This window comes from Donghicola tyrosinivorans, from assembly GCF_003003355.1.
In the GTDB taxonomy this organism is placed as follows: domain Bacteria; phylum Pseudomonadota; class Alphaproteobacteria; order Rhodobacterales; family Rhodobacteraceae; genus Donghicola; species Donghicola tyrosinivorans.
Genome location: NZ_PVTQ01000007.1, coordinates 57,672 through 223,586 on the forward strand (window position 1 = coordinate 57,672; position 165,915 = coordinate 223,586).

The window sequence follows — 165,915 nt, forward strand, 5'->3', positions numbered from 1 at the left end:
AGCGCCTTGGCCAAAGTGTCTTTGGCCCCGTCCGTCCAGCCCGGTAGTTCGACAAAAAGGCTTTCATCCGACAAGAACACTGTGTGGCAATCGGGCGGGCAGCCAGCCAAGGTGCGCTGCAACTCTTGCACAGAGCCATCGCGTAATTCTTGCGAGAACCAAGCATGGTTAAGTTCAGACTTGTCGGCGTTTTTTGTCGGATAATAGACGCCATCAGCCCGATACCGTGCCGCATTTTCAAAGAAATATGCCTGAAGCGAGCTTGTCCCCGTTTTCGGCAGGCCGCAATGGACAACAACCCGAGGCAACTGCTTTTGGCCAGCAGGCCGCGCTGGCATCAACTGCCCGTGCATCTCGATTGCGTGGTCGTAATCGTACTTGCCGCTGTGGCCGCGCTCCGCGGCTTTCAGGCGCATCTTTTGCAGATACCGAAGGCTGAGATGTCGCCAATTCCGAATACGCTTGCGCAAATCACGCGCAGGACGCTGCCCTGTCAGAACATCCGCCAGTACATCACCCGCATTGGCGGCCTTCACATAGCGCAAAACACCATGCCCGCACCGATAGACGGGCAGCAATTCCATCGAATAGCTTTGCGACAGCAATGTCACATGACGCTGGTCTTTACCGTGACTGGGGTCATAGGGAACAACGTAGTGACAATCGCGGCTGACCTCTTGCAGAATGCGGTGCCGGAACGGCCCGATCTCTTTCGCAAAATCAAGGTAGCGCTTCTCAAACGGAACGACCTCTGGCCCGATGTCGAACTGAGGCATCATCGCAAAGCACAGATCAGCCCCCAGCGTCTTTGCGCCAAGCATAGCGCCATATCCGCCCATAGACCCGCCATAAGCAGTCACCGGACGCGATCCCAAAAAGGCGCGACAGGCGCGCATGGCATCGAAGAAATCGGGACACTGGAACCAGTCCACCTTTCCCTGAACGATGTAGATCGCCGAGATGCCACGCTTTGACAAGAACCGTTCGGCCCAACCTTCCTGCTCCGCACCCAATGGATGGATGCGGTCGGGGAAACTGACCACGACCCGCTCGGTCTTGCCCTCTACAAAACGGGCGGACATATGCGGGCTTTGGTAGATCACCCTTCCTTTAGGCATCGGCTCAGTTCTCGGTTAGTGCTGAATTTCGGTCAAAGACCAGCATACCACGGTCTTGCCAATCTTCATTGACGCCAAAGCCTACCTTGGCCAGCACATCTGTATAGGCCTCGGCGGGGGTATCTTCGGTAAGCAATTCAAGCGGCAGAATGATCCGGCGTAGGGTCCGCTGGTTCAGTTGCGCCAGAACACCAGGCGTGATGTCCCGATCACAGACCCGCAGCACTGTGGGGCGGAAGTCATCCACGTAGGCAAAGAACCCTGTCGCCTCATCCGCGCCATCGCTTTTGAACACCAAAGGCCCGTCCGTCACCTTAAGCCGAGAGCTATCCATTAACCCGTTCCGCGCAGCCAGCCCTTCGGTAACCCGCGCAAGGTCCGAGCGGCTGTGCTGTGCCATCGCCACCAGATCAGGGATATGAAACAGCGCCTCCAGCACCACAACGCCCGCCTCACCGCCGACATTCAACAACCGATCGCCAGCCCGAAGCTGCCCACTGATATAGCGCATATGGCGACGGGCATATTTGCCTTCGCTGATCTGATCCAGCGCGTCGGGGCCAAACACAGCAGCATCGGCGGGAATTTTGATGTTGTGGTTCTCGATCACATCCACATGGGGATTGTCCTGCAACGCAACCTTTGGCGGCAGGAAATCATCGTGCCAGCCGTCCGCCACAGGGTTACGACGCTCTTCCTTGGGCTTGTCGCTGGCGGCTTTTTCAACCTCGCTCATCAAGGCGGCAATTTTGGCCGGATCGCGTGCCTGCGGCGGCTTGGCGACGACCTTGTTGATCGGCACTTTACCCGCTTCAAGCAACCCGCGCTTAAGCTCGGCATAGGCTTCGGTCTGTTTGTATTCGTTCAGACGACCCTCAACACGATCAAGGGCGGCGAAATGTAAGCGGTTGAGAACCGGATCTTTTAGCAGTTCTTCCATGATCTCGGCGCGTTTGGCCGCGTGGCGCAAAATCGAATCGTCGCGCACCTCATTGCGGTCCTGTAGCGCCCAGTAATCCGCGTTGTATTTGTCTTTCTTGTTGTTCACGTTTCCGCGGAATTTGCGGATCGCATAGGCATCGACCCCCTTCACCGCATAGTGATTCATCTGAGCCCAGTCATAGCCCAAGGTCCGCCGGATCGAGCGCCAGCCGCGGAACTTGAAGTAATCCTCCATCGGCTCGCCCGAGCCGTTCAGCCACAGCACCGTGTCAGGATACCCGTCCTTAAGGTGCTTGTTCTTCATCTTGGGGCGATGGATGCCAAGCTTCCAGTATTCGGGATCGAACTTGAACAGAGTTTTGACGCCCCAACCCTTGTTCCAAAGGGGCGGCGCACAATAGAGATACTGTTCGGTCACCGGATCGCGGGACCAATCCTCGACAAAGCCGGACCCGAAAATCCGCCAAGTGATAACGATACCGTTCGCGCCCTTTTCCTCGGCCTCGCTGATCATACCGTCCAGCGTGCCATCCCCGTGCTTGATGCACAGGAATTCATCGGCGTCAAAAACCAGAACCCAGTCCGCATTGCCCACCACAGGCTCTTCCTGCGCGTAATTCAACGCAGAGGGCTGGGGCTTAATGCCTTCGGGAATGTCGTTGCGGCGGTGGTATCCAAGCCCCAACTCTTCCAGCCGCATCAACATCTCGTCGGTGCCGTCGCTGCAATCGTTGGTATAGACCAGAATATCGGTGAAACCGACCGCAAGATGATGGGCGAACCACTCTAGCAAGTAGGGCGCTTCGTCCTTCATCATCGACACGGCCAGAACCGTTCCATGCGGGCTGACGTGTTTTTTCAGGTTCATCAGGGCCGGTTACTCCAGCGCGAGCGAGGGGTCGATCCCCACCTCTTTACACATCCGGTCCGCGTAAGAGTTCTCAAGCGGTACGTTTTTCCGCCACCAGGGCTTGGTCCCGTTGGTGTAAAGATGAACGCTGACGGTATTTTCGGTGAACCAGCCTTCAACGCGACCATAGGGATCATAGAAGACGTCGTTCAACTGGAACGGAACCGGATACAGCACGTCGCTGGTCATCGCCTTACTGATATCGCCGGTCTGCTGCGCGAAATAGGTAAAGGCCTGCGGGCCAAATGCGGTCCGCTCGGTCTTATAGATGCGCACCGGCAGCGGGATTGAGCTGTCCAGCTTGTCCATCTTCTTGCGCTGGTGCTTGTTCCACCACGCCGGATAGTCGGGCAGGTTGTCGTAGTAATCCAGCAGCTGATCCATCAGCTCGCCTTTTTGGGGAATTCCGACCACGCCACAATTCAAGGCGCCCCGCAGACCGTGGCCCGCATAGATATGTTCCCACTCATCGGTAAACGGTTTGTGGCAAAATGCATCACAATCAATCCAAATTGCGCCTGTTTTTTGGATCATCTTGTAACGGAAAACATTAGATAGAAACGAAGCCGAGGTATTCTCCACGACTTTCATGTCAATATCCATGATCTCCGATGCCGGACGCAGCTCGACTCCCTCGGGGGCATTCGTTACCGTATCGGTACAATAAAGTGTCGTCGGATGCCCATGACGCAGATGGGACTTCAGGCACAACTGGTTGAGATACTGTAGTTTTTCGCCAATCCACAATGAGGCGACGGGACGTCGGTTCAGTTCCATAATTAACTTTTACCTGCCTGAATGATCTAAGGCGCGGATCCGTGAATCCGCTTCAAAAAACAGCCTAGCGCAAGGCCCCCGCCCTGTCCATTGTCGCAGATGGGCGGATTGTCCTCTCCGAAAAAGAAGATTATCATCAGAACGTAGAAAGCCGAAAAGGTTACAACGTGTTTGATCCGAAAAATAAACTTACAGGCGATATTAAGATTATCGAAAATGCCGTAATTGTGCCGTACGGTGAAGGCGACCGTCGCGGCATTATGCGGCGGGCAGGCGTTTACGATGCCGAAGGGGTCTATCAGCCCCTGAGCCAGTGCTTTCGCAACTCGGACTCCCCAACGACGCTAGAGCCCGAAGGCCCCTGCCCCGCACCGGAAGAGCGCCTGAAAGGCACGTGGTTGTTTGGCGGCTTGCTGTACCAGCACTTCGGCCATGCGCTACTGGAATCCACCGGCCGCTTGTGGGCCCGCAGTGCCATGCCCAAGGTCAACAACATCGTTTTTCTGACCAAGAAAGAGGTCACCTCGCCCAATCGATTTATCCGTCCGATGCGGCCGATGGTGCAGATGTTCTCGGGCGGTGCGAACAAGCTGGCAGGCATTAAGGTGCCCACGCGGGTTGACCGGTTGGTGCTGGCCCCGCAGGGCTTTGGTACGGGCGACATGGTGGCCGGCTGCCCCGAGATGCGCGATCACATCCATGCGGCGCTTGACCAAGAGGTTAAGCCGGAAGGCTCTGAAAAGCTTTATATTTCACGCACTGCGCTCTATTCGAAACGGGGCCGTTATCTGGGAGAGGACCGGATCGAAAAGCTGCTGGAGGCCGAAGGCTATTCGATTTTCCACCCGCAGGAACATGATCTGGAAACGCAAGCAGCACGCTATGCGGCGGCAAAAACCATTATCTCCAGCGATAACTCGGCCCTGCATTTGGCTGCGTTCTTTGCGCACAAGGACAGCCGCCTTGCGATCATCATGCGCCGTCCCGGCAATGTGATCGAGGACTACCTGGCCCAGTACAAGTGGTTCGCAGGGATGGAGCCGGACGTGATCGACGCCCTGAGCGGTCGCTACTACCAGTTCGAGGGCGCGAAGAAAAAGCAACTGTCAGAACTCTATTCTGAACTGAACTTCCCGACCCTTGGACGCTCCCTGCAAGAGCGCGGCTACATTGCCTCGGATGCAGGTTGGACCGATCCGACCGAGGAAGAGATCGAGGCCGAACGGCTGGATCTGAGCGAAAGGCTAGGATCGGCCATCGTCCTTGCAGAAGGCCTAAACTTCTAATTCCAACGCCCGCATACTCGCCCCATGAGGGTGTTAAAAAATAAGATTGCACCTCTTGCCGGATGCGAATCTGGCGGATAACGTGCCCGCAAATCCGTTGGGGTGCCCTGTTTGGGGCTGAGAGGCGAAAGCTAACCCATCGAACCTGATCCGGACAATACCGGCGTAGGGAACGGAGACTGCATCCATCAGGGCCACCTGTGCCCTTATGCCTGTGCCTGTCCTCTGTCGCCTTGCGCCCAAAGAGGAAGCACAACGATGAGGCAGCACCCAACCGCCTTGACCATTGCAGGCTCTGACAGCGGCGGCGGCGCTGGCATTCAGGCCGACCTGAAGACTTTCTCGGCCCTTGGCGTCTTCGGCACCAGCGCGATCACCGCGATCACCGCCCAGAACACCAAAGGCGTTTTCGCGGTCGAAGGCATCAGCCCTGCCAATGTGGCTGCCCAGATTCGCGCGGTTCTGGACGATATCCCGCCTCAAGCTGTGAAGATCGGCATGCTGGCAACGCCCGAGATTATTCAGGCCGTCGCCGATGCGCTGTCGGGCTACACCGGCCCCATCGTTCTGGACCCTGTGATGGTGGCAAAATCGGGCGATGCGCTGTTGGCTGATGAGGCGCAAGCCGCTCTGCGCGAAATCCTGATCCCTCGCGCCAGCGTCCTGACCCCAAACCTGCCCGAAGCCGCCCGTCTTCTGGACAGGCCCGAGGCCACTTGCCCCGAAGACGCCATCGCCCAAGGCCATGCCTTGCGGGCGATGGGGGCCAAATCCGTACTGATGAAAGGCGGTCACGCGCAGGGCGATACCTGCATTGATCATCTGGTGACAGAAACTAGCGTCACTGCGCTGTCACAACCGCGCATTCATACCCGCAACACCCACGGAACCGGCTGCACTTTGTCGTCAGCCATCGCGGCGGAGCTTGCGAAGGGCGCGGACATGCTTACCGCCGCTACCAAAGCCCAAATCTGGCTGCACAAGGCTATAGCGCACGCAGACAGCCTACACATCGGCGCTGGCCACGGCCCTGTGCATCATTTCCACGAGGTCTGGACATGACCCGCGCAACCGTCATCGGCGCAGGCGTTGTCGGGCTTTGTGTTGCCACCGAACTGGTCGCAAGCGGTTTCGACGTGACCGTCTATGATCCGGGCCACCGCCCCGGCCCCCATGCCTGTTCGTGGTGGGCTGGCGGTATGTTGGCCCCTTACTGCGAAGGCGAAACCGCCGAAGAACCCGTTGTCCGTCTGGGCAAAGAGGCCGCCGACTGGTGGCAGGCACAAGGGGTCCCCGTCACCTGCAATGGCACGCTGGTCGTCACATTGCAACGGGACCGCAAAGAGCTGGACCGTTTTGCCCGCCGGACCGAAGGCCATGTTGCGCTAGATGCGGACACACTGGCCACTTTTGAACCTTCGCTGGAAGGGCGCTTTGACCGAGGTCTGATGTTCCCCGAAGAGGCGCATGTAGACCCCCGCGCGGCCCTGAACCACCTGCGTGACCGGCTAGAGGCAAATGGCGTCCGCTTTGTCGCGGAGAAAGGGCGCCAAGAAGGGCTGACCTTTGATTGTCGCGGTCTCGCGGCGCGGGACGCCTTGCAAGACTTGCGCGGAGTGAAGGGCGAAATGGTGGTTCTGCGCAGCCACGATATCCAGCTATCACGCCCCATTCGCCTGCTGCATCCGCGCTATCCCCTCTACGTGGTGCCCCGACCCGGCGGGATCTTCATGCTGGGGGCAACCCAGCTGGAAAGCGATGACAAGACCCGCACCGTCCGCTCGACCCTAGAGCTGCTGTCCGCCGCTTACGCCCTGCACCCCGCCTTTGGCGAGGCAGAACTGCTGGAGATCGGCGTCGATGCCCGCCCCGCCTTTCCTGACAACCTGCCCCGCGTCCGCAAGCATGGGCAGACGATATATGTCAACGGCCTGTTCCGACACGGCTTTTTGCTATCGCCCGCTGTGGCCCGCATGGCGGTCAAGGCCGCTATGGGCGCAACCGATCTGGAGTTTATGGATGAAAATCATAGTTAACGGCACCGCGCATGAGGTGCAGTCCAGCACCCTTGCCGCCCTTCTGGCAGAGCTTGGCTACGGCGACGCCAAAGTCGCCACAGCTTTGAACGAGGGCTTTGTCTCCACCGGCGCCCGCGCCAGCACCCCCATCACCGACGGCGACCGGATCGAGATCGTCTCGCCCCGCCAAGGAGGCTGACATGGAGTTTTACGGCACTGAAGTATCGTCCCGCCTGATGCTGGGGACGGCGCAATACCCCTCGCCCGCCATTCTGGACGATGCCTTCCGCCGCTCCGGCGCGGGGATCGCCACGGTCTCGGTTAGGCGTGAGGCAGGCGGTGCGCAGGCAGGGGCGGCCTTTTGGGATTTGATCAAGGAATTGGGCGTCAAAGTGCTACCCAATACCGCCGGTTGCCACAGCGTGCGCGAGGCCGTCACCACCGCCCATATGGCCCGCGAATTGTTCGACACCCCTTGGATCAAACTTGAGGTGATCGGTCACACCGACACGTTGCAACCCGACCCCTTCGCCTTGGTCGAGGCCGCGAAAATCCTGACCGAAGACGGCTTTCAGGTCTTTCCCTACACCACCGAGGATCTGATCCTTGCCGATCGCCTGCTGAACGCGGGATGTGAGGTTCTGATGCCGTGGGGAGCGCCCATCGGCAGCGGCCTTGGCCTAACCAATATCTACGGGCTGCGCACCTTGCGGGCGCAATTTCCCGATATTCCAATGGTGGTGGACGCAGGGCTTGGCCTGCCCAGTCAGGCCGCGGTGGCGCTGGAAATGGGCTATGATGCGGTGCTCTTGAACACCGCTGTCGCCAAGGCAGGTGATCCCGCCGCAATGGCCGAAGGCTTTGCCTTGGCGATCAAAGCGGGGCGTCTGGCCTATGAGGCCGACCCGATGGAGCCGCGCGACATGGCCGCGCCATCAACCCCCTTGATCGGAAAGGCGTTTTTGTCATGACGCTGGACCGCTTTTACCCGATCTTCGACAGCCTGCCTTGGCTGCAGCGCACCCTGCCCCTCGGCGTCAAACTTGTGCAACTGCGCATCAAGGACATGCCCGAAGCCAAGGTGCTGCCCATCGCCCAAGCCGCGCAGACCCTCTGCCGCCAGCATGGCGCGACACTGGTGCTAAACGACTACTGGCAGGTGGCGATTGAGGCTGGCTGTGACTGGCTGCATCTGGGGCAAGAGGATCTGGACACCGCCGATCTACCCGCCATTCGCCGTGCAGGTATCAAGCTTGGCGTTAGCACCCATGACCACGCCGAGCTGGATCGCGCTCTGTCCCTGTCGCCCGACTATGTGGCCCTTGGCCCCGTCTATCCGACCATCCTGAAAAAGATGAAATGGACCCAGCAAGGGTTGGAACGGGTCACGGAATGGAAGGGCCTGATCGGCGACATTCCCCTGATCGCCATCGGCGGGATGAGTGTTGAGCGCGCCGCAGGGGCTTTTGCCGCAGGGGCGGATGTGGTCTCGGCCGTGACTGACATCACCCTGAACGCAGATCCCGAAGGGCGCACTCGCGCTTGGCTTGAGGCCACAAGATGAGCCGCTATCTACGCCAGATCGCGGTGCCTGAATTGGGCGCGGAAGGGCATGAGTTGCTGCGCAAATCCCATGTGCTGGTTGTGGGCGCAGGAGGCCTTGGTGCGCCAGTCCTGCAATATCTGGCGGGCGCGGGCGTGGGCCGCATCCGGCTGGTTGATCCGGATCGGGCGGACCTGTCGAACCTGCACCGCCAGATCCTGTTTCGCGAAGACGATCTGGGCCAGCCCAAAGCCTTGGCCGCAGCCGCAACCCTGCACGCCCTGAACCCCGATTGCCGGATCGAGGCACTGCACATCGCCCTGCGCCCCGCCAATGTGGCGGCGCTTTGTGATGGTGTTGATCTGGTTCTGGATTGCGCCGACAGCTTTGCCGTCAGCTATATCCTGTCGGACCACTGCTTTGATGCGGACCTGCCGCTGATCAGCGCCTCGGTCACAGGTCTTAGCGGCCATGTGGGGGCATTCTGCGCAGGCGCACCCAGCCTACGGGCAGTTTTTCCAGACCTGCCGCAACGGGCGGGGTCCTGTGCCGAGGACGGCGTTCTTGGCCCCGTCGTTGGCACCATTGGCACGCTTCAGGCGCAGATGGCGCTGCACATCCTCGGGCGGATCACACCTTCACCCTTGGGACGGTTCATCACCTATGACGCGCAAGATTTCCGCTTTGGCGGCTTTCACTTCATGGGCGCGCCCGAACCGGAACACGCCCCTCGCTTCATCGATCCCTGCACCATCTGTGACACCGATTTCATCGTCGATCTGCGCAGCGCGGATGAGGCGCCCTTGGCCCATCAGGCCGCCCTGCGCCTGAGTGCCGACGATCTGACCCCGACCGGCCCCAAACCCGCAAATGACCAACGCGCCGTGCTGTGCTGCCGCAGTGGCCTGCGTGCGTGGACCGCTGCCGAAACACTGGCCACCCATTGGCGCGGCCCCATTTCCCTTGTCGCCTTTGGCGATCCAACCGGAGACCCCGAATGAAGCCCCTTTTTACCGCTCTGGCTTTGCTGGCCGCCCCCCCTGCCGTGGCGCAGGACAAGATGACCGTGATCCTAGACTGGTTCGTCAACCCCGACCACGGCCCCATCATAATCGCGCAGGAGAACGGCTATTTCGCCGAGCAAAACCTTGAGGTAGAAGTCATCGCCCCCGCTGATCCCGCCGATCCGCCCAAGATGGCAGCCGCTGGCCGCGCCGATCTGGCGATCTCTTACCAGCCGCAATTGCACCTTCAGGTGGCCGAAGGCATGCCGCTGGTGCGCGTTGGCACGCTGGTCGCGACGCCTCTGAACTGCCTTCTGGTGTTGGAAGATGGCCCCGTTCAGACCATCGCGGACCTCAAAGACCGCAAGATCGGCTTTTCCGTCGCTGGCGTCGAAGAGGCGCTGCTGTCTTCGATCCTTTCAAACAACGGCGTCGCGATGGATGAGGTGGAACTGGTCAACGTGAACTGGTCCCTCTCGCCCGCGCTGATGTCAGGTCAGGTGGATGCGGTCATCGGGGCTTTCCGCAATTTCGAACTGAACCAGATGGATATCGAAGGGGTCGCGGGCAAGTGCTTCTACCTCGAAGAGGAAGGTCTGCCCGCCTATGACGAGCTGATCTATGTAGCCAACCCCGAAACGCTGGACGCAGACAAAACCGCCCGCTTTCTTGCCGCGACCGAAAAGGCCACCCAGTACATCATCAACCACCCAACCGAGAGCTGGGAGATTTTCGCCGCCACCTCCGCAGAGCTGCAGGATGAGCTGAACAAGCGTGCTTGGGCCGATACCCTGCCCCGCTTTGCCCTACGCCCCGCCGCGCTAGATGCGGGCCGCTATGCGCGGTTTGAGACCTTCCTGTCGGACGCGGGCCTGATCGAAGGCACCCGCAGCGTGAGGGAACTGGCGATCGATCTGGGGGCAGAATGACATACGGGGCTACTTTTCCCCTATGGCGCAAGGCGGCGGGCGATCATTGGCCCGCCTACACCCGCCATCCCTTCGTTGAGGGGATGAAGGATGGCAGCCTGCCCCGCACCTCCTTCCTGCACTATTTGGTGCAGGACTATGTGTTCTTGCGCCATTTCTCCCGCGCATGGGCGCTGGCTGTGACCAAAGCCGACACGCTAGAGGAAATGCGCAGCTGCGCCGCAACCGTCCATGCCTTGCTGAACGAAGAAATCCAGCTGCATGTGAAGGTCTGCGCAAGCGAAGGCATCTCTGAAGAGGCCCTCTTCGCCGCAGAGGAAGCCCCCGCCAACATCGCCTACACCCGCTATGTGCTGGACGCAGGGCACTCGGGGGACTTTCTGGACCTCTTGGCCGCGCTGGCCCCTTGTGTTCTGGGCTATGGCGAGATCGGCGCACGTCTGGCGCGTGAGGCCAGCAGAGACACCTACAAGGACTGGATCGGAACCTATGCATCGGCTGACTACCAAGAGGCCTGCGCCTCTGTCGGTGCATTGATCGACAGCGCCATCCAGCGCCGGATCGGCAGCCAACCAGAGGCCAGCCCCCGCTGGCCCGCCCTGTGCGAAAGGTTCCGAACGGCGACACGGCTAGAGGTCGGGTTCTGGGACATGGGCTTGCACCCGTGACCTCGCCTGCTCTCTCTCTGTCGGGCAGCGCAAGTATCGGAGGGGAGCAGGTCTTTGCGCCCCTCGTGTTCACAGTACCTGCGGGCCAATGGACCTGCCTTCTGGGGCCATCGGGTGTGGGCAAATCGACCATACTGCGCCTCTTTGCGGGCCTTGATGACGGGATCACCTTTGACGGGCAGATAACCACCAGCAATGACCTCCCCTTTAAGGGGCGCGTCAGCTTGATGGCACAGAGCGATCTACTGATGCCATGGCTGGACCTGCCCGAGAATGTCTGTCTAGGCGCACGTCTGCGCGGCGAGTCCGCTGATCTGACCCGTGCCTGCCATCTACTAACGCAGGTCGGGCTGTCAGATCATCTGGACAAACGCCCTACAGCACTGTCTGGTGGCCAGCGCCAGCGGGTCGCGCTGGCGCGGACGTTAATGGAAGATCGCCCCATCGTCCTTCTGGACGAGCCATTCTCGGCCCTTGATGCGAAATCACGGGCACAAATGCAGAATCTGGCGGCGGACCTGCTAACAGGGCGCACAGTCCTGCATGTCACCCATGACACAGCCGAGGCCGCCCGCCTCGCCGATCAGGTTCTGCTGATGGGCGCGAACGGCATCACCTGCCCCACGCCCCCTCAAACGCATCCCCCCCGCGCCTTTGATGCCCCCGAGACCCAAGGTTTTGACGGCTACCTTCTGCGCCTGATGCTGGAGGCCACATGACCCGCGTCCTTCGCATCACTGGCGTAACCCTTTTTGCAGTGATCCTGTGGCAGGCACTTGTCAGCGCCACCGGCCTGCCACGCTTTATCCTGCCTGCCCCTACGTTGGTTTTTGACACCCTTTGGAAAAGCCGCGCCCTGATCGCGCAGCACGCGTTGGTGACAGGGACCGAAGTGTTGCTTGGCCTGCTGATTGGGGCGGCTCTGGGCTTTGGCACGGCCTTGCTGCTGGCGGCCTCTCATCTGGCGCGGGCTGTGCTGCGGCCCATGCTGGTGTTCAGCCAAGCGGTGCCAGTCTTTGCGTTGGCCCCAATCTTGACGCTGTGGCTTGGCTACGGGCTGTGGTCCAAGATCGCTATGGCCCTGCTGATCATCTATTTCCCTGTCACATCCGCGTTTTTTGACGCGCTCATGCGCACACCGACCGGCTGGTTGGAGCTGGCAAAGGTCATGGGCTCCACGCCCCTGCGGATGCTATGGCGGATACAGGTGCCTGCGGCAATGCCGGGCTTTGCCTCGGGCCTTCGGTTGGCGGCGGTCTATGCGCCGATCGGCGCGATCATTGGCGAATGGGTGGGGGCGTCACAGGGCCTTGGGTACCTAATGCTGCTGGCAAACGGACGCGCCAAAACCGATCTGATGTTTGCAGCATTAATCGCGCTGGCTGTACTGACTCTGGTCCTGCACGCCGCTGTGGACCGGCTCTGCCGCCGTTGGGACCGCTAGCCTCTTCACACCGGCGGACGTAATGCCCGTGCGAAAACGGCGATCAACAGGGCAAAGCCTGCCACAACGACAAACGAGATCCGCAAGGACGACACATGGGCCAAAAACCCGATGGCAGGCGGCCCCAGCAGCATCGCCCCATAGCCCAAGGTCGCGACTGATGCAATGGCTTGTCCTGCTGGAACCACCGGATCATTCGCGGCTCGCGAAAAGGCCATTGGCACAATCGCCGCATAGCCCATGCCCATCAGGACAAATCCGACCAAAGCGACCGGCACCACATCAGTCACCACGCACAGCGTATACCCCACTGCCGCCAGCAATCCGCTGACCCGCGCCACACGCACACGCCCAAAGCGGGTAATGATCGGATCGACGGACAGGCGCATGATCACCATCGTGACCGAGAACACGCCGTATCCAAGCGTGGCCCGCGCCTCTGGTGCGCCAAGGACATCACGCAGGTAGACCGCGCTCCAATCCGCAGCAGCGCCTTCGCCAAGCCCTGCGCCCAAGGCGATCACGCCCACAAGGATCAAAGCCCCTTTGGGAAAGGCGAACATAGGCCCGTCATCCTCCGCCGCACGCCTGTTTGAGGTCCACTCGACCCGAAGAAGCGGCCCGAAGATCACAGCCACCACCACAGAGGCCACCGCAAAATGCACGCCGGTCGAGGCGCCCAGAGTTGCCGCCACATATCCCCCTGCAGCCCCCAGACCCGCCCCGAGACTCCACATGGCATGGAATGACGACATGACCGAGCGGCCCAAGGCACGCTCTACCTCGCTGGCCCAACTGTTCATCGTCACATCCATCGCCCCGTGGGACATGCCGAAGATGAACAGCGCGACGCCAAGCACCGGAACCGACCACGCAAATCCCAGAAATATCACCGACAGCAGATACACTGCCGCGATCCAGCGGGTCAGCCGCACCGCCCCGAAGCTGTCCGACAGCCGCCCTGCCAACGGGAAGGACACCAAAGCGCCCACACCCATCACCAGCAACAGCACGCCCAAGCTCTTCTCGTCCAACTCTAGCCGGTCCACAAAGGCCGGAATCCGCGAGGCCCAACAGCCAAGCAGAACGCCGTTCAAAGCGAATGCGGCGCTAACGCTGTTACGCGGTGTCATGAGTGCGGGCATGGACGTCAACTTATGTAATCGTTTTCAATTTCCGATAGAACGACGACATTCCGACCTAGCGGTCAAGCGAAATACGAAATTTGCCAGCAGAAACTCCGATCAGACCTTCCGGAACAGATTTTCAATCGCTGCGCCACGGGCCATGGCCTGACACCCCGGCTTTTGCCAGAAATCCAGTAACTGCTTACGGATTTCCTCGTGGGCTGGCAAATCCAGCTGACTATTCTCTAACATCTTGAAAATCCGGCTTTTCCGGACTCCCTGATTGGCGATGAAAACCACTTCTTTGTTGTTGTGCAGATCATCCATGGACTCGACTTCAGAGGCGCGCATCCTGATCACTTCGCCTGCTGCATCGACCAACTCGCCGCGCTCATTGGTCTTGGGGACGGCGCGATGGTGCAAAGCCAGCAGGTTCCACTGAGGATCGAACACCGGTGCACCGGAACTGCCCGGTTCGGTATCGCCCGTATACCAGCAGTAGCGGTCATCCTCAGCCTCGGCGCCGCATTGAATGAACCGGCTGTTATGCACCACCAGCTTTTTCAACTGCCCACGCGGATGCTGGATGATGCTGATTGGCGCGGGCGGCGAGATCTTCTCTTCCCAGCCGTCCAGAACGAACCAACCGTAGCTTTCCAACGGCGCAAGCTGACGCGAGAAATCCTCGGCGGCGACAATCGCCACGTCATAGTCGTGATCGACAAAATAGAATTTCTGTGGATGCAGATGATAGACCGACTGCGCCCGCACCCCGCCGATCTGCTGCTCTTCGGCGTCCATCTCGAACACGGCGGCGGCAGCATCAGCGTCCGTGGGCAGAACATGGGCTGCCGTCATCACAAGGCCCTGCCCCACCAGAAAGCCGGTCCCGAAAGACCCGCCCCGATGCCGAATGCGCCCGACGGGGCGCTTGGCGATCAGTCCCTCCTCTAGAAACTCGATAGAGAGAATATCGTTTGTCGGCCCCAAGACCCGTTCGGCCAGAAACAGATCAGTGATCTCTTTCGGCTCGGGGATGATGGCCTTGGGGGTCATACTCTCGGAAAAACGACCCATCTCCATGGCGTGAATGCGCTGTCGAATGCGGTCTTCGGTCGATTGAATGCGGTCAACAACGCGCGAAAATCTATCAATAACTTTTGCAGATTGACGGTCTTTCAATTCAGAAATCTTCATTGGAAAGCCTGTGAGGTGGACAATAAATTACAAAATGATACCATATACTTTATAAGAAATTTTTATTCATTCAATTCCATCATTCAGGCGATCCGAAAATGTCGGAAAGAATTACATATTCTCAACTATTCGATCTATTGCGCGATCCGGAAACCACGGATGACGCATTAAAAGAGTATTTCACCGTTGTGCCCGGCACCGGCGGGCTGGATTTCCAGCTGGAGATCAATCCCGACAAGGTCATCATGACCGAGGCCGATCTTGAGATGGAAAGCGCCATGGGGATCGGCAACGGTGCGTTTCGCTTGATGCGCGTGCGCCGCTACAATCGCGGCCGGAAAAAGCACCCCGAACGGCCAGTTCTGTTGTCGGAAGGGGACAGTTGGTTCCAGTTTCCCCTGCTGATCAAAGAGACCATCGACCACCTGTCGAACCACTATAACATCTGGTCCCTTGGGGCGGCGGGCGACACGCTGGCCAATATGATCGGCCATGAAAATGGCGGCAGCGGGTTCGAGTTCATTCAGGAATTGCGCCGCATCGGGCCGGACGTCAGCGCCTTTCTGTTCTCGGCAGCGGGCAACGACATTCTGGGCGAGGACCCCAAGGACGGCTTGCCGATGCTGCAATCCTTACTGCGGCCTTTCAACGGAAACCCTGCGGACATTGAAGGGCACATGGATGCCCACGCGCTAGACGCCCGCATGGCATCCCTTGAGGCCGGCTACTTGAAGATGATCGCGTTGATCCGCGCCGAGCCCGGCTGCGAGGCGCTGCCGATCGTGATCCACGGCTATGACTACGCCTTCCCCTATCCCGCCAGCGACAAGGACCCGCGCAAGCCGATCCACGCGAAAAAGGACCAATGGTTGGGACGCGCCTTTGCCGCCCAAGGGATCAACGATCCACATTTGCGGCACGAGATCATCAAACGGCTGGTGGATCGCCTGTACAGCATGATGGACGGACTTGAGACAAAGGCGAAGACCAAAGGCATTTGGGTTGTGAATTGCCGCGGCGCCCTGCCGAAAGTGACCGATTGGGCGGATGAAATCCACGGCACCTCGGACGGTTTCGCGAAAGTCGCTGGCCGGTTCCACAAAGTCATCGAAAGCGCGCTGGCCCAGCGTGCAGCACTGTCTTGATGGAGGCGTGAATGGCTCAGAACCCGGATGAACACACCCAGCGCGAACGCACGGGTCTGGCGCTGAAAATCGGCGGCCTTCTGACTCTGGCAGGGATCGTCATCATCCTCGGGCCGCTGGTCTACAGCATTCTGGCGCCATTTCCGCCGCCGCCCGAGATCGACAGCGCCATGAAAGCCGCAGATTACCTGAATGGCACCACCCACCCTTTAACGCGCCTGAATTCCAATTTCGGGTTCTTTCTGTTCACAGGCTGCATCCTGTTGGCCTTCGGACTGACATTCCTGTTTTCCCATGCTGTGGATTACTCCGCAGTTGGCGCAGGAAAGATGAAAATCTTCGGGCTGGAAATGCCCGTCGAATTTCAAGGCGGCGCTGCGGTGCTGATTATTCTTCTGGCTGGCATGGGCTTCAGTGTCGATAAGTTCGATCTGACAAAACTGGATGACACATGGGGGGAATGGAGCGAACTTCATGGCAAGCTCGGAAAAGCCTCTGAGGAAAACAAAGCGCTCAGCAACAAGAATACTGCTTTATCCATAGCAAACGATCAACTTGTTGCACGCAATAAAACCGTCGAAGAAATTCTCAGAACCGGCGGTCAGAATTTGGAACTGCAATTCAATTGCAATGACATAAATTCGCGCCCGATGGTCGTGCGCTGGGAGCGTCGCAATGGTGGGATCGAAGGGAACTTACTGGCCTCTAGCGACACTGACACCCCGATCCGGCAAAACGATGGGATCAATCCGTTCAAACTGCTGGGGCAGTCGCCCTCATTGCCCTACACGATCGTCGCGAACGCAGGGGATTTCCCCGATTATGACGCTGGCGAGCGCAACTTTGTCGAGGTCATCTCGGCCAGCTTTGAATTTCGGGGCGGCAATCTGGTGGCTTCGATCTGGCCGGGGGATGTGTCCCTGCGCGATCTCTGCGACAGCCAGAAAAGACAGGCCTTCAGCACAGAAGAGGTCGTCACCCAAGTCGCACCGTCAAGCCCTGAGATCACACCAGCGGATAACGCGGTCAATCGGGCCGCACAGGCAAAGGCAGGTTTTTAATGCGCGCTCTTGGTATTCTCGTGCTGGTGTCCAGCGCCACCCTTGCCCATGGGCAAAACATGCCCGACAGCATCCAAAAGCTGCTGAAAAATAGCGATGATCCACTGGCGGCAATCGATGCGATGGACAATCGGCAACGCCCGGCCGCGATCCGCGATCTGGCCAGAGCTGTCATCGACAATCCGGGCAATCTGGAACTGGCCCAATTGATGTGCGCGATCCAGCCTTGGACCACAAAGACAGACACCGACGCAGGCAAAGATGACGCTATTCAGGCGGCACTATGGAAACGCATGCGCGGCCTGAATGCCCAAAGCGAAGAATTCCGCTGGCTGGATTGTGCCAGCGTAAACCGCACGGGTGGCTATATGGAGGTGTCCGTAAACCCGCTTTACAATCTGCGCCAGTCCGCCTGCACGGCAATCCCCGTCACCGATGATTGGGATGGGTTTTATGCAAACCTGATCGGCTCGATCACCGGCTATAACGACGCGATCACGCGCGGTCTGGCCGGTGATGCCACTGACGCGCCCCACAGCTATTACCCGACTCGGAATATCCTGCGAACAGCGTTGCTAGGAGCGGGCCGAGGCGTCACCGCAGCCAAGTCGGGCCGTTCCGATCTGGCGCGCACCTACTTTGCTGATACCGCGAAAGAACTGAAGGCACATCTAGAGGCGATCGACTATGCAAACACGCGAAACTCTTGGGTTTTCCATAGTGACCTGACGCTCTATGCAACGTTCTACGGCTGGCTTGGGACTGGCGGAACACTGGATATGTCTGCGCTGATCAATTGGCCCTCTGCCTTGGACGACGCTGATATCTCAGATGCAATCCCAGCAGCCACACGGGCGCAAATCGAACAGGACGGGGCCACAGACTACGTAGACCCTGTCTATCTAGAGCGGCTGTTGCCCCGCGCCGCGCCGAAAGATCAGGAATGCTCTCAGTGGCGTCGCAGGTCCTATGACACGCGGGCTTTGGCGAAAGTCATGCAGGACTGCGCCGCCCCTTACGCGAATATAGAAGTCTCCTACGCGATGCTGACCGAGCTGGACCAATGCATCGGCGCCTTTGAGGCCGCCGACTGGCGGGTACAGTTCTCGAGCGTACCAAAGGGCGGCGGGGCATCAGAACTGTCGCGGATCAAAAGCAGTCTCAGCGCTATTGTGGGGTCAAGCCAGTTTGCAGCATTGCCCAAAGCCGAACAGGATAGCATCCGCGCAAATTTGGAAACGCTGCATCTAGAGGCTGCGGGCAGCTATGCGCGGATCGTCACCGATCACGGGCTGACCACCTCGGACAGGACGGCGCTAGAGCGGATCTTTGACGCCATCGGACTGGCCCCGCGCCCGATGATGGCACGGCAGAAGATTTACTGACGAAGAAGGCCCCGCATGCCATCATGCGGGGCCTTAGCCTTTGGCCTGAGTATCGACCATAGCTTAGTTTGAACCCAAATTGAGCCGGAAGTACATACACACTTCGGTCGGGTCCGATGGTGCAAGCGCCTGCGTTGGTGCCAGACACATATAATCTGGAACGTTGGGATTACGCCGCCAGACGCCAAGGTTTTTCCAGTTAATTCCAATGTGTGCCTCAACCTCAAACAACGCTGGGTCGGATAGCCCTTTCAGCAGGAAGTCTGGCACATCGCGCTGCGATATATTGCCGAACGCCATCATCGACATGTAATTGCCCGTTGTGGGCAAGGGCGTCACAACGCAAGCATATGCCTCCGTTCCGTTCACTCGGCACGACTCTACCGTTGCGGCATTCGCCATAATGGGAGTGGCCAGAAAAGCAGCCAAGCCGACAACGGTGCAGATTGATCTCAGCATTCATTTATTCCCTTTTGAAAACGGGCAGCGGATCGACCCCGCCGCCCGAAACCATCCTCAGAAGCCTGCGGCCACATAGCCGCCCTGCCCGTCCGGCGTCAGCACAGTCAGCGACGGGGTATAGATATCTTCGTAGATCTCGTGCGAGGGCATGATGTACCAAACCTGATCATTGATGACGGTCCAGAAATTGCCGCTGTCCTGATCCAGACCACGCGGGCCACAAGCCGCACGGGGGCCATTCGCAGCCATCGCCTGCGACTGAGCATGCGGCACGTTATCCACCTGATATTTCAGGGGATCGGTGCTTTCCATCACCACCGAGCAGCCTGCCATCTCGGCTGGATTGTTCGCGCGTTCTTTGGCGCGTTGCAGGATATTCCGCGCGCCTTCGCCGTGGCTTTGGTAGAACTCGGCGACCACCCGCGGCGGGATGCCATAGGCGCTGCTGATCGTGGTCAGCTCGGCGTAGTGGTTGTTGGCACCGTAGTCCAACCCGGCAGTCTGACCGCCACATTGCGCTGCGAAGTACAGCAAATAGCTGCGCTCATCAGGCATGCTTGGCAGTTCGGATTCCCGCAGGACCCACTGGCAGTTCTGCCCTTGATACGTGGCAGCGGGCGGCGCTTCGGGGTAGCGGGACATGTAGTTGACCGCACGCCCCTGACATATCCCCGAGCCCGGCAGACGCGGGCCATCATCGGGGCAATCCGAAACAGGCGCAGCGGCGCTTCCGCTTTGTGTGAATTCGGGATCAGAATAGACAACGCCCATACGCTGCTGGCATTCCTCGATTTTGGTCACCACAGCCGCAGTTCCGTGCAACTGCCGATCGACCGAGGCGTGACCGATGTCCATAATCATGTAGTTGCCTTGTGCGACCCTGTCCCGCTCGGGCGCACCAAGCCAAGCGATCGTCCAGCCATCAACCGCAACGCCCGAGATCGGGCGGGTGTCGCCATCCAATGTCCAGTCACTGGACCAATCGGACTGCGGACCATTTGGCGCATAGGGGATCGCCATCTGCCACTGACCGCCATCAAAACCCAACCGCCAGCGATCATTGCCAACGCCCGTCTCGGCGGCGCAATAGGCGGGACGGCTGCCATCAAAGCCGACAAAGACATTCCAGCCACGCACCTGCGCGTAAGGACGCTCAACAATTCCCGCGCCACCGGCGATATCATAACCACCGTATTCATTGACCGCTGCGCCTGCCGCGCACGAAATCAGAAGGCCGGATGCTACGCACCCTGCCAACATCTTCAAATAATCCATTATTCCCTCGGGGGTTTGAAATAAAAACCTAAATTCAGATATTCACACGATGAATACCTTACAGTTACCTATGTCAAGCACCCCAAAATATGAGAAATTTATTAATCAATTCAAAAAAACAGAGCCATTCTTTTACAAATTACTAATTTCTCAAATAGATCATTTAAGAGTTTCTCAAACACATCAACCAAACCGCCCAAGAAACAGGCACTCCGCCCCGCAATCGGGACGGAGCATTCTATTTAAACCCGTAGAAGCGTTTTGATTGCCCGACGCTCGTCCATCGCGTTATAGCCTTCGGCGACCTCGGCCAGCGGCAATTCCAGATCAAAGACCTTGCCGGGCGCAATCTCGGACTTCAAAACACGCTCCATCAGATCGGGCAGATAGCGGCGCACGGGGGCGGGCCCGCCGAACAGCCGTTTTTGCTGAAAGAACAAACCCTCACCGGTGAACGTCACCTCATGTGGCACGCCGACGAAACCGACCGAACCACCGGGACGACAGACCCCGAGTGCCTGATCCATCGACTGCTGAAGACCAACGCATTCAAGCACCGCATCGGCCCCGACGCCGCCGGTCAGTTCCAGGACTTCACCGATGCCTTCTTCGCCACGAGCCGCAACGATATGTGTCGCGCCATATTCACGGGCCAACGCCTGACGCGAGGGGTGGCGCGACATGGCGATGATCTTTTCCGCACCGCGCAATTTCGCAGACAGAACCCCCATCAAGCCAACAGCCCCATCACCAACAACGACAGCGGTCGAGCCTTCTTTGACGCCAGCCGCCTCGGCCGCGTAATAGCCGGTGCCCAGAACGTCAGAGACCGCCAGCATGTGGGGGATTTGCTCATCTGTCGGAATCTCTAGCGTGGGAACCAATGTGCCATCAGCCAAAGGCACCCGCGCATATGGAGCCTGCGCGCCGGTCATGAATTCCCGCTGTTCACAGGAGGACGGGTAACCGAATTGGCAGTGAGGGCAGGTGTTGTCCGACAGCACGAACGAGCCGACAACAAATTGACCCGGCCGCACGTTGCGGACCTCAGAGCCGACCTCGATCACCACGCCGCAATATTCATGTCCCATGTGCATTGGTGCGTCGAACGGCCCCTTGGCGCGATAGGGCCACAAGTCCGATCCACAGATACAGGTGGCCGACAGTTGGATGATCGCATCGGTGGGCTTCAGGATTTTCGGGTCCTCGACCGTTTCAAACCGGACATCGCCGGGACCATGCATGACTGTCGCTTTCATAGGGAATTTCCTTTCAGCAAAGAGGGGATACCATCGCCAACCACAGCAGTCGTGCTGCCAACGGGTTCGCGCTTTCGGCTATGAGATAGGCCCGCAATTACCCCTAGATTAGTCATGAAATTGGACTTAGGTTTATATCGATTATTCATGAGTAAGATCAGCTATGCCCCTTCGCCGCGATGACATGTCCGACCTGATCGCCTTTCTGGCGGTCGCTGAAGAGCGCAGCTTTACCCGCGCAGCGGCGCGGCTTGGGACATCGCAAAGCGCGCTTAGCCATTTGGTGCGGCGACTGGAAGAGCGGCTGGACCTGCGCCTGTTGGCCCGCACCACCCGCCACGTCGCCCCGACCGAGGCCGGCGTCCAGTTGATGGCCACTCTGCGCCCTGCCCTTGACGGGATCGAGGAGCGTCTGTCGGATCTGGCGTCCTTGCGCTCTGACCCCAGTGGCACCTTGCGGATCAACGCGCCCCAATGGGCCGCGCAGCACATCCTTATGCCAACGGTAACGCGCCTGATGGCCACACACCCCAACCTGAACATCGAGATTGAGGTCGATCACCGCATGGTCGACATCGTCAGGGACGGCTTTGACGCAGGGGTGCGCCTTGGGGAAGAGGTCGAAAACGACATGATCGCCCTGCGCATCGGTCCCGATATCCAGATGATGGTCGTGGGCAGTCCTGCATATTTTGCCGCCCACGGCGTACCTAAAACGCCGCACGATCTGACAGACCATCAGTGCAATAACCTACGAATGCCCACGATGGGCGGGCTATATGCGTGGGAATTTGAAAAGGGCGGACACGCGCTGAATGTGAGGGTTAAGGGGCAGTTTACCTCGAACGATCCACAAGCTCTGATCAAGGCCGCGGTGGACGGGGTTGGCCTGACCTGTCTACCCTCTGACCATCTGGATCACTTGATTAAGGGCGGCGAGCTGGTGCGATGCCTTGCGGATTGGTGCCCACCCTTTCCGGGCTACCACCTGTATTATCCCAGCCGCAGACAAGCCCTTCCGGCCTTCCGCGCCCTGACCGAAGCCCTGCGTTACCGCCCATAAAAAAGGCGGGACAAGCCCGCCTTTTCATTGGTTCGCTTACACGATACCGCCGCCTGCGCCGCTGACCTTGGGGCGGACCTCAGCCACTTGGGCGCGGTAGCCGCTGGCGCGATAGGTTGCTACGGGGTCGATCGCGCCGCCCTGTTCCAGACGGGCCATGGCAAGGATCGGCTCGACGTCCGTGCGGAAGGCGCGGCGCAAGGTGGCGCTGGCCATCAGCGCATCGTTGCAATCCTGATAGCCTGCCAAAGCAGTACGATCCACTAGGGACGCCTGCACAAACGCCCGCTGAATTTCACAGGCCGAGATCATCAGGCTTTCGATCGGGTCGGTCACGTTATGGCTCTGGTCGATCATATGCGACAGGTTCAGCCCGTCGGTGCCTTCGGCATCCACCAATTCGTTGAACACAAGGAACAAACGGTAAGGATCAATCGTGCCGCTATCCAGATCATCGTCCCCGTATTTGGAGTCGTTAAAGTGGAACCCCCCCAGCTTGCCTTGACGGATCAGGCGGCTGACGATCATCTCTATGTTCACGTTCGGCGCATGGTGGCCAAGGTCCACCAGACATTGCGCCTTGTCCCCCAGTTCCGAGGCGATGATATAGCTGGTGCCCCAATCCTGCACGACGGTGGAATAGAATGCGGGCTCGTAGATTTTATGCTCTGAGAAGATGCGCCAGTCGTCGGGTAGATGACCGTAGATGGCCTTCATCGACTCCATATAGCGGTCAAACTGGCGGCCCATGTGGGTCTGACCCGGAAAGTTCGACCCGTCGCCGATCCAGACCGTCAGGGCCTTGGACCCCAGCTTATCGCCGATCTCGATGCATTCGATATTGTGCTCGACCGCTTGGCTGCGGGTGGCGGCATCGGTGTGGCTCAGCGAGCCGTATTTATAGCTGTGCGCCTGCTCGTCCTGATCCTGAAAGGTGTTCGAGTTCATGGCATCGAACCCCAGCCCATGCTCTTCGGCCTTTGCCAGCATCTCGGCGGGGTCAGCCTTGTCCCAAGGGATGTGCAAAGACACGGTGGGGGTAGCTTGGGCCAACCCATGGATCACGCCGCAATCGTCCAGCTTGTCAAAGATGTGGCGCGGCTCTCCAAGTCCGGGGAAACGGGCAAAGCGGGTGCCGCCTGTGCCGGTGCCCCAGCTAGGAACGGCGACACCGAAAGACTTGGCGCGGTCCTTGATGGCGGCGATGTCGATGCCACGGCGGGCCAGATGATCGCCAAGCGCATCGTAATCGCTGCGCAGGTCCGCTTCGCGTTTCGCGTTTTCGGCCGCGACCACAGATGAATTAATCATGAAAATTCCTCCCATTGGTGGCCGCGCGCCCCCGATGGGGCCGCGCGGCGGGCGCGCTTAGCGGGTGAAGGCCTGCACGTTACCGGCGTCCACGTTGATGATATTGCCGGTCGATTTTGCCGATTGTTCCGAGGCAAAGAAATAGGCCGCTTCGGCGATATCCTCGGGCAGCACATTGCGTTTCAGCATACTGCGGTTGCGGTACATCTCTTCCAGACCTTCTTTGTCGGTGCCATAGGTGCTGGCCCGCTGGTTCAGCCACTCGCCTTCCCAGATTTTCGAGCCGCGCAGAACAGCATCAGGGTTCACGACGTTCACGCGAATACCCGCCTCGGCCCCTTCCAGCGCCAGACAGCGGGCCAGATGGATTTCGGATGCTTTCGCGGTACAATAGGCGCTGGCATTGGGCGACGCTGCCAACCCGTTTTTCGAGGCCACAAAGACAACCGAGCCGCCAATCCCTTGGGTACGCATGACCTTGAACGCCTCTCGGCTGACAAGGAAATAGCCTGTGGAGAGGATCGACATGTTCTTGTTCCAGAGCTCCAATGTGGTCTCTTCCACCGGCGCGGAGGATGCAATCCCCGCATTCGACACCAGAATATCCACGCCGCCAAATTCCACCGCCGTGTAGGCATAGGCGGCCTGCACGGCGGCCTCATCGGTGACGTTCATCTGCACGGTGCGCACCACGTCTTTGCCAAAGGTTCCCGCAAGGCTGTCATATGTGCTGGCCAGTGCGGCCTCATCTATGTCGGCCAGCATGACGCACGCGCCTTCGGACAGGTACCGCGCCGCTGTGGCCGCACCAATGCCGCCTGCCCCGCCCGTCACCAGTGCCACGCGACCCGCTAGCGATTTCGGCTTGGGCATCCGCTGCAGTTTGGCCTCTTCCAGAAGCCAGTATTCAATGTCGAAAGCCTCTTGCTCAGGCAGACCGCAGTATTCCGACACTGCCGAGGCACCGCGCATCACGTTGATCGCATTCACATAAAACTCGCCCGAAATACGGGCCGTGGCGCGGTCCTTGGCAAAGGTGATCATGCCGACGCCGGGCACCAGATAGACCACCGCGTTCGGATCACGCAGAGCGGGCGAGTTGTCATGCTTGCAGCGTGCATAATATGCCGCATAGCCGTCGCGATAGGCGGCCACTTGCGCGGGCAGACCTTCCAGAACCGCATCGATGTTTTTCTGTGCGGGGTCGAAATCCACCACCAGCGGGCAGATCTTGGTGCGCAAGAAATGGTCGGGGCAAGACGTCCCCAGCGCCGCAAGGGGGCGCATATCGGCGGCATTCACAAACTCCAACACCGCGGCGCTGTCATCAAAATGGCCAACCATATGCTGCTGACCCGAGACCATGCCACGGATCGCAGGCATCAGACGGGCAGCGACCGCGCGGCGGGCATCGGCATCAAGGCTTTCATGGACAGCACCACCAAAGGCAGGCACATCGGCAGTCTTTTCCTCAAAGAAAGCAATGGCTTTGTTGATGATTTCCAGCGTCAACTCATAGCAGGCTTTCGCATCGTCATCCCACGTGAACAGCCCGTGGCTTTCCAGAACAACGCCCTTCGCATCAGGGTTCTCCAGACAGAATTTCTCTAGCCACAGCCCCAGCTCGTAGCCCGGTTTCTTCCACGGCAGCCAGCCGATCTCATCCCCGAAAATCTCGGCGGTCAACTCGCGGGAATTCTTCGAGGCCGCAATGGCGATGATCGCATCAGGGTGCATGTGATCGACGTGCTTGCGCGGCACATAGGCGTGCAGCGGCGTATCAATCGAGGCCGCACGCGGGTTCAGATTAAAGGTGCAATGGGGCAGATAGCCGACCATCTCATCTTCAAACTCAACGCCCCGATACTTGCCCTTCAGCGCCCGCAGCTTGTCCATGTAAAGGGTCGCAAACCCGTCCATCTTGATCGAGCCCACATCCCCGCCAGAGCCCTTGACCCACAGGACCTCGGCCTCCTCGCCGGTCAGAGGATCGGCCTGCATGACCTTCGCGCTGGTATTGCCGCCCCCGTAGTTGGTGATCCGCTTGTCAGAACCAAGCAGATTCGAGCGATACAACAGCTTTTCCGGTTCCGACATGCCTGCCGCCTTGGAATCGTCCCACAGCGATTGAAGCCGCGAAGAGGGCGTATTCATTGGTTTTTCCTCCCGAAGAATAGGGTAGTCTGATGCGAATTTTCGACATGAAGCTGCACAGGGTGCATCGGATTGTCAATCATATTCGATCACTAATGATCATTATGCAGGTGCAGAATGATTGAAATGAAAGAATCTGATTGACTTTGACGGGAATCTCTTCCAGCTTTCTGGCCAACGGGAGGGCTTAAATGCACGAGAAAGAGCGCCATAGGATCATTTTGTCGGCCGTACAGGACCGCCCCGTCGTGACGGTGGTAGACCTGTGTGCGTTGACTGGCGCGTCAGAGGCGACCATTCGGCGGGACATCGCAGCCTTGCATGTCCAGAAAAAACTGCGCCGCGTGCGGGGTGGTGCCGAGAGCCTGAACCCGAACCAACTGCCTGGTCTGGCGGGGCGTCCGTTTTCGCTCAACCAATCGATCAATACCGCTCAAAAGCAAGCAATCGCGCGGGCAGCGGTCGATATGTGCGAGGATGGCGAGCCGATCATCATCAACGGCGGCACAACGACCTTTCAAATGGTGCACCCGCTGGCAAGTCGCCGCCTGCAGGTGTTCACCAACAGCTTTCCGATTGCCGAGCATCTGCTGAAGAACAGCAAATGCACGATCATGCTCTCGGGCGGCACGATCTACCGCGAACAGAACATCATCCTGTCGCCCTTCGACAATGATGTGACCCGCAACTTTTACGCCCGCCGCATGTTCATGGGCGCCCAAGGGGTTGGACCTTTGGGCCTGATGGAGGCGGACCCGCTGTTGATTCAGGCCGAGCAAAAGCTGATCGGTCAGGCCGACGAACTGGTCGTGCTGGTGGACAGCAGCAAATTCGAAAACCGCTCCAGTCTGGTCCTGTGCGGGCTGAACCGGATCGACACGCTGATCACCGATGACGGGATCAGCGACAAGGCCGCTGCCATGTTGGAGGCAGCGGATGTGAAACTGATCGTGGCAAGTGTTTCCGCCACGAAACAGGAGAGTACGGGTACCTGAGGCCGCGAATTAGCCGCCAGTGCCCGCAGATTTCATTCAAGGGAGGATAGAATGAAAAAACTGACCGGACTTATGACCACCGTCGCTATGGCGACCGGACTGTTCGCCAATGCTGCAGCCGCCGAAGACGTGCGCATCGCGTTGGTGGTCAAGGCACTGGGCATCGGCTTTTTTGAGGCCGCGGCCAAAGGCGCAGAAGAAGCCGCCGCTGAACTGGGTGATGTAGAGATCATCTACACCGGCCCCACCGACACCACTGCCGAGGGCCAGATCGAGGTCATCAACTCGCTCATCGCGCAGAACGTGGACGCGATTGCGGTATCGGCCAACGACACCGACGCACTGGTCCCTACCCTGAAGAAAGCCATGCAGCGCGGCATCACCGTGATCAGCTGGGACTCGGGCGTGGCAGAGGATGGCCGTCAGGCGCACCTGAACCCCAGCTCGAACGCGCTGATCGGCAACATGATCGTCAAGCTGGCCGCCGATCACCTGCCCGACGGCGGTGACGTAGCGGTTCTGTCGGCGACCACCACCTCGACCAACCAGAACATCTGGATCGAAGAGATGACCAAGGTGCTGCCGAACTACCCCGGCATCAACGTTGTCGGCACGGTCTATGGCGATGACCTGGCGGATAAATCCTACCGCGAAGCACAGGGCCTGATGCAGTCCTACCCCGATCTGGACGCGATCATTGCCCCAACCAGCGTAGGCATCGTGGCGGCTGCTCAGGCCGTGGCTGACGCAGGCAAAATCGGTCAGGTGAACGTGACCGGTCTGGGTCTTCCCTCGGAAATGGCGGGCGCGATTGAAAGCGGCGCATCCAAGTCCTTTGCGATCTGGAACCCGATCGATCTGGGCTATTCGGCTGCAATGATCGCCTACAACTTGGCCACCGACAAAGCGACCGCCGAGCCCGGCGCGACCATTCCCATGGGCCGTATGGGCGATCTGACACTGGACGAAACCAACTCGGGCGCGATGGCGGATCCGTTTGTCTACGACAGCAGCAACATCGAACAGTTCAAGTCGATTTTCTGATAGACTTGTGACATCGGGCGGCGTGGGGCAACCCCGCGCCGCCTTCTTTATTCAAACCACATAGTTATGGGGCGGACCATGGCCCGAACCGGCTTGGCCGATCCGATGCAGCCCGTGCTGCGGCTGGATGGCATCGTAAAACAGTTTCCCGGCGTGCGCGCTTTGGACGGGGTGCAACTGGCGCTTTATCCCGGTCAGGTGACCGCGTTGATCGGTGAGAACGGCGCTGGCAAATCCACCATCGTCAAAACCCTGACCGGCATTTACCAGCCGGACGAAGGGCAAATCCTGCTGGACGGGCAGCCCGTCCGCTTTCCCACCGCGCAGGCAGCGGGAGATGCGGGGATCACTGCGATCCATCAGGAAACTGTGCTGTTTGACGAATTGTCCGTGGCCGAGAACATCTTTATCGGACACGCCCCCCGCACCCGCTTTGGTCTGATCGACAAGGCCGAAATGCGCCGCCGTGCACGCGAAATTCTGGATAGCATCGGCGCAACGATTGATCCCGATGTGCGCCTGCGCGATCTGGGGATCGCGTCAAAGCACTTGGTTGCCATTTCCCGCGCTCTCTCGATCGACGCCCGCGTTGTGATCATGGACGAGCCCACGGCCGCCCTCTCGCACAAGGAAATCGAAGAACTGTATGAGCTGGTCGAGACCTTAAAGGCGCAGGGCAAGGCGATCCTCTTTATCAGCCACAAGTTTGACGAGATTTTCCGCATCGCTGATCGCTACACCGTCTTCCGTGACGGTCAGTTCGTGGGCGAGGGCCTGATGGCCGACGTGACCGAAGGCGAGCTGGTGCAAATGATGGTGGGCCGCTCGGTCGATCAGATTTTCCCGAAACGCAAGGCGGTGCTTGGCAATCCGGTCCTGCAAGTGGTGGGCTATTCGCACCCGACCGAATTCGACAGTATCGGGTTCACCCTGCGACGGGGCGAGATCTTAGGCTTTTACGGTCTGGTCGGCGCTGGCCGGTCCGAATTCATGCAGTCCCTGATCGGCATCACCAAGCCCTCAAAAGGGGTCTGCAAAATGGGCGATGACATCGTCATCATCCGCTCGCCCGCCGAGGCGATTGAGGCCGGCATCGTCTATGTCCCTGAAGATCGCGGCAAACAGGGTGCTATTACTGCCATGCCGATCTTCCAGAATGTGACCCTACCCTCTTTGGGTAAGACCTCCAGAAACGGTTTCCTGCAAATGGCCGAGGAATTCAAACTGGCCCGCGAATACACCCAGCGGCTGGACCTGCGGGCGGCATCCTTGGATGTACCAGTAGGATCGCTATCGGGCGGGAACCAGCAGAAGGTCGTGATCGCCAAATGGCTGGCCACCCAACCCAAGGTCATCATTCTGGACGAGCCTACCAAAGGCATCGACATCGGGTCAAAAGCCGCCGTGCATGATTTCATGTCGGAACTGGCCGCACAGGGCCTGTCGGTGATCATGGTCAGCTCGGAAATCCCCGAGATCATGGGCATGTCCGACCGCGCGATCGTCATGCGCGAAGGCCGCATCGCCGCCGAGCTTGAGGGCGATGATCTGTCCCCCGAAACCCTTGTCCGTCACGCCGCAGGCATCACATCGGAGGCCGCAGCATGAACGCCCTTCTGAAATCGCGCGAAAGCATTCTGGTGGGCGCAATCCTCGCTCTCTTGGTGCTGATCGCGACCCGTTTCGCGGGCTTTGTTGCGCCCGCCAATCTGGCCGCGGTGTTCAATGACACCAGCCCGCTGATCATTCTGGCGCTGGGGCAGATGGTGGTCATTCTGACCCGCTGTATCGATCTGTCAGTTGCAGCGAACCTTGCGCTGACCGGCATGGTCTGCGCCATGCTGAACGTGGCCTATCCCGATCTACCGATCATCGTCATTCTGATGCTGGCTCTGGCGCTTGGGGCGATCATGGGCACCGTGAACGGGCTGTTGGTGTGGAAACTGGATATCCCGCCCATCGTGGTGACCCTTGGCACCATGACCATCTATCGCGGCATCATCTTCCTGATCTCGGATGGGAAATGGGTCAACGCCCATGAGATGAGCCCCGCCTTCACCGCCTTCCCCCGCGCTGCACTGCTAGGTCTGCCGGTTCTGTCGTGGGTCGCAATTGCTGTGATCATCGTTATGGCGGTCGTCATGGCCCGAACCACCCTTGGCCGCAGCTTTTACGCGGTGGGCGGCAACCCCCATGCGGCGGTCTACACGGGCATCAACGTTGGCAAAGCGCAGTTCCGCGCCTTTGTCATCAGCGGCACGCTTGCCGGTCTGGCCGGATACCTGTGGGTCGCGCGATACGCAGTGGCCTATGTAGACATCGCGGGCGGGTTTGAACTGGACGTGGTCGCCGCCTGCGTCATCGGCGGGATCAGCATCGCAGGGGGTATCGGCACCGTGGGCGGCGCTGTCCTTGGGGCCCTCTTCCTTGGGGTGATCAAGAACGCCCTGCCGGTCGTCGATATCTCGCCCTTCTGGCAGCTGGCGATTAGCGGCGCAGCTATCATCATCGCCGTCGTCTTTAACGCCCGCGCGGACCACTCCAAGGGCCGCGTTATCCTGAAATCCGCAGAGCACGCACAATGACCATGGTTGATCACATCAAAACACGGGTCATCCCCGACCGCCTGACCACCCCGACCGAGCGTATTCTCAAAAGCTGGGAGGCGCTGCTGCTGCTGGTCGCTGTGGGGATTTTCATCCTGAACAGCTTCGCCTCGCCCTATTTCCTGAACGCATGGAACCTGAGCGACGCGACCTTCAACTTTACCGAAAAGGCGATGATCGCCTTTGCAATGGCACTCTTGATCATCGCCGGAGAGATTGATCTGTCTGTCGCCTCGATCATCGCGTTGGCCTCAACGGTGATGGGTCTGGTGATGCAAGCGGGCTTTGGAACGCCGGTGATCGTGCTGGCCGGGCTGGTCACGGGCCTGTTGTGCGGGGTCTTCAACGGCGTCTTGGTCACGCGGTTCAACCTGCCCTCTATCGTGGTCACAATCGGCACCATGAGCCTCTTCCGAGGCATCAGCTACATTGTCCTTGGGGATGGCGCATTCCGGGGCTACCCCAGCGAGTTTGCTTGGTTCGGGCAAGGCTACGCGTTCTGGGTGATCTCGGTCGAGATGGTGATCTTTGCCCTGCTGGCCGTCATCTATGGCGTGGTGCTGCACAAAACCAACTTTGGCCGCGCGGTCTATGCGGTAGGTAACAATGCCACGGCGGCCATGTTCTCGGGCATCCGCGTCGGACGTGTGAAACTAACCCTCTTTATGCTAACCGGCCTCATGAGCGGTCTGGCGGCTGTCTGCCTGACCTCGCGCCTTGGGTCCACCCGTCCTTCGATCGCCTCGGGGATGGAGCTGGAGGTGGTCACGATGGTGGTCCTTGGCGGCGTCAACATCCTTGGTGGGTCAGGTACTATTCCCGGTGTAGTGATCGCGGCCTTCGTCATGGGGCTGGTGACCTTTGGCCTTGGTCTTCTGAACGTGCCGGGGATCGTGATGTCGATCTTCATCGGGGCTTTGCTGATCGGCGTCATCGCCTTGCCGCGCCTCTTCGCCAGACTGAAAGGGCGTAAGTGATGCAGAAATATGCTTTCCGCATGACCCTGAATGAGGGCCAACTGGACGAATACCGCCGCCGCCATGATGAAATCTGGCCAGAACTGGTGACGCTGTTGAAAGACGCGGGCGTCGAGGATTACTCGATCCACTATGACGCCGACACGCGGGCGCTGTTCGGGGTTCTGTGGCGTCGCGATGATCACGGCATGGCCGATCTGCCCGCGCACCCCGTGATGCAGAAATGGTGGGCGCATATGGCCGATATCATGGAAACCTACCCTGATAACGAGCCCGTCGCCGTCCCCTTGGAAACGGTCTTTCACCTGCCATGAGCCATATTGCCGTCATCGACGTAGGCAAGACCAACGCCAAGCTGGCGCTGGTGGATAGTGCAAGCTTGACCGAAGTCGCCGTCGTCACCCGCCCCAACACAGTCCTGCAAGGCCCGCCCTACCCCCATTTCGATCTGGACGGTCACTGGGCGTTCTTTGTAAAGGCGCTGCGGGATTTTCACGCCAGCCACGGTGTCGACGCGATCTCGGTCACGACCCACGGCGCGTCCGCGGTGTTGCTGGATGCCGACGGAAACTTGGCGTGTCCAATGCTGGACTATGAACACACCGGCCCCGATGATTTCAGCGCCGCCTATGACGCCTTGCGCCCCGATTTCACCCTGACCGGATCGCCGCGCCTGCCCATGGGCTTGAACCTTGGGGCGCAGCTACATTGGCTGCTGGAGACCCAAGAGGGCCTGCGCGACAGACTGGCCCACGTGGTGACCTACCCCCAATATTGGGGCTATCGGCTAACGGGGCAGCTTGCCAGCGATGTGACCTCGCTGGGGTGCCATACGGACCTGTGGAACCCGTTCACGCAGACGTTCTCTGATCTGGTCGGTGCTTTAGGACTGACGGGCAAGATGGCCCCAGCCCTGCGATCCGATGCAACATTGGGAATGGTGTCTGAGGCGCTGGCCGGAGAGCTAGGCTTTGACCGGCCCGTGCCAGTGACCTGCGGCATCCATGACAGCAACGCCTCGCTCTACCCCTATCTGGGGCAAGACGCGCCTTTCGCCGTGGTCTCGACGGGGACTTGGGTGGTGGCGATGGCCATAGGAGCGAAAGAGCAGTCCCTTGATCCGGCCCGCGATGTACTGGTGAACACCAACGCCTTGGGTCAGCCAGTCCCTTCGGCCCGCTTTATGGGCGGTCGGGAGTATGAGTTGATCAAGCCCCACGTCACATCTGTGACCGAACAAGACCGCCAATCGGCCTTTAGCGGCGCGATGCTGCTGCCTTCGGTCGAGCCCTCCTCCGGCCCCTACCAACACCGTCAGATGCGTTGGACCGCAGCCGAGCCAGATGACGGCCCGCGCATGGTCTCCCTGTCTTGGTATCTGGCGCTGATGACCCGCACCTGTCTGGACCTTGCCGGTGCAGATGGACCAGTGATCGTCGAAGGCCCCTTTGCCCGCAACAGTGAATATTTGGATATGCTTTCGGCGCTCTGTGATGGCGGCGTGATGGTGGCAACCAGCCTGACTGGCACGTCGGTGGGCGCTGCCATGCTGACCTGTGACACGCCTGCGCCGAACCTGCGCCCGCACGCCGCACCTGCGATAACTGCTGATCTGCGTGCCTACGCGGCCAAATGGCGATCCCTGACAGGGTCATAACGATTTCCAGCCCAGAGCGATTTTACCGGTAATCCTACGATTTACACCCGCAAGCGGTTTACAGCCCGCTCGCGGGCCGATTCAGGGTCTATTTGTCCCCTTCGCGGGGGCCAGAAACCCGCGAAATCGCCTTTAGAGCCAGAACTTTACGCAACGTTACCGTCTTCCCATCACCACAACCACAGCAGTTGGAAACCCGATACATACCTAAGACACGCGAACCCCTGCCTTTGAAAGATTGTTGCCGGCGGTGGTTACGATATGAAAGAGACACAGATGAAATGAACCGTAGCTCGAGCAGGTGTGTGGCTCGTACTGCGGTTTTTTTTTGGCCTAATGCCAGGGCCGCATCTCACGAACAACTCGACCCGGTGGCGAAGCTGCCGACCAACACTTTGATTCTCAAAGGAGAATAGCTGTGTCCTATGAAATGACGAATGTAACCTACCGTTCGCCCTTCGCTGTCCTGTCGCTGAAGAACCGTCTGTCGACCAAGGAAGCAGGGATCACTTCTATGGACATCCTTTTGACTGGTATGCTGGTTCTGATCCTGTCGCCTCTGCTGCTGGCACTGGCGGTGAGCATCAAACTGACCTCAAAAGGCCCGGTTATCTTCAAGCAGAACCGCGTGGGTCTGGATGGTCGCGTCTTCACCATGTACAAGTTCCGCTCGATGCGTCAGGACGCCGAAGAACTGCTGGCGCAAGTTGCGGCAACCAGCCAGCGCGAAGGCATCTGCTTTAAATCGAAAGATGACCCCCGCGTGACCCGTATCGGCCGCATCATGCGCCGCTACTCGCTGGACGAGCTGCCCCAACTGTTCAACGTCATCGCCGGTGACATGTCGCTGGTTGGCCCCCGCCCCGCCCTGATCCGTGAAGTCGAGGCCTACAACCACAAAGCCATGCGTCGTCTTGAGGTAAAACCCGGCCTCACCGGCTTCTGGCAGGTTTCGGGCCGCGCGGATGTCGGCTTTGACCGGATGATCGACATGGACCTGCGCTACGTCCGTGCCCGTAGCATCCGCACCAACTTCCGTTGCTTGCTGCAGACCTTCCAGGCAGTTTTCGGTGGCCGCGGCGCTTACTGAGCCTGCGTCAAACTACGAACCAGAGTGATCGGCGTGACAATCCCGTCGATCATTTGCAATGTCGGAAGAATAGCCGTGAGGGCAGCGTTCCAGTTGTCCATTGGATGTTCAGGAACATAGACGACATCGCCGGGCTCCAGCGGAAAGTCCAGCATCTCGCCCGCCAGAATTTCACGACCATTAATCAGGATCAATTCGCCCTCAGTCGGAGACTCGGTGCGGATGATCCTGATTTCTTTTGTATTTACGCGATCGCGGGCAAATCCACCTGCCACGGTGATCGCCTCCATTGCGGTCAGGCCATTGACGCCGAAAGGTACAGCACGGCCCCCGGCCACATTGCCCAACACATAGACAGACATATCATCACGGCTTGGCGCATAGATCACGTCCTGCCCGCGCAACTGGATGTTCTGATCGAACTTGCCCGCCTTCAGCAGACCGTAGATATCTACCGTGCAGATCTGGTTGTTCCTCAACAAACGAGCGCCAGGCAGATAGGCATCCGCCTCCAAACCGCCCACCAGCGCCAATCCTTCGACCAGATCGGTATCGCGGGACAGGTAAACCGGCCCCGGCGTGCGGAATTCACCAAGGAAATACACCGGCTCGCGTCTCCCGGAATTGCTCCCGTGGCACTGGAAGACAAAACAGGATGCCGTCAACGCTGCCTGACCGTGGCCTACGCCGGATGTTTACCCTTAACCTGTGCATATTGCCTTTAATTCAAAGACTTTCGCGCCAATGCGAACTGCGTCGCAGATTTGACACCTTGGGCGCGACTGATTCTTGCATCAGGAAAACGGGATGTTTGGCGTTCCTGGCTTTTCTAGAGCAGTTGCCGCAACAGCGCATCCGTGTCAGGCATCAACGCAAGACTTGCGCTGATCCGTTCGCGCCAGCGCTTACCCCGCGACAGGGCGTCAACATAGGCGTCCGCCAGATCATCGGGCCGATCTTGCGCCAGCACCTTGATCAGGAACGCGGCCTGCGCGCGGTCCTTGCGGGACTTTGTGCGGTCCACCAGATCTCTGCGACGGTCCGCAACGATCAGCTTGTGGATGGCGTATCGTTCGGGTCGCGGCACCTGCACCAAGACGCCGCTGCGGTACAGGACCACCGCCTGCAAAGGCTCGGCGATAAGGTAGTTCAGATAGTTCAGCCCCTGCGCACTGACCCCAAGGGCGGGTAAAGGCTTGACCGTTTCCTCGCCGAAGGCAGGGGTCAGGAATTCGACCATCGCCTCACCGCTGCTTTGCCGCCATTTCCAGACCTGCCGGTCATAGACCCCCGGCACCGGATCGAATTTGAGCGCCGACAAGATCTGGTCCGGCGTTTCCGTCACCTGATCCTCCAGCGCGACGGACAGCTTTTGAAAGCTGGCAAAGTCGATATCCCCCGTCTGCGCCAGATCATCCAGCCCCAGTTGAACCCCAAGCTCGCCCTGATAGAGCGCAAAGGCCCCGGTCCCGATCATGGTTCCCCCAAGGCGGAACACCCCTGCCCGCGCAAAGGCCAGCAACATCGATCCGGTTTCCCGATCCGCCGCGACAAAGCCTTCGGCCCGCAAGACCCGCGCCAACCGTCCCATAGCAGCTTTACGCTCCGCGCTTTGATCGCGCAGGTCCTTTGCCTGCGCCAGACGGGCACGCAGTTCATCGGTCGCCTCACCCAGATAGACCGCCCGCATTTCGGTGCCGATCCGGAACTTGTCGTAAAGGTACACACGCCCGTTGCGCCGCCGCTCTTCGACCGAGCCCACCAGCATCGAGGCCGCCTCGTCCCGATGCAGGCGCAGCAGTTCCTGATAGGCGACTTGCGCAGTGCGGGAATGGGAACGAATGGTCATTGGCTCTCAACAATATTTGTATGCAGCAAATTATTCTTTGATGCATACAGGATTTTCGCCACATGTGCAGCAATAATTACTTTGCTGCACATTCAGGTCACTCCCGCGCCGCGCGGCGTTCCTTGATCCGGATCACCAGATTGGCCCCGATATCGCGGAACGGCTGTGGCGGTAGGCGTTTCGGGGCCACCTCGGCGGCGAAAGCCTCTGTGATCTGGCTATGCTGGCCCGAGGCCAACTCGGCTGCGCCAATCCCGCTTAGCGTCCCACGCGCGGTGCCTAAACCGTTCTGAACGCAAGCCGAATACAGCCCTTCATCCAAAGCCCCCACGACCGAGACGCTGTTCAGCGACAGGCATAGGTGACCCGCCCATTCATAGGCGGGCTTGGTGCCTGCCAGTTGCGGAAACCGCTCATCAAACTTTTGCCGTTGTAGGGCGGTGGCGCGGGCCAAATCGCGGGCACTGGCCTGCATCCCCGACCGCAGCGTGGCGTAGGTGCGGGTCACGATCCGATCGCCCCCCTGATCCGGCCCGATCCGGCGCACAGTTGTCCCCATCGGGTCCGAGGGCGTTACCCCCCACCGCGCCTGCCCCTTGATCACACCCTTGGGTAAATCATGGGTCATCGAGGCAAAGAGGAACAAATGCATCAGCCGCCCCTTGGCAAAGCCGAAGCTCTCTAGATGACCATTGTTCGCCAGAATAACGCGCCCTGCTGTGACCGCGCCAGCTTGGGTCGCAACCCGCCAATCGCCGCCCATCCGGCGGATTTCGGTAACAGGGCTTTGCTCATAGACCGATGCCTGTTGCGACAGTCCCGCCGCCAGCCCCAGCACATAGCCCGCAGGCTGCAACATCACCGTTCCCGGCGTGTAAAGGCCGCCCTCATAGTAACTGCTGCCTGTGACCTCGCGCATTTGCGCGGCGTCCAGCATCTCATAGGGCTCTGACAGGCTGTCCAGATGACGGGCATAGCTGACGTTATGGGCCACCGCGCCCGCACTGGCTGCGCCGTTGATCTTCCCCGCAGGGTCGAAATAGGCCGAAGCGATGCCATAGTCCTGAACCGCCTCACGGGCAAAGGCGATGGCCTGCCGGTTCAGCCCGATCAGCGCGCGATCATCACCGCTGCCCGCATAGTCCGAGGACGTCAACTCATGCGGCAGATCGATCATAAAGCCCGAGTTGCGGCCCGCGGCCCCCTCGGCCACACGGCCTGCCTCTAGCACGACAACCCGCAATGATGCGTCCAGTTGCAACAGCCGCCGCGCCGCAGACAGGCCCGCAAAGCCTGCGCCAATCACCACCACATCGGCGGTTCTCTCCCCTTCCAGTGCGGGGAACGCGGGCGGAGTTGACAGGATCGCCCGCCACGCCGCCACACCCCGATGCACAGGAAGACGTCGCGCCCGATAGACCGTCATGGCCTTAGCTCACGGCTTCGTCGGCGTCATCCGCCAGATCGATCCAGATGGTCTTCAGCTGGGTGTACTGGTCGTGGGCGTGAACGCCGTTATCGCGGCCACCAAAGCCCGACTGTTTCCACCCGCCAAAGGGGGTCGAAATATCGCCCTCGCCAAAGCTGTTCACCGTCACCGTACCCGCCCGCAGCATCCGCGCACCGCGAATGGCCCGCTTGGTGTTGGCGGTGAAGATCGATGCACACAGCCCATAATCGGTGTCATTGGCAATCTGGATCGCCTGATCAAAGCTGCTGACCGTGATCACCGACAAAACGGGGCCAAAGATCTCTTCCCGCGCCTGCTTGGCGTCATTGCCCGCGACCGCGATCACTGTGGGTTCAACAAACCCATCCTTGGCGGTGCCGCCAACCAGCACATCAGCGCCGTCCAGATAGCTGGAGACTTTGGCAAAATGCGCCTCGGACACCAGCGCGCCCACACGGGTTTCGGGGTCCAGCGGATCGCCCACATTCCATTCCTGCATGTGGTGCTTGATACGGGCCAAGAGTTCATCGCGAACCGCCTCATGGACGATCAAACGGGACGAGGCCGAGCAGTTCTCGCCCATATTCCAGAAAGCGCCGTTCACCACATGGGCTGCCACGCGATCAAGGTTCTCGGCATCGTCCAGCACGACGGCGGGGTTTTTTCCGCCCATCTCCAGCACCACCTCTTTGGCGTTGCTTTCTGCCGAATAGCCAAGGAACCGCTTGCCGGTCACGGTCGAGCCGGTGAAGGACACCATGTCGATATCCATGTGCCGCCCGATGGGCTCGCCCACCTCGGGTCCACTGCCGGTGACCACGTTCAGCACGCCCTTGGGAATACCCGCCTCAATCGCCAGTTCTGCGATGCGCAGGGCAGTCAGGCTGGTTTCTTCCGCTGGCTTCACGATGACCGAGCAGCCCGCCGCCAGCGCAGGACCGATCTTCCACGCCAGCATCAGCAGCGGGAAGTTCCAAGGCAGAACCAGACCCACCACACCGATGGGCTCACGCACAACCATTGCAATGTGGTTGTCCGAGGCAGGCGCGACCTGATCATAGATCTTGTCAATCGCCTCGGCGTGCCATTTCAGACAGTGGATGGTCTCGGGAATATCCACGGTTTCGCAGTCATAGATGGTCTTACCGCTATCAAGGCTTTCCATCACCGCCAGTTCACGTGCATTTCTGGTGATCAGCTTGCACAGGCGGATCAGGGCATCCTTGCGGTCAGACGGGTGCAGGCGTGACCAGCGACCATCCTCGAACGCCTCGCGGGCCTTTTCGACGGCAAAGTCCACATCCTCAGGCCCGCAGGCGGCCACATCGGCCAGCTTTTCACCCGTCGCGGGGTTCACCGTGGCAAATGTCTTGCCCGATGCGGCAGGCCGCGACGCCCCGTCGATAAAGGCATTCACGGGAAAATCGAGACCAGCAGCAATCGCGCGGTATTCGTCTTGGGTCAGCAAAGTCATCGGTTATTTCCCCGCCTGAATGTCAGCAATGGTCCGGCGCAGCACGCGCACGACCTGTTCCAGTTCCCGCTTGTCATCCTTGTTCAAAGGGGTCAGCGGTTCGCGCACGCGGCTGGCTTCGATCCCGTTCAGGGTCACGCCATGTTTGATGGTCTGGATGAACTTGCCACCCTGTTCCAGCACGCGCATCAGGGGCATCATCGCGCTCATGATGCGGCGGCCTTTGGTAAAGTCACCCTCGACCACGCAAGCATTGTACAGCGCCACATGTTCCTCGGGCAGGAAGTTAGAGCCCCCGCAAACCCAGAACGGCGCGCCCCAGGCAAAGAACTCGAGCGCCTGATCATCCATCCCGCACCCCAACTGGATGTGCGGATAATCCCGCGCCAGCAGGTGGACGCGGTTGATATCGCCCGAGCTTTCCTTGATCCCGCAGAAGTTCCGGCTGCGGCATACGCGGTCAAGGAATTCCTCGCCCATCATGGTGCCGGTGCGGTGCGGATAGTTGTAGAGCATGATCGGCAGACCAGCCGCCTTGTCGATAGCCAGCGCGTTCAGGGCGTTTTCACGGTCGGTCGGTACTGAATAGGGCGGGCTGGCCAGCAGGATACAGTCCGCGCCCATGTCCCGCGCAGCACTCGCCAAGGTGATGCTGTCAGAGGTCAGCATTGCGCCGGTTCCCAGAACAAGTGGCAAACGGCCCTTGATGCGGTCCTTGGTGAATTGCGCAATCTCGATCCGTTCAGCCACGGTCTGCGCATAGTTTTCACCGGTCGAGCCGCCAGTGATCAGGCCATGCACGCCTTTGGCAATCAGATCCTCAATCACGTCGGCCAGACCGTCCCAACGGACCGAGCCATCGGCGTTCAATGGGGTCACAAGCGGGGTGTAGATCCCCTTGAATTCAAAAATCGGTGTCATCACTGGTCCTTCAAGAGGCTTTGGTGGTGTATGTCCCCAGCGGCACATCCAGCGCCGGAGGCATCACAAAGCGTTCGATTTCTTCTCGGGACAGCGCCCAATGGGCATCTGCCAATTCTGCGGCCTTCTGTTCATCGCGGGCCTCAATGGCGGCGATCATCTGGTCATGCTGATCCGCCGAGGCCGACACGTTCGACGCCATCTGATTGCTGACCGGCTGGTAGAACGTCATCCCGATCCGCGCGTGATCAATCAGCAGCCGGTGGAACGACGGTAGTAGATAGGTGTTCGCCGCCATCTCTCCGGTGATCAGGTGAAAGCGGTTGTTCGCCAGCGTCCGATCCGCGGCCGAGCCATTGCGCAGAGCGTTCCGGTAGTCCTCCTGCGCAGTTTTCAGGCGGGCGATCTGATGGGGCAGCCCATTGCGCGCCGCCAGCCGCAGCACTGCGCCATAGACCATCGGGGCCGCGATGAAGAAATCGCGCAGCGTAGTATGTGACATCTCGGCCACCCGCACGCCGCGCCCTTCGCGCAGGTCCAGATACCCTTCGCCGTCCAACTCTCGGAACACTTCACGGACGGGGGTGCGGGACAGGCCAAAGGCATCACACAGGGCAACCTCATCCATGTCCTGACCGGGTGCCAGTTCACAAGTCAGCACCGCCTGCCGCAGATGATCCGCCAAAGCGGCCTTTCGATCTTTCGCTGACATAGGGCCCTCCTTCGTCACGCGCTCCAGCGCGAATTCGATTCGTATACAATTTGTATTTTTATAGAATTTCGAAGCCCGAGTCGTAAAGCCCTTTGTTCGCACCGCAGGAAAATGCCCCCATCGACACAACGAAAAAGGCAGCGCCCAACGGGGCACTGCCTTTGTAATTTAAGGATGTTAGAGAACTTATCGCAAACGGTTCAGCAGTGCCTCACCACGGGCCAGCCGGTTGATATTCTCGGCCACTGTATCCCGCCGACGGGCAATCGTACCTTCAGTCCAGCCGGACATATGGGGTGTGATCAACACATTGGGCAGCTCATGGAACGGCAGGTTCGCGGGCATGGTGTGGGGCGCTGCGGCAGAGGGGTAGACGTACCACGTGTCCAGAATAGCTCCACCAATCCGCCCTTCTTTCAACGCTTCATACATGGGCGGCTCAGCGATAACAGGACCGCGCCCGACGTTCATGATGATGGCGTGGGACGGCATGGCTGCGAACACCTCTGCCCCGATCAACCCTGCGGTCTCATCGGTCAAAGGCAGGGTGTTGATCAGGATATCCACCTGCGCCGCCATTGCCGCCACATCCCCAAGAGGATGCGCCACCACATCCGCCTGCGTCACAGCCGAGCGGTTGGCCACGTGGACCGTCATCCCGAAGGCCCGCGCCCGCGCAGCCACCGCCTTGCCAATATGGCCGAACCCCACGATCCCGATGCTTTGTGCGCCCAATTCGGTCCGCAGCCCATCCGGCCCGCCAGCCCAATAGTGCCAGTCCCCCTGCCGCAGTCGCGCATCCGCATCGACCAAAGGCACATGGCGGGACAGCAACGCGCACATCACATATTCTGCGATGGCGTTCTCATGACCAAAGGCGTTGCACGCAGCGCAGCCTTCAGGCAGCGCCGCCATATCCACTTTATCATAGCCCGCCGCAGGCAACTGGTAGAGCCGCGCCGAAAGCGGGCCGTCGCTGGCCGCATAATGGACACCAACCACCACATCAGCGCTGGCCAACGCCTCAGCTTCGCCATCGCCATTGGCAGCATCTGAGATCACGCGGATTTCATGGGGCATCTCTAGCAACTCGGACAGGCCGGGCTCGAAGGTCGAGGCATTGTCGCCGTGAAACACAATCTTCATCGTTAAGTCTCCTTCAGAGCACGGAAATCATGCCGCCATCGGCATAGATAATCTGACCGGACACATAGTTCGAGGCATCCGAGGCCAGATAGATACAAGTCCCCGCCAGTTCTTGCGGCAGTCCCCAGCGGCGCATCGGCGTGCGTCCTTTCACCCAAGCGTCAAAGTCGGGGTTGTTGATCAGGGCCTCATTCATATCGGTGACCATGTAGCCCGGCCCAATGGCGTTGGCCTGAATGCCTTTATCGCCCCACTCGGCGGCCATGGCCTTGGTCAGCATCTTGATCCCGCCTTTGGCGACTGTGTAGGGCGCAACCGTTGCGCGGGCCAGTTCCGAAGTCAGTGAGCCGATATTGATCACCTTGCCTCGCCCCCGTGCGGCCATGCGCTTGGCGGCCTCTCGGCCCACCACAAAGGCAGAGGTCAGGTTGATATCCAGCACCCGCTGCCAATCCGCCGTGGCCAGTTCCAGCATGGGTTTGCGGAACTGGATACCGGCGTTGTTGACCAGAATATCCACCTCGACGCCCTGCTCATCCAACTCGGCGAAAGCCGCCAGAATTTGATCCTCATCGGTCACGTCAAAGCAGCTGGTCAGCACGTCGAACCCCTGCCCCTGCATTTCCGCAGCAGCTGCGTCCAGACGCGCAGGATCAACGCCATTCAGAATAACCCGAGCCCCCGCGCCCGCCAGCCCTTCGGCAAAGGCGCGGCCCAGCCCCCGACTTGATCCGGTGATCAGGGCAGTTTTTCCGGTCAAATCAAACAATGCCAAAGACATCAGCTTTCCTCCGAAATGCGTGTGCTCAGATCCGAGCGGTCAAAGAACTGCGGTACCAGTTCGGTGCCAAGGCCCGGCCCTTCCATGGGATAGACATAGCCCCCTTCGATGCGCGGCACCTCTGTCACCAACTCTCGGTACCAGCCGTTGTAGAAGGCGCGAACGCTTTCCTGAATCAGGGTATTGGGCTGGCTGAACGACATATGGATCGCCGCCGCAAAGCCCACAGGCCCGATGCAATCATGGGGCGCAAAGGGACGGTGATAAGTGTCCGCCATCGCCGCGATCTTGCGCCCTTCGGTCAGGCCGCCAGTCCAGCAAAGATCGGCCATCACCACATGAGCCGCATCACGATCCAAGTAATCCTTATAGGCAAAGCGCGAGCCCAATGTCTCGGACGCGCAGGTCCAGACAGGGGTGCTACGGGCAAATTCTGCCAAGGCCTGCGGGCTGTTCATACGGATCGGGTCTTCGAACCAGCGGGGCGCGTAGGGTTCCAACGCGCGGGCGATTTCCATTGCGACCGGCAGGTTCCAGAGCGAATGCAGCTCGACCATAATCTCCATCCGGTCGCCCACGGCTTTACGGATTTTCTCAAAGGGGCACAGGGCCTCTTTCATCTGGGCGGCACTGATGAACTGCCCTTTGTTTTCAATCGCTGCCGGATCGAAGGGCCAGATTTTCATGGCGCTGATGCCGTTGTCCAGCAGGTCTTCGGCCAAGGCCCCCGCATCGGTCATGAAGGCATCCAAATCCTCATAGGGACCATCGCCGCGGTTCCACGTATCCACCGGCTTGATCTTGTTGGTGCGCACATAGCGGGTGCCTGCACAGGTGTTATATACCCGCACCCGATCCCAGCTTTGCCCCCCAAGCATCACATGCACCGGCTGTCCCGCCACTTTGCCAAAGATATCCCATAGCGCGATGTCGATGGCTGAAGCCGCACGATACTCCACCCCGGTCGAGGCTTGCGCGTTCGGAAGATTAACCATCTCTTTGTGCAGCGCCTCAATGTTCAGGGGGTTCTGCCCTAACAGGCGCACAGCCAAAGTGTTGTGGATGTGGGCTTCGCAGGCCTCAGCCCCGTAAAAGGTCTCACCCAGACCAGTGATACCCGCGTCGGTTTCCACATGGACCCAAAGCACATTGGCGAATTCTTCTGCCCGATAGGTGCGGATGGCCGTGATCTTCATCTGATGTCTCCTCCCGATGCATCAGCGCCTTGCTAGCCAGTCCGACGAAGCAGCCGCAACAAAACTGGACAATTAGAATTGAATTGTCAGACAATTTGGCGCAAATTTTCCGAAAACATGCAGAAAGTCGCTATGCCTGCTGATCGCCCCGCCCCGAACCTGCCCGAGCGCACCATGGCCGGTATCCGCGCCCTGATCCGTGATCAAGGACTGGTCCCCGGTGATGCGCTTCCCTCCGAGACCGCCCTTGCCCAGCACCTGGGCGTGTCGCGGTCTGTCACTCGTGAAGCGATGCGCGGCCTTGCGACCTTGCGGATCCTTGAGATCGGCAAGTCCCGCCGCGCCCGCGTGGCGATGCCAGATGCCTCATCCCTCAGCGTCGTTCTGGATCACGCCACCCACGCCAAAGGCCTGAGCATCCAGCAAATGCTAGACGTGCGCCGCACGCTCGAGTTGCGCACCGTCAGTCTGGCCGCCCTACGCCGCACCGATGCCGAAGCGGCAGAATTGCTGGACCTGACCTCACGCATGTTCAAAGCATTAGAGGGGGACTATTCCGCTCTGATGGAGCTGGATTTGCGTTTCCATTCGGTGATCGCCAAGGCCTCGGGCAACGACCTTTATGCGATGCTGATCGACAGTTTTCAGGTGATCACCCGCAAGACATGGGCCATCGGCTGGCGTTCGCGCGGCACCCATGCGAACCGGCTTGAGAACCTGAAATGCCATGAGCGGATCGCAACCGCGATCATGGCCCAAGACGCAACCCGCGCTGAAGCCGCCATGTCCGAGCATTTCGACAGCGCGGTCAACGTGCTGCTGCGGGCGGGCGTCACCTGATCCGCCTAAAGCGCTAGCCCTTAATCGCCTGCACCACCTGCCCGCGCACCCATTTGTGCATTTCTGATCCTTGTGTTCGCGCTGTCCAGACCATCTGGATCGCCACCGGCGCATCGACCGGACAGCGGGTGACGTGCAGCCCCTCGCCCAGTTCTTGCGACAGACGTTCGGGGATGGTTGCTACCAGTTGCGTGCCAGCGATCAGGTTGTGAATGCCCGCAGGACTTGGGGTCTTGATCGCGATGGACAGGGCGTGCCCGCGCTGTTCAAGATACTGCATGTAGCGCGATTTCCAGCGCCCCCCGTAGGTGATGTAGATATGCTCCAACGCCAGATAGTCGTTTAACGCTAAAGCCTTGCCCGCCATTGGATGGGACGGATCCATCAGGCAGACATAGGGGTCTTCGTAAAGGGTCCGGCTGTAGAATGCCGCGCCCAGTTGGACAAATGGGCCGATCAACATATCCGCCTCGGTCCGAAGCAGCTTGTCGTGGCCCAGATAACCTGCATCCACGATCTCGACCTTGATGCGCGGGGCAGCGGCACGGATCCGGCGCACCAGACGCGGGATGATCAGCGCCCGCTCATAGAAGTTGCAGGCGATAGTGATCGTCTCAGCGCTGCTGGCGGGATCGAACTGTTGTGGCGCCGCCAAACGAGTGAAGCGGGCCAACAAATCGCCACCCTCTGTCACGACCTCTTCACAGCGGGGCGTAGGCAACAACTGCCGCCCTTCACGCACGAACAGCGGATCGCCAAAGACCCCGCGCAGCTTTTCAATGGTGTAGCTGACGACCGATTGCGTCACATCTAGCTCTTCCGCCGCGCGGGTGAAGGACCCCAGCCGGTAGACCCGCGCCAGCATATCCAGCGACCGGAAATCCACAGAAAGCGGATCGATTTTATGCGCCGCCATGGCCATACCCCAGTTGCATCGAAAAATTCGATGCTAATTATCGGATCAATCGCATTGATAGATGCCGCGCCTCAGGGTTACCTGTCAACGCTACAGCTTTGGGAGGAGACCTGTAGATGCGCGATTTACCCGTGGATGAGGCCGTCACACTGGCCGATCTAAGCCGTGATCCCTATCCGATCTACAAACGAATGCGTGCCGAGACACCCGTGGTGCGCATGGCGCAGACCAAGCGTATTCTGGTCACCAAGGCCGATCTGACCAAGTGGATCAAGGAAAACCCCGAGATTTTCAGCTCGGACGATCCGACCACGCCGATGAAACCCGCCTTTCAGGCCCATACCCTGATGCGCAAGGACGGGGACGAACATCGGGCCGAACGGATGGCCATGCAGCCTGCGTTCTCGCCCAAGGTGATCCGAACCGATTGGGGCGATCTTTACCGCAAGATCGCCGAGGACTACGTGGGCCGCTTGCCCCGCGGGGAAACCGTTGATCTGTTCACCGACCTTTGCGGGCCGGTCGCCGCGCGCATTCTAGCCCACATGCTAGGTCTGGAAGAGGCCACCGACGCACAGATGCAGGACTGGTCCCAGCGCCTGATCGACGGGGCGGGCAACTTTGGCTATGACCCCGCGCTGTTCGAGGCCTCGGACGCAGCGAACGCCCAGATGAACGCGCTGTTTGATCGGTTGATCCCGCGCCACCAGTCAGAGCCGAACAACTCGGCCTTTTCGGTGATGCTCAACGCCAAGAACCCGATCCCGCTCAGCCAGATGTACGCCAACATCAAGATCGCCATCGGCGGCGGCATCAATGAGCCGCGCGACGCGCTAGCCACCATCGTCTATGGCCTGCTGACCAATCCGCATCAGTTCGAAGAGGTCAAACGCCGCGATCTGTGGATGGATGCATTTGAAGAAGGCGTGCGCTGGGTCGCGCCCATTCAGGTCTCGGGGCGGCGGACCACCCAAGAGGTGCAGATCGGCGATTATCTGATCGGTCCTGAAGAACGTGTGATGACCATCCAAGCCTCGGCCAACCGCGATGAGGCGATCTTTGGTGACGACGGCGAGGAATATAACGTCTTCCGCGACAAGCACCCTCACCAGTCCTTTGGCAGCGGCCCACATCACTGCGCAGGGGCCCATGTGGCACGCCGCACTTTGGGGGAAATCATGCTGCCACTGCTGTTTGACCGTTTTCCCAACATGACCCTTGAACGCCCGCAGGATGTGGCCTGGAGCGGCTTTGGCTTTCGCGGCCCGCTCAACCTGCCTGTGACGCTGAACTAACGAATGGAGACCTCAATGACCTCGATCACCTTCGTGCAGCCTGATGGCAGCAGCAAAACCGTGAATGCCGCCGACGGCGACAACATCATGCAGACTGCGGTTGCCAACAACATTACGGGCATTTTGGGCGAATGCGGCGGTGCGATGATGTGCGCCACATGTCATTGCTATATCGAGGATGCGCGTACAGGAAACGCCAGCGACGGCGAAGAGGTCATGCTAGAATGCGCCGAGGATGAAATCCGCCCGACCTCGCGCCTCAGCTGCCAGATCAAGGTCACTTCGGAACTGGACGGGCTGGTCGTACATCTGCCGCAACCGATCGACTAAACCCTAAGCACCGACTTCGCGATAGGGCCTTGATCCGGATTGAGGCCCTATCCCGCGCCTTCGGTCGCTGGACAAGACCCGCAGCATCCGGCTAGGTGCAGGCAAGCGCAAATAATTGCTTGCGCCCCATACCGGCTTTGGCCGGTCGATCTACAGACAGCGACACCGGACGACACGATGGGAACGGACCTGCGCGATACGCGTCTGGCAAGGGCGTCTTGCGCTTTGGCCATCTTTTCAGCCCTGCTTGGCAGCACCGCTCCCAGCCCGCTTTACCCCCTTTACTTGGAAGAACTGCATCTGAGCAAAGGCATGGGAACGGCAATCTTTTCCACCTATGCGGCTGGCACGATGCTGGCGCTGCTGATCTTTGGCAAGATTGGCGGTCGGGTCAGTGATCTGCGCCGGATCATCGTCCCTGGCCTTCTGATGACCGCCCTTGGCGCTGTGATCTTTGCTGTCGCCCACAGCCTGCCGGTTCTGCTGGTCGGACGGTTCCTGAATGGCTTTGGCACTGGCGCGATCACCGGCATGGCCTCGGCGGCACTGTTTGCGATCTACCCGCCGGACATGCGGCGCGTGGCGGCGGTGACAGCCACTGTGGCCTTCACGGGGGGCGCTGCGGGCGGACCTTTGCTAAGCTCCCTTGCGATCTGGCTTGATCTGGCTCCAACCGTGACGCCCTTTGTGGTCATCGTCATTTTGGCAGTGCTGGCCGCAATCGGTCTGATCGTGTCCCACTGGCCCCGCAAGGACATCTCCGCGCCATTGCCTGCATCCCCTCAAGGCCCTGAGAAAGTGGATATGCCGCTGTTCCTTCTGGCCTGTCTGGTGGTCTGCGTAGCGTGGATGCTGGGGTCGGTGCTGATGGCGCTTGGGACAGATCTAGGGCTGACCGTCTATCATCTTCATTCACCTGCCCTAGCCGGACTGGTCCCCGCGATTTTCCAGCTGTTCGGCGGTCTGGGCCAATATTTGTCCGGCCGCTATCCGGCGCAACGGGCAATCCTAGCAGGCCTTGTCGGCATGGCGGTGGCGCAAATCGTGCTAATTGCCGCCATTCCGGGCGCCATTGGCGCGGTCCTGATCGCGCTAATGCCCGTGTGCGGGTTCTTCTATGGCGCAGCCTTTGTCGGATCACTCGGAGCGGCCAACCGCGCCTCCACCCCCGCCACGCGCGAAGCCTACATCTCGCGCTTTTATATGGCCGGATATCTGGCAAATTCCGTGCCGACGGTAATCGTTGGCTACCTGAGCGACATCTTCAGCCTGAAAACTGCGTTTCTGGGGTATTCGATTGTCATCATCGGACTGGCCATCGGCGGAATACTGTTCTTACGCCGCCTTGAGGCAAACCCGTGGCGGCAGGGGCAAAGATAATCCGTCGATTAAATTGACAATTTCTTAACCCAGCCCCAGAAATCTGAAGTTCTCGAAAAATATTTATTACAATATAATCAATACTTTACATCAATACGCGCGCAACCCTACGCTGTTACCAGATCGGCTTGTCGCGCGTTGAGTGAAAGTATTATGAACGATTTTTTTCCCCCTTCCCCGTTCTGGGACTTTGCTGAAGTCCCACCCCAGCGGACCGCCCTGCGCCTACCCGATGGCACAACGCTCAGTTACGGGGCGATAGATCGGGCCGCAAACACATGGGCCGCGCGGCTATCTGAGGCAGCCTTCGGCAAACGGGTTGTTCTGGGGCTAGAGATTGACCTCTCCCCAGAAGCGATCAGCGCATACCTAGGCGCGTTGCGCTGCGGCTTTCCCGTATTGCTGGCCGAACCCGGCCAACTGGCCAAGGGCAAGCCCTTATTCGATCAATGGCGCCCGCCTTTGACAATCCGCGCAGCCCATCCGGGCACCTGCGCCCCGATCACGATCGAGGTCGATCAAGACGCACCGACACCGCCACTTCACCCCGATTTGCGACTACTGCTGTCCACCTCGGGCAGCACGGGTGATCCAAAGCTGGTCCGATTATCGGCGGAAAACATTGCCTCGAACGCCAAAGCAATTGCCGAATACTTACGGATCACCCCTGTTGATTGCGCCGCCACCACCTTGCCTTTGCATTATTCCTACGGCCTTTCTGTCCTGAATTCCTACCTTGCTGCGGGGGCCAGCCTGCTGCTGACCGATCTGTCGGTGGTGGACAAAAATTTCCTGCCGCAGGCCGCGCAGGCGGGTGTTTCCAGTCTGGCGCTGGTACCCCATCAGTTCGACCTGCTGCGCCACAGCTCTTTTACCGGAGCTGAGTTGCCGAACCTGCGCTACATCACTCAGGCAGGCGGGCGGCTGGCGCTTAAGACATTGGAGTATTTCCACCAACTGGGAGACAAGAACCTGTGGGATCTGGTGGTCATGTATGGCCAAACCGAAGCCGCTCCGCGCATCTCTTATGTCCCGCAACATGCGCTGCCAGAGGCAGGAGACACCATCGGCCAAGCCATCCCTGGCGGCACCCTTTGGCTAAGGGATGAAAATGGCCAGCGCATCACCACCCCCCTCACACAAGGCGAGTTGGTCTATGAGGGACCGAATGTCATGATGGGCTACGCGGTGCGCCCCACGGACCTAGCTGCGCCGTCCCAGCCACCGCAGTTGTTCACCGGAGATCTGGCCGAGCAAACGCCAGATGGGTTCTTTCGCATCACCGGTCGCCTCAAGCGCTTTGTCAAACTCTTCGGCCTGCGCCTTAGCCTTGACCAGATCGAGGCGCAGTTGAAGGCAAAAGGTGCGCCTGCGCAGGCCGTCGCGATCAATGATCGGCTCGTATTGCTATGCGAGAAGCAAAAAGATGCGCAAAAAGCGGTGCAGATTGTGTGCAATTCCTATGGTCTACCGCCAGAGGCTATACATTCCGAGCATCTCGCAAAGCTGCCGTTACTGTCTTCAGGCAAACCCGACCACACCGCCCTGCGCATGTTGGCCCAAAATGCGCTATGTGCCGCGAAAGCAGCCCCCAGCAAAGCACAGATGCCTTTGCGCGAAGTTTTTCGTCGAACGACCCGCAAAAAAGACGTGAAACCCCAAGATAGCTTTGTCCAGATGGGCGGCGACTCTCTCAGCTACCTGACATTGCAACTGGCGCTAGAAGAACGACTTGGCCACGCACCGCAAAACTGGGAGACCATGCCTCTGCGCGATCTGGAGGCCATGGTCGCCATGCGGGCACATACGCCCCATACCCCTGCCACATCGAACAAGATGCAAGTGGGCATAGACGTAGTGCTGCGCGTATTGGCAATCTCGATGGTCGTCGCCCAGCACGCCACCGATTACGCGGTCTTTGGCGGCACCATGATCCTGATCCTGCTTATGGGCTTTTCAACTGCCCGCTTCCAGAAACAACAAATCAAGGCGGGGATGCCGTGGACGTTCGTGGGCCGGATGCTTTACCCGATTGTGCCGCTCTATTTCCTGCTGCTGATCGCTTATGGCAGCTTCCGAGATGCAGTACCAACGAGCTATCTGCTGCTTTTGGGCAATTATCACATCTGGTCCGAAGGCTCGCTCTTAGAGGTCTATTGGTTCGTTAGCCTCTACGCCCAGATCATTGCGGTGCTTGCACTGATGATCGGCCTGCCCTTCTTGCGGAACCGTTTGCTCTCACACCCGTGGCAGACCATAGCCTGCCTTGCAACAGTGCTACTCAGCGGCATCGCCATAGCCCAATCCGTGCAAACCTTAAGCGGCACGACGCTGCCCTATCACCCCTCACGCGGGCTGGCCGAGGGACTTGCAGTGTTCTGTGTCGGATGGCTCCTGCATGAGATGTCGGGACGTGCGCAGCACTTTGCCACGGCGTCACTGATCTTGGGGCTTTTGGCGGTGCTGACCCGCGCAGATATGGACCTTCAAATCCTTGCGGTCGTGCTGGCCACGCTGGGATTGCTGGTATGGCATCCAGCGATCCCCCTGCCGCGCAGGATGGGGCGCGGGATCGGGCAGATGGCCTCGGCCAGTCTGTTTGTCTATCTAGTCCATGAAATTCTGGTCTTCGGTTTGAAGAGCGCCGCGCCGACCCTGCCCCAGCCCCTGATGGCCGCCACAGCACTTGGTCTGTCATTTCTGACAGCTCTGGCGTTGCGGAAGGCTTTCACGCGATGCGACGACTGGCTTTTAACCCAAATCCGCAAGGGAAGGCCCGAAACTCAGATGGCGCGCACCGCAACAAGGCAAAGCGCGATCCGTCGCCCGTCCTGAGCCGACATAATCAAAGAAACGTTCCATTCAGGCCCGCGATTGGCGCGCAAAGGTAGACGGCAGTACGGGCACCGGATTAGACAACGCACAGGACATCCACCCGTGTTCCACGTCCGGCGACCCGGAGCACGGCCAAAACCAAAAAGGCCCTGATGTGAGTATTTTTGAACGGTTCCTGACCCTCTGGGTCGCTCTTGCGATGATCGGCGGCATCGCGATAGGTGCTTTCGCCCCCACATTGGTCCAAGCCATCGCCGCCGCCGAGGTTGCCAACATCAACCTTGTCGTGGCCCTGCTGATCTGGGCCATGGTCTATCCGATGATGGTGAACGTGGACTTTTCCGCCGTGGCAGGGGTCGCCCGTCAGCCTAAAGGGCTGCTGGTCACGCTGGTGGTGAACTGGCTGATCAAACCCTTTTCGATGGCGCTACTGGCAGTGCTGTTCTTCAACCATGTTTTTGCCCCCCTCATCACGCCCGAAGACGCCAACCAATATATTGCCGGCCTCATCCTGCTGGGGGCCGCCCCTTGCACGGCAATGGTCTTTGTCTGGTCACACCTGACGCGTGGCGATGCGACCTACACGCTGGTGCAGGTCTCGGTGAATGATCTAATCATGGTCATCGCTTTCGCGCCGATCGTGGCCTTTCTTTTGGGGGTCACGGACATCGTCGTGCCGTGGCAGACGCTGGTGCTGGCAACGATCCTTTACGTGGTCCTACCCTTAACGGCGGGCTTGTTTACACGTCGCATCCTGCGCACCGACACCGCAATTGATGCGTTTTCGGCACGGATCAAACCCGTCTCGATGGTCGGGCTGATTGCTACCGTTGCGATCCTGTTTGGCCTGCAAGGACATGTGATCCTTGCCAAGCCGCTGGTGATCGCCCTGATTGCCGTGCCGATCCTGATCCAGAGCTACGGCATCTTCGCCATTGCTTACGGGGCCGCCTATGCCCTGAAAGTACCGCACAAGATCGCCGCCCCTTGCGCATTGATCGGCACTTCGAACTTTTTCGAACTGGCGGTTGCTGTGGCCATCAGTCTCTTCGGCCTGAATTCGGGCGCGGCTTTAGCAACGGTGGTCGGCGTGCTGGTCGAAGTACCGGTCATGCTGTCCCTTGTGGCCTTTGCCAACCGCACGGCGCGAAATTTCCGCGCGGGTTGACAGGCGGGGTCATGCAACTGTCACATCGGAGTGTTTAAAGGCAAATTTACAGAGCAATACGGTGGTTTACCCATGACCGAGAACCCATTTGACGACGGTGCCCGCGACTGGCTCGAGGCCGAACTGGCCGACACGCTGGACGAAGATTTCGAGATCGAATTCGAAGATGCCCTCCTCAGTCAGGAAATCCGCAAGATCTACAATCGCGCGCATCCCGAACAGATTGATCGCAAGGTCTATTTCCAAAGCCTCCTGCGCCTTCAGGCAGAGCTGATCAAGCTGCAGGACTGGGTGCAGCACACCGGCGAAAAGGTTGTTGTGGTCTTTGAGGGACGGGACTCGGCCGGCAAAGGCGGCGTGATCAAGCGGATCACCCAGCGCCTGAATCCCCGTGTGGTCCGTGTGGTTGCCCTGCCCGCCCCGACTGAACGTGAGAAATCACAGTGGTACTTTCAGCGTTACGTGCCGCACCTACCCGCAGGCGGAGAGATCGTGCTGTTTGACCGCTCTTGGTACAATCGCGCGGGCGTTGAGCGGGTCATGGGCTTTGCCACCGAAGATCAGGTCGAGGATTTCTTCAACGACGTGCCGGAATTCGAACGGATGCTAGTCAGATCGGGAATCCGGTTGGTGAAATACTGGTTCTCGATCACCGATGAAGAGCAGCAGATGCGGTTCCTCATGCGCATCCACGATCCGATGAAGCAGTGGAAGCTTAGCCCGATGGACCTGCAAAGCCGCGTCCGCTGGGAGCAATACACCAAAGCCAAGGAAGAGATGCTGCAACGCTCGAACATCCCCGAAGCGCCTTGGTACATCGTTGAAGGCAATGACAAAAAGCGGGCGCGGCTGAATTGCATCGACCACCTGCTTGGCCAGTTCCCTTACGGCCCGATCCCGCACGATGACATCACTCTGCCCGAGCGGGTCTTTAAACCGGATTATGAACGGGCGATCCTGCCCCCAGACCTCTACGTGCCGTCAAAATACTGAAACCACGTAGCAAAAACGAAAAAAGGCCGGAGGCGCCCCTCCGGCCTTTTGCCTGTCTTGGGTTCAGATCAGACGACCTGAGCCCGCGCGGCATCCGCTTCGGCGTCCAGATGATCCCGCAGCCCCTGCGGCAGATTCAGGAAACGGGCGAGATTGGCCATATAGGACTGCTCTTCCGGCGTATCAGGATCGATCGACAGGGCTGAGGCCAGATACACCTCGGCCCGCTGCGCATCGGTTGTCGCCAGTTCCGCGATTGCGGCGGGGTCAGCGGGCTGCGCAAAATATTCGTAAAGCGCGGCCTTCTCTTCCGCCCCGAGGCCCAGATTTTCCACCTGCTGGCGGATACGGGCGTGTTCGTCGCGGTCAATGTGATTGTCGGCTTGCGCCGCGGCGATCATCGCCTGCATCACCACAAGGCGGAAATCCTGCCCCTTGGCATCGGTGTCATGCTCAATATCAAAGGGGCTGCCGGTTTCAGGCTTGGGAAGGCTTGCAGGGCCTGACGGCGCACCGGGCGTCTTGTTCGCCTGCCAGTCCTTATAGGCTTTATAGGCCAGCCCCGCTACAGCAGCCATGCCACCGTATTTGATTGCTTTGCCGCCCAGTTTACGGGCCTTTTTCGATCCCAGCAGAACCGCGATCAGACCACCCGCCGCCGCACCGCCGACCAGACCGGATGGTAGCCCAGACTGCTGGCTTTTGATCTGTTTGGCGACATCGCCAAGCCCCCCTTGTGAGCCCAGAAAGCCTTCGAGCAGTTTGTTCACATCCATCTTGGTCTCCTTGTTTGCTTCTACTCTGAGATGTGCATGCAGGTCTGTTGATACAAGACCATCACACGTCATCGGCGCTTTGCCGCCACCTCGATACATGAACGCAGGAAGGTGACTTTTCCGTCGAACTATCCCCAAAACGAACGAAAGGCCCGCTGGAAACCAGCGAGCCTGTCGAACCTACAGAGCTGTCAGGCGACCCGAAGGTCGCCGTAACATCAAAGGGTTATTCCGAACGGATGTCTGCAAAGATCGCAGCAGCCTGCGCGTTTACGGGTGCCGCGCTGTAGACGGTCACGGTTCCCGAGCTGTAGTCTTCGCCTTTCTGGGCGGCGATCAGTTCGAACTGGGCTTCGGCAACGGGGTTAACCGATGATTTGCTCGAAACAGTCGCGGTGCTTTCACCTGCCAGATAGGGCGCGGGAGCGTCTGCATCAGCGGCCAGATAGATCTGGGCAACCTGCGAGGTGCTGTATTCACCAGCCGAAACGCCGGCCAGATTTTCCAGTTGGCTCTGCGCAAAAGCGGGGGCCGAGATAGCAGCAACAAGAGCGGTAGCAGCAATAAGAGTTTTCATAATTAAGGTCCTTTCAGTGCGTGTGTCCGACGCATCATTGCGTTCGTCATGAGGAACAAATGGACCTTCACCATCCTCACTTCAACGCACGTAAGCGTGATAATTGCTTTTAGCCTGCGCATTTATGCACACAAAATTGTGCAGCGTTTCGGGGCAATTGTGATGGAACTTTTTCGACGGAAATCGGAGGCCGCTTAATTCAAAGGCGAAAAGTGGTGTGATGCGTTCACAATCCGGCCCCCAGCCCCCATATAAGGGGCAAACAGCCGGAAACACGGACGCAAGCGTGCAGAAAATTGACCTTCCCGAGCGCCCGAACTGGCGCGAAAAAGCCGAAGAACTAGGCTTTACCTTCGCAACCATGCATGACCAGCCTTATTGGGATGAGACATCGTGCTACGCATTCTCTCTGGATGAGGTTGAAAACCGGATCGAGGACCCCTCGACTGCGCTACATGGCATGTGCCTAGAGGCGGTGGACTATATCCTTGGGCGTGAGGACCTGCTGGACCAGCTCTGCATCCCGGAGGCGCACCGCGACTATATCGCGGACAGCTGGCAGCGGCGGGACCCGTCGCTCTACGGGCGGTTCGATCTGGTCTATGACGGCGAAGGCCCCGCGAAACTGCTGGAATACAATGCCGACACGCCGACCTCTTTATACGAATCCGCCGCCTTCCAGTGGCAGTGGTTCGAAGACCAACAAGCTGCAGGCATCCTGAACGCCGAAGACGACCAGTTCAACGGCATCCATGAGGCCATCGTGGATCACCTGCACGCCACTTTTGCAGAAGGCACCGACCTGCACTTCACCGCCATGAGCGGTAACCCCGAGGATTACGCCACAGTTGAAAGCCTTGGTTGGGCCGCGCGTGAGGCGGGACTTGGGGCGCATTATACCGACCTTGAACAGATCGCCCTAAGTGATGAGGGACAGTTTCTGGACGATCAGGACCGTGTGATCGGCATCCTTTTCAAGCTGTATCCTTGGGAAGACCTGCTGCGCGATGACTACGCCAACCATTTGGCCTCATCGGGCTGTCAGGTAATCGAACCAGCTTGGAAGGCGCTTTTGTCCAACAAGGGCCTGTTGCCTGTCTTGTGGGAGATGTTCGAGGGCCATGAAAATCTGTTACCGGCCTTCTTCGCCAGTGACGTTGACGCTGCCCTGAGTGGTTCGGGCAGTGCGGCGCGCGCGGTTCAGGCCCGATTTGAACGGGCCGAGGCAGCGCTGAAGACCGGATATGTCAGTAAACCGGTGTTTTCCCGCGAAGGCGCGTCCATTGCGATTGTTGAGGGCGGGCAGCAGACCGAAGTTGCCACGCACTCGGATTACGACGCCCACCCGCGCATCATTCAGGCCTATCAGCCGCTGCCCGTGATGGGCGGGTTCCGCCCCGTGATCGGGTCATGGATCGTCGGGGATACCTGCGCAGGCATGGGCATCCGCGAAGACCAAAGCCGCATCACGCAGGACCTGTCCCGCTTTAAACCCCATTTCATCCGCGCTTGACGCAGACCTTGACGCAAACGAGGACCAGATGACCAAACGTTCGAAAACCGTAGCCCTTGCCATCGTCGGCGCCGCCTCATTCTCGCTCGCGGCGTGCCGCGAAGAGGCCGTGGACGCGCAGGCATTTCCTGACCTGCAAAGCTGCGTCGCCGCAGTGGGGCCGACCAGCCTGTTCTCGGAACAGGACTGCCAGACCGCCTTTAACGATGCCCAAGCCCTGAACGCCGAAACCGCCCCGCGCTATGACAGCCTTGAGGTTTGCGAAGAGCAATATGGCGAAGGCAACTGCGGATCAGAGGCGCAGGCCGTGACGGGCGGGTCGGGCAGCATCTTTATGCCCCTCTTGGCCGGTTACCTGATGGGCAACCTGCTAGGGGGCGGTCGCGGGATCGGGGCGCAGCCGCTTTATCGCACCTCGGACGGGCGGTTCACCACGCCGAACGGCGGCGCGACCTATTCCAACAACACTGGCAAGGCAAAGCTGAACGCGTCGACCTTCAACAAGGCCCCAACGACCTTTGGCAAAGCGCCGATGACCAAGGCAACCGCCACGTCACGCGGTGGATTTGGCACCAGCAGCACCAGCACCCGTTCCTTCGGCTTCGGCGGCTAAATTCCGGCCTGCGCCAAAGAAAAACCCCGCCCGACACAGCGCCAGGCGGGGCCTTCGACGTTTGGGAAGGAGGTCAAACGTCCAGACTGACTTTGCCAATCGGGTTCGAGCAGCAGGCCAGTACATAGCCGTCAGCAATATCCTCTTCAGTGATGCCACCATTGTGGACCATATGAACCTGACCGCTAAGCTTTTTGGTCTTGCAGGTCCCACACACCCCGAAGGTACATCCCGAGGGGATCACGATCCCCGCACTACGTGCCGCGGCCAGCAGGGTCTCGGTCTCGGCGCATTCGATGGTCACGCCAGAGGTCGCGAATTCCACCGTCGCTTTGGTTTCCTCATCCAACTGGACGCCTTCCGGCACTTCGCCGGTCTCGCCCACGGGGGCGGTGAAGCTTTCCTGATGGTAGCGGTCCATGTCAAAGCCCATGGACTCCAGCGCCTCGCGCACGGCGGTCATGAAAGGCTCTGGCCCGCAGCAGAAAACTTCGCGCTCTAGATAATCGGGGGCGGCCAGACCCAGCAGCAACTGGTTGAAGCCGCCGCGATAGCCGGTCCAAGGCTTGTAGGGGTCGGTGCCATCCACCACCCACGCCAGTTCAATCCCCTGAATTCGGCTGGCCATATGCTCCAGCCGTTCGCGGAAGATGATCTCGGACGGGCGGCGGGCGCAGTTGATGAAGACGATATCGGGATCGCGGCCCGCATCATACATATAGGTAGTCATCGACATCATCGGCGTGATGCCCGAACCTGCCGAGATGAACAGATACTTGCTGGCCGGATGCTCCAGATGCGAAAAAGTGCCCCCCGGCCCGATCGCCTTAACCCGCATCCCGGGGCGCAGGTGATCCAGCATCCAGCGCGTCCCCAATGAGCTTTCTTGCGCTTTCACCGTGATGGTCAGCGAGGTAGGCCGCGAAGGCGACGACGATATCGTATAAGTCCGGTGCAGAACCCCGTCAGGGACAGGCAGTTCCAACGTCAGGAACTGGCCTGGCTTGTGCCCGAACAGCGCCCCTGAAGGCGCTGCAAAGGTAAAGGTCGCCACATTTGGCGCCTCTGGCAGGTAAGAGACACATTCCAGCGGTTCGGCGTCGGTCCAATAGGTCAGAGCTACCATCGCCTTATTCCGCAGCCATATGTTGCGGACCTTTTGCACGCAGCATCGTCTTCACGTACCAATCCACGAACTGATCCACGCCATCTTCCATGATCGGGCTGTAGGGACCGGGGACATAGGCAGGCGAGTTGATGCCGGTCTGGTTATCCTCAACGATCTGGCGATCTTCGTCGTTGGTGGCGATCCAGACCTCGGTCAGACGCTTCAGGTCATAATCCACGCCTTCCACCGCATCCTTGTTCACCAGCCAATAGGTGGTGACTTCGGTCTCTTGCGGACCGATGGGCGTGACGCGGAAGGTCATCGAGATATCGGGCAAGAAGTGGTTCCATGTGGACGGATAGTGAAACTTCAGCAGCGTTCCCGCATCCGGCACCGTGACGCGGCCCAGATTGCGGCGCGTCGCGGCCTTGCCATCCATCGTGTAGCTAACCGCATTCTCTTGCAGGGGCATGCGCGCCAGACGGTATTGCCCCGCGAACCCGCCCATGTAGAATTTGGACGGGGCGCCCGCAGCCTCGCATTTGTCAAAGTGGGCTTGCAGCCGCTCTGGCACGCTGCCATCAGCCGACACACCCGCCACCGCAGGATCCAGCGGGAACGACCGGCAAAGGGCCGGATGGGTGCCGGCACAATGGTAGCATTCGCGGTTGTTTTCCCAGACCAGCTTCCAGTTGCCCTTCTCGATGATCGAGGACGAATAGGCGACCTTGGCATTTTGCAACTCGTGCACCTCAAGATAGGGGCGCGCCGCATCGGCAAAGCTATCGAAATCGGGGGGCGTCTCGGCAAGGCAGATGTAGATCAGTCCGGCCAGTTCGCGCATATGAACAGGGTGCAGGTTGTGCTTGGAGGGGTTGAAATCCGGCCCCATATCACGCGCCCACAGCAGCTTGCCATCCAGATCATAGGTCCACTGGTGGTAGGGGCAGACCAGCTTGGCCACATGGCCTTCGCGCCCCTTGCAGATGATCGAGCCACGATGTCGGCACGAGTTGTGGAACGCGCGGATTTCACCGTCGCTGCCCTTCACCAGAATAACGTTAAACGCGCCGATTTGCAGCTGCGCATAAGATCCCGCCTTGGTCAGCTGGCAGGCAGGGATCGCGAACAGCCATTCGCGGTAAAAGATGTTCTCAAGGTCTTGGGCGTAGATTTCGGGGTCGGTGTAAAATGCCCGCTCAAGCGAATGGCCCGCTTCGCGGCGCATCAGCATATCGGAAAGCGCGTCAGACATCGGCCTGCCTCCGGTTAAAAGTGAACTCACCTCACCCAAAAGCAAAGAAAAGGGCTTAATCAATGGCAAAAAATCTCATCATAGATTAGATTAATTCATCTATGCACCATTCCGACACCAAATAGGCAGAAAGCGACCAGATGGCCCGTCCCTACGATCTTCCGTCAATGACGGCGCTGGTTTGTTTCGAAGCAGCTGCCCGAAACGTAAGCTTTCGCGATGCCGCAGCAGAGCTGAACGTGACCCCTGCTGCCGTCAGCCACCAGATCAAAGGGCTTGAAGATGATCTGGGCACGGCTCTGTTCCGTCGGCAGCATCGGGGGGTCGATCTGACTGAAACCGGTGCCTATCTATTCGTCGCCTTGCAACGGGGGCTGGAAGAAATCTCGGACGCCGTGCGTGAGGTCCGCCCGCGCGGCGATGCACTAGACGTGGTGGTGCAGGCCACCACCGCCATGAGCGCCTTTTGGTTGACCCCTCAGATCACCGCCTTCTGGAAGGTCCGGCCCGAGATTGTCGTCTCGCAAATGGTCAGCGACACCCCGTCGCGCAATGCCCACGCTGATCTGTCGATCCACTACGGACCGATCCCCGAGGGGGCCGAGGGATATGACGAATTGTTCCACGACCAGATCATTGCCGTAAGCGCACCCGGGTTCGCGCAAGCGCATAAAATCACCTGCGCCAAAGACCTGCTGAACGCGCCGCTGATCCACGTGCTGAACGAGGAAACCGACTGGACGGATTGGGCGGAATGGCTGGGGCACTTTGGCCTTGGCGCGCCAACGGGGCGCAGGATCGTAGTGAATAATCATATGATCGCCTTGCAGATGGCCAAAGACGGCGCAGGCGCGGTGCTGGCTTGGACCGGATTAACCGGCCCGCTGCTGGATAGCGGCGATCTGATGGCCGTAGTGCCTGACCGGATGCCATCGCCCCACGCCTTCCATCTGCGCACTCATGCCCGCGCGACGACGCAGGCAAAAGCCTTTCGCGACTGGCTGGTCGGCAAACGCCAGCAATCACCCAGCACGCGAACTACTGCATCGCGGAAAAATCCATAGCAAGAAAAAACAATCCTTTGGGATATATATAACGCCCAAAGATTAAGCAAACCGCCAAACGGGCATATCGACCTAAGCACAACATACATTCATCTTTCCGAAGGTATCTCCGGAGGATGAGTCTCGTGTCCTATATTTCAAACATATCGCTCGAACCTGATGCGCAAGCACAGGTGATCGACGCCGACAGCTTCGGTGCGCGCTATGTTTCGCTGCGCGGGTTCGACCGGTTTCTGGACCAGATCGGCCAGACCGATGTGGGCATGATCGTCTGGCCCGGTGGCGCGCTGGCAGAGAACAATGACGAACGCTACGGCATCCAGTACGAGGACCTCTACAGCGGCGACTACGACCGCCCCGGCCTGAGCGATTTGATGGCGCTGGCCCGCGACGAGCATCTGTCGCTATCCATCATCCTGCCCACCGCCCGTTATGAGGATGATCTGGAAGGTCTGCGCGTGGATGCCGCCGACTTCTTCACTGACCTCTTCAGCGGTACTTTCGGGGAACTGCCCGACAAACTGGTCATGGAGATGGGCAACGAATTCTACGCCAACTTCCACGGCATCGACGAAGCGGAAAAGGCTGAACACTATGCGGCTGTGGTCAACACCTACGCCGAGGTTCTTCACACACTGGAGGGCGAATTCGACGTTCACCCCGAAAACGTCGAATACAGCATCCAGCTTGGCCGCACCGAAGATGGCAATGCAGCCCTGATCGAGGCCATGAGCGAAGACGCTCTGACCCTGCCCGACATGCTGTCCACACATCGCTTCACCCATAGCGCCGAAGGGGCCGACCGCGCCGTCGACGTGATCGAGGCCGCCCATGAGATGTGGTCCGACACCGCCGAGGAACTGGGCGGCGAAGGGCCGGGTCTTTATCTGTCGGCCTACAACGCCGCATCGCTTTCGCGGGTTGAGGCGGCAGAGGATTTTCTGTCCACCCATGACCACGACGGTCTAACCGTGGATGATCTGGATCTGGACGGACGCAGCAATCTGGAATTCGAACAGCACTATCAGGATATGCTGGCCACCCGCGCGATGGGCATGGAACACGCTGAAACCCTTCTGCAGACCTTCTCTGACTATCACGCCATCGGCGCCGAGGCCGCAGGGGTCTATGGCTGGGATCTGACGCACAGCGGCGCCTCCAGCTACACCGATGTGAATGGCGAGGCGCACATTTTTGTAGGAGGCCAAATTCAGGACATGATGGCCGAAAGCCTGAACGGCACACGCATCCTGAACTGGCACGATGCCAACGATCACACAAACGACGACGCGGCCACCGCTTACGCCTTTGACAGCGCCGACAAGCTGGTGCTGTTTCTGGGCGCTCCCAAAACGCTGGACGGGCCGCAAACGGTACAAATCGATCTGCGGGGGTTGGGGGACACCGCAGGAGTTTGGGGCCAGAGCCTACACGCCGAGGTTCCCGAGGACTGGCACACTCTGTTCAATGTGCCGGTCGTTGAGGGTGTCGATCAGACCCCCGAAAGCCTGAAGTACGCCGAAGGTATCCGCGAACAGATCGATCTGACGCAAGACGGCAACGTCATGAGCTTTGACTTCACCCGCCCCGATGAGATGGTGCGCCTTGTCTTTGCCCGCTCGGACGCAGGCATCGCCGAGATTGCGGAATGGGCTGATGGCGCGATGCTGTCGGTTGATCCGGACGCCTTCGACGACACTGAACTGGCTGCAGATGACGCTCTGATAGACACAAGCGGCCTGATGACCCATGAAACCCTGCCGGACGATGACTTGTTCTCGGACGACGCGCATTTTGCGGAAGATGAGGACGAAGAAGAAGACGCCATGTCTGCTGATGACGGCGGCGGCGATGATGGTGGCGACATGGGCGGATTGCTGGCCGCGCTGGTGATGGGCCTCTTGGCTGCTGCGTTGTAATACAGCCCAAAGCGCTTTGCCGCCTTCTCATTAGATGAATGCTGCTTGACGAATGCTTCCCTACGGGCAAATCTTTAACATTCGTTAAATTCGAGCATTCGGGCTGCGGGTCGATCATCGCCCCTGCGCAGCCACCTGACCGGGTAGGAGAGACATTTTGGCCGAACCCCAGCATTTCCTGTTTGTCTTTGTCGGAGAGTTCACGCAGCTGGCCTTTGCCAATGCGATCGAGCCCCTGCGCATCGCAAACCGGATGTCGGGCGAAACCCTATATACATGGTCCTTCATGTCGGAAGACGGCGGCGCTGTGACCGCTTCAAACGGGGTGCGGATGCTGATGGATCACAGCTTCAACGACTGCGTGACCTTTGATCAACTGTTCATCATCACCGGCAATGACGTGCAGGAGCATATTTCCAAGCGGCTGCTGGCTCTGGTTCGGCGCACCCGTTATCAGGGCATTCCGGTTGCTGCCTTCTGTTCAGGCGCTTTTGTCTTGGCCGAGGCAGGCTTGCTGGACGGGCGCAGCGTCGCCCTGCACTGGGAATTCCACGCCGCCTTTGCCGAAACCTACCCCGACATTGACCTGTCACCAGGCGTTTATGTCAAAGACAGCGCGATCATGACCGCCGCAGGGGGCCAAGCCGCCGCCGACATGGTGCTGGACCTCATCGCGGCCCGTCATGGCGAAGGGCTGGCCGTAACGGTTTCGGACCAGATGGTCTACAACTCGGTCCGGACTGCCAGCGCCACCCAGCGGGTCTCGTTTCAGGCGCGTTTCGGCATCCGTTGCGACGTGCTGTCGAAAGCCATGCAAGTGATGGAGCGCGATCTGGACGCCATCACCACCATGACCGAAGTGGCTGCCCACACTGGCGTTTCCATCCGCCAGCTTGAGCGGCTATTCAAAAAACACCTGAACACGACCCCCAAAAAGCACCTGCAAACCCTGCGTTTGGCCCGTGGCCGCCAACTGCTGCAACAGACCGAGATGTCCGTGACCGAAGTAACCTTGGCCTGCGGCTTCGAAAATCCCAGCCATTTCTCGCGGGTCTACCGGCAGGCCTATGGGGTAGGTCCGCGCCAACAGAGGGCAATTTGACGGCAAACATCCCCTTTGTCGCCCTTGTTTCGTTGCTTTTCTGCGACGTCTCCTAAAGTTTTCTAACAGTGATCTCGCTCTGGAAAAGCACCTGTGCTAGGGCCTGACAAACTAAAACAACTTTTCAACACTTTCGAATTAAATCGCCCGCACACGGGAACGTTATTGTCCCATCCGGCTTTCCCGTGCGTTGCCTTTTCACAGACAGCCGCCCTTCAAGGTGGCGCGACGACATTCGAGACAGGAGAGCACACTTTGCTGACCAGACGCCATTTCATCCAGACCTCAGCCGCTCTGTTTTCCGCGCCGCTCGTCTCGGCGCCCTTCGCCGCTCCGGCTTTGGCAGAACGCACCTCGGATAGCTCCATGTGGGACAGCTGGGACCGTCAGGTGACCCCGATGGACTATGACATGCACACGTCGAACCCGTGGGGCCTGCAAAGCCGCTTTCTTCCCGTTCAGGTCGAAGCCAAAAGCGGCGTGCGCCCCGGCTCGATCCACGTGGATGCAGTAGCCCGTTACCTTTACCATGTGAAAAGCGACGGCACCGCGATGCGCTACGGCGTCGCGATCGCAAAGGGCAACCTCTATGAGCCCGGCGTCTACAATGTCCGCCGCAAGTCGAAATGGCCCAGCTGGACCCCGACCCCCGCAATGATCGAGCGGGAACCGGACACCTATTCCCAATTCGAAGACGGCATGCCCGGTGGACCCAAGAACCCCTTGGGATCGCGCGCGCTCTATCTTTATCAGGGAAACCGCGACACCTACCTGCGCATCCACGGCACGCCCCATCCGGGGTCGGTCGGCGGCCGCGCCAGCTCGGGCTGCGTACGGATGGTGATGGCCCACATCATCGGCCTCTACGAAGAGGTTGATCCCGGCGTCACCGCATATCTCTACCCGCCAGAAGACCGCATCACTGCGGCCAGCTGACAGGCAACGAAAAAGGATCGCGCTTACGTCGTTGGCGTAGGCGCGGTTGTCTCTACCGTTGCGGGTGCTTCGACCACCGTGCAGATCGGATTGCCAGCGTTGGTGCGCAGGGGCAGCATGGTCACTTCGACCGCATTTTCATGACGATACCAGTAGCACCCGTCATTCGGGTTCAGCTGCACCGCGGTCAGATCCTGATAGGGGGCCGCCATAGCAACCACTTGCTCGGGCACCACAATCAGATAGCCCTCTTCGGTCACAGTCGGCTCTGCCGCACAAGCCGCAAGCCCCAAAACCAGAAGCAACGGCGCAACAGGCCGGAAAACAGTCTTCATCGAATTTCTTACCTTCATTCTATCCGGACAAGCGCACGCTGGACGCAAACCCGCAAACCTTTTTAGAAAATATGGCAACGCCCGCGCGAAGCAAGCCAAACCACCCACGCCCTATCTGCCAGCCCGCGAATAAAAACGCACGCCGCTTATTTCATCTTGGCAAAAATACCTTCGCCGAAGGCATTGCGGGCCCTAAGGCCCGCAACTTCTCACCAAAGCGCTTCAGGCTTAGTTGGCTCTAATCTTCACATACGTCCCTGGTGCTGCGCCTAGATCGGTCTCGACAGGTGTGCGCGCCGGAACAGCCTCGCCCGAGCGGGGGCGGAGCCATTCGCTCCACAAGGGCCACCATGACCCCTGGTTGAACTTCGCAGCCTCTAGCCAGTCATCCGCAGCGCCGCTCAGCTGCTTGTTGGTGTAATGGCCGTATTTGCCCTTGGAAGGCGGATTCACGATCCCAGCGATATGGCCCGACTGAGATAGGATGAAGGTCTTGTCGTCCGAGCCCATCTTCCCGACACCGCGATAGCAATCCTTCCAAGCCGCGATGTGATCAGTCTGCGCTGTGATCGCCATGAGGGGCACTTTGACATCCGCAACGGACAGGGTGTGGCCCATCAGCTGGAATGTACCTTCGGAAAAGGCGTTAGCCTGACAGAGTCCCCGCAGGTACTGCATCGTCATCTTGCCGGGCAGGTTCGTACTGTCGCCGTTCCAATAGAGCAGATCGAACGCAGGCGGCGTTTCACCCAGCATATAGCTACGGATTGCAGGCGCGTAGACCAGATCGTTAGACCGCAGGAAGGACATGGTGCGCGACATCACGCGGGCGGGCAGATAGCCGCAACGTTCCACCTCGACCTCAATCCCGTCAACGAAGTCATTCTGCAGGAAGGGCGTGAATTCCCCTTGCTCCGCGAAATCCGTCAGTGTGGTAAAGAATGTCGCCGAGTTCACAGACGTGTCGCCGATCTGATCCAGAAGCGACAGGGTCAGCGACAGAGTGGTGCCTGCGATGCAATAGCCCACTGCATTGACCGAAGGTTGGCCGGTGATCACCTTGGCGGCCTCGATCGCGGCCAGATAGCCGTCGGTAATATAGTCCTCAAGGCCCGCGTCCGCCAAATCCGCACCGGGATTGATCCATGAGACCACGAACACCGTGTAGCCTTCGTCCACCAGCCAGCGGATCATCGAGTTCTGGGGTTTGAGGTCCAGCACGTAGAATTTGTTGATCCAAGGGGGGAAGATCACAATCGGGACTTCCTGCACCGTTTCGGTGGAGGGGGCGTATTGGATCAGCTCCATCATCTTGGTGCGCAGGACGACCTGACCTGGCGCTGTGGCGATGTTGTCACCGACCGAAAAGGCGCTTTCATCCACCAGTTTGACCAGCAGTGCCCCGTCGTTGGCCTCAAGATCGCTGACAAGGTTCTCAAGCCCCTTCAGCAGGCTTTCCCCTTCGGTCTCCATCGCACGGCGCAGGGCCGCAGGGTTCGAGCCCAGAAAGTTGTTCGGCGCCATCAAATTCACGATCTGATCCGTGAAGAACTGCAACCGGCGGCGGTCGGTTTCGGGCAGTGAACTGATGCCCGCCACAGCCTGCTGCATTGCATTGGCACTGACCATATATTGGCGCTTGAGATAGTCGAACCACGGGTTGTCCTGCCAGTCGGCGTCAGCGAAACGCTTGTCCAGCACCTCTCCGTCATCACTGGCCTTATGCATTGCCCCTTTCCACGCGTTGACCGATGCCTGCCAAAAGTTTGTGGCCTGCTCGACCGCTTGCACAGGATTGCCAAGGGTCTGCTGCCACCATGCGGCGGCGGTTGTTGCGTAAAGATCCAATCCCGGTCCTTCGATGCCAGGGTTCGGTGTGGGCTGCTTTGCCAGCGCTTGTGTCATCCGCACCGTCAGGTTCTGAAGGCGCTGCGTCATCTCTGCAGCACGCATCAATCCTACATCTTCACTCATAGTCCCCTCCCCAAGCGCCTTTCGGCGTATCGCCACCAGTACTGAACACCGGCAGCTTTAAAATCCACGCCCTGATTTGCGGCCAAGCCACCCAGCCTCGGCGATTGCCTCAAGGCAGGGACAGGGGCGGTACGTTCAATGCCCTACCAGCCATCATGCATGATCTTCATGACAGCACAGCACGCTTCGGGACCGATCAGCTCTCCCAACTTGATCCGCCCGTAAGATGATTAGTCCTCAGGCGACGCGCCGCGTCAATGGACCCCCGCCCCAGAACGGAAATATTCCGCACCGTTAGCCGTGATGATAGGGCGCGGCAGAGTGCAACGGCGGTTTTTGCCGCAAAGGGATAGGACCTGTGACATGCACCGCCACACGCTTGGTGGCACACGAATAAGTTGCCGATCCCGCGCCGCTTCCGATAGGCTAGCGCTAACACGCAGACATGCGGAAAGATGGGGAAGCGGACATGGAACTGATCGCGAAAGCTACAGCGTTGGTAGGCGGCACGATTGCCTTTGTGCGGCGCATGAATTCACCGCAGCAGCAGGCCTTTGGCACCGCGCCAGAGATTCCCGAGGCCCGCAAACAAGGCATTATGACCCTAAAGATGCCCGCGGCCGAGGGGTGGAAAGACGGGCACCTGCCCACATGTGCACCGGGCCTGAAGGTCAACGCCTTTGCATCAGGTCTGGATCACCCGCGCTGGATCAAGGTGCTGCCCAATGGCGATGTACTGGTAGCCGAATCCAAAGAACAGGCCGGACCGCCCAAAACCCTGATGGACCACGCCGCCCAAGCCACCATGCGCCGCGTCAAAGCCATCGGCAAAAGCGCGAACCGCGTGACCTTGTGGCGGGATACGGACGGGGACGGCACCGCCGAAATCCGCGAGGTCTTCGTTGAAAACCAGAACCAGCCCTTCGGGATGGAACTGGTCGGCAACCGCTTTTATCTGGGCAATACGGACGGCATTCGGGTCTTTGACTTCACCGTCGGGGATACGGCGTTACAGGGCAGCGGCGAAAAGCTGGTGGACTTTAAACCCCACGGCCATTGGACGCGCAGCCTGTTGGCATCGCCTGATGGCAGCAAGATTTACGCAGGCGTGGGGTCTTTGTCGAACATCGGCGATCAGGGGATGGAGGTCGAAGAAGGCCGCGCCACGATCTGGGAATTGGACGTGGCCAGTAGTGACGCACGCATCTTTGCCTCGGGCCTGCGTAACGCGGTCGGCATGGCGTGGGAGCCGGTAACGGGCAAGCTGTGGACCGTGGTGAACGAACGGGACGGTCTGGGGGATGAAACCCCGCCGGATTACCTGACCTCGGTGGTGGATGGGGGCTTTTACGGCTGGCCCTACTGCTATTGGGGCCAGACGGTGGATGACCGCGTGCCTCAGGATGCGGAACTGGTCGCCAAGGCGATCCAGCCCGATTACGCGCTTGGGGGTCACACGGCCTCGCTCGGGCTGTGCTGGATGCCCGAAGGCACCCTGCCGGGCTTTGGCGATGGCATGGTGATCGGGCAGCATGGATCGTGGAACCGGTCGAAGCTGAGCGGTTACAAGCTGATCTTTGTGCCGTTCAAGGACGGCAAGCCCAGTGGCCCGTCGCGGGATATCCTGTCGGGCTTTCTGTCCGAGGATGAAAAGCTGGCATATGGCCGCCCTGTGGGCGTTGTCATCGGGCCGGACGGGAAGTCCCTGCTGATGGCAGATGATGTGGGTGACATCATCTGGCGCGTCACAGGAGCCTGAGCGTGAAATGAAAAAGCCCCGCGATTGCGGGGCTTTGTTCTTATTCCTCGCGGAAGTCGAAGAAACCGGGACCGGCTTTTTCCAGCAAGTCCTTTGCCATCGCAATCCCCAGCGCCGCGGCCTCGGCCACGGGTGCGGTGCGATCGTCTTGCAAACGCTCGGACCCGTCGGGGCGCAGGATTTCACCGCGCAGACGGATCTGGTCGCCATCGATCTGGGCCAGCGCCGCAATCGGCGTCTCGCACGAGCCATCCAGCGCCGCAAGGAACGAGCGTTCTGCGTTCATCAGAACCTGCGTGGTCGCGTCATGGATTGCGGCCAGCATCTCACCGGCCATCGCGTCATCGGCGCGGCGTTCGATGCAGATCGCGCCTTGGGCCACGGCGGGCAGCATCTCATCGGGCGAGATGGCGGATTTCGCCACATCGCTCATGCCCAGACGGTTCAGGCCGGCCATTGCAAGGAAGGTGCAATCAGCGACGCCATCTTGAAGTTTCTTCAATCGGGTCTGCACGTTGCCACGGAACTCAACCACTTTCAGATCGGGACGGACCTGCAACAGCTGCGCTTTGCGGCGCAGGCTAGAGGTGCCGACCACCGCGCCAGCGGGCAGTTCGGCGATCGAGCCAACAGTCGCCGACACAAACGCATCGCGCACATCTTCACGGGGCAGGAAGCAATCGATCACCAGACCTTCAGGCTGCGCAACCGGCATGTCCTTGGTCGAATGCACCGCAATGTCGATCTCTTTGGCCAGCATGGCCTCTTCGATCTCTTTGGTGAACAGGCCCTTGTTGCCGATCTCTTTCAGGGGACGGTCCGCATCGATCATGGCGCGGTTGTCCCCTGTGGTCTTGATCACCACGATCTCGAACGCCTCTTCGGGCAGATCGAAAGCGGCCATCAGACGGGCGCGGGTCTCATAGGCCTGAGCCAGCGCCAGCGGGCTGCCGCGGGTGCCGATACGCAGGGGCTGGTCGGGGGTGGGTCGCATCTGTGTCATGTGGCAATCGATAGACCGCCAAAGCCCCCCTGCGCAAGCGCGATACCACGGGTCGCAGGCGGTTGGCCTTGACAGATTGTCCCAGACGCGGGACCACACTGGCAAAGAGAACTGAGGACATCATGGCCGAGACCAAACCGCTGCTGCGCGCCCTGTCGGGCGAAACCCTGCCCACCCCGCCCATCTGGATGATGCGTCAGGCAGGCCGCTATCTGCCCGAATACCGCGAAACCCGTGCGCAGGCGGGGGATTTCCTGTCCCTTTGCTACAACAGCGATCTGGCCACCGAAGTCACCTTGCAGCCGATCCGCCGCTATGGGTTCGATGCCTCGATCCTGTTTGCCGACATTCTGCTGATCCCCGACGCCCTTGGTGCCGATCTGTGGTTTGTGACCGGCGAAGGCCCGCGTCTGTCCACGATCACCACCGAAAGCGACTTTGCCAAACTAAAAGGCGCGGATGACATTCACGACCATCTGGCCCCCGTTTACCAGACCGTCCGCAATCTGGCCGAGGCCCTGCCCGATGAGGTTGCGCTGATCGGTTTTGCCGGTGCCCCTTGGACTGTTGCGACCTATATGATCGCTGGTCGCGGCACCCCTGATCAGGGCCCTGCCCATCAGTTGATGGCGGAAAACGTCACGCTGTTTGAGGCGCTGATCGACCGTCTGACCGCCTCTACCATTGAATATCTGTCGATGCAGATCCGCGCAGGTGCGGAATGCGTCAAGCTGTTCGACAGTTGGGCAGGTTCGCTAAAGGGCGAGGCTTTCCTGAAGTACGCGCAGGCCCCCGCCAAGCGCATCATCGAAGAGATCAAGGACCGTCACCCCGGCGTGCCGATCATCGCCTTCCCCCGTGAAGTGGGCGAGAACTATGTGGGCTTTGCCAATGCCACCGGCGCTGATTGCGTTGCGCTGGACAACTCGGTCAGCCCTGAATGGGCGGCGGCGAATGTGCAGGTGGATGGCTGCGTGCAGGGGAACCTGAAGTCCTCGCATATGGTGACCGGCGGTCAGGCCCTGATCGACGAGACCCGCCATATCGTCGAGGCCTTCAAAAACGGGCCCCATATCTTCAACCTTGGTCACGGCATTACGCCCGACGCGGACCCCGCGAATGTGCAGCTGATGATCGACACGGTTCGCGGGGCATAACCCATGACAGACCCGATCCGCATAGCAGTTGATGGTGGCGGTTCGGGCTGCCGGATGGTTCTGAGACATGGCGACCAGCGGGTCGAGGTCTCGGGCGGTCCGGCCAATGTGACCAGCGCCCCTGAGCGGTCGATTGAAAACCTGCAGGCGGGGCTGGCATCGCTGGCCGCTGCCGCAGGGCTGGACTGGGCCGATCTGCTTGAGGCCCGCGTGTGCATGGGCTTGGCCGGTGTGCTGGACGATACCGACCGGATGCGGGTCGCGGCCTCGTTCCCCGATTTCCTGCATTTGCGGGTTGAGGATGACCGCGCCATCGCCCTGCGCGGGGCGTTTCTGAACAGCGGCACTGGCGCTGTGGCAGGCATTGGCACAGGCTCATACGTAGGGGTGATGACCGGCGGTCAGGCGCGATTTGCGGGCGGCTGGGGCTTTGCCCTTGGGGATGAGGCCAGCGGCGCATGGCTGGGGCGCGAGGCCTATCGCGCCGCACTGTCCGCCTATGACGGATCAGGACAAGCCTCTGATTTCACGGAAAACTTGCTGCAACACGGGCCAGCGGACCTGATGCGCCGCGCCGCGCAAATGAGCGCGCCCGAGTTTGCCGAACTGGCCCCCGATGTGGCGGGCGCGGCCCGTGCTGGTGATGTGGTTGCCGCCGATCTGATGAGCCGCGGTGCCGACTATCTGCACCGGACTTTGTTGCAGCTTGGCTGGACCGAAGACGTACCGCTGGCGCTGATGGGCGGGCTTGGCGCGACCTATGTGGAATTCCTGCCCCGTCCCATGCAGATCGCCCTAGCCGAGCGCGATGGCAGCCCGCTGGACGGCGCATTTGCCTACACGGCAGAGATGCCATGATCCTTGAAGGGGCACGGCTGTTTGACGGGGTAAAGCTGCACGCGGGCGGCTCGGTCCACATCAAGGACGGGCGCATCAGCGGACTGGATTTTGCCAAAGGGATCGACCTTGGCGGCGGCTATCTGTGCCCAGGCTATGTGGATTTGCAGGTGAATGGCGGCGGCGGCGTGATGCTGAACGAGGCCCCTACCGCCCAGACCCTTGCCAACATGTCCGAAGCCCACGCGCGGCTTGGGGCAACGACCCTGCTGCCAACCCTGATCACCGCCCCTCTGGAGGTCTTTCAAGACACGGTGAACGCCTTTGAAGAGGCCAGAAAACAAGGGGTTCGCGGGCTGGCGGGGCTGCATATCGAAGGCCCGCACATCACCCGTGCCGGTGCCCATGACCCCAGCTTGCTGCGCCCTTTAACGGAGGTCGAGATCAGCCTCTACGCCCATGCGGCGCGGATCGTCGGGCATCTGAAACTGACCGTTGCTCCAGAGCTTGTGCGCCCTGATCAGATCGCCGAACTTCAAGCGGGCGGCGTGCAGGTTTTCCTGGGCCACACGGACGCCGATTATGATACCTGCTGCGCGGCCAGCGCAGCGGGAGCCGAAGGATTTACCCATCTTTTCAATGCCATGAGTGGTCTGTCGCACCGAGCGCCGGGCTGTGTGGGTGCGGCTCTGAATGACCCCACCATGAGCGCCGGATTGATTGCCGATGGCGTCCATGTCCACCCTGACCTGCTGGCAATGGTCTGGCGGGCCAAGGCGGGTGAGGACCGGCTGTTTCTGGTCAGTGACGCGATGGCTGTCGCCGGAACCTTGGACCAGAGCTTCACCCTGAATGGCCGCACGGTGATGCGCCGCAATGGTTGCCTGACGCTAGAAGACGGCACACTAGCCGGAGCCGATCTGGACCTGAGCACCGCCGTTCGCAACATGGTGCTTTCAGGTGTGCCGTTGCGCGACGCATTCGCCATGGCAACCCGCGTGCCTGCCGATCTGATCGGTCGCACCGACATCGGCCGGATCGAGGTTGGCGCGCGCGCCGATCTGATACACCTGAGCGATGATCTGGAATTACTCGGGGTTTGGCGCGAAGGGGTAAAACTTTAGTTGGAAGCTTGCGCCCAATACAGCTAAGTCATTGCAATAATTTTGTTTTGAGTGACGCACCAGCAACATCCAGAATCTTTGCGCCTGCAGCAATTCAAGTCACCCAAAGAGATGGCAGAGTGAGATCTTTATAGATTTAAGGATTTCATCATGAACGCGAAAGCTTTTGTGTATTCGCTGCTTTTTGCCGCGGCAGGAACGTCTGCGATGGCGCAGGATATTTCCAGCAGCTGGACCGGATTTTACGCCGGTCTTCATGTGGGCGAGGGTCAAGGCACAGTTACCTATCGGGAAAAGTCCCGCGACGTCACCCTATCGGACACCACCGGAATTCACTTGGGCTTCATGCACGACCTGAATGACTGGGTCGTCGGAGGCAAATTGTCTTATGACAAACTGGATGTAACTGGCACTTCAGATCAGGCCTTGCTTCTGCGGGGCAGCGCGCGGGTTGGATTTAATGCGGGCCGTTTCCTGCCTTTTGTGACTGTCGGCTCAGCGACCATGAACAGTGACAGTGCCAAGAAAAATGTGACCGGCGTGGCCTATGGTCTTGGGCTGGTCATGAAGGCGACTGAAAACGTGCTGGTCGAACTGGAATACAACCGCTTCGAATTCGTAGACCAATTGAAAAAAGAAACTGGTCTGAAAGACGTGGACGTAGAAGGCGGCGTCGGCGAGCTGTCGATCAGCTACCGGTTCTGATCTCAGCGCAAGCCCTTGATTTTACGTAAAATCAAGGGGTGGTTCTGCGTATGGATAACGTATGGCAAACGTACATACGTTTGCGGGGAATGGGGCGGGTTGCGCCCCATTCGGGATCAGACCCACTTGGCCAGCGGAGGCAGGCTCATGAGGACGGCGTTGGCGTCGTGGCCGGTCTCCAGGCCAAATTTGGTCCCGCGGTCGTAGACAAGGTTGTATTCCGCATAAAGACCACGGTGCACCAGTTGGGTGTCCTTGTCCGCATCGCTCCAATCCGTATCGCGGCGCTTTTCTACCAGCGGCAGATAGGCGGGCAGGAAGGCGCGGCCAATGTCTTGGGTCAGCTTGAAGTCCGCTTCCCAGTCACCGCTGCACTGATCGTCCATGAAGATGCCGCCGACGCCGCGGGCGCGGTTGCGGTGGGGGACGTAGAAATACTCGTCCGCCCATGCCTTCAGCTTGAGGTACCAATCGGCCCCGTGGGGGTCGAGGTGCGCCTTTTGCGTGTCGTGGAAGTGGGCGGTGTCTTCGTCATATTCGATGCAAGGGTTCAGGTCCGAGCCGCCACCGAACCACCACGCATGGGGCGTCCAGAACATACGGGTATTCATGTGGACGGCAGGGGCATGGGGGTTCTGCATATGGGCCACAAGGCTGATGCCGCTGGCCCAGAACCGCGGGTCCTCTTTCATGCCCGGAATGCCTTTGCGGGCGGCCATGGCGTGCTGCGCCCGTTCACCCAAGGTGCCGTAGACGGTCGAGATATTCACGCCGACCTTTTCAAAGACGCGACCACCGCGCATTACCGACATCAGGCCGCCGCCTGCGTCGCTGCCGTCTTCAGCGGTGCGCTTGGTGGGGGTGACTTCGAACCGGCCTGCGGGCAAGCGATCCGCGAGGGGGCCGGTGTGACTGTCCTCGAGCCCTTCAAAGGCGGCGACGATCTGGTCGCGCAGTTCCTTGAACCATGCGCTGGCGCGTTCGCGTTCGGTGACGAGTTCTTCGGTCATGGGCCCTCTCATGTGCCTTGGCGTTGTTGGGCACTTGGCTAGCAGGTAGCAGCGGGCCTGACCAGAGGCAGGGCTGACGCAGTTGTGAGGAAAGGTCATGAACCAAGGGGGCGTTGATGTCGTATCAGACCGTATGAGACATCTGATGCCCCTTCTGGCCTGCGTGCTACTGCCCTCTACCCTGCTTGCCCTGCCCTTTGATGGCAGTTGGCGAGAGCAGCGGTTTTCGCTGTTCTCCTCGAACGATTACACCCAGCGCGGGGCCGCGCTGGAGATTGTGTCGGATGGGGCGGTGTCCCTGCTGTGGCGGGCGGTGCCTGCGGAGGTGCGCGGGGCGCGGCAGGCCATGTGGCGCTGGCAGGTGGATCAATCGGTGCCTGCCACCGATCTGGCCCGCAAGGGTGGCGATGACCGGAATATGTCTTTGTATTTCGTGTTCCTGCCGAATGATCTGGTGGCCGAGGCCGAGGGCCGCCCGATCCGCTGGCTTTTGAAGCGCCCCGAGGTGCGGGTGCTGCTGTATGTCTGGGGCGGCAAGGGCGCGCGCGGGCGGCTGGTGCCTTCGCCCTATTTGCTGGGGCAAGGTACGTCTGTAGTCCTGCGGGATGCGGGAACTGGCGCGTTTGCTGAGACGGTGGATCTGGCCACGGACTATCGCCGCGCTTTTGGCCATGAAGCGGGGGCGCTGGTGGGCTTGGCCGTCTCAAGCGATGGTGACGATACAGGCAGCGTGGTTCGGGCAACGCTGTCAGAGCTGGAATTGCGCTGAAGGACCGTTGACTTGCGGCCTTTGCACCCCTAGCTGACGTTTAGCCGAAAAACGCAGGACCGGTACGGTTATCCCGGTCATCGCAGTTGCGAGAGTTAGTCGGGGGCATCCCCTCCGAACCCACGGCATCCGACCCGTTTTATCGGGGGATGCTGTCTGCGTATGCGTCGGGCCATCCTCCACCATGAAAGGACAGCCGATGCAGGCCAAGAAGATGATCATCACCGCCCAACTTTTCATTTCCGCCATGATGGCCCTGTTTATGACCGGACTTTTTAGTGCGCTTCAGGATGGGTTAACGGTTCTGTGGCTAGAACACTGGGGCCAGCGTTTTGTGGTGGCGTGGCCGATTGCCTTTGTGGCCTCGATGGTGATCGGGCCACTGGGGTTTGCCATGGCGCGGCGCGTGCTGCGTATTCCCGCCGAACAGTAAGGCACTGGCGCAGGCGTGAGTTGGCCTTTGGGGCGCGGGCGCTTATGATTGGGGCCGAAGTCTATGAGGTGACGAATGGTCCGTTATGTGATGCCTTTGGCGCTGGCCCTGTTGCTGGCGGCCTGCGCCAGTCCGCAAGAGAAATGCCTGCGCGACAGTGCGCGGGAATTGCAGGTGATCGACGCTTTGATCGCCGAGCAGCAACTTGTGGTCGCTCGGGGCTACCGCGTGGTTGAGAAGCTGGAGCCGCGGAACGAGTTGGTCTTTTGCATGGGAGACCGTCGGCGGAACGTGGGTGTCAGCTTTTGCAATGAAACCCGCATGACGTCCCGTGAAGAGGCTGTGGCCGTGGATATGGAGCTTGAGCAGCGCAAGCTGACGCAACTGATCGCCAAGCGCGATGCGCTGGTCAGCAGCACATCGCGGACGCAAGCGGCCTGTATGGCGCTGCCCGGACCGCGCCAGTAACGCGGCCAGTAAAGTGCCAGTTCTGGAAATGAAAGAACGCGCCTCTTTCGGGGCGCGTTTGTGTTTGCTGTGGTGCGGATCGCCTTAGTGGGCGGGGGCGCTGACCGGATCCAAAAGGGTGCGGCCACCGTCCACGGTCACCACCTGCCCCGTCATGAAGCTGGCCCCGTCCGAGGCCAGAAACTGCGCCGCTTCGGCCAGTTCGGTGGCCGAGGCAATACGCGCCATGGGGGTGTGACCTTCGATTTCGTCACGGAAGTCCGTATGTTCTTTCAGGATGTCCTTGAGCGAGCAGCTCATGACCGACCCGAAGGCCAGCGCGTTCACGCGGATGCGCTCGGGCGCGAGGGCGACGGCCATCGATCGGGTCATCTGCTCTAGCGCGGCAGAGCTGACCGAGAAGGCCAGCATGTCGGGGTTGGTCCGACGGGCCGCGATGGACGAGAGGTTGATGATGGTGCCCGCTTGCAGGATGTCCTCTTGCCCTTTGGCCTGTTTGATCATGCGCTTGGCCACCAGCTGGGTCATACGCAGGCTGATCAGCAGGTTCTGCTGCAAGAGCGCCTCGACGTTGTCGGCCTCTTGGTCGAGCGGGTCCGAGGTCACCACCTGACGGGAGGCGTTCACCAGAATATCCACGTTTTCAAAGGCGTCGATGGTGGCGGACAGCAGGTTCGCTTGCGCCAGACGTTCACGCAGATCACCGGCGAAATAGGCGACGTTGCTGGGGCGAGAGGCGTCATCACCCACTTCGCGCAGCAGCTGCTCTTCGTCCATGTCCGCGAACATCACATTCGCGCCCTCTTTGGCAAAGTGGCGTCCGATGGCCAGACCGATGCCATTTGCGGCACCGGTGACGATCGCTGTCTTACCGGAAATTGAAAAACTCATTGCTCAGAGACTCCTGCCAGCAATTCGCGTCAGACCCGCCGCTTGGGGCGCACGGCTTCGAGTACCTTGAAGGACGCATCCCCGCCGATCTCGGACACCTGGGCAAAGAGCCCGGTCAATGTATTCTCATAAGGCAAGTGGCGGTTTGCGACTACCCAAAGACGACCTCCGGGAGCCAAAACACTGTGTCCCGCCTGTAGAAACGCCTGCCCAAGCGCCGGATCGGCGGCCCGAGAGGTGTGGAAGGGCGGGTTCATGATCACACCATCCAGAAGCTGCGGTGTCTGCCAGCGGCTGACATCGGCCCAATGGAACTTGGCGCGGGGATCGGTGACGTTCTGGCGGGCACAATCAAGGGCGACGGCCTCGGCCTCGACCAGATGCAGGGTTTCGATCTCGGGGTGCTTGGGCAGCACTTGGGCCGAGAGGTAACCCCAGCCAGCGCCGAAATCGCCAATGGCGCGGCCAAGCTTGGCAGGCAGTGCCGCGACCAGCGCCGCGCTGGCCTTGTCCACGCCATTCGCCGAGAAGACGCCCGGTGCGGTGACATAGCCGTCTTTGTTCGCAGTCGGGCCGATGTTCCAACCGGCAAAGGCGTCGGTGCTGTCGCACCAGAAGATCTTGCCGTGAGCCTTGGAGATCGCGGGGGCAAGGTCCGCACGCTTGCGCATGTCTTTAAGGACGGACTCGATGCCGTCGGTCTTGCTGCCATCAATGATCACCGGACCGGTGGTCACGGCCATCGCGCGGGCGATCAGGGCGCGGCATTCATCCTTGGCGCGCGGCAGGAAGACCACCGAGGCGGCAAAGCTGCCCTCTTCACGAGGGGCGACCTTGATCCCGCGGGCCTTGAGTTGCGCAGCATCAGGAGCAAAGCTTTGAATGGCGGTGATACGGTCCACGGGCAGAGGTGCCAGCATGGTGTCGCCGCGGGGACGGAAAACGGCGATAGGGCCCTGTTCCGGCAGGGAGAGTCCCGCCTCGAGGGCCAGTGTCAAACGAATGTTCTGCATGAACGGCAGGGCGTGCGCCCTACTCCTTTTCCATTGTGCATTGAAGCGGGTGTTCGTGACGGCGGGCGAAATCCATCACCTGTGTCACCTTGGTTTCGGCAATCTCATGGCTAAAGACGCCGACGACCGCCAAACCCTTTTTGTGGACGGTCAGCATGATTTCAAAGGCCTGTGCGTGATTCAAGCCGAAGAAGCGTTCGAGGATATGCACCACGAACTCCATCGGCGTGTAGTCGTCGTTCAGCAGCAGCACCTTATACATGGGCGGGCGCTGCGTCTTGCGACGGGTCTTCAGAATGACATCGCTGTCGGAACTGTCATCGTTTTGATCCGACATTTTCACAGGAAAGCGGGTCATGAGGTCGGGCGTTCCCTTCCGTGGCCGTTGAAAGGCTGTATATAGCGGGAAACGCAGCAGTTTAAAGCCCTTTTGCCATAGGCGGAACGCGCGGCTGCTTTGTGCGGCACAAAGCGCCCGATCACGGATTTTTTGCATTTTTTCCAGCACTTCCACTATTTTGCTCCTTTGAGGAGACGCCAGACGGGATATCCTGTGACAAAAGGTGTACGGGAACGCTGCCTTACGAAAGGCCGTAAAAGGGACAATTATATGTCAATTACCACAGTTGGCTTTGATGCGGACGACACACTTTGGCATAATGAGCGCCACTTCCGGATGACCGAAGAGCGGTTTGCCGACCTTCTGGCTGATTATGCCGAGAAAGAACATCTGGCCGAGCGGCTGCTGGCGGCCGAGAAGAAAAACGTCGGACATTATGGATTCGGGGTTAAGGGCTTTGTCCTGTCGATGATCGAGACCGCGATTGAGGTCACGGACGAGCGCGTCCCCGCCCGCGTGATCCGCGAATTGATCGACACAGGCCGCGATTTGCTAACCTATCCGATCGAGCTGATGCCAGGTGCGGCTGAGGTGATCGCGGCCTGCGCGGGCCGGTATGAGTTAGTTCTGATTACGAAGGGCGACCTCTTGGACCAAGAACGCAAGCTGGCCCAGTCGGGGCTGGGTGAGTCCTTTGACGGAATTGAAATCGTGAGTGACAAGACATCGAAGATTTACGCAGACATCTTCGCCCGCCACGGCGGCGCGCAGCGTTCGATGATGGTCGGGAACAGTTTGAAGTCCGATGTGATTCCGGCAATTCAGGCCGGAGCGTGGGGAATCCATGTTCCAAGTGATATTACTTGGGCCTTGGAACACGCGGATGCGCCTGAATCCGAGGCAAGATTCCGCACAATCCCGACTTTGCATGAGCTGCCATCGTTGCTGGAATCCCTTACCTGATCTGTTAACACTTTTAGGTTGATACCGCATGTGGTTGATTCCACACACTTTTGGCTAGATATGGTACTCCGATGGCGGCCTGTGGATAAACCAATGCCCGAAAGACTTTGAAAACACAGACTTTCTTTCCAAGTGTCGCTATGATAGCCTGTCCTCAATAAACAAATGACTGATCGGAAGAAATCCGGCGGTTTGAGGCAGAAAATGGCTAGAGCAGTGAAGGCACTTCCCAGTGCCCAGTGGGCCCGATTCGGGATTCTGCTGGTGGCACTTGTATGGATGATCCTTATCCTTCCTCTATCAGCAATCGCGGCACCCAGTGCCTCTGTTGTGATGGATGCAAGGACAGGGAACGTCATTTATACCGAAAACGCCGATGCGCGCCTGCATCCGGCATCTTTGACCAAGATGATGACCCTCTACATCGCGTTCGAAGCCGTCGAACATGGTGAAATCGGGTTGGACGATCTGGTCACCATCTCCAAGAACGCGGCCAGCGAGCCCCCTTCCAAATTGGGCGCGCGGGCAGGATCGAAGGTAAAGCTGCGCTATCTGATCCGCGCGGCGGCCGTGAAATCCGCAAACGATGCCGCCACCGCCATCGGCGAGGCGATCAGTGGTTCCGAAGCAGCCTTTGCCCGCCGGATGAACCGCACCGCCAAGGCGATCGGGATGACGCACACCACCTTCAAGAACGCGCACGGCCTGACGGAATCCGGTCACCTGAGCACCGCGCGGGATATGTCGGTTCTGGGTCGTCACCTGCTGTTTGATTACCCGCAGTATTACAACATCTTCTCGCGTAAGACCGCGGATGTGGGCGGCAAGACCGTTTATCACACCAACCGCCGGTTCCTGAGCGATTACGCTGGCGCTGACGGCATCAAGACCGGTTTCACCAATGCTGCAGGCTTTAACCTGACCGCCTCGGCGGTTCGTGGCAGCGAGCGGATCATTGTGACGGTCTTCGGCGGCACCTCGACCGCGAACCGTAATGCCAAAGTGGCCAAGCTGATGGATATGGGCTTTCAAAAGGCCCCCAGCCGCGTGGCACTGGCGAAACCCCGTGCGCCGCAATATGTGGGCAACGCGGCTGGCGGCGTAGACAAGCCCGCCGCGGGGAAAACGATCCGCGTTTCTATGGTCATGCAGAAAAGCCTGCGCCCGACCGCGCGTCCCCTGCCCGATCCGGCCCCGCTTGATCCGGTACAGGTCGCAGCACTGAACCAGAATATCGCCCAAGCCGTCGCCCTTGCCGCCCTGAGCGAGCCTGTAGGCGAAGGGGATGCGGAAGAAGTGGTGAACATCGATCCGGTCGCACCGCGGGCCAGACCCAAAAACGCAAGTGCCAAGGCCGCTCCTATGACCGCGCAGCCTGATCCCGAACCGGTGGCCGAGGCCGTTCGTGTCGTGGCGCGGAACCTGAACGGGAACGATCGCAGCTGGGGCGTCAATGTGGGCCGCTTCGGCAACCGCTATATGGCCGAACGGGCGCTGGTGACCACCAGCCTGCAAGAGATGGAGACTTTGCAGGGCTCGCAGCGGTCCATTCAGGCACGCTCGACCGGCTATGATGCAAACTTCATCGGAATGACGCGGGATGCAGCAGAACTGGCCTGCAAGCGTTTGCAGGCACGCAACGTGACCTGCTTTATGGTGGGGCCAAGCTAGGCCCTCTCCCCTTTTCCGCCACACCTGTTCGCCAGACAGAAAAAAGCGCGCCTCGGTCATACCGCTGCGCGCTTTTTCACGGGAGGAAGACGGGTGTTAGAGTGCGGGCTGGAAGGCGCGGGCGTCATGTCCGGCGCATGCGACCGTCAGGGATGCAGATTTCGCCGTGGCCTGGAATTCATCCAGAAGATCCACAGCCGCATGCATATTGGCCGCCAGATCCAGCGCGGTGACCCCCCTGCCGTCCAGATCTCCTGCGTGGGCATCAGGATTGGCGCCAGCGAGCAGCAGCGCACGGGCGGCGGGGAGGTTCCATTCACTGATGGCCACCATCAAGGGCGTCCATTTCAGTGTGGCCGTGTGTTGTTCGATGTCAGCACCCAGCGCGATACAGCGGCGAATGACACGCGAAAGTTCAGGCACGTCACTGTCTTCGATGCTGGCGAAAGCCAGACCATGCAGAACGTTCAGCCCCTCTGCCCCCAGTGCAGGCTTTGCGCCGTTATCCAGCAGGGTTTGAAGGATCGGAACGGATAGACCGTCCATATTGGACATTGCGTGATAGAGCGGCGTGGTCCCCGAAGTCGCACTGTAGTGGTTCACATCCACATCATGCAGAATGTCCAGCACAGCGTCCTGATCCGCGTCATCGATGGCAATGAACAGCGGGTCGGTGTTGCGTGCGGTCACGGGGCCTTCGAAATTGATGCACAGATCTTGCGAGAGGATATGGGCAAGCGCCGCCTTGATCTCGGACCGGCCATCGGGGCCCAGGGTGGTCACTGCGTTGAAGATGTTGTTGACCTGACGGCTCATGCATTTCGCATCTTCCGCCTTCAGCGCCTTTTCCGCGACCATCTGCGCGAAGATCTGGTCAAGCGCCTGAACCAGACCGATGGTATCGAATGTCTCGCCCTCGGAAACCGAAAGCGCCCCAAAGACTGCCGTCTTAATCTGTCCTACAAAGCCGCTCACCGTTATCTCCTGAACCTGTGCGTCAACGTTTCTTGGGTTATTTATAGAAACGAAGATGGGCGAAATTGTGCACGAGGTCTGTCACTTTGCGGGCTATGATGTTTTCCGATTGTCGCGATATCGGAAACCGTAGGCCAATTTAAAGGCATCAACTCAGAAGATCGGCTGACACCTATATTCTGTATTTGTAACAAATTTTGTCACATTTAGAGGTACACACCCGACACATCATTGGGTTGAGCGTTCGCTTTTTGCAAAGATGTGAAAGTGCGCCGAAAGGAGGCTACCCCTCTGAACAACCGGAAAAATCTGATACCTGACGCGCACGGAAATCGGGGCATTCAATTCAGGGCTGCACCCCCATCAATGAAAGATGCGAACCGCGTTTACCTTTGGTTAACTGAGCTTGATCTGAAAGTTGCTGCAGCGCAGCATTCTTTAGTTTCATGCAAAAGCGGTTTAAACCTTGCCCTCACGGCTTGGAAACGCCTGCCTTATTGCTGCCGCAATTAAGCCGGAACTGCCTTAATGTGCAAAAGATCAGACACCCTCTTGCCCACTTGTCGCAACCATTAAAATTGCCACACAGCGCGAATCCGCCAGAGGCGATTCCCGCTAAAAGCAAAAGCCCGCCGATTTGGTGCGCGGCGGGCCTTAAAAACTTAGGGTTTGGGGTGATCGTCCCACTCATCGGTGAGAATCCGCTGACTGTCGCCGTCAGGGTCCTCATACTGGCTAGAGCGCAGGGTGTAGACAAATCCCACCAGACCAAGAGCGCCCATGACAAGCGAGATAGGGATCAAAAGGGTCAGGATCTGCATGGATTACCTCAGACGCAGCGCATTCAGCGACACGATAATGGAACTGGAGGACATCGCCAACGCAGCGATCAGCGGCGTGGCAAGGCCCGCAATCGCCAACGGAACGGCGATCACGTTATAAAGAGTGGCGATCTGGAAATTCTCACGGATGCGGGCGGTGGCGCGTTTGGCGGTCACCAGCGCCTCTGCCACGGGCGAGAGGTCCTTGCCAAGTAATACGATGTCCGAGGCAACGCGGGCGGCATCCAGCGCCGTTGCGGGCGAGATCGACACATGGGCCGCCGAGAGAGCGGCGGTGTCGTTCAGACCGTCACCGACCATCAGAGTCTTGGCCCCTTGCTGGGTCAGATCGGTGATAAAGGCCAGCTTGTCCTGCGGCAGACATTTTGCCTGCCATTCGCTAATGCCAAGACGCTGCGCAAGGGCCTGCACGGGGGCCTGCGCGTCGCCCGACAGCAGCACAACGCGGCGGCCCTGCTGAATGAGGGCGGCGATGGTGTCTTCGGCCCCTGCCCGCAGGCTGTCTTCAAACCGGAAGCAGACGGGATCCGCATCGCCCACCTTCAGCCACGCCGATGTGGCATCGGTTTCCGGTGCGCCAAGCCAGTCGGGACGACCCAAGCGCACGATTTGCGCGCCCATGCGTCCTTCGGTGCCGTGACCGGGGATTTCCTTGATCTCGGTGATCTGGGCGGGATGGATGCCAGCTTCGCGCGCGGCGAAGGTCAGAGCCTTTGACAGCGGATGGGACGAGCCCTGCGCCAGCGCCAGCGCGATGGTCAGATCGCGGCGGCTGTGATCGCCAAGGTTCGACAGCTGCGGCGCGCCCTCGGTCAGGGTGCCGGTTTTGTCAAAGATAACGGTGTCCACTTCGGACAGACGCTCCAAAGCGGTGGCGTCCTTGATCAGCATGCCCTTTTTGAACAGACGCCCCGAGGCGGCAGTGGTCACGGCAGGCACTGCAAGACCCAGCGCACAGGGGCAGGTGATAATAAGGACAGCGGCGGCGATGTTGAGGGACACCCGCACATCCTGCGAGTAGATGAACCAGCCGATGAAACTAAGCGCCGACAGGATATGCACGCCGGGGGCGTAAAGCTTCGCGGCCTTGTCGGCCAGCGGCGTGTAGCGCGAGCGGCCAGATTCCGCGATGGCCACCAGATCGGCCATGCGGTGCAGGGATGTATCGCGGCCAACGGCGGCGGCGCGAATGGTCAGGGGGCCGGTCAGGTTGACCTCGCCCGCGCTGATCCCCTGCCCTGCGTGGACGGAGACGGGCAAGGTCTCGCCGGTCAGCAGGGAACGGTCCAGCTCGCTAGAGCCTTCGTGGACGGTGCCGTCCACGGGGCAGCGGGCACCGGGGCGGACCAGAATCAGATCGCCCACCCGCAATTCGGCGGCAGGGGTAACATGTTCGACCCCATCGCGCAGGACGATGGCGCGGGGCACTTCCAGCGCGGCCAGCTCCTCGGCGGCGGAACGGGCGACGGCGCGGGTGCGGTGATCCAGATAGCGGCCCGCCAGAAGAAAGAAGGTCAGGGTCAGCGCGGCGTCGAAATAGGCGTGATGGCCCGACAGGGCGGTTTCCCAGACCGACATGACCACCGCCAGTAGAATCGCCAGCGTGATCGGCACGTCCATATTCAGGCTACGGGCCGACAGCCCGCGCCATGCGTTGCGAAAGAACGGCTGCGCCGAAAACCCGATGGCAGGCAGAGAGATCGCCGCTGAAATCCAGTGGAACAGATCGCGCGTGGCGTCCGCCGCGCCGGCCCAGACCGATACGGACAACAGCATCACGTTCATCGAGGCAAAGCCCGCCACGCCAAGCCGCATCAGCAGATCGCGGCCCGCTTTGTCTGTGGCCGTGCTGCGGATGGTGGCAAGATCCAGCTCGTGCGCCTCATAGCCAACGCTGGCCAACGTCGCGACCAGCTCGTCGGCATCCAGATCGGGATCGCCTTCAATCATCGCCCGCTTGAGGGTCAGGTTGACCCGCGCCTCTTTCACCTTGGGGTGGGCCTTGAGGGCATGTTCGACCGTGCTGATACAGGCCGCGCAATGCACCGCCGGAACCGAGAGCGCGATTTGCGCCTCGGTCGGGGCGTTGGCATTGGCAAGCGCCTCGGCGGAAGGGGCCGCAAGGCAGGCCGGACAGGCCGAAGGGGCAGACGATTGGAGAGCGGCGCTCATGGTTGGGATCAATCCAGAATGTGGAGAACGATACGTTGCTGGAACAGGGTGCCGTCAGCCGCGCGGGCCTTCAGGCGCAGGTTCCAGTTGCCTTTGCCCAGATCGACGGGGGCCGAATAGGCGCTGCCGGTCCATGCAAATTGCGGAGTTTGGTCGTCGGCAACGTTGGTGGCGCGGCCCAGATCGGCCGCCTCGATCGTGGCATGTACGGGCTGGCCCGCATCATCCAGAATGGTCAGCACCAGATTGCCGCGATCCATACGCGCAGAGACATCCCATTTCAGGGCCTCTTGCGCCTTCTTATCCTCGTTAAAGGTCTGGCTGGCCACATAGGAGTTCTTCACCTCAAGGCCGGGGAAGGTGTGGATGGCCTGATAGGCCATCACAACGTTGACTGTAATGATCACTCCGAAAGCGCCGACAAATCCAAGTAGGACATGCCAGCCTTTCAGGGTGAAGGGTTCCTTTGCGGTCGTGCTCATCAGTTGGCCTTTCCGTTAAAGATGCTGCTTTTCGAGACGCGCTCGGTGGCGACAGGGTCTTCGACCCAGATGTCGATGTCTACACGTTCGGCTTTCGCCTCTTCCGAGCCTGCGGGCGCGATCACATAAACACGCTGCAATTTGGTGGCATCGGCGGGCACGTCAGTGATGTTACCGTCATAGCCTTCGAGTTTGAGTTCAAACTTGTCTTCGGGCGAAACATGGACAACGAAGCCGCGATCCTCGCCATGCTTGTTACGCAGGCGCACGTCATAGGTGTTGCGAACCGCGCCGTCAGACAGAACCACGAAGGTCGGGTTGCGCACGGGCGCGACGGTCATGTCGATGTCCTGACGGATGAACAGAGCAAACAGCAGACCAAAACCGACCAGCGACCACAGGGTGGTGTAGAGAATGACGCGCGGGCGGAAGACGTGTTTCCAGATGGCTTTGGGCGGCTGACCAGCGCGTTCGTTTGGCTCGTCACTAAGGGCGAGATAGTCGATCAGACCGCGGGGCTTGCCGATCTTGGCCATCATGTCATCGCAGGCATCGATGCAGAGGGCGCAGGTGATACACTCCATCTGCTGGCCGTTGCGGATGTCGATCCCTTGGGGGCAGACGTTCACGCAGGCCATACAGTCAATGCAATCGCCAAGCTGCTCGGCGCCTTCGGCTTTGCGATGCTTGCCGCGCGGCTCGCCGCGCCAGTCTCGATAGGCGACAGTCAAGGTGTCTTCGTCCATCATCGCAGCCTGAATACGGGGCCACGGGCAGGCGTAGATACAGATCTGTTCGCGCATAAAGCCGCCAAAGACAAAGGTCGTCGCGGTCAGCACGCCGATGGTGGTGTAGGCCACCGGATGGGCGCGGAAGAAGAACAGATCGACCATCAAGGTCGGTGCATCGGTAAAGTAGAACACCCAAGCGCCGCCGGTCGCCACGGCGATCAGCAGCCACGCGAGCCATTTGGTCAGACGCAAGCGGGCCTTGCGCAGGTCCATTTTCTTTTGACGGTGCAGACGCAGGCGGGCGTTGCGGTCGCCTTCAATCCAGCGCTCGACCAGAATAAAGAGGTCGGTCCAGACGGTTTGGGGACAGGTATAGCCACACCAGACGCGGCCAAGGGCCGATGTAAACAAAAACAGGCCGAGACCGGCCATGATCAAAAGACCCGCAATGAAATAGAATTCATGGGGCCAGATCTCGATAAAGAAGAAAAAGAAGCGTCGGTTGGCTAGGTCCACCAGTACCGCCTGATCAGGCAGGTTCGGGCCGCGGTCCCAGCGAATCCAAGGGGTCAGATAATAGATCCCCAAGGTGACGATCATGATGATCCATTTGAGATTTCGGAACTTGCCATTCACCCTGCGGGGAAAGACGGGTTCGCGTGCGGCGTAGAGCTGTTCGCCTTGCTGCGGCTCGGTACTGCTCACGGAATCACTCCAAATAAAAAAAAGAGGCATTGGGTTTGCCTCTTTTTGCAGGAGTGGGGTCGTCAGGCTTTGACCTGTGTCAAACCGAATTCTTTAATATAGATTTTACTGACCGGCCTGCTTCTTCAGCCAATCCGCGAACAGGGTCAGCGCTTTGCGCTGCACGCCGGGACGGTTCACGATGTAGTAGCCCAGTGCCTGATTGCTTTCGTCGAACAGCACTTTCAGGGTGCCTGCTTCCAGATCCTTGCGGATGAGCGAGCGGCTGAGTACGGCCACACCTTCACCACGACGCAGGGATTCCAGCAGGTAAACGCCGGGCAGTTCGGTCAGCATCGGCAGCTTGGAGGCGTTGAGGCCGTGCGCTTCGAACCACGAGGCAACCTCGGTTGCGCCAGCATCTTGCAGCCAGGGCATATCCAGAAGGTCATCGGGACCGTTCACGCTGCGGTTGGCCACCAGATCAGGGGCGCCGACGACGACCAGATCGGAAGGCAGTAGCAAAGTGCTATCCAGTGCGGGCCATTCGCCCAGACCATAGCGCACTGCCAGATCGATACCGGCGGGACGCAGGTCAACCATTTCAGCAGTGGGGTTCAGAAGGATTTCAACATCGGGATGCTGGGTGCGGAACTCTTTGAGGCGCGGCATCAGCCAGTTGATGGTGAACAGAGGACCAGCGGCAACCTGCAAAGGACGGGTTTCGTCCCCGTCGGTCATTTCCTCGATCTTCTGGTAGATGGTTTCCAGCGCGGGAAGCAGCACCTGAGCAAGCTGCGTGCCTTCCGGCGTCAACATCACACCGCGACCCTGACGGGCCACCAGCGGAGTCCCAAGATGACCTTCCAGCTGACGGATCTGCTGGCTGATAGCGGCGTGAGTCACATTTAACAACGTCCCGGCGCGGGACACACTACCTGACTGAGCCAAAGCGGCGAAAGCCCTTAATGCGGGCAAAGAGGGCATGCGAAGCCAATCCATACGTAATCTCGACTAACAAAATTTCAATGAACATGCGCAGAAGAAAAGCGCTTTGAGAGACACTATGCACTTTATGCGCAAGTCGATGCAACTTTTATTAATAAACTCATCAAACGAATGACCTTTTGGTTATAATTACTCGAAATAGCTTTGCAAAAATATAAGCGTAATGCCAGCAGAACGCCCTCTTCTTACACGTTATACGCGAATTTTCGCCATTAACAAAACCTAGAAGAGATAAATCATGAGTTTTTTGTGACAAAAACAGCAACAAACCGCCTACGGAGAGGCGGTTTGCTGCTGCAATATATTCTTTTGAGACTAAGCGCGCCGGTGTTCCAGGAAACGCGCGAACAGGACGGAACACCGGCGCTGACCTCGAACCTTGGTGCTCGAGGTATTCAGTTTTGTCAGGGGCGATTACTCACCGCCACCCAGACCGTGTACGTAGGTTGCAACTGCAGCAACTTCGGCATCGCTCAGGCGAGCGTTCCAGTTAGGCATGACGCCATAGCGGGCCTGACTGACAGTGGTGACCAGCGTGTCGTAGTCACCGCCATAGAGCCAGATCGCATCTGTAAGATTGGGCGCACCCTGAGTGCGATCGCCGGTTCCGTCGTCAGCGTGACATGCCGCACAGTTCTCCTCATAGACGACCGCGCCTTCTGCGATCATTTCGGGATTTTGTGCTTCGCCCGAAAGCGACATGACGTAGTTGACAACCTGAGCGATCTGTTCCTTCTCCAGCAGTTCGTCCGTCCCGAAGGCAGGCATCTGGCTGAAGCGGGCGTCGGCGTCGGTCTCATTGCGGATACCGTGGGCGATCGTGGCGTGGATATCCTCGATCGAGCCACCCCAGAGCCAGTCATCGTCCAGAAGGTTCGGATAGCCCTTGGCACCTGCCGCACCGGAACCGTGACACTGTGCGCACCAAGTACGGAACACAGCGGCACCGGCATTGGTTGCATAGCTTTGCAGTTCGGGGTTGGCGCTGATCTGGGTCAGATCGGCACTGGCCAGCTGTTCGTTGATGCCAGCATTCGCTTCGTCAACGGCAGCAATCTCGGCCGCCACCTGCCCACGGGTCGAGTACCCGAGGACACCCGGCGTTGCACCGCTAAGCAGCGGCCACGCAGGATAGGCGATGGTGTAAAGAACACCCCAGAAGATACAGGCGTAGAAGGTCCACAGCCACCAGCGCGGCAGGGGGTTGTTGAACTCTTCGATCCCGTCCCAGCTGTGGCCGGTCGTTTCGACCTCTTTCTTTTCGGGTTTATTGCTCATGTCCGAGCCTCCTCGGTGTCATCGTGTGCCGGAGCGTCTTCATTCCGGAAGATGCTGCTGGCCGTATCGCGGTACTCTTTGGTCGAGCCGGGGCGGAACACCCACAGAATGGTCGAGACAAAGAACGCGAAGAGGAACAGAAGCATCCAGCTGTCCGCGAACTGGCGGGTAATGGTGTACATATCCATCACACACCCCTTAGCGGCTGGCGTCCGGGGTGAAGGTCGAGAAATCAACCAGCGTTCCCAGCATTTGCAGGTAGGCGATCAGGGCATCCATTTCCGAGATACCGGGCTGACCGTCAAAGTTACGGGCCTGAGCACCGGGGTAGCGTTCCAGCAGACCATCGGTGTCACCCCAAGGATCGATCTGGACCTCGAAGTCAGCGACTGCGTTTTCCAGCATTTCCTCAGTGTAGGGAACGCCAACGATTGCGTTGGTTTCCATCAACTCACGTACGTGGGTGCTTTCCAGCAGACGGTTCTCAAGGAAGCCGTATTTGGGCATCACCGACTCAGGCACAACCGACTGGGGATGACGCAGGTGGTCCAGATGCCATTCGTCCGAGTAGCGGCCACCGACACGGGCCAGGTCGGGACCTGTCCGCTTGGAGCCCCACTGGAACGGGTGGTCATACATGGACTCTGCGGCCAGCGAGTAGTGACCGTAACGTTCGACCTCATCGCGCATCGGGCGGATCATCTGGCTGTGGCAGACGTAGCAGCCTTCGCGGATGTAGACTTCGCGGCCCTGCAGCTCCAGCGGAGAGTAGGGGCGGACGCCCTCTACTTCTTCGATGGTGTTTTCAAGCCAGAACAGAGGCGCGATTTCCACGATACCGCCGATGGTCACAACCAAGAAGGCAAAGACAAACAGCAGCGAGGCGTTGGTTTCGAGGATCTTATGCTTATCAAGAATTCCCATTGGTCCGGCCCTCCTTATTCAGCCGGGACAGCGGCAGAGGCTTCGGCTTTCGCCGGCGCTTTTGCCACGGTCATCCAGAGGTTGTAGCACATGATGATCGCACCGGTGAGGAACATCACACCGCCCAGGCCACGGGCCACGTACATCGGGAATTTAGCAGCCACAGTGTCGGCAAAGCTGTTCACGAGGAAACCGTTTGCGTCCACTTCACGCCACATCAGGCCTTCCATGATACCGGTCACCCACATGGATGCCGCGTAGAGGATGATGCCGATGGTGGCGAGCCAGAAGTGCCAGCTGACCAGGGTCAGGCTGTACAGACGCTCTTTGTTCCACAGCTTGGGCACCAGGAAGTACAGAGCACCGAAGGTGATCATGCCGTTCCAGCCAAGTGCGCCAGAGTGAACGTGACCGATGGTCCAGTCAGTGTAGTGCGACAGCGAGTTCACAGCGCGGATCGACATCATCGGGCCTTCGAAGGTCGACATGCCGTAGAAGCCAACCGAGATCACCATCATACGGATCACAGGGTCAGTGCGCAGCTTGTCCCATGCACCCGACAGGGTCATCAGACCGTTGATCATACCGCCCCACGAAGGCATCCACAGCACAACCGAGAACACCATACCAAGGGTCGAGGCCCAGTCAGGCAGCGCGGTGTAGTGCAGGTGGTGGGGACCAGCCCAGATGTAGATGAAGATCAGCGCCCAGAAGTGGATGATCGACAGTTTGTAGCTGTAGACGGGACGCTCGGCCTGCTTGGGGATGAAGTAGTACATCATGCCCAGGAAGCCCGAAGTCAGGAAGAAGCCCACAGCGTTGTGGCCGTACCACCACTGGGTCATCGCGTCCTGTACACCGGCAAAGACCTGTACCGACTTGGAGCCCCAGATGCTTACGGGGATCGACAGGTTGTTGACGATGTGCAGCATCGCAACGGTGACGATGAAGCTCAGGAAGAACCAGTTCGCCACGTAGATGTGCTTTTCTTTACGCTTGAAGATGGTGCCCATGAAGACGACCAGATAGACGACCCAAACGATGGTCAGCCACCAGTCCACGTACCACTCGGGCTCGGCGTATTCTTTCGACTGGGTTGCGCCAAGCAGATAGCCGGTCGCTGCCAGAATGATGAACAGGTTATAGCCCCAGAAGACGAACCATGCTGCGTTACCGCCGAACAGGCGTGTCGCGCTGGTGCGCTGCACGATGTAGAACGATGTCGCGATCAGCGCGTTGCCGCCAAAGGCAAAAATCACCGCGCTGGTGTGCAGCGGGCGAAGACGACCAAAGTTCGCCATACCCTGCGCCCACTCAAAGTTCAGCGCGGGGAAAGCAAGCTGGAAGGCGATGAACGTACCAACGAGGAACCCGACAACGCCCCAGAAGGCGGTGGCGACCACACCGTAGCGTACAACATCGTCCATATAGCCGGTCGGTGCGGCGACAGCGGCTACGGGCTCGTCAGTTTTGCGAAGAGTGTAAAGGAAAAGCCCACCGGCGACGATCATGATGATGATCGCATGAACCATGTAGGCCAGATCGCGTGCATAGTTGGCGGCGACTGCTGCGAACAGCGTAAGCACCCCCAGCACGGCTAGCTTTAAATAGTTTGACATACCACGTCCCTTTGTCTGTCCCGCGCATGAATCAAGACACACGGGTTCCATTGACTGGAGACATATGGCGTGAGGCTGCCCATCCCTGCTTTGATCTGAGTCAAGCAAACGAAACTGGGCCACTTATCTTTATTGATGCACCTCAAAGACGCCCTTGGATTGAGTCGCTTATGTTGCCTCTAGGGTCCGGTTCAGGAGGACAAAATGGCCTATAAGACACTGTTTACTATCATGAGCGATCCAACCGCCGCCGCCGCGCCCATCGCGCAGGCCGCAGCTCTTGCCAATCTGTGGGACGCCCATCTTGATGTACTTGCCCTAGGCATCGACCGCACGCAGACCGGTTATTATTACGCCGGCGCGAATGCGATGGTATTGCAGCAAACGCTGCAACGGGCTCAGGAAGAAGCGAACGAGCTTGAGGTCGAAGCCCGCAAGGTTATGGGCGAATACGACGTGCGCTGGGGCGTGGATAGCGCTGTGGTCTCGATCGCGGATATGGGTCGCCATGTGGCCGCCCGTGCCCGCTTTTCCGATCTGGCCGTCATGGCACAGCCCTACGGCGATGGCCGCGGGATCGAGCTGGAGCCCGCCCTTGAAGCGGCTTTGTTCGAAGGCAATACGCCGGTTCTGATGGTGCCCCCGACCGCACCCGTGAAAGAGCGGTTCGAACGTATTGTCGTTGCATGGAACGAAAGCGATGAGGCGCTGAACGCCGTCCGCCGCGCCCTGCCCCTGCTGCAAGCTGCAGACCGCGTGACCGTCACGATCATTGATCCGCCCACCCACGGCCCCGAGCGGTCTGATCCGGGTGGTGCCCTGTCCCAATGGCTGTCGCGTCATGAGGTGCATGCGGATGTGGCCGTTCTGGCCAAGACCATGCCGCGAGTCTCTGACGTGATCGCCCGTCAGGCGTCCGATCTGGATGCGGATTTGGTGGTCATGGGTGCCTACGGTCATTCGCGCTTCCGCGAGGCCATTTTGGGCGGCGCAACCCGAGGCATTCTGGAAAACGCCGCACTGCCGGTGTTTCTGGCACACTGATTTCACGAGGGAGAGTGAAACGACTGGGGGCGCTTCGGCGCCCCATTTTTTTCGCCTTCGCCTCTTATGGCTTTTCCGGCGACAGCGCGGGATCGGATTCGCAGCGGGAAAGCGGCAAGGCTGTCACCTTGTCTACGCGGTTCACTGCGGTCTCGGCCCCTTTCAGTTGCGCGAAATCGCCGTCCAGACAGGCACAACCGTAACCATAATAGCCGTTTACCCGAACCCAGTAGCCCGGTTCATCAAAGCTGCCGACCTGCTCGGCATCCCAGAACCCTGGGGCCGGTTCGCGCCCCTGAATTGAGATGATCCATTCGCCGTCCGCATCATTCAGCCAGATGTTCGCAGGTGTGGGATTCGCATACCAACCACAGCGCGTCTGCTGCACCGCCCCTGCGTCCGTGCCTGCCACACAAAAGAAAAGGGCCGCGACTTGCGCGACCCTTGAAACCTTAAACCAGCATCCCGCCATCGGCATCGTCTCCGGCCTCTTCCAGAAGGCGCCCCAGATCGGGCACCGTTACATGACGTTTGCCCTCCAGAACGATCACACCGTCACGTTTCAGGGCGCTGATCTGGCGGCTGACCGTTTCCAGCGTCAGGCCCAGATAATCGGCCATCGCTTCGCGTGTCAGGGGCAGATCAAAGACCAAAGGACCGTTCAGTTTGTTCTGGCGCAAGGTCGCATCGCGGCGCGCAATGATCGCCAGCAAGGACGCGATCTTTTCACGCGCGGTCTTGCGCCCCAGAACCAGCATCCATTCACGGGCCGCGTCCAGTTCGTCCAGCGTCATTTCCAACAAACGCTCGGCGATATGGGGCGTCTTGGACATCATTTCTTCGAAGGGTTTGCGGCGGAAGCAGCACATCACCAGATCGGTGGTCGCAACCACATCATAGGCCGCCTGATCACGACCGGGGCGGCCCACAAAGTCACTGGGCAGCAAGAGACCGACCATCTGGGTGCGGCCATCTTCCATCGCCTGACTAAGCGTCGCAATGCCCGACACAACCGAGGCCACGAAATCCATCCGGTCACCGGACCAAACGATCGTCTGACCCGCCTCATAGCTGCGATAGTACTTGATCTGCTCCAGCACCTCGAGCTCATCCGCCTCACAGCGCGCGCATACTGCGCGGTGCCGGATCGGACAGCTATCACATTCATGACTGCTAATTTGCAAAGTATCGCTGATCATCTGTACCGCGCTTGATCTGGGTCAATGTTACATTTCCCACTGACGTTTAAGCCTATTCGCATGGATACGAAAACGCAACTCGCCAAACTGGGCCTCTTTGACGCAAAAGTACCGCGTTACACGAGCTACCCGACCGCACCACACTTCTCGTCGGCAACCACCGATGGGGAATTTACCCAATGGGTTCAAGCGATTCCGGCGGGTCAGAGCATCTCGCTTTACCTGCACGTGCCGTTTTGCCGCAGGCTCTGCTGGTTCTGCGCATGCCGGACGCAAGGCACCCAATCGGATGAACCTGTGCGGGCGTATCTGGAGACATTGCAAACCGAAGTCCGCGCCTTGGGCCGAATCCTTCCCGAAGGCGTGACCCTGTCGCGCCTGCATTGGGGCGGCGGCACGCCCACCCTGCTTGGCGCGGGCATGATGCGGGATCTGGCCGGGACCGTGGCCGAAATCGCCCCCTTCGCGCGGGACTACGAATTCTCGGTCGAGATCGACCCGAACGAGATCGACGAGGCCCGCCTTGACGCCCTGCGCGATGCGGGCATGAACCGTGCCTCTATCGGGGTGCAGGATTTCGACGACGAAATCCAGAAAGTCATCGGCCGTATCCAGAGCTTTGACACCACCCGCGATGCGGTGGAAATGATCCGCGCCCGCGGCATCCACAGCCTGAACGCGGACATCCTTTACGGCCTGCCGCACCAGTCGAAGGCCCGGATCACGGAATCCGTCCAGAAACTGCTGTCGATGTCGCCGGACCGCGTAGCCCTATATGGCTATGCCCACGTGCCATGGATGGCCAAGCGCCAGCAGATGCTGCCATCGGACGCCCTGCCGACCCCCGAAGAACGGCTGGAACTGTTTGAGACCGCCCGCCGCCTTTTCACATGGGACGGCTACACGGAAATCGGCATCGACCATTTCGCCGTTAAAGGCGACGGGCTGGACGTAGCCCTGCGCACAGGCAAACTGCGCCGGAACTTCCAAGGCTACACTGACGATCCGGCAGAGGTGCTGATCGGTCTTGGTGCCTCATCGATCTCGCGCTTCCCGCAGGGCTATGCGCAAAACGCCTCGGGCACCTCGGCCTACACCGCCGCCGTGCGTGAAGGCCGCTTCGCCACTGCACGGGGCCACAGCTTCACAGGCGAAGACCTGCTGCGCGCCCGCATCATCGAGATGCTGATGTGTACCTTTGCCATCGACGGCGAAGAACTGATCACCACAGGCCTGACCACTGGCGCGGCCCTCTCGAAGCTTTTGCGCGACGCCAGCACCACCTTCCCCGGCATGGTCGAGGTCTCGGGCCACAGCCTCAAGATCCTGCCCCATGCCAATGCCCTGACCCGCATCATCGCGCGCCATTTCGACGCCTATGATCTTAGCAAGGCCGGCCATAGCTCGGCGATCTAGCAGCTTCTTTATCGCCCAAATACTCATTGCTCTGCACCGCCCGTTCCACCTGCGAACGGGCGGTGCTATTCTTTCTGGCAGACACCATCCGCCGGAACATCCCATGAAAATCATCGACGCCGAAGACGCGCATCTGAACACGATCACCCGCATCTATAATGACGCTGTGGCGCACACGACCGCCATCTGGAACGAGATCACCATTGACGTGGAAAACCGCCGCGCATGGCTGGCAGACCGCAAGCGCCAGGGCTATCCGGTGCTGGTCGCCGTAGACGATGATGACAGCGTTCTGGGCTATGCATCTTTCGGCGACTGGCGCGCCTTTGATGGCTATCGCCATACGGTGGAACACTCGGTCTACGTCACCGCAGAGGCCCGCGGGCGCGGCATCGGCAAGGCGCTGATGCAGGCGCTGATCCAGCGCGCCACAGAGATTGGCAAACACGTGATGGTCGCCGCGATCGAGGCTGGCAACACAGGCTCGATCCATCTGCACGAAAAGCTAGGCTTCACGCACACGGGCCTCATGCCCCATGTGGGCACAAAATTCGGCCGCTGGCTGGATCTGGCGTTCCTGCAATTGCAGTTGGATGACCGCACAGACCCTGATGGCATCGCGGGCCGCTAAGGCCCGCCGCACAGCTTATCGGGTCGGAACCGGCGTTTCGCCGCGGTAATCATAGAAACCGCGCTGGGTTTTGCGACCCAACCAGCCAGCTTCAACGTATTTGGTCAACAACGGGCACGGGCGGTATTTGGTATCCGCCAGACCGTCATGCAGCACGTTCATGATCGCCAGACAGGTGTCCAGACCGATGAAATCCGCCAGCTCCAGCGGGCCCATAGGATGGTTCGCCCCCAGCTTCATCGAGCCGTCGATGGACTGCACATTCCCCACACCTTCATAGAGGGTGTAGACCGCCTCGTTGATCATCGGCATCAGGATGCGGTTCACGATGAAGGCAGGGAAGTCTTCGGCGCTGGCAGCGGTCTTACCCAGCTTTTCCACCACGGCCAGACAGGCCTTATAGGTCTCTTCGTCGGTGGCGATACCGCGGATCAGCTCGACCAGCTGCATCAGCGGTACGGGGTTCATAAAGTGAAAGCCCATGAACTTTTCAGGGCGGTCCGTACGGCTGGCCAGACGGGTGATCGAAATCGACGAGGTATTCGAGGTCAGAATGGTGTGCGGCTGCAAATGGGGCAGCAGGTCTTCAAAGATCGCGTTCTTGACGGTCTCACGCTCGGTCGCGGCCTCGATGATCAGATCGGTCTGGCCCAGTTCCTTCAGGTCCAGCGTCGGAATGATCCGCGCCATAGCTGCATCGCGTTCTTCGGCAGTGATCTTTTCGCGGCTGACCTGACGGTCCAAATTCTTGCGCACGACCGACAGACCGCGATCCAGCGCTTCTTGAGACAGGTCGTTCAACAGCACATCATAATCCGCCAGTGCCAGAACGTGGGCGATACCGTTGCCCATCTGACCTGCGCCAATAACACCGACTCGTTTGATATCCATGTACGATCTCCTGCGTTTCGCGCAGAGGATGGACTGCCCCCGACTCGCTTTCAAGCCCGCCTGTTGCCTCACCAGATGCAATAGACGCATCGTTATCCAAAAGGCTTTGAACGCGACCGAATCTTTCGCTGCCGATTGTTTCTGCGCCTGCAACAAGGCGTAAAAACGCAAAAAAGCCCGCCGGTTCGGGCGGGCTTTCGAAGCTTAAAGTAGAAAAGCTTACAGCTTCTCGGTCAGCTCGGGGATGGCGTCGAAGAGGTCTGCGACCAGACCGTAGTCCGCGACCTGGAAGATCGGGGCTTCTTCGTCTTTGTTGATCGCGACGATGACCTTGCTGTCCTTCATGCCAGCCAAGTGCTGGATCGCGCCCGAGATACCGACGGCCACATACAGCTGCGGCGCCACGACCTTGCCGGTCTGACCAACCTGCCAGTCGTTCGGGGCAAAGCCGCTGTCCACGGCTGCGCGCGATGCGCCAACGGCGGCACCCAGTTTGTCGGCCAGCTTCTCGATCAGGGCAAAGTTCTCTTCCGAGCCGACGCCGCGACCGCCAGATACAACGATGCCAGCCGAGGTCAGCTCGGGGCGATCGCTTTCGGCAACCTTGTCTTCCACCCACGACGACAGCCCGGTGGTGGCTGCGGTGCCGATGGCCTCAACAGGGGCCGAGTTGCCATCCGCTGCCGCCTCGAACGAGGTGGTGCGCAGGGTCAGAACCTTAACGCTATCGCCCGACTTCACGGTCTGGATCGCGTTGCCCGCGTAGATCGGACGGTCAAAGGTGTCCGCGTCGATAACGGCGGTCACGTCCGAGATGATCATCACGTCCAGCAGCGCCGCCACGCGGGGCAGCACGTTTTTCGCATCCGAGGTCGACGCCGCCGCGATGTGGCTGTAGCCACCCGCCAGCGAGACAATCAGATCGGCAACAGGCTCGGCCAGGGTGTGGCAGAAGCCGTGATCACCGGCGAACAAGACCTTGGCCACACCGGCCAGCGTGGCCGCTTCGGCCGCAGCGGCATCGCCGCCTTCGCCAGCAACCAGCACATGCACGTCACCCAGACCTGCAACAGCCGTCACGGCCTTGGAAACCGCGTCTTTCGCCAGCGCGCCGCCAGCCACATCCGCAAGGAGAAGAACAGCCATTACACAGCCCCCGCTTCTTTAAGTTTCGCGACCAGCTCGTCGACCGAGCCCACTTTGATGCCTGCCGAACGGACCGGCGGCTCGGAGGTTTTGACGATGCTCAGACGGGGCGCGGTATCGACGCCGTAATCCGCAGCAGTCTTTTCATCCAGCGGCTTTTTCTTTGCTTTCATGATGTTAGGCAGCGAGGCATAGCGCGGCTCATTGAGGCGCAGGTCCGCGGTGACGACTGCGGGCAGCTTGACGCTGATGGTCTGCAGACCGCCGTCCACTTCGCGGGTGACCTTGGCGGCATCGCCATCAATCTCGACTTCCGAGGCAAAGGTCGCCTGACCCCACCCCAGCAGCGCCGACAGCATCTGGCCGGTGGCGTTCATGTCATTGTCGATGGCCTGCTTGCCGCAGATCACCAGACCGGGAGCCTCTTCGGCAACGATCTTGGCAAGGATTTTCGCAACGGCCAGCGGTTCGATATCGGTGTGCACATCATCGGCAGCGGTCACCAGGATCGCACGATCCGCGCCCATCGCCAGCGCGGTGCGCAGGGTTTCCTGACATTGCTTGACCCCGACCGAGACCACAACGATCTCATCAGCCTTGCCCGCTTCTTTCAGACGGATCGCCTCTTCGACGGCAATCTCGTCGAAGGGGTTCATCGACATCTTTACGTTGGCGAGATCAACACCGGAACCGTCCGACTTAACACGGACTTTCACGTTGTAGTCGATCACGCGTTTTACAGGCACTAGAACCTTCATTGGCGCGTCTCTCCCTTATGACCGGGGCGCTTTAACACACCCCGCAAAAATACATTCCCAGCTTAGATAGCGGCTGCGCAGCCAGCTAAACAGAGCAAAAACGTCACGTTAGCGCCAACAGACGCCGCGTCTTTCGCTTTATGCTGCACCGCAACAGTAAAGACCATGCCTCATTGGTCCCATGTTACGAATCGGCGCAGCCCGATCGCACGAAAAACAGGCAGCCCCCAGCAAGCCCTCAAACAGCGATTGCCAGCCATACCGCCCACTGTTATCGCGACACCATGATCGACGTTCTTTCCATCACCGGTGTTATTTTCATCCTGATCACTGTGGGCTACGGAATCGTCCGAAAAAGGGTCTTTTCCAGCGCCGAGATGCGCACTTTGGGCAAATTCGTGGTTAATCTGGCGCTGCCCGCGCTGGTGTTTCAGGCGGTCTCCTCGCGCGACCTGACCGAGATTGCGAATACCGCGTATATCGGCGCACTGATCATCGGCTCACTTGCTGTTTACGGGCTAGGGTATTTTAGCGCGCGCCGGATCGGCAAAACCTCACCTCAGGCGGCTGTCTTCCAAGGCATGGGCATGTCCTGCGCCAACAGCGGCTTTGTCGGCTATCCGGTCCTGCTGATGGCCCTGCCGGATGTCGCCACCACGGCTCTTGCCTTGAATATGGTAGTCGAGAACGTCCTGATGCTGCCCCTGATCCTGATCATGGCAGAGAAAGCCCACAGCGCAGGCAGCGCCTCTGGCACGCGTCTCGCAAAACAAATCGGCAAGCGCCTGATGGCCAACCCCATCCTCATCGCGCTGGTCCTTGGCATTGTGGTCTCGCTTTCGGGCTTGAACCTGCCCTTCCTTGCCAAACGCCCGATCGAGCTCTTCGCCTCCTCTAGCGCCGCCCTTTCACTGGTGGCCATCGGCGGCACCCTTGCCAGCCTTAGCCTCAGCCGGATCAATCTTTCAGTGCTGTTCGTCGTGATCGGCAAACTGGTCCTGCACCCGATCTTCGTAGCCGCGGGCCTTGGGATCATGGCCGCATTCGGCTTTTCCGTCGGAGACCCCCGCCTTGGCGCAGCCGTGATCATCATGTCCACAATGCCAGTCATGTCGATCTACCCGATCCTTGCCCAGCGCTTCGGAGAAGAAGAAAACGCCGCCATCGCCCTCTTCGGCATGACAATGCTGTCCTTCATTACTATCACCGCCGCACTGGCGATCATTCTGCCGCAAATCTAACCGGCTCAGCAAAAAGGCCGCCCTGACGATCAGAGCGGCCGCACATGCTTCTTTATTGCAAAAATACTCAAATCCCGTGCGCCCCACAGCGCACAGCGATTTAGCGGTTCGCGCCCGGCACCCACAGAACATCTGCAGCGCCATTGTCATTCGCCACGCGCGAGGCGACAAAGAACCAGTCGCTCAGACGGTTCAGATAGCGGATCGCCGATACGTTGACCTCTTCCACGCCAGATAGTTCGACCGCCAGACGCTCGGCGCGGCGGGCGACGGTGCGGCAGACGTGCAAATGGGCCGCCAAGGCGCTGCCGCCGGGCAGGACAAAGCTGCGCAGGGGGGCAAGATTGGCGTTCATCGCGTCGATCTCTACTTCAAGGCGATCCACTTGCGCGTCGATCATGCGCAGGGGTGGATATTCAGCCTCGGCGTCCTTGGTCATATCGGGGCGGCACAGGTCTGCACCCAGATCGAACAGATCGTTCTGGATGCGCATCAAGGCTGCGTCCATATCTCCTTCGGAATGCAGACGAGCCACGCCGATGACGCTGTTCAGCTCATCCGAGGTGCCGTAGGCCGCAACCCGCAGCGAGTATTTCGCCACGCGGTCCCCGTTGCCCAAGGCAGTCTCGCCCTTGTCGCCGCCGCGGGTGTAGATCTTGTTCAGAACGACCATGGATCACTGTCCTCCCATCTTCTGGCGGATGAAGACAAAGCCGACGATCAGGATGACGGCCACAAACTGGGCCCCCACACGCCAGCGCATGATCTTGTTCGCGTTCTTACGGTTGAACTCGCCGCCCTTGGCAAAGCTGCCGATCCCCAGCAGCAAAATACCCAGCACCGCCAGACAGGCGATCGCGACAATGATGAACAGTGGATCGTTGGCCATAATCTTTTCCCTAAGGTGTCTGAGCGCCACTTAGCGCGGGTAAACACAAATGCCACCCCCGCAATTTGCCTCAGCCTGCGGTCAGCAGCTTATCTGCCAGACGGGTCGGCAGGAAACGACGGATGAGGTTGGCGATATAGGTGGGCGTGGTCACAAAGTAACGCGGATGGGGGTTGCGGCTTTCCAACGCGTGAATCAGCTTTTTCGTCACCGCCGAGGGCGGCAGTTCGAACTTATCCGGTCCACGGTTTTCGTAAAGACGCTTGCGCAACTGGGTGCGATATTGCTCGGCCCGCGGCGAAGCCTCCCAGTTGATCCATTTCTCAAAGTTCGGGATCGCGTTCTGCCGGATTTTCGAGGTGATGGGACCCGGCTCGATCAGGATGATGTGGATCGGGGTGTCGCGCATCTCTAGGCGCAGCACGTCCGTCAGGCCCTCCATCGCGAATTTGCTGCTGACGTAGGCCCCGCGCCACGGCATGCCCGTGAACCCCAGAACGGACGAGCAGTTGATCACCCGCCCATGCCCCTGACGGCGCATCACAGGCAGAACTTTCTGGGTCAGATCGTGGGGACCGAAAAGGTTGGTCTCGAACAGTTCCGCAAGTCCGCCACGGGGCAGATCCTCGACCGCGCCGGGCAGTGCGAAAGCGCCGTTATTGAAGACCGCATCCAGCTTTCCGCCGGTGGCCTCTAGCACATCAGCCAAAGCGGCATCGATGCTGGCGCTGTCGGCATAATCCAGTCGGGGGGCCTCAAAGCCTTCGGCAATCAGGCGCTCACAGTCTTCCTGTTTGCGGCAACTGGCGAAAACACGCCAGCCACGGGCCCGTAAATCATGGGCTGCCGCGTAGCCGATTCCACTAGAACACCCGGTAATTAAAATAGATCGCGCCGCCATGAGGCCCCCTTTTTACTCTTGAGGGCACCATGACGGCGCGATCGGAGGGAATCAATCAATGAGTGATTACTCAGCGTCACTTACGAGCCAATCGGCCATCCACCCTACGTGTCCTGTTTCCAGAACTTTCAATTTCAGCCAGCCATTGCCGGGCTCTTGCAGCACCTGCACCTGATCACCCGCGAGCAGACGATCTGTAACGCTGTAGCCGGTTCCGGGGCCGTTGCGCATGTTCACGCTTTTTCCGGTAATAAACCGCATGTCCGGAACTGTTTCCATTTCAGGTGCGTAGGCCGCATCGACAACAAGGCTTGGAATGACTGCCTCGGATGCGGGTTGCTGCGTCGCGGAAACGGCGATTTCGGCGGGTGCAGCATCGGAAACAGCCGTCGTAAGCGTCGCCAACTGGATGTTAGCCGTCCCATCCTTTGCCGAGAGTTTGGCCGTCTGAATGCCTATTTGGGGAATCTGGGGCAAAACCGTTTGCGGCATCTGCGCAACCATAGGTGTCAATTTCGGCGCGACTTGAACAGTTTCCACAGGCTCGAAATCGGCACCCCCGCTCAGCTCATAAAAAGCCAGAAATAAGAAAGCGAAAGAAACAACGATCAAGCGCCACATTTTGCAATCCTCAGTAAAATAAGATCAATCAATCAACTCGATAATACGCTGATAGTTTCCGTGGTTCGTAAATATTTTTGAAAACTTTTCACCGGAGGAAAACCTTACCCCCCTGAAGCGCAAGCCGCTTTACCGTGCGCAGAAGGCGGGCTAGTACACTGTCTATGAGTGATACTGATGACACCCCACAGGAGACCCCGTCCAACCCGACCGAGCCTTTGCGCCGGGCGCTTGGATCGCGTTACCTACAGTATGCCTTGTCGACGATCATGCACCGGGCGCTGCCCGATGCCCGTGACGGGCTGAAGCCGGTCCATCGCCGCATCCTATTTGCGATGCGCGAACTGCGGCTGGCCTCGAACGGACGCTTCCGCAAGTCGTCGAAGATCTCGGGCGACGTGATGGGTAACTATCACCCACACGGGGACGCTGCGATTTATGATGCGATGGCCCGACTGGCACAGGATTTCAACGTCCGCTACCCGCTGGTTGATGGTCAGGGTAACTTTGGCAACATCGACGGGGATAACCCTGCGGCCAGCCGATATACCGAAGCGCGCATGACAATGGCGGCCGAAGTGCTGCTGGAAGGTCTGAACGAAGACGCGGTCGACTATCGGGACAACTATGACGGGACTTTGCAAGAGCCCATCGTTCTGCCAGCGGCGTTTCCCAACCTGCTGGCCAACGGCTCTAGCGGGATCGCGGTGGGGATGGCAACAAACATTCCGCCCCACAATATTGACGAACTGGTCGCTGCCAGCCTGCATCTGATCAAGACGCCCGATGCGCGCGATGAAACGCTGCTGAAATACGTGCCCGGTCCGGACTTTCCGACCGGCGGCATCATCGTCGAGCCGAAAGAGAATATCGCCAAGGCCTATGAAACGGGCCGTGGTTCCTTCCGCCTGCGCGCCAAGTGGGAGGTCGAGGAACTAGGTCGCGGCCAGTGGCAGATCGTGGTGACCGAGATCCCTTATCAGGTGGCCAAATCGAAGCTGATCGAAAAGATCGCAGAGCTGATCCAGACCAAGAAGGTTCCGCTGCTTGCCGACATTCGCGATGAGTCTGCGGACGATATCAGAGTGATCCTTGAGCCGCGCTCAAAGAACGTCGATCCCGAGGTTCTGATGGGCATGATGTTCCGCAACAGCGATCTGGAAATTCGCTTCAGCCTGAACATGAACGTGCTGATTGACGGCGTAACGCCGAAGGTTTGCTCGCTCAAAGAGGTGCTGCGGGCGTTCCTGGATCACCGTCGCGACGTGCTGATTCGCCGCTCGAACCACCGTTTGGCGCAGATCGACAAGCGCTTGGAAGTGCTGGAAGGCTACATCATCGCATTCCTGAATCTGGACCGTGTAATCCAGATCATCCGGACCGAGGATGACCCCAAGGCGGTCATGCTGGCCGAGGATTGGGGCGGCGATGTCTTCCTGACGGAAAACCAGTGCGAAGCCATCCTGAACATGCGCCTGCGCAGCTTGCGCAAGCTGGAAGAGATGGAGCTGCGCAACGAGCGTGACGCCCTGCGCGAAGAGCGCGCTGGTCTGGTTGAGCTGCTTGGTAGCGACGAATTGCAGTGGGGCCAGATCGCCGATCAGCTGCGCGACGTACGCAAGCAGTTCGGCAAAGGCACCGCAGCAGGCAAGCGCCGCACCGATTTCGCCGAAGCGACCGAGATCGAAGAAGTGCCGCTGGAAATGATGATCGACAAAGAGCCGATCACCGTTGTCTGTTCGAAAATGGGCTGGGTCCGCGCCATGAAGGGCCATATCGCGCTGGATTCCGCGCTGAAGTTCAAGGACGGCGACGAAGGCCGCTTTGTCTTCCACGCAGAGACCACCGACCGCCTGTTGCTGCTGGGGTCGAACGGCCGTTTCTACACCATCACGGCAGCGAACCTGCCCGGTGGCCGCGGCATGGGCGAGCCTGTGCGCCTGATGGTCGATCTGCCGAACGAAGCCGAGATTGTGGATTTGTTCATCCACCGTCCGAGCGGCAAGCTGCTGTTGGCTTCCAGCGCCGGTGACGGTTTCATCGCCCCCGAGGACGAGATCATCGCGCAGACCCGTACCGGCAAGCAGGTGCTCAACGTCAAAGGCGATGTTCGGGCGCTGGTCTGCAAAGCGGTGAACGGGGACCACGTGGCCGTCGTCGGCGAGAACCGCAAAGTGCTGGTCTTCTCAATCGAGGAACTGCCCGAGATGGCCCGCGGCAAAGGCGTGCGCCTGCAAAAGTACAAGGACGGCGGTCTATCCGATGCGACGACCTTCACGCTGGCCGATGGTCTGTCGTGGAAAGATCCCGCAGGCCGGACCCGCACCGAAGGCGATCTGTCCGAATGGATCGGCAAACGGGCGACCGCAGGGCGCATGGCCCCGCGCGGCTTCCCCCGCGACAATACTTTCACCTGATCCAAAGCGGCGCCCCAGCGGGCGCCGTTTTCTTTTGTCAGGCGCCCATCTCTTGCAGCAGTTGGGTCAGGGTTTGGCTGGCACGGCGCAGCACCTCTTCGTCAAAGCCTGCGAACCCCAGCAGCAGCCCCTGCGGTGCAGCGTTGGATTGGCTGTAGGTGGACAGGGCCTTTAGCCCAAGACCCCGCGTTTTGGCCGCATTCGCGATTTCCTGATCGCTCCACCCCGCCATGCGTGGCCCAAGCTGGCAACACAGATGCATTCCCGCATCCGCATGTTGCGGAATGATCCAGTCCTCATACCCTTTCAGCGCCTGCTGCAAGAACACCTGCCGCGCCGCATAGGTCCGCCGCATCCGTCGCAGATGGGTCGAGAACGCCCCGCTTTCCATATAAGCGGCCACCGCCGGTTGCGGCACGACCGAGGCACGCGCGCCGGTGCGCTGCATCTCTTCGGTCAGGGCGGGCAACGCCGCCTCTGGGCAGACCACATAGCCTAAGCGCAATGACGGGCTGAGCAGCTTTGAGAAGCTGCCCATATAGAACACCCGTCCATGCCGATCCAGACTGGCCAGCGCGGGCAAAGGCTTGCCCCGATAGCGGAATTCGCCGTCGTAATCATCCTCGACGATCCAGCCGCCCACCTCTTGCGCCCATTCCAGCAGCGCCAGACGCCGAGGCAAGGGCAACGTGGCCCCCGTGGGATACTGGCGCGATGGCGTCACGATACAGACAGACGCCCCGTCTAGGGGCGCAGTCATTGGGTCCAGCCCTTCGGCATCCACGGGATGGGCAAGGGCTGTGAGACCCGCCGACCTGAAGGCCTCTAGCATGGGCTGGAACACCGGATCTTCGACAACGCCGATGCCGCCCGCAGGAAGAATGCTGCGCAGGATCAGTTCAAACCCCTCTACCGCACCAGAGGTGATGATGACCTGCTCGGGCCGCGCCTCAATCCCGCGCCAAGCCCGCAAGTGGGCCGCGATCTGCGCCCGCAACGGCATCCACCCCAGCGGATCGGGCATTCCCGTCAGCGCGGGTGAGGCATGACGCCAAACCCTCTCTAAAAGACGCGCCATATCACCGTGGGGAAAGCTGTCCAGATCGGGCAGACCGGGCCGCAGGGGCAGCACCACGGCCCGTGGCGGCGGGGTCAGCGCCGGGCTTTGCGCCGCCTCAACGGGCGGCATGTCAGGTAGATCAGCGGCCACGTATGTCCCTGCCCCGCGCCGCGTCTCCAGATAACCCTCCGCGATCAACTGGTCGACGGCAGTCAATACAGTGATCCGGCTGACCGACAGTTCCGCCGCCATTACGCGGCTGGCGGGCAAGCGCGCGCCGGGCGTGGCCTGTCCACTGAGGATCAGATCGCGCAATGCCTCTTCCAACTGCTCGTGCAGCGGAGTCGGCGCGTGGCGATCAAGGGAAAGGGCAAACAGGGCGGCTTCGAAATTGGACATATTTTGCTGCGCAGCATTGGTTATTTCAATAGAACCAATATGCGCCTAGCCTGATCATAGCAAGACAGGAGATTCCCATGAAGCTAGAGCGGACAGAGCGTTCCCGCCTGCGGCGCAGTCATGAGCGCGGCAGTTTCGACCGAGACACCATTAACCAGATTCTAGACGCCACACCCCAGTGTAGCGTTGCTTATGCGATTGATGGCAAGCCCTATTTGACGCCCACGTTCCATTGGCGCGAGGGCAATCACCTGTATTGGCACGGCAGTTCGGCCAGCCGGATGATCCGCCAGTCCACCGGCGCCGAGGTCTGCATCAACGTGCATATTCTGGACGGCTTCGTCATGGCGCGGTCAGCCTTTCACCACTCGGCCAATTTCCGGTCGGTGACCCTGTTCGGACAAGCTTTCAAGGTGCCCGACGAAGACAAGGCCGCCCGTCTGGATGCCTTTGTCGAAGGTCTCTGGCCTGGCCGCACGGGCATTCTGCGCCCGATGACCGCGCAAGAGGTCAAAGGCACCACGATCCTTGGACTTGAGATCAAGGAAGGCAGTGCAAAGGTCCGCACCGGCCCGCCGATCGATGATGATGAGGACATGTCTCTGCCCATCTGGGCCGGAGTGATTCCCGTCCGACATGTGCTGGATGCGCCGATAACCGAGGAAAATGTCCCTGAAGATGTGCAAATCCCCCAGCACATTTTGGACTATTCCCTAGGGTAAGCCACGTCTTTCGGGCGACATTACCAGCGGAAACGCGCAATTTTCAGAAATTTTGGAAACAAATGGAACCAAACAGCTATGCGCTGCGCTAATCTGGAAACACTTACACTCAGACCGTTTTCAGAGAGGAATTGGTGAGATGTTAAAAGAATTCCGCGATTTTATCGCCCGCGGCAACGTGATGGATATGGCTGTCGGCATCATTATTGGTGCCGCCTTCACAGCGATTGTCAGCTCGCTCGTGGCGGACCTGATCAACCCGATCATCGCCCTCTTTACGGGCGGGATTGATTTCTCGGGATGGTTCTACCCGCTGGACGGCAACGACTATGTCTCGTTGGCGGCGGCGCTAGAGGCAGGCGCACCGGTCTTTGCTATCGGCAAATTCATCATGGCCGTGATCAATTTCCTGATCATCGCCTTCGTCGTTTTCATGCTGGTGAAAATGGTCAACACGATCAAAGACCGCGCCATGCGCGAAGAAGAAGTCGCGGCCGCTCCCGAGGCCCCCCCCGCCCCGACCGAGGTCGAGCTTCTTATGGAGATCCGCGACGCGCTGAAACAGCGCTGATGCAGCGGGCGGGCCAAATCATTGGCCCGCCCTTTTTCATTCAGAGACCTAGAATGGCCTCGGGGGTCACTGTCTCGATCCCTTGGGCAACACCGACAGCTGCATAGGTCGGCTGGCCTGCGTGCACGTTCAAGCCGGCGCGCAGATGCGCATCATCGATGCAGGCCTGACGCCAGCCTTTGTTCGCCAGCGCGATCACGAAGGGCATGGTCGCGTTCCCCAGCGCCAGCGTCGAGGTCCGCGCCACAGCGCCGGGCATGTTCGCCACGCAGTAGTGCACGATCCCGTCGACCTCATAGATCGGGTCTTGGTGCGTTGTCGCCTTCGAGGTCTCAAAACAGCCACCTTGGTCGATCGCCACATCCACCAGCACTGCGCCGGGGCGCATGTCGGCCAGATCTGCGCGGCTGACCAGCTTGGGTGCTGCCGCACCGGGGATCAGCACCGCGCCAACAACCATATCCGCCGCGACGATTGCCGCTTTGGTCTCGGCCGCGCTGGCGTAGGCGGTTTTGAACTGGCCACCGAAAACGTCATCCAGATAGCGCAGACGGGGCAACGAACGGTCCAGAACGGTCACATCCGCACCCATGCCTGCCGCAACTTTCGCCGCTTGCGTCCCCACAACGCCGCCACCGATCACAACGACCTTCGCGGGAAGAACGCCAGGAACACCGCCCATCAACACGCCGCGACCACCATTGGCCTTCTGCAGCGCCCAAGAGCCAACCTGTGGCGCCAAGCGGCCTGCCACTTCGGACATGGGTGCCAGCAACGGCAAACCACCACCAAGCGCGGTCACGGTCTCATAAGCGATGCAGGTCGCGCCACTTTTCAGCAGATCGTTGGTCTGGGGCGCATCGGGGGCAAGGTGTAGATAGGTGAACAGCAACTGGCCTTCGCGCAGCTGTGCGCGCTCGCCTGCCTGCGGCTCTTTAACCTTCACGACCATCTCGGCCTCGGCCCAAACGGTGGCCGCATCGGGCGCCAGACGCGCACCCGCCGCCGCATAGTCCTCATCAGAAAAACCAGCGCCGACGCCTGCACCGGCTTGCACAAGCACCTCATGGCCATGGGCGACAGCCTCGGCCACGGCGTGCGGTGTCAGACCAACACGGAATTCCTGCGGTTTGATTTCGGTAACGGTTCCAATCAGCATCTCTTCGCCCTCGGAGTAAACTTTCATCAAGTCTCTCTCGAACGGCCCGAAATTGTTTTGCGAAATCTTGTGCTGCTGCTCTACAAAATGCAGAATACTTCGAAAATACCAGAGCAATTTCGAAGGATCTTCGACATATGGACCTCGATCCGACAGACATCCGAATCTTGCAGGCCCTTCAGAAAAAGGGCCGCATCTCAAACGCCGACCTGTCCGAGGCCGTAAATCTCTCGCCCTCCGCCTGCCACCGCCGCGTACATCGGCTGGAACAAGAGGGCTTTATCAAAGACTATGTCGCCCTACTGGACGCCAGAAAAATCGGCATGCCCTCCACGGTCTTCGTCGAGATCACCCTGCAAACCCAAGCCGACGACGTGCTAGAAGCTTTCGAAGCCGCCGTCCGCCGCGTCCCTGCCGTCCTTGAATGCCACCTTATGGCGGGCAAAGCCGATTACATCCTGAAAGTCGTGGCTGAGGATACCGAAGATTTCGCCCGCATCCACCGCCAATATCTGACCCGCCTGCCGGGCGTCGCGCAAATGCAAAGTTCATTCGCCCTGAAGACGGTCTTCAAAACAACCGCCCTCCCGCTCTGAGTATCGGGCTTCTTTATTGTATAAATACTCAAATCCTACGGCCTGCCAAAAGCACGGGATCACCCGAACAGATCACTAGTTCCCGCAGGGCGCGGAGGCTCCAGCCCCAGATGGCGCCAACTGGCGTGGGTCAGCATCCGCCCGCGCGGCGTGCGCTGGATCAGACCTTGCTGCAGCAGGTACGGCTCGATCACCTCTTCCAATGCATCACGGCTTTCCGACAAAGCGGCGCTCATGGTTTCGATCCCTACGGGACCGCCTTGGTAGGCCTCGGCGATCAGGCGCAGATAGCGGCGGTCCGCTGAATCCAGCCCCAATTGGTCCACCCCAAGACGGGTCAACGCGCGGTCAGCCAAGGCGCGGGTGACGCGGCCATCGCCTTCGACCACCGCGAAATCCACCACACGCCGCAGCAAACGTCCCGCGATACGCGGTGTGCCGCGGGCGCGGCGCGCGATTTCCATCGCGCCTTCGGGATCGGCAGGCGCACCCAGTTTTGTAGCGTTCCGGGCGACGATCTCGGTCAACTCCGAGACTTCATAGAACTGTAGCCGCGTCGGGATACCAAAACGGTCGCGCAGCGGCGTGGTCAAAAGCCCCAGACGCGTGGTGGCCCCCACCAAGGTAAAGGGCTGCAATTCGATCCGCACCGTCCGCGCCGCAGGACCTTCGCCGATCACCAGATCCAGCTCAAAATCCTCCATCGCGGGGTAAAGAACCTCTTCGACCGCAGGATTCAGACGATGGATTTCATCGATGAAAAGGACATCCCGCGCCTCAAGATTGGTCAGGATCGCGGCAAGATCCCCCGCTTTGGCCAGAACCGGCCCCGAGGTCATGCGGAAATTCACCCCCAATTCCCGGGACATAATCTGCGCCAGAGTGGTCTTCCCCAGACCGGGCGGGCCGTGGAACAGAGTATGATCCATCGCCTCGCCCCGCCGCTTGGCGGATTCAATAAAGACGCGCAGGTTCGCGCGGGCCTCGGCCTGACCGATAAAATCCTCCAAAGCCTGCGGGCGCAGGGCGCGGTCATTGTCTTCGGCCAGCTTTTCGGGACGCAGCGCGGGATCGGGTTGGTCCATAGCTTATCCTTTCGGCGCCAAAAGGCGCAGCGCCGCGCGGATCAAGGCAGAGGTATCCGCCTCTGGATCGTCCTGAAGCGCCTGCGCCACAGCGCCCGCAGCCTCGCCCGGCGCATAGCCAAGGTTCGACAGGGCCGACAGCGCCTCGGCCTGTGCAGCCATCGACGGTTTCGGAGCAGGCGCGGATTTCGCCTTCGGAGCGGGGGCAGCGGGTGTTTCGACGACCTCGGCCACCTCTTCGCCCATCGCGGCGGTGATTGATCCGCCCATAGCCATGACCGTCGGCGCTTTGTCCTTTAGTTCGTTGACCACGCGCTGTGCGGTTTTCGGGCCGATGCCCTTTGCCGCTTTGATACTGTTCCAATCGCCCAATGCGATTGCGCGGCTGACCCCGTCCGGCCCCAAGGCCGACAGCATCGCCAGCGCCGCTTTGGCGCCAACCCCTTGAACTGTTTGCAAAAGGCGGAACCACTCTTTCTCTTGCAAAGTGGTAAAACCGTAAAGCTGCAACAGATCTTCGCGCACCAGAAGATCGGTGAACAAAGCCGCCGCCTCACCCACGCGGGGCAGTGCGCCAAGGGTCCGATCCGAGCAATAAACGATATAGCCCACGCCCCGCACATCAATCAGCACATGGTCTTCGGCGCGGTAATCAATACGTCCCGACAGTTTTCCGATCATGTTTTTGCCTTCGCCAAAGCCATTTCCAATCCGCGTCCGCCGCGGCTTTGATGGGCGTGACACATGGCGATCGCCAATGCATCCGTCGCATCCGGCCCGTTCAGCTTTACGCCGGGCAGTTGCAACCGCACCATATAATCCACTTGATCTTTGGCCGCGTGGCCAACGCCGACAACCGTTTTCTTCACGGCGTTCGGAGCGTATTCGCCAACCCGCAGACCCGCCTGCGCCAGCGTCATCAGGGCCACACCCCGTGCCTGACCCAGTTTCAAAGTGCCAACCGCGTCTTTGTTCACGAATGTCTGTTCGATAGCCGCCACATCCGGGGTCCAGATGCCGATTACCTCGACCAATTGCACATGCAGGGACAAAAGCCGTTCGGCCAGATCCTCGCCAGATGAATGACAGACCCCGTTCGCCACATGACTGATTCTACCGGGTGCCGTGTCGATCACCCCCCAGCCCATGTTGCGCAGGCCCGGATCGATCCCCAAGACGCGCATTTCTGTCCCCTGCTCTGTGTCTTTTCTGACGCACTAGCACGAAAGGGGAACAAACGCCAGCGCATTGAATTTGCACCAATGTTTGCACTTGCAGCATTTCTCGGGCTGAATCCGCCCCTCCAAGCGCCAAAAGCGACACCTGACCAGCCCAGTTTTTGCAATAATGACAAAAGGTTAATCCTTGCCGCACCCATGCAGTGAGCGCATGGGTTTTATGCAGAAATAGCGCGTTGTGACGTAAAAAGAGGCGGATTACGTACGGCTCAATTCGGGCCGCCAGCGGCCATCGTTGTCTTTAAAGGAATGAGACCATGGCAACACTTGATACCACACGCGACAGCTTCGCCGCCCGCGGAATGGGCGCACGCAGCCACAATGTATTTGCAGTGCTGCGCGCTGCGCTGATCGACTGGAACGACGCGCGTAAAACCCGCATTGCCCTCAGCGCTCTGAGCGATGAGATGCTGGACGATCTGGGTCTGTGCCGTGCTGACATCGCAGGCATCACCGGCAAGACCATCCGCGGCTAAACGTATAGGTCTTTTGCATTGAAAAGGGCGCGCAGAGGTTTCTGCGCGCCCTTTCTTTTTTCGTAATGCCCCCGAAAATCGCAGTAGACCCCCTTAAAATCGGCGCAAAGCTGCCGACAGGCTGCATATTCTTGGGGCAGATTTCGATCTTTATGTAATTAGGACTTACGAAGCGTCAGAGTCGACCAATCAACAATATTTTCTTGGTGAACCAGATTGATCCCGTTTTCGGCATAAACCTCGATAACTTCGGGGGCCTGATCGATCAGAATCCCCGAGAGAATCGCATAGCCCCCTGTCGCAAGATGTGCTGCCATATCGGGAGCCAGGTCGATCAGCGGAGCTTTCAGGATGTTGGCAAATACCAAGTCATAGGGGGCTTTTGCATGCAGTGTGTCATGCTCAAAGCCCATGGCTTCCAGACATTCCACGCGACCTTCCAGACCGTTTGCACGCACGTTTGCCTCGGCCACTTCGACGGCAACTTCATCAATATCGCTGGCCAATACAACGTCGGGCCAGATGCGGGCAGCGCCCATAGCAAGAACGGCAGTCCCGCAGCCGATATCGGCGACGCTGCGGCCAACAAAGCCATCATTCGCCAGACGGTCCAACGCCCGCAGACAGCCCTGCGTGGTGCCGTGGTGACCGGTGCCAAAGGCCATTGCGGCCTCGATCAGCAGGGGCTCGCAGCCTTCGGGAACCTTGTCCGCATCATGGCTACCGTAGACGAAGAAACGGCCTGCTTCGACGGGCGACAGATCGCGGCGCACTTTGGCGACCCAATCGGTTTCCGGCAGTTCACTGATAATGAAATCTTGCGCTTCATGAACCACGGCCAGCAGCGCCAGAGCCGCCTGATCGGGGGCTTCGGTAAAGTAGCTGGCCACTTCCCATAGGCCCGAGCCGTCTTCCATCTCGAACACACCAACGCCGGTGGGTTCGGGCTGCAACTCTTCCAGCGCAAGGCCCAGAGCCTCGGCGTTCTGTTTCTGGGTCAGCTTGGTATAGGCGGTATAGGTGGGCATATGGGCGCTCCTTCAAGGGGTCTGAAGGGGGCGATAGGCCCCCCTGCCCCTTGGGTCAAGCGCCCTATTCTGCGACCGCTGCCACAAACCGCGAAAGGCGCGTCTCGTTTCCTTTGCAGGGATGGCGCGGGATCAGCATGGACAGCAACAGTGAGGTCGCGGCCATGCCCGCCGCCAGAAAGAACACCGCCCCCGGCGAAACCAGCCACAGATAGCCCAGCAATGCAGGCAGGAAGACTGCCGCGATGTGGTTGATGGTAAAGGCCACCGCCGCTGTGGGCGCGATGTCACCGGGATCAGCGATCTTCTGGAAATAGGTTTTGATCGCAAGCGCCATGGCAAAGAACATGTGGTCGATCACATAGAGGATCGAAGCCAACAGGACGCCCCAGCCAAACCAGTAAATACCGCCATAGGCCAGAAACACGCAGACAAGGCCGGTGTATTCCACCATCAGGGCCCGTTGTTCACCAAAGCGTTGGACAAAGCGCCCGATCAGCGGCGCAAAGAAGATGTTGGCCACAAGGTTGATCAGGAACAGGCCCGTGACCTCATGCACGTCAAAGCCGAAGCGTTCGACCATCATAAAGCCCGCAAAAACCGTGAAGATCTGACGGCGGGCACCAGCCATGAATTGTAGCAGGTAATACAGCCAGTAACGGCGGCGCAGGATGAACTTTTTGACCTGCGGATTGGGGGCCTCGAACTGGGGATAGGCGAAAAGCGCAAACAAGGCGATGGCCGCCGTGATGCCACCCGCGACCATATAGACTGAGGTATAGGACAGCTCGAACGTGCGCCACGTCAGCATGATCAGACCATAGGCCACCAGCGTCGCCGCACTGCCCGCCGCCAGCAACTGGCCCAGAACCTTGGGCGCCCGCTCTTTGTCCAGCCATTGCAGCTGAAGCGATTGGTTCACCGTCTCATAGTAATGGAACCCGATCGAACTAAGCATGGTCAGCGTCAGGATGCCCCCCAACTGCGGGAAAAAGCCGGTCAGCGCCGTCGCCACCCCCAACAGGATCAATGAGGTCAGGCCCAGAATTTGTTCCCGCATGAACAGCAGGATCGCAATCACGCCGATGGCCAGAAAGCCCGGAATCTCGCGCACCGTATGCAGCCAGCCAATGTCGCTACCGTCGAAATTGGCGACCTCGATCACGAAGTTATTCAGCAATGCCGACCACGTGGCAAAGGCCACGGGCATGGCCATTGCGGTCAGGAACAACAAAGCGACGGGCCGGCGCCACAGCGGCAACTGATCGGCCTGGGCCAAAGGAAACGGGGCGAAGCGAGATGATTTCATAAGTGCCTCATACTCTTGCCCAAAAGGTTTGGCGAGAATTCTGTGCAGCTCAGGTTCACGAAATCGAAATCGCGCTTGTAAAAGGCGCATTGCGCAAACAAACCAAAGGGGAAACCGCCCCTTGATGTGCCTCTTCTTCGATCACTTAAACACATTCATATATTGATACACATCAAGGATAAGCGCCGCGAAATCCCTATGTTTGCTGCATTCTGACGCTAGGAGGCACGGGAATGGACGTTCTGGGGATTGTCGAAAGCTTGGGCGAGGCGCCAACCGCGGCCCTGTTTGGATTGATCACCGGCATGATCTTCGGGATTGCGGCGCAGCGGTCCAACTTTTGCCTGCGGGCCGCGACGGTGTCGTTCGCACGGGGCCAGATGGATGATCGCGTGGCTGTGTGGCTGCTGACGTTTTCAACCGCAGTGGCGTGGGTTCAGGCAGCTGAACTGATGGGGCTGATGCGATCGGCCGATGCCCGCATGATGGCCGTTCCAGGCAGCTGGTCCGGTGCCATCGTGGGTGGACTGTTGTTCGGGGTCGGCATGGTACTGGCGCGGGGCTGCTCGGGCCGCCTGCTGGTGCTGGCGGCGACAGGCAACCTGCGCTCGGTGGTGTCGGGTCTGATCTTCGCGGTCGTTGCCCAGATGAGCCTGTCCGGTGTCCTAGCCCCCCTACGCAACAGCATCGCCAGCGTCTGGATCACCAGCGGCGGCACCAATCTGGATTTGGAGAAAGCCGTCGGCTTGCCTGAATGGGGCGGCCTTGTGGTGGGCCTGATGATTGCCGCCGTCGCCCTAGAGGTGGCCCGCCGCAACCGCATCGGTTGGCCCCGTCTGGTCTTCGCCTCTGGCGTTGGGTTCTCGGTCGCGGTGGGGTGGGTGCTGACCTTCAGCCTCGCGCAGATTTCCTTCGATCCGGTGCAGATCGAAAGCGCCACCTTCACCGGCCCTTCGGCCAATACGCTGATGTTCTTCCTTGAGGAAAACCCCGTCCTGCAATTCGACATCGGCCTTGTGCCCGGCGTCTTTCTGGGCGCGTTCCTAAGCGCTTGGGTCGCGGGTTCGCTGCGCTTTCAAGGGTTTGAGAACGAGGCCAACATGCGCCGCGCTATGATCGGTGCGGCGCTGATGGGCTTTGGCGGAATGCTGGCTGGGGGATGTGCCATCGGTGCTGGCGTGACAGGCGGTTCGATCTTTGCGGGAACCGCCTGGCTTGCCTTGTTCTGCATGTGGATCGGCGCGATGGTCACCGACACCCTGCTGGACCAAAAAGGTCTGGTCGCCGTTTAACCTTCGGCGACCGAACCGGTTTGGGGGGTGTTGTCGCCAAGACGGCGCTGTGCCACGCTTTGCGCGATCCAGTCCACAACCGCGTTCACCAGCGGGTCGCGCTGACGCTTTTCCTGATACACCGCCCACAGACCACGGGTCGCGATGGTTTGCGCACCGGGGATCACCGCAAGCGAGGTATTTTCAGGAAGGTGCAGGCGAGGGACGATGGTCGCAAGACCCGTCGAGATCGCGGCATCAATGGCCAGACGATAGTTCTCGACGCGCATGACCGGTGGGCGGCCAAAGCGTTCGTAGCCTGCCTGCATTTCGGGGGTCCAGTCCAGATCACGCGACAGGGCAATCCAGTCACGGTTCTGGCTGTCGGGGCGCTGCACGGCGCAGAAGTGGACCTTGCCCACCTCATGGCCCATCAGAGCATCATCCAGAGGACGGTTCATCCGCAGGGCAACATCAACCTCATCGCGGTCAAAATCCGCGTCAACGTTGCTACAGTAGATTTCCAACTCGATCCCCGGATAGCGTTCCATGAACGCGCCCAGTTGTTCTGTGAGGTAATCCGTCGCCAGAAAGCTCATCGTGGTGACACGGGCTTTTTCAGCGCTGGATTGTAGATGGGGTAGATTATTGCTGAGGCGGGACAGGTTGGATTCGAATTGCTCGATCACATCCATCAGCGCGCGACCTTCAGGTGTCAGGCGCCAGCCGTCTCGGCCTTGCACAAACAGCTTAACCCCTACGTCTTCCGAAATCCGGTGAATCCGTCGGGATACTGTTGCAACATTAATGTCCAAGTGTTTTGCAGCAACGTTCATCGACCGATGACGTGCTAGAGCTGCGACGTAACGAAAGTCGTCCCAGTTGACCTTATTTGTAACCATTTTAAACCAGACTCGTTAGACAACATTTATGATATCAACACATAGCAAATATGAAAAGCATGGTCTTACATAAAGCTCTGGGGATCAATATCTACCGACAACCTTATATTGTTGTTAACTTTTACCCCTCCTAACCATTTGCGAAGAGCCGGCTGCAGAACTACTCCTTTTGCAGACTTGACAAGAAGTCTGACACGATGCCGCCCTCTGATTCGGGAAATGGGAGCCGGAGCGGGACCGTAAACGGTTGCTCCAGCTTCGATAAGCGGCCCTGCATGGCGCACCAACTGCCCTGCTAAGTCAAAGGCGTCCTGCGCCTCGGGGGCCGAGATGATGATACCCGCCATGCGCCCGAAAGGCGGGACACCTGCGGCCTCACGCTCGCGCGCTTCGGCGGCCCAGAACTGTTCTTCGTCACCGCATAGGATCGCGTGGATCACGGGATGTTCCGGCTGAAAGGTTTGCAGCATCGCCTGCCCCTTCTTGGTCGAGCGTCCTGCCCGCCCCGCAACCTGCCGCATCAACTGGAACGTGCGTTCTGCCGCACGCAGATCAGACCCTTGCAGACCCAGATCCGCATCAATCACCCCCACCAACGTCAACAGTGGGAAGTTGTGTCCTTTTGCGACCATCTGGGTTCCAATAATGATATCGGCGCCCCCTTCCGCAATCCGGACGATCTCTTCCTTCAAGGCCCGCGCGCTGCCAAAAAGGTCCGAGGATAGCACCGCAATCCGCGCATCAGGGAATGCCGCGACAGCCTCTTCAGCCAGACGCTCCACACCGGGGCCGACGGGGGCCAATTTGCCTTCGACCCCGCAAGAGGGGCACTGCTCGGGCATGGGCGCGGTCTCGCCGCATTGGTGGCACATCAGGCGCTTGAGGAACCGGTGCTCCACCATCCGCGCATCGCAGTGCTGGCAGGCGACCTGATGGCCGCACGCCCGACAGATCGTCACTGGCGCATAACCGCGCCGGTTCAGGAACAGCAGCGATTGCTCGCCCGCCGCCATCCGCAGTTTGACCGCCGCCCGCAAGGTCGGGGAAATCCAAGTCGAGGATGGCAAATCCTCGGCCCGCATGTCGATCGCCTTCATTTCGGGCAACACCGCATCGCCAAAGCGCGAAGTCAGGTCTACGCGGCTGTATTTGCCCGCCTGCGCATTGACCCAACTTTCAAGGCTAGGCGTGGCCGAGGCCAACACAACGCGCGCCGAACACAGGCTGGCCCGCAGCACGGCCATATCGCGGGCATTGTACAAAACGCCCTCTTCCTGCTTGTAGCTGGTGTCGTGTTCTTCATCGACGACGATCAGCCCCAGATCGCGGAACGGCAGGAACAGCGCGGACCGTGCGCCCACAACCACCTGTGCGCCGCCTTCCGCCACCATTTTCCATGCGCGGCGACGTTCGGTCATCGTAACGCCCGAGTGCCATTCAGCCGGACGCCCACCAAACCGCGCCTCAAGCCGCGTGAGGAACTCCGAGGTCAGCGCGATCTCTGGCAACAGCACCAGCGCCTGCCGTCCTTTGCGCAAACAGGCGGCAACTGCCTCAAGATACACCTCGGTCTTGCCAGAGCCGGTGATGCCCTTCAGCAAGGTGGTTCCGTAAGCTCCGGATGCTATCCCGTCGCACAGAACCGTTGCCGCAGCTTTCTGATCATCGGTCAGCGCCTTGCCCGGCGCATCTGGATCAAGACGAGGGTAGGGCAGGTCACGGGGTGCATCCTCTTCCCGCAGGGCACCTTGTTTGACCAATCCCTTGATCACCGACGCGGTCACGCCTGCCATATCGGCCAGCTCGCGCTGGGTGAAGGCAAGGCCCCCGTATTCGCGCATCACCTCTAGCACGCGGGTGCGGGCGTCGGTCATCCGGTCAGGCTCGGCATCGCCCAAACGGTAGATGCGGCGGGTCGCGGGGGCATCCCCAAGACCGGGCGCACGGGTGGCCAGACGCAGCATCGCAGACAAAGGCGTCAGGGTGTAATCTGCTGATTTTTCCAAGAAAATTCGCAGGTCATCCCCCAAGGGTGGCGCATCCAGAACCCTGAAAATCGGGCGCAGGCGATTGCGGGGAAAGTCCCCTGCCGCAGGCCCCCAGACCACCCCGATAATCTTGCGCGGCCCCAAGGGCACCTCAACAAAATCGCCAAGGGCACAGCCCCCTTCGGGCGCCAGATAATCCAGCGGCCGGTCTAGCGGTTGGGTGGTTAGAACAGCGCAGGGCTCGGCGGCGGGAAAATATGTCTGCACGGACCGCATCGCTCCTTGTTGACGGGCAAAAGTGGCTCTACCAGCTTGGGCGTAAAGCCTTGGTTAAGAAACGCCAAGACGTGAGGACGCCCACCGCCTGTGTTTTATTTACAATGCCTTCTTTGGCCGGTTCCCGAATTGAGGGAATTTTCTCTGCAAATTCGGGCCGGAGCCATGTTATACACTCTAAAAAAGAACGAGGCCAAGACATGAGCAGTCCCAAGATCGACGCGCAATTGCGCGCGCGCATCCTTGCCGATCCGGATCTTATTCTGGACGACCGTGATCTGATGCATGCACTGATCTCTGCGAATGAGCGGGCAATGGGTAGCAATATCGTCGATCTGCGCGGACTTGCGATGGAACGGCTGGAGACTCGTCTTGACCGGCTAGAGGACACCCACCGCACGGTCATCGCCGCCGCCTATGAAAATCTGGCAGGCACCAATCAGGTGCATCGCGCCCTGCTGAAAATGCTGGATCCGGTCAGTTTTGAGGACTTTCTGAAGGGCCTTGGCACCGATGTGGCGCAAATCCTGCGGGTGGATTGTCTGCGATTGGTGCTGGAAACCCAAACCGACGGCAGCGAGGACAACACCGTCCGCAAGATGGGCGCAGTTTTATCGTCCGCGCCTGAGGGCTTTATCCGCGAATACCTGACCGACGGACGTGGCGGGCAAATCCGCCAAGTCACCCTGCGCCAGATCCATAGCGGCGAGGCGACGGTGCACGGCTCTAAGGCCGATGACATCCGGTCCGAGGCTTGCCTGCTGCTGAACCTCGGCACCGGACGCTTGCCCGGCCTGTTGGTGATGGGCTCGGAAGACCCGCACCAGTTCAGCCCCCAGCAAGGCACCGATCTGCTGGCCTTCTTTGCCGGCGTATTTGAGCGGATCATGCGCCGCTGGCTGTCATGAGCCTGATCAGCCCCGCCCAAAGGGATGCCCTGCAAAGCTGGCTGGCCTATGAGCGGGGCATCAAGGATGCCTCGGACCATACGATCACCGCCTACAGCGGCGATGTGGCGGGATTTCTGTCATTTCTGGCCGATTATCACGGCGGCGCTTCGGGACTTGCGTCTTTGGCGACTGTCGGACCCTCTGACATGCGGGCTTGGATGGCCGCTGAGCGGCGCAGCGGCACCGGCGCGCGGTCCTTGGCGCGGCGGCTGTCGGCGGTCAAAAGTTTCTACCGCTGGCTGGCCCGCACGCAGAAGTTCGACCCGACTGCCGTGCTGGCCACCCGCTCGCCCAAGGTGAAAGCCCGTCTACCCCGCCCTTTGAGCGAGGATGGCGCCCGCGCGGTACTGGAAACTGTGGAACTGCAATCGCAGACCCCGTGGATCGGTGCCCGTGATGTGGCCGTGGTGACATTGCTTTATGGCTGCGGCCTCCGCATCTCCGAGGCGCTAGGCCTGACGGGCCGCGACATCCCCTTAGGCGACAGTCTGAGGATCGTCGGCAAGGGCAACAAAGAGCGGATCGTACCGGTTCTGGCCGCCGCCCGAAAAGCGGTGGATCGCTACCTGTCGCTATGCCCCTATCAGCTAGAGCCGGACGCCCCTCTGTTTCGCGGCGCAAAGGGCGGTGCTTTGAATGCCCGCGTCATCGCCAAGGTAATGGAGCAGACCCGCATGCAGCTTGGCTTGCCGGAAACCGCAACGCCCCACGCCCTGCGCCACAGCTTTGCGACGCATCTACTGAATGCAGGCGGCGATTTAAGGGCGATTCAGGAACTGCTGGGGCATGCGGCCCTGTCGACAACCCAGACTTATACCGCAGTGGACTCGGCCCGTTTGATGGATGTCTATCAGGCAGCGCACCCCCGCGCACGGCGCGGCTAACGGTTGCGCCGCAGCAGATAATCAGCGAAGACGACAGAATGAAAATCAGATCTGCAGCTTTTTCAGTTCATTTCCTGACCGCAACAGGCGCTTGTATCGCCATGCTGGCCATGTTGGCTGCCGTGGACCAGAATTGGTCCATGATGGTGCTTTGGCTGGTCGTCGCCTTTGCCGTGGACGGGATCGACGGCCCCTTGGCCCGCAAATACGATGTGGCTACCAACGCGCCCGAGATCGACGGCGTATTGATGGACCTGATCATCGACTATCTGACCTATGTGTTCATCCCTGCCTATGCGCTGTTCAAATCAGGCCTGCTGCCCGGCTGGACCGGATGGCTGGCCATTCTGGTGATCACCTTCACCAGTGCGCTTTATTTCGCGGACACGCGGATGAAGACCGAAGACAAAAGTTTTCGCGGCTTTCCAGGCTGTTGGAACATGGCGGTGCTGCCTTTGTTCGCGCTGAAACCAAGCCCCGAGTTCATTGTAGGGCTGGTGATCGTGCTGGCGGTGTCGATGTTCCTGCCGTTGCGGTTCATCCATCCTGTGCGCACCAAGCGCTGGCGGATGGTATCGCTGCCGATTGCGCTGATCTGGACGCTTTCGGCGGCTTGGGCCGCTTGGGTTGATTTCCATCCTGCGAGTTGGGCGGGCTGGGTTCTTGGGGCCAGCTCGATCTATCTGGTAATGGTGGGGATCGTGCAGCAGGTTATTCCGGCCCGCGCTGCGCGGTAAGCTGCGACAGGGGGCGCTGCCCCCTACGGGCCTGACGGCCCTACCCCCGAGGTATTTTTGCCAAGATGAAATGGCAGATGTGAGAAGGGGCGCCTATTCGGGCGCCCCTTTGACCGTTTAGCCGAGTGTCTCATCGCAGCGTTTGCAGGTTGCTGCGTGGCTGTGGGTGCCCACATCGGGCAGGATTTTCCAGCAGCGCTGGCATTTTTCCCCATCAGCCTTTTCGAAGACCACGCCGACGCCTGCCTGATCGGGGAGGCGGAAGGCCTCCGCCGGGGCGGGATCTGCGGTGAGCGAGATGCCGGAGGTGATGCAGATATCCTCAAACGCGACGGTTTTGAGCGCCGCGAGCATATCTGCGTCTTCGACATGGACCACGGGGGCCGCTTCGAGCGAGGCTCCGATGACCTTTTCGGTGCGCTGCACTTCAAGGGCGGCGGTGACCACGCGGCGCACTTTGCGGACGTTGGACCATTTGGCCGCCAGCGGCTCGTTCAGCCAGTCGGCGGGGGTTGCGGGGATGTCCTGCAGGTGGATCGAGCTGTCATCGCCCGGGAAGCGTTCGAGCCAGACTTCTTCCATGGTGAAGGTCAGGATCGGCGCAAGCCAGGTGGTCAGACGGTGGAACAGGATATCCATAACGGTGCGGGCCGCGCGGCGGCGGGTGCTGTCTGTGGCATCGCAGTAGAGCACGTCTTTGCGGATGTCGAAGTAGAAGGACGACAGTTCCACGGTGCAGAAGTTGAAGAGCTGCTGGAACACACCTTGGAAGTCATAGGCGGTGTAGCCAATGCGAACCTTGTGATCCAGTTCCGCAAGGCGGTGCAGCACCCAGCGTTCCAGTTCGGGCATTTCCGACGGATCAAGGCGCTCTGCCTCGGTGAAGCCGTCAAGGCTGCCCAAGAGGAATCGCATGGTGTTGCGCAGACGGCGGTAGCTGTCGGCGACGCCTTTCAGGATTTCCGGCCCGATGCGCAGGTCGGCGGTGTAGTCGGACTGTGCCACCCACAGACGCAGGATGTCCGCGCCGTACTGCTTGGTCACGTCTTCAGGGCTGACCGTGTTGCCGAGCGATTTGGACATCTTGTTGCCCTTCTCGTCCAGCGTGAAGCCGTGGGTCAGCACGCCGCGATAAGGCGCACGGCCCTTGGTGCCGCAAGCCTGCAACATCGAGCTGTGGAACCAGCCGCGGTGTTGGTCGGTGCCTTCCAGATAAAGGTCCGCGATGCCGTCTGCCGATCCGTCTGCGCGGTCACGCAGCACAAAGGCGTGGGTTGAGCCGGAGTCGAACCACACGTCCAGAATGTCGAAGACTTGCTCGTAGTCGTCAGGGTTCACGGTATCGCCAAGGAAACGCTCTTTGGCGCCCTCTTTGTACCATGCGTCCGCGCCTTCGGCCTCGAACGCCTCATTGATGCGGGCGTTCACTTCGGGGCTGCGCAGCAGGAAGTCCTCATCGGTGGGCTTTGCGCCAACCTTGATGAAGCAGGTCAGCGGAACGCCCCATGCACGCTGGCGGGACAGAACCCAGTCAGGGCGCGCTTCGATCATCGAGAACAGACGGTTGCGGCCGGTCTGCGGGGTCCACTTTACCAACTGGTCGATGCTGGTCAGGGCGCGTTCGCGGATGGTTTTGCCATAGGTGTCCTGACCGTCGCCAACCGCACGGTCGATCGCCGCGAACCACTGGGGCGTGTTGCGGTAGATCACCGGCGCTTTGGAGCGCCACGAGTGCGGGTAGCTGTGCTTGACGCGGCCACGGGCGATGATGCCGCCAGCCTCGACCAGTTTGGCGATGACGGTGGTGTTGGCCTTGCCCTCTTTGCCCTTGCGGTCGAACACTTGCAGACCCGCGAAGAACGGCACGTGATCAAGGAATTCCGATTCCTCGCCCACGTTATAGGTCATGCGGTCCATCCAGTTGCGGGCCACGAAGACTTCGTAGTCTTCCTGACCGTGGCTGGGGGCGGTGTGCACAAAGCCGGTACCTGCGTCGTCAGTCACGTGATCGCCATCAACCATCGGCACGTCGTAGTCCCAGAAGCCGTCGGCGCCATCCAGACCGTTGAACGGGTGGGCACAGATCAGGCCTTCGAATTCGCTGGGGGCGATGTCGCGGACCTTGGTGAATTCGGTCACGCGGGATTTCTCTAGCGCGTCAGCGGCCAGAGTGTTCGCGAAGACGTACAGTTCGCCGGGGTTGGTCCAGCTTTCTTCCTGCGTCGCGTCGACACGGTAGAGGCCGTATTCGATGCCATTGCCGTAGGCGACCGCCTTGTTCGACGGGATGGTCCACGGGGTGGTGGTCCAGATCACAACGCGGGCGGTTTCCAGATCGCCGCCAGCATTCTGGAAGCGGAAGGGCACCCAGATCGTGTGGCTTTGGTGATCGTGGTATTCCACCTCGGCCTCGGCCAGAGCGGTCTTTTCGACAGGCGACCACATCACAGGCTTGGAGCCCTGATAGAGCGTGCCGGTCATCAGGAATTTCTGGAATTCCTCGGCGATCACGCGCTCGGCGTGGAAGTTCATGGTCAGATAGGGATCATCCCACGTGCCGGTGATGCCCAGACGTTTGAACTCTTTGCGCTGAACGTCGATCCAGCCCTCGGCGAACTTGCGGCATTCCTGACGGAAGTCGATGACAGGAACTTCATCCTTGTTCTTGCCCTTCTGGCGGTACTGTTCCTCGATCTTCCATTCGATGGGCAGCCCGTGGCAGTCCCAACCGGGGATGTAGCGTGCCTCGCGGCCCAGCATTTGCTGGCTGCGCACGATGAAATCCTTGAGTATCTTGTTCAGGGCGTGGCCGATGTGCAGGTGGCCGTTCGCATAGGGAGGGCCATCGTGCAGGATGAACGGCTCGCGCCCCTCGGCTTTGTTGCGAAGCTGCTGATAGATATCCATCTTTTCCCAACGGGCCAGCCATTCGGGCTCGCGCTTGGGCAGGCCTGCACGCATCGGGAAGTCGGTCTTGGGCAGGAACAGGGTGTCTTTGTAGTCGGGCGTTTCGGCGCACATGGGTGGCGTCCTTCGGTCTTGTCTCAATATCGGAAAGAGGTCGGCGCGGGCATCCCATACGCCTTGTCCCGGCGGCTCGTCTGGATCAGAGCGCCGGGCATATAATTCGAATAATGATCGCCATCATGCGTGTCATAGGCCGCCTTATAAGCCTGTGATCAGGGGCCGTAAAGCGCTGCGATGTATCGCCCCGTTGCGGCGCCCTGCCCCACCCCCTAGCTATGTAGTATCGCCCTAGGAGAGCCCCCATGACACAGTCCATCACCGGAGAGCAGATCGACCATGTGGTCGCCCGTTTTTACGCGCGCGTGCGGGTCCATCCTGTGTTGGGGCCGGTGTTCAACGGACGCATCACGCCCGAGGCTTGGCCTGCCCACGAAGACAAGATCAGCCGCTTTTGGCGCAATGTGATCCTGCAAGAGCGGAACTATCACGGCTTTCCCATGCGCACGCACCTGCAAACCCCCGAACTGAAGGCCCCCATGTTCGCGGACTGGCTGGGGCTGTTTGATGAGGTTTTGCGCGAAGAACTGCCCCAAGATGTGGCCGAGGCATGGTCCGGCATCGCCCACCGGATCGGCAAGGGGATGCGGATCGGCGTGGCGGATCGGGACGCTGACAAAGACGCGGTGCCCTCGCTCTTCTGAAATTCCAATCGCCAACAAAAAAGCGCCCTCGGTTGGGGCGCTTTGGCTGTTTCTGGCTGGCGTGCGTGTCTTGCGGGCGGGCGTCGTGGCTGTCGTACAGATAGCTGCGGTGCGGGCTGGCGCGATACGTTGGGAGCAAGCTGGAAATCACTACGCGGGGCTGGCAAATGGCTGGCTGCGCGTCTTGAGCCCTTGATGCACCATGCCCCGCGAAGGGTCAAGAAAAATCTTTAGATTTCATATACTTGACAGATTTTATCGGACTTTACTCGCCTTCAGCTTTTGAAAAACCCTGTCAGAGCCCTTTGCACCACACCCCGCGCCGAGGGGCGCTTTTGGGCGGCAAATGGCAGGGGGCGGCAGACCTCGATCGCGGCAATACCGACGCGGGCGGTCAAAGCGCCGTTCACCAGACCTTCGCCAAAACGGCGGCTTAGCTTGCCCAAGATGCCGCCCCCAATCAGCGGCTCTAGCATATCGTCGCCCACGGCCACGGCACCGGTCGCCACAAGGTGGGTCATCACCGCACGGGCCAGTCGCCAGCTGCCAATAAAACCGCCACGGCCGCCATAAACCTCTGCCACGCGGCGCATCATGCGCAGGTTGGCCGTCAGCGCCCCAATCACATCGGCCAAGGCCAGCGGCACCATAGCGGTCACGGTTGCCACCTGACGGGCGGCAGCCTCAACCTCTTTCAAGGCGGCATTGTCCAGCGAGGCCAGAACTTCGCGCTCGGCCATCGCCAAGGCATCGCTTGCCTCAATGGCATCAGGCAGGCGTTCTTTCAGGCGGTCACGGCCCCAGCGGGTGTCGTCGCGCCCTGCATACAAAGTCTCAATCTGCCCGACCACTTTGCGGGCGGCGGCCAGATCGCCCGCCTCGGCAGCACGATGGGCAGCGTGCTGGATCTTATCTATCCGCGCCAAGCGGCTGATCGCGGCCAATTCGCGTCCGATGATCATCAAGCAGACCAGCGCGAAGGCGGCGAAAAGGGTCGTCACCGCATAGCCCAGAATCGGGTTCGCCGCGATGAGGCTGGTTACAAAGTTCCACGCCGCGACCGAGATCAGCGTCCCGATCAGCGACACCAGAAGGCCCCAGAACCACCGCGCCAAGGATGAAGGGCGCCGCGCGGTCAAGGCCGCAACGGTTTGCATCGCCTGCCCTTGGGGAGCCTCTGGCCCCATATCGGGGACCGGTGCCGCTTGGGCGGGGTTCGGCGCGTCCTGCGCCTCGTCCAGATCAAAGACAATGGGGCCTTTGCGGCTCATGCAGCGTTCCTTTCCCAAAGCAGATCAATCTCGGGCAAGCCATGATCGCTGTGTTTTCCGACAGACGTGCCCACCTCGGCAAAGCCTTCGCGGCGATAAAAGTTGCGAGCGGCCACGTTGCGTTTGAAGGTCCATAGTTCCAACCGGCTGTGGCGGGATTTGGCGGCATCCAGCAGCGCCTTGCCCACGCCTTGCCCACGTTCCGGCGGGGCCACAAACAGCGCGTGGACGAAATTGTCCTGCAACGCCAGAAACCCTTTGGGGCGGCCATCGCCCGCCACTGTCACCCAGCCGCGATCAATCATCATGGCGCAATTGGCGATATCCTCTGCGCCCGAACACAGGCGGGGCAGCCAGTCATTTTCAGCAAAATAGCTGGACATCATTGCCCCAAGGGCGCCGCAGTCCAAGTCACGCGCGGGGCGCAACGTAATAGTCATAATTTGTCTCCGATTAGAAATTCAGCGGCACGGTCCAGACGAATATGGGGCGGACCGTCACCGGGGCGCAACGTCAGCGCAGCGGGGGCAAAGCGCATGGCCTCAAAATCCCCTTCCAGCCAGCTTTGCTGGTCATTGCCAAGTAAAATACGGGGGTCGGCGGGCAATTCACCGGGGTAGAGGGCGGCCATGCGGCCATCCTCTAGAAGCCGTCCGCGCACCACATCCAGCGACTGGCCATCATAGGCGCGGGTCTCTTCGGTGGTGGCGCGCAAGGCCGCCAGCGACATGGCCGAGGTTTCAGCCCCCGCAAAGCGGGCGCGTTCGCGGGCATCGCGGGTCAATTCCTCGATGATCGCGGTCAGGCGCTGGTGCTGGCTGTGATGCAGGTGGTCGGCCTTAGTGGCGGCGAACAGGATCTTTTCAACCCGCTTACCCATCAAAAGCTGGGTCAGAAAGGCATTCCGGCCAGGCCGGAAGGTGGACAGAATGCCCTGCATCGCATCGCGCATGTCCTGCACAGCCTCTGGCCCCCGATGCAGCGCACCCAGCACATCCACCAGCACCACCTGCCGGTCGATGCGGGCAAAGTGATCGCGGAAGAAGGGGCGCACCACCTGGGCTTTATACGCCTCAAACCGGTGCTCCATCGTGGTATAAAGGCTGCGGCGACCCACTTTCCCGACCTCAGGCAGCGGCGCAAAGGTCAGCACGGGCGAGCCTGCCAAATCACCGGGAAGCAAAAAGCGCCCCGGTGTGCAGTCCGAAAAGCCTTCAAGCCGCGCGGCATTCAGATAGGCCGAAAAGCGGCGGGCCAGTTCCTGCGCGTCAGTCTCGTTCAGGTCAGCCGTGCTGTCGGTGCTATCGGCCAGCGCCAGATAGGGTTCGCCCAAAGGACGACGGCGCAGGCGGTGCAGCACATCGGCGGACCACTGGGCATAGGTCTGATCCAGCAACGCCAGATCCAGCAGCCATTCACCGGGGTAATCCACGATATCAACATGAATGGTGCGCGGCCCCGACAGCCCGCCCAAAAGCCCCGAAGGCTGCACCCGCAAAGACAGCCGCAATTCACTAACCGCCCGCGTGCTATCCGGCCAGCGCGGATGGGCCGAGGTCAGATCGGCCAGATGCGCCTCATAGTCAAAGCGCGGCACGGTCATATCGGGCTGAGGCCGCAGATAGGCCGCCAGAATGCGCCCCTCAGCGGCGGCAGTCAGATGGCCCATGCGCCCGCGATCCAGAAGGTTCGCCACCAGCGAGGTGATGAAAACCGTCTTGCCGGCCCGCGCCAGACCCGTCACACCCAGCCGGATCACCGGCTCGAACAGGGTCTCGCTGACCGTGTCGGTGAGGGTGTCGACGCTGCGCGCCAGCTCGTCTGCGATGCGACCGATGAACAAAAAAGGGCCTCCTGCGGGTGTTCGGCCTTTAGTTAAGCACTGCGGCGCGGCGAAACCAGAGGGGGAATACCATTCCGCCGCGCTTGCTCTGCACGGCGCAGAGGGCTACATGGCGGCCATGCCCAGATATGCTTTACTTGTCGAATATGATGGCGCGCCCTTTGCCGGATGGCAAAGGCAGGCCGACCAGCCCTCGGTTCAGGGGGCGATTGAGGCGGCTTTGGCCAAACTGGAACGGCGCGAACATACCATCGCCGCCGCTGGCCGCACAGACGCGGGCGTTCACGCCTACGGTCAGGTGGCCCATTGCGACATGGAAAAGGATTGGGACCCGTTCCGCCTGTCCGAGGCGCTGAACCACCACCTCAAGCCCCTGCCCGTGGCGATCCGCGATTGCCGCCGCGTAGGTGACGACTGGCACGCCCGCTTTTCGGCCTATGAACGGCAGTATATCTTTCGCCTGCTGAACCGCCGTGCGCCTGCAACGCATCTGAAAGGCTATGTCTGGCAAGTGGCCCACCCGCTGGAACTGGAACCCATGCAAGAGGCAGCGAATATGCTGCTGGGTCTGCATGATTTCACCACTTTTCGCGCGTCCATCTGCCAAGCGGCCTCGCCGGTTAAAACGCTGGACAAGTTCGACATCGAACAGATCGAAACCGAAAGCGGGACCGAGTTCCGCTTTCATCTGGCCGCCCGTAGTTTCCTGCACAATCAGGTGCGCAGCTTTGTCGGCACGCTTGAACGTGTGGGTGCAGGGTCGTGGCAGCCCGAGGATGTGCGCACCGCGCTAGAGGCTTGTGACCGCGCCGCATGCGGCCCCGTCAGCCCGCCCCAGGGACTGTATCTGTCCAAGGTCGGCTATCCTGACAACCCGTTTGATCTGTAAGAGAAAATGCAAAAGGGCGCCCGTTGCGGCGCCCCTTGTGTTTCAGATCGCGACCAGATGGTTGTCCCAACTGTAATCGCCATCCACCAGAACCACATGGCCGCCGTCCGCGCCCCCTTCCAGCACGCCACCTTTGACCGTGACGATGAACCGCTCGCCAAAGCGGGCAACTCCGCTGGCCTCTGGCAGGGCCTGCCCATTCAACGGCGCGCCGGTTGTCCCGTCGAAAAAGATCACATGGCCGCCCTTCGGCCCTGTCACCGCAATCTGACTGCCATCGGCGGATAGGGCAATGCTGCCCGCGTACTGCTTCAAAGCGCGGGTTTCGGGGTGATCGAAGAACTGCAACGCCTCGCCCCGCCGGTGACTGGCCATCAAGGGTACCTCTTGCAGGGGATTGCCCTGCCATTGCAGCGCGATCACCACCCGCCCCGAGGCATCCGCCGCGATGTGCCGGATCGAGTTCAGACGCATGTCGGCAGGCGGTTCAACCTGATCAATGATCGCCCCTTCGGCGTCCAGATAGGTCAGGTTGGGCTGCATAGTCGGAATGTTCAGCACCGCCCGCTCATAGTCGGGGTGGGTCTGCATCCCGCCATTGGCCACGGCAAAGCCGCCATCATCCATGCGGATCATCTCATGGGGGCCGATCCCGCCAGAGGGCAGCTCGCCAATGCGCTTGTAGCCGTCGGTAGCGTCCCAAACCCCCAGTCGCCCGTCCGGAATGTCATAGGCATTCTCGGTCGTAAGCAGCAGCTTACCATCGGCTGTGAAGGCTCCGTGGCCATAGAAATGCCGCCCCTCGGGACTGTCCAGCCGCACGATCTCTTGCCCCGTCACGCAATCCAACACCACGGCAAAGCGGCCCGGACGGCGGGCAAAGGCCACGGCCTCGGCCCGTTCGGGATGGGCCGCCGCTGCGTGCCCACGTGAGGGGATCTGGATTTCGAACGCGATCTTGGCGTCCTCGGTCAAACCCACCAACCAAGTGCTATTGCCCGGCTTGGCGGCGGCAGTCAGGTATTTGGGCGCACCGGCGGCGGCCCAGCCTTGGCTGGCCCAAGCGGCAGTGGCAGAGGCCAGCGAGACGGCCAGAAACTGTCTGCGTTGCATGGATCAATCTCCGTCCGCGGCGCTAAAGCCGGTTTCGACCCCAAGATTGGGGCCTACGTCCTGCGCCATCTGGTTTTGCAGGTACAGCACCTTGCTTTGCAGCCCCTCGACGCGAATGCGCTGCATCGGATCAGCGACGGCCTCATTGATCGGAGCATCAATCGCAGCCACGCGGTCTTCGGTCTGATCAAAGACAGTACGCATCCAAGAACGGGTGTTGTCACCCAGATCACCGGCAAAGCCCGACATGACCACTTCTTCGATGCCCTCAAGCTGCGCCAGAATGATCTGCGCGGTCAGGCCCGACCGCCAAGCTTCGGCACGGGTCGGGAAGGGCCGTTCGAACGTGCCCAAAGGGCGGCCCAAACGCACATCGGCCACGCGGATCAGACCGAAATCAAGGGCAGTATAGACCACCTTGGTGAATTCCGACGGAGCCAGATAAACAGGGTTGTCGGGGCCAGCGGCACGCGCCAGATCGGCCCAACCGTTTTCAGCAAACCAGCCTTGGTAGATATCATCTGCCAGTCGCGCCAGATTGGCGCTAACGCCTTGCACGGCGGGACAGGCGGGAACGGCGTCGTCGTAAATCAGCATCTCAAGCGCGGGCAGACCCTGCGCCCCCGCCGAGAGGGTCGCAACCACAGCGCCATCGGCTTGCGCCTCTGGGCTTTGCTTTGTCAGATCAAGCAGAGCGCGGCCCACAAAGTTCTTTTTGTCCGGCCAGAAGTTCACGGTCAGCGCCGCGCCTTGCTGTTCGATCGGGCCGAACTGGTAGCTGTCCAGCGGCGCCCAAGCCATCCATGTATCCACGAACGCCGCCTCCAACGCCGCCTCATCGGCAGTGCCTGCGCAATGGGCGACGGCCACATCGTGCAACTTGGCGGACCGATCGCGGAAGGCGCCGAACTGCCCTTCAAAAACCTCTAGCACGCGGCGGGTGATTGCCTCGTGGCTGATGGTGCCAGAACCGGGCGGGAAGTAGGGCAACCCAGTCTCTGCGCTATGGGTCTCCAATGGAACGCCAGGGGCATCCACATTCGGGGCCGTCTGCGCCGTTGCCTCGCTGTTAAGCGTTGCGACGGAAAGAGCGGCGAAACCTAAGACACAGGCCAAGGAATGAAGCATCACAGGGACTCCAGAAATTTCAATAGTGCGGCGCGATCGGCAGCGGGCATCAGACGGACCGTTTCGCGGGAGGCCGTCGCCTCGCCCCCATGCCACAGAATTGCTTCAAGCAGATTACGGGCGCGCCCGTCGTGCAGAAAAAAAGTGTGGCCGCTGACAGCTTGGGTCATGCCGATCCCCCATAGTGGCGGCGTGCGCCATTCATTCCCTGTTGCCTGCCATTCAGGGCGTCCATCCGCCAGCCCAGAGCCCATATCGTGCAGTAACATGTCCGTGTAGGGCCAGATCAACTGGAACGATTGTTCGAGCTGGTTTTCAAGGCGATGGGTCACGAATTTCGGCGTATGACAAGCAGTGCAGCCCGCGTCATAGAACATCCGCTTGCCGCGCAGTACCTTTGGGTCATCCACATTGCGGCGGGCCGGCACGGCCAGATTGCGGGCGTAAAAGCTGGTCAGGTCCAGCACCGGATCTGACGCCTCCAAGTTTTGCTGCGCGGGGGTATTTCCGTCAGGCGCAGCAAGACAGGCCGTTTGCGCAGCCGTACATTCCCCTGCCCCCGCCGGATGCAGAGAGGTGGAAATCCCGATGTCCGAATGGAACGCATCGGCGCTTTGTCCGCGCACAGAACCCGCGCCTGCCTTAAGGCCAAAGCGCCCCAGCATCATCGTCTGCGCCTCTTGGTCCCAGACCTGATTGGCGCGGCCCGAAATCCCGTCGCCATCCGCATCATCAGGGTCTGCAAGCGCCAAGATATCCGCCTCGGGGATTGCCTCCAGCAACCCAAGACCAATCATCTGAGGGGCCACGCGGGGGCTGAGCATCGCATCAGGGTGCAGCGGCCCATAGCCCAAATCCGCCACCTCATAACTTGGCGCCCGCAATGACACCTGCGTGCCATCGCCCAAGGCCACGGGAACATCAGTGTAGGTCACGCGCATCTGCCCCTCGGCGGGAATGCCAGAGAGGGATTTGTCCTGTAGCTGATGGCCGTAAGTCGGCTCTGGCGCGTTAGCCAGATAGCGCAGGGTCTCGGCGTCCAGATCGCTGGCCTCATCGGGGATCGAGAGGCGCAGGAACATGGACACTCCATCATCCTCTGCACTTTCAGGCGGATGCCCGCGTCCGTCATTCACATGGCAGACCTGACAGGACCGCGCATTATACAGCGGCCCCAAACCGTCACTTGCCAAGGTCGAGGACGGCGCACTGGCCCAAAGCTTTTTGAACAGCCCATTGCCGATCTGGAAATCCAGTTCCCGCTCAAAGCTCATGTTGGCGGAGGGTATGGCAAAGGCATCGCGTCCCAGAACATCGAACTGGGTCGCGGCCCCTGCGGGGTGCGTCTCATAACGTTCAGGTTTGGTGAAATCGGTCGTCGGCGCCGTGACCTTGGCGATCCGTGCCGCCTCTTCCACAGTGCGTGGGACAATGACCTGCGCAGCGGCCCGAGGGTCGGCGTGAAGCTCGTCCGAGATGCTGTCTTGCGCACCCGCAGCCAAAGGCGCGATCAAGGCAAGGCTGGCTGGCACCGCAGCCAGTACCAGCCGCAACATACCATCAGTCTTCGGCAGCATCCGCCGCATCTGCATTGAGCATCTGGTACTTTTCGCCGCCGATCCGCTCGTATAGGTCCAGCTGGGTTTCCAGAAAATCAATGTGGCCTTCCTCGTCCGCGATCAGTTCCTCGAACAGGTTCTTGGAAACGTAATCGCCGACACTGTCGCAATAATTCCGAGCCTCAATATAGAGGGTACGGGCGTCATGCTCTCCGGCGAGATCACATTCAAGGGTTTCTTTGGCATTTTGCCCGATCCGCAGGGGATCCAGCTTTTGCAGGTTGGGATGACCTTCCAGAAAAATGATCCGGTCGATCAGTTTGTCTGCGTGGTTCATCTCTTCGATGCTTTCCGCGCGGGATTTGGCGGCCAGCTTGCCCAGACCCCAATCCTTTTGCAGACGGAAATGAACCCAATACTGGTTAATTGCCGTCAACTCACTGCGCAGTGCTGCGTTCAGGTACTCAATGACCTTTGCGTCGCCCTTCATGGTATTACCCTCTGTTATGTTTTCCGACGGTTTTAAGCTGTGGCACGGTTTGCACCTTGTCCAGCTTTGGCACGGCAAAATTGTCGCTACTGCGCATGGTCGACAGCAGCAGCGGCATACATCCGCCGCAGTCCGCCGACTTGCCCAAGGCGCGGTAAATCCGGCCGGGCGTGATCACGATATCGGCGTCCGAGGCGCGCATCCAGTCGATGGCCGCGTGGATATCCTTGTCCGAGATATTCTGGCAGTGACAGACGATCATAGGGCCGCTCCGTCAGGTTATGGAAGAAAGGGGCGCCGTTTCGGGCGCCCCAGTTGGGTGTTCTTACTGGAAGACCGCGCCTTCGTTATCGAGGCTGTCCGAACCTTCGACTGTCACGCCTTCCAGACCGACGACGGCCACGGCGCGTTCGATGTTGCGGGTCTGCGCGACCAGAGCGTCCACGGCAGACATGATCAGTGCCTCACCGGCAGCATTGCCTGCCCCCAAAAGCTGGTCATAGCTGGTACCAGCCTCGGCGGTCGATTTGATCGCGCCCAGTTGCAGCATGGTGTGGTTGATGTCAGCGGTCAGGTTCGCTGCCAGTTCTGCATCACGTTCTGCTACATAGTCGTTCAGCGACGGACCTTCGACGACCGAGCCATCCACACGCACATAACGGCCGGTGTAGACGTTCCGGATGCCAAGGCCATCGTAGTAGTGGCTGTTGTGGGTGTTATCCGAGAAGCAGTCATGCTCTTCCTCGGGATCGTGCAGCAGAACGCCAAGCTTCATCCGCTCGCCTGCCTGTTCACCGTAGGAGAGCGAGCCCAGACCCGTGAATGCCATGACCAGACCTTCGTTCGCATCGGCGGTCACGTCGGCACGGCCCTGACCATCAGCCCCCCAGTTTGCGACGGCATCTTCCAGATCGCTGATCAGCAGATCGGTTGCGGCCACCAGATACTGAACGCGGCGGTCACAGTTGTCGCCGGTGCAGTTGGCGGTATCGAAATCGGTTGCCGGACGGGCGCCCGCACCGTGGTCGGTGCCGTTCAGATCCTGACCCCAGAGAAGGAATTCGATGGCGTGATAGCCGGTGGCCACGTTCGCCTCGATCCCGTCAACTTCGTGCAACTGCTCAAGCACTGCGGGGGTGATGGTGCTGGCATCGATGGTTGCGCCCGACACCTCAAGCGCGGGGTTCGCGATCACATTCGCCAGCGCAAAGGGGTTCTCGTCGTTGCCACCCAGCATGGGGTCCACATAGTCGATCAGACCTTCGTCCAGCGGCCATGCGTTCACTTTGCCTTCCCAGTCATCAACGGTGGGGTTGCCGAAACGGAACGCCTCGGTCTGCTGGTAAGGCACGCGTGCCTTCAGCCACGCCTGCTTGGCTGCCGACAGCGTTTCTTCGCTGGGGTTGGCGACCAGTGCCTCGACAGCGACCTTCAGGTCTTTGGCGGTTGCCAGACTGTCTTCATAGCCCGCCAGCGCGATGTCTGCGTAGTTGTTCAGCACTGCCTCAGCCTCGACCGCCATGGCGCCTGTGGCTGCGAAAGTCATGGCCGAAGCCAGAAGCGTTGCGCGAAGTGTCATATGCGTTCCCTCGTGAATTACTATTCGCTGTTTGATGGGCTGGATACCCGATCAAAGAAGTCAGGTAAAGAGTTTCCGACTAAATAGGTCAGAAAATACAAAGGTGTTGTGCGACCCCACATAAAATGACCATTTTAAAGGAAATATGACCTTTCGCCCCGTTAAGGATGACCTTTCAGGCAGAACAGGGGAAAACCGTTGCAGTTCAGCGGACAAAGCTGCCAGTCACCGACAGCCTTCCAGCCAAACGTCACCATGGTCTAGCGGCGCACATTCACCTGCAAACATACGCTCGATTCGCGCTGTCCGAGCGACAAGCTTCTCGTCGCCATATCGCAAATCAAAGGACGCAGGCGCGATCAGCACAGCGACCAGTCGCAGATACTCTGTATCTGTTGTCTCGGACGGCGGCACGCCAAATACCTTAATGCTGGCCTCGAAGAACCCGGTCATCCAGCCATCAGGTCCACGCCCCATTTCAACGCTACCTAGCCAGAGGGCAAGGATCTGATCTTTTGTCAGGCTCTGCTCCAAACCTAGCGCATAGCCGGTCTGTCGTACTTTACCGATCCCGGGCTCGAAGTGCTTGAAGGCAAGTCGCTTCGAGACTGATTGGGAAATTGTCGTGGCACCGGCGCCGGCTGTACTGAAATCAACGCCGCTGTGGTCGCGGAAAGCGGGGTCCTGCACGCGCAAAAGCCAATTGAGACGTTCCGCTCCTAAGTAAGCGCCACTTCGGCCTTCTGCAATCAGCTGATTTGCCCTGATGCGAAGATCATCAGAGGCCAGCTTCGCATCAAAATATCCCTTTCCACCATAGGCTGCGAGAGCTGCGGTGAGCGCTGCAAGGACCAAGATGAGAAATTTGAAAACACGTGCCATGCGCGAACCATACGTCTGGGTCCGCCGCAACTGGAAGCGTAAAAGGGCTCGGGCTCTACATCCGGCGGCGCGGCAAGCTCTGCCCGACTTGATCGCCTTAAAGTGCGGCGAGCGCAGTATGATCGGCTATCGGCAATCTGCCGATGATGTGGCGGGCGGTGCCAATCTGACGGTTACCAACCAGATTACCCCATCATGAAGCAACGAACATAACTTAAAGGCAGGACAAGAGGGGAGCGCATAAAATGCCCTCCCCTCGAATTTTCGCTGCTTTGCTAGTTGCTTAGCTTACGACTGCTGACCTTTGGTCCAGATCCACAAAGCGTTATTCTCGTGGTTGCCGGTGTCTTCACCGATCACAACCTGACCGTTGGCGCGGACCAGAATGTTGTCAGGGTTCGAGATCGAGTCGACGGGGCAAGCGTTCGGCGCGTTGTCTTTGTTGTAGCCGTGACCAGCCACAACGGGGACCATCTTCGAGACGTTGAACGCCGCGTCCAGTTCCATCTCATAGACAACGCCGCACTTGTTTTCGGCAACGTTGATGTCGCCTTCACCGTCCGACATGGTTTTCGACACTTCGGACATCGCCACGTACATATAGGGAACCGAACCGTCCTTTGCGCCGTCATGGTTGATGTTCACACCTTCCATTTTGCGGAACTCGGCGGTGGCGCCTTTGACAGCCGCGGCTTTGTTCGATTCAAGGAAGGCGACGCGGTTGTCGGCGGCAGTACCAGCAGCCCATTCGGCAACCTGCGCGTCGGTGATGTAGTTGCTCTCACCGGCTTTGTGATCTTCCAGCGTGATGCCGTCGTATTCGGCGATCCAGCTTGCGATCTCGGCTTCCGATGCGTGACCCAGTTCGATCCACTCCATATCAAAGGCAGTGGTGGCCGCGTCCGCGCCTGCATCCCCAAGCTGGGTCAGCTTTGCCGCGTAAAGGGTGCCCGAGGACAGATCACCAGCGGTGTCGGCCACGAACTTGTAGAAGGGCTGACCGGTGCCGTCCGAGGTGGTGTAGGCGGTCTTTTGGTCAGGCATCACGACCGAGTTCTCGTGGCTCATGCGGCCCATTGCGAAACGCTTGACGGGGGCAGCTGCGCCTGCGGGATCGGTGATCTCGACGATGTAGCCGTAGTTATAGGGGTTGGGGTATTGGCCCAAGTATGCACCCAGCATCTGGGTATCTTCGATGTCTTTGTACTCGGGGTTGTTCCACTCGGCGGTCTCGTCAAAGTACAGCTCTTCCGACGACAACGGGGTGCCCCAAGGCGATACGGTGCCAAAGCAGTTCACCCAAGTGCCGCCAACCTTCGAGAAATCCACCATCGAGATGTCGCCAACGGTCCAGCTACCATCTTCCGCGCGGGTCAGAGCCGCACGCGACATGCCGCCGGGACGGTTTTCCCAGTTGGTGAACAGCAGGCCCGCATTGTCGCCAGTGGGGACAAAACCGTTGAAGTCGGGATCGTTCGAGATCAGCAGCTCTTCGCCTGCGATCGACTGGATGATGCCCGCAACGCCCTTGTCGCCTTCCTGCATCAGAACCTGATAGTCACCCAGCGAGGTCACAACAGTCGACTTGCCTTCGATTTCGGAAGGTACATCCGATGCGCTTGCCTCCCAGTTCACGTTCGAGACAACACCGACGGTCGCTTTGTTGAACTTGCCGTTCAGTTCATCCGAAGGATGCTGAACGTTGAAGAACAGGTCTGCGCCCTGCTCATAGAGGCCGGTGATTTCGCCATCCAGCGGCACGGTGGCAACGCGGGTCAGATTTTCCGCATAGGCGGCGGGGGTCATGGCGGTGGCTGCCAGAAGGACTGCAACAGTCTTTTTCATCGGGGGCTCCCTGAATACCTGAAAACATCGGCCCATCAGCGGGCAGATCGGACTGCTGGCTATCAGCCCTATGTGACAGATTTGTCGGGATAAAATGACGAAACGGTTAACGTTTCATGTCACCTCAATGAAAGTCCCTGCTGGGGAACAACCGCTTGGCCTGTTCGCGCGGGTGCCGCGCCCTTGGTGCAGGCGCACCCGATTGCCAGCCTTGGGGCGGCTGCGGTGCCTCAGGTTCCGAGAGGGTCGCAAGCCGCCATGACACATCCTCGACGTGCTGCGCGATCAGATGCACCACTTGGCCTTCACGCTGAAGATAACCGGTGATCTTGACCAGCCGCCCGCCGATAACCGCCCGCCGGAATTGCTCATAGATCTTGGGCCAGACCACCACGTTGCAGGTGCCAGTCTCATCCTCCAGCGTCATAAAGATCACCCCGCTGGCGGTGCCCGGCCGCTGCCGCGTGATCACCAAACCGCAAACCGCGTAATTGCCCAAGGGCGTGGTCATCAACCGCTCATGCGGGATCAGGCCCTGAATATCGGGGCGCAGCAACTCCATCGGGTGCGCCTTCAGCGACAACCGCAGGGACAGGTAATCATCCACCACCTCTTCGCCCAAGGTCATATGGGGCAAGTCAACCTGCGGCTCATGGATGCCCTCTTCCTGCGCCAAACCTTCGAACAAGGGTAAAGGCTTTGGCGCCCGCAGCGCCTTGACCTGCCACAAGGCATCCCGTCGCCGCAGCCCCAGATCGGCAAAGGCATCGGCCTGTGCCAGCTTGTCCAGCGCCGCAGGAGGCACCCCCGCCCGCCGCCACAGGCTTTCCACACTGTGATAGCCGTTGCCCCGCGCCGCCGCGATCCACTGGGCATCCTCTTCGCGCAGACCCTTGACCTGCCGGAACCCCAGCCGCAGGGCCAGCTGCCCGTCGGGCCGCCGCTCTAGGGTGTTGTCCCAATCGCTCATGTTGACGCAGACGGGGCGCACCTCGATCCCATGATCGCGCATGTCCCGCACGATCTGCGCAGGGGCGTAAAACCCCATCGGCTGCGAGTTCAGCAAAGCGCAGCCAAACGCCGCCGGATGATGCCGTTTCAACCAAGCCGAGGCATAGACCAGCAACGCAAAACTGGCCGCATGGCTTTCTGGGAACCCGTATTCGCCAAAGCCCTCAATCTGGCTGAAACACCGCTCGGCAAAGTCGGGGGCATAGCCCCGCGCCAGCATCCCGCCCACGAAACGGTCGCGAAATGTGCTGATCGTCCCCATCCGCTTAAAGGTCGCAAGGCTGCGCCGCAGCCGGTCCGCCTCGCCGGGGCTAAAGCCCGCCGCCACAATGGCGATCTGCATGGCTTGCTCTTGGAAAAGCGGCACCCCCAGCGTCTTGCCAAGCACATTGCGCAGGTCCTCAGAGGGCAGCATCACCGGCTCATGCCCCTGCCTGCGGCGGATATAAGGATGCACCATGCCACCCTGAATGGGGCCGGGGCGGACGATGGCCACCTCAATCACCAAGTCATAGAACTGGCGCGGCTGCATACGGGGCAGAAAGTTCAACTGCGCCCGACTTTCCACCTGAAACACCCCGATCGCATCGGCATTGCACAGCATCTGATAGGTCTGCGCATCCTCTCGTGGCAGGTTCTCCAGCGTATAACGCGCGCCCCCCTGCCCTGCGATCAGGTCAAAGCATTTACGGATGCAGGTCAGCATCCCAAGGCTGAGGATATCCACCTTCAAAATACCCAAAGCGTCGATATCGTCCTTATCCCACTCGATCACCGTGCGCCCTTCCATGGCAGCGTTTTCGATGGGACACAGTTCATCCAAACGCCCCCGCGTGATGATAAAGCCCCCCACATGCTGGGACAGATGCCGAGGGAAACCGGTGATCTCGCCGATCAAACGCAGGGTCTGCCGCAAACGCCGGTCCTCGGGGTCCAGCCCCAGTTCCCGCACGCGATCAGGCTCTAGCCCATTGCGCGACCAGCCACTGGCCTGCCCCGCCAAGGCGCCGATCAAATCCTCGCTGAGGCCCATGACCTTGCCCACCTCACGGATCGCCGCGCGAGAGCGAAAATGGATCACCGTCGCACAAAGCCCCGCACGGTGCCGCCCGTAACGCGCGTAGATGTGCTGGATCACCTCTTCGCGGCGCTCATGCTCGAAATCCACGTCGATATCGGGGGGCTCGCCCCGCTGTTCGCTGACAAAGCGCTCAAAGACCATGGTAATCACCTCTGGCCCGACCTCGGTCACCCCCAGCGCATAACAGAGGATCGAGTTCGCCGCCGACCCGCGCCCCTGACACAGAATATCCCGCGACCGCGCAAAGGCGACAATGTCATGGACGGTCAGGAAATAGGCGGCAAAGCCCAGCTTCTCGACCAATTGCAATTCCTTGGTCACCATCATGCGGGTGCGTTCGCTGATCCCGCCGGGATAACGGCGGCGCAATCCCTGTTCGACCAGCCGCGCAAGACGGGACTGAGGGCTTTCCCCATCTGCAACCTCATCAGGGTATTCATAGGACAGCTCGGACAGATCAAAGGCACAGCGCCCCGCCACCTCGACCGAGCGTCTCAAAGCCGCCGGATAGCCCGCGAAAATCCTTGCCATCTCGTCAGGGCCTTTCAAGCGCCGCTCGGCGTTGGGCAGGGCAAGCCTCCCGATCCGGTCAATCACAGTCCCTTCGCGCAGGCAGGTCAAAACATCCGCCAACTGCCGCCGACTGGCATGATGCATCAAGGCATCGCCCACAGCGACCATCGGCGCAGCGCAAGCCTTCGCGGCCCGTGCACAGGCCGCCAGATGCGCCTCATCCGCCCCGTCGTAACGCGGCGCGGCCCCGTAATACAGCTGACTAGGCGCCACCCGCCCCAACTCCCGCAATTGCGCCAGAACCTCCCGCGCCTCGGGATCGCCCTCACACACCGCGACAAACACCAAATCGGCTGCATTCTCCAAAACATCGGCAAAGGACAGATCACACTGCCCCTTCTCGGCCCTCCGCTTGCCCAAGGTCAGCAGACGCGAGAGCCGCCCATAGCCATCGCGGTTCATCGGATAGGCCAGCAAATGCGCCCCGCAATCGCGCAGCACCAACCGCGCCCCGACCAGAAGGCGCGGCAAGACCACCACCTTCGCATCCACCGCCACCGGCGCAGCCCACCGCTGACGACTGGACGGGTCCACTCCCACGGACGATCGGATCACCACCCGCGCACCTTCCTCCTCAGCCGCCCGCTTCAACTCCCGCAACGCCGACCAGGCCCGCACCACACCGGCCAGCGTATTCCGGTCCGCAATCCCGATCGCCTCCAACCCCAACTCGGCCGCGCGGGTCACCAACTCCTCCGGATGGGACGCCCCCCGCAGGAACGAGAAATTCGAGGTCACGCATAACTCTGCATAGCCCATCCAAACCGCTCCTGAAGCCGCCCCATCATGACGCCAAAAGCGCCCGCTCTTTCATCTTGGCAAAAATACCTCCGCCGGAGGCCGCCGCCCGTCAGGGCGGCCCCTCAGAATTCACCCTGCACATGCCATGCGGGATCCTGAGGCGTGTGAAACATCCACAAACGGCGCCCGCCCGTGGTCTCGACCCGCCAGTAATCCCGCAGGCCCGACCGCCACAAAGGGTCATCCAGCCACCACTCGGGCGCGATCCGCTCGGGGCCTTCGATACGGGCCACCTGCATCTCCATCCGCCGCCAGCGAAACCGGCGCGGCACGTTGCGCCCGCGCCCTGCGCTCACCGGCTCGGGCGGGAACATCAGCACCGGACGAGGCCGGACCGGCAGCGGCCAATCCCGCGCAGGGGCCGACCATGCCGCCGCCGCCACGCTGAAAGAGCGCTCTGGAATATGGCTCTCGGCTGGCAGCCAGCGATGGATACTCTCCAAGCCCATCCGCCCCCCGAGCCGCGTCATCAGATCGGCCAAAGCCCCTTCACGATCCTGCGCCGCAGGCGCGCCCGAAGCGCTGACCTGCTCGGGCGGCAAAGCCTCTAGCACCGTGGCCTCGATCCGCATCTGGTCAATACCGAAACCTGCATCTACCTCATCCACGCCCCGCGCGAACAAGGGCGCCATATCCTCAGGCGATCGCATGGGACGGGCCAGCCGCAACTCGACGCTCGCGTCCTGCTGATCCACACGCCGCAGGGTCAGGCATAGGGTCCGCGCCCCTTGACCCGCCTCGGCCAGTTGCGGACAGAGTTGCCCCAGCAGATGGCGCACCCCTTCCATCACATCCTCAGTCCGGCCAATGGGTTCTGCCAAGGTTAGCTGCGCCACAGGGCGTTCGCGCACAGCCACAGGCGTGATCGCCTCGGACTGCACCCCAAGCACCTGATCCAGCCGCACCAAAGGCCCCTGCCCAAAGCGCCGCCCCACGGTCGCCCGTGGTAGGGCAGCAAGATCGGCGATCTTGCGCACGCCCAAACGGGCCAACCCCTCGACCACATCGGTCTCAAGCCGCAGTGCCGCCACCGGCAAAGGCCACAGCCGTGCCCGCACTTGGCCCTCTGCCGCAATCCCCTCATCGTAGCGCGCCAAGGCCCAAGCGGCCCCACGGGTATCCGCCAGCCCCAACCGGACCGAGAACCCCGCCCGCATCAGGCGCGCGCGCATGTCCGCCATCAGCGCCTCTTCCCCGCCCATCAGGTGGGCCGAGCCGCTAATATCCAGAACCAGACCATCCGCGCCCTCAAGCCCGACCCAAGGACAATAGCGCCCCGCCCAACGGGCCAGCATCCGCAGAAACCGCCCATCAGCCTGCACATCGGCAGGGGCGGTTAACAGATCGGGGCACATGGCGCGGGCATCGGCCAGTCCCATGCCCGCCCGCAGCCCCTCTTGCTGCGCGGCGTGATTGACGCAACTCAGCTGTTCAGAGCCCTTCACTCGGGCCACAACCGCGAACGGTCCCGCCACCGAACGGCGGCGCAAAATACGCTGACTGGCCAGTCGCGGCAGCCAGACGGAGAGAATCCGACGCCCCATAGCGCACCTCAAATGTTCTATATTTGTTCTAATTTAGCCCGTCAGAATTCCAGAGTCGAGTCTCTACCCGCGCGGCACCCCTGCCACCATGACCTTCGCCAAATCCGTATGCCGGAAATCAGGAAGTAAATTCAGCAGCTTGTCGTGGTTCAAGCTATGGGGAACAGACCACAAATAACGCATCTCACGCAGTTCCCGCGCCAGTTCCCAGAACGGGGCCAAAAGGCGCATCTGCCACCAGCCGAACTGCTTGACCCGCACGGATCGCCCCAGATGTTTCGCCAACGCCGCAGCCAGATCATTCATGGTGAAATTCGCTCCACCAAGGTTCACATCTGTGAACGCAGCAAGGGTTTTCCGGCGCTCGGCCAACTGACAGGCCGCCTCGGCCCAGTCCGGCAGATAGGCATAGGCGTGCATGGCATCGGGATCTCCCAAAGCGGTCACCACGCCGCGTTTCAGCCCCTTCAGATGCACCACCCCCATCAGGTCCGAATCGCCCGCCTCGGCCGAGATGAAATCCCCCGCCCGCAGAATGATCGTCTGCACTCCAGAGGCACGATACATCCGCTCGATCTCTTCGCGGATACGGCCCTTGCGGCTGCATGGTTGATGCGGAGTGTCCTCGGTCCACAACCCCGGCGTATTCCCGTAGACATAGACATTGCCGGGCAGGATCACCGTCGCGCCGCTGGCCCGCGCCGCCGTAATCACATCGCGGGTGATCTGGGGCAGGATTCCAGCCCAATCATGGTAGTTCGGCGGGTTCAGACCGTTGACGATCACATCGACACCCTGCGCCTGCCGCACCATATCCCCCGCCGCGCGGTCATACATGCGCACACGCCAGCCACGATCCCAAAAGACCTGAGCCGCCGCCCGCCCGATCTTTCCCGAAGCACCAAGCAATAAGACCGTTCCCGTCATCATACCTCTCCGCAAATCACTGCCTGAGATGGCTCCAACCTCACCCATTCATATCGACAAAGAAATTGCCTGAAATCGACGGCCTGCTATTCATATTTGAATGGATAAGCGGCTGACAGATCTGGATTGGACCCTACTCAGGGTCTTTGTTGCAGTGGCCGAGAGCGGCTCGCTCTCGGCGGCAGCGCGGCGTCTGGGGTCATCGCAACCCACCATCGGACGGCATATCCACACGCTTGAGGGCGATCTGGGGCTGGAACTGTTCCACCGACATGCCAAGGGGCTGACGCTGACCCGCAGCGGCCTGCGCCTACTGCCCCACGCGCGCGACATGTCACAGGCCGCTGCCCGCCTGTCCCTTGCCGCCGCCGAAGAGGACGAAGGTCTTAGCGGCACCGTCCGCATCACCGCCTCGGTCGCTCTGTCCCACCTAGTGCTACCGAAAGTGGCCGCAAAGCTGCGGCAAGAGGCGCCAAGGCTGAAACTGGACATTGTCCCTTCGGACAACACCGAGAACCTTCTGTTTCGTGAGGCTGACATCGCCATCCGCATGTACCGCCCCGAGCAACTGGATATGACCACCCGTCACTTGGGTGACATCGCCATGGGAGCCTTTGCCACCCGCACCTATCTGGACCGCATGGGACGTCCCGAAACTCTGGCCGATCTGCTGACCCACGATCTGATCGGCTATGACAAAAGTGATCTGATCATCAGAGGCATGGAAATGTCCGGTATCCCCGTGACCCGAGACAGCTTTGCCCTGCGCACGGACAACCAATCGGTCTACTGGGAAATGGTCCGCGCAGGCTGCGGCATCGGCTTTGGTCAAGTGGCCCAAACCATCAACGATCATACGCTTGAACGCGTCCTGCCCGCACTGCCTGTTCCCGGCCTGCCGGTCTGGCTGACTGCGCCAACGGCGCTACGACACACACCGCGCCTGACCAAAGTCTGGGACGCGCTGGAACAGGCGTTGAACACCTATATCAAGACAACGCCTTAAGCTGGCATCAAACCATGCATCCGCCGGACCATATCCAGCATTCGCGCGGAAAATCCCCATTCGTTGTCGTACCAGCCAAAGAGGCGCACCTGTTTGTCCTGCAACACGCGGGTCTCTGGCAGGGCCAGCACCAAAGACTCAGGCCGCGCCCGCATATCGGTCGATACACAGGCATCTGTGGTCACACCCAGCCAAGGGGCCTCTTTCAGCAGGTCACGCAATGCCGCCTCCAGATCGCCTGCGGGAAAGTCCCGCAACTGGATCACCGCATCAATCGCCGAGACCGAGATCGACGGCACCCGCACCGCCGCCACCGTCAACCGTCCGTTCAGATCGGGCAGCACATGGGCAATCTGCCCCTCGGCGCTGGTCGAGGTCGGCACCATCGACACCGCCGCCGCGCGGCTACGCTCAAAACTGGCGCGGGGCATGTCTACCGTGGGCTGGCTGCCCGTGTAGCAATGGACGGTGCTCACGTGGGCCCGCTCAATCCCCCACGCGGCATCCACCAGCCGCAACAAGGGCGCAATCGCATTCGTGGTGCACGAGGCGTTCGAGACAATCGGCGCATCGGTCAGCTGATCATCGTTGGCCCCGATCACAATCGTCTGGTCCGCCGCCTTTGAGGGGCCAGAGACCAGAACCGCCTTGGCCCCTGCCCGCAGGCCAGCCTCGGCATGGGGACGGGCGCCGCCAAGGCCGGTACATTCCAGCAGAACGTCCACGCCGCTCAGGTCCAGTTCCGCCAGATCGCGCACATGGGTCAGGGGAATGCGCTGCTCTCCGATGATCAGCGCGCCATCACGATGGGCCACCTCACGGGGGAACGACCCGTAAACGCTGTCATATTTCAGCAGATAGGCACAGATATCCGCCGCCGCGATATCGTTGATATGCACCAAACAGATGTCACCATTCGCGCGCCCCAGCAAAAGCTGGCGCAGCAGCGTGCGTCCGATGCGGCCAAACCCGTTGATTGCGACCTTCACCATCTGTCCCTCACATCCTGTCCGGCCCAAGGGCCGAATCCGTCTTCCCCTCGCTTCTCGCATCATTTGAGGTCACGCGAAATTGGCGAGTGGTCCGATCAGGGACATACTCTGTGATAATTCCTATTCAATACAAATATGTTAGCGCCAACAAGGCGCGGGATCAACGCGGGCCGCCGCCGTCGCGGATCCAGCCGAAAAAGTCCATGCTGCCCATCTGACCACCCTTCAGAGCAATCTGCAAACCATCGTGCGGACCTTCTCCATAGCCCACACACAACGAGGCACCGGGGATCGTTGGTGCCAAGGCTTGCAGCGCCTTCAGCCCCAGAACGCGCATCCCGTGGCCCGAGGTATCCCCGCCCGAGATCACCGCCCGCCGGATCGCGCTGCCTTTCAGGATGCCGTCCAACACATGGCCCAAAGCGATGCCGATCTGCTTATTCGCGGCTTCCATCCCTACGCCCGACGCGGCAACCGCCGCCCGCACGTCCGCAACCGCAGGATCATCCGGCCCTGTGGCCGAACAAACCAGCGGACTGCGCCCTGCCGCAACTGCGGCCAAAGCCGCCTGAGTGGCCGCTTGGGTCGCCGCATCTGCACCGTCGCCGATCACCTGCACCGCGTCCAAACGGATCACCGCAAAGCCGTTCGCCTCGGCCCACGCAATCTGCTGCGCCGTACTGGGCGAGACCGAGCCGGAAACCACTGCGATCTGATCCACCTTGCCAGCTGAGCGGGGCGCGGGCGCGGAGGGGATCTCCCCTTCGGCTTGCCAATGGCGCACCAAGGCGAACTCTACCCCTTGTGAGCCAATGACAAAGGGCATCGCAGCGCGGTTTTCCCAAATCAAACGGCCTGCCGCCTGTTCGGACGTTGCCTCCATCGCATCAACGGAGATCAGTCGCGCGCCTGCCTGCAAATGGGCCTGCAAAGGGGCGTCGAATCCGCTCCACAACGCCTCAAGGTCAATCAGTGCCGAGGGCAGATCGGTCTGGCGAGCAATGTGGCGCAGCAGGTCGGATTCATCCATCGGCGTCACAGGATGGCGCGACATCACCGGATGACGATCCAGCCGATGCACCCCGTCAAAGCCCCCCGCGTAAAGATGGCCGAACGCCTGATAGCGGCGCATCTGCGGCGCAGCGGTCAGCATCGCGGCGGCCTGCGCCTGCGTGACCCGCAAACCGATCTCTGCGGCCTTGCCGATGTTGCCGACCTCTGGCGCGGAATCGAAGGTGGAACAGACTTTGTAATGCAGAAGCGGCGCACCCAGTTTCTGAAGGAAAGCAAAGGCTTGCGGCAGATGCGCCTCCATCCAGTCCGGCCCCTCGGTCCGCGCGGTCGAGGCAATGCCCACCGCCTGTGCCCCCTTAAACCGCGCCAGCAACGCTTCATCGGGCGTATCCGCAAAGAGGACAGTTTCCAGCCCTGCAAAAGCCAGAACCTCCATCACGGCAGCCGCGCCGGTAAAGTCGTCTCCGAACCACGAAATCAGAGGTGCCACAGAGGATATCCTTTCCAAAGAACCAGCGCCGATTGACATTTGACACCGGATATTATCTGATCATACCAGTTATGCAAGACGCCCCATCTCAGGGGTTCTGGAGGAGAGATCAGCAATGACAAACGTGGCAGTTTTTGGCGCGGGTGGCAAAATGGGTGTGCGGTGTTCGCTGAACCTGGCCAAAACAGATTTCAATGTCGCGCACGTTGAGGTCAGCGACGTGGGCCGCGCCCGCCTGAAAGAGGCAGTAGGCGTTGACTGCGTGGATGCCGATACCGCCATCGCGAACGCCGATGTGGTGCTGCTGGCAGTTCCTGACACGGCAATCGGCGTTGTTGCCAAGGGCATCGTCAACAAACTGAACCCAGGCACTATGGTTGTCATTCTGGATGCAGCCGCCCCCTTTGCGGGCCACCTGCCCGAGCGTGCGGACATCACCTATTTCGTGACGCACCCCTGCCACCCGATGATCTACCACAACGAGGAAACCGAGGCCGCTCGTCTGGACCGTTTCGGCGGCGTTGCCCATCCGCAGGGCGTAGTAAATGCGCTGATGCAAGGCCCCGAAGAGCATTATGATCTGGGCGACCAGATCGCAAAAGCCATCTACGCACCTGTCCGCAAAACCTACCGCGTGACCGTCGAGCAGATGGCCTATCTTGAGCCGGGCCTGTCGGAGACTGTCTGCGCCTCTTTGCTGGTGGTGATGAAACAGGCGATGGACGAAGTCGTCAAAACCGGGGTTTCCGAAGAATGCGCGCGTGACTTCCTGCTGGGTCACATGAACATCCTTGGCGCGGTGATCTTCAATGTGCAGGAAGGTGTCTTCTCGGACGCATGCAACAAGGCGATCGAGTTCGGCATCCCCGCCCTGATGCGCGACGACTGGAAAAGCGTGTTTGAACGGGACGAGATCATGGCTTCGATCCGTCGGATCACCTGATTTCTGCGCGGGGCGATTTCACCATCGCCCCGCCGCACAGGCTGTTCTAGGGTCCGTCTGACATGACAGGAGACAGCCTATGAAAATCGGCGTTATCGGCCTTGGCACCATCGCAACAGCTGTGGTCCGCGGGATTGCTCAGGACGGGCACCAGATCACCGTGTCCAAGCGCAGCGCACAGCATGCAACAGCTCTAACAGCGGCCTACGACTGCGTAACAGTCGCGGAGAACCAGCAGGTGCTGGACCAGAGCGATGTGATCTTTCTAGGCCTCATGGCAGGTGCCGCGCCAGATATCCTGAATAGCCTGAAATTTCGAAGCGGCCAGCGCGTGATCTCATTCATGGCTGATGTCAGCTTGGCCGAGGTCGCAGTCATGGTCGCCCCTGCAACCGCCAGTGCGATCATGATGCCCTTCCCCGGAATTGCGACCGGCGGCACGCCGATCATGATGCTGGGGGATGCGGCGCTGGTGGGCAGCATTTTCGGAGCCCGCAATACTCTGTACCCGCTGCGCGATGATGCTGAATTGCAGGCCTATATCTGCGCCCAAGCGGTCCTGTCCCCCGTCGCCCAAATGGTCAGTGGTGTGGCAAACTGGGCAGCAGAAAAAGGGGCAGATCGTGCGCAATCCGAGGCGTTCTTGCGCCAATTGATTGCCTCAAGCCTTGCAGCCTCCGACAGCGACAGCTTGGTCCAGGCCCTCAGCACACCGGGCGGCTATAACCTGCGCCTACGCGAACACATGCAGGTGTCAGGCCTAGAAGAGGCCCTGAAGCGCGGGCTGGATGATCTGGCCTGAAGGCTTATTCGCTTATGTCGGTTTTGGCCGCGTAACGGCAGGCCACGTCGCCCACTAGGCGCTGGCGAAAGGCGATCTCATCGGGTGCGCCAAGGTCCATATCCAGCGAAATTCCCGTCGAGATCCGGTTTGAAACCGCGTGAAAGGCAACCCCGATCACGGCGAAATACAGATCCAATATGCGGAAATCGTCGCGCATTGATCCTTCGGCTATGCCCGCCTTGCAGATCTCTTCCAGCCGCGACAGGTTCCCCGCCGAGCGCTGCCGCACCCCTTCGGAATTACGCATGGTCGCGCCCTTGTTCAGATTCTCGGCCATGATCAACCGGACGAAATCCTCATTCGCGTGGAACTTCTGAAAGGCGTCCTCCGCATAGGCCCGCAGCGCCCCCATCGCCGTGGGCGAGGTCTGCTTGGTCCCGATTTTCTGCGCCCCGACCCGTTCATAGGCAGCCTCAAGCACGGCGGTGTATAGCCCCTGCTTTGAGCCGAAATGATAGTAGATCATCCGCTTTGACGTGGCAGTCGCGGCGGCGATCTCGTTGATGCTGGAGCCTTCAAAGCCATGGGCAACAAAGGCTTTTGTCGCCTCTTCAAGAATATTGCCGCGCGTTTCTTCGGCCAATGCCGCGCCGTCCTGATCAGCAGCCCGCCGCCGGCGGCCCGAACGGGGTCGGGTTTTATCCTGTGTCGTCAAGCTACTGGTCCTCCTGCCCCTCTTTTCGCCCGCCCCTTTGCGCAAAGCAACGAGAAACCATCTTTACAGAAATGAACCACATGGTACATAAAAACCAGCGCGCTGGAATCTGTGCCCGACGTTGAGGAGCGTCACAGCATAAAGCGCATCGCTCAGATAAATTCTTGGGAGGAATTCATGACGATTAAGACCACTTTACTGGCGTGCGTTGCCGCCTGCGCCGTAGCCCTGCCCGCACTGGCCGCCGACAAGGTCGAACTGATCTATTCGGACACCGTTTCGGAAAACGACATCCGCACCACGACCCTGCGTGAGGCTTTTGGCGCCTGCCTCGGGGATGAGTTCGAATTCAAGTCCTACCACGGCGCGACCCTGTTCAAGCAGGGCACCGAGATGACCGCCATGCAGCGCGGCAACTTGGACATGGCGAACCTGGCGATCTTTGATTTTTACAACCAGATCCCCTCGACCGCGATCTTGGGCACGCCCTTCCTGTTCCGCGACTATGACCACATGCGTGCGGTCTATAACTCGGACGTGCTGGACGGCATGCTGGCCGAGATCGAAGAGAAGGCAAAGGTCAAGATCCTGTCCTTCCCCTACATCGGCGCCCGCCATCTGGGCTATGTGGGCGACAATCGCATCATGACCCCCGCCGATCTGGAAGGTGTCAAACTGCGCATGCCCCCCGGTGAAGGCTGGCAGTTCGTCGGCACCGCCATGGGCGCATCGCCAGTGCCCGTCCCCTTCACCGAGGTCTACACCGCCCTGCAAACCGGCGCGATTGACGGTCAGGACAACGGCTTTCCCGCAGTGCGCAGCATGAAGTTCGACGAGGTGATCAATCACATCGGCAAAACCGCCCACCTGATCGCCGCGAACGAATTCACCATCTCCATGTCCAAGTGGAATTCGATGACCGAGGCACAGCAGGCCAAGGTTCAGGAGTGCGCCGACAATTTTGAGGCCGCGCTGGACAAGGTAACGCTGGATCAGGAAGCCACGCTTGAGGCGGACATGGTTGCCAACGGTCTGGACGTCTATACCCCCGACAACGCCGCTTTCCAAAGCCACGTGATCGAGGTTTACCAGAACTCGGATTACTCGAAAGACTGGCCCGCAGGCATGATCGACGCGATCATCGCCATCGGCCAATAAGGCCCGCACACGCTGCAAACCGGCAGGGATAGTTTGCTATCCCTGCCGATCCTTCGCGCCTTTCAGGACCGGATAAGCTATGGAACCTGTCACTACGCTCTGGCAGCGGCTTGCCGCGTTGCCTCGTCACATCAGCGCGCTGCTTCTGGGCAGCATGTTCGCTGTTTTCATCCTGCAAATTGTCTTCCGCTATTTCCTGAACCTGCCCGTCGGCTGGACTGTGGAATGGGTGACCATCGCGTGGGTCTGGGGCATCCTGTTCAGTTTTGCCTTCGTGGTCCGCCAAGGGGACATGATCCGTCTGGACATCGTCTACAGCGCCGTGCCGCGCGCCGTGCGCCGCGCCTTTGACATATTCACCGGCCTGACCTGCGCCACGATCTTCATCTACACACTGCCCGCCGCATGGGGCTATGTGACCTTCATGGAGATCGAGCGCACCGCCTACCTGCGCTGGCCCTTCGATCTGGTGTTCGGCATCTACATCCCTTTCCACATCTCGGTCATCATCCGGATGCTGCTGACCGCATGGGGCGGCATCATGGGATCGCGCACCCGCGATGAGGTAGACCTGCATCCGGAGACCCATGATTATGACTGATCCGTTTCTGCTTTCCATGGCGCTGATCGTCTTTCTGTCGATCGCCGGTCTCTCGGTAGGCCTTGCCATGATGTGCGGCTCTTTCCTGTATCTGATCATGAAAGGCTATGACCCCTCCATTGCGTCCGAGCAGCTGCTGCAGGGCCTTTACAACGGCTATACCCTGCTTGCGATCCCGCTATTTATTCTGGCCGCCGACATCATGAACATCGGCAGTCTTGCGGATCGTCTGCTGCGGTTCTGCCAAGCGCTGGTGGGACGCTTTCGCGGCGGGCTTGGCCATGTAAACGTGGTCTCTTCGGTGATCTTTTCCGGCATGTCAGGCTCGGCTGTGGCCGACGCAGTGGGCATGGGCAAAATCATCATCGGCCTGATGACCCGTGACGGGAAATACACCGCCAGCTATGCCGCCGCGATCACCGCAGCCACGGCCACCATCGGCCCGATCATCCCGCCGTCTATTCCTATGGTGCTGTATGCGCTGGTATCTGACCAGTCAGTGGGCTTCCTCTTTGCGGCGGGCCTTGCCCCCGGCCTTTTGATGGCACTGGTGATGGCCGTGATGAACTACATCATCGCACGCAAACGCGGCTTTCCCACGGACGAGGCCGTCCCCATGTCCGAATTGCCGCGTATCACCATGCAGGCTTTTCCGGCACTGATGCTGCCGGTGATCCTTCTGGGCGGCATCTACAGCGGCATCGTCACCCCGACCGAGGCCGCAGCCGTCGCTGCCGCCTATGCGCTGACGATCTCGGTGATCCTCTACCGCTCGGTCAGCTTCCGCGCGTTCTGGGAGACACTGTCGTCCGGCGCCCGATCTGCTGGTTCCATCGGTGTGCTAATCGCAGGCTCGATCACCTTCAACTATGTGATCACCCGCGAGGATGTGCCGAACGCACTGGCCACATGGCTTGGCAGCATGGACCTTGGCCCGACCGGCTTTCTGGTCATGGTCAACATCCTGATCCTGTTGTTGGGCTGTGTGCTGGAAGGGGGCGCGATCCTGCTGATCGTGGTCCCGATCCTGATCCCCGCCGTGCAAGCGATGGGCATCGATCTAATCCATTTCGGCGTCATCGCCGTGGTGAACTCGATGCTGGGACTGATCACGCCGCCCTATGGCCTGCTGCTGTTCATCACCGCGAACATCACCAAACAGCCCCTTGGCGCCATTGTCCGTGACATCTGGCCCTTCATTCTGGCGCTGCTGTTTGCTCTGGGGATCATCACCTTTATCCCCGATTTCGTCCTCTTTCTACCGCGCCTGCTTGGCTACCAAGGCTGATCGCCAAGGAGACCCCAAATGATCAATCCCGAAATTAACACCTTCCTTGAGGTCTGGAACAGCGCGTGGAGCGCTCTGCCGAAAGGTGCGCCGATCACCGACCGCCGTTTGCTGTTCGAATACATCGCAGACCGGATGCGCCTGCCGCACCCCGACAGCGTTCAGGTCGCCACCCGCTTTGTCCACTCTGAAGGGCGCAACGTTCTGTGCCGGATCGACCGCCACAACAGCGGCGGTGTGCAGCCGTGCCTGATCTACATGCATGGCGGCGCGTGGATGCAGGGCAGCCCGATGACCCACGCGGACATCACCAGCCGCATCGCCGAGGCCAATGGCCAGACCGTGATCAGCGTGGACTATGCCCTAGCGCCCGAACATCCCTTTCCCAAGGCCGTGCATGAGGTGATCGACGTCGCCCGCTGGGTGCGCGAAAACGCGGCCGATCTTGGCATCGATCCGGCCCGCATCGCCATCGGCGGTGACAGCGCAGGGGCCAACCTTGCCGCCGCCGCCTGCCTTGAGTTGCGCGGCACTGATGCTGCCCCGATGGCGCAGTTGCTAGTCTATCCGTGCGTTCACTTCGAAATGTCCCTGCCCTCTTACCAAGAGAACGCAGACGGCCCGCTGATCCGCACCAAGGACATGCACGGCACCAACCTTATGTACTGCGGCAGCGAACAGAACCTGACCCATCCGCTGGCCGCGCCTTTGCACGCGGACAATCACGCGGACCTGCCCCAAGCCTTCATCGCCGCGGCGCAATATGACCCCCTGCGGGACGACAGTTACGCCTATGCGGACAAACTGCGGGCGGCGGGCGTTCCGGTGGAGCTGGACGCCGGCGAAGGCCTGATCCACGGCTACCTGCGCGCAATGGAATACTGCAGCGACTCCCGCGCCAAACTGGATGCCATGAGCGCTTGGCTGAAATCCTGCTACGCGGCCGTCGCATGAGCCTGCCAACCCTGCCCGCGCCGGAATATGTCTTTTCGATCGACGTGGATATCACCCCGCCTCTGACCAACGGCGCAGGCATCAACGGAGAGCGAAAGCATATCCCGATCACCGGCGGTACGGTCGCGGGTCCGCGCCTGAACGGAGTGGTTCTGGCGGGTGGTTACGACTGGCTTTGGCAGCGCCCCGACGGTGTGGCCGAGATCAACGCCCATTATTCGCTGAAAGCCGAAGATGGGGCGCTGATCTACATCCGCAATCTGGGCCTGAGGGTGGCCTCGGACACGGCGCGGGCGGCGTTGCAGGCTAGTCAGCCGGTGGATCCGGCGGACTATTATTTCCGCGCGGCACCGGTCTTTGATGCCCCCGATGGGGCCCATCAATGGCTGCGCGAAAGCCTGTTCGTCTCACGCGTGACGCCCAAGACCTTGGGCGTTGTGGTGGATGTCTTCCGCGTTCAGTAACGGGCAGCCATTTCCACCAAAACAACAACAGGGCAGAGAGGCCCTGTTTTGCGTTTCCCAGATATTAGTACCTTACGCCGTGCCTTCGCTTTCCTGCCGCAACCTGCCGGATGACCGCTGCAAGCGCGCGCGCAGACGCGGCTCGAACCTCTCGAAAAAGCGCTTGGCGGCGGCAGCTACAGCGAATGACAGGATGATCGAGACGATAACCCGTGGCACATCAGGCAGAGGGATTAGACCGTAATCGCTGACCACGAAAATCACGATGATATGCAGCAGATAGACGAACATGGTCAGCCCTGCCAATTGCTGTAGTCCCCGCGACAGACGGGCAGGCATCGGGATTTGCACCCGCATGGCCACCATCACCGCTGCGCTGCACATCAACACAATCACCATCGGTTTGGTGTCCAGCGCCACGAACAGCAGCGCCGTCACCGCTGTCAGCGCAAGCCCAGGCAGAATACCGCGCTTGGACGGATCACTTAGCAGCCAGCCCGCAAAGAACAGCGGCAGGTTTTCATAAAGACCACGAATACCCAGACGCGGGACCGGCCATTGACCGATCGAGCCTTGATAGGCCCCTGCCCCGATCCCCAGCGAAAACAGTCCTAGCATCAGCACTGAAAGCCCGATGGGCATCCCCAGCGGATACCGCGCCAAGGCCCCTCTAGCGGCGGGAACCACCGCGATCAGCACCAGCACCAAAACCACCTGCACGTAGAAACTGACAAACCAGTAGGCCGTCAGCAGGTTCGAGTGGTCCTGCAACATATAGTTGCTGACCAGCATGATATCTTCGGGCATGGGCGTGCCCCGTAGCACCGCATAGACCAGCACCAACGCCAGATAGAGCGGCAGAAAGGGATAGAGCATCGGCCAGCCCACCTTCAACGGTTGCCCGTCCAGAATGGCCTGTTTGCGGAACCGGCCCGCCGAATAACCCATGAGCAGGATCAGAACCCACGTGCCGCCAGACACATCAAATGACGATGTGTGCTGGATGATCACAAAGCAGATCGCCAAAAGGCGCAAAGGCACGTCAATCGTCAGTGCGCGCCAGCCTTGGCGCCCCCCTTCTTGCGGCTCTAGCGCCTCAAGTTGGGACAGCTTCATATGCTCCCACCCGTCGGGGACGATGCCCAACCGCTCTTCCAGCGCCAATTGCACTTGCAGGTAGCTCAGGGAATCCCCGCCAAGCGAAACAAAGCTGTCGTTGGGGCCAACAGAGGTCTGGCGTGTGGCCTGTCCCAGAACCGTGGCCAGATCGGCACCGGTCGGGGTGGCGTCGGCTTCTTCTTCCAGGGCCGCCTCAGCCAATTTGGTCAGGGCCTTTCGGTCCGGCTTGCCCGACGGCAGCAGGGGCAGTTTGTCCAGTGGATGCGTATGAATGACACTCAACGGCAAATCGTATTCATCCGCGATCAGGGTCTGCGCCGCCGCGCCCTGCGCTGGGTCGTGATGCAGGATCACAAGGCGGTCGTTCACCTCGACCGCCTCGGCGGGAATGGCGTGATGGCCAAGCATCGCCTCGATCTGGTCAAGGCTCAGGCGCTTGCCGAACAGCTTCACAAAGCGCTTGATCCGCCCGACAATACGGAACAGCCCGTCTGGCGTACGCTCGGCGATATCGCCGGTGCGCAAATCAGTCACCTCGCATCCAAGGGCCAGTTCCGCCCGTTGGGTCGCGTAGCCCATCATGACGTTCGGCCCTTCAAAGACCATCTCACCGCGGGTGTTCGCAGTCATGACTTCCTGTCCAAACGGGCCGGAAATCCAAAGGCGGCCGCCCGGGATCGCCTGACCGATGGTGTCCGCCGCCTCGGGCAGTGCCTCAGGCGGGACAAAGGCCACACGGCCTGCGGCCTCGGTCTGGCCGTACATCATGTACAGCTCCCAGCCCTGCCTCCGCGACGCATCGGTAAAGCGTTTGGCCGTCGCGGGCTCAAGCCGCGCACCGGATTGGGTGACATAGCGCAAGGTGGGGCATTGCTGGGGGACTTTGTCCAGAAAGCCAGAATGTTCCAAGAGATAGAACTGATGCGGCACCAGTGCCACGCTGGTGCAGTCGTGTGTGCGGAACATCTGCCAAAAGTCAGCATCCACAACCGACATCCCGTTCAGCACCAAGGTACCGCCCGCCGCCAGATAGGAGGTCAGCACCGAAAGCCCGTACACAAAGTGCAAGGGCAGCGCGATCATCGCCCGATCCTGCGGCGTGATATCCAGTATCTGAACGATGGCTTCGGCGTTGGTCGCGATATTCTCCGCAGAAAGACGCACCAGCTTGGGGTCGCCAGTACTGCCCGATGTGGAGAGCAACGCCTTCAGGTCCGGATGCGCCGCCGGAAACGCCTCGGTCGGCGCGCTCACGGTCATCGTGTATTCAGCGTCCGGATCGTCGCGGCGCATCACCAATTCGGGCTGGTAGGTCTGTACCAAGCGTGAGGTGGGCGCTGCCTTGCCGACCTCGACCACAACGACGGGAATATCGGCGCGCAAAGCACCCAGATAGGCCGCAATCGCATCAACCGAGACTTCGATCTCGACCATCGCAAGGCCGGACCGTCCGCCCAAAGCCGCCTGCATCCGCGCGCCCCACGCGTCCGCTAGTTCGGCAAGCTTTCCATAAGATATTACAGTGCCATGCTGATCGATCAGAGCCGGATGACTGTCACGCGCGTGCTGCCCCCCGAGACACGGCGGTTGCAAGGTCCAGAAATTGACCATGTGAACCTCGAAATCGGTCACCCTGAAAGTTACGGGTGTGCTTTAAAATACAACATCATCCTAAGGTTGTAGTTTCCGCCGATCAACCTCTTTCTATGTGGATAGGTTGATTTAAGCCGACAGCCGCAACTCGAAAGATTCAATAATTAATTTGACCTAAATTTCCGATCAATTTACCGAAGTAATATCAGTATCTATTTGAAAATTCACTGTTTCCAAAACTGCTAATTCAGCCCGCAAAAAGTCAGAAATTATAACATTTCTTCGAAGACGCGCCATTTAAAGCAGCCTTCAACCTGCGAGTTTTGCAAAGCTCCGGATATGTAAGTTTTTAATAATGTTCGCCACACATCGCCTCGTTTTGTGCGCTAACATCACAACGGCCATCCATACGCCACGCTCGGCGCGAGACAAAGGGCGTGTTTTCAACAGATCAGCTAACGTCTTGAGACTGGCAAACCACCGCGCGAATGAAACAAGACAAGCGACACGATATAAAGACGTGATCAGACAAGCGTGACAGGCACGGAAAAGCCAACCTTGACGCGATCCATCACCGCGCTGGTCCGGAATCGGACAACGTTATCTTCCTCAAAGAAATACCGGCGACTAAAGGCGTCATAATCGGCCATATCGCGGACCGACAGGATCAGCACGAAATCCGAATTGCCGGTGACGTAGTAGCACTGCATTACCTCTGGGGCCTCGGACATGCGCTGTTTGAACCGGTCCAGATCGACCTTACGTTCGTTCTGGAGCGATACCTCGACGATCAGCATCAAACCGCGCCCGACCTTTTCGGGACGCACAATGGCGATCTCCGCCTCGATCACGCCAGAGGCGCGCAGCTTTGCCAACCGCTTGCGGCAAGCATCAGCAGAAAGACCCACGGTTTCCGAAAGCGCCTCGGCGGTGAGGCGAGCGTTCTGCTGGACCGCCTCCAGAATCTTTGCGTCGAATGCATCCATATAGTGACGATGCGCCGAAAATCCGCCCTTGACCAGCATCGACATGCACCTTCAGCCGAAAATCCGCATCTGTTTGGCCCATTTCACGGATTTTCGGCCAAAACGGGTGGAAGAAATCCGAGAAACCATGATGCGCTTCCGCATAGGCTGAAGGCACACAGCAAGGAGGAGTATGGTATGTCGGACAGTCTGGAAAATCCCTTTCGCGGTACGGGCCTTGCGCCCGAAGCATTGATGCCTATCGCCGATGCCTCAGCCGTTAAGCAACTGCTGAGCATGTGTCCTGCCTATGCCCCTACCCCTCTGCGCAGCGCCGATGCTCTGGCCAAAGAGGCAGGGGTTGCACAGCTTTGGGTCAAGGATGAACGGGGACGGATGGGTCTTGGCAGCTTTAAGGCGTTGGGGGCCGCACATGCTATTGCCCGCGATGCGGCGGCGGCTGTGCAAGGGGATGATTGGCAAAACGCCTTGAAGGGAAAGACCTACGTGACCGCCAGCGCAGGCAACCACGGCCTTTCTGTCGCCGCTGGTGCGCAGGTCTTCGGGGCGACGGCGGTCATTTACCTGTCGCACACGGTTCCCGATGCCTTTGTCGGACGGCTTGAGGCGAAGGGCGCGACTGTTGTCCGCGAAGGCGACGACTATGAGGCCAGCATGGCCGCCGCCCTCAAGGCCGCCGATGACAACGATTGGCTCTTGCTCTCGGACAGCTCTTGGCCCGGATATACCGAACCGCCCCTGCGCGTGATGGAGGGGTATCTGCAAATGGCCGCCGAGGCCGCCGAACAAATCGACACACCTCCTTCACACATTTTGCTACAGGCCGGTGTCGGCGGCTTGGCCGCTGCCGTGGCCGCCCATTCACGTTTAGTCTGGGGCGATGCGCCCCGCATCATCGTGGTAGAGCCCGCCTACGCGCCCGCCCTGATCGAGAGCATCCGTTCGGGCTGTCTGACCGACACTACGGGGCCTGTGTCCTGCATGGGGCGGCTGGACTGCAAAACTCCGTCGATGATCGCTTTGAACGGCCTGTCGCGGGACGCAGACCAGTTTATCACCATCTCGGAAGAGGACGCACAGGCGGGGATCGCACGTTTGGCCGCCCATGATCTGGCCACAACGCCTTCGGGGGGCGCGGCGCTGGCGGCAATGTTGACGGGCCTTGATCTGCCAAAAGACGCCCGCGTTCTGACGTTCCTCAGCGAAGGCCCAGAAGATGCCTGAGACCTCATTGATCTTCCCGGCAAAGGAATATCGCGGCCGCGTGGCACGCGTCCAAGCCGCGATGGCCGCCACAGAGGCTGAGGCGCTGCTGCTGACCATGCCCGAGGATATCTTTTACATCACCGGCTTTCTCACCCGTTTTTGGGAAAGTCCGGCCCGCCCGTGGTTCGTCATTGTGCCAGCAACAGGCGATCCGGTGGCAGTTATTCCGGCGATCGGCGTAGATCTGATGTCCCGCACATGGATCACGCATATCCGCAGCTGGCCCGCCCCTGACCCCCGCGATGACGGGGTCTCGCTATTAGCTGGGACTTTGTGTGATCTGGTGCCGGAAAACGGAACGATTGCGACTCCGATGGGGGCCGAGACCCACCTGCACGCGCCTCTTGGCCACTATGACGCGGTCAAACGCCATCTGGGACAGCGGCGGATCATCGACGGCACGCATCTGATCCAGAGCGTGCGGGAAATCAAATCTGAGGCCGAGATCGCCAAAATCCGCGAGACCTGCGGGATCGCTGACCGCGCCTACGCCCGCGTGCCGGAATTCGCCCGCGAAGGCGCGCCGCTGGATCAGGTCTTTCGGAACTTCCAGATCGCTTTGCTGCAAGAGGGCGCCGATTGGGTCAGCTATGTGGCTGGCGGTGCAGGACAAGGGGGCTACACGGATGTGATCTCTCCTGCCGCGGCGCAGCCCTTACAGGCAGGCGACATCCTGATGCTGGACACCGGCGCGGTGAAAGACGGCTATTTCTGCGACTTTGACCGGAATTTTGCGATTGGCACACCGACCGATGCCGTGCGCCGCGCGCAAGAGGCGTTGTGGCAAGCGACCCAATCGGTGCTGCAGACCTTACGCCCAGGGCATGTGGCCTGCGATGTTCATCGGATGCTGGACGACGCGCTACGCGCGAGCGGCGCAACGACCGGTGGCGGACGCTTGGGACATGGACTGGGGATTGCCTTGACCGAATGGCCCTCGTTCACGCCGCTGGACACCACGCTGCTGCGGGCAGGTATGGTCCTGACGTTGGAGCCCGGCGTCGATCTGGGACAGGGCCGCATCCTTGTGCACGAAGAGAACATCGTCCTGCGCGAAGACGGCCCAGAGCTGCTATCCACCCGCGCACCGCAAGAAATGGTGATCCTATGAACCCCTATTTCCCCTATACGCTGGACACCGCACAGACGCCGACCTTTGGCCTGATCGTTCTGTCGGTGGATGAAACGCTTGAGGATGACTTTCGCCGCCTGATCCCCCAACATACCGCGCGACTGCATATCACGCGCATCCCGTCAGGGGCCGAACTGACACCCGAGACCATCGCCCAAATGGCCAATGATCTGCCCGCTGCCGCAGCACTTTTACCGAAAGAGGCGCGGTTTGACGCCATCGCCTATGCCTGCACCTCTGGCACGGCCCTGATCGGCGCGGACCGTGTTACCGAATTGATCAAGGCCAATGCGACAGCCGCCGCGGTCACCACACCTTTGACCGCCGCCCTTTCCGCGATCCATCATCTGGGGCTGAAACGGGTCGGGATCGTCTCGCCCTATATCACCTCGGTCGCCGCACCGATCCGCGCTGCGTTCGAGGCCACAGGTATCGAGGTTCCTGCAACTCTTTCCTTCGGTGAAGAGGTCGAGGCACGCGTCGCCCGCATCTCGGGCCAGTCGATCATCGAGGCAGCAACAGAACTGACACAGCGGGCGGAGGTGGACGGGATATTCCTATCCTGCACCAACCTGCGCACCCTAGGCGTGATCGACGCGCTAGAGGCGAAACTTGGGGTGCCGGTGCTAAGTTCGAACCAGTGCCTTGCTTGGCATATGGCGCGGCTATCAGGGCTAGAGGGCAAACTGACCACTGTCGGGCGCATACTGTCGCAGACCCGTTAATCAGCCCCTAGAACCCGTCATCAGGCGCAACTTGTGAGCCATCGGTAAAGCGCCCAAAGCGGTAAGGGTGCGGGTCAACGCAAGGTGTCTTGCCCAAGACGATCTGCGCCATCAATCTGCCCGCCGCCGGTCCGATCCCGAAGCCATGACCGGAAAAGCCTGTTGCGATGTGAAATCCGGGCAATGCGTCCACGGCCGAGATCACCGGAACCGCATCGGGCGTCACATCGATCATCCCAGCCCAGCTTTGCGCAATTTTGGCTTTGGCAAAGATCGGAAAGGCTTTGGCCGCAGCCGCAAGGGTCTTTTTCATCACCCGCTCTGACGGCTGCGGGTCCAGAACGCGGGTCTCTTCGAAGGGGGTTACATCCGCGCCGGTCCAGCGGCGGCGTGTGCTGGCTTCGGTCATGAAGCGCCCGCCAAGGCGAAAGCGCAGATCGCGCCAGTCGTGCATCAGGGCAGGCAGAAAGGCCATCGCAAGCCGGAAGCTATCCGGCACAATATCAACCACGTTGATCGAGCCATTGGCGACCGTATAGCCCCCATCCGCGCGCTTGCGGAACGCAAAGTCATCGCTCCAGTAGGCGGCCTCGGGGCCACCGTCCAAGGGATCGGTCCGCATGACGGTGTTCAGGACCTTAAGTTGCGGCAGAGCGATGCCTGCATTCCCGCTGAACAGACGCGACCACGCCCCGCCCGCCAGAACCACCGCATCACATGCAATCGCACCCTTTTCCGTCACCACGCCAGACACCTTACCCGCCGAGGTCTCGACCGTACGCACAGCGCATCGGGTCAGGATGGACGCGCCGCGATCCCGCGCGGCCTCAGCAATAGCTGGCGCGGCCCATTGGGGTTCGGCGCGGCCATCGGCGGATGTAAACAGCCCGCCCTTCACACCCTCATCACAACCGGGCATCACATCGGCAAAGGCACGGCCTGTCAGGACTTTGCTTTCAATCTGGAAAGGGCGCGCGTGTTCGGCCCATTTTTCATTGTTGCTCAGGTCTTTATCGCTGTGACAGGCGAACATGATACCGGCTTTGCGATAGCCGACTTCGCGGCCAGTGCGTTCATTGAGGTCCGGCCAGATACGCAGGGCCTCGGCCATCAGGGGAATTTCACGGGGATCACGGCGCGAAATCCGCACCCAGCCCCAATTGCGCGAACTTTGTTCATGGGCGATCTCGCCCTTCTCACACAAAGCCACCTTCAGGCCCGCCTCGGCAAGTTCAAGCGCGGTCGAGCAACCAATGATCCCGCCGCCGATCACCACCACGTCAACGCGGGTCGGCAGATCGGGATCGCTGTGAACGGGGATGACACGGGGACCAGGCATTAGCGGCTCCTGCAACTGCGCCGAAGATGGGCGGAGAAAACGGTACTTTGCCCAAAGCGTTGTCCCAAATAACAGGATGGCTCAACAAAAATATGCCTATACCCGAGTTCCGACGCCCTCCCATAAGCCCGGGCGCGTAAATTCTGACGCAGCTTGATGTTCATCGCACCCTTAGCCCTTAGGCCAACAAAGCGCCGCGCCCGACCGTGACCGGAACGGGAGCGTGCCGTTTCAATCCAGATGCCGTGAGGTTGGCAGGATCACCAGGCCAAGCCGGTCTTTCAGCCAGCCATAAAGCCCGCGCTTGTCGATCAGCATGACCGCTATCGCACTTGCCCCCATCAGCATCAGATACCACGCACCCCAATCAGAAGCGATTTCCCGCAGGGCGAAAAAGACGATCACTCCAAGGATTGGCCCCTCAATCGTACCGATCCCGCCGATAACGACGATAAAGATCACAAACGCTGTCCAGTCGTTCAGGCTAAAGGCCGCATCCGGCGTGATCCGCAGCTTTTGCAGAAAGAAAAAGCTGCCCGCCAAAGCGGTGAAGGCCGCAGTCACGATGTAGATCAGAACCTTGACCCGCTGGGTGTTGACGCCAAGGGTCTCGACCGCCAGTTCGCTATCGCGGATCGCTGCCAAGGCCAGACCCCAGCGCGACCGCAGCAACAGCCAGACAAACAGCACTGACGATATCCCGATGGCGAAGGACGTGTAATACATTGTCATTTCCATCACCTGACGGCGGCCCATTGCCCGAACGACCTGAGCGGGCAATGAGATACCCGAGCCACCGCCCAGCGCCGCGATCTGAGCCGCCAACAGGCGAAACACCTCGGCGATGACCCATGTGCCTATTGCGAAATAGGCTCCGTTCAGGCGAAAGGCGATCCCTGCCGTCGGCACGGCAATTAGCCCCGTCAGCAATGCTGCAAGACCCATGGCAGGAAGCACAGGAATGCCCGCAAAGACCGTCAGCGCAAAGAAGAGATAGCCCCCGAGGCCCACAAAAGCCTGCTGCCCGACCGAGACCAACCCCGTGTAGCCCGCCAGAAGGTTCCACATCTGGGCAAGGGCCAGATAAGCAAAAACCTCCATCAAAAGACGCAGGTCGGCGCGGCCTGCCCACCAAGGGGCAGCGGCCAGCACCAGCACGGCGACAGCCAGACAAGCGGTAGGCAGAAAGCGGATAACCAAGGGCGCGGATGTCACGATGTCCAGATCACGTGTTGCCATGTCACTTCACCACTTTCGGCATCAATCCGGTGGGCCGGATGATAAGGATCAGAAGAAAGGCCAGATGCCCCGCAAGGATCTGATAGCCCGCATCAATTTGGGCCCCGATGGATTGGGCCACCCCAAGTATGACGCCCTCCAGCAGCGTGCCCCAAAGGTTCCCCAGCCCGCCGATAATGACGGCCTCGAAGGCGAACAGCAGACGTGCAGGTCCGGCAGCGGGATCAAAGTTGGTCTTCATGGCCAACCAAATCCCAGCGACCCCCACCACGACCGAGGCCAGCGCAGTGGCGACCGCGAAAGTATGCGCACGATTGCCGCCCATCAGGGGCAGTATCTCTGGGTCATCAGAGGTTGCCCGCAGCATCCGCCCCATTGCCGTGTGGTAGAACACCCACTGCAGCGCCGCGATGACACCGACCGCCGTCAGGAACATCAGCAGAGGCAACAAGCCGATGGCCAGTTCTTGCCCCAGCGGGATCGAGGAGGTCTCGAACCAGCCGGTAGCCAGCTTCTGGCTGTCGGCAGAAAAACCCTCCAGCAGCGCGTTCTGGATAATGATCGACATGCCAAAGGTGACCAGCACCGGAGGCAGAATGTCTTTTCCCAAGACGCGGTTCAGCAGCAGGTTCTGGTTCAGATAGCCGCCAGCAGCCATCAGGACAATCACCAGAAAAACCCCCAACGCGGGCGGCAGGCCCAATCCCACGATGAAGAACAGGATTGCATACGCCCCGACCACGATGAAATCTCCGTGGGCGATATTGATAAAACGCATCACACCGAACATCAGGCTTAGACCCGCCGCGAACAGTGCATAGAGGCCGCCCAGCAGCACGCCTTGCACCAAAGCATTCACCCAAATCATCAAGCTACACCCCCATTCCGAAATAAGCATGCGCGATCTGTTCGCGCGTCAGGCTGTGCGGTGTTCCGGTCAGGGTCACGCGGCCTTCCATAAAACAGTAAATCCGGTCGGCCACGGCCATGGCCTGACCGACATCCTGTTCCACCACAATGATCGAGGTTCCACGGGCACGGATGTGCGGCACGGCCGGGTAGATGTCCTTGATGATCTTGGGCGCCAGCCCGAGGCTGATTTCGTCGCAGAGCAGCAGCTTGGGGTTGGACATCAACGCCCGCCCGATCGCCACCATCTGCTGTTGCCCCCCAGACAGGGCCGTACCCGGATTGTGCCGCTTTGCGACAAGATCAGGGAACAGCGTATAGACGGCCTCCAACGTCCACGGGCCGGACAGCTTGCCCGCGGCGCCGATCATCAGGTTCTCTTCCACCGTCAGCGAGCGGAACAGACGCCGTCCTTCGGGAACCATCGCCAGACCTGCCTTATGGATCGCGTCCCCCGCCAGACCTGCAATGGGCTGGCCGTCAAAGGTGATCGTCTGGCCTTTGGACGGGTGCAGACCCGTCAGGGTGCGCAAAAAGGTGGACTTGCCCGCCCCGTTGGCCCCGATGACGGCAACGGTCTCGCCCTCGTCCATCGTGAAATCGACACCGAACAAGGCCTGAAAGTCCCCGTAGTGCGCCGTGAGGTTTTGTGTCTCAAGCAACGTCATCGACAGAAATTCCCATGTAGATTTCCTGAACCAGCGGATCGGCCATCACCTGTTTCGGTGGGCCAGAGGCGACGATTTTGCCGAAATCGATCACCATGATCCTGTCCACCACCGCCAGCAGGGCGTGAATGATATGCTCAATCCAGATCAAAGTGACACCACTGGCGTGAATGTCCTTGATGGTGGCAACCAACTGGTGGCATTCGGCCTCGGTCAGGCCACCGGCGATTTCATCCAGCAACAGCAGTTCTGGCCCCGTGGCCAGCGCCCGCGCCAATTCAAGTCGCTTGCGTTCCAGCAGCGTCAGGGACGAGGCCAGCCGGTTCGCTTTCGGCAACAGACCCGTGCGCGCCAGAATATCCCGACAGGCCGCTTTGCTGTCCTTAAATCCCGCATTGCCAAAGGATGCCGCCGTCAGCAGGTTCTCATAAACGGTCATCCCAACGAAAGGGTGCGGGATCTGGAATGATCGCGCGATCCCAGCGTGACAGCGGTGCGCCGCACGGGTTGCGGTGATGTCGTGCCCCTTGAAGGTGATCGTACCGGACGAGGGCGTCAGCGCCCCGCCGATTAGATTGAACAGCGTCGATTTGCCAGCACCGTTCGGTCCGATGATCCCCAAGGCCTGCCTGTAATGACCCAGCGTTTTCTGCTCAGTTAGGCCGTTAGTCTGAATGCCTCGGCAGGCGTGCGCATGGCAAGGGCCTGATGAGGACGACGGTTATTGTAAAAACTGATCCAGTCGCCGATGACGCGTG

158 protein-coding genes and 1 riboswitch (1 of these 159 cut by a window edge) are annotated in these 165,915 nt (G+C 60.0%); of the genes, 73 read left to right on the forward strand and 85 right to left on the reverse strand.

What is annotated here, in order from left to right; genetic code table 11:
• The 3 genes in view from CLV74_RS11470 to CLV74_RS11480 are tightly spaced (at most 40 nt apart) and all read right to left on the reverse strand, a layout consistent with a single transcriptional unit that may run on beyond the window.
• Positions 1-1,082 carry the 5' portion of a hypothetical protein gene (locus CLV74_RS11470; RefSeq protein WP_106264804.1) on the reverse strand. 628 nt of this gene lie to the left of the window's left edge, so only the first 1,082 of its 1,710 coding nucleotides appear in the window; the start codon lies at positions 1,080-1,082; its stop codon lies off the left edge, out of view.
• A gap of 40 nt (positions 1,083-1,122) precedes the next feature.
• Positions 1,123-2,928, reverse strand: a complete 1,806-nt coding sequence (locus CLV74_RS11475) for a glycosyltransferase family 2 protein (RefSeq protein ID WP_245888528.1) — start codon at positions 2,926-2,928, stop codon at positions 1,123-1,125.
• 9 nt (positions 2,929-2,937) lie between these two features.
• Complete coding sequence (locus CLV74_RS11480) at positions 2,938-3,747, reverse strand: glycosyltransferase family 32 protein (RefSeq protein ID WP_106264806.1); 810 nt, start codon at positions 3,745-3,747, stop codon at positions 2,938-2,940.
• Between the two features lie 227 nt (positions 3,748-3,974).
• On the opposite strand from CLV74_RS11480, the gene CLV74_RS11485 reads away from it, so the two are divergent.
• The 11 genes from CLV74_RS11485 (at position 3,975) to CLV74_RS11535 (ending at position 12,639) form a co-directional block, all read left to right on the forward strand.
• Positions 3,975-5,033, forward strand: a complete 1,059-nt coding sequence (locus tag CLV74_RS11485; RefSeq protein WP_146134941.1) for a glycosyltransferase family 61 protein — start codon at positions 3,975-3,977, stop codon at positions 5,031-5,033.
• 88 nt (positions 5,034-5,121) lie between these two features.
• A riboswitch (TPP riboswitch) is annotated at positions 5,122-5,222 on the forward strand.
• Positions 5,223-5,291: 69 nt separating this feature from the next.
• Positions 5,292-6,095 (forward strand): bifunctional hydroxymethylpyrimidine kinase/phosphomethylpyrimidine kinase, encoded by an 804-nt coding sequence (thiD, locus tag CLV74_RS11490; RefSeq protein ID WP_106264810.1) that lies wholly within the window; start codon positions 5,292-5,294, stop codon positions 6,093-6,095.
• A complete protein-coding gene (locus CLV74_RS11495; protein WP_106264812.1) occupies positions 6,092-7,069 on the forward strand; it encodes an FAD-dependent oxidoreductase in 978 nt (325 codons plus the stop codon). The genes thiD and CLV74_RS11495 overlap by 4 nt, the downstream gene beginning before the upstream one ends.
• Complete coding sequence (gene thiS, locus CLV74_RS11500) at positions 7,053-7,250, forward strand: sulfur carrier protein ThiS (protein ID WP_106264814.1); 198 nt, start codon at positions 7,053-7,055, stop codon at positions 7,248-7,250. The genes CLV74_RS11495 and thiS overlap by 17 nt, the downstream gene beginning before the upstream one ends.
• Position 7,251: 1 nt before the next feature.
• On the forward strand, positions 7,252-8,022 hold the full coding sequence (locus tag CLV74_RS11505) for a thiazole synthase (protein ID WP_106264817.1): 771 nt from the start codon (positions 7,252-7,254) through the stop codon (positions 8,020-8,022).
• A complete protein-coding gene (locus CLV74_RS11510) occupies positions 8,019-8,615 on the forward strand; it encodes a thiamine phosphate synthase (RefSeq protein ID WP_106264819.1) in 597 nt (198 codons plus the stop codon). Before CLV74_RS11505 ends, CLV74_RS11510 begins: the two co-directional genes overlap by 4 nt.
• Positions 8,612-9,595, forward strand: a complete 984-nt coding sequence (locus CLV74_RS11515; RefSeq protein WP_106264821.1) for a HesA/MoeB/ThiF family protein — start codon at positions 8,612-8,614, stop codon at positions 9,593-9,595. The genes CLV74_RS11510 and CLV74_RS11515 overlap by 4 nt, the downstream gene beginning before the upstream one ends.
• Positions 9,592-10,527: an ABC transporter substrate-binding protein gene (locus CLV74_RS11520; protein WP_106264823.1), complete on the forward strand. Its 936-nt coding sequence runs from the start codon at positions 9,592-9,594 to the stop codon at positions 10,525-10,527. Before CLV74_RS11515 ends, CLV74_RS11520 begins: the two co-directional genes overlap by 4 nt.
• Positions 10,524-11,195 (forward strand): thiaminase II, encoded by a 672-nt coding sequence (gene tenA / locus CLV74_RS11525; RefSeq protein ID WP_106264825.1) that lies wholly within the window; start codon positions 10,524-10,526, stop codon positions 11,193-11,195. Before CLV74_RS11520 ends, tenA begins: the two co-directional genes overlap by 4 nt.
• Positions 11,192-11,914, forward strand: a complete 723-nt coding sequence (locus CLV74_RS11530) for an ABC transporter ATP-binding protein (RefSeq protein WP_245888529.1) — start codon at positions 11,192-11,194, stop codon at positions 11,912-11,914. The genes tenA and CLV74_RS11530 overlap by 4 nt, the downstream gene beginning before the upstream one ends.
• A complete protein-coding gene (locus tag CLV74_RS11535; RefSeq protein ID WP_106264829.1) occupies positions 11,911-12,639 on the forward strand; it encodes an ABC transporter permease in 729 nt (242 codons plus the stop codon). Before CLV74_RS11530 ends, CLV74_RS11535 begins: the two co-directional genes overlap by 4 nt.
• 5 nt (positions 12,640-12,644) lie before the next feature.
• On the opposite strand, the gene CLV74_RS11540 is transcribed toward CLV74_RS11535, so the two are convergent.
• Both CLV74_RS11540 and CLV74_RS11545 read right to left on the reverse strand, forming a co-directional pair.
• Positions 12,645-13,784 (reverse strand): MFS transporter, encoded by a 1,140-nt coding sequence (locus CLV74_RS11540; RefSeq protein WP_106264831.1) that lies wholly within the window; start codon positions 13,782-13,784, stop codon positions 12,645-12,647.
• A 99-nt stretch (positions 13,785-13,883) separates the two neighbouring features.
• On the reverse strand, positions 13,884-14,963 hold the full coding sequence (locus tag CLV74_RS11545; RefSeq protein ID WP_106264833.1) for a trypsin-like serine peptidase: 1,080 nt from the start codon (positions 14,961-14,963) through the stop codon (positions 13,884-13,886).
• 98 nt (positions 14,964-15,061) lie between these two features.
• Here CLV74_RS11545 and CLV74_RS11550 point away from each other — a divergent pair, with 98 nt between their 5' ends.
• From CLV74_RS11550 to CLV74_RS11560, 3 genes are read left to right on the forward strand one after another with little or no spacing between them, the layout of a single operon-like run.
• On the forward strand, positions 15,062-16,108 hold the full coding sequence (locus tag CLV74_RS11550; RefSeq protein ID WP_146134942.1) for a hypothetical protein: 1,047 nt from the start codon (positions 15,062-15,064) through the stop codon (positions 16,106-16,108).
• A gap of 11 nt (positions 16,109-16,119) precedes the next feature.
• Complete coding sequence (locus CLV74_RS11555; protein WP_106264838.1) at positions 16,120-17,169, forward strand: hypothetical protein; 1,050 nt, start codon at positions 16,120-16,122, stop codon at positions 17,167-17,169.
• Positions 17,169-18,554 (forward strand): hypothetical protein, encoded by a 1,386-nt coding sequence (locus tag CLV74_RS11560; RefSeq protein WP_106264840.1) that lies wholly within the window; start codon positions 17,169-17,171, stop codon positions 18,552-18,554. The genes CLV74_RS11555 and CLV74_RS11560 overlap by 1 nt, the downstream gene beginning before the upstream one ends.
• Before the next feature lie 63 nt (positions 18,555-18,617).
• On the opposite strand, the gene CLV74_RS11565 is transcribed toward CLV74_RS11560, so the two are convergent.
• The 3 genes from CLV74_RS11565 to CLV74_RS11575 form a co-directional block, all read right to left on the reverse strand.
• A complete protein-coding gene (locus CLV74_RS11565) occupies positions 18,618-19,013 on the reverse strand; it encodes a hypothetical protein (RefSeq protein ID WP_106264842.1) in 396 nt (131 codons plus the stop codon).
• A 57-nt stretch (positions 19,014-19,070) separates the two neighbouring features.
• Positions 19,071-20,291, reverse strand: a complete 1,221-nt coding sequence (locus CLV74_RS11570) for a hypothetical protein (RefSeq protein ID WP_106264844.1) — start codon at positions 20,289-20,291, stop codon at positions 19,071-19,073.
• Between the two features lie 242 nt (positions 20,292-20,533).
• On the reverse strand, positions 20,534-21,550 hold the full coding sequence (locus tag CLV74_RS11575; protein ID WP_106264847.1) for a zinc-dependent alcohol dehydrogenase family protein: 1,017 nt from the start codon (positions 21,548-21,550) through the stop codon (positions 20,534-20,536).
• Positions 21,551-21,713: 163 nt separating this feature from the next.
• On the opposite strand from CLV74_RS11575, the gene CLV74_RS11580 reads away from it, so the two are divergent.
• The gene (locus CLV74_RS11580) at positions 21,714-22,613 is read left to right on the forward strand and encodes a LysR family transcriptional regulator (protein WP_106264850.1); all 900 of its coding nucleotides are present in this window, start codon (positions 21,714-21,716) and stop codon (positions 22,611-22,613) included.
• A gap of 36 nt (positions 22,614-22,649) precedes the next feature.
• Here CLV74_RS11580 and rhaI read toward each other — a convergent pair whose 3' ends face one another.
• Together rhaI and CLV74_RS11590 are read right to left on the reverse strand one after the other, a co-directional pair.
• Entirely contained in the window at positions 22,650-23,924 is a 1,275-nt protein-coding gene (gene rhaI, locus CLV74_RS11585) for an L-rhamnose catabolism isomerase (RefSeq protein WP_106264852.1), read from the reverse strand.
• Positions 23,925-23,981: 57 nt separating this feature from the next.
• Complete coding sequence (locus CLV74_RS11590; RefSeq protein ID WP_106264854.1) at positions 23,982-26,078, reverse strand: bifunctional rhamnulose-1-phosphate aldolase/short-chain dehydrogenase; 2,097 nt, start codon at positions 26,076-26,078, stop codon at positions 23,982-23,984.
• 191 nt (positions 26,079-26,269) lie between these two features.
• Here CLV74_RS11590 and CLV74_RS11595 point away from each other — a divergent pair, with 191 nt between their 5' ends.
• The 8 genes from CLV74_RS11595 (at position 26,270) to CLV74_RS11630 (ending at position 34,447) form a co-directional block, all read left to right on the forward strand.
• A complete protein-coding gene (locus CLV74_RS11595) occupies positions 26,270-27,073 on the forward strand; it encodes a DeoR/GlpR family DNA-binding transcription regulator (RefSeq protein ID WP_106264856.1) in 804 nt (267 codons plus the stop codon).
• Positions 27,074-27,124: 51 nt separating this feature from the next.
• Positions 27,125-28,117, forward strand: a complete 993-nt coding sequence (gene rhaS, locus CLV74_RS11600) for a rhamnose ABC transporter substrate-binding protein (protein ID WP_106264858.1) — start codon at positions 27,125-27,127, stop codon at positions 28,115-28,117.
• A 78-nt stretch (positions 28,118-28,195) separates the two neighbouring features.
• The gene (locus CLV74_RS11605) at positions 28,196-29,725 is read left to right on the forward strand and encodes a sugar ABC transporter ATP-binding protein (RefSeq protein WP_106264861.1); all 1,530 of its coding nucleotides are present in this window, start codon (positions 28,196-28,198) and stop codon (positions 29,723-29,725) included.
• Positions 29,722-30,702: an ABC transporter permease gene (locus tag CLV74_RS11610; protein WP_106264864.1), complete on the forward strand. Its 981-nt coding sequence runs from the start codon at positions 29,722-29,724 to the stop codon at positions 30,700-30,702. Before CLV74_RS11605 ends, CLV74_RS11610 begins: the two co-directional genes overlap by 4 nt.
• A 2-nt stretch (positions 30,703-30,704) precedes the next feature.
• Positions 30,705-31,700 carry an ABC transporter permease gene (locus tag CLV74_RS11615; RefSeq protein WP_106265121.1) on the forward strand — a complete coding sequence of 332 codons (996 nt, stop codon included), beginning with the start codon at positions 30,705-30,707 and terminating at the stop codon, positions 31,698-31,700.
• Positions 31,700-32,014, forward strand: a complete 315-nt coding sequence (rhaM, locus tag CLV74_RS11620) for an L-rhamnose mutarotase (RefSeq protein ID WP_106264866.1) — start codon at positions 31,700-31,702, stop codon at positions 32,012-32,014. The genes CLV74_RS11615 and rhaM overlap by 1 nt, the downstream gene beginning before the upstream one ends.
• Positions 32,011-33,357: an FGGY-family carbohydrate kinase gene (locus tag CLV74_RS11625; RefSeq protein WP_106264868.1), complete on the forward strand. Its 1,347-nt coding sequence runs from the start codon at positions 32,011-32,013 to the stop codon at positions 33,355-33,357. Before rhaM ends, CLV74_RS11625 begins: the two co-directional genes overlap by 4 nt.
• 418 nt (positions 33,358-33,775) lie before the next feature.
• Positions 33,776-34,447 (forward strand): sugar transferase, encoded by a 672-nt coding sequence (locus tag CLV74_RS11630; protein WP_106264870.1) that lies wholly within the window; start codon positions 33,776-33,778, stop codon positions 34,445-34,447.
• On the opposite strand, the gene CLV74_RS11635 is transcribed toward CLV74_RS11630, so the two are convergent.
• The 9 genes from CLV74_RS11635 to CLV74_RS11675 form a co-directional block, all read right to left on the reverse strand.
• A complete protein-coding gene (locus CLV74_RS11635; RefSeq protein ID WP_106264873.1) occupies positions 34,441-35,052 on the reverse strand; it encodes an SLBB domain-containing protein in 612 nt (203 codons plus the stop codon). The two genes, CLV74_RS11630 and CLV74_RS11635, sit on opposite strands and share 7 nt — an antisense overlap.
• 224 nt (positions 35,053-35,276) lie before the next feature.
• Positions 35,277-36,296 (reverse strand): nucleotidyltransferase family protein, encoded by a 1,020-nt coding sequence (locus CLV74_RS11640; protein WP_106264875.1) that lies wholly within the window; start codon positions 36,294-36,296, stop codon positions 35,277-35,279.
• Positions 36,297-36,393: 97 nt separating this feature from the next.
• Entirely contained in the window at positions 36,394-37,722 is a 1,329-nt protein-coding gene (locus tag CLV74_RS11645; protein WP_106264878.1) for an NAD(P)/FAD-dependent oxidoreductase, read from the reverse strand.
• Positions 37,723-37,726: 4 nt separating this feature from the next.
• A complete protein-coding gene (locus CLV74_RS11650) occupies positions 37,727-39,220 on the reverse strand; it encodes an aldehyde dehydrogenase (RefSeq protein ID WP_106264880.1) in 1,494 nt (497 codons plus the stop codon).
• 3 nt (positions 39,221-39,223) lie between these two features.
• Positions 39,224-40,141: a dihydrodipicolinate synthase family protein gene (locus CLV74_RS11655; protein WP_106264882.1), complete on the reverse strand. Its 918-nt coding sequence runs from the start codon at positions 40,139-40,141 to the stop codon at positions 39,224-39,226.
• 10 nt (positions 40,142-40,151) lie between these two features.
• Complete coding sequence (locus CLV74_RS11660) at positions 40,152-40,853, reverse strand: GntR family transcriptional regulator (RefSeq protein ID WP_106264884.1); 702 nt, start codon at positions 40,851-40,853, stop codon at positions 40,152-40,154.
• A gap of 186 nt (positions 40,854-41,039) precedes the next feature.
• A complete protein-coding gene (locus tag CLV74_RS11665; RefSeq protein WP_106264887.1) occupies positions 41,040-41,999 on the reverse strand; it encodes a 2-hydroxyacid dehydrogenase in 960 nt (319 codons plus the stop codon).
• Positions 42,000-42,012: 13 nt separating this feature from the next.
• Positions 42,013-42,780: an SDR family oxidoreductase gene (locus CLV74_RS11670; protein ID WP_106264890.1), complete on the reverse strand. Its 768-nt coding sequence runs from the start codon at positions 42,778-42,780 to the stop codon at positions 42,013-42,015.
• Positions 42,780-43,976, reverse strand: coding sequence for a mandelate racemase/muconate lactonizing enzyme family protein (locus CLV74_RS11675; protein ID WP_106264892.1), 1,197 nt, complete (start codon positions 43,974-43,976; stop codon positions 42,780-42,782). Before CLV74_RS11675 ends, CLV74_RS11670 begins: the two co-directional genes overlap by 1 nt.
• Positions 43,977-44,108: 132 nt before the next feature.
• Between CLV74_RS11675 and CLV74_RS11680 the strand changes: the two genes are divergently transcribed.
• The gene (locus CLV74_RS11680) at positions 44,109-44,816 is read left to right on the forward strand and encodes a FadR/GntR family transcriptional regulator (RefSeq protein ID WP_211299035.1); all 708 of its coding nucleotides are present in this window, start codon (positions 44,109-44,111) and stop codon (positions 44,814-44,816) included.
• A gap of 13 nt (positions 44,817-44,829) precedes the next feature.
• Here the strand turns inward: CLV74_RS11680 and CLV74_RS11685 are convergent, their stop codons facing one another.
• On the reverse strand, positions 44,830-45,732 hold the full coding sequence (locus tag CLV74_RS11685) for a LysR family transcriptional regulator (RefSeq protein ID WP_106265125.1): 903 nt from the start codon (positions 45,730-45,732) through the stop codon (positions 44,830-44,832).
• Between the two features lie 116 nt (positions 45,733-45,848).
• On the opposite strand from CLV74_RS11685, the gene CLV74_RS11690 reads away from it, so the two are divergent.
• The 6 genes from CLV74_RS11690 (at position 45,849) to ppk2 (ending at position 53,733) form a co-directional block, all read left to right on the forward strand.
• Entirely contained in the window at positions 45,849-47,027 is a 1,179-nt protein-coding gene (locus tag CLV74_RS11690; RefSeq protein ID WP_106264894.1) for a cytochrome P450, read from the forward strand.
• Positions 47,028-47,042: 15 nt separating this feature from the next.
• A complete protein-coding gene (locus CLV74_RS11695; RefSeq protein WP_106264896.1) occupies positions 47,043-47,357 on the forward strand; it encodes a 2Fe-2S iron-sulfur cluster-binding protein in 315 nt (104 codons plus the stop codon).
• 177 nt (positions 47,358-47,534) lie between these two features.
• Positions 47,535-48,737, forward strand: coding sequence for an MFS transporter (locus CLV74_RS11700; RefSeq protein WP_106264899.1), 1,203 nt, complete (start codon positions 47,535-47,537; stop codon positions 48,735-48,737).
• Positions 48,738-48,890: 153 nt separating this feature from the next.
• The gene (locus CLV74_RS11705) at positions 48,891-51,572 is read left to right on the forward strand and encodes an AMP-binding protein (protein ID WP_106264901.1); all 2,682 of its coding nucleotides are present in this window, start codon (positions 48,891-48,893) and stop codon (positions 51,570-51,572) included.
• 154 nt (positions 51,573-51,726) lie between these two features.
• Positions 51,727-52,740 carry an ACR3 family arsenite efflux transporter gene (gene arsB, locus CLV74_RS11710; RefSeq protein ID WP_106264903.1) on the forward strand — a complete coding sequence of 338 codons (1,014 nt, stop codon included), beginning with the start codon at positions 51,727-51,729 and terminating at the stop codon, positions 52,738-52,740.
• Between the two features lie 72 nt (positions 52,741-52,812).
• Positions 52,813-53,733, forward strand: coding sequence for a polyphosphate kinase 2 (ppk2, locus tag CLV74_RS11715; RefSeq protein WP_106264905.1), 921 nt, complete (start codon positions 52,813-52,815; stop codon positions 53,731-53,733).
• Positions 53,734-53,801: 68 nt separating this feature from the next.
• Here ppk2 and CLV74_RS11720 read toward each other — a convergent pair whose 3' ends face one another.
• Together CLV74_RS11720 and CLV74_RS11725 are read right to left on the reverse strand one after the other, a co-directional pair.
• The gene (locus CLV74_RS11720) at positions 53,802-54,509 is read right to left on the reverse strand and encodes a tellurite resistance TerB family protein (RefSeq protein ID WP_106264907.1); all 708 of its coding nucleotides are present in this window, start codon (positions 54,507-54,509) and stop codon (positions 53,802-53,804) included.
• A gap of 226 nt (positions 54,510-54,735) precedes the next feature.
• Positions 54,736-55,086 carry a hypothetical protein gene (locus CLV74_RS11725; protein ID WP_106264909.1) on the reverse strand — a complete coding sequence of 117 codons (351 nt, stop codon included), beginning with the start codon at positions 55,084-55,086 and terminating at the stop codon, positions 54,736-54,738.
• Between the two features lie 286 nt (positions 55,087-55,372).
• On the opposite strand from CLV74_RS11725, the gene CLV74_RS11730 reads away from it, so the two are divergent.
• Both CLV74_RS11730 and CLV74_RS11735 read left to right on the forward strand, forming a co-directional pair.
• A complete protein-coding gene (locus tag CLV74_RS11730) occupies positions 55,373-56,599 on the forward strand; it encodes a glutathionylspermidine synthase family protein (RefSeq protein ID WP_106264911.1) in 1,227 nt (408 codons plus the stop codon).
• Between the two features lie 28 nt (positions 56,600-56,627).
• On the forward strand, positions 56,628-57,212 hold the full coding sequence (locus tag CLV74_RS11735; RefSeq protein WP_106264913.1) for a DUF1190 domain-containing protein: 585 nt from the start codon (positions 56,628-56,630) through the stop codon (positions 57,210-57,212).
• Positions 57,213-57,285: 73 nt separating this feature from the next.
• On the opposite strand, the gene CLV74_RS11740 is transcribed toward CLV74_RS11735, so the two are convergent.
• Both CLV74_RS11740 and CLV74_RS11745 read right to left on the reverse strand, forming a co-directional pair.
• Positions 57,286-58,338, reverse strand: a complete 1,053-nt coding sequence (locus tag CLV74_RS11740; RefSeq protein ID WP_106264915.1) for an FAD-binding oxidoreductase — start codon at positions 58,336-58,338, stop codon at positions 57,286-57,288.
• 4 nt (positions 58,339-58,342) lie between these two features.
• Positions 58,343-59,575, reverse strand: coding sequence for an aromatic ring-hydroxylating oxygenase subunit alpha (locus tag CLV74_RS11745; RefSeq protein ID WP_106264917.1), 1,233 nt, complete (start codon positions 59,573-59,575; stop codon positions 58,343-58,345).
• A gap of 140 nt (positions 59,576-59,715) precedes the next feature.
• Between CLV74_RS11745 and CLV74_RS11750 the strand changes: the two genes are divergently transcribed.
• The 4 genes from CLV74_RS11750 to CLV74_RS11765 all read left to right on the forward strand — a co-directional run bounded on the left by CLV74_RS11750 (position 59,716) and on the right by CLV74_RS11765 (position 64,596).
• Complete coding sequence (locus CLV74_RS11750) at positions 59,716-60,639, forward strand: LysR family transcriptional regulator (protein WP_106264919.1); 924 nt, start codon at positions 59,716-59,718, stop codon at positions 60,637-60,639.
• A gap of 125 nt (positions 60,640-60,764) precedes the next feature.
• Entirely contained in the window at positions 60,765-62,558 is a 1,794-nt protein-coding gene (locus tag CLV74_RS11755) for a hypothetical protein (RefSeq protein ID WP_106264921.1), read from the forward strand.
• Between the two features lie 157 nt (positions 62,559-62,715).
• Positions 62,716-63,660: a GlxA family transcriptional regulator gene (locus tag CLV74_RS11760; protein WP_106264924.1), complete on the forward strand. Its 945-nt coding sequence runs from the start codon at positions 62,716-62,718 to the stop codon at positions 63,658-63,660.
• A 255-nt stretch (positions 63,661-63,915) separates the two neighbouring features.
• Positions 63,916-64,596, forward strand: a complete 681-nt coding sequence (locus CLV74_RS11765) for a L,D-transpeptidase (protein WP_106264926.1) — start codon at positions 63,916-63,918, stop codon at positions 64,594-64,596.
• Positions 64,597-64,619: 23 nt separating this feature from the next.
• Here the strand turns inward: CLV74_RS11765 and CLV74_RS11770 are convergent, their stop codons facing one another.
• Both CLV74_RS11770 and CLV74_RS11775 read right to left on the reverse strand, forming a co-directional pair.
• Entirely contained in the window at positions 64,620-64,931 is a 312-nt protein-coding gene (locus CLV74_RS11770; RefSeq protein WP_106264928.1) for a hypothetical protein, read from the reverse strand.
• 228 nt (positions 64,932-65,159) lie between these two features.
• Positions 65,160-66,905: a PHA/PHB synthase family protein gene (locus CLV74_RS11775; RefSeq protein ID WP_106264931.1), complete on the reverse strand. Its 1,746-nt coding sequence runs from the start codon at positions 66,903-66,905 to the stop codon at positions 65,160-65,162.
• Positions 66,906-67,374: 469 nt separating this feature from the next.
• Here CLV74_RS11775 and CLV74_RS11780 point away from each other — a divergent pair, with 469 nt between their 5' ends.
• Positions 67,375-68,664 carry a PQQ-dependent sugar dehydrogenase gene (locus CLV74_RS11780; RefSeq protein ID WP_106264933.1) on the forward strand — a complete coding sequence of 430 codons (1,290 nt, stop codon included), beginning with the start codon at positions 67,375-67,377 and terminating at the stop codon, positions 68,662-68,664.
• Between the two features lie 40 nt (positions 68,665-68,704).
• On the opposite strand, the gene hemC is transcribed toward CLV74_RS11780, so the two are convergent.
• On the reverse strand, positions 68,705-69,667 hold the full coding sequence (gene hemC / locus CLV74_RS11785; RefSeq protein ID WP_106264935.1) for a hydroxymethylbilane synthase: 963 nt from the start codon (positions 69,665-69,667) through the stop codon (positions 68,705-68,707).
• 122 nt (positions 69,668-69,789) lie between these two features.
• Between hemC and hemE the strand changes: the two genes are divergently transcribed.
• The 4 genes from hemE (at position 69,790) to CLV74_RS11805 (ending at position 73,490) form a co-directional block, all read left to right on the forward strand.
• Positions 69,790-70,824, forward strand: coding sequence for a uroporphyrinogen decarboxylase (gene hemE / locus CLV74_RS11790; protein WP_106264937.1), 1,035 nt, complete (start codon positions 69,790-69,792; stop codon positions 70,822-70,824).
• 3 nt (positions 70,825-70,827) lie between these two features.
• Positions 70,828-71,682: a glucosamine kinase nucleotide-binding domain-containing protein gene (locus CLV74_RS11795; protein ID WP_106264939.1), complete on the forward strand. Its 855-nt coding sequence runs from the start codon at positions 70,828-70,830 to the stop codon at positions 71,680-71,682.
• A complete protein-coding gene (gene nagA, locus CLV74_RS11800) occupies positions 71,679-72,785 on the forward strand; it encodes an N-acetylglucosamine-6-phosphate deacetylase (RefSeq protein WP_106264941.1) in 1,107 nt (368 codons plus the stop codon). Before CLV74_RS11795 ends, nagA begins: the two co-directional genes overlap by 4 nt.
• A 150-nt stretch (positions 72,786-72,935) precedes the next feature.
• A complete protein-coding gene (locus CLV74_RS11805; protein ID WP_106264943.1) occupies positions 72,936-73,490 on the forward strand; it encodes an outer membrane protein in 555 nt (184 codons plus the stop codon).
• Between the two features lie 116 nt (positions 73,491-73,606).
• Here the strand turns inward: CLV74_RS11805 and hemF are convergent, their stop codons facing one another.
• Entirely contained in the window at positions 73,607-74,500 is an 894-nt protein-coding gene (hemF, locus tag CLV74_RS11810; protein WP_106264946.1) for an oxygen-dependent coproporphyrinogen oxidase, read from the reverse strand.
• Between the two features lie 145 nt (positions 74,501-74,645).
• On the opposite strand from hemF, the gene CLV74_RS11815 reads away from it, so the two are divergent.
• From CLV74_RS11815 to CLV74_RS11825, 3 genes are all read left to right on the forward strand, one after another.
• Complete coding sequence (locus tag CLV74_RS11815; RefSeq protein WP_245888531.1) at positions 74,646-75,269, forward strand: DUF3047 domain-containing protein; 624 nt, start codon at positions 74,646-74,648, stop codon at positions 75,267-75,269.
• A gap of 199 nt (positions 75,270-75,468) precedes the next feature.
• Positions 75,469-75,702 (forward strand): DUF2798 domain-containing protein, encoded by a 234-nt coding sequence (locus tag CLV74_RS11820; RefSeq protein ID WP_106264948.1) that lies wholly within the window; start codon positions 75,469-75,471, stop codon positions 75,700-75,702.
• A gap of 75 nt (positions 75,703-75,777) precedes the next feature.
• A complete protein-coding gene (locus tag CLV74_RS11825; RefSeq protein WP_106264950.1) occupies positions 75,778-76,170 on the forward strand; it encodes a hypothetical protein in 393 nt (130 codons plus the stop codon).
• An 84-nt stretch (positions 76,171-76,254) separates the two neighbouring features.
• Here CLV74_RS11825 and CLV74_RS11830 read toward each other — a convergent pair whose 3' ends face one another.
• From CLV74_RS11830 to clpS, 3 genes are read right to left on the reverse strand one after another with little or no spacing between them, the layout of a single operon-like run.
• Positions 76,255-77,061, reverse strand: coding sequence for an SDR family NAD(P)-dependent oxidoreductase (locus tag CLV74_RS11830; protein WP_106264952.1), 807 nt, complete (start codon positions 77,059-77,061; stop codon positions 76,255-76,257).
• Between the two features lie 29 nt (positions 77,062-77,090).
• Positions 77,091-78,059 carry a class I SAM-dependent methyltransferase gene (locus CLV74_RS11835; protein ID WP_342753483.1) on the reverse strand — a complete coding sequence of 323 codons (969 nt, stop codon included), beginning with the start codon at positions 78,057-78,059 and terminating at the stop codon, positions 77,091-77,093.
• Between the two features lie 34 nt (positions 78,060-78,093).
• On the reverse strand, positions 78,094-78,432 hold the full coding sequence (clpS, locus tag CLV74_RS11840) for an ATP-dependent Clp protease adapter ClpS (protein ID WP_106265130.1): 339 nt from the start codon (positions 78,430-78,432) through the stop codon (positions 78,094-78,096).
• A 252-nt stretch (positions 78,433-78,684) separates the two neighbouring features.
• Here clpS and CLV74_RS11845 point away from each other — a divergent pair, with 252 nt between their 5' ends.
• Both CLV74_RS11845 and CLV74_RS11850 read left to right on the forward strand, forming a co-directional pair.
• On the forward strand, positions 78,685-79,377 hold the full coding sequence (locus CLV74_RS11845) for an HAD family hydrolase (RefSeq protein WP_106264957.1): 693 nt from the start codon (positions 78,685-78,687) through the stop codon (positions 79,375-79,377).
• A 204-nt stretch (positions 79,378-79,581) separates the two neighbouring features.
• Complete coding sequence (locus tag CLV74_RS11850) at positions 79,582-81,048, forward strand: D-alanyl-D-alanine carboxypeptidase family protein (protein ID WP_425430978.1); 1,467 nt, start codon at positions 79,582-79,584, stop codon at positions 81,046-81,048.
• A gap of 96 nt (positions 81,049-81,144) precedes the next feature.
• On the opposite strand, the gene CLV74_RS11855 is transcribed toward CLV74_RS11850, so the two are convergent.
• From CLV74_RS11855 to ccoN, 10 genes are all read right to left on the reverse strand, one after another.
• Complete coding sequence (locus CLV74_RS11855; RefSeq protein WP_106264960.1) at positions 81,145-82,023, reverse strand: ankyrin repeat domain-containing protein; 879 nt, start codon at positions 82,021-82,023, stop codon at positions 81,145-81,147.
• A 662-nt stretch (positions 82,024-82,685) separates the two neighbouring features.
• Complete coding sequence (gene ccoS, locus CLV74_RS11860; RefSeq protein WP_106264963.1) at positions 82,686-82,844, reverse strand: cbb3-type cytochrome oxidase assembly protein CcoS; 159 nt, start codon at positions 82,842-82,844, stop codon at positions 82,686-82,688.
• 3 nt (positions 82,845-82,847) lie between these two features.
• The gene (locus tag CLV74_RS11865) at positions 82,848-85,037 is read right to left on the reverse strand and encodes a heavy metal translocating P-type ATPase (RefSeq protein WP_106264965.1); all 2,190 of its coding nucleotides are present in this window, start codon (positions 85,035-85,037) and stop codon (positions 82,848-82,850) included.
• 8 nt (positions 85,038-85,045) lie between these two features.
• Complete coding sequence (locus CLV74_RS11870; RefSeq protein WP_106264967.1) at positions 85,046-85,519, reverse strand: FixH family protein; 474 nt, start codon at positions 85,517-85,519, stop codon at positions 85,046-85,048.
• Positions 85,519-86,985 carry a cytochrome c oxidase accessory protein CcoG gene (gene ccoG / locus CLV74_RS11875; protein ID WP_106264969.1) on the reverse strand — a complete coding sequence of 489 codons (1,467 nt, stop codon included), beginning with the start codon at positions 86,983-86,985 and terminating at the stop codon, positions 85,519-85,521. The genes CLV74_RS11870 and ccoG overlap by 1 nt, the downstream gene beginning before the upstream one ends.
• Before the next feature lie 75 nt (positions 86,986-87,060).
• A complete protein-coding gene (locus tag CLV74_RS11880; RefSeq protein WP_106264972.1) occupies positions 87,061-87,936 on the reverse strand; it encodes a LysR family transcriptional regulator in 876 nt (291 codons plus the stop codon).
• Between the two features lie 420 nt (positions 87,937-88,356).
• Positions 88,357-89,220, reverse strand: coding sequence for a cytochrome-c oxidase, cbb3-type subunit III (ccoP, locus tag CLV74_RS11885; RefSeq protein WP_106264974.1), 864 nt, complete (start codon positions 89,218-89,220; stop codon positions 88,357-88,359).
• A complete protein-coding gene (locus CLV74_RS11890) occupies positions 89,217-89,408 on the reverse strand; it encodes a cbb3-type cytochrome c oxidase subunit 3 (RefSeq protein ID WP_106264977.1) in 192 nt (63 codons plus the stop codon). Before CLV74_RS11890 ends, ccoP begins: the two co-directional genes overlap by 4 nt.
• A gap of 10 nt (positions 89,409-89,418) precedes the next feature.
• Positions 89,419-90,144, reverse strand: a complete 726-nt coding sequence (ccoO, locus tag CLV74_RS11895; RefSeq protein WP_106264979.1) for a cytochrome-c oxidase, cbb3-type subunit II — start codon at positions 90,142-90,144, stop codon at positions 89,419-89,421.
• Positions 90,145-90,158: 14 nt separating this feature from the next.
• Complete coding sequence (gene ccoN / locus CLV74_RS11900; RefSeq protein WP_106264981.1) at positions 90,159-91,763, reverse strand: cytochrome-c oxidase, cbb3-type subunit I; 1,605 nt, start codon at positions 91,761-91,763, stop codon at positions 90,159-90,161.
• Between the two features lie 204 nt (positions 91,764-91,967).
• Between ccoN and CLV74_RS11905 the strand changes: the two genes are divergently transcribed.
• Positions 91,968-92,807, forward strand: coding sequence for a universal stress protein (locus CLV74_RS11905; RefSeq protein ID WP_106264983.1), 840 nt, complete (start codon positions 91,968-91,970; stop codon positions 92,805-92,807).
• A 64-nt stretch (positions 92,808-92,871) separates the two neighbouring features.
• Here the strand turns inward: CLV74_RS11905 and CLV74_RS11910 are convergent, their stop codons facing one another.
• Positions 92,872-93,279 carry a DUF4087 domain-containing protein gene (locus tag CLV74_RS11910; RefSeq protein WP_106265134.1) on the reverse strand — a complete coding sequence of 136 codons (408 nt, stop codon included), beginning with the start codon at positions 93,277-93,279 and terminating at the stop codon, positions 92,872-92,874.
• Positions 93,260-94,006, reverse strand: a complete 747-nt coding sequence (gene fnrL, locus CLV74_RS11915; RefSeq protein WP_106264985.1) for a transcriptional regulator FnrL — start codon at positions 94,004-94,006, stop codon at positions 93,260-93,262. Before fnrL ends, CLV74_RS11910 begins: the two co-directional genes overlap by 20 nt.
• 60 nt (positions 94,007-94,066) lie before the next feature.
• Between fnrL and hemN the strand changes: the two genes are divergently transcribed.
• Both hemN and CLV74_RS11925 read left to right on the forward strand, forming a co-directional pair.
• A complete protein-coding gene (gene hemN / locus CLV74_RS11920) occupies positions 94,067-95,422 on the forward strand; it encodes an oxygen-independent coproporphyrinogen III oxidase (protein ID WP_106264987.1) in 1,356 nt (451 codons plus the stop codon).
• Between the two features lie 103 nt (positions 95,423-95,525).
• Positions 95,526-96,053: a GNAT family N-acetyltransferase gene (locus CLV74_RS11925; RefSeq protein ID WP_106264990.1), complete on the forward strand. Its 528-nt coding sequence runs from the start codon at positions 95,526-95,528 to the stop codon at positions 96,051-96,053.
• Between the two features lie 15 nt (positions 96,054-96,068).
• Here the strand turns inward: CLV74_RS11925 and CLV74_RS11930 are convergent, their stop codons facing one another.
• The 3 genes from CLV74_RS11930 to CLV74_RS11940 all read right to left on the reverse strand — a co-directional run bounded on the left by CLV74_RS11930 (position 96,069) and on the right by CLV74_RS11940 (position 98,848).
• The gene (locus tag CLV74_RS11930; protein ID WP_106264992.1) at positions 96,069-96,944 is read right to left on the reverse strand and encodes a 3-hydroxybutyryl-CoA dehydrogenase; all 876 of its coding nucleotides are present in this window, start codon (positions 96,942-96,944) and stop codon (positions 96,069-96,071) included.
• Positions 96,945-97,163: 219 nt separating this feature from the next.
• Positions 97,164-98,090 carry an FAD-binding protein gene (locus CLV74_RS11935; protein WP_106264994.1) on the reverse strand — a complete coding sequence of 309 codons (927 nt, stop codon included), beginning with the start codon at positions 98,088-98,090 and terminating at the stop codon, positions 97,164-97,166.
• Positions 98,090-98,848: an electron transfer flavoprotein subunit beta/FixA family protein gene (locus CLV74_RS11940; RefSeq protein ID WP_106264996.1), complete on the reverse strand. Its 759-nt coding sequence runs from the start codon at positions 98,846-98,848 to the stop codon at positions 98,090-98,092. Before CLV74_RS11940 ends, CLV74_RS11935 begins: the two co-directional genes overlap by 1 nt.
• Positions 98,849-99,132: 284 nt before the next feature.
• On the opposite strand from CLV74_RS11940, the gene CLV74_RS11945 reads away from it, so the two are divergent.
• Positions 99,133-100,089, forward strand: coding sequence for an AEC family transporter (locus tag CLV74_RS11945; RefSeq protein ID WP_170108032.1), 957 nt, complete (start codon positions 99,133-99,135; stop codon positions 100,087-100,089).
• Positions 100,090-100,189: 100 nt separating this feature from the next.
• Here CLV74_RS11945 and CLV74_RS11950 read toward each other — a convergent pair whose 3' ends face one another.
• The 4 genes from CLV74_RS11950 to CLV74_RS23005 form a co-directional block, all read right to left on the reverse strand.
• Positions 100,190-100,762, reverse strand: a complete 573-nt coding sequence (locus CLV74_RS11950) for a cob(I)yrinic acid a,c-diamide adenosyltransferase (RefSeq protein WP_106265000.1) — start codon at positions 100,760-100,762, stop codon at positions 100,190-100,192.
• A 3-nt stretch (positions 100,763-100,765) separates the two neighbouring features.
• Positions 100,766-100,978 (reverse strand): twin transmembrane helix small protein, encoded by a 213-nt coding sequence (locus tag CLV74_RS11955; RefSeq protein ID WP_106265002.1) that lies wholly within the window; start codon positions 100,976-100,978, stop codon positions 100,766-100,768.
• A 70-nt stretch (positions 100,979-101,048) separates the two neighbouring features.
• On the reverse strand, positions 101,049-101,879 hold the full coding sequence (locus tag CLV74_RS11960) for an SDR family NAD(P)-dependent oxidoreductase (protein WP_106265004.1): 831 nt from the start codon (positions 101,877-101,879) through the stop codon (positions 101,049-101,051).
• Positions 101,880-101,945: 66 nt separating this feature from the next.
• Entirely contained in the window at positions 101,946-102,500 is a 555-nt protein-coding gene (locus CLV74_RS23005) for an SH3 domain-containing protein (protein WP_211299036.1), read from the reverse strand.
• A gap of 164 nt (positions 102,501-102,664) precedes the next feature.
• On the opposite strand from CLV74_RS23005, the gene parC reads away from it, so the two are divergent.
• Complete coding sequence (gene parC, locus CLV74_RS11970; RefSeq protein ID WP_106265006.1) at positions 102,665-104,917, forward strand: DNA topoisomerase IV subunit A; 2,253 nt, start codon at positions 102,665-102,667, stop codon at positions 104,915-104,917.
• Between the two features lie 37 nt (positions 104,918-104,954).
• Here the strand turns inward: parC and pdxR are convergent, their stop codons facing one another.
• A complete protein-coding gene (pdxR, locus tag CLV74_RS11975) occupies positions 104,955-106,376 on the reverse strand; it encodes a MocR-like pyridoxine biosynthesis transcription factor PdxR (protein ID WP_106265008.1) in 1,422 nt (473 codons plus the stop codon).
• Positions 106,377-106,453: 77 nt separating this feature from the next.
• On the opposite strand from pdxR, the gene CLV74_RS11980 reads away from it, so the two are divergent.
• Positions 106,454-107,098, forward strand: coding sequence for a pyridoxamine 5'-phosphate oxidase family protein (locus CLV74_RS11980; protein ID WP_106265010.1), 645 nt, complete (start codon positions 106,454-106,456; stop codon positions 107,096-107,098).
• Between the two features lie 139 nt (positions 107,099-107,237).
• Complete coding sequence (mscL, locus tag CLV74_RS11985) at positions 107,238-107,669, forward strand: large conductance mechanosensitive channel protein MscL (RefSeq protein ID WP_106265012.1); 432 nt, start codon at positions 107,238-107,240, stop codon at positions 107,667-107,669.
• A gap of 40 nt (positions 107,670-107,709) precedes the next feature.
• Here mscL and ald read toward each other — a convergent pair whose 3' ends face one another.
• Complete coding sequence (ald, locus tag CLV74_RS11990) at positions 107,710-108,828, reverse strand: alanine dehydrogenase (RefSeq protein ID WP_106265136.1); 1,119 nt, start codon at positions 108,826-108,828, stop codon at positions 107,710-107,712.
• Positions 108,829-108,965: 137 nt separating this feature from the next.
• Between ald and CLV74_RS11995 the strand changes: the two genes are divergently transcribed.
• Complete coding sequence (locus tag CLV74_RS11995; RefSeq protein ID WP_106265014.1) at positions 108,966-109,424, forward strand: Lrp/AsnC family transcriptional regulator; 459 nt, start codon at positions 108,966-108,968, stop codon at positions 109,422-109,424.
• A gap of 59 nt (positions 109,425-109,483) precedes the next feature.
• On the opposite strand, the gene ruvB is transcribed toward CLV74_RS11995, so the two are convergent.
• The 3 genes from ruvB to ruvC are packed head-to-tail and all read right to left on the reverse strand — an operon-like array spanning position 109,484 to position 111,693.
• On the reverse strand, positions 109,484-110,509 hold the full coding sequence (gene ruvB / locus CLV74_RS12000) for a Holliday junction branch migration DNA helicase RuvB (protein WP_106265016.1): 1,026 nt from the start codon (positions 110,507-110,509) through the stop codon (positions 109,484-109,486).
• Between the two features lie 3 nt (positions 110,510-110,512).
• Positions 110,513-111,190 (reverse strand): Holliday junction branch migration protein RuvA, encoded by a 678-nt coding sequence (gene ruvA / locus CLV74_RS12005; protein ID WP_106265018.1) that lies wholly within the window; start codon positions 111,188-111,190, stop codon positions 110,513-110,515.
• The gene (ruvC, locus tag CLV74_RS12010) at positions 111,187-111,693 is read right to left on the reverse strand and encodes a crossover junction endodeoxyribonuclease RuvC (RefSeq protein WP_106265020.1); all 507 of its coding nucleotides are present in this window, start codon (positions 111,691-111,693) and stop codon (positions 111,187-111,189) included. Before ruvC ends, ruvA begins: the two co-directional genes overlap by 4 nt.
• Before the next feature lie 311 nt (positions 111,694-112,004).
• On the opposite strand from ruvC, the gene CLV74_RS12015 reads away from it, so the two are divergent.
• Entirely contained in the window at positions 112,005-112,223 is a 219-nt protein-coding gene (locus CLV74_RS12015) for a DUF1127 domain-containing protein (protein ID WP_106265022.1), read from the forward strand.
• 158 nt (positions 112,224-112,381) lie between these two features.
• On the opposite strand, the gene CLV74_RS12020 is transcribed toward CLV74_RS12015, so the two are convergent.
• Positions 112,382-113,251 (reverse strand): 50S ribosomal protein L11 methyltransferase, encoded by an 870-nt coding sequence (locus CLV74_RS12020; protein WP_106265024.1) that lies wholly within the window; start codon positions 113,249-113,251, stop codon positions 112,382-112,384.
• 64 nt (positions 113,252-113,315) lie between these two features.
• Complete coding sequence (locus CLV74_RS12025; RefSeq protein ID WP_106265026.1) at positions 113,316-114,560, reverse strand: MFS transporter; 1,245 nt, start codon at positions 114,558-114,560, stop codon at positions 113,316-113,318.
• Between the two features lie 233 nt (positions 114,561-114,793).
• Between CLV74_RS12025 and CLV74_RS12030 the strand changes: the two genes are divergently transcribed.
• On the forward strand, positions 114,794-115,852 hold the full coding sequence (locus tag CLV74_RS12030) for a YeeE/YedE family protein (RefSeq protein WP_106265028.1): 1,059 nt from the start codon (positions 114,794-114,796) through the stop codon (positions 115,850-115,852).
• Here the strand turns inward: CLV74_RS12030 and CLV74_RS12035 are convergent.
• The gene (locus CLV74_RS12035) at positions 115,849-116,733 is read right to left on the reverse strand and encodes a LysR family transcriptional regulator (RefSeq protein WP_106265030.1); all 885 of its coding nucleotides are present in this window, start codon (positions 116,731-116,733) and stop codon (positions 115,849-115,851) included. The two genes, CLV74_RS12030 and CLV74_RS12035, sit on opposite strands and share 4 nt — an antisense overlap.
• Positions 116,734-116,798: 65 nt before the next feature.
• A complete protein-coding gene (locus CLV74_RS12040) occupies positions 116,799-118,997 on the reverse strand; it encodes a primosomal protein N' (RefSeq protein ID WP_106265032.1) in 2,199 nt (732 codons plus the stop codon).
• Positions 118,998-119,197: 200 nt separating this feature from the next.
• On the opposite strand from CLV74_RS12040, the gene CLV74_RS12045 reads away from it, so the two are divergent.
• From CLV74_RS12045 to CLV74_RS12055, 3 genes are read left to right on the forward strand one after another with little or no spacing between them, the layout of a single operon-like run.
• On the forward strand, positions 119,198-119,905 hold the full coding sequence (locus tag CLV74_RS12045) for a DUF484 family protein (RefSeq protein ID WP_106265034.1): 708 nt from the start codon (positions 119,198-119,200) through the stop codon (positions 119,903-119,905).
• A complete protein-coding gene (locus tag CLV74_RS12050) occupies positions 119,902-120,831 on the forward strand; it encodes a tyrosine recombinase XerC (protein WP_106265037.1) in 930 nt (309 codons plus the stop codon). Before CLV74_RS12045 ends, CLV74_RS12050 begins: the two co-directional genes overlap by 4 nt.
• Positions 120,832-120,869: 38 nt before the next feature.
• A complete protein-coding gene (locus CLV74_RS12055; RefSeq protein ID WP_106265039.1) occupies positions 120,870-121,568 on the forward strand; it encodes a CDP-alcohol phosphatidyltransferase family protein in 699 nt (232 codons plus the stop codon).
• Between the two features lie 117 nt (positions 121,569-121,685).
• On the opposite strand, the gene ileS is transcribed toward CLV74_RS12055, so the two are convergent.
• Positions 121,686-124,589: an isoleucine--tRNA ligase gene (ileS, locus tag CLV74_RS12060; protein ID WP_106265041.1), complete on the reverse strand. Its 2,904-nt coding sequence runs from the start codon at positions 124,587-124,589 to the stop codon at positions 121,686-121,688.
• A gap of 248 nt (positions 124,590-124,837) precedes the next feature.
• Here ileS and CLV74_RS12065 point away from each other — a divergent pair, with 248 nt between their 5' ends.
• On the forward strand, positions 124,838-125,236 hold the full coding sequence (locus CLV74_RS12065; RefSeq protein ID WP_106265043.1) for a group III truncated hemoglobin: 399 nt from the start codon (positions 124,838-124,840) through the stop codon (positions 125,234-125,236).
• 275 nt (positions 125,237-125,511) lie between these two features.
• Here CLV74_RS12065 and CLV74_RS12070 read toward each other — a convergent pair whose 3' ends face one another.
• From CLV74_RS12070 to CLV74_RS12080, 3 genes are read right to left on the reverse strand one after another with little or no spacing between them, the layout of a single operon-like run.
• Positions 125,512-126,507 carry a YcjF family protein gene (locus CLV74_RS12070; RefSeq protein WP_106265045.1) on the reverse strand — a complete coding sequence of 332 codons (996 nt, stop codon included), beginning with the start codon at positions 126,505-126,507 and terminating at the stop codon, positions 125,512-125,514.
• Positions 126,504-126,947: a GNAT family N-acetyltransferase gene (locus CLV74_RS12075; RefSeq protein ID WP_106265048.1), complete on the reverse strand. Its 444-nt coding sequence runs from the start codon at positions 126,945-126,947 to the stop codon at positions 126,504-126,506. Before CLV74_RS12075 ends, CLV74_RS12070 begins: the two co-directional genes overlap by 4 nt.
• Complete coding sequence (locus CLV74_RS12080; protein ID WP_106265050.1) at positions 126,944-128,350, reverse strand: YcjX family GTP-binding protein; 1,407 nt, start codon at positions 128,348-128,350, stop codon at positions 126,944-126,946. The genes CLV74_RS12075 and CLV74_RS12080 overlap by 4 nt, the downstream gene beginning before the upstream one ends.
• 118 nt (positions 128,351-128,468) lie before the next feature.
• Here CLV74_RS12080 and truA point away from each other — a divergent pair, with 118 nt between their 5' ends.
• Entirely contained in the window at positions 128,469-129,239 is a 771-nt protein-coding gene (gene truA, locus CLV74_RS12085; RefSeq protein WP_106265138.1) for a tRNA pseudouridine(38-40) synthase TruA, read from the forward strand.
• Between the two features lie 42 nt (positions 129,240-129,281).
• Here the strand turns inward: truA and CLV74_RS12090 are convergent, their stop codons facing one another.
• From CLV74_RS12090 to CLV74_RS12120, 7 genes are all read right to left on the reverse strand, one after another.
• Positions 129,282-130,352, reverse strand: coding sequence for a DUF1513 domain-containing protein (locus CLV74_RS12090; protein WP_106265052.1), 1,071 nt, complete (start codon positions 130,350-130,352; stop codon positions 129,282-129,284).
• 3 nt (positions 130,353-130,355) lie between these two features.
• Positions 130,356-131,480: an imelysin family protein gene (locus CLV74_RS12095; RefSeq protein ID WP_106265054.1), complete on the reverse strand. Its 1,125-nt coding sequence runs from the start codon at positions 131,478-131,480 to the stop codon at positions 130,356-130,358.
• Positions 131,480-133,057: a di-heme oxidoreductase family protein gene (locus CLV74_RS12100; protein ID WP_245888533.1), complete on the reverse strand. Its 1,578-nt coding sequence runs from the start codon at positions 133,055-133,057 to the stop codon at positions 131,480-131,482. The genes CLV74_RS12095 and CLV74_RS12100 overlap by 1 nt, the downstream gene beginning before the upstream one ends.
• Positions 133,041-133,529, reverse strand: a complete 489-nt coding sequence (gene bfr, locus CLV74_RS12105; RefSeq protein ID WP_106265056.1) for a bacterioferritin — start codon at positions 133,527-133,529, stop codon at positions 133,041-133,043. Before bfr ends, CLV74_RS12100 begins: the two co-directional genes overlap by 17 nt.
• Before the next feature lie 4 nt (positions 133,530-133,533).
• Complete coding sequence (locus CLV74_RS12110; RefSeq protein WP_106265058.1) at positions 133,534-133,791, reverse strand: (2Fe-2S)-binding protein; 258 nt, start codon at positions 133,789-133,791, stop codon at positions 133,534-133,536.
• A gap of 63 nt (positions 133,792-133,854) precedes the next feature.
• Positions 133,855-135,108 carry an imelysin family protein gene (locus tag CLV74_RS12115; RefSeq protein ID WP_106265060.1) on the reverse strand — a complete coding sequence of 418 codons (1,254 nt, stop codon included), beginning with the start codon at positions 135,106-135,108 and terminating at the stop codon, positions 133,855-133,857.
• Between the two features lie 225 nt (positions 135,109-135,333).
• On the reverse strand, positions 135,334-135,990 hold the full coding sequence (locus CLV74_RS12120; protein WP_106265062.1) for a transglycosylase domain-containing protein: 657 nt from the start codon (positions 135,988-135,990) through the stop codon (positions 135,334-135,336).
• Here CLV74_RS12120 and CLV74_RS22830 point away from each other — a divergent pair.
• Positions 135,989-136,189 carry a hypothetical protein gene (locus CLV74_RS22830; RefSeq protein WP_170108033.1) on the forward strand — a complete coding sequence of 67 codons (201 nt, stop codon included), beginning with the start codon at positions 135,989-135,991 and terminating at the stop codon, positions 136,187-136,189. The genes CLV74_RS12120 and CLV74_RS22830 overlap by 2 nt on opposite strands.
• An 89-nt stretch (positions 136,190-136,278) precedes the next feature.
• On the opposite strand, the gene CLV74_RS12125 is transcribed toward CLV74_RS22830, so the two are convergent.
• The 4 genes from CLV74_RS12125 to CLV74_RS12140 form a co-directional block, all read right to left on the reverse strand.
• Entirely contained in the window at positions 136,279-137,835 is a 1,557-nt protein-coding gene (locus CLV74_RS12125) for a PhoX family protein (protein WP_106265064.1), read from the reverse strand.
• Positions 137,836-137,959: 124 nt separating this feature from the next.
• Positions 137,960-141,259, reverse strand: a complete 3,300-nt coding sequence (locus CLV74_RS12130; RefSeq protein ID WP_106265066.1) for an error-prone DNA polymerase — start codon at positions 141,257-141,259, stop codon at positions 137,960-137,962.
• A 104-nt stretch (positions 141,260-141,363) separates the two neighbouring features.
• Positions 141,364-142,845 carry a Y-family DNA polymerase gene (locus CLV74_RS12135; protein ID WP_106265068.1) on the reverse strand — a complete coding sequence of 494 codons (1,482 nt, stop codon included), beginning with the start codon at positions 142,843-142,845 and terminating at the stop codon, positions 141,364-141,366.
• 63 nt (positions 142,846-142,908) lie between these two features.
• Positions 142,909-143,772 carry an NAD-dependent epimerase/dehydratase family protein gene (locus CLV74_RS12140; RefSeq protein WP_106265142.1) on the reverse strand — a complete coding sequence of 288 codons (864 nt, stop codon included), beginning with the start codon at positions 143,770-143,772 and terminating at the stop codon, positions 142,909-142,911.
• 100 nt (positions 143,773-143,872) lie between these two features.
• On the opposite strand from CLV74_RS12140, the gene CLV74_RS12145 reads away from it, so the two are divergent.
• Complete coding sequence (locus CLV74_RS12145) at positions 143,873-144,778, forward strand: LysR family transcriptional regulator (protein ID WP_106265070.1); 906 nt, start codon at positions 143,873-143,875, stop codon at positions 144,776-144,778.
• On the opposite strand, the gene CLV74_RS12150 is transcribed toward CLV74_RS12145, so the two are convergent.
• On the reverse strand, positions 144,775-145,770 hold the full coding sequence (locus CLV74_RS12150) for a type I glyceraldehyde-3-phosphate dehydrogenase (RefSeq protein ID WP_106265072.1): 996 nt from the start codon (positions 145,768-145,770) through the stop codon (positions 144,775-144,777). The genes CLV74_RS12145 and CLV74_RS12150 overlap by 4 nt on opposite strands.
• Before the next feature lie 160 nt (positions 145,771-145,930).
• The gene (locus CLV74_RS12155; protein ID WP_245888534.1) at positions 145,931-147,274 is read right to left on the reverse strand and encodes a four-carbon acid sugar kinase family protein; all 1,344 of its coding nucleotides are present in this window, start codon (positions 147,272-147,274) and stop codon (positions 145,931-145,933) included.
• Between the two features lie 115 nt (positions 147,275-147,389).
• Between CLV74_RS12155 and CLV74_RS12160 the strand changes: the two genes are divergently transcribed.
• Positions 147,390-148,217 carry a phosphogluconate dehydrogenase C-terminal domain-containing protein gene (locus CLV74_RS12160; protein WP_106265077.1) on the forward strand — a complete coding sequence of 276 codons (828 nt, stop codon included), beginning with the start codon at positions 147,390-147,392 and terminating at the stop codon, positions 148,215-148,217.
• 79 nt (positions 148,218-148,296) lie between these two features.
• The gene (locus CLV74_RS12165; protein ID WP_106265080.1) at positions 148,297-149,019 is read left to right on the forward strand and encodes an NAD(P)-binding domain-containing protein; all 723 of its coding nucleotides are present in this window, start codon (positions 148,297-148,299) and stop codon (positions 149,017-149,019) included.
• Positions 149,020-149,023: 4 nt separating this feature from the next.
• On the opposite strand, the gene CLV74_RS12170 is transcribed toward CLV74_RS12165, so the two are convergent.
• A complete protein-coding gene (locus CLV74_RS12170; RefSeq protein WP_106265082.1) occupies positions 149,024-149,716 on the reverse strand; it encodes a TetR/AcrR family transcriptional regulator in 693 nt (230 codons plus the stop codon).
• A 177-nt stretch (positions 149,717-149,893) separates the two neighbouring features.
• Between CLV74_RS12170 and dctP the strand changes: the two genes are divergently transcribed.
• The 5 genes from dctP to CLV74_RS12195 all read left to right on the forward strand — a co-directional run bounded on the left by dctP (position 149,894) and on the right by CLV74_RS12195 (position 154,181).
• The gene (gene dctP / locus CLV74_RS12175; protein ID WP_106265084.1) at positions 149,894-150,874 is read left to right on the forward strand and encodes a TRAP transporter substrate-binding protein DctP; all 981 of its coding nucleotides are present in this window, start codon (positions 149,894-149,896) and stop codon (positions 150,872-150,874) included.
• 79 nt (positions 150,875-150,953) lie between these two features.
• Positions 150,954-151,475 carry a TRAP transporter small permease gene (locus CLV74_RS12180; protein ID WP_106265087.1) on the forward strand — a complete coding sequence of 174 codons (522 nt, stop codon included), beginning with the start codon at positions 150,954-150,956 and terminating at the stop codon, positions 151,473-151,475.
• Complete coding sequence (locus CLV74_RS12185; protein WP_106265089.1) at positions 151,468-152,763, forward strand: TRAP transporter large permease; 1,296 nt, start codon at positions 151,468-151,470, stop codon at positions 152,761-152,763. The genes CLV74_RS12180 and CLV74_RS12185 overlap by 8 nt, the downstream gene beginning before the upstream one ends.
• 18 nt (positions 152,764-152,781) lie before the next feature.
• On the forward strand, positions 152,782-153,717 hold the full coding sequence (locus CLV74_RS12190) for an alpha/beta hydrolase (RefSeq protein WP_106265091.1): 936 nt from the start codon (positions 152,782-152,784) through the stop codon (positions 153,715-153,717).
• Positions 153,714-154,181: a DUF3237 domain-containing protein gene (locus CLV74_RS12195; protein WP_106265093.1), complete on the forward strand. Its 468-nt coding sequence runs from the start codon at positions 153,714-153,716 to the stop codon at positions 154,179-154,181. Before CLV74_RS12190 ends, CLV74_RS12195 begins: the two co-directional genes overlap by 4 nt.
• Positions 154,182-154,253: 72 nt before the next feature.
• On the opposite strand, the gene CLV74_RS12200 is transcribed toward CLV74_RS12195, so the two are convergent.
• Positions 154,254-156,911 (reverse strand): AMP-binding protein, encoded by a 2,658-nt coding sequence (locus CLV74_RS12200; RefSeq protein ID WP_146134944.1) that lies wholly within the window; start codon positions 156,909-156,911, stop codon positions 154,254-154,256.
• A 506-nt stretch (positions 156,912-157,417) separates the two neighbouring features.
• Positions 157,418-157,879, reverse strand: a complete 462-nt coding sequence (locus CLV74_RS12205) for an Lrp/AsnC family transcriptional regulator (RefSeq protein ID WP_106265144.1) — start codon at positions 157,877-157,879, stop codon at positions 157,418-157,420.
• A 177-nt stretch (positions 157,880-158,056) separates the two neighbouring features.
• Between CLV74_RS12205 and CLV74_RS12210 the strand changes: the two genes are divergently transcribed.
• From CLV74_RS12210 to CLV74_RS12220, 3 genes are read left to right on the forward strand one after another with little or no spacing between them, the layout of a single operon-like run.
• Complete coding sequence (locus tag CLV74_RS12210; protein WP_106265097.1) at positions 158,057-159,103, forward strand: pyridoxal-phosphate dependent enzyme; 1,047 nt, start codon at positions 158,057-158,059, stop codon at positions 159,101-159,103.
• Positions 159,096-160,256 (forward strand): M24 family metallopeptidase, encoded by a 1,161-nt coding sequence (locus tag CLV74_RS12215; RefSeq protein ID WP_106265099.1) that lies wholly within the window; start codon positions 159,096-159,098, stop codon positions 160,254-160,256. The genes CLV74_RS12210 and CLV74_RS12215 overlap by 8 nt, the downstream gene beginning before the upstream one ends.
• Positions 160,253-161,002 (forward strand): maleate cis-trans isomerase family protein, encoded by a 750-nt coding sequence (locus tag CLV74_RS12220; RefSeq protein WP_106265101.1) that lies wholly within the window; start codon positions 160,253-160,255, stop codon positions 161,000-161,002. Before CLV74_RS12215 ends, CLV74_RS12220 begins: the two co-directional genes overlap by 4 nt.
• A 7-nt stretch (positions 161,003-161,009) precedes the next feature.
• Here the strand turns inward: CLV74_RS12220 and CLV74_RS12225 are convergent, their stop codons facing one another.
• From CLV74_RS12225 to CLV74_RS23460, 6 genes are all read right to left on the reverse strand, one after another.
• Positions 161,010-162,341, reverse strand: a complete 1,332-nt coding sequence (locus tag CLV74_RS12225; protein ID WP_106265103.1) for an NAD(P)/FAD-dependent oxidoreductase — start codon at positions 162,339-162,341, stop codon at positions 161,010-161,012.
• Positions 162,342-162,572: 231 nt separating this feature from the next.
• Positions 162,573-163,580 carry a branched-chain amino acid ABC transporter permease gene (locus tag CLV74_RS12230; RefSeq protein WP_106265105.1) on the reverse strand — a complete coding sequence of 336 codons (1,008 nt, stop codon included), beginning with the start codon at positions 163,578-163,580 and terminating at the stop codon, positions 162,573-162,575.
• 1 nt (position 163,581) lies between these two features.
• The gene (locus tag CLV74_RS12235; RefSeq protein WP_106265146.1) at positions 163,582-164,448 is read right to left on the reverse strand and encodes a branched-chain amino acid ABC transporter permease; all 867 of its coding nucleotides are present in this window, start codon (positions 164,446-164,448) and stop codon (positions 163,582-163,584) included.
• Positions 164,449-164,452: 4 nt separating this feature from the next.
• Positions 164,453-165,157 carry an ABC transporter ATP-binding protein gene (locus tag CLV74_RS12240; RefSeq protein ID WP_106265107.1) on the reverse strand — a complete coding sequence of 235 codons (705 nt, stop codon included), beginning with the start codon at positions 165,155-165,157 and terminating at the stop codon, positions 164,453-164,455.
• Positions 165,144-165,779, reverse strand: coding sequence for an ABC transporter ATP-binding protein (locus tag CLV74_RS12245; protein WP_245888535.1), 636 nt, complete (start codon positions 165,777-165,779; stop codon positions 165,144-165,146). The genes CLV74_RS12240 and CLV74_RS12245 overlap by 14 nt, the downstream gene beginning before the upstream one ends.
• 35 nt (positions 165,780-165,814) lie before the next feature.
• Positions 165,815-165,907, reverse strand: coding sequence for an integrase core domain-containing protein (locus CLV74_RS23460; RefSeq protein ID WP_342753508.1), 93 nt, complete (start codon positions 165,905-165,907; stop codon positions 165,815-165,817).
• Positions 165,908-165,915: the final 8 nt, after the last annotated feature.

Bases quoted from the DNA above. Each gene is read 5' to 3' on its own strand.
- CLV74_RS11475 (WP_245888528.1), bottom strand. From the start codon at position 2,928: ATGAACCTGAAAAAACACGTCAGCCCGCATGGAACGGTTCTGGCCGTG.
- CLV74_RS11480 (WP_106264806.1), bottom strand. From the start codon at position 3,747: ATGGAACTGAACCGACGTCCCGTCGCCTCATTGTGGATTGGCGAAAAA.
- thiD (WP_106264810.1), top strand. From the start codon at position 5,292: ATGAGGCAGCACCCAACCGCCTTGACCATTGCAGGCTCTGACAGCGGC.
- CLV74_RS11495 (WP_106264812.1), top strand. From the start codon at position 6,092: ATGACCCGCGCAACCGTCATCGGCGCAGGCGTTGTCGGGCTTTGTGTT.
- thiS (WP_106264814.1), top strand. From the start codon at position 7,053: ATGAAAATCATAGTTAACGGCACCGCGCATGAGGTGCAGTCCAGCACC.
- CLV74_RS11505 (WP_106264817.1), top strand. From the start codon at position 7,252: ATGGAGTTTTACGGCACTGAAGTATCGTCCCGCCTGATGCTGGGGACG.
- CLV74_RS11510 (WP_106264819.1), top strand. From the start codon at position 8,019: ATGACGCTGGACCGCTTTTACCCGATCTTCGACAGCCTGCCTTGGCTG.
- CLV74_RS11515 (WP_106264821.1), top strand. From the start codon at position 8,612: ATGAGCCGCTATCTACGCCAGATCGCGGTGCCTGAATTGGGCGCGGAA.
- CLV74_RS11520 (WP_106264823.1), top strand. From the start codon at position 9,592: ATGAAGCCCCTTTTTACCGCTCTGGCTTTGCTGGCCGCCCCCCCTGCC.
- tenA (WP_106264825.1), top strand. From the start codon at position 10,524: ATGACATACGGGGCTACTTTTCCCCTATGGCGCAAGGCGGCGGGCGAT.
- CLV74_RS11535 (WP_106264829.1), top strand. From the start codon at position 11,911: ATGACCCGCGTCCTTCGCATCACTGGCGTAACCCTTTTTGCAGTGATC.
- CLV74_RS11540 (WP_106264831.1), bottom strand. From the start codon at position 13,784: ATGCCCGCACTCATGACACCGCGTAACAGCGTTAGCGCCGCATTCGCT.
- CLV74_RS11545 (WP_106264833.1), bottom strand. From the start codon at position 14,963: ATGAAGATTTCTGAATTGAAAGACCGTCAATCTGCAAAAGTTATTGAT.
- CLV74_RS11550 (WP_146134942.1), top strand. From the start codon at position 15,062: ATGTCGGAAAGAATTACATATTCTCAACTATTCGATCTATTGCGCGAT.
- CLV74_RS11555 (WP_106264838.1), top strand. From the start codon at position 16,120: ATGGCTCAGAACCCGGATGAACACACCCAGCGCGAACGCACGGGTCTG.
- CLV74_RS11560 (WP_106264840.1), top strand. From the start codon at position 17,169: ATGCGCGCTCTTGGTATTCTCGTGCTGGTGTCCAGCGCCACCCTTGCC.
- CLV74_RS11565 (WP_106264842.1), bottom strand. From the start codon at position 19,013: ATGCTGAGATCAATCTGCACCGTTGTCGGCTTGGCTGCTTTTCTGGCC.
- CLV74_RS11570 (WP_106264844.1), bottom strand. From the start codon at position 20,291: ATGGATTATTTGAAGATGTTGGCAGGGTGCGTAGCATCCGGCCTTCTG.
- CLV74_RS11575 (WP_106264847.1), bottom strand. From the start codon at position 21,550: ATGAAAGCGACAGTCATGCATGGTCCCGGCGATGTCCGGTTTGAAACG.
- CLV74_RS11580 (WP_106264850.1), top strand. From the start codon at position 21,714: ATGCCCCTTCGCCGCGATGACATGTCCGACCTGATCGCCTTTCTGGCG.
- rhaI (WP_106264852.1), bottom strand. From the start codon at position 23,924: ATGATTAATTCATCTGTGGTCGCGGCCGAAAACGCGAAACGCGAAGCG.
- CLV74_RS11590 (WP_106264854.1), bottom strand. From the start codon at position 26,078: ATGAATACGCCCTCTTCGCGGCTTCAATCGCTGTGGGACGATTCCAAG.
- CLV74_RS11595 (WP_106264856.1), top strand. From the start codon at position 26,270: ATGCACGAGAAAGAGCGCCATAGGATCATTTTGTCGGCCGTACAGGAC.
- rhaS (WP_106264858.1), top strand. From the start codon at position 27,125: ATGAAAAAACTGACCGGACTTATGACCACCGTCGCTATGGCGACCGGA.
- CLV74_RS11605 (WP_106264861.1), top strand. From the start codon at position 28,196: ATGGCCCGAACCGGCTTGGCCGATCCGATGCAGCCCGTGCTGCGGCTG.
- CLV74_RS11610 (WP_106264864.1), top strand. From the start codon at position 29,722: ATGAACGCCCTTCTGAAATCGCGCGAAAGCATTCTGGTGGGCGCAATC.
- CLV74_RS11615 (WP_106265121.1), top strand. From the start codon at position 30,705: ATGGTTGATCACATCAAAACACGGGTCATCCCCGACCGCCTGACCACC.
- rhaM (WP_106264866.1), top strand. From the start codon at position 31,700: ATGCAGAAATATGCTTTCCGCATGACCCTGAATGAGGGCCAACTGGAC.
- CLV74_RS11625 (WP_106264868.1), top strand. From the start codon at position 32,011: ATGAGCCATATTGCCGTCATCGACGTAGGCAAGACCAACGCCAAGCTG.
- CLV74_RS11640 (WP_106264875.1), bottom strand. From the start codon at position 36,296: ATGACCATTCGTTCCCATTCCCGCACTGCGCAAGTCGCCTATCAGGAA.
- CLV74_RS11645 (WP_106264878.1), bottom strand. From the start codon at position 37,722: ATGACGGTCTATCGGGCGCGACGTCTTCCTGTGCATCGGGGTGTGGCG.
- CLV74_RS11650 (WP_106264880.1), bottom strand. From the start codon at position 39,220: ATGACTTTGCTGACCCAAGACGAATACCGCGCGATTGCTGCTGGTCTC.
- CLV74_RS11655 (WP_106264882.1), bottom strand. From the start codon at position 40,141: ATGACACCGATTTTTGAATTCAAGGGGATCTACACCCCGCTTGTGACC.
- CLV74_RS11660 (WP_106264884.1), bottom strand. From the start codon at position 40,853: ATGTCAGCGAAAGATCGAAAGGCCGCTTTGGCGGATCATCTGCGGCAG.
- CLV74_RS11665 (WP_106264887.1), bottom strand. From the start codon at position 41,999: ATGAAGATTGTGTTTCACGGCGACAATGCCTCGACCTTCGAGCCCGGC.
- CLV74_RS11670 (WP_106264890.1), bottom strand. From the start codon at position 42,780: ATGTCTTTGGCATTGTTTGATTTGACCGGAAAAACTGCCCTGATCACC.
- CLV74_RS11675 (WP_106264892.1), bottom strand. From the start codon at position 43,976: ATGAAGATCACGGCCATCCGCACCTATCGGGCAGAAGAATTCGCCAAT.
- CLV74_RS11680 (WP_211299035.1), top strand. From the start codon at position 44,109: ATGCCTGCTGATCGCCCCGCCCCGAACCTGCCCGAGCGCACCATGGCC.
- CLV74_RS11685 (WP_106265125.1), bottom strand. From the start codon at position 45,732: ATGGCGGCGCATAAAATCGATCCGCTTTCTGTGGATTTCCGGTCGCTG.
- CLV74_RS11690 (WP_106264894.1), top strand. From the start codon at position 45,849: ATGCGCGATTTACCCGTGGATGAGGCCGTCACACTGGCCGATCTAAGC.
- CLV74_RS11695 (WP_106264896.1), top strand. From the start codon at position 47,043: ATGACCTCGATCACCTTCGTGCAGCCTGATGGCAGCAGCAAAACCGTG.
- CLV74_RS11700 (WP_106264899.1), top strand. From the start codon at position 47,535: ATGGGAACGGACCTGCGCGATACGCGTCTGGCAAGGGCGTCTTGCGCT.
- CLV74_RS11705 (WP_106264901.1), top strand. From the start codon at position 48,891: ATGAACGATTTTTTTCCCCCTTCCCCGTTCTGGGACTTTGCTGAAGTC.
- ppk2 (WP_106264905.1), top strand. From the start codon at position 52,813: ATGACCGAGAACCCATTTGACGACGGTGCCCGCGACTGGCTCGAGGCC.
- CLV74_RS11720 (WP_106264907.1), bottom strand. From the start codon at position 54,509: ATGGATGTGAACAAACTGCTCGAAGGCTTTCTGGGCTCACAAGGGGGG.
- CLV74_RS11725 (WP_106264909.1), bottom strand. From the start codon at position 55,086: ATGAAAACTCTTATTGCTGCTACCGCTCTTGTTGCTGCTATCTCGGCC.
- CLV74_RS11735 (WP_106264913.1), top strand. From the start codon at position 56,628: ATGACCAAACGTTCGAAAACCGTAGCCCTTGCCATCGTCGGCGCCGCC.
- CLV74_RS11740 (WP_106264915.1), bottom strand. From the start codon at position 58,338: ATGGTAGCTCTGACCTATTGGACCGACGCCGAACCGCTGGAATGTGTC.
- CLV74_RS11745 (WP_106264917.1), bottom strand. From the start codon at position 59,575: ATGTCTGACGCGCTTTCCGATATGCTGATGCGCCGCGAAGCGGGCCAT.
- CLV74_RS11750 (WP_106264919.1), top strand. From the start codon at position 59,716: ATGGCCCGTCCCTACGATCTTCCGTCAATGACGGCGCTGGTTTGTTTC.
- CLV74_RS11770 (WP_106264928.1), bottom strand. From the start codon at position 64,931: ATGAAGACTGTTTTCCGGCCTGTTGCGCCGTTGCTTCTGGTTTTGGGG.
- CLV74_RS11775 (WP_106264931.1), bottom strand. From the start codon at position 66,905: ATGAGTGAAGATGTAGGATTGATGCGTGCTGCAGAGATGACGCAGCGC.
- CLV74_RS11780 (WP_106264933.1), top strand. From the start codon at position 67,375: ATGGAACTGATCGCGAAAGCTACAGCGTTGGTAGGCGGCACGATTGCC.
- hemC (WP_106264935.1), bottom strand. From the start codon at position 69,667: ATGACACAGATGCGACCCACCCCCGACCAGCCCCTGCGTATCGGCACC.
- hemE (WP_106264937.1), top strand. From the start codon at position 69,790: ATGGCCGAGACCAAACCGCTGCTGCGCGCCCTGTCGGGCGAAACCCTG.
- CLV74_RS11795 (WP_106264939.1), top strand. From the start codon at position 70,828: ATGACAGACCCGATCCGCATAGCAGTTGATGGTGGCGGTTCGGGCTGC.
- nagA (WP_106264941.1), top strand. From the start codon at position 71,679: ATGATCCTTGAAGGGGCACGGCTGTTTGACGGGGTAAAGCTGCACGCG.
- CLV74_RS11805 (WP_106264943.1), top strand. From the start codon at position 72,936: ATGAACGCGAAAGCTTTTGTGTATTCGCTGCTTTTTGCCGCGGCAGGA.
- hemF (WP_106264946.1), bottom strand. From the start codon at position 74,500: ATGACCGAAGAACTCGTCACCGAACGCGAACGCGCCAGCGCATGGTTC.
- CLV74_RS11815 (WP_245888531.1), top strand. From the start codon at position 74,646: ATGCCCCTTCTGGCCTGCGTGCTACTGCCCTCTACCCTGCTTGCCCTG.
- CLV74_RS11820 (WP_106264948.1), top strand. From the start codon at position 75,469: ATGCAGGCCAAGAAGATGATCATCACCGCCCAACTTTTCATTTCCGCC.
- CLV74_RS11825 (WP_106264950.1), top strand. From the start codon at position 75,778: ATGGTCCGTTATGTGATGCCTTTGGCGCTGGCCCTGTTGCTGGCGGCC.
- CLV74_RS11830 (WP_106264952.1), bottom strand. From the start codon at position 77,061: ATGAGTTTTTCAATTTCCGGTAAGACAGCGATCGTCACCGGTGCCGCA.
- clpS (WP_106265130.1), bottom strand. From the start codon at position 78,432: ATGACCCGCTTTCCTGTGAAAATGTCGGATCAAAACGATGACAGTTCC.
- CLV74_RS11845 (WP_106264957.1), top strand. From the start codon at position 78,685: ATGTCAATTACCACAGTTGGCTTTGATGCGGACGACACACTTTGGCAT.
- CLV74_RS11850 (WP_425430978.1), top strand. From the start codon at position 79,582: ATGGCTAGAGCAGTGAAGGCACTTCCCAGTGCCCAGTGGGCCCGATTC.
- ccoS (WP_106264963.1), bottom strand. From the start codon at position 82,844: ATGCAGATCCTGACCCTTTTGATCCCTATCTCGCTTGTCATGGGCGCT.
- CLV74_RS11865 (WP_106264965.1), bottom strand. From the start codon at position 85,037: ATGAGCGCCGCTCTCCAATCGTCTGCCCCTTCGGCCTGTCCGGCCTGC.
- CLV74_RS11870 (WP_106264967.1), bottom strand. From the start codon at position 85,519: ATGAGCACGACCGCAAAGGAACCCTTCACCCTGAAAGGCTGGCATGTC.
- ccoG (WP_106264969.1), bottom strand. From the start codon at position 86,985: ATGCCTCTTTTTTTTATTTGGAGTGATTCCGTGAGCAGTACCGAGCCG.
- CLV74_RS11880 (WP_106264972.1), bottom strand. From the start codon at position 87,936: ATGGATTGGCTTCGCATGCCCTCTTTGCCCGCATTAAGGGCTTTCGCC.
- ccoP (WP_106264974.1), bottom strand. From the start codon at position 89,220: ATGAGCAATAAACCCGAAAAGAAAGAGGTCGAAACGACCGGCCACAGC.
- CLV74_RS11890 (WP_106264977.1), bottom strand. From the start codon at position 89,408: ATGGATATGTACACCATTACCCGCCAGTTCGCGGACAGCTGGATGCTT.
- ccoO (WP_106264979.1), bottom strand. From the start codon at position 90,144: ATGGGAATTCTTGATAAGCATAAGATCCTCGAAACCAACGCCTCGCTG.
- ccoN (WP_106264981.1), bottom strand. From the start codon at position 91,763: ATGTCAAACTATTTAAAGCTAGCCGTGCTGGGGGTGCTTACGCTGTTC.
- CLV74_RS11905 (WP_106264983.1), top strand. From the start codon at position 91,968: ATGGCCTATAAGACACTGTTTACTATCATGAGCGATCCAACCGCCGCC.
- CLV74_RS11910 (WP_106265134.1), bottom strand. From the start codon at position 93,279: ATGGCGGGATGCTGGTTTAAGGTTTCAAGGGTCGCGCAAGTCGCGGCC.
- fnrL (WP_106264985.1), bottom strand. From the start codon at position 94,006: ATGATCAGCGATACTTTGCAAATTAGCAGTCATGAATGTGATAGCTGT.
- hemN (WP_106264987.1), top strand. From the start codon at position 94,067: ATGGATACGAAAACGCAACTCGCCAAACTGGGCCTCTTTGACGCAAAA.
- CLV74_RS11925 (WP_106264990.1), top strand. From the start codon at position 95,526: ATGAAAATCATCGACGCCGAAGACGCGCATCTGAACACGATCACCCGC.
- CLV74_RS11930 (WP_106264992.1), bottom strand. From the start codon at position 96,944: ATGGATATCAAACGAGTCGGTGTTATTGGCGCAGGTCAGATGGGCAAC.
- CLV74_RS11935 (WP_106264994.1), bottom strand. From the start codon at position 98,090: ATGGCTGTTCTTCTCCTTGCGGATGTGGCTGGCGGCGCGCTGGCGAAA.
- CLV74_RS11940 (WP_106264996.1), bottom strand. From the start codon at position 98,848: ATGAAGGTTCTAGTGCCTGTAAAACGCGTGATCGACTACAACGTGAAA.
- CLV74_RS11945 (WP_170108032.1), top strand. From the start codon at position 99,133: ATGATCGACGTTCTTTCCATCACCGGTGTTATTTTCATCCTGATCACT.
- CLV74_RS11950 (WP_106265000.1), bottom strand. From the start codon at position 100,762: ATGGTCGTTCTGAACAAGATCTACACCCGCGGCGGCGACAAGGGCGAG.
- CLV74_RS11955 (WP_106265002.1), bottom strand. From the start codon at position 100,978: ATGGCCAACGATCCACTGTTCATCATTGTCGCGATCGCCTGTCTGGCG.
- CLV74_RS11960 (WP_106265004.1), bottom strand. From the start codon at position 101,879: ATGGCGGCGCGATCTATTTTAATTACCGGGTGTTCTAGTGGAATCGGC.
- CLV74_RS23005 (WP_211299036.1), bottom strand. From the start codon at position 102,500: ATGTGGCGCTTGATCGTTGTTTCTTTCGCTTTCTTATTTCTGGCTTTT.
- parC (WP_106265006.1), top strand. From the start codon at position 102,665: ATGAGTGATACTGATGACACCCCACAGGAGACCCCGTCCAACCCGACC.
- pdxR (WP_106265008.1), bottom strand. From the start codon at position 106,376: ATGTCCAATTTCGAAGCCGCCCTGTTTGCCCTTTCCCTTGATCGCCAC.
- CLV74_RS11980 (WP_106265010.1), top strand. From the start codon at position 106,454: ATGAAGCTAGAGCGGACAGAGCGTTCCCGCCTGCGGCGCAGTCATGAG.
- mscL (WP_106265012.1), top strand. From the start codon at position 107,238: ATGTTAAAAGAATTCCGCGATTTTATCGCCCGCGGCAACGTGATGGAT.
- ald (WP_106265136.1), bottom strand. From the start codon at position 108,828: ATGCTGATTGGAACCGTTACCGAAATCAAACCGCAGGAATTCCGTGTT.
- CLV74_RS11995 (WP_106265014.1), top strand. From the start codon at position 108,966: ATGGACCTCGATCCGACAGACATCCGAATCTTGCAGGCCCTTCAGAAA.
- ruvB (WP_106265016.1), bottom strand. From the start codon at position 110,509: ATGGACCAACCCGATCCCGCGCTGCGTCCCGAAAAGCTGGCCGAAGAC.
- ruvA (WP_106265018.1), bottom strand. From the start codon at position 111,190: ATGATCGGAAAACTGTCGGGACGTATTGATTACCGCGCCGAAGACCAT.
- ruvC (WP_106265020.1), bottom strand. From the start codon at position 111,693: ATGCGCGTCTTGGGGATCGATCCGGGCCTGCGCAACATGGGCTGGGGG.
- CLV74_RS12015 (WP_106265022.1), top strand. From the start codon at position 112,005: ATGGCAACACTTGATACCACACGCGACAGCTTCGCCGCCCGCGGAATG.
- CLV74_RS12020 (WP_106265024.1), bottom strand. From the start codon at position 113,251: ATGCCCACCTATACCGCCTATACCAAGCTGACCCAGAAACAGAACGCC.
- CLV74_RS12025 (WP_106265026.1), bottom strand. From the start codon at position 114,560: ATGAAATCATCTCGCTTCGCCCCGTTTCCTTTGGCCCAGGCCGATCAG.
- CLV74_RS12030 (WP_106265028.1), top strand. From the start codon at position 114,794: ATGGACGTTCTGGGGATTGTCGAAAGCTTGGGCGAGGCGCCAACCGCG.
- CLV74_RS12035 (WP_106265030.1), bottom strand. From the start codon at position 116,733: ATGGTTACAAATAAGGTCAACTGGGACGACTTTCGTTACGTCGCAGCT.
- CLV74_RS12040 (WP_106265032.1), bottom strand. From the start codon at position 118,997: ATGCGGTCCGTGCAGACATATTTTCCCGCCGCCGAGCCCTGCGCTGTT.
- CLV74_RS12045 (WP_106265034.1), top strand. From the start codon at position 119,198: ATGAGCAGTCCCAAGATCGACGCGCAATTGCGCGCGCGCATCCTTGCC.
- CLV74_RS12050 (WP_106265037.1), top strand. From the start codon at position 119,902: ATGAGCCTGATCAGCCCCGCCCAAAGGGATGCCCTGCAAAGCTGGCTG.
- CLV74_RS12055 (WP_106265039.1), top strand. From the start codon at position 120,870: ATGAAAATCAGATCTGCAGCTTTTTCAGTTCATTTCCTGACCGCAACA.
- ileS (WP_106265041.1), bottom strand. From the start codon at position 124,589: ATGTGCGCCGAAACGCCCGACTACAAAGACACCCTGTTCCTGCCCAAG.
- CLV74_RS12065 (WP_106265043.1), top strand. From the start codon at position 124,838: ATGACACAGTCCATCACCGGAGAGCAGATCGACCATGTGGTCGCCCGT.
- CLV74_RS12070 (WP_106265045.1), bottom strand. From the start codon at position 126,507: ATGAGCCGCAAAGGCCCCATTGTCTTTGATCTGGACGAGGCGCAGGAC.
- CLV74_RS12075 (WP_106265048.1), bottom strand. From the start codon at position 126,947: ATGACTATTACGTTGCGCCCCGCGCGTGACTTGGACTGCGGCGCCCTT.
- truA (WP_106265138.1), top strand. From the start codon at position 128,469: ATGCCCAGATATGCTTTACTTGTCGAATATGATGGCGCGCCCTTTGCC.
- CLV74_RS12090 (WP_106265052.1), bottom strand. From the start codon at position 130,352: ATGCAACGCAGACAGTTTCTGGCCGTCTCGCTGGCCTCTGCCACTGCC.
- CLV74_RS12095 (WP_106265054.1), bottom strand. From the start codon at position 131,480: ATGCTTCATTCCTTGGCCTGTGTCTTAGGTTTCGCCGCTCTTTCCGTC.
- CLV74_RS12100 (WP_245888533.1), bottom strand. From the start codon at position 133,057: ATGCTGCCGAAGACTGATGGTATGTTGCGGCTGGTACTGGCTGCGGTG.
- bfr (WP_106265056.1), bottom strand. From the start codon at position 133,529: ATGAAGGGCGACGCAAAGGTCATTGAGTACCTGAACGCAGCACTGCGC.
- CLV74_RS12110 (WP_106265058.1), bottom strand. From the start codon at position 133,791: ATGATCGTCTGTCACTGCCAGAATATCTCGGACAAGGATATCCACGCG.
- CLV74_RS12115 (WP_106265060.1), bottom strand. From the start codon at position 135,108: ATGACACTTCGCGCAACGCTTCTGGCTTCGGCCATGACTTTCGCAGCC.
- CLV74_RS22830 (WP_170108033.1), top strand. From the start codon at position 135,989: ATGCGCGAACCATACGTCTGGGTCCGCCGCAACTGGAAGCGTAAAAGG.
- CLV74_RS12120 (WP_106265062.1), bottom strand. From the start codon at position 135,990: ATGGCACGTGTTTTCAAATTTCTCATCTTGGTCCTTGCAGCGCTCACC.
- CLV74_RS12125 (WP_106265064.1), bottom strand. From the start codon at position 137,835: ATGAAAAAGACTGTTGCAGTCCTTCTGGCAGCCACCGCCATGACCCCC.
- CLV74_RS12130 (WP_106265066.1), bottom strand. From the start codon at position 141,259: ATGGGCTATGCAGAGTTATGCGTGACCTCGAATTTCTCGTTCCTGCGG.
- CLV74_RS12135 (WP_106265068.1), bottom strand. From the start codon at position 142,845: ATGGGGCGTCGGATTCTCTCCGTCTGGCTGCCGCGACTGGCCAGTCAG.
- CLV74_RS12140 (WP_106265142.1), bottom strand. From the start codon at position 143,772: ATGACGGGAACGGTCTTATTGCTTGGTGCTTCGGGAAAGATCGGGCGG.
- CLV74_RS12145 (WP_106265070.1), top strand. From the start codon at position 143,873: ATGGATAAGCGGCTGACAGATCTGGATTGGACCCTACTCAGGGTCTTT.
- CLV74_RS12150 (WP_106265072.1), bottom strand. From the start codon at position 145,770: ATGGTGAAGGTCGCAATCAACGGGTTTGGCCGCATCGGACGCACGCTG.
- CLV74_RS12160 (WP_106265077.1), top strand. From the start codon at position 147,390: ATGACAAACGTGGCAGTTTTTGGCGCGGGTGGCAAAATGGGTGTGCGG.
- CLV74_RS12165 (WP_106265080.1), top strand. From the start codon at position 148,297: ATGAAAATCGGCGTTATCGGCCTTGGCACCATCGCAACAGCTGTGGTC.
- dctP (WP_106265084.1), top strand. From the start codon at position 149,894: ATGACGATTAAGACCACTTTACTGGCGTGCGTTGCCGCCTGCGCCGTA.
- CLV74_RS12180 (WP_106265087.1), top strand. From the start codon at position 150,954: ATGGAACCTGTCACTACGCTCTGGCAGCGGCTTGCCGCGTTGCCTCGT.
- CLV74_RS12185 (WP_106265089.1), top strand. From the start codon at position 151,468: ATGACTGATCCGTTTCTGCTTTCCATGGCGCTGATCGTCTTTCTGTCG.
- CLV74_RS12190 (WP_106265091.1), top strand. From the start codon at position 152,782: ATGATCAATCCCGAAATTAACACCTTCCTTGAGGTCTGGAACAGCGCG.
- CLV74_RS12195 (WP_106265093.1), top strand. From the start codon at position 153,714: ATGAGCCTGCCAACCCTGCCCGCGCCGGAATATGTCTTTTCGATCGAC.
- CLV74_RS12200 (WP_146134944.1), bottom strand. From the start codon at position 156,911: ATGGTCAATTTCTGGACCTTGCAACCGCCGTGTCTCGGGGGGCAGCAC.
- CLV74_RS12205 (WP_106265144.1), bottom strand. From the start codon at position 157,879: ATGGATGCATTCGACGCAAAGATTCTGGAGGCGGTCCAGCAGAACGCT.
- CLV74_RS12210 (WP_106265097.1), top strand. From the start codon at position 158,057: ATGTCGGACAGTCTGGAAAATCCCTTTCGCGGTACGGGCCTTGCGCCC.
- CLV74_RS12215 (WP_106265099.1), top strand. From the start codon at position 159,096: ATGCCTGAGACCTCATTGATCTTCCCGGCAAAGGAATATCGCGGCCGC.
- CLV74_RS12220 (WP_106265101.1), top strand. From the start codon at position 160,253: ATGAACCCCTATTTCCCCTATACGCTGGACACCGCACAGACGCCGACC.
- CLV74_RS12225 (WP_106265103.1), bottom strand. From the start codon at position 162,341: ATGCCTGGTCCCCGTGTCATCCCCGTTCACAGCGATCCCGATCTGCCG.
- CLV74_RS12230 (WP_106265105.1), bottom strand. From the start codon at position 163,580: ATGGCAACACGTGATCTGGACATCGTGACATCCGCGCCCTTGGTTATC.
- CLV74_RS12235 (WP_106265146.1), bottom strand. From the start codon at position 164,448: ATGATTTGGGTGAATGCTTTGGTGCAAGGCGTGCTGCTGGGCGGCCTC.
- CLV74_RS12240 (WP_106265107.1), bottom strand. From the start codon at position 165,157: ATGACGTTGCTTGAGACACAAAACCTCACGGCGCACTACGGGGACTTT.